We start from the raw sequence: 230,686 nt of genomic DNA, 5'->3' as shown, positions 1-230,686 counted from the left end.
TCTGGATACGTCAGTTTTGCTCTCCGACCCCAGCTCGATCAAGCGGTTTGCCGAACACAATGTTGTTCTGCCCGTGGTGGTGATCTCCGAACTCGAAGCTAAGCGCAACGACCCAGAGATCGGCTACTTTGCCCGCCAGGCGCTGCGCAGCCTCGACGAGCTGCGCATCAAGCACGAGCGCCTCGACTTTCCGATCGCTATCGGCGACGTCGGCGGTACTCTGCGCGTTGAGCTCAACCACTCCAACATGTCGGTCCTGCCCTCCGGGCTGCAGCTTGGCGATAACGACTCGCGAATCCTTGCCGTTGCGCTCAACCTCTCCAACGACGGGCTGGATGTCACGGTCGTGTCTAAGGACCTTCCGCTTCGGGTGAAGGCGGCATCCATTGGTCTCGCGGCTGAGGAGTATCGGGCCGAACTGGCCGTGGATTCCGGCTGGACTGGCCAGGCTGAGATTGAACTCAGCGGAGCTCAGGTGGCGACGCTCTACGACAAAGAAGAATTGCACACCAGAGCCATCGCCGAACTACCCGTCAATACCGGCCTCGTGGTGCACTCCGAACGCGGCTCGGCACTGGCCAAGGTGACCGCCCGCGGCAAGATGGCGCTCGTGCGTGGCGACCGTGACATTTTCGGTTTGCACGGTCGCAGCGCCGAACAGCGACTCGCGATCGAGATGCTGCTCGACCCCGAGCTGGGCATTGTGTCTCTCGGTGGTCGTGCCGGCACGGGTAAATCAGCGCTCGCGCTGTGCGCGGGCCTCGAGGCGGTGCTCGAGAAGCAACAGCACCGCAAGATCATGGTGTTCCGTCCGCTGTACGCGGTCGGTGGCCAAGAGCTGGGCTACTTGCCGGGGGATGCCTCAGAGAAGATGAACCCGTGGGCTCAAGCAGTCTTCGACACCCTCGGTTCTGTCGTCTCCGAAAATGTGCTCGAAGAGGTTCTCGACCGTGGCTTGCTCGAAGTGTTGCCGCTCACTCACATCCGCGGCCGTTCTCTGCATGACGCGTTTGTCATTGTGGATGAGGCACAGTCGCTTGAACGCAACGTGCTGTTGACAGTGCTCAGCCGCATCGGTCAGAACTCACGAGTAGTTCTGACCCACGATGTGGCACAGCGCGACAACCTGCGAGTGGGTCGCCACGATGGTGTCGCGTCGGTGATTGAAACTCTCAAGGGACATTCACTGTTTGGCCACATCACCCTCACGCGCTCTGAGCGCTCCGCCATTGCTGCTCTGGTCACTGATCTGTTGGAGGGCAACGAACTTGCCTAACAATTAGCTCTCAAAGTCTGAGCGCGCCGCGGAGGAGTCGGCGCGGTGCGCTCAGGCGACGTAAGGTTTTCTCGTGGGCTGGGTTTGGTGGTTTATCGCGGTGCCCCTCGGGGTAGCTGCCCTCTGGGCAATTTTTGCACCCCGAAACCAGTGGCGCAGTCTTTTTTCCTGGTCGGTAGCCAACGCGCACACGGCTGAACCGGGCGGAGCGGCTTACGCTTCGCGCCAGATCTTGGCCGCACTCGCTTTAGGGTCGGCGCTCACCATGATCGTGATTGCCATGGTGGCCACCATGGGTAATGAGCCGCAAGAATCAAGCGCCCCGAGCGACATCCAGAACATGTGGGGATCGCCAGCGCCCCTGCTCGTGTACCGCACTTTTCAGACGGCGAAATCAGTGGACGATTCGCTGGTCGACGTGCCGATCGAGAGTTACCTTTCGGTCAACGACGACGAATACCCGCCGTTGTACCTGCTCGAATTGGAACCGTTTTCACGCCTTGGCACTACCGGCATCCCCGGGTATATCGGCAGCGAGCCGGCTGAAACAGACTCGACCATCACGCGAGCAGATGTCGTGATTCACGTTCGTGGACCGCTACTCTGCATCCCGCGTCGCGTCGTCGCCGTGGAGACACCAGACGTGGTTCAGCTCGCTGTGCAATACGGTTTGCCGACTCCGAGCGATGGTTCGAAGCCCGACAATGTCGAGGCCTGCCCGGTGGGAGAGGACCTCTCGGGGTCAGTTCTGATCCCGGTACGACTCAAAGATCCGATCGGAGAGCGTTCCGTCGAATCTCTCGACGGAACGCCTCTCGCGATGGCGGATTCGGAAGGTTAGCCAGGCGTCGTCATCGACAAAACATCGAGGGCGGCATCCAACTGTTCGATGGTGACTTCGCCTCGCTCGACGAAGCCGAGGTCAATCACGGCTTCACGCACGGTCATCGACTGAGCGACGGAGTGCTTAGCGATCTTGGCTGCAGCTTCGTAACCGATGATCTTGTTGAGCGGCGTCACGATCGACGGCGACGACTCGGCAAGAGCCAGCGCACGCTCAAGGTTCGCTTCGAGACCATCAACGGTCTTGTCGGCGAGGGCGCGCAGCGAGTTGGAGAGCAGGCGGCTCGATTCGAGCAGCGAGGTTCCCATCACGGGGATCGCCACGTTGAGCTCGAAGGCTCCGGATGCTCCGCCCCAGGCGATCGTCGCATCGTTACCGATAACGCGGGCACACACCATGAGCACGGCCTCGGGGATGACGGGGTTGACCTTGCCGGGCATGATCGACGAGCCGGGCTGAAGGTCAGGGATCTGCAGTTCGCCCAGACCGGTGTTGGGGCCTGAGCCCATCCAGCGGAGGTCGTTGCAGATCTTGGTGACGGAGACAGCGATCACACGAAGAGCACCGGATGCCTCAACGAGGGAGTCGCGAGCGCCCTGAGCTTCAAAGTGATCTTCGGCCTCGGTGATCGGCAGACCGGAGTTCTCAGCGAGGATCTCGATGACGCGCTGCGGGAAGCCGAGCGGGGTGTTAATTCCGGTGCCCACAGCGGTGCCGCCGAGGGGTACCTCGGCAACGCGGGGGATGGCCGACTGAATGCGGGCGATGCCGAGACGAATCTGGCGGGCGTACCCGGCGAACTCTTGGCCGAGGGTGACGGGCGTGGCATCCATGAGGTGGGTGCGGCCAGCCTTGACGGCGCCCTTCCAGAGTTCTGCCTTCACGTCGAGGGCAGCGGCGAGGTGCTCAAGCGAGGGGATGAGGTCGCCGATGAGGGCGCCCGTGACGGCGAGGTGCACCGAGGTGGGGAACACGTCGTTCGACGACTGCGAGGCGTTGACGTGGTCGTTGGGGTGAACGGCAGTGCCGAGCGCGTCGGTGGCGAGGCGCGCCAGAACTTCGTTCATGTTCATGTTCGACGACGTGCCGCTACCGGTCTGGTAGGTGTCGACGGGGAACTGGTTGTGGTGCTGGCCGTCGATGATCTGGTCGGCGGCGCCCACGATGGCATCCGCAATCCCGGAGTCGAGCTTGCCGAGTTCACTGTTGGCGATCGCAGCGGCGCGCTTGACGCGAGCCAGAGCCACGATCTGAGCCGGCTCGAGGCCGGTGCCCGAGATGGGGAAGTTCTCCACAGCACGCTGCGTCTGAGCGCCGTAGAGGGCATCCTTGGGCACGCGTACCTCGCCCATGGTGTCGTGTTCGATGCGGTATTCGGTGGAACTCGTCACAGCGTTGTAATCCTTTGTTTGCGAGCGAACGGGGGTGAGAACGTGGTGGAAGCGTTAGACCGTGCCGATGACGAGGTCGGGGACTGCCCGGCCTTCAAGCAAACGGTAGTTGGCGCCTACTACGGCAAGCGTACCGTCGGCCACAGCGTCGCTGATGAGTTCAGAAGCGTTCATCAGTTCGAGGATGGTGGCGCGCAAGTGAATGCGCCCGACGTCGTAGGCGTTGATGTTCGCAACCTCGACAGAACCGGTGTCGCTCCCGGCGACGCGACGCACGGCAGGCACGATTTTGGAGATGAGCGACTGGATGTGTGGGGGCAGTGCCGGAGCGTCTTCCGTCTGCGATTCGATGGCAGCAGCAACCGCGCCGCACTCGTCATGACCCAGTACGAGAATGAGTGGCACGTGGAGAACGCTCACGGCGTATTCGAGAGACCCGACAACGGAGCTCGAAATGACTTGGCCGGCGTTACGCACGACGAAGAGATCGCCGAGACCTTTGTCGAAGATGATTTCGGCGGCGAGACGCGAGTCGCTGCAGCCGAAGAGTGCCGCGTGAGGAGCTTGCTCGTTAGCGAGCTCGGTGCGGCGTTCGACGTCTTGACGGGGGTGCGCGGGCTCGCCAGCGACGAAGCGATCGTTGCCACGCGACATTTCTTGCCAGACTTGGGCGGGGGTTCTGGTGGGGTTCGTCATTGCGCCTCCGAGTCGGCAGCAATCGCTGCAGCGAGTAGTTCGAATTCTGCATCGGCAGCGGTGCCGTGGAGCACGACGGTGCTGCCGGCAATCTCTGCCGACATTGAGTATGCGTAGTTTCCGGTGTCAGCGGAAGAGCGGCGATCGTAAATTGTCCACTGGATGCCGTCGATGGTGGTCGTCTCGGTGGCGAGAGCGCCATCGGTCACAATGCCGAGCCAGGTCGGGTTCGCGTCGATACCCTGCTCGAGCGCAATGAACTGAGCCGAAGCGGAGTCAGTGGCCGCCGTGATGAAGCCGATGTACCAGGTCTGAACGGATGACGTCGTGCCGAGTCGTGCCGAGTTTGAGTACCACTCGTCGGGCGTTGCCGGCGCGAGCAGCGGCTCGCTGGCATTGGTTTGGGCGTCGGCCGCGATCTGTTCGTAATCGGCCGTGACGGGAGTCTCGGTGCTCGGGCGCACCACGACAAGCACCAAGAACAGCACAATGACGAGCGAGGCGAGGGTCGCACCTACGAGGTTGAGTAGCGTTTGGTTTGCACGGTGCTTGCGGGAGGTCTCGGCCTTGCGGGCAAAGGTCTCCTCGGGAGTTTCGGGGCGGCCTAATCCTGCGACCTCGCGCGGTTCGGTGCTCTTAGCCATTACTGGTTGTCGCCCGAATCGGCGTCGTCACCCAGACCGGCGGTGCGAGCGGCATCGAGGCGAGCGCGGGCACCCACGAGCCACTCTTCGCAGCGCTGAGCGAGAGCCTCGCCGCGTTCCCAGAACGAGAGCGACTGTTCGAGCGTTGCCGAACCCTGCTCAAGCTCGCTCACTACGGAGATGAGCTCATCCCGAGCCTCTTCATAGCTGAGCTCGCTGACGGGGGTTTCGTTGGGGGTAGCCACGATGTAATTCTACTGTTCTCTAGTGGTCTGCCGGCTGGCCGGAGACGGTGGTGGAAATCTTGCCGTCGGCGACGGTGAGCAGTAGCTCCGTGCCATTGGGGGCGTCGGCGGTGGAGCGCACTGCGGTGCCGTCGGGCAGCTGCGCAATCGCGTAGCCGCGCTGCAAAGTTCGTTGCGGGGAGAGGGCACGCAGCTGGCCCGTGAGCTCGGTGACGCCCGAGTGAGCCTTCTCGATCGCGCGTTCCATGAGTTCGTTGCTGCGCGAGACATAGCGTGACAACTCATCGGCGTGCGCGTCGACGAGCGACACCGGGTTCGCCAGCACGGGGCGCGTGCGCAGCGACTCCAGGCGATCACCTTCATGGCTCAAGCGTTGCGTGATGCGCAACCGCATTCCGGCGCGCGCTTGCTGCACGCGACTCAACTCTTCTGCGACATCCGGCACGACCCGCTTCGCCGCGTCGGTGGGGGTGGATGCTCGCAAATCGGCAACCTCGTCGAGCAGCGGCCGGTCGTTCTCGTGACCAATCGCCGACACCAGCGGAGTCACGCAGGCCGCAGCCGTGCGGACTAACGCTTCATCGCTGAACACGAGCAGGTTCTGAAAATCGCCACCGCCGCGGGCGACGATGATGACGTCGACCTCGGGGTCGGCATCCAATTCGCGGATGCCCTGCGACACCTCGTTCACCGCACGCTCTCCCTGCACCGCTGCATGCGCAGTGCGAAACTTCACGGCGGGCCAGCGCAGCTGAGCGTTGCGAATGACGTCTTTCTCAGCGTCGCTGTCTTTGGCGGTGACCAGCCCGATGCAATTGGGCAAGAACGGGAGCGGCTTCTTGTGCTCGAAGAGACCCTCGTCGCGCAGCTTCTGGCGCAGCAACTCAAGCTTCTCGAGAAGGTCGCCGAGGCCAACATGGCGCATCTCGAGCACCTGCATCGTGAGCGTGCCGCCCTTGACCCAGTAGTTGGGCTTGACGAGCGCAACAACGCGATCGCCCTGCTTGAGATCTTTGGGCAGCTTGGTGCGCACCGACGACCAAATGGTGAACGAGATGGTGGCATCCACTTCAAGGTCTTTGAGCTTGCCGTAGATGTTGCCGCCCGAGCCACCCCACTGGGTGATCTCGCCTTCGACCCACGCGGTGCCGAGTCGTTCAATCCAGCCGCGAATCTTCTGCGACAGTACCGATACCGGCCACGGCGTATCGACGGTGGGCGGGCCCTCTGTGATCGTCACCTAGCCTCCTCAAGCTTGTGTTTATAGGGTAGAGGATGCCGCTGATACTGCCCTCCGTTCGGCTTCCGTGCAGCAGTCTTCGGTAGAATCTTTTCTGTGAGCACCATTTCTAACGGAAGCGCCCAAGCGCTAGCGATGCCCCCGATGCCCGCCCGCCGAGAGCAATTGAAAGATTTGCCGGTTGCGGGCGCCAAGCGCGTGGTCTTAGCTGCCCCGCGCGGCTACTGCGCCGGCGTCGATCGCGCCGTCATCGCGGTAGAGAAAGCGCTCGCCAACTACGGTGCTCCCATCTATGTGCGCAAGCAGATCGTGCACAACATCCACGTTGTCACCACGCTTGAAGCACAGGGCGCCATTTTTGTGGATGAGGTTGAAGAAGTTCCCGAAGGGTCGACCGTTGTGTTCTCCGCCCACGGTGTCTCGCCTGCTGTCGTCAAGGGTGCCGCCGACCGCGAACTACACGCGATCGATGCAACCTGCCCGCTGGTGACCAAGGTGCACCGGGAAGCGACGCGCTTCGCTCGCGACAACTACCAAATCTTGCTGATCGGTCACGATGGCCACGAAGAGGTCGAAGGCACGATGGGTCATGCGCCCGAGCGCACCATCCTCGTCAACAGCCCGGCCGATGTGCCCAACATAGTCGTCGACAACACCGACAACCTCGTGTGGCTCTCGCAGACCACGCTGAGCGTCGACGAAACGATGGAGACGGTTCGCCTGCTGCGCGAACGATTCCCCACGCTGCAAGACCCGCCCAGTGATGACATTTGTTACGCCACTCAAAACCGCCAGGTCGCCATCAAGAAGGTCGCTGAAGACGCTGACCTCGTGATCGTGGTCGGTAGCGCGAATAGTTCCAACACGGTGCGTCTGGTCGATGTCGCTCTGGAGTACGGCGCCAAGGCCGCCTACCGCGTCGATTACGCAAGTGAGATCAAGCAGGAGTGGCTCGAAGGAGTCTCCACCGTTGGCGTGACCAGCGGAGCATCCGTTCCTGAAGTTCTCGTTCAAGAAGTGCTCGCTGACCTTGCCGAAGCGGGCTACGGCGACGTCTCGACAGTGGTCACCGCAGAGGAAGACCTGATGTTCTCACTGCCCAAAGAGCTGCGCACCGACGCCCAAGGCAACCCCGACGAACGTGGCCTCGGTGGCCGCAACCGCAAACTTGATTGGCAACAGGGTTAATGACTGATCCCCGCCCTCGCCCGAAATATGGCGAATACGCACCGCTGCCCCCAGCAGCGCCCGAAGGGGTGACTGAGCCCAGCACAGGCGCCCAGTACCCAGCCCCCACGTTGCACACGGCAGTGCCCCACGTAATTCCGGCGTCGGTGCCAGCCGCTCCACCCGAGCGCCCGCGGCGCATGTGGGATGTCCTGCTGACAGCCACGCTGCTGCTTTTTGGCGTCGTGGATGTCATCAACGGCTTCGGCACAGCCGCCAATCTTGGGCCGATCTTGCGCGAGGGCCTCGCGGCTCAAGGGTTTGACGGCTTTACCGCGGATGAGGCTGCCGCCGAGGCGGGAGCGGTCGCGAACATTGTGCGCGTCATCGCTCTCGTGCTCACGATTGTGTTTGCGCTCATCCAGATTCAACGCACGAAGATTGCCTTCTGGATTCCGCTTGTCGGAGCCACGATCGCGACAATCGCCCTGTTCGTGGCCATCTTTGTTGCCGTGCTGAGCGATCCCGGCTTCATGACCTACGTCGACAGCCTCCAGCAGCAGTAGCACTGCGCCACTAGTGCGGACCGCTGTTGTAGCACTGCCTTAACGACACATGGGGGCCGGCCCGAAGGCCAACCCCCATCTGTGGAGAAAGTTACTTGCTGGAGTGGCCAGCCGAACCCAGCTGCTGGGTGGCTTCGACAACGCGGAGGGCGAGAGCCGACTCTGCTGTTTTGCCCCAGGCGCGGGGGTCGTAGATCTTCTTGTTTCCGACTTCACCGTCGACCTTGAGGAAGCCGTCGTAGTTCTTCAGAACGCTGTCAGCGATGGAGCGGCTGTAGGCGTACTGCGTGTCAGTGTCGATGTTCATTTTGATGACACCGTTGGCAACGGCGGTCGCGATTTCTTCATCCGTTGATCCCGATCCACCGTGGAACACGAGGTCGAGCGGGTTCGCGTCGGTGCCGTACTTCGCGGCGATACCGGCCTGAATTTCGCCGAGCAGTTCCGGGCGAAGCTTTACGTTGCCGGGCTTGTACACACCGTGCACGTTGCCGAAGGTGAGGGCTGCGATGTAGCGACCCTGCTCGCCGAGGCCGAGCGCGTCGACGGTAGCGATGACGTCATCCAGCGTCGTGTAGAGGCTGTCGTTGATGTCGTGGCTGACTCCGTCTTCTTCTCCGCCGACGACGCCGATTTCAACTTCGAGAATCGAGTTGATGGCCTTCATGCGGGGGAGGATTTCGCGCGCGATCTCAAGGTTTTCGGCGAGAGGAACAGCCGAGCCATCCCACATGTGCGACTGGAAGATCGGGTTGCGACCGGCCTTCACCTCGGCTTCGGATGCCGCGATCAGCGGGAAGACGAAGTCATCGAGAGCATTCTTGGGGCAGTGGTCGGTGTGCAGCGCAACGGTGACCGGGTAGTTCTTGGCGACCTCGGTGACGAACGCGGCGAAAGCGAGTGCTCCCGAGGCGCGTGCCTTGACCGACTGGCCAGCGAAGTAGTCTGCGCCACCCGTGGTGACCTGGATGATGCCGTCAGAGCCAGCATCGCTGAGGCCCTGAAGCACGCCGTTGATGGTGGACGACGACGAAACGTTGATGGCGGGGTAGGCGAAGGAGTTCTTCTTCGCCTTGTCGAGCATTTCTGCGTACTGGTCTGGGGTTGCGACGGGCATTGTTGTCTCTCCTCATGCGGTACCGACTACCGCTCTGGTCCGGCTCGCCTCGATTCTAGCGACCTGCTCTGGGCGGGCGCGAACTGTTGCACGTTAGTGCGATCTCTGCGGTAACACCCGAGGCCGGCGCGATGATTCGGATAGGCTGGGGCTGCGCTGACCACCACCGGCGCGTCCCCAGTCGACCAACTCTCAACGAAGGATGCTCTCAGGTGAGTACAGAAACCGGCACGCTATTCCTCCATCCCGATCGCAACCTCGCTCTTGAGCTTGTGCGGGCCACCGAAGCGGCGGCGATTCGCGCCGTTCCCTTCATCGGTAAGGGCGACAAGCTCGCAGCCGATGGCGCGGCCGTTGATGCGATGCGCAAGTTCTTGGGCACCGTCGACTTCGACGGTCTTGTTGTTATTGGTGAGGGTGAGAAAGACAACGCACCGATGCTCTTCAACGGTGAGCACGTCGGCACCGGCCGCGGTCCCGCCTGCGACATCGCGGTTGACCCCATTGACGGCACTTCGCTCACCGCCGCCGGGCGCCAGAACGCAATCTCGATGATTGCTGTTTCTGACCGCGGCACGATGCTCGATGCCTCGACTGTTTTTTACATGGACAAAATCGTCACCGGTGCTGAGGGCGTTGGCGTCGTCGACATCCACAAGCCCATCGGTGAAAACATTCGTGCGCTCGCTAAGGCCAAGGGCAAAGCCCCCGAAGACATCGTGGTTGCGGTACTCGACCGACCGCGTCACGCTCAGCTCATCGAAGACATCCGTGCTGCGGGAGCCGGAACGCGCCTCATGCTCGACGGTGACGTTGCTGGCGGCATCAATGCGGCGCTGTACGGAACGCGTATCGACATGTGTGTCGGTATCGGCGGTAGCCCCGAGGGTGTTGCTACGGCCTGTGCGATCAAGGCACTCGGTGGCGAAATCCAGACGATTCTCTACCCACAGACTGACGATGAGCGCCAACGCGGTCTGGATGCCGGTCTCAAGTTCGATCACGTCTACACCGCTGATGAGATGGTGGCCAGCGACAACACCTTCTTCGTCGCGACGGGCGTCACCGATGGCGGACTCGTGAAGGGTGTGCGTCGCTACGGCCCCATCATCCGCACCGAGTCGATCGTCCTACGTTCGCACTCGGGAACGATTCGTCGTATTTCGGCGGACCACCTCGCGGAGAAGTGGCTCGACCACTAAAGACAGCCTTCAACTGGCGCGTTCTCCGTCTCGGAGAGCGCGCCAGTTCTCGTTAACGGCCGTCGCTATCGGTGGGCAGTTCGAGTTCCAATTCGGCCGCCGTGATGTGTTTCGGCGTGCCCTCGACCAGTTGGGTGTCGCCGATCACTTTCGATTCGTCGAGCGCGCTTAGCTTGCGGGCCGTCACGAGCACGCGGCTTTCGAGTGAGTTCGCGAACTGGTTGTAACTGTTAACGGTGGTGTCGATCGAGCGACGCAGCTTGTCGGCGTGCTCGGCGAGCGTCGCGAGGCGCTGGTAGAGCTCCTTGCTGAGGTCGAAGAGTGTTTTGGCCTGGTCGGTGAGCACGTCTTGCTGCCACGAGAACGCGACAGTCTTCAGCACTGACCACAGGGTGACGGGTGAGGCGAGAGCGACGCGCTTGTTGAAGGCGTAATCCATGATCGAGGGATCGGCTTCCATCGCCGACGACACGAGTGATTCACTCGGGATGAACGCGATCACGAGCTCGGGGGAGGCGTCGAGCCCGGCCCAGTAGGCCTTGCTTGCGAGAGTATCGATGTGGCCGCGCATCACCTTGACGTGTTGCTTGATAAGGGCTTCGCGGCGCGCGCCCTCTTCTCCGGTCGCAGTGACCGAGATTTGGCTCGCTTCCAAGAAAGCGGTGAACGGCACCTTGGCGTCGACCGCGATGTTCTTGCCGCCGGGAAGGTGAACGACCATGTCGGGGCGGCCGGCACCGGCATCCGAATTGATGCTCGACTGCAGGTCAAAGTCGACGCGCTCGATAAGACCAGCGGCCTGCACGACGTTGCGCAACTGGGTCTCACCCCAGACGCCACGAGTGGAGTTATTGCGCAGGGCAGACGCCAACGACTCGGCGGTGCTACGCAGGCGCTCCTCGGATTCCGTGGCCGATTTGAGTTGCTGGCTCAGTTCACCATGTTGCAGGCTGCGCTGCGACTCCAGCTCGGTGACCTTGTTTTGCATGGTGCGCAGTGTTTCTTGCACGGGAGTAAGGGCCTGCAGCACCTTCGACTCGCGCCGCTCGCGCTCGGCAAGAGCGGCAGCGTCGTCGCGCTGGCGATCAAGAGTCTCGCGGTACTGAAGCTGTAACGATGCGACTTGCTCGCGCAGGGCATCCGCTCGGGCTGACACAGAGGCCAACTCCGCTGCCAGCCGAGACTGCTGTTCGCGTTCGGCCGCCGTCACATTCGCGATCGCGGCCTGATGGCGTGCTTCGAGAACCTCGGGCGGCACCTGGCCGGAGGGCGCAGTCGCCCGCACGCGAGCAATCAGCAGGCCGACAACGACACCGAGCACGGCACCGACGAGTAGGCCAACGATGAGAGCAACAACAGGATCCATGCCGTCAGTGTGCCAGCCAGCACGGACATTCTCGGGAGGACCGCGCGAGCGGGGCGGAGAGGAGCGTTCGCGCGGCACTGAGAGGTGCGGGCCACGAAGGCGATCCACGAGTGCGAGCGCGCTCCACTAGCGCAGCGCTCATCCCCAACCGCCCCTACAGTTAAGGGCATGGCCAGCGACTCCGTGCATCCGCTCGATGTGAGCACCGACGATCTGCGGTACCTCATTGCTGTGGCGCGGGCGGGCCGGATGGTGTCTGCCGCCACTCTGCTCGGCGTCGACCACACGACCGTGCGTCGCCGTATCGATCGCCTCGAGGCCGCGCTCGGCGTACGCCTGCTCGACCGCGGCGCCGATGGCTGGGAACTCACCGCCATCGGCAAAGAGGTAGCCACTCGTGCCGCCGGCCTTGAGAACATCGTCGAAAACGTTGTGGGGGCGACCAGCGGGGGAGCCGACGAAGTGCGCGGCACCGTGCGCATCGTGGCGCCCGACGGCTTTGGGGCCACCTTTGTGACCGCAGCGCTCGCGGCGGTGCAGGCGGAGCATCCGTCCATCACGGTCGAGTTGGTCACTTCAACACGACCGCTCAGTCTGCGCGGTGCGGGCTTCGACCTCGCGATCACGATCGGCACAACGGCGACCTCGCGCCTCGCCTCCGAACCCCTCGCCGCCTACGCGCTGCGCCTCTACGCCTCGCCTGGCTATGTAGCTTCGCATCCGCCGATCCGTTCGGTGGCTGACCTCGACGCGCATCCGCTGGTCTTCTATGTGGATGCCCTGCTCACGGTTCGCGAGCTCGACCTTGCTCCGGTGCTCGGCGGCATGCGTGTGGGTTTCGGCTCGACGAGTGTGTTTGCGCAGCTCGAGGCCACGCGTCAGGGAGCCGGCATTGGGCTCCTGCACGCCTTCATGGCCGAGCCCGAACCGGGCCTCGTGGCCGTGCTGCCCGAGGAGGTCAGCTTCCGTCTGGAATTCGCGCTGTCGGTGCGAAAAGAGGCCGCGGATATTGAGGCCGTTCAGCTGGTCAGAGCCGCTTTACATCGCGAAGTTGCGCGTCGCGGTTCGGAGTTATTGCCCCTCGAATAGTGCGGCGCTAAGCCGGCCGATGGGGCCCCCGCACGGTCTGTGCGTTTTTGCAGATTGCCCGTGCACTAATAGGTCTTGATTGCAGATTTCAAAGGCTGCAGACTGGGGCTACTTCCGACGAAAGTAGGCCCATGTACTCCACGATTCCCCACTGGATCAACGGCGCCGCTACCGAGGGCGACTCGCCCAACCGTGGCGATGTCTTCAACCCCGCAACCGGTGCTGTCGCTCGCACGGTTCCTCTCGCATCCGTCGCTGACGTCAACGCTGGTGTTGCCGCTGCCAAGGCTGCGTTCCCCGCCTGGGGCAACACCTCACTTGCAAAGCGCACCGCTGTGATGTTCGCCTTCCGTGAGCTCTTCAACGCTCGCAAGGATGAGCTCGCTGCCATCATCACCGCCGAGCACGGCAAGGTTCTTTCGGATGCTGCTGGCGAGATCGCTCGTGGCCTCGAAGTTCTCGACTTCGCCTGTGGCATCGCTCAGCTCAGCAAGGGCGAGTACAGCGAAAACGTCTCGACCGGTGTTGACGTGTACTCGTTGCAGCAGCCGCTCGGTGTTGTCTCGATCATCAGCCCCTTCAACTTCCCGGCCATGGTGCCGATGTGGTTCTTCCCGATGGCTGTCGCCGCCGGTAACACTGTTGTGTTGAAGCCCAGCGAGAAGGACCCGTCCGCATCGCTCTGGATGGCAGAACTCTTCACCGAGGCCGGCCTTCCCGATGGTGTCTTCAACGTGGTTCACGGTGACAAGGTCGCCGTTGACACTCTTCTCGAGCATCCGGATGTCGCTAGCGTTTCGTTCGTTGGTTCCACCCCGATCGCTAAGTACATTTACGAAACCGCTGCCCACCACGGCAAGCGCGTTCAGGCTCTCGGTGGCGCCAAGAACCACATGCTGGTGCTTCCGGATGCCGACCTCGACCTCGTTGCCGACTCTGCCGTCAATGCCGGTTTCGGTTCCGCTGGCGAGCGCTGCATGGCCGTCTCGGTCGTCGTAGCTGTTGAGCCTGTTGCTGATGAACTCATCGCCAAGGTCAGCGAGCGCATGGCGACGCTGCGTACCGGTGACGGCACGCGCGGCTGCGACATGGGCCCGCTCATCACGGCCCAGCACCGCGACAAGGTTGCCAGCTACATCGAGATTGCGGAGACCGACGGCGCGACGGTTGTTGTTGATGGTCGCGGCATCGAGATCGATGGCGACGCTAACGGCTTCTGGCTCGGCCCGACGCTCATCGACAACGTATCGACCGACTCCGACGTCTACAAGCACGAGATCTTCGGACCGGTACTCAGCGTCATTCGCGTCGCCACCTATGAAGAGGGTCTCGAGCTGATCAACTCCTCGCAGTACGGGAACGGCACCGCGATCTTCACGAACGATGGCGGAGCGGCTCGTCGCTTCCAGCGCGAAGTTGAGGTCGGCATGGTCGGCATCAACGTACCGATCCCCGTTCCGGTGGCGTACTTCTCCTTCGGTGGTTGGAAAGACTCCGCGTTTGGTGACACGAAGGCGTATGGCCCCGACGCCATCCGTTTCTTCACTCGTCAGAAGGCTGTCACCAGCCGTTGGCTCGACCCCAGCCACGGTGGAATCAACCTCGGCTTCCCGCAGAACAACGGCTAACAACTAGCCTGCTTTACCTTCGCGATGGCGGTCCCGTTCCTCGGGGCCGCCATCGCCGGTAGGATTGATTCCCGTGGCTCTCACTATTGCAATCGTTGGACTCCCGAATGTCGGCAAGTCCACCCTCTTCAACGCTCTGACCAAGAACTCGGTGCTCGCCGCGAACTATCCGTTCGCGACCATCGAGCCGAACGTGGGCATCGTCAACCTCCCCGACCCGCGCCTCAAGGTGCTGGCCGGCATCTTCGGCAGTGAGCGCATCCTGCCTGCTCCTGTCTCCTTCGTTGACATCGCCGGCATCGTGCAGGGCGCCAGCGAGGGCGAAGGCCTGGGCAACAAGTTCTTGGCGAACATCCGCGAGGCTGACGCTATCGCTCAGGTCGTGCGCGGCTTTAGCGACCCGGATGTTATTCACGTCGACGGCAAGGTTGATGCGGCATCCGACATGGAGACCATCAACACCGAGCTGATTCTCGCCGACCTGCAGACCGTCGAAAAGGCTGTTGCTCGGTACGAGAAGGAGCTCAAGACCAAGCGCGTTGAGCCTGCTGTTCTCGAGGCCGCGCTCGCTGCGCAGGCGTTCCTCAACGAGGGCAAGCCCCTGTCTGAGGCCACCAAGATTGAACTCGAGCTGATCCGCGAACTGGGTCTACTCACCTCCAAGCCGTTCATTTACGTTTTCAACGTGGATGAAGCGGTGCTGGGCAGCACCGAGAAGCTTGCCGAATTGGCGGCCCTGGTTGCCCCCGCGAAGGCGATCTTCCTCGATGCCAAGTTGGAGGCCGAGCTCATCGACCTCGACGACGAGGATGCAGCAGAACTTCTCGCGAGCACCGGTCAAGAAGAGAGCGGTCTCGACCAGCTCGCCCGCATCGGCTTCGACACTCTCGGTCTGCAGACGTACCTCACGGCCGGCCCGAAAGAGACTCGCGCCTGGACGATCCCGAAGGGTGCCAAGGCACCTCAGGCTGCCGGCATCATCCACACTGACTTCGAAAAGGGCTTCATCAAGGCCGAGGTCATCGGCTTCGAAGACCTCGTCGAGACCGGCTCCATCGCGGAGGCTCGCTCCAAGGGCAAGGCTCGCGTTGAGGGCAAGGAATACGTGATGCAGGATGGCGACGTCGTGGAGTTCCGCTTCAACAACTAGGGGGCAGGTGCTGAGGTTCGGTGAAGAGTGAAGCAGACGCAAGTTGATGAGGAATCTTCAAGCGGGAAGGGCCCTAGAGTTTACGGCCTTTTCGCGATGTCGCTGCTCGCTGTAGCTGTTATTGTCGTCGCGATCCTTTTCACATCTGCCTACGCCGCCGCCGCACTCATAAATCCTGTAGGCATAGCGATTCTGGGCATTGCGTTTTCGTTGGTCGCCCTGTGGATTGCTGCTTTACCGCCACAGGAGTCTGAACGCGTGGCCTGGTACCGACTTGCACGTCGGAGCGTTTCAGTTTGGTTGGGCATGGCGTTCGCTCTTGTTGGCGTGATATTGGCCCTTTCCTCGTTTCTGGGGCCCATTGTTTCGGCAGAGGACTCAACCTTTGTGTATTTGGCTCACTGGGTGCGTGCGATCGCGTTTTTCCAGCTCGCAGCCATTCTTGTTCTGTGCGTCGCGTTATTGCTCACCTTTCTGGTTGGGCTCGTGGTTTTCCTGATGGCGATGTGGCTATTGCGTTTTGTAGCGTTCGTGCTCATCATTGGTTCACTATTCGCGCTCATCGCGATTCGAATAGAAAAAAGCGAGACGGCTGCGCATTGCGACAAGATCAGCTAGCAAATTTCCCGCTAATCGGCAGTTGACTCACCTTTTGTCGTCGATGAACCGGCGCTGGGGCGGCTCCGACAAGATCGCTGAACCGGGCCACTAGTTGCTCCCGCGGAGTGCATCTTCCTCGATACCAAGTTGGAGGCCGAACGCATCGACCTCGACGACGGGGATGCCGCGGAGCTTCTCGCGGGCACAGGTCAGGACGAGAGTGGTCTCGACGAGCTCGCGCGCATCGGCTTCGACGCTTTCGCCCTGCAGGCCTAGCTCACGGCTGACCCGAATGAGACTCGCGCCCTGACGATCCCTAAGGGGGCCAAGGCGCCTCAGGCTGCCGGCGCAATCCACTCTGCCTTTGGAAAGGGCTTCATCAAGGCTGAGGCCATCGGCTTCGAAGACCCCGTCGAGACGGCCCCATCGCGAAAGCTCGCTCCAAGGGCAAGGCCCGCGTTGAGGGCAAGGAATACGTCATGCAGGGTGGCGGGGTCATGGAGTTCCGCTTCAACAACTAGCGAGCCCCAGCGAGATGATCGGCAGGTGGCCTGCTGTTCACGCTAGCATTCGAAATATGATCGCCGACGAAACCACCCACCGGGTCCTCGCTTACGTAGAGGCGGTTACGGGCACAGGCGCACTGCTGAGCTCGGCGGCTCTTGAAAGTTACGCAAACGGTCCCGATCGCCGACAAGTCGAGTATCGACATTTGTTTGAAGACGATTTCTACGGTTCGGATGGGTCTTTTCGCAAAAGGGCCGTCCCCGATACGGGTGAAAGTGCAGGCAGCTACTTCGGCCGGGTGGGTTGGATGGTTTTAGACCCGGAGTTGGGGATGCTATTGACGGCATTGGGCAGAAGCGTTCTGCGGTCGCTGAATAGGCCCAAGGTGGACGTGGATTCGAACGAACCGATAACAGTTGTCATCAGTCCGGATGACCCGTTCGCGCACGTCCGGATTCTCGAGAGCATCTCCGGCTCGTCAGGAGGGATGCTTGTCGATCCCTTCCTCGACTCCGCGGCTCTGCGTGACGTACTTGGTTTCTCTACGGTCACACGTATTCTTACAGGCACGAAGATGTCAGATCAGCACGAGATCATGAAGCTGAGCCTTGGGGCGATTCCGTCGCCGCCGATAGTCAAGCGCCTGCCGCAGAAAAAATTGCATGATCGCTATTTCATCCCTGATTCCGGACATGTTCTGTCATTCGGAAGCAGCCTGAACTCTATACGGACTAGGCCGGGCATTATTGTCCCAATCCATGATCCGGTGGGAGCATCGGCCGTGCGTGACGCTTACGAGCAACTCTGGCGTAGTGGCGAATTGCTGGAACCAATGGAGACTGAAGGACTTTAGCGATTTGCTCGGTGGGAGCTTAAAGAGATGTCAGGCGCGAGGATAACGTTGACTTACGCTTCGACAATCGACTGGCTCGAAATATCGAGTTCTTGTGCCTCGGAGTCTTTCTCTACTCGTGCTCCCAGCTCTCATTTCAGGGCACGAGTTTCGTTGAGGGATGGAAAGCGCGCTCGAGTTGCGTTTGACTTTCTGTGTTGCCTCGGCTGTGGTCTAAGCACGCTGGGGTAGGTGATTGCTCCGGCCGAATTCGCTTGTCGTCCAGGGGAACATCAAGCCGTCGCGGACGAATTGCAGCCAGAATCCTGCCGGCTCCTCGTCGGCTTGTGGGCACCGATATGGAAGGATCTTGCCATGGATATTGCTGCGTTGATTGTCTCAGTGTTGTCGCTGGCCATCGCATTCGGTGGGACCTACCTATCAAATAAGCGTGCCAAGGAGGCTCTGGAGAGCTCTAGGCGCGCCGCTGCGGATGCGAGATGGTCCGCATTGCAAGAAGCGGTGCAACGCCTAATCGGTTTCGATCCAACAGCGGAGCCAATCGGCGATCGTCTAGCAAATCTCAGGATCGCGATGGTCGCTCTCGCCGATGAGCTTGACGGGGAGGTGAGCATCGACGCGTGGCTAGAGGCGGAACGGGCGCTCGGAGCCACGATTGGGCGTCAAGTGATGGATTTGGCAAGGCCCGGAGACACGATTGAGCAGAGGGTGGATAACCTCGATGGCCTTATGGGTTGGGCGCAAGCGCTCAGTGGGAACCTCCGGCGTTTTCGTTCTGTGGGGCTCGACCGCGAAACACTGGCGAAGCTTCAGGCGAACGCCGATACCCTTGTGAGGGAGATCCATAGTCGCCACGGTTGGGAATTGCCGCCGCAGACGAACCCAAGTTTGAAACCTCTGGACTAACGCGACAAGAAATCGGTTCGAATTCGTTTAGACCACACGTTGACCAATAGCATCTGTCCCATGGCAGTGTTTAAGCATCGGATTTCCTTAGTTGCCCGTCGAAGGATGGCTGACTCGATTGCGCTGTCCAAATTGCCGTGGGCTGGCAGCCTCGACGAACCTGACTTTCTGGCCCGTATCTATGATCTGCGAAGCATGCCAAGCACGGACGATCGATACTCGAACGCCTTTCAAGACATCTATCAACATCAGGTTCGGAATTATGACTGGGGCGACGGGTGGGTCTTCACCGACGCGCGGTTCGGTCTCCTGTACGCCGGAGATGACGAGTTCCTTAGGTTCCTTGCAGAAATGATTCATCCCATCGTGCGACCAGATGAAACCGAGGTGGCCCAGCTTCTCGCGGAATTCAACGAGATACTAAGGATTGACGGCTTCGCGCTTTACGCCAAAGACTGGATCAGCGGTCATGCTGTCTACGGCTGGCGGCGCACAGACGCTTTTCATGGCGCCTCGCCTGAGCTTCGGCTCCACGAACGGCCGCTAACTGACCCAGTCGTGCTCCAGGAGCATCTAACCCGAATTCGGGGCGGGCTCGTCGCTGATCCCGCTGCCACAATCTCTTCGTGCAAGAGCCTGCTGGAGAGTCTATTCAAGATCGTCTTGGACCAGAGTTCTGTCGACTACCCACGAGCCGATGACGTGCCACAGCTGTACAGAAGGGTGGCTGACCTTCTCGCATTGAGTGCGGAATCTGTCCCCGCCTCCACTCGCGGAAGTGAGTCATCGCAAAAAATCTTGCGGACTCTTGTTACGACCGTTGGTACGCTCGCTGAGTTGCGCAATGAACTCGGTATCGATCACGGTAAGTCCGAGCGGAGCGTTGCGTTAGCTCGCCATGCCCGGCTGGCCCTGAATGCCACCGTCACTGTCGCCGAATTCATTCTTGATACTTGGCAGGACCGAATCGATTTAGGCCTGCTAAATCGCCCCGTTTAATCGAACTTGAATCGTTGATCACAAAGCGGAATGCAAGTAGCCTGCAAAAACTTTCGGGGAAGAATTCGTAAAACTCGTCATCAGCGCAACATCGTGGCGCCGAATTGCCAATCAGAGCGTCGGCCTCAGGCTGTGCGGGAAGCCGCTACTGAATAGGCGCGATGTTTGAACGACCGGGCGAAAGCGGTTACGGCGGCGGTCAGTCAGGCTGCAACGATTTGTTGATTTCATACGTCGTTGAGCTTTAAATTTCGACAAACGCCAAGCCCCGTTGGTTGGCAGCGCTTCGTGGGGGATGAGCACTTCGAGTTCTGATGGCAGCATGTACACCATGAGGACTATAGCGGTGTGGAATTGTGCTGATGATCGGATGACGTGGGCCGGGTGCGAGGTGCGAGCGCTTGAGGCCCATCGATCTGAACATTTGGATGTCGTCGTCGCGAGCGGTGCTCTCGAGTGGAGCAGGCTCGCAAGTTTTATCGCGTCGGTACGGCCGACGGTATTCCATTTCATTGGTCACGGCACATCTAGCGGTGAGCTGGTGGTCAGAGAGCGGGGCGCTTTCGTGAAGTGCTCCATAGAATCGGTGCTCTCACAAGTACGATCTTCCAGCCCTTTTCTGGAGGGAGTATATCTGAGCGGTTGTTACACCTCGGTAACAGGCCCTGAGCCTCTTGAGTTTCTCGCCCCCTCTGGCGGGTGGGCTGTGGGTACGAATACTGATGTTGAAGACGGTGTTGCAATGGTTTTCGCCGAGAGATTTTATCAACAGTTTTTGGGATCGGGCTTAGATGCTCAAAGCGCGGTAGATGCCGCCAACGCTTTGTTTATGGCCGAGTTCGGCGAAAAATCTCCGCACGTCATCTGGAAAAAGGTTTCGTCGCTGCCGAGAGTGTCGGAAATGTCGAAGGACATCGATTTGGCAATCAGCAACGTTTTCTATCGTGCTGCGATGCGGACTTCGATGAGCTCAGAGGGATCAATCCATGACGTAGATGAAGCTATGCGGGACATCAGTGAAGCGCTTGGCACCGGCAACGTTCGTTCGCGCCGATCCGGGAAGATCATCGAATCGGCTAGTTTTCCGGAAGATTGGTTATGGGAACCCCGTGTGGCGAGCTTCGTTTCCAAGGCCCAAAAGGCAATCTCGGTTGTCCGAAAGAGCCTCGACGTACTGACTCAAGGCTCCCCTGGCCATGATTTGGTCTATGGAAATGCCTCTAATTTTGACACTTCTGCTTCCGTGCCAGAGTGGATGCGGCGCGTGAACGATGTCGATCGAGGGCGGAACAGAATTATTCGTGGGCTGAACGAGCTCATGGACGGCTCGAATGTTACTCCATTGGGCCTTATCGACATGTCTTTCTCCAATAAAGCCATTGCTGACGAGGAAAGGGCGATTACCGCGCACTAGCGGGGCGATCAGTCGCGCCGTTTGTAAGCGTTGAGCTGAAAACTTAAGGGGGCCTGCTTACCTACTAGTGAACTCCACGATTTCTCGACTCCGTCGAGACCAGCTCCATCGCGGAGGCTCGCTCCAAGGGCAAGGCCCGCGTTGAGGGCAAGGAATACGTCATGCAGGATGGCGACGTCGTGGAGTTCCGCTTCAACAACTAGGGACTTTCTGATCCGGGCATAGGCGCGTTCGTCTTCCGTCGGGCCAGGCTGCTCACAGCCCGCGTGAGAAGAACACCTAGCGCGCTGAGACCTTCAGGGTGTTGATGGTTTTGGTGATGCGCTCACCGTCTTTTTCGAGGAAGACGATCTCGCCGAACTTGAGCTGCGACCAGTCGTCGCCCTCGGTCAAGGGCTCGGAGGCGAATATGACACCGGTCGCGTCATCCTCGCCGCACTCCTCAAAGTCGTAGGTCGTTGGGTCCTTGTCGAAGTTGCGCCCCATCAGTAGGTGCATCGGTTCGAGGAGCATCGAGAGCGCAAAGTCGTCGCTGTCGGGGGCTGACTTCCGCAGCTCCTTCCAGTCACCAGCGGGGTTGGTCTCACCGTGATGACCGAGGCCGACGTTGACCCCGATGATGCGGCCATCCGACACGAGGGCCATTTTCAGCTTGGTCAGAGCGCCGAGGTCGAGGTCCTTCATCGCCTGGGCGATCAGTTCGATGAGCTTCTCGATCGCTCGTTGGACGTCCTCGTTGCTGTCACCCTCGAGCAGCGAGAGGAGTAGCACGTAGATGAACTCGGTGTCCGTGTTCCCGCGCATCTGTTTGAGATAGCGATCCTCGCAGTGCTGCAGCAGCTCGCGTTGCAGCAGCTGCCAGTTGGGCAGGTAGCCATTTTGGGCAACGATCCACGGGGTCTCCTCGAAGGAGAACGGGTGGCAGTTCTCGTCGACCATCACGACCTTCGAGTCGTACGCCGCGGCTCGCACATGCGCCAGCATCGTGCTGGCCTGGAGGCTGGGGATCATCCGGCTGGCGTTGTCGTCGTAAAAGGCCGCCATGGGTCGGCGGTAAATGAAGGGCTCTTCGGGCTTCAACAGGTGCTCGCCCCAGATCCCGAATCCCCATCCGGCCAACTGGAGCTCGGGGTGCCGTTCAGGGTCGAGTGCCTGGTTGATCAGGCTGTTCTCTGGCTTGAGGAGGAGGTTCTCCAATGGTGTCTCAGGACCGAGGTAGGCGAGGACGCGGCACATATATCTCCTTCGTTGGGCTCCGGCAATTCTATTGTCGTTGCACGGCGCCGGTGCTGGGCGCGGTGGCGATTCCGCGCCGGTGGAGGTTGCGCTGAGATCGCCTTTTCGTGCGCTCAGGAGAGGAGGGACGGATGGTCTTCGATGTGCCGCCGCTGTCGTTGATGCCCATCGAACGGCTGACGCGCTCGATGGAGGATCGTGCATGGAAAGTGCAGACGCTCCTTGCCGACCACGGCAAGCACCGCGAGCGGTCAGTACCGGGCCTCGTTATTGCAACGACGGCGGAGAATGTGGGGTTCACTCTGCTCGCCGTCGACAAGGACTTCGACTTGATCGCCGCGGCGACCGGCCATTTGAGACATTGCTGGTCATATGAACAGCACACCGAGGTTAATCGGCTACGGAACGCGGTGGAGTTCCGTTTCAACTGCCAGATTCCGCTACGGGGATTTCTTAGTCCCGCAGAATGCGCACAGAACTCCCTTTTGGTGCTCGGGTCTCTATCTGCCCCTCGCGAAATTGCCCCGCATTCTTGCTTTCGGTTCGAGTCGAAATCACTCCCCTTGAACGGGGCACTCCTCGATCACCTGTTTTGAGTCTCAGCGTTCTGCGTGTGGGGAAGGAGAACGTGACGTTTTTGTGCCATGGTCGAGGAATGGTAGACGACGTTGAGAACTTGGTCAATAAGTTCATCGCAGAGGGGTTACCTGCGAATATCGAGGACCTATCGCAAGCTGAACAAATCAGTCTTTCGAAGTCTCTTCTCCATCAGGTCGATTCCCGAGTTCGCAAACAACGTGCGAATTCAGGCGAGCTCGATAAGGGCCACTCGTATCGGCTACCTTCTCTAGAATTGCCTCACCTAATTGGTGAGGTTGTGATTGCCGCTGCGTGGGCTGAGGACGCAGCAGGAACTCTGATCCAGGCAGGCTCGGGAACTTACGAACGACGTGCGAAGGGGTACGACGACACAAGCTCCAGTTTGCTGAAAGCACTCCAGGGGGTGGCCCCAGATGAGCTTCGGGTGCGTTTCAAACTCGCGTTGGAACTGCGGCATTTCGTGGTGCATGGGTTTTTCACAAACGGTGAATCCCACATCAATTCGAAGACAGGCTCGCCCCATCAGTTCCTTGCGATGAAGCGGAGTTTTCGAACTCAAGCGCCTGAGCGAGAAATCATGGGCTTCAGCGCGGAGTCACTTCGAGAATTGGCGCAGGAGTTTTGGGAGATTGAAAGCGCGCTAGAAGACCTTCACACGGATATCGTGTCTCGCGCGCCGAACGAATAGTTCCGAAAGCCCTTAGTCGATTCAGTGCCTAAGAACGGACACTGCTGTAATTGAACTACAGCAGGTGCCGACTGCGAGGCCATCCGCATTGAATCTCGAGGTTCGACGATGGATAGTTCCGCGGTTTTGCGCCCGGATCGCGAAGTCAGCTGCGGCTTGCGATGCGGGCTGTGGTTTTCGCGGCAAGGAAGATTCTCGCTGAAGCCAATGCGGTGTACGACGGTTTGAGCCCGTGATCGGTCAAGAAAAAACAGCGGTGTTCTCTGATGGTGTTCCGAGTTTCATTCGCCAGGGTTGGCAGTGATTATTGCGTGCGCGACTGCATCCTTTGCTCAGCTGCTGGCCGTTGAAAACCCAAACTGCACGGTTCCGCCTCTCCCGCGTCTACGAAGATACGAGGTTTAGCCTTGGCACGGTTCTATTCACCGGGAAGCAGGCTTTGGGTCGAGCAACTCACAAAGATATGCCACCAAGCGAAAGATCGCGTCGCGATATTGCTGAACTTGAGCCAGCCCGATACCGCTGTTGCCGCCGTGGGAGATGTTATCTCGCAGCTTTCCAACGCTTTGGAGCGCCTCGACTTCTTCCGGGTGCTTTTCCACAAGCACGGACCACCACTCAGGATTTAGGGAGTCTAAAGTCTCTTTCAGCTTCGTCTGATTAATGCCCCACAGTTTCCCCATACGCCCCTCGACGAAACGGTGGACTGACGCCGTAGATTGGTTTCGTGCGTGAGCGGAAACAAGATCTTTCAGAGACTGCTCGGCGAAGCCCGCGAGTCTAATGCAAAGGTAGCGCGCGTAGTGTGAACGCGCTTCGCTGCCCACGTCGCTCCCGTCAATGAGGGCGAACACAGTATTGAGTTTCTGCTGCTGACTGTGTACTTCGTCGGCACCGTAGAGGCGGGGCATCTCAGACTAACTCGCGAAGGCGGCGGTCGCCTTATTTAAGCGGAGGTTGACGTAGTCTTCGTCGGAAGTTCGGAATGTCGTGGCCGCGGTGAATTCTTCATCTCGAACGAGATTTTCGTAGGCACTTGCTAGCTCCCCTTCAGCGAATGGCGCGTTCTCAGATAGGCGGCGTATTACTCCTACCAGCACGGAGTCTGCGAAGGCTACGTTGAGGGCACGTTCGGGTCGAAACGCAGGTTTCCCAAGCGTGTCATCGATCGCGTGAACGGCCTCAAGGAACACTTTTCCGAGTCCAGTTTCACTCGTGACTGTATCCTCGCGGTGAGCGCTGAGATAGGCATTCAGGAACGTTTTCAGTGGCTTGCGGTAACTGCCTTGCCACTCGTGAAGGGCGAGCGCTCTAAGTATGAGTTCGTGATCCCGGAAGCGCGTGGATCGTGGCCCGTAGAGATTTCGCCAACACCGATCCTCGTTCAAACGAGCGATACCTCTAAGAAATTCGCCCTCGTAGAGCGCAATTCGGATTTCTTGGGGCTGCAACGGACTTCCGCCTGTATTAAGGCGTTCGTAGATTGAATAAACCGCATCTTGTGAGCCACTTGTCGACTCATCGCGCAGAACAGTCGCATGAATGATGCTGTCGTCGAGTCGGCGGCGATCCTCCGGACGCAAATCCTGATACGACTGCCCCTCAAATGGCTCTTGTACGCCGAGTAGGCGGAAAGTTCGATCGTCGATCTTGCCGTGGTAGAACTTTTGTAGCGTCCTGAGGCGCTGCTGGCCATCGAGAACCAGAAGACGGTTGTCGCGGTCCTTCACAAGGAATATGCCCGGTACGGGGAGGCCCAGCAGGAGGCTCTCGATGAACCGACTCATCTGTGTTTTTCGCCAGACAAACCCGCGTTGAAAAGCTGCGACTTCAAGACCCGGCTGTGACGGTTCGAATGACGGAACGATGATGTCGTTCTTGTCCATGCGTCGTATCAATCCTTCGACGTCGTAATCGGCGCCATAAGACGTGATTTCGTAAGTCGTTGCAACGATTTCGTCCTCTGGGTCGATATCGAATAACTCGATGGTCTCCCCTTCATAGCTCTCGTCCAAGGAGCCCTTCGGGGATACATCTTCGTCGAGTACATCGCTGTCGCTAACATCAGTCATGGCGTAAGCCTAGCGAGCGCGATTGCCGAGCGGGCGGAGTCGCCGAGATCTGAGATCGACGCCATGGGTTCACGGAAACCACTAACGGAGAAGCACTGACGATCCCTCCCACGGTCACCTGTTCTACTGAAGTAGACCGTCCTGCGTAGGCGGCGTTGGGCGGGTGCAACGCGAGAGTCGCTTTGAAGCCGTAAACCTTCCTGATTTCGCAAATGAAGTCGCGCGTCTTAGAGGCGTCCGTAGGTGTCCACGACGTCGTGGAATTCGGTTTCAGCTACTAGAGGTCTTGTGGTGTTAGCTTTGGCGCGTCGACTTTTGGAAATCGCTTGCATTTCGGATCCTTGCCGTCGATCCTGATTGCGCGACGAGCTCAGTTAGACCCTGGACAGTGAGCCACGGGTTGCGTCGGTGGATCATCCGGTGACAGTTTGCGCAGAGAATCGCGAGGTCTTTGAGTTTGGTGGTCGTCTGCCCGGATTCGTGCAGCGGGATGCGGTGGTGCACTTCGCAGTAATCGCGGCCGTGCTCTCCGTACACTTCTCCGAAGTTGAACTTGCAGACTTCGCACTCGATTGCTTGGCCAGATTTGCGTACCGCGTCGATCTTTCGCTTGCGTAAGCCGCGGTCTCGCTCACGAACTAGATGTTGTCGTACGGAGAGCCCGCCTTCGTCAACGCCTTCCAGATCGTCCTCTGTGGGAGGAATTAGCGCGTCGCGCGCAGACGTCTGCGCAAGCTCTGCGCCCAGCGCGTAGCGGGCATAGCACTCAGCCCGGTGCTGCTGCGCGAGGCTATCCCGTTCTTCTTGTGTGGCATCTGGAGGAGCCCACAAGTACCCAGTACCTACGCTGCCCTCGATGTTCACGCACAGCGACACCAAATGTGGCTCTCCTCGTCGCTCGGCTTCCTCGCCGACCTCCCCGAGCACATCTCCGATCCACTGATAGATCAACTGCCGTGTGTTGATGCCTGTGCGCTCTCGAACATAGTTGGCAAGCGCCTTGTAGGGAATTGTCGTTCCATCTCTGGCGACTTCGATCAGGTGAGGCAGCGCCACCTCCGCCCACGCGCTAATCGCTTCTTTCTGAGGGACCTTTGTTCCGTCGATTCTCTCGGGCATGTGCCCAAGCGTAGTGCGAGGGCTGGTCACCTCTCGCAGGCGAGCTGCGGCCGCCAGCCCACAAGCACTCGTTGTGGAGTTTGGGCAAGGATGATCAGCACGGGCTGTTGCATGCCTAACCCCTGCCTCACGAACGCTTCCCGCTAGGCTCTTCGAGGGCAGGCGCTACCTGCCGAACACTTCAATCGAAGGAACCCCATGCCCGTCATCGCCATCATCGGAGCAGGCCCAGGACTCGGCGCAGCAGTCGCCCGCAGGTTCGGACGCGAAGGCTTCGCAGTCGCCCTCATCTCACGGGACCAGTCGAAGCTCGATGCGCTCGCCGCTGAGCTCGAAGCCGATGGCGTAACCGCCCGCGGTTTTGCCGCCGACGTGCGCGAGCCAGCCCAGCTGGAGGCCGCTCTCGCCAGTGCCGCAACCGAGCTCGGGCCGATCACGGCTGTGCAGTACAGCCCGCTTCCCTCGCGCGATTACCTCAAGCCAGTGCTCGACCTGACTCCCGAACTGGCACAAGAAGCGCTGCAGTTCTCCGCCCTCGGCCTCATTCACACCGTGCGCTCGGTGCTGCCTGCCATGCGTGAGGCTGGTCACGGCAGCATCATCCTGATTAATGGAGGCACCTCGGTGAAGTCGCGCGCCGGTTTTGCGGGAACGTCGCTCGCGTTCCCCGCCGAAAGTGCGTACGGCGAGATGCTTCACGAGGCGCTCGAAAGCGAGGGGATCCGCGTTCGTCAGCTCGTCATCCCGGGCGGCATCCCCAAGCTTCAGCTTCCCAATGGCATCGACGACGTCGCGTCACGCATCTGGGACATCCACGCTGCAGAAGGCGAATTCCGCACCATGCTCATCCCGCTCGAAGACGGCCGCGAATAGCGCGCTGCTCCGCTCTTAGCGACACCACCCGACGCCTTCGAAAAGGACCGATTCGTGACCGCAGTAGACGACTACTTCCGCGACATCCCCGCTGACCATCGTGCGGCGACCGACACCATCGCGGCCAGACTGTCGCTGTGGACCGCCGACCTCGATGCCGAACTGCAGCAGGTGGTGTTTCGTCATAACCACGCGAATCATCCCGTGTTCGACGATGCCGCCCAAGTGTTTGAGGATGCCGTCGAGCAGCTGCTGCTGGCGGATGCGCCGCGACCCCACGAGGTGGCGCTGCTGTTCGTCGGCTACCACGCCATGAATCGCTTTACGCGCAAGCGCCAAACGATGGGTTTTCTGGTGACCGACCAGCGGCTTATCGTTCAAGAAAACTTTGGGGGAGTCTTCGGCCGCGAACTGCCGAACTACCGGATGCTGCCCCTCACGTCTGCGGACCCGGGCGCCGCGAGCCACGCGCTGACCTCCTCGGTGGCCAGCGCCTATGACTGGTCAGACCTCGTAAAACTCTTTGGCGCCGAGTCGGCGGAAGGTCACTCGCCAGAGTTTCGGCTCACTCAGCTACTGACGGATGCGGTCACGAGCGTCGTGCAACTCTCGCAAGCGCTCGGGCTTGCTGTTGCCGGCGCACCAGGCGCCGATGCGGAAGAGGAGAAGTCGACCGCCGCGGAGTTGGTTCCTCGACTGGCCGAGCTCGGCATCCGGAGTGAAGTGATGCTGGCGGATGACCCGCGTCTCGCGAAAATGCTCAAGAAGTTCGGCCCGAAGGTTGGCCTCGGCGACGACGAGACGATTGCGTTTGCCTCGCTCGATAAGACCTTCGCCGGGGTCTACGGCATCGTAGTTACCGACGTCGCTGTGCGTTCGTGCGATCTCATGGAAGAGCCGATCGTATCGCTGCGGAGCGCGATTGATCCGGCCGCGATCAAGCTCGATGAGCAGGCCAAGGCGATCATCACCGAACCTGGCGTAGCGCACGTTCTCGTCTCGCACCTATCAGCCGACGTGAAGGATGGGATCCTGGCCGCGATGCGTGAACTGATCGCGGGCGACATCACTCCTTAGGGAGCATTTGTGTGACCAGGTGATTTACGAGTAATTGTCGCGGCTCGGCGGCCGCCCGAGCGGTTCGAGCGCAGTTATAGTTTCTACAGCCGGCGCTACTCCGGGTAATCAGCGCTGGGAGAATCGCCGAGATGAGCGACGGAATTGAGTACACGATCGAGAAGGTTCGAGTCCTTCGAATCAATGAATCGAAGACGATCGCGCAGCGCAAGGCCGACGGATGGGAGTTCGTTTCCCAACAGCCGCTAACGCTGAGGACAGAAATCACCTTTCGCCGCCCCAAGCGAAAGTTGCCGAAGGGTTGGGTGATTGGAGTTTCCGCGGGTGCCGCAGTTCTAACTATCGCTGCGATTAGTTTTGGCATAGCTTCCGAACAGAATGAGCCGACAACGCCGGTTGCCGAGATATCACAGCCAACCCGAAGCGAGCCCAGTCAGATCCCGAGTGAGACGCCCAGTCGTCCGCCAATCACGCCCACAGCTGAAGCGGTGGAATCGACTACAACTTCTGATATCAATGCGTCGCTGACAGCACTGCTGGAGCTCGAGGACTACTGTGACCCTTCGATCGGGAGATTCGTCGAGAAATACGAGGGAGATACGATCTCCTTCCCAGCTAACATTGCGGCGATAGCTCCCCATGACGGCGCAACCACGCGCTACGACATTCTGATCGGCAGCGGCGAGTATAGCGAATCGTCTGCACGGGGACCGGCATTTCAGTTTCGCGACGTGAACACTACTGACGATCTTAAATACGTGGGAGCAGTACCGGACGTGATCGATGTTGGCATGAATCTGAACGTCACGGCGCGAGTCGATGCGTACGAGCCCAATTCCTGTTTATTACTGCTCTCGCCTGTTGCTATTGCGATGCGTTAGCGGCCGGTAAACGCGCGACGTCGAGTTCGGCCCGGTTGCGAAATAATGCATGCTCCGGCGGGAAGACCCTCATGCTGCCTCGAGCGCCGGGATTGAGGAGACTTTTCGAGGCATTGGAGCAGAGAAGCCAACCCATCTACCGTGATCTTCTCCTCGAGCCCGGCTCCATCGCTGAGGCTCGGGCTAAAGGTCGAGGAATGTCGCACCCGTGGCGACGTCGTGGGCGTGCGATTTGGCGACTAGAAGGTCCCCCCCCGTATGCCAGCGACTGTGACACAACCCCGCCGCACGGCACGCAACATGCACGCCTGCAGAAACCTTTGGGCAAATGGTTTTCGGTGTTAGATAGTTGTGGCGGCCAGATCGTTTCATGTGGCTGTGGCCTTCGATCTGCCGATAGATCCTGTTTGTGATTGGGGCTGTGAGAGTTCTGGCGCTGTACGCGATATCCCGGTCGAGTTTGCAGTCGGGCCTTCTCGAACTAGCGCGACACTCAAGCTCGATTTACTGGAGTAAGTCAACCTTTGCGAGCCGTCCGTTTGCCGCTCCACACATGCTACCGAAAGACTCTCGGGATGAAGAGGGGATCAATGGTGCGGAGAACTTGGGGGTTGAAATTTGATCGGAATAACAGATGGGATCGAGAGACAATGAACAAATATTTACCTGCAATCCGACGAGAACGATCTTCGGGCGCTAAACCGTGATCGCGTGGGACGGGGCTAGTTGGGCTCAGGTGGTCCTAGCCGCTACAGGCGTTGCAGTAGCGATCGCGGGGATTGTCGTTGCGGCCGTAGGAGTGATTGTAGCCATCGCTTCATCTGCGGTTGCCTGGTTCACGTATCGCCTCTCTATCGATTCGCAGCCCGTCGATTTCAGTTTCGTGCGGAGTGAAAGGCCTGTACGGCAAGGGGCGATACCGATGCACCTGATTTGCCGATCCCCACGTGCGTACTTACATCAAATCTGGAGCCCTAGTTGGGATGGGGGAACTGCCGATTCCGTCCCAATCGTTGTCATGCACGACGCGACAGCGCGGTCGAATTCAGATGCGCCGCAGAAGTATGTATCTCAAGGCGACGTCTTGCGGTTCGATGTCGTCGTCCCGGAGGGGGTTACTTCCTTCCAATTGGTTGCGTCTTCTTCGGTCGACAGACGTGGCCGAGTGAGGAATGTGTGGAGTGACCAGATTTCCGTGGAATTCTCTTCATGAGCGGGTGGACCCCGCACGCGTTCCAGCCTTAGGCGTTGATGAGCACCGATTCGGCAGCGGCACGACGAGCGCGCGGTGCGGTCTCGCGCTCGCGGATGACGTCCGTCATTTCGGCGGGGTCGCCCAGCGTGCCCACAGCCATGACGGTGGTGGGGGTGAAGCGGGGGCCGATCTCGAGGGCTGCGGCCGCGGCATCCGGGTCGAATCCTGACATCTGGTGGCTGAACAGTCCGTGGCTCTGAGCCTGGATCGTGAAGTAGGCAACGGCCTGGCCGAGGTCGTACGACGCCATGGCCTGCTCTCGGCCCTCTTCGTTGTGGTGCTCGGCGACGAACACGATCAGCGCGGATGCCGAGGGAGCCCACGTCTGGTTGAAAGCGATGAGCGAAGAGACAATGGCATCGTGCTGAGCAGTGCCACGACGGGCGACAACGACGCGCCACGGCTGGCTGTTGTAGGCCGAGGGTGCCCAGCGAGCAGCTTCGAGAGCGTTCTGCAGCGCCGCCTCATCAAGAGGTGCGGTGGCGTCGAAGTGGCGGGGGCTCCACCGTTCGGCGAGCACGTCAAGGATGGGAGAGTCGGTCGCGGCGAGGCGGTCGTGAAGCACGGTCATGGAGAGGGCCTTTCGAATACTGGGCAGAGCGAACCTGCGGTGTCCGTGAATGCAACGTGAGCGTCGCCGGTCGTATTCCAGATCAGTGCACAAATCTGCCTCTTCGCAATCAGGTAAAATTGACGATCAGCGACTAGTTCAGCGCTGCGTCAGCCCGATTGGCGCCTAGCCGAAAGTGCCTTATGTCTGACGCCCTGCCTCTCTGCCCGAACTGCTCAAGCGACCTTGCCTACGAAATGGGCTCGCTGCTGGTGTGTCCCATGTGCGCGCACGAGTGGTCGCCGAGCGAAGCGGATGCCGCTGCCGAAGCCGAGCAGAACGCATCCGTCATCAAGGACGCGTTCGGCACGCCACTCGCCGATGGCGACACGGTGAGCATCATCAAGGACCTCAAGGTCAAGGGCAGCCCCACGTCGATCAAGGTCGGCACGAAGGTGCGAAACATCCGCCTCGTCGATGGTGTTGGCGACCACGATATCGACTGCAAGGTCGACGGTTTCGGCCAGATGCAGCTCAAGTCGAGCGTCGTCAAAAAGGCCTAAGCCCGCGATTGCGTGCCCGAGATCGCATCCGGGTTGTCGCGCGCGCAGCACGTGCGTCGCGGGCCCGCCGTACGGCGAACCGTCAGGCGCGCTCAAAGCACACAGGCGTAGGGTGACGGCATGACCGAAAAGCAGCCGTACACCGTGATTTCTGAGCATGATGGTTACGAAGTGCGGCTGTATCCCGCGCATATTCTGGCGCAGGTTGAGGCCGATGGGTCGTTTTTCGAAGCCGGCAATCAGGGCTTTCGCCCGCTCATCCGGTACATCAGTGCTTCGAACATCTCGATGACGGCACCGGTCATTCAAGCGCCGGGCGAATCGAAGAAGTACACCGTGAGTTTCGTAATGCCGGCGGGCGCGACGAGCGTTCCTGCTCCGCGCGACGCTACCGTGCGCACCACCGATGTGCCCGAACAGCGGGTGGCCGCTCGCCGATTCAGCGGCGGCTCCAACGAAGAGAAGTACCAACAGAATGCGGATGCTCTGCTCGCCGCTCTCAACCGGGACTGCGTCGCGCCCCAAGGTGCCGTGTACTTCGCTCGCTATGACCCGCCGTGGAAGCCCGGATTCTTGAAGCGCAACGAAGCTCTCGTCGTCGTTCGCTAGCTACACCCGCTAGCTCGCGCTCACTAGCCCCATCCACCGCACTTCAGGAGAACCCATGACTCGCGTCGCTGCCATCGATTGTGGAACCAACTCGATCCGCCTGCTCATTGCGGATCTCGACGGCCACGGTGCACTCACCGATGTCGTGCGCACCCTTGAAGTTGTGCGCCTGGGGGAGGGAGTCGACCGCACCGGCAAGTTCAGCCAGGGTGCGCTCGATCGTACGCTCGCGGCTGTGCGTCGCTACGCCGAACTGTGCAGTGAGCACGGCGCCGAGCGCATCCGATTCGTGGCCACCTCTGCCACGCGGGATGCCACCAACCGTGCCGAGTTCACCGACGCGGTCTTCGCGATTCTTGGTGTGCCGGTCGAAGTGATTCCCGGAACAGAAGAAGCCGCCCTGTCGTTCCGTGGCGCGCTCACGGCGCTGCCCGCATCCGACCCTGACGGCGCCACCAGTGCCGCGCCGGCACCCCAACACCTCGTCGTCGACCTCGGCGGCGGCTCCACAGAACTCGTGATCGGTGGCCACATCCCCGAAGCGGCATATTCGATGGATGTCGGCTGCGTGCGTCTGGCGGAACGCAACATCACCACCGACCCGCCCGCCGAACCGGACCTCGCCAACATCCGGAGCGACGTCAGCGCGGCTCTCGATATCGCCACGGCGACGGTCGATCTCTCGCAAGCTACCGAAGTCATCGGTGTCGCCGGCACCGTCACGACAATCACCGCGCATGCCCTCGGCCTCACCAGCTACGACCCCGTCGCGATCAGCGGCAGCCGGCTGCCCCTCGCAGTGGTTCTCCGATCTTGCGAAGCGCTCACCCTCATGCCCCGCGCCGAACGCGAAGCGCTGCCCTATATGCACCCCGGTCGCGTCGACGTGATCGCCTCGGGTGCCGTCATCTGGGCTACCGTACTGCAGCGAGTGGCGGATGCCGCGGCTGCAGCAGGCCACCCGCTCGAGTGGGTTACGACCAGCGAGCACGACATCCTCGACGGCGTCGCTCTCTCGCTCGCGACTGATTAGCTGAGGGGTTGCCAGCGAGACGGAGCCGGCTCCACTAATTAAGCGAGCGGCACTGACTCGCTAGCATCCAGATCAACCCGCGCCGTCTCGGGCCCGAGGAACGCCCCCACCGCTATAAGCACTCCGCCAAGCGTGAGTAGCGCAGCCACGGCGCCCTGCTGCCCGAGCACACTCTGCAGCGCGGGCAAGTAATAGGGATACAGCGCCGGGATCACAATCGACAGGCTGTACCCCACGCCGTACCCGCTCGCCCGCACCGCGGTGGGGAACCGCTCGACGAGGTACGCGCCGACTGGCCCGTACGCCGACACCGTTACGACTTGCAGCACCACGATTCCCAGCACGAGTTGCCCAAGAGTGGGGGCCGCAAACACTGCAAGAAAGGCGAGCGGCCCGCCCACAGCGGTCAGCACCCCGAATCCCATAAAGAAACGCCGCCGCCCGGTGAACGTCGAAAGATGCCCGCACGCTGCCATAGTGAGAGCGGATGCCGCGGTGCCGATCATCATCGCGAATGACAGTGCTCGGCCATCCAGAGCACCGCTCGCACCCAACGCCCCCGCGCCGGAACCAAGCTGCCCGGCCAGCACCGGAATCGCCATGTTCGTGAGCAACCAGAGCCCGCTCATCATGATGAACACTTGCCAGAGCGCACGACGGTGGCGACCCACCAGAATCTCTTTCAGCGGGTTCGCGCGTTGCACCGGTCGTTGCCACTGCGGCGATTCCTCGACGCGCGCACGGTAGTAGAACAGCATCGTGAACGCGAGTAGTGAGCCCAGAACGAAGAGTGTTCGCCACCCCCACTGGTTATAGGCGGCGGCATCGAGCACGCTCTGCAGCACAAACACCATGCCCGCGATCGAAGCGTTGGCCCAGGGCGACATCCACATGATGAGCCCGCTCACGAGTCCCCGTCGTTCGGGCCGCGACCATTCCATAGCGAGCGGGATCGCGGAGGTGTATTCGCCGCCGAGGAAGATGCCGCCGACAAACCGCAGCAGCAGAATTGCGGCCAGAGTTCCACCGCCCAGCACGGTGTGATCGGGAACGAGCGCGATCAGCAGCGTCGTGAGGGCAACACCGAGCAGGGCAACTTTGGTGGTCGCGGTTCGCCCAATGCGGTCAGAGATCGACCCGAAGATCGCGGCACCGATGGGCCGCCCCAGAAGCGTCGCGACGAAGATCAGCCCCGCGTTGCCGACGAGGTTGTCCGAGCCAAAGAGCTGGGCGGATGCCGGAGCCAGCGCGATGACCGGCAAGAAGATGTCGAACTGGTCGACATAGTTGCCGAAGATGCCGCCGCGCACCGCACGTCGAGTGCCGAGTGGTGGCTCGGTTGCGACAGCGATGTTCGACGCACCAGCGTGCGAGTGAGATGAAGCCATAGACCGTTCTTCCTTCGCCGGCATTACCCGGTAGGTTCAACGGTCGAAGCTGCGTCAGCTTCCTCTCAGCCCGTGCCAGCGGGCTCCCGTGGGGACACGCAACAACTTAGCATCTGCCACTAGGCCGCCCAGTTGAACGTTCTCAGTGAGCTTACTGAGAAATATTTGGGAGCCCGGCAATTGCGTTGACGACCGTGTGCGCTGTTGGCAATATTGGTTCACTCACGAAGCTGATCAGGCAATTTGGGCGCCTGATCCGAAGACTTCGGATGAACTGGAGAGGTCATAATGCACCCCACGGAGAACTCTCCCGCGCGCGATGCTGTTCCCCACAATGGAGCAGCTCACGACGCAAACAGCGCCACGCGACTGTGCGAGAACTGGCATGACGAAGAAATCGAACCGCGCGGGCCTATCAGTTCGCTGCTGATCCCTGCGTTCGCCAGCGCGTCGGCACCACACACCATTGAGGGGCTCGCCGACGAAGTTGCTGCAGCCATCGCGAGCGGGCGCGACCTTATTCGCGACGACGACGTGCAACTCGCTCTCTACCTTCTCTACGGTCTGTATTACGGCAGGGTCGTCGACAACGGCGATCAGTGGGAGTGGCACGTCGATACCATTGCGGCCCGGCTAGATCTCGAGCGGGCTTTCGAAGCCCAGCTTCGCGCTCTGGTTCCCGCTTCCGAACTTCCTAACGCCGCCGCCGAAGACGTGGCTCAAGCGCTTTTCGCTCTCACGGCGCCTGATCCGGATGCTGGGCCAAGCCTCTCGCGCCACGTCGCGAAAAACCTCACTCAGGAACAAGCTGTCGAGTTCATGGTGCAGCGCTCCATCTACACACTGAAGGAGGCTGACCCACACTCGTGGGCGATCCCGAGGCTGACAGGGCGCGCGAAGGCGGCGCTCGTCGAGATCCAAGCTGACGAATACGGCAATGGTCGACGAGAACGGATGCACTCAGAGCTGTTCGCGCGCTCGATGCGTGGCATTGGTCTCGACTCGCGCTATGGAACGTACGTGAACTTCGTCCCGGCCATCACGCTCGCCTCCTTCAACATGATTTCGCTGTTCGGTATGAACCGTCGTCTCCGCGGCGCCATCGCCGGGCACCTGGCCGCGTTCGAAATGACGTCGTCGATCCCCAACGGACTTTACGCTCGCGGCTTCCGCCGTCTTGGTTTCGATGAGAACGTCACCGAATACTTCGACGAGCACGTTGAAGCGGATGCCGTGCATGAGCAAATTGCCGCCCGCGACCTCGCGGGTGGGCTTGCCGAAAGCGAACCTGCGCTGCTTAGCGAGATCTTCTTCGGAGCGCGTGCGTGCCTGCTCGTTGATGATTGGGTGGGGGAGCACATCCTCGAATCGTGGGAGGCCGAGAAATCGTCCCTGCGTAAGCCGTTCCCCTTCGAGGCGGTGCTGGCCGGCCGCGACGAAGGCGAGGAGAGTTCGGCGGGCGCTGAGGTGGGGGCAGGCCGATGACGGCTTCAGGCAAGACAGACGACGTCGAAATCACGGCGTGCACGAACGGTCCGCTTCTAGTGCGTGGGGAGATCGACCTTCGCTCGGCCGATGGCGAACCTATCGAGCAGGTCCGCAATACGGTCGCCCTCTGTCGGTGTGGCGTATCGGCGATCAAACCGTTCTGCGATGGCACCCACAAGCTCATCAATTTCAAGGCTTAGCGCCGCGGGATAATGGAGTCATGACCGCCGCTAACTTTTCCACGCTCGCCGCCGAGACTTACGTTTTGGTCACCACGTTCCGCAAGTCGGGGGAGCCGGTGTCGACTCCGGTCTGGGCGGTGGGCGTCGGCGATCGATTGCTGGTGACGACGGCGCCCTCGTCGGGCAAAGTAAAACGCATCCGCCACACCTCGCGAGTGGAGATCACTCCGTGCGACATGCGCGGCAATGTTTCTGAGGGTGCAATTGCGGTGCAAGCGACGGCCGCCATTCGCGATGACGAAGCGACGTTGGATGCCATGGATGCCGCTCTGAAGAAAAAGTACGGTGCCAAGTACGCGGCCATTCGTCTCGCACAAAAAGTTCGTGGCACTGCAGGGCAATCCGTGGCGGTCGAAATCCGTCTCTAGGATCGCTGATACCGGCGCACTGCGCTGGCGGGAGGTTGCGCGCACGGGAACAAGCGGCGCCTTAGGCGCTCGCGAATGGCGGAAAACTTCGTAACTCTTTCTTGCTCATTCGTCTGATTTCGAGCGTGTTTTTGTGGGTTGCCTCAGTTTTTCGCCGCAAAAGTGAGAAATTCCTGTGCACACCCGTTTCATTGACGCGAAATTGTGTCAGTATTGTGTAAGCCCCCGAAAGGGGGTCAACTCTTGGTTCCCCCGAAGCTGAGAGCACCCGTGATCGATGGAGTTCCCGTGACCCGACCTCGCCACCGTTCCAGAACGCTCAAATCCTGGTTTATACGTGCAAGCACCCCTGTCCTCGCTACCCTGCTCACCCTGTCCCTCGCTGGCGGTGGGGCGCTCGTCGCGCTCGCAGCTCAGAACAAGCTCGACGATTTCGTCGCTCAAACTTTCGGCTGCCCGAACGCCACCGAGCTCGCGGTAGTGACCGATCCCACGATTTCTTCGACCGTTCAGACGGTGGCCAACGCTTTCAACGCGGAGCATGTCGGGCAGTGTCTGTCCGTGAAAATCGTCACCCAGAATTCTGCTGACACCGCCGCTTTGCTCGCCTCCGGAACCTCGACCGGTGCGGATGCGTGGATCCCCGATTCGCCCGTCTGGCTCAACCGGGTAGAGAGCACAGCGACAGCGCTCGGCCGCGAAGTGCCCGCGACGCAGGAGTGGGACTCGATCGCCACGAGTCCGCTCGTGCTCGCGACCCCGGCCGTCAAGGTTGCAGAGTTCGAGGCTGCCGAGGTGGGATGGGGAGCCATCCTTGCTGGCCGCTATCGCACGCTGCTTCCCGACCCTGAGTCATCCGCATCGAGCATGATCGCGCTGGCGACCCTCAACGACCTTTCGGCGGAGGGCGACCCGAGCGATTTTGACCAGGTTCTCACCAACCTTGGGCGATCGATTCCAGACTCGACAAAGGCTGCGTTTACCGAGCTCCAGATCTCGGACTCACGAATGGTTGCTCTCGCTACTGAGCGTGAGATCGTCGAACACAACGCATCGAACCCCGACGAGCCGCTCGTCGCCCTTTATCCCGCTGAAGGGACAGTCGCCCTTACGTACCCCTTCGTCGTCGTCGAGAATTCGACCGTCACCGAGGTCGAACTATCGCGAATGACCGACGAAGAGCGCGCTGCCGTCGAGGATACAGAAACGACGCGCACGACTCTGCTTGAAGAGTTCGCAGACCTTGTTCGCGGTTCCTCGCAGGTTCTTAATGCGGAGGGTTTTCGTGACAACGCGGGAGAGGGCGAGATTCTCGCCTCGGGCGTGATCGCGGCCCCGGTCGAGACGAAGAGCGTTGGAGATACTGACGAACTCGTCAGCATCCTGCGTAACTGGAACGCACTGAACCTGCGCTCGCGCATCCTCACCGTCGTCGACGTTTCGGGATCCATGCTCGAGCGAGCATGGGATGGTCAGCGCCGCATCGAGATGTTCCAGAACTCGGCAGAAGATGCGTTCAGCACGCTCTCCGAAGATGACGAGCTCGGAATGTGGCTCTTCTCCAAGGAGCGAGTGGGTACGGAAGACTGGGAAGACGTCGCGGGCATTCGCTCGATGAACGACCCCGAACACGTCGAGAATCTGCAGGCGATCATCGACTCCTTACCCTCGCGAATCAGTGGCTACACCGGGCTCAACGATTCTGTGCTCGCCGCCGTGACGCACGTTCGCGAGGACTACAACCCTGACAAGGTCAACTCAGTAATGCTTATTACTGACGGTCGCAACGAAGACGACAACGGCATCTCTCTCGAGAAACTCCTCGAAGAATTGACTGTCATGATCGATGCAAACCGAGACGAGCCTGTTCCCGTGGTGCTCGTCGGAATTGGCCCAGACACCGACGTCGAGGCGATGCGCAAGATCGCCCAGGCCACCGGCGGAACGGCGTACCAAGCAAACAACCCCACCGAGCTCAGCAATGTGATGCTCGAGGCGTTGTCCCAGCGCGACTGCCGCCCGAACTGCAGCTAGCGAGACGCTGTTAGGCGCCTGCTGTCGGGGCTGTTTCGGCAGAACCGGCGGCGGGCACGCCTGCCGCAACATCCGCGGCCATGCGTGAGCGGCGATCCAAGTGGATGCCCGCCACCATGCAACGCACCGAGCCGCCAGCCAGCTCGATAGTCGGAATATCGAGAGGCACAATCTCGCAGCTCGCTTCGATCACCGATCGCTGAGCGGGCGTCAGGCTCTTCAGTGCCCGGCTCGAAAGTGCCAAGATGCGACCGTTGCTGCCCTTGAGTTCGAGCGCATTGCCCGCGAAGTTCGCAATCTGATCGGCCGTGAGGTCGATCAGGGTGCGGCCGGGGGCTGTCAGGCGCTCCGCCATCTCCATTCGGCGGTCGCCAGAAGCGATCAGGTCGAGCCCGATCATGGCGAAATCCGTGGCGATGCACATCATGACGTTGGTGTGATAAATCGGCACCCCGTGGCTATCGCGTGCTTCGAACATCATCGGCTCGTAGCCAAACGACGCACAGAAACGCTCCAGCGCGAGCGGGTTTGCGCGGTGCGATTCCGCCGCGTACGCCACCCGATTGGTGTGGTCAATGACCATCGCGCCGGTGCCCTCGAGGTAGATGCCGTCGTGCTCCAGGCCGGAGTAGTCGACGACATCCTGCACTCGAAAGTCGTGCTTCAGCATCTCAATCACGTCGGGGCGACGTTCCGTGCGGCGATTCGGCGCGTACATCGGGTACACCGCAACACGGCCGCCACTGTGCGTGGAGAACCAGTTATTGGGGAACACGCTGTCGGGGCGCGAGCTCTCCGTGTCTTCGAATACATGGATGCTCACGCCAGCGTCACGAAGAGTCTCGGCCACCTGGGTGGACTCGTCGTACGCGGCGCGAGCAATCTCATCCGGTGTTCGCGTGGGGTCAGTTGACTGGAAGGCGTTGTCACCCGCGGTCTGGCTGTTCGGCGTGAACCGGTGCGGGCGGATCAGTACTGCGGCGGAAGGCGCCTGAACGCTCATTGACGGTTACGCGGTGAGCGCGGGAGCGCGGGAGACGAGAGAGAACAGGTCTTTCGGGTCAGCCGGGTCAGCGATCAGATCGAGATCAGTTGCATACTCGGTGCCGCGAACCGCGTCGAAAACGTAGCGCAAGGCAGAGAAGTCTTCGATCGCGAAGCCGACCGAGTCGAAGAGTGTGACTTCGTCGGCGGAGCTGCGGCCAGTTGCGCTGCCCGCGAGAACTTCCCACAGCTCGGTGATGGGGGAGTCCGCGTCGAGCTGCTGAATTTCACCCTCGATGCGGGTCTGTTCGGGGAACTCCACGAAGACGGTCGCGTTCTGAACGATTGCCGCTTCGAGTTCGGTCTTGCCGGGGCAGTCGCCGCCGATGGCGTTGAGGTGCATGCCGGGTTCGATCATGTCGGCGGTGAGGATCGTCGCGTTCTTCTTGTCCGCAGTGCACGTGGTGACGATGTCGGCACCGGCCGCAGCATCCGCAGCGGAGGTGGCGCGCACGATGTCGAAGCCGAGCGGCTCAACGTTGCGAATGAACTTGTCGAGGGCGGCGGGGTCGGTGTCCCACACTCGCAGGCTTGTGATGCGGAGCCCAGCGCGGAAGCCGAGAGCCTGGAATTCGGATTGCGTACCCGTGCCGATGAGGGCCAGCACGCTGGAGTCGGGGCGGGCGAGTGCGCGGGCGGCCAAGACCGAGGTGGCCGAGGTGCGCAGTGCCGTGAGCAGGGTCATCTCAGAGAGGAAGGTGGGGTAGCCGTTATCGACGCGGGCGAGCATGCCGAGCGCGGTGACGGTCTGGAAGCCAAGGGCGGGGTTAGAAGGATGCCCGTTAACGTACTTGAAGGCGTACGTTTCGCCGTCACTCGTGGGCATGAGCTCGATGACACCCTCACTGGAGTGGGCGGCCACGCGCGGGCTCTTGTCGAACTGCGGCCACTTGGCGTAATCCTGCTCGAGATAGCTGACGATGCCCATGATGATCGGTTCGATGCCGGTGTCGGCGATCCAGCGGCGCATGTTCGGGACGTCTACGTAGTGAACCATGTTCACTCCTTTCGTTGCAGTATTGCTAGTCCCCACGTTACGAATGTGCACTATGTATTCACAACTCTCAGTCAACGCGATTTTCGGCTTATAAGTGCGCATAATGCGGAGCAAAAATGTACACTTTGTACATGCCAGATCTCGACGACCTCGATCGCCGCCTCCTCGCGGCCCTTCGCGCCGATGCACGCGAGTCCGTAGCAAGCCTGTCGCGTCGGCTCAACGTCACTCGAGCCACCGTCACGAGCCGCATCGACCGTCTCGTGAGTAACGGCACGGTGCTCGGTTTCTCCATTCGCATTCGGGAAGATCGCGACCCGTCATTCATTCGTGCGATCGCCTTCGTCGAGGTAGAAGGGCGATCGACGGATGCTGTCATCAGCCAATTGCGAGGCCTGCCCGAGATCCACGAACTCCACACCACCAATGGTGCGTGGGACCTCGTCGCCGACATCCGTACTGACAGCCTCAGCAACTTCGACCGCGTGCTCGCCCGCATGCGCAACGTCGAGGGCGTCGTGAACAGCGAGACGAGCCTGCTGCTCAGCTCCGCGCTGCTGTAGACCACCCGAGCACCACTCGGCGGAAAGGCAGCGAATTGCCTGTTCGCAGCGTGCTCATCGGCGCGCGCATCCGCCCCGCATTGCTATGCTGAACTCACAACTGAACATCGGGCCGCAACACAATGCGGGAGAGCCGGGAACCCAGCGTGAGTCAACAGAAGTTGGCAGGCGCTAGGCCGGCACCGAAGGAGCAAGCCTCCCCGCCAATCTCTCAGGTTCATGTACCGCATCGCACTGGCCACTCTGGAAAGAGAACCTCGCATCACCCTGAGGTTCCGCCGACGGTGAAAGCTCACTAGATTCTTGGTGTGTGAAGCTCTCAGGCTCATCACAGAGGGGGAGTTCTATTCACTAGCCCCTGCGCCAGGAGAACTCCGTGTCCGATGAATCACCCTCGTCAACGTCAACCGCTGGCTCAACGCCAACCGCTGGCTCTTCGCCCGCCGCGGTGAAGTACTCGCCGCTGCACAGCATCCACGAACAGTTGGGTGCCACCTTCACCGACTTCGCCGGGTGGATGATGCCGGTGCGCTACAGCTCCGACCTCGCCGAGCACCATGCTGTGCGCACCGCCGCCGGCATCTTCGACATTTCGCACATGGCCGAGATTCACGTACGTGGCGTCGACGCGGGGGCGTACCTTGATTTCGCGCTCGCCGGAAAGCTTTCGGGCATCGCCCTCGCGCAGGCTAAGTACAGCCTGCTGTTGAACGAGGCCGGGGGCATCATCGATGACCTCGTCACGTACCGCCTTGCCGACGACCACTTCTTGGTCGTGGCTAATGCTGGTAACCGTTTCGCGGCAGCGACGGCACTCGCCGAGCGCGCCGTCGGCTTCGACGTCGTAGTCACCGACGAGAGCGACGACTACGCCCTCATCGCCGTGCAAGGCCCGGTCTCCCGCGCCATTCTTGAGGCGACTGCCGGTCTCACCGCCTTCGCAACGCCCCTCGACGAACTCAAGTACTACCGCGAAACCGCGGCAACGTTTGACGGAACCGACCTCATCATCGCTCGCACCGGTTACACGGGTGAAGACGGTTTCGAGCTCTACATTCACGTGGATGCCGCAGCCGCCCTCTGGGCAGCGCTCACGGCTGCAGGCTCCCCGCTCGGTCTCGTTCCCGCCGGTCTCGCCTGCCGCGACACTCTTCGCCTCGAAGCGGGCATGCCGCTGTATGGACACGAGCTGAACCTCACCACTTTCCCCGTGCAAGCCGGGCTTGGCCGGGTCGTAGCGCTCAGTAAAGAAGGCGACTTCGTTGGCCGCAGCGCCATCGAAGAGGGCCCGGATGCCGGTGCCCGTGTGCTTGTCGGCCTCGCCGCCGAAGGCCGTCGCGCCGGCCGCGCTGACTACCCGCTCTTTCACGGTGACAAAGAAGTCGGCGTCATCACCTCGGGCGCGCTTTCGCCGACCCTGGGCCACCCGATCGCTATGGCTTACGTCGATCCTGACGTGAGTGAGGTCGGCACCGAGCTTCACATTGATGTGCGGGGCAGTCGCATCGCTGCATCCGTTGTTTCCCTACCCTTTTACAAAAGAGAGGCCTGATCATGGCTGAGAAGAGCGAACTGCAGTACACCGCCGAGCACGAGTGGGTTCTCGTTGACGGCAACGTCGCGACCGTCGGAATCACCGATTTTGCTGCAGGCAAGCTCGGTGACATCGTCTTCGTCGACCTCCCTAAGGTCGGCGACACGGTTGCCGAGGGCAAGATCGTCGGCGAGATTGAGTCGACCAAGTCCGTCGGCGAGCTCTTCGCTCCCGTTGCCGGAACCGTCGTCGAGTCCAACGACGCGGTGGCTGACAGCCCCGAACTCGTCAACAGCGACCCCTTCGGTGAAGGCTGGCTCGTGAAGATCGAATTCTCCGAACTCCCGTCGATGCTCAGCCTCGACGAATACACCGCACTGACAGGCGAATAATGCCCAACCCTTACCTCAGCGGTACCTTCGCTGACCGCCACATCGGCACGGATGCTGCAGCCCAGGCCAGCATGCTGGCGGCTGTCGGCTACGACAGCCTCGAAGCGCTTGTGGAGGCCGCGGTTCCGCCGGCCATTCACCAGACTCCGGTCGAGAACTCGTCCATTCCTGCTCCTGCTTCGGAGCGTGAAGCGCTCGCCGAACTGCGCGCGCTCGCTGGCGCGAACAAGGTTCGCCGCAGCATGATCGGTCTCGGCTACTACGACACCATCACGCCCGCCGTCATCAAGCGCAACGTGCTCGAGAACCCGAGCTGGTACACGGCGTACACGCCGTACCAGCCCGAGATCTCGCAGGGTCGCCTTGAGGCGCTCATCAACTTCCAGACGATGGTGGCTGACCTCGCGGGCATGACCACGACGAACGCATCGATGCTCGATGAGGGCACCGCGGCCGTTGAGGGCATGCTCCTCGCTCGCCGCGCCGCTCGCGTCGAGTCGCCCGTTTTCATCGTGGATGCCGACACGCTTCCGCAGACCAAGGCTCTGCTGGCGAACCGGGCAGAGGCTCTCGACATTGAGCTTGTCGAACTCGACCTCGCCACACTGGGCGCGAACCCCGAGCTGCCGGAGTGCTTCGGCGCGCTCATCCAGTACCCGGGTGCCACCGGTCGCGTCTGGGATTCCAGCGAGGTTATCGCTGCGGTCAAGGCTCACGGTGGACTCGCTGTCGTCGCCGCTGACCTGCTCGCTCTGACCATTCTCAAGTCTCCCGGCGAGCTCGGCGCCGACGTTGCCGTGGGAACCACGCAACGCTTTGGCGTTCCGATGGGATTCGGTGGACCGCACGCCGGCTACATGTCGGTGCGCAAGGGCCTCGAGCGCCAGCTGCCTGGCCGTCTCGTCGGTGTCTCGCAGGATGCCGCGGGCAACCCCGCCTACCGTCTGTCGTTGCAGGCTCGTGAGCAGCACATCCGCCGCGAAAAGGCGACCTCTAACATCTGTACCGCTCAGGTCTTGCTGGCTGTCATGGCATCGATGTATGCCGTGTATCACGGACCGCAGGGGCTCAAGCGGATCGCCCAGCGCATCCACCACGACACAGCGAAGTTCGCCGCGCGTTTGACCGCTGCCGGCTTCACGGTCGAGAACGAGACCTTCTTCGACACCCTGACGGTCACGAAAAAGGGCCAGGCTCAGGCAATTGCCGCTAAGGCACTCGAGAGCGACATCCTGCTCTATGTAGTGGATGCTGACACCGTGCGTTTGAGCTTCGACGAAGTATCGACGCAGCCCTATTCGGGCATGCTCGCGGCGCAGGAGAATGACCTCGCCGACGCCTTCGGTCTTGAGGGCGGTTACACGACGCCGCTCGACGACGCCAGCATCCCCGAGGCCCTCAACCGCACGAGCGAGTACCTCACGCACCCGGTGTTCAACACGCACCGCTCGGAGACGAGCATGATGCGCTACCTCAAGTACCTGGCTGACAAGGACTACGCGCTCGATCGCGGCATGATCCCGCTCGGCTCGTGCACGATGAAGTTGAACGCAGCGACCGAGATGGAAGCGGTGAGCTGGCCGGAATTCGCGGGCATCCACCCGTTCGCTCCTGCCGAAGATGTCTCGGGCTACCTCGTCATGATTTCGCACCTCGAATCATGGCTTACCGAGGTCACCGGATACGACACCGCGTCGCTGCAGCCGAACGCCGGTAGCCAGGGCGAACTCGCGGGTCTGCTCGCGATTCGCGGCTACCACCGCGCGAACGGCAACCCGGAACGTACGATCTGCCTCATTCCGTCGAGCGCGCATGGCACGAACGCCGCCAGCGCCATGCTCGCTGGAATGCGCGTCGTTGTCGTCGCCTGCGATGATCTCGGCAACGTTGACCTCGCTGACTTGCGCGCCAAGATCGCCGAGCACGCGAGTGAAATCGCGGCTCTCATGATCACGTACCCCTCGACCCACGGTGTCTACGAGCACGAAGTGCGGGAAATCACGCAAGCAGTGCACGATGCTGGCGGCCAGGTCTACGTTGACGGTGCCAACCTCAACGCCCTGCTCGGTTACGCGCGGTTTGGTGACTTCGGCGGCGACGTCAGCCACCTCAACCTGCACAAGACCTTCTGTATCCCGCACGGTGGTGGCGGCCCCGGTGTTGGACCGGTCGTAGCGAAAGCGCACCTAGCCAAGTTCTTGCCGGGGCACCCCATGGCGCAGAGCCAGCATCATCCGGCTTTCGACATGCAGACCGGTGCTGCCGGCCCGTATGTTCACGCTGGGGGAGCGGTCAGCGCTGCACCCTACGGAAGCCCGAGCATCCTGCCCATCACGTGGGCGTACGTGCGCATGATGGGATCGGCGGGCCTCAAAGCCGCGACCGGTGCCGCTGTGCTTTCAGCCAACTACGTTGCGGTACGCCTGCGCGACCACTTCCCGGTGCTCTATGCCGGCGATAACGGCTTGGTTGCTCACGAGTGCATCCTGGATCTGCGTCCGCTTAAGGAGGCGACCGGCATCGACAACAACGATGTCGCTAAGCGCCTCATCGACTACGGTTTCCACGCGCCGACGATGTCGTTCCCGGTATCGGGCACGCTCATGGTCGAGCCCACGGAGAGCGAAGACTTGGCTGAGCTCGATCGCTTCATCGACGCAATGATTGCGATCAAGGACGAGGCGGATGCCGTAGCGGCCGGAAAGTGGCCAGCCGACGACAACCCCCTCATCAATGCCCCGCACACGGCGCATTCGGTGATCGCTGGTGACTGGGAGCACTCCTATTCGCGGGAGCAGGCGGTGTACCCGTTGAGCTCGCTCATTTCAGGCAAGTATTGGCCCCCGGTTCGCCGCGTTGACAACGCGTATGGTGACCGCAACTTGGTCTGCTCGTGCCCGCCTATTGAGGCTTTCGCCCAGTAGTTCACAGAGTGCGAGCCCGCTAGTTTTCTAGCGAAAAACGGCGCGTGCACAGTCGATCCAGTTCGACGGTGCACGCGCCGTTTGTGTGTCCCCATAAAGTGGGACACCAGTGTTCTATTGGGCGCGCTGTGAGAACGCTCAACTTTCCGTGGCCGCGGCTGGATATTGTCGTACCAGTTGTTGTAGTGTGCGTTTGGTGTATGGCGAGTGGTCGACCCGACGATCTCATATCGCTTTCTCACCGACTGGAGACCTCAGTGACGACACGACGGCACCGCCACCGTAAGACGTTTTGGCAACGCTGGAAGAAGCGTTGGTGGCTTGTACCCATCGCCCTGGTGTCTATTGCTTCTCTTGCTCTCGCCGGCATTCAGTTCGGTGCGATCGGGTGGATTACCAATGCTGTGACTCCGTTTGCGGGCGGCTGTAGCGACACCCGTCCCGTCGTCATCGCTGCTGATCCGTCGATAGCTCCCACGCTCACGGCGGTTGCCGCAGATTTCGACGCTGCGGAAGGTAACTGCACGTCCACCGAAGTGCGCTCCTTGCTGTCGGCCGACACTGCTGCGCTCTTCGCCTCGGGTGCTTCGGGCGATCTCGATGCGTGGGTTCCTGATTCGGCTGCGTGGCTTGACCGCGTCGAGTCGATGGCGTCGTCGTTGGGTCGCACCGCTCCCGAGCTCGAAATCACGGATTACGTAGCTAGCACGCCTGTCGTTCTTGCGACGTCAGCAGCTCAGGTTTCGACTCTGGGTGACGAACCACTGTCCTGGGGATCATTGCTGTCCGGCACAGTAGCAACGCTGCTGCCCGATCCCGAAGCTTCTACGGCCAGCCTCGCCGGTTTGGCGCAACTGAAGTCGGTGTCCTCTGCCGAGGATCCGCGCCAGTTCGCCGGCGCCATGCTCGCCATCGGAAAAACGATCCCGCAGTCGACTGAGGAAGCATTCGAGCTCGCCGCAGACGCCGCGGTACCGACCGTGGTCATCACGACCGAGCGCGAAGTGGCGGCGTACAACACGGCATCGCCGTCCTCGCCAGTCGTCGCTCTCTATCCCTCAGACGGCACCGTCGAGCTCACCTACCCCTTCGTCGAAATCGTGGGAGCGGGAAGTGACGCGGATGCTGCTGGGGCAGCGGGCACCGATGCATCCTCTGCCGTGGCCGCCGACTCGGCCGAGACGGATGACTCCAGCAAGCTCCTCACCGCTTTCGCCGCAGCGACGCGATCGTCAGTCGAGCTGCTGGCGGGTGAGGGTTTCCGTGATGCTGATGGCGGGGGAGCCCTGCGTGTAACGGGGGTGCCTGAGGTTGCCACTGAGGCCAAGCCGACAGCGGATGCTGCGGTGCAGATCGAGATTCTGCGTTCGTGGAGTGTTCTGACGCTCCGTTCGCGACTGCTCGTGGTGATCGACGTTTCCGGTTCTATGCTCGATCCAGCCAACAATGGGCTGCGTCGTATCGATGTCTTCCAACTGGCTGCGGGCGAAGCGCTCTCGAAATTCTCGGGAGAAGCCGAGCTCGGGGTATGGGCGTTCTCGCAGAACCGTATCGGAACCCAAGACTGGGAACCGCTTTCTCCGATCGAGCCTCTCTCTGACCCGGCTCACGTAGCGCAAATTAACGGTGTCGTCGCGTCGTTGCCTGATCAGATCTACGGCTACACCGGCTTGTACGACACGATCCTGGCGGCGGTAAAACACGTCAAGGAAGATTACGACCCGTCAAAGATCAACTCGGTGTTGCTCATCACTGATGGCTACAACGAGGACGATGACGGCATCAGCCTCGACGCTCTCTTGAAGAGCTTGAAGGAGCTCGAAGATCCCACGCAGCCGGTTCCGGTGATTCTGATCGGGTTCGGTCCTGACACTGACTTGGAGTCGATGACGGAGATTGCTCAGTCAACGGGCGGTGCCGCCTATTCGGCGACGGTTCCCGAAGACCTCGGCAAGGTGCTTGTGGATGCGCTGAGTCAGCGTTCGTGCCGGCCTAACTGCACCTAGCCGCTGGGGCGGCCCGATTCAGTCGACGTCAGCGGGTCTCGTTGTCGTCACTGATGCTGACGATCCAGTTAACGGCGTAGCGGTCCGTGACCATCCCGAAGATGCCGCCCCATACGGCCGGTTCCAATGGCATGTCGATAGTGCCGCCGTCGCAGAGTTTTTCCCAGTAGCTCTCAACCGCTGCTTTTTCGCTGAGGAAGCCCCCGATCGAGATCGAGATCGATCCGCCCGGGGTGTATTCCATGCTCTTGGGGGTGTCCGCCATCATGAGCGTGAGCCCTGCTGGTGACTCGAGTTGCCCATGCATAACCCACTCTTGTTCTTCCGGAGTTTCGTTGGCCTGAAAATCAGCGAACGTATGAATTTCCGTAGTTCCGCCGAACACGGATTGGTAGTAGGCAAGCGCTTCGCGGGCGTTATCGCGAAAACTGAGGTAGGGATTGGACTTCATGGTCGTTCCTTCCAGAGGGAGCGGTGCGTATGGAAAGTGTGCTGCTAAAAACTGGCGAGTACGACGGGAAACTCGATTCGCGTCAGTAGCTGATCCTCGGCGACATCTGCCGGGCTGTTGAGGTATATCTCACGGGGAGCTCCGGCATACGTATGGCCGTGCTCCGCAAACCAGTCGAAAATGGCGCTGTAGGTGGATTTGAGGTCGGTATAACTGCCGGCGTGAGTCGCAGTCGCGACAACACCACCCGGCAGTTCGTGCGAGCGGAGAGTCGGATGCTCGACGAATGCTTCAGCGACGGGAACACACACTTCGCACGTCCAAGGGAGGTTGGGTCTCATCTCCTCGGCGTACACGGCGATTATCGGCCCCGTGGTTGCGAGTTGAGCTTCAGCGGTGTGGGCTCTGAGATCATCGATCGCGGCAGCCATATCCGCAGGCAGCGTTGCTGTTGTGGTGGCAAAATCTAGTCCCGCCACCAGTTGCGTGGCCACGGTCTCAACAGTGATTTTCGGTGACATACGAGACACTTTACGATCTGCTCGCGCTCGGCGATACTCAAAGTTTCGCAATTGCGGATGCCGCCGCAGCCGCAATTGCCTTGCGGTCTACGTGTCGTCGCTCTGAGCTATCGCAGGGCTTGGGGGCTCAGAAAGGTCAGCGTTTGCGGCCCCGATGGCTGGGGGGAGCATCCATGGACAAAGTTTCTCCACGGAAGAACTGGGGACTCTTGACCGCCTGCCAGATCATCACGGCAATGCCAACAACGATAACCGTGAGACCGAGCAGGAAGACCAACCCGATCCCGCCGATGCTAGACCCACTGCCATAGTTCGGGTCCATGCTGTCGATCAGGGTGATGAAGAACAGGGCGGCCAGAATCATGCCACCCACCAGTGGGAAGAGCAGCGTGAAGAATACGTTGCGAATGGAATCGAACCACTGGTGCCGGAAGTACCAGACGCATGCAAAGGCGGTGATGCCGTAGTAGAACGAGATCATCATGCCCAGTGCAGTGATCGTGTCCCAAAGCACGTTTTCACTGATGAATCGCATGACAGCGTAGAACGTTGATGCGACCACTGACGAGACGATTACCGCGTAGCCCGGGGTAAGAAAACGTGGGCTGACGGCGGCAAACTTCTTGGGCAGGGCGCCGTAGTGTCCCATGGCCAGCAGGGTGCGCGCAGGCGACACGAAGGTCGACTGCAGCGACGAGGCTGAACTAGTGAGTACCGCCAACGACACCATAAAGGCGAGCGGCCCAAGAATGGGCGCAGCGAGGGCGAAGAACACGTTGTCTTGAATGTCCGGGTTGCCGAGGCCGAACTCGCCCGTGCCGGTTCCGGCAAACATCAGAAGAGAAATTGCCAGGAGCAGATAAAGGGTGACGATGAGCACGACGGTCAGCGTGGCAGCCCGGCCGGGCGTGCGGTCGGGGTCTTTCGTTTCCTCATTCATCGTGAGGGTGACATCCCATCCCCAGAAAATGAAGATCGACAGCGAGAGTCCCGCGGCGACGGCGCTGAACGATGTCACGGCGAAGGGATTGAACCATTCCCAACTCAGTGCCGAGGGATCAAAGCCGTTGCCATTTGCCACGGCAACGATGGCGGTGCCGGCGAAAAACAATAGAACCAGTAGTTGAAAGCTGACGAGAAAGTACTGCAGCCGCTGGGTGGTCTGCATATCGCGATAAGAAATGAGGGTCGCGCCCAGCATGAAAAGCAGGCAGACCAGGACATTGACGAATGGATTCGTTGCTAGGTCGGCGATTTCGGGCTTGCCGGCGAGCTGCGCGATGAGGAGGAAAAGAAAGTCGACGGCGATCCCGGCAAGATTCGACAAGACCAGGATGGTGGCAGCGATAAGCCCCCACCCCGCCATCCATCCCACCCAGGGGCCGAACGCGCGGGTGGCCCAGGTGAAGGAGGTTCCCGAGTCCGGCATGCGATTGTTGAGCTCGCGATACCCGAAGGCCACCAAGAGCATCGGAATGAAGCCGATCAGGATGATCGCGGGTACTTGAAACCCGACCGCCGAAACAGTCGGGCCGAGTGCTGCCGTCAAGGTGTAGGCGGGCGCGATGCACGAGATGCCAATGACAACGGCGCCGATTAACCCCACCGTTCCTTGCGATAGTCCCTTGGAGCTAATGCCGCGGTTGTTCTCCGAGCCATCGGAGGTAACCGGTGCGGCGCTATTGTCTGCTGCACTCATCACTGAGATTCTTTCGCTAGGGAGTTTCGGGGAACGACAATCATGGGAACGGTTAGTTCGTGGAGCATCTTGGCCGCGGTGGAACCGAGAAAGAGGCGTCGCCGACGGGCGAGGCGGCTAGAGCCGACCATCGCGATTTCGCCGGGCTCCCATTCCAGATGCTGCACCGCATCCTCGATGCTGGTGCCGCGCGCGACAACTGCCTCGGCTGCGATAGCGGAGGGTAGTGCTGCTCGTGCACTGGCTAACACATCGTCGGCGTGCGCAGCCCCGGTGATGCGGATAACTCCGGTGTCGACCGAGGGAGGTAGATCGACAGTGATGAGCGACAGCAACCGCAGGCGTGCCCCGGTTGCCGAAACCAGCGCGAGTGCTTCGTTCATCAGCGCTCCGGCGCCGGGTCGCGTGCCGACCGCTGCCGTGATCCGCGTGATGCCGACGGAATCATCAGTGTTGCGCGATCCCTCCGGTGCAAGCACGACCGGGATCTCGGCAGAGTGGAGCAGCGTCGTCGCTACCGTTCCCAAGCGGTGACGGCCGAGCCTGCCACCGCCCGCCGTGCCGATCACGATGTGGGTCGCCTTCAGATCTTTCGCTGCCGCCATGAGCCCTTCGGCAAAAGACTCACCGAATCGGATGTGGGTGTTGCTAGTGATAGCCGGACTGATTGTTGCGGCGGCATCGCTAAGCCACTTCTCGGCAGTGTCGAGAAGGTAGCGGTCATAGCCGGCATCAGACGGATCGATCACATTCCTGCCGCTGCCGGGCAGAATCAGCACGATATCTAATTGCGCCCCGGATGCGACAGCGAGTCGTGCTCCGAGAGCGACGGCATCTAGGCCGGCGTTCGTTGCGGTGTAGCCGACGACAACGCGGCCGCTCATGAGGCGGCCAGCACGTCGTTTATTCCGGAAGGTTCCGCGCGCATTGTTGCGGGACTATGCCTGATCTCCAGCATCTCGACTCCTCTGTCTACCCCGACAGTACAGCCAGTTCTTGCTCTCCATTGTCAACGACGGCAACAAAGTTCCGGTCGAAGAGAGATTGCTTCCCGCGGGCTGCTCAACGATGCTCATTCGCGCACAATCTGCGCGTTGATTTCGTTACTTGCTGGGGGTGGACCCGAGGAGTTCAGGGAAGGTAGCTGCCGCCCAGCCGTAGCCCACGAAGATGGCGGCGTCGATGAGGGTGTGAGCAATGACGAGGGGGAGTACGCGACGATAACGGGTGTAGAGCCAGCCGAAGAGTAGCCCCATGGCTATGTTGCCGATGAAGGCTCCAATGCCCTGATACAGGTGATAAGTGCCGCGGAGCACGGCGGTCGACAGAATGATTCGCCAACGGCCCCAGCCAAGGTCGCCCAGCCGGGCGTACAAGTACCCGATCACGATTACCTCTTCGGTGATCCCGGCTCGGAGCGCAGAAAGAAGCAGCACGGGCACCGTCCACCAGTACTGGTCGAGCGCTGCAGGAACAACGTTGACCGTCACGCCGAGCGCGCGCCCTCCGAGGTAGACGGCGATGCCGGGGATTCCGATCACGATGGCGAGTGCTAAGCCGCTCATTCCGTCGCGAAGTGGGCGAGTGAAGTCGATTCCCAAGCGAGAAAGCCGTGGTTTCTGAGCATTCCAGAGGAGAAAAGCAACGAGCGCTACCGGCGCTAGGTCGAACGTGATGCCGAGCACTTGATAGATCAGATCGAACGTCGGGCGAGCGCTAAGCGAGGAGTTGAGAGTCGCAGTCTGTTGTGAAAGCGCCTCAGTGCGGGTGAGCCGATTGGTGATCGAGACGATCGAGTACACCGCGGATGCTCCGAGCGAGAGCGCAAGAACGAGCGAGATCTCGCTCCAGATTCTGCCTCGCGAGGCGAGAACGGGCGGTGCTGAGCTCACGCGGCGGGGCGCGTTGCGCAGGCCGGTGTTCCGCCGGGCAGGCGGTGGCGAAAGCGCGCGACGAAGCGGTAGCCGAGCGCAGCGATAGTGCTGAACGGCTCGGTTGCGATGAGGTGCCCGAGGAAGCGCCATCCGAATGTCGGTTGGCTCCGCAGAAGCAGGGAAAATGCGAGGTGGCCGGCGAACTGTCGAGTAGGAGTCACGAACCACGCTGCTGTATCGACATCATCTTGGCTGAGTGCGTAGTCGTCGAGATCGATCCATTGCCAGGGTGTTGTGGCGGGAAAAGTGGGGAGAAGAGCCTCAAGGCGATTCACCCAGAGCGTGCAAAAAGCACAATCTCCGTCGAAGATCAGAACGGGTTCTGCGGGGCTCAAAGTCGGGCTCGAATGCGACATGCAACGATGTTAACTCACGATGCTGAGCGCGAGTCCCGCGGTGTTTGCGCACCATTTCTGTGAATTACATTCTTTGTGCGCGAAATAACTGCAAAGTCTGCACATAATCTTCACGGGCGTTACCGCTGTGTAACGTTTGGCTTTACAGTTTTGATTGGGGTACCCCCCCGATTTAGGGTGTGAACTATCAAGCGCGGTGCGGCGCCACAATTTCCGTGCCGTTAGCGCAATTCTGCACAGGAGGAAACATTGAAGAGATCACGCATAGGCATCAGTGCAGTCGCACTGCTGTCAGCCTCAGCACTCGCACTCGCGGGTTGCTCGGCGAGCGAGGCGCCTGCCGAAGGCGACAGCGCCGCGATCATCACAACGAACGGTAGCGAGCCACAGCAGTCGCTCATTCCGACAAACACCACCGAAACCGGTGGCGGCAAGATCATCACGTCGATCTTCGCCGGACTCGTCTCGTACACCTCTGACGGTGACGTCGAGAACGAGGTAGCGAAGTCCATCGAGTCCGAAGACGGACAGGTATGGAACGTCACCCTCAACGATGGCTGGACCTTCACTGACGGTGAAGCTGTCACGTCTGACTCCTTCGTGAAGGCATGGCAGTACGGCGCATTGCTCAGCAACGCGCAGAGCTCGTCATACTTCTTCGACAACATCGAGGGCTTCAGCTACGACGAGGATTCAGAACTCACGGGTCTCGAGGTCGTCAGCGACACCGAGTTCACCGTTTCGCTGATCAACCCTGAGGCTGACTTCCCGCTGCGTCTCGGCTACTCGGCATTCATGCCGCTGCCAGAGTCGGCTTGGGAAGACCTCGACGCCTTCGGCGAGGCTCCCATCGGTAACGGCCCCTACATGGTTGCTGAAGATGGCTGGCAGCACAACGTTCAGATCGACCTCGTCGCGAACCCTGACTACAACGGTGTTCGCAAGGCTGTCAACGGAGGCGTCACGATCGTCTTCTACACCAGCCAAGATGCGGCATACGCTGACGCTCTCGGTGGCAACCTCGATATTCTCGACGCTGTTCCCGACTCGGCATTCGCAACCTACGAGTCGGACTTCCCGGGTCGTTCGGTGAACCAGCCTGCAGCTATCTTCCAGGCGTTCAACATGCCGTACTACCTCGAGCACTGGTCGGGCGAAGAGGGCAAGCTGCGTCGTGCAGCTATCTCGATGTCGATTGACCGCGCAGAGATCACGGATGTCATCTTCCAGGGCACTCGTACCCCCGCGACCGACTTCACCTCGCCGGTAATCGCTGGTCACTCCGACAACCTCGCTGGCGCTGAAGTTCTTGACTTCAACCCCGATGAGGCCAAGAAGCTGTGGGCAGAAGCCGACGCAATTGCACCGTACGGAGACACCGTCTTCGACATCGCATACAACGCTGATGGTGGACACCAGGCCTGGGTTGACGCTGTAGCTAACAGCATCAGCAACTCGCTCGGCATCGAAGCTGTGGGCAAGGCATACCCGACATTCGCAGACGCGCTCAACGACCGTGACGCAAACGCGCTCACCGGTGGAACGCGTGCTGGATGGCAGGCTGACTACCCGTCGCTGTACAACTTCCTCGGACCGCTCTATGTAGATGGAGCTGGCTCGAACAAGGAAGGCTACTCGAGCCCCGAGTTTGAGAAGGTCCTCGCAGAGGGCGCAAGCGCGTCGTCGGTAGAAGAAGCAACGGCGAAGTACCAGGAAGCTCAAGAAGTTCTCTTGGTCGACCTTCCTTCGATCCCGCTGTGGTACTCGAACGTCACTGGCGTCTACTCGGACTCCGTTGACAACGTTGTATTCGGTTGGGACTCTGTCCCGCTGTACAACGAGGTAACCAAGGGCTAATTAGCTCTTAGCTTTACCCAGTTTCCACTCTCAACGTGTGATGCCCGGGGCTCCTTTAGGCCCCGGGCATTACACTGAGTACCCTCATTCAGTGATTGTGACTCTTATGCTTATCCGTTCCTTCGAGGGAACCATCTGATGTTTTGGTACGCAGGCAAGCGTTTCCTCCAGATGATCCCCGTGTTTTTTGGCGCAACATTCTTGATCTACTTCATGGTGTTCGCGGTCCCCGGCGATCCGATCGCCGCGTTGTACGGCGACCACCCGCCAGCTCCCGGTGTTATCGAAGCGATTCGTGCCGAATACAACCTGGATAAGCCCTTTATCGTTCAGTACCTTCTGTACATCGGTGGACTGTTTCAGGGCGACCTGGGAACGACGTTCTCCGGCCGACCAGTGATCGATGTCATGGCTCAGGCCTTCCCGATCACTGCTCGCCTAGCTGTGCTTGCCCTTGCGATCGAAGCTTTCTTCGGCATCATCGTGGGTCTCATCGCTGGTCTGCGCAAGGGAAAGCTCTTCGACGCTTCCGCTCTCGTCGTCAGCCTGCTGCTGATCTCGGTGCCAACCTTCGTTGTCGGTTTCGTGCTGCAGTTCGTTTTCGGCATCCAATTGGGGTGGGCAAGAACCACCGTGAGTGGTGCGGCTCCCTGGGGCGAACTCCTCTTGCCGGCGATCGTTCTGGCCTCAGTGTCATTCGCCTATATCGTGCGGCTCACTCGTGCCAGCGTGGCCGACAATCTCGGTGCAGACTTCGTGCGCACTGCCACTGCCAAGGGCCTTTCTCGCCGTCGAGTAGTGACGGTGCACGTGCTGCGCAACTCTCTTGTTCCCGTCGTCACCTACCTGGGAGTCGATATTGGTTCACTCATGGTCGGTGCGATTGTGACCGAGGGAATCTTCAACATCAACGGTGTCGGTGGAACCGTCTACCGAGCAATCCGGCTAGGGGAGGGACCAACCGTGGTCTCCTTCGTCGCAGTGATGGTCATCATCTTTGTGCTTGCCAACCTGCTCGTCGACCTGCTCTACGCCGCGCTTGACCCAAGGATCCGTTATGCCAAGTAACAACACTGGTCGGCCTCGTCCCGGCCAAGAACACTTCATCGCGTCGCTTGCAGAGACTCCGGTCGCTGAAGTCGATCAGGTGGATGAATCGGGCAAAGCCCGCAGCACCTGGACAGACGCGTGGGAAGCCATGCGTCGACGTCCGATGTTCTGGGTATCTGCCAGTTTGATCTTCGTGATCGTAATCGTGGCGGTATTCCCGGGGCTCTTCGCTAGCGCGGACCCCCGCGAGTGCTACCTCAAGTTCAGCAACGGAGATCCTCAGGCTGGTCACCCGCTCGGGTTCAACCGCCAGGGCTGCGACGTCTATTCGCGAATCATCTTCGGAACCCAGGCGTCAGTGACAATTGGTCTGCTGACCACGGTTATCGTGACGCTATTCGGCGGCGTTATTGGAGCCCTCGCGGGCTTCTACGGCGGATTCCTCGACTCCTTCGTTTCGCGAGTCGGCGACGTCTTCTTCGCTGTTCCCACCGTTCTCGGAGCAATCGTTCTGTTCTCGGTAATCTCCGTTCGTGACGCGCTTACGGTGTCGCTCGTGCTCTCGTTGTTCGCGTGGCCTCAGATTGCGCGCATCATGCGTGGTGCTGTTCTGTCGGCCCGAAATTCGGATTACGTCACAGCTTCCGCGGCCCTGGGTGTTTCGAGATTCAAGACGCTGGTTCGCCACGTGATCCCCAACTCGATTGCTCCGGTGATCGTTGTGGCTACGGTGTCGCTCGGTATCTTCATCGTGGCCGAAGCGACTCTCGGATTCCTCGGAATTGGTCTTCCGCCCACCGTCATGTCGTGGGGTAACGAGATCAACCAGGCTCAAGTTACGGTTCGAACTCACCCGCAGACTCTTCTGTTGCCCTCGGCTGCGCTCTCGATCACCGTGCTTGCCTTCCTGATGTTCGGCGACGTAGTTCGCGATGCCCTTGACCCGGAAGCGAGAGCACGCCGATGACCAATCCAGAAACAGTTCCTGTGTCGCCTGAATCCTCGAACGAGGAAGTTCCGCTGCTCAAGATTCGCAACCTCGAAGTTGGCTTCGAAACCCAGCGTGGTCTCGTTCCCGCCGTTCGCGGGGTCGATCTGACCCTGTATCAGGGCCAGTCACTTGCGATCGTGGGGGAATCCGGATCGGGTAAGTCCACTACTGCGCAAGCAGTGATCGGTCTGCTACCGGGCGCCGGTAAGGTCTCGGGCGGATCGATCGAGTTCGAAGGTCATGACCTGACCACGTTCTCAGACGCTCAGTTCGCTGAAGTGCGCGGTAGCCAGATTGGTTACGTTCCCCAAGACCCGATGTCGAACCTCAACCCGGTGTGGAGCATTGGCTTCCAGGTTGAAGAGGCGATCAAGGCGAATGGTATTGCTCAGGGCAAAGAAGCACGCCAGCGCACCATCGAGGTACTGCAAGAAGCAGGTCTCGGCGACGCAAGCGAGCGTCTCAAGCAGTTCCCGCACCAGTTCTCGGGGGGAATGCGCCAGCGCGTTCTCATCGGGATCGGTCTCTCGGCTCGCCCGAAGCTCCTGATCGCCGACGAGCCCACCTCGGCACTCGACGTCACTGTTCAGCGCCAGATCCTCGATCACTTGCAGTCGCTCACACGCGACTACGGCACCTCGGTGCTGTTCATCACTCACGACCTCGGCCTCGCCGCGGAACGTGCCGAACAGCTCGTGGTCATGTACAAGGGCAAGGTCGTTGAATCGGGTCCGTCTCGGGCGATCCTGGAAAACCCGCAGCATCCCTACACTCAGCGTCTTGTAGCTGCGGCTCCGAGCCTAGCCTCGCGTCGAATTCAGTCGATCAAGACCGCAAAGCCCGAAGATGACAGTGTGCGTATCTTCGCGGAAGGGTCGCTCGACGACACTCTCATTGCTCGTGCGGCGAGCCGCGAGGCTGGGTCGGATGAAGACTTGATCAAGGTGAGCAACATCACCAAGGTCTACGAAATTCGCAAGCAGGGCTTCCGCAAAGACAAGCTCCTCGCCGTCAACGACATTTCGTTTGGCGTCAAGAAGGGCACCACTACCGCGCTGGTAGGGGAGTCCGGATCGGGCAAGTCCACGGTAGCCAAGCTCATTCTGCAACTGGAATCGCTCACGAGCGGAACGATCGAGTTCGACGGCAAGAACTTGGCGGGAATCAAAGGCCAGGAGCTCTTGGAGTTCCGTCGCCGTGTTCAGCCGGTCTTCCAGGACCCCTACGGTTCGCTCGACCCGCAATATAGCGTCGGCAACACGATCGCGGAACCGCTGCTTGCTCACAAGCTCGGTACGGCCAAGGAACGCTACAACCGCGTGAGCGAACTGCTCGATCAGGTGTCGCTTCCGCAGGCAGCGCGTCACCGTTACCCCGGCGAACTCTCCGGTGGTCAGCGGCAGCGTGTTGCTATCGCTCGGGCGTTAGCTCTCAAGCCCGAAGTTCTCGTGCTTGACGAGGCAGTCTCCGCGCTCGACGTACTCGTTCAGGGGCAGGTGCTGAACCTGCTCACCGAGTTGCAGACCGAGCTCGACTTGACGTATCTCTTCATCACTCACGACCTCGCGGTGGTTCGCTTGGTAGCCGACAACGTGTGTGTCATGCAGGGCGGCCGCATCGTTGAGGCTGCGACAACGGACGAGGTGTTCGAGAACTCGTCGAACCCCTACACGCAGGAACTGCTTGAAGCCATTCCGGGCGCCAACATCAAGCTAGGCGCTTAGTTTATTAAGTCAGAAGGGCCGTTCCCCCTCGGGGAGCGGCCCTTCTGACTTAGACTCGTTTCTAGCGTGCCACCGCGCGCTGCGAGTCCGTGTGCAGGAGGTTCAGTGAGCGCCACAAGAATCATGGCGACCCTGGCCATCGCGGCTGCCACAGCGATCGCCCTTGCGGGGTGTGTGCCGCAAGCGTCACCGACGATCGATGGCTCCGAGCTGACGATCGCGGTCACCCAGCCCTACACCTCTGGCAATCCAGTGACAGCCTTCGGCGCTGGCGAAACCAACACCACTATCGCCTACGCCACGGGCACTGGCTTTACCTACTTCAATGACGAGTCTCAGCTGGTTCGCGATGAGTCCTTCGGCCACTTCGTCAAGGTCTCGGACGATCCGCTTGCCGTGACCTACACCGTCGCCGACGGCGTGCGCTGGTCAGATGGCTCCGCGGTCGACGCGGTTGATTTGTTGCTCGAGTGGGCGGCAACATCCGGCGCCCTCAACGCTGCCGACGCGGATGCCGCGAGCACGGTCGACCCCGAGACGGGCGCTCCGATCGATCGTTCTGACCCTCGTGTTCTCTTCGACTCGACGGCCGGTGACGACACTGGAATTGCGCTGGTTACAGAGCTTCCCCAGATGAGCGATGACCGTCTGTCTCTCACTCTTGTCTTTGACGAGCCGACAGCCGACTGGCGAACGGCGTTCTTCGGCCCAGGCTCGTTCGCTAAGCCCGCGCATGTGGTCGGCATGATGGCATTCGCGAGCGACAATGCCATCACGGCCAAGGAGCGCGTTTTCTCTGCGATAAGCGAGAACAACGAGAAGGATCTCGCAGCGATCGCGCGCACGTGGAACACAGTGTTCAATTTCGAAGGCATGCCCGCGAACAAGAGCCTTCTGGTCTCAAGTGGACCGTATGTGGTGTCGGAGTACGTCGCGAATCAGTACGTCACGCTTCGCGCGAATGAGAACTACAGCGGAATGCGTGAGGCGACGTTCCAAGAGATCCGGGTGCGGTTCATGAGCGATCCGCTCGCTCAAGCTCAAGCTCTTCTCGTGGGCGCAGTGCAAATTGCGGTGCCGTCGATGAACAGCGATGTGCGTGATGCTCTGGCCACCATGGATGCGACCATCCGCGACGGCTACACCGACAGCTTCGAGCATCTTGACCTGCAGTTTGCGGAGTCGAAGAGCGGCGTCTTTGACGACGTGCTCGTGCGGCAAGCATTTTTGAAGACTGTTCCGCGTGCCGAGATCGTTGCGACGGTGTTCGACGACGCATACCCGCGTGCGACCACCAGGGACTCGTTCCTATTCGCCCCGGGCGACGCGGAGTACCGCAGCGCACGATCCGCTAACGGCTCGGCCGACTACGGTGAGCCAGACATCGAGGGCGCAAAAGACTTGTTAGCCGAGGCCGAGGTCTCGAAGCCAGCCGTCTGTATCCTCTACGACGCGGATGACGCGATGCGTGAGGATGAATACGCTCTCATCAAAGAGTCTGCCGCTAAGGCCGGTTTCGTGGTGAGCGACTGCTCGAGCGAAGATTGGCAGCAAACTCTCGGAACGCCAGAGGCATATGATGCAGCGCTCTTCAGCTGGCAGAGCACGCGCCCGGGCGTAGGGGTAGCGCCAGCAGTGTTCGGCACCGACGGCTTCGCCAACCTCAACTACTTCTCAGACGCCACGGTGGACTCGCTGCTCAGCGAGGCAAGTTCGGTTTCGATCGACGCGTCCGAGCGGGATGCACTACTGATCGAGGCTGATGCTGCGCTCTGGGCATCCGCGTATGGAACGCCGTTGTACCAGAATCCGGTGACGATTGCGTTCGATCAAGACAGAGTAGAGAACGTCTCGCTGTCATCGCTCAGCCCCGGAGTATGGTGGAACGTGTGGGAGTGGAAGCCGTAACTCGCGCCAGTTTTGCCCGTAATAACGGCCCCCTGAACGGGCGGCTGCGATAAATCTTGTCAAACAGGGTAAACTGGTGGAGCAGGATACTCTGAAAGATCTTCTGCACCCTCCCAAGATCTTACCCCGGTGGCATTCGGCCGCCGATCTGCTGCCGAGACTTTCTGTGCAGCGACTGCGGTGAAAGTCCGCACAGCCTCCAATGAATTAAGGAATATTGCTATGGCTATGGCCACTCGCAGCGACTTGCGCAACGTAGCAATCGTTGCCCACGTTGACCACGGAAAGACGACTCTCGTTGACGCGATGCTTCGCCAGACGAACTCCTTCGAAGCGCACGCGCACCTCGAAGAGCGCGCAATGGACTCGAACGAGCTTGAGCGCGAAAAGGGAATTACGATTCTCGCGAAGAACACCGCGATCTCCTACAACGGTAAGTTCGCCACTGAGGGTCCCATCACGATCAACGTGATTGACACCCCGGGCCACGCCGACTTCGGTGGCGAGGTTGAGCGTGGACTCAGCATGGTTGACGGCGTTGTGCTGCTGGTTGACGCCAGTGAGGGCCCGCTTCCGCAGACCCGCTTCGTTCTCCGTAAGGCACTCGAAGCCAAGCTGCCCGTGATCCTCTTGGTCAACAAGACCGACCGTCCCGATGCTCGCATCGACGAGGTTGTTGCCGAGAGCCAGGACCTTCTTCTTGGCCTTGCTAGCGACATGGCGGATGACGTTCCCGACCTTGACTTGGACGCCATTCTTGACGTTCCTGTTGTCTACGCTTCGGGCCGTAACGGCGCTGCAAGCTGGAACAAGCCCGACAACGGCGCGCTGCCCGACAACGATGACCTTGAGCCGCTGTTCGACGCGATCCTCAAGCACGTTCCTGCTCCCTCATACGACGACGAGCACCCCCTGCAAGCGTGGGTCACCAACCTTGACTCCTCGCCCTTCCTCGGTCGCCTCGCCCTCCTTCGTGTCTTCAACGGCACGATCAAAAAGGGTCAGACCGTCGCCTGGGTCAAGCACGATGGAAGCGTCGCAAACGTTCGCGTAACCGAGCTCATGATCACAAAGGCTCTCGACCGTTACCCGGCCGAAAGTGCGGGCCCCGGCGACATTGTTGCTGTTGCTGGCTTTGAAGACATCTTCATCGGTGAAACGCTCTGTGACCCCAACGACGTTCGCCCGTTGCCGACCATCACGGTTGACGATCCCGCGATCTCGATGACTATCGGAACCAACACCTCGCCGGTTATCGGCAAGGTCAAGGGCCACAAGCTCACCGCACGTATGGTCAAGGACCGTCTCGACCGCGAACTTGTCGGTAACGTTTCGCTGAAGCTCGTCGACATCGGACGCCCGGATGCCTGGGAAGTCCAGGGTCGTGGAGAGCTCGCTCTCGCCATCCTCGTTGAGCAGATGCGTCGCGAAGGCTTCGAACTCACTGTCGGCAAGCCGCAGGTTGTTATCAAGAAGGTTGACGGCAAGGTTCACGAGCCCTTCGAGCACCTCACGATCGATGCTCCCGAGGAGTACCTCGGCGCTATCACTCAGCTCCTAGCTGCTCGTAAGGGTCGCATGGAAGGTATGGCAAACCACGGTACCGGCTGGGTTCGCATGGAATTCATCGTTCCTTCGCGTGGTCTCATCGGTTTCCGCACCGAGTTCATGACCATCACCCGCGGTGCTGGAATCGCCAACGCCGTCTCGCACGGCTACGAGGCGTGGGCTGGCGAAATCCTCACCCGCGTCAACGGTTCGATTGTTGCCGACCGTGCTGGTGCCGCTACCCCGTTCGCGATGGTTGCTCTGCAGGAGCGCATGTCGTTCTTCGTTGAGCCCACGCAAGAGGTCTACGAAGGAATGGTTGTTGGCGAGAACTCGCGCGCTGACGACATGGACGTCAACATCACCAAGGAAAAGCAGCTCACCAACATGCGCCAGTCGACCTCGGACTCGTTCGAGCGTATGACTCCCTCGCGCAAGCTGACGTTGGAAGAATGCCTCGAATTCGCTCGCGAAGACGAGTGCGTTGAGGTAACTCCTGAGTTCGTGCGCATCCGCAAGGTAGAGCTCGATGCCAACGCTCGCGCTCGCAGCACGTCGCGCATGAAGAAGCAGAACGCCTAACCTCACTCTCGCAGCGGGCTCACATGAGCCAGCAATCTGCACGGAGTACGATGCAGCCACGGTCATTTGATCGTGGCTGCATCGTTGGTTAACGACCCGTGCGGCCGTAACCATCTCGTCGTTTTCTGGAGTTGTCATGTTGAGCGCACGCCACAGTGTTAGCGCATCCGTAGCCCTCGTTCTCGCTCTGGCGGCGACGCCGGCACTGGCGGGCTGCTCGGGGGAGAACCCTATCGGCGGCATCGTGGAACAGGCCACCGGCGGCAACCTCAGCCTGGGCGGCACGGAGATTCCGGAAGGCTTCCCCAGTACCGTTCCTTTGACCGAGGGGGACGTGCAGTTTGCGATCGCCGCGGGAGAAGGCGACAGCCGCGGGTACAACATCACCATCGCTACCGGTGCGGAGTCGCCACTCGATGCTATCGAGGACGATTTTGCGGCTGCCGGCTACGAATCGCAGGTGCAAGCAAGCGGTTCCGATGGTGTGGGCTCGGTGATTTTTTCGAGTGACGACTGGAACGTGGCCGTAATTGTCGCGAGCACCGACGACGGGTACACCGCGAATTACACGGTAGCGCCGGCAGGCACCGCCAACTAACAACGTCGCTTAGGCGAGGTCGAACATTCCCGCGCCAATGAAGCTCGATGTTGATGCCCCGGGAGGTACGGCAAAGATCGCCGAGCCGACGTAGCGGACGTACTCGTTCATGAGGTCGTTGCGCGAGAGGGCGAGCTGAATTGGCACGAACTGCTTCTCGGGATCGCGCTGGAAGCTGATGAAGAAGAGCCCAGCGTTGAGGCGGCCGAGTTCGTCATTGCCATCCACGAAGTTGTAGCCGCGACGTAAAATCTGGGCGCCACCATGAGTGTCAGGGTGGGCGAGCTTCACGTGCGATGCGTCATCGATCAGGGGCGCGTCGTCGCGACCGGTCTGCTTGAAATCGGGATCGGTGAACTCGCTGCCGCCGCTGAGGGGAGCACCCTCGCCCTTGGTCCGACCGAAGATCGTCTCTTGTTCGCGCAGCGAGGTACGGTCCCACGTCTCGATGGTCATGCGAATCTTGCGGCTGACGAGGTACGAGCCGCCGGCCATCCACGCTGTTCCGTCTCCGGATGCTGCCCACACGTGTTCGTTGACGCCGGCGGTGTCTTCGGCGCGGAGGTTGGCGGTGCCGTCTTTGAAGCCGAAAAGGTTGCGGGGCGTCTTTTGAGCCTGCGTCGTGGACGACGTGCGGCCGAAGCCGAGTTGCGACCAGCGCAGGGTTGCGCGACCGAAAGCGATCCGCGACAGGTTGCGAATAGCGTGAACAGCCACCTGGGGGTCGTCGCTGCAGGCTTGGATACAGAGGTCACCGCCGACGAGTTCGGGCAGCAGAGCGTCGCTGGGAAACTTAGGGAGGTCAATGAGCGCTGAGGGTCGCTTGCCAGCGAGGCCGAAGCGGTCATCAAACAGGCTGGGGCCGAAGCCGAAGGTGATGGTGAGGCCGCCGGGCGGAAGGTCGAGAGCTTCGCCAGTGTCGTCTGGTGGAGCGTCGTACGGGCCACCGGCAGGGCCGTACTCGCCAGCAGCCTGGCCTGCCGTCATCCGTGCCGCGGCGTAGCTCCAATCGCGCAGCAACTCGATGAGTTCGTCGCGAGAGATGTCGTTGACGTCAAACGCGGCAAAGTGCAGTCGATCCTGCGCCGGGGTGATGATCCCCGACTGGTGGTCGCCGAAAAACGGGTACGTCGATGCCACATCGTTGCTGGTGGATGACGCTCCGCCGCCCCCGATCGCGAACGCACCACCGACGCCGAGCCCAGCACCGACGACTCCAGCGCCGGCGAGACCGAGCAGGCCGCGGCGGGAGAGTCCCTTGGTGTCATCTGTTGGCATGGCGGTACTTTCGTGAGTGATGGGCGGATGGGCGGATGAGCGAATGGACGCGACTGCGTTTAGAGAACGAGAACGGCGGTGAGGCGAGAGAGTGGTTCGGCGAGGGCGTTCACCTGATCGGAGAAAGCGCGGATTTCAGTCGTGGACAACTCCGTGTAAAGGCGGAAACCATCGCCTTCCTTTTGAGCGTCGAGCAGGACCTGCAGTTGTTCGAACTCCTCATCGAGAGTCGCGGCGAGGTCGGCATCTTTCTCCACGAGGATGTCGCGAACGCCGTCATAGAGAACGCGCGCGCCGTCGATGTTGGCTTGGAAATCCCAGAGGTCGGTGTGCGACCAGAATTCTTCTTCGCCCGTGACCTTGCCACTGGCGACCTCATCGAGAAGACCAATGGCGCCGTTCGTCTGTTGGTCGAGCGTGAACTCGAGCTCCTGAACATTGGCGTAGAGCGTGTTGGTGTCGGCGACGAGCTGCGACGCTAGCGCCTCGCGCTTGGACTGGTCGTAGGCTTCGAAGCCGGCTTCGGCATCCGCGGGCCAGAGATCTTTCTCGATGGCGTGCCAGCCCGTCCACTCTTGGCCATCTTCGAGGTCGGCTTCACGCAAATCCATGCGCGGGTCGAGATCTCCGAAGGACTCGGCGACGGTTTCGACGCGTTCCCAAAACACGCGGGTGGGGGCGTAGAGCGAGCGGGCGGTGTCGTCATCGCCGGCGATGTACGCGGCGGCGAAATCTTCGGTACCGACTACGAGATTTTCGATCTGGTCTTTGACGTAGCTCTTGTAGTTGGCATTGGCCGTCTCGACCTGAGCGGCGATGTCGCCGCTGAAGGCGAGGTCGGTGCCGGAGTCTGTCACGGTGAACGCAGTCGTTCCGAGGCCTTCTCCGACCATTCCCGGCTTGCACACGGTGAAGTAGTCGCCAGGCTGCGCCAAGACCACGAGGTCGCGAGTGATTCCCGGCCCAATGTTCTCGACCTCACCGACGATGCGTAAGCCGTCATCCGCGAGCAAATAAAACTCGGTTACCTGGTCGCCGGAGTTGGTGACGGAGAACACAAGGTTGCCGCTGGGCGCCTCACTCGAACTCACGGCGCAGTCGGTTGCACTGCTCTCAACGCTGATGGTGTTGCCGGATGCCGTAGTGCTGACGTTGTTGGGAACGCAGCCGGTGAGGGCGAGAGCGGCAACGGTGGCGACGGCGGCGTAGCCGACGCGGGAAGAGCGGGGGGTCATCAGGCTCCTTGAGTGCTGAGAGGTGAAGCGGGAACGAAGGACTTGTCTGCGCGAGCGTTGCCGCGAACAGTACGGATGAAAATCGTCATAACAGTGCCGACATAGGCCGACCAGATACCCGCTTCGAACCACGTGGTGGCGGGCGAGAAGTTGAAGACGCCCTTGAGCAGCGTTCCGTACCAGCTGTCGGGCGGGATGACCGCGCTGACGTCGAAAGCGAGAGCATTGAGTCCGGGCAAGACACCCGCCTCTTGCAGATCGTGAACGCCGTAGGAGAGTACTCCCGCGGCGACGATGATCAGGATGGCGCCGGTCCAGGTAAAGAAGCGCGTGAGGTTGATGCTCACCACTCCGCGATACATGAGGTAGCCGAGCACGATCGCGGCGGCAATACCAAGGGCTGCTCCGGTGAGGGGGAGCGTGGTGGACCCGCTGGCTTGAACGGCGGCCCAAATGAAGAGAGCAGTTTCGATTCCTTCGCGGCCTACGGCGAGGAAGGCCACGAGGACGAGGCCCCAACCGGCACCCGTAAGGTGCGAGTCGACTTCACTGCGCAATTCGCGGCCGAGACCGCGGGCGGCGCGAAGCATCCAGAAGATCATCCACGTGACAAAAGCGGTCGCGATGATCGAGAGGATGCCGCCGATCAGCTCTTTTGCCTGAAAGGAAAGGCCGTAGGCGCCGAAGGTCAGGCTCGCGCCAAGCCCGAGGGAGAGGACAATAGCGATGCCGACACCGAGCCAGATGCGGGGGAGAACGTCGCGGCGGTCGATCTTGTGAACGTACGCGATAAGAATGCCCACAACAAGTGCAGCTTCGAGGCCTTCTCGCAGGCCGATCAGGAAGTTTGCGAGCACGGAACTCTCTTGTCAATCGAAGTTTTGGGTGGATTGGTAAGCCTAACCTAATCAACCGTAATCGGGCTACCTGTGTCTATTCTGTTTACTGCAGAAAGAATGGTGGAGGAACGGCCGTGAAAGATCGTGCACAGCGGGTGCTGGTTATCGCTGCGCGCCCAGAAGATGAAGCCTATGTTTTCGGGGCCACCATCGCGACACTCGTTCAGCGCGGCACTGAGCTCATAGTGCTCAGTTGCAGCAACAACGCGACCGCCGCCATCGCGGCGAGCCCCGCCATCGGCGGTGTCCCGACCGTGACGGCCGAGAACGCGTTTGCGTCGGCACCCGCCACCGCCACCGCCGACAATGATGCCTCCGCGGTTTCAGAAGAGCCCGCGGCGTCTGTCGATGACATCGTGCGCGAGATTTTGGGTATCACCGCTCACCACATCCTGCGTGAAGATAACGGGCGTCAGTTTCGTACCCTCGACGCCCGCGCTCTCGCCTCCGACATCGCCGCAGCGATCACCGCGCTGAAGCCGGATGTCGTTGTCAGCTACGCCAAAGAGTCCAGTGGAACGGCGCGCGGCGACGAAGCGCTGCTCGTGCACGAGGCCACTGCTCTCGCTACCGAGCTTGCGGGGGTTCCTTTCTATACGGCATCCGCTGTTCCTGTTGATCGGGGCGTTGCGGTGTCGTCGGCAACAGCGTTGGCGTTCAAGCGGCGCGCCACCGAGATCTACCGCAATGAGATTCCGGTAGGCGAAAGCATCTCGACGCCCGTGGAGTATTTGCGTCGGTTGCGTCGCCGCGAACTGGTCATCGGCGAACGAAGTCGTGGTGAGCGCGTAATTCTGGCGCTGGTTTCCCTCGTGCTGGGCGCTCTCGTTGGAGTCGTGTTGACCGCGGTGCATCAATCAACCTTCGCCCTCGGCGATGTGCGCATCCCGTGGGGAGTTGTCGTCTCCGTCACTCTCGTCACGGCGTTAATTCTTGGTTTGCGCCTTATTTACGACACTCGAGTGGCTGCTGGCTTCGCTTCACTCGGCGTCTTGGTCATGTCAGCGGTGCTCGCCAGCGTCATGCCGGGAGGAACGATCCTGATTCCGGCCAACACCGCGGGGTACGTCTGGACCTTTGCGCCCGTGCTCGTCGTGCTCATTGTGGTGGGCTGGCCTCGGGTCAACCGTCAGGTTTCATCGGCGAGCCGCGCTAACATTGAATTGAACTCTCCCGTGAAAGGTGCGGATATCTCGTGACATATGTCATCGCTCAGCCCTGTGTCGATCTCAAGGATCGCGCGTGCGTAGACGAATGCCCTGTTGACTGCATCTACGAGGGCGACCGCATGCTCTACATCCACCCGGATGAGTGCGTTGACTGCGGCGCCTGCGAGCCTGTCTGCCCGGTCGAAGCCATCTACTACGAAGACGATCTGCCTGATAAGTGGGCCGACTACTACAAGGCGAACGTCGAATTCTTCGACCTCCTAGAAAATTCTTCGCCCGGCGGCGCAGCGAAGGTCGGGGTGCTTCCTCTGGATCACGCTCTCATCGTTGCTCTTCCCGAGGGTGGCGGGTCCTCCGACTAATGACGCGCACGCCGTTGGTTCTTCCCGACTTCCCGTGGGATTCCCTTGTGCCCTTCGGCACCATCGCGCGTACGCATCCCGATGGGATCGTCGATCTCTCCGTCGGGTCGCCCGTAGACCCGACTCCCGACGTTATTCGCGAAAGCTTGGCGACGGCGACGGATGCCCACGCCTATCCCACGACAACCGGTACCGTTCAGCTGCGTGAAGCCATCGTCGACTGGTTCGAGCGACGCCGTGGCGTGACCGGGCTCACCGTTGACCACGTTCTTCCCACGGTTGGTTCAAAAGAACTCGTGGCGCTACTGCCGCTGCTACTCGGCCTGGGCAAAGACGACGTGGTCGTTCATCCTTCGGTTGCATACCCGACCTACGCCATCGGCGCTGCCATGGTTGGTGCTACGGCAATTGCCTCTGACGAGCCTGCCGAGTGGCCCGAGAACACGGCGCTGGTGTGGCTCAACAGCCCGGGTAACCCCGACGGCCGCGTGCTCGATGTCGAGCAACTGCGCGCTGCGGTAGCGCGCGCTCGCGAGCTTGGTGCGGTTATCGCTTCAGACGAGTGCTACGCCGAGCTCAACTGGAACGGCGTTGACCCGACTCCCTCCATTCTTGACCCCGAGGTCATTGGCGACGATCGCTCGTCGGTTCTGGCCGTATATTCGCTCAGCAAGCAATCGAACCTCGCCGGCTACCGTGCTGCGTTCGTGGCCGGATGCTCGCAGCTGATCGCTGAACTTCTCGAGGTGCGTAAGCACGCCGGACTCATCGTTCCCGGCCCCGTGCAGGCGGCGATGGTTACCGCGCTCAAGGACGAGGCCCACGTTGCGCAGCAACGCGAGCTCTATCGCGCCCGTCGTGCGAAGTTGCTTCCCGCTCTTGAGCGCGCCGGGTTCCGCGTTGACGACAGCGTTGCGGGGCTCTACTTGTGGGCCACAAAGAATGAGGACTCGTGGCAGACGGTCGGCGATCTGGCTCAGGCCGGCATCCTCGTTGTTCCGGGCTCCTTCTACGGCGAAACACCACCTCACCATGTGCGGATCGCGCTCACGGCGAGTGACGCGACGATCGCCGATGCTGTCGCACGCCTCGAGTTGCTCGCTTAAGTGCACTAATCGGCTGAGGCCTTGTGTTTGACCTCTAAAAGCCTCGTCGTTCGGTTGGTGGGTGTGACAGTGGCTATCTAAGCCTTGTAGGCTGTAGCGGTGAATGAAGCCCCTCAAGACCCAGAGAAGGCCACCCTCCATTTTCCGGGCGGTGCTGCTGAATTTCCCATTATCCGTGGGGTCGATGGTCACAACAGCATCGATATCTCCACCTTTATGAAGCAGACCGGTTACACGGCGCTTGATCAAGGATTTGTGAACACTGCGTCGACCCGCAGCGAGATCACCTATATCGATGGAGACCGCGGCATCCTGCGCTATCGCGGTTATGCGATCGAAGACGTTGCGGCAAACTCGACGTATCTCGAGGTTGCCTGGCTGCTGATCTACGGTGAGCTGCCGTCGAAATCGCAGTTGGAAGAGTTCGACGAAAAGATTCGTCGCCACACTCTGCTGCACGAAGACCTCCGTCGATTCTTCGACGCCCTTCCGCATAGCGCGCACCCCATGTCGGTGCTTTCAAGCGCGGTGTCGGCGCTCTCGACGTACTACGAAGACTCGCACGATGTGCGCGACCCGGAGCAGGTCGAAATCTCAACCATTCGCTTGCTGGCAAAGCTGCCGGTTATCGCGGCGTACGCTCACAAGAAGTCGCTCGGTCAGGCACTGCTCTACCCCGACAACTCGATGAGTTTCGTCGACAACTTCTTGAAGCTCAACTTCGGCAACATGGCCGAGGAATACCAAGTCAACCCTGTGTTGAGTAAGGCACTCGATCGCCTCCTCATCTTGCACGAAGACCACGAGCAGAATGCCTCCACCTCCACGGTGCGCCTCGTCGGCTCCACCGAAGCGAACATTTTCGCCTCGATTTCCGCCGGAATCAACGCTCTCTACGGCCCGCTTCACGGTGGCGCCAACGAAGCCGTACTCAAGATGCTGGGCGAGATCCAGGAATCGGGCGACGGCGTTCAAAAATTCGTTGACCGCGTAAAGCGCAAAGAAGACGGCGTACGCCTGATGGGCTTCGGGCACCGCGTGTACAAGAGCTTCGACCCGCGCGCCCGCTTGGTGAAAGAGAGTGCGGATGAGGTGCTTGCCGACCTCGGCATCAGCGACCCGCTGCTCGACATCGCTCGTGAACTCGAAGAGGTCGCTTTGGCCGATGACTACTTCATCGAGCGCAAGCTGTACCCCAACGTCGACTTCTACACTGGCGTCATCTATAAGGCAATGGGCTTCCCGCCGCGTATGTTCACCGTGCTCTTCGCTATTGGTCGACTGCCGGGCTGGATCGCCAACTGGCGCGAGATGAACGAAGACCCCAAGACCAAGATCGGTCGCCCGCAGCAGCTGTACGTGGGCCCTGCGGCGCGGGACTGGCCTCAGCGCTAGAGACCGCACCATCCTGCATGACGAACGGCCGGCATCCCCTCGGGGAAGCCGGCCGTTTCGCGTGCCGGGCGTGGGCCGGCTAGTCGAAGGCGGGAACGTCGATGCGGTACACCTCGGCGTCCATGCCGCACGAGCCACCGTCGGAGTTGAAATACACGTGGGTGAACGATCTATTGACGACGGCGTGAGTTTCGGTCCAGTAGTCCTCACCGCAGTTGTAGGTGTGGGCGAGGTTGAGGATGCGGCCGCCGTCGAGCTCGATGGCCATTACCTTTTCGCACGTCCACGCGCCCTCGGCGTTGCAGTTGTAGGTGGAGACCACCACCCAGCCCGGCTTGTCGTAGCCTTTGCCGGAGATGTGCATGGAGGTGTTGGCATCGTCGTAGGCATCGAAGAGCGTGGTGCGCTTGAGCGAGTCCATGTCGACCGAGGTCAAGAAGCCCGCTGTTTCGCTCGCGGAATTGAAATCGATGTAGACGTAGGCATCCCGGCCGTCTGCTGAGAGCGCGATGTCGCTGTGCTCGCTAGCCTCGGTCAGCAGGCGTTGATGGGTGAGATCGGCGTCATAGACATAGGTACCAGACTCGGCGGAGGCCACGACGTATTTTCCGGTGGGGGAGGCGCTTACCCAGTCTGTGTCGGCGGGGAGCTTACTGGTGCCGAGCACCGAGTTGGAGGCGAGGTCGTAGCTGACCATGCCGAGCGGTTCCTCCGCCGCGTTGTAGACAATCCAGGCATACCGGTTTCCGTCACTGCTCGGAGAGCCCTCGCTGCGGTCTTTCATGTAATCAGCGCCCGGGAATGCCGCGGTGATCGGGGCGGTGAGGTCGGCGATGACCGTCGATTTGCCGGTCGTCACGTCGAGTTCGAAAAGGGTGAGATCACCTTCGGACGAGTTGGGGCCGGCTAGGTAGCGAATACGACGGGGATCGGTCGGATGCCACTGTGGCTCGGCATCCGGGTGAATTTCGAGGGCGCTGATAAGGGCCGCGTCGATGGTGGAGTACACGTGGTACTCGGCATCACCGTGGTACGTAAAGAACATCGAGCCGTCGGCGTTCTCGGCCTGGCGGCGGCTGTAGCTGTTGCGGTCAAAGCGCGTGCCTTCCGCCGAGGTGACGCGCTGAATCGTCGTGCCATAGACCGGATCCGACGTCACTGCACCGAGCGCCGGCTTCTGCCACGAGCTATCGGGCGTCGTAGCATCCATTCCCCACGTGAGGGTGTCGGCGTTCGCCGCGGGCGCGGCCGGAGGAGAGGCAGCGGGTGACGCCGCGGAGGTGGGCGATAGCAGCGGCTCAGCGCCCGTGCACGCCGTCAGAGCAAGAGCGGCTGCAACGAACACTGCGGCGGCGCGATAGTGGCGCAGCCGCAGTGTCGAGCAGGGGACAGTGAGATTGTTCATGCTCAACTTCCTTTACTTCCCCCGATGGATATGACCCTTAGGCGTGCAGCGCCGCGTTCAGCTCAACGCCGGTTCCACTGCGGGGCAGAACTTCGACCGCGCCGGTGACCGAGTTGCGGCGGAACAGCAGGCCGTTGACGCCGCTGAGCTCGACCGCCTTGACGCTGCGCGCGGTAGCTGAACCATCAATGACGGTGACCTTGGTGCCGGCCGTGACATAAAGCCCGGCTTCAACGACCGTGTCGTCGCCGATGGCGATTCCGATTCCCGAGTTGGCTCCGAGCAGAGCGCGCTCGCCGATGGAGACACGTTCGGTGCCACCGCCGCTGAGGGTTCCCATGATGGATGCGCCGCCACCGATGTCGGCGCCATCGCCCACGACGACACCCTGAGAGATGCGGCCCTCGACCATCGAGCTACCGAGAGTGCCGGCGTTGAAGTTGACGAAGCCCTCGTGCATGACGGTGGTTCCGGGGGAGAGGTAGGCGCCGAGGCGCACGCGTGAGGCATCAGCGATGCGCACGCGTTCGGGCAGAACGTAGTCGAGCATCCGAGGGAACTTGTCGATGCCGGTCACGATGATGCCGTGGCGCTTGAGCGAAACGCGAAGCTCGCGGAAGTCGTCGGGGTGCACCGCTCCGGCGTTGGTCCAGACGACGATGGGCAGGGCGCCGAAGAGTCCGTCGAGGTTGATGCTGTTGGGTTGCACGAGCAGGTGGCTGAGCAGGTGCAGACGCAGGTAGGCGTCGGCGACGTTCTGTGGTGCGGCATCCAGATCGATCTCAACGGTCACAAATTCGGTACGCACGCGGCGACGTTCGTCGTTGCCCAAGTGCTCTTCGAGGTCGGCGGGTGTGTAGTGCGGGTCGGTGCCCTCGGGGATTGATCCCAGGTGCGGAGCGGGGAACCACACGTCAAGTGTCGTTCCGTCGCTAGCGATTGTTGCGAGTCCGTATCCCCATGCTGTGCGCGAAGTCATACATCAAGGTTACTTACACTGGGTGCATGCCTGCGACCGATAACACCGTTCCCGTGCTCGATTTGACGGCCTCGAGCCCCGAACTCACCCGCCAGATCTGCGATATCGAGTCGGTCTCCGGCAACGAGAAGCGCATTGCGGATGCCGTCGAGACGGCCCTGAGCGCGTACAGCCACCTTGAGGTGATTCGGGATGCGGATGCCGTCGTTGCTCGCACGAACGGCGGCAAGGGGCAGCGCGTCGTGATCGCGGGGCATCTCGACACCGTTCCCGTGAATGACAATCTGCCGACAACGCTCGAAATGATTGACGGCGAGGAGCACCTCGTTGGCCGCGGCACCGTCGACATGAAGGGCGGCGTCGCGATTGCCCTCAAGCTTGCGGCAGAACTCACCGATCCTGCGGTCGATGTGACCTGGATTTTCTACGACCACGAAGAGGTCGCTGCTGATCTCAACGGACTCGGTCGTATCGCACGCAACCGCCCTGACCTGATGGCAGGCGATTTCGCCATCATCGGGGAACCGTCCAACGCGACGGTCGAGGGCGGCTGCAACGGCACCGCTCGCATTGACATTTCGCTCACGGGATTACGGGCGCACTCTGCCCGCGCCTGGATGGGCGAAAATGCGATTCACGCTGCGGCGCCCGTGCTGGCGATTCTGGCAGCGTACGAGCCGGAGTCGCACGAGGTCGACGGCCTCGTGTATCGCGAGGGGCTCAACGCGGTAGGAATCACGGGCGGCGTTGCCGGCAACGTGATTCCGGATGCCGCTACCGTCACCGTGAACTTTCGCTTCGCTCCCGACCGCAGCACTGATCAGGCCATCCAGCATCTGCGTGAGGTCTTCACGGGCTTCGACTTTGAGGTGACCGACCTTGCCGGTGGCGCGCGCCCCGGCCTTGACGCCCCGCTGGCCAAGAACTTCTTGGCTGCGGTCGGCGGTACCCCGGCGCCCAAGTACGGCTGGACCGATGTTGCTCGTTTCGCGGCGCTCGGAGTGCCCGCCGTGAATTACGGCCCCGGCAACCCCCTGCGGGCTCATGCCGACGACGAACGTGTTGCGACGAGCGAAATTGTGGCCTGCGAGCAGGGGCTGCGGGCGTGGCTGACAGCTCGCTAGTTTCGGCAGCACGCCGCGCGACTGCGGCGATTCTGGCTCCCGAGCGTTGGTGGCTTGCGGTCATTGCGATTTTCGTGGCGTCCCGCGTCGTGACGACGTCGCTCCTGTTGTGGTTCGCGTCGATTCAGGGCCAGAATGCCTGGACGGGACCGCGCCCCGACTACTTCTCGTTTGCCAAGATCTGGGATGGTCACTGGTACTTCATCATCTCGCTGGCGGGGTATCCGAGTGAGCTACCGCTAACGGAGGCCGGTGAGGTCGGCGAAAATGCGTGGGCATTCATGCCGGCGTACCCCGCTCTCGTTCGAGTGGTGATGACGCTCACGACGCTCGACTTCGCCGTGGCCGGCGTGCTCGTCTCCGTGGCCTGCTCTCTGGGCGCAGCCCTCATGCTGTATCGCGTGATGCACCTCGTGCTCCCTGCCGGCTCGGCACTCTTCGCTGTTGCAATCTTCTGTTTCGCCCCGCTCTCGGCCATTCTGCAGGTCTCGTACGCCGAATCCATGTATCTGTTCTTGCTGATCCTCGCGCTGTTCTGGCTCATGAAACGTCAGTATTGGATGCTCCTGCCGGTGATCGCGGTCATGTCTGTAACGCGGCCAAGCGGGCTCGCCTTCGCGCTCGCGCTCGGCCTGCACGTTGTCTATCGCTGGTGGATTCGCCGGCGCGAAGAGTTTCCCCTTCGTGAGAGAGTCGCCGCGATCGCCGCAACTCTCTTCAGCCTGATGATGGGTTTCGCGTGGCTTCTCATCGCCGCGGCGGTCACGGGATCGCTCACGGCTTACACCGACACCGAGCTGGCGTGGCGGGCGTCCTATATCGGCTACGGCGAACTGATTCCGTTCACGGCGTGGTTTCAAGGCGCCGAATTCTGGGCAGGCTGGTGGCACCTGCCGCCGTGGTTGCTTATCGTTCTGCTCGTCGCCGCAGTGATTGCCTTCTTCGCTTTTCTTCTCACGAAGCCCGCGAGACATTTGGGGGTCGATCTCCGTCTTTGGGTAGCGAGCTATGCGCTCTATCTGCTGGCAGTGTTCTTTCCCCAGTCGAGCACTTTTCGCCTGCTCATGCCGCTGTTCCCGCTTGCCGGGGTGTTGGCTCTACCGCAGTCACGGTGGTACCGCGCGGTGCTTCTGGCGGCGTGCGTCGCCGGTCAATGGGCGTGGATCCATCTGGCATGGTGGGTTGACGGCTACGACTGGACGCCGCCCTAAAGAGGTGCACAGCGGGTGAATGATTCGACAGAGTTTCAGTATCGGCAGTTTTTGCTGGATAATAGAAGCCAGTACCGATGAAAGGGGACTATCGATGGCAGCAATGAAGCCGAGGACCGGTGACGGGCCAATGGAGGCTGTCAAAGAGGGTCGACTCATCGTCGTTCGTGTACCTCTCGAAGGCGGCGGCCGTCTCGTCGTTTCAGTGAACGACGCCGAAGCAAAAGAACTGCATGACGCTCTCGCGGGTGTAGTCGCTCCGGCCTAGAGCTCCTTCTTAGCCTTAGCCGGCAGCTCACGTCACCGCACGGAGCCTGCCGACACAAGCACCGAACACGATCTTTTCGTGTTCGGTGCTTGTGTTTAACGCGCGGTGGAGGTCTCGAGCCATTCGTTGAGGTACTTGGCGGTCGCGCCGGGGCCAGCGGCCACCTCGCGCGGGGTCCCGGTCGCCACGATCGTGCCGCCCTGGTCTCCGCCGCTCGGGCCGAGATCGATAACCCAGTCGCTGGCGGCGATAGTAGCGAGGTCGTGTTCGACGAGCACGACGGTGTTTCCGGCATCCACGAGTCGCTGCAGCTGTGCAAGCAAGAGCTCGGTGTCGGCGGGATGAAGCCCGGCCGTTGGTTCATCGAGAAGATACAGCGCGTGGCCGCGACGGGCTCGTTGCAGTTCGGTCGCGAGCTTGATGCGCTGCGCTTCGCCGCCGCTGAGTTCAGTGGCGGGCTGACCGAGCCGGAGGTACCCGAGGCCGACGTCGCGCAGAGTGTCAAGGCTGCGCAGCGCCGACGTTGATTCGGCGAAGAACTCGGCTGCGGTGGCGACGGTCATGCCCAAGACGTCAGCAATCGTTCCGCCGAGGTAGGTGACTTCGAGCGTTTCGTCGTTGTAGCGCGCACCGTGGCAGGTGTGGCAGGGCGCGTAGGTTCCCGGCAGAAACAGCAGCTCGACCGAGACAAACCCTTCGCCGAGGCACGTTTCGCAGCGCCCACCGGCCACGTTGAACGAGAACCGGCTTGCCGTGTATCCGCGCTTCTGGGCTTCATCGGTCGCGGCGAAGAGCTTGCGAACGACATCGAACATTCCGGTGTAGGTCGCGAGGTTTGAACGCGGCGTTCGTCCGATGGGGCGCTGATCGACGAGCACAAGGCGGTCGAAGGAGTCGAGGCCAGCGCTGCCTTCGAGCGAGAGGTCGTCGAGACGGTCATCGGGGTCATCCGCGTCGGCGGCAGCATCCGGCGTAGTGCCCAGCTGACTGCGTACTGCCTGAGCGAGTACGTGAGTGACGAGCGTTGACTTGCCGGAACCCGAGACTCCCGTGACCGCGGTCATGACGCCGAGCGGAAAATCAACGGTGAGATCGCGGATGTTGTGTAGCGAGGCTTTCTTCAGCCGCACCCAGGACTCGGGGGCGCGCACGTCGCGCGTCGGTCGCGCTTCCTGGGGAAAGAGGTAGCGCGCAGTGACCGATTCGGGCACATCCTTGAGGCCGTCGACGGGGCCGGAGTACACGAGCTGTCCGCCGCCTTCGCCTGCTCCGGGGCCGATGTCGACAATCCAGTCCGCCCGTCGGATGACGTCGAGATCGTGCTCGACGACAAAGAGGGAGTTGCCGGATGCCGTCAGGCGGTCGAGCACTTCGAGCAGCGGCGCGGCATCCGCCGGATGCAATCCCGCCGAGGGCTCGTCGAGCACGTAGACGACTCCGAAGAGGCCGGAGCGCAGCTGCGTGGCGATGCGCAGGCGCTGGGCTTCGCCAGGGGAGAGCGTGGTGGAGTTGCGGCCGAGGCTGAGATAGCCAAGCCCGAGGTCGAGCAGCACATCAACGCGCGCAATCACATCGTCGCCGATGCGGTGGGCGACCTCGTTGCCTTCAGACCCTTCGCTTTCGGAGTCGGCACGCGCCATGCCTTCGCGCAGTCGGTCGGCAAGGTCGGTCAGTGGAACAGCGTTCAATTCGGCGATGCTGAGCCCCGCGAAGGTGACGGACAGGGCATTAGCCTGCAGCCCGCTGCCGCCACACTCGGGGCACGTCATGCTCTGTACGAAGCGGAGCGCGCGCTCGCGCATCCGCTCGCTTTGGGACTGCGAGAGCACGTTCATGATGTGCTTGCGGGCACTCCAGAACTTGCCGTTGTACCCGTGGTCGACGCGACCCTCTTCGGGCTGGATGAAGACGGAGGGCTGCTCTTCGGTATACAACAACCAGTCGCGATCCTTGCGGCTGAGAGTGCTCCACGGCGCGCGGGTGTCGATGCCGAGCCCGTTCACGATGCTCTTGAGATTCGCGCCCTGCCATGCGCCCGGCCAGGCGGCGATGGCGCCGTCGCGGATCGACAGCGAGGCATCGGGAACGAGCAGATCTTCCGTGACGTCGTGAACGACTCCCAGGCCGTGACAGCGCGGGCAAGCACCGGTCGCGGTGTTGGGCGAGAAGGCTTCAGCCGAGAGGTGCGTGACGCCAGCGGGATAGGTGCCGGCGCGGGAATACAACATGCGCAACAGGTTCGAGAGCGTGGTGATCGTGCCCACGCTCGAACGCGAGCTGGGAGCGCCCCGGCGCTGCTGAAGCGCGACCGCAGGCGGCAGGCCTGTGATGTCCGTGACATCCGGAGCGCCGACTTGGTTGAGCAAACGGCGCGCATAGGGCGCAACGGACTCGAAGTAGCGGCGTTGAGCCTCGGCATACAGAGTGCCGAACGCGAGCGATGACTTTCCCGAGCCGGAGATGCCGGTGAACGCGACCATGCAATCCCGCGGCACATCGAGGTCAATGTTGGCGAGATTGTTCTCGCGGGCCCCGCGAACGCGAACCCAACCGTCACGATCGTTGCTGTTCATGGGTGCTCCGTTCTCACGGCGCGCAGAGATGGCGGATGCTCAGCAGCGCACGCTCAGTCATGGTCGTCGAGAGTGGCGAATGTTCCACCCTACGGACAGGATGCTGAACGCTCGGTGAGCGTTCGCTGAGCGCGTGAGCCGCCGACGTGCGCGAAAGCGCCCGGGATACGCAAGAGCCCCGGTATGCGTTAGTCGCTGAGCTTAGTGAGCTGAAGCAGACCATCCCCGACCGGAATGAGTGAGCTGATCACTGCCTCCGACTGCGCGATCTCTTTGAGAAGAGTGCGGAAGTTGCTGACCGTTGAATCGCGCTGAGCAGGGTCAGCAACACGGTCGCGCCACAGGGCGTGGGCAACCACGACGACGCCGCCGGGACGAACGAGGCGCAGGCCGTGCTCGACATATTCGATGACTGATTGTGGGTCGGCGTCGATGAAAACGAGATCGTAACTCGACTCGTTCATGCGTGGCAGAACTCCGGCAGCTTTGCCACCGATCTGACGTACGCGATTCGACGGGATGCCGGCATCCGCGAACACGGCGCGAGCAACCTGTTGGTGATCGATTTCAGAGTCGATCGTGGTGAGTAGAGCGCCGGGGCTGCCGGCGAGCATCCAGAGCCCGCTGACGCCGACACCGGTACCGACCTCGATGATGCTCTTGGCTCCCGTGGCCGCAGCGAGCAAGGCCAGCTGGGCGCCGACAGCGGGGCTGACCGCTTCGATTCCCAACTCGCTGGAATGCACGCGCGCCGCAGCGATCTCTGGGCGTTCGGTAACGAACTCCTCGGCGTACTTCCAACTCAACTGCTTGTCTGACACATTGCTCCTATCGCTGTGTCAACTGTAGACGCAGCAGCGGCAAGCGCAGGTAAGCTAAACGGGTGTCCTTCGGTCTCACATTCGACAAACTGCTGATCATCGGGATCATCGCTGTCTTTTTGCTGGGCCCCGACCGTTTGCCCTACTACGCATCGCAACTCGCACGCCTCGTCCGCTCGCTGCGCGACATGGCCAGCGGCGCCAAAGACCGCATGCGTGAAGAGATGGGCCCTGACTTCGACGACATCGACTGGAAGCAGCTCGACCCTCGTCAATATGACCCGCGCCGCATCATCCGCGACGCTCTGCTCGAAGACGAAACGCCTCCCGTGAAGGTGCGACCGCCACGATCCGCGGCGTATGCCGAACGGCAGGCGGCGCTCGCCGAGCGACAATCGCAACTCAAAGCAGAACTCAAGGCGGGCGAACGCGCCCCCTTCGATAACGAAGCGACCTAGCGCGCCTGTGCAAGCCCTCCGGCGCCGAAACCTTGTCGGCACCGCCACCGGCACCGGCGCCTAGTCGCCACCGACGCCTCAGTGCTAGCGGCGGCGCAGCACCTTCAGCACGGTCAATAGCGTGACCATGAGCCCCGCCATTGCCGCGAACTCGGCACCCGAGCGTGGCAACTGCAGAATGCCGTTCGACTGCGAGACCGTGCGGGATTGCGCGAAGCGCAGAATGCCCTCTGGCCCGTTGCGGCGTCCGAGCCCAGAGTGCTTCATGCCGCCCATCGGGGCGTCCACGCTCGCGAAGCTGCCGCGGTAGCCCTCGTTGATGTTGACGCTGCCAGCATCCAGGCGATCGGCCAAGCGACGGGCGTGCGCGATCGAGCCGCTGAAGATGGAGGCGTTGAGGCCGAATTCGGTGTCATTGGCGCGGTTGATGGCATCCGTGTCGCTGTCAACGGCGGTGATCGCTACAACTGGCCCAAACGTTTCGTTGGCGAAGCAGTCCATCTCGGCGGTGACTCCCGTGAGCACGGTCGGCGCGTAGAAGTACGGGCCGAGGTCGGGACGCGGGATTCCGCCGGCGAGCACGATCGCGCCCTTCGCGATGGCATCGTCGACGTGGGCCTGAACACGCTCCAGTTGCGCCGCAGAGGTGAGTGAGCCCACATCGCCCGAGAAGTCGAGAGCCGAGGTCTGCGACAGCGCGTTCACGCGTTCGGTGAACGCGCGAGTGAACTCCGCCTCGATCGACTTGTGAACGTAGATGCGCTCGATCGAAACGCACAACTGGCCCATCGAAGCGAAGCAGGCGTAGACGGCATCCGCCGCGGCCTGAATGGGGTCGGCATCGCCGAGCACGAGAAGGGGATTCTTGCCGCCGAGCTCGAGCGAGGCACCAATGAGGCGCCCGGCGGCACGCTTGCCGACCTTCGTGCCCGTCGGGGTCGACCCGGTGAAACAGATGTAGTCGCTGGTATCGACAACGGCGTTACCGACTTGGTCGCCGGGCCCGGCCAGAATCGGCCAGACAGCGGCAGGAACTCCGGCATCGATGTAGGCCTCGCGGGTGGCGAGCATCGAGAGCGCGCCCTGATTATCGATTTTTTGGATGACGGCACTGCCGGCGGCCAGCGCGGGCACGATGTCCATGGCACCGAGAGCGATCGGATAGTTCCACGGCGTAACAACACCGATGAGTTGCTTGGGGGAGTAGCTCACTCGCGTCGACATCAGCAGCGGAATGCCCGCCCGGCGACGCTTGGTCGCTAAAGTGCGCTCGGCCGAAAGCGCGTAGTAACGCGTTACCGTTGCCGCTTGAAAGATCTCTTCGAAGGCTTGCCCGCGCGTTTTGCCCGACTCGGTCTGCAGCAGGTCGAGCAACTCATCTTGACGTTCTAACAACAGATCGTGGGCGCGCAGCAGCACGCGGCGGCGGTACGCGAACCCGGCATTTCGCCAGGCGCGTTGGGCGGTGCGGGCGGATGCTGCGGCATCCCGCACATCGCGCGCCGAACTTTGCGGCAACTCGTGCAGCGTCTCGCCCGTGAACGGTGCGATCACGGCGGCGGTGTCGGAGCTGGTGCAGCGCAACTGGGCGACGAGAGTGTCGCGACGACGCGACCCGATCAGTGAGGCAACGGTGGAAGACGACATATCTCAACACTACGACTGACCAGCACAATTTAGGCTGAGCAAAGCGCTAGGCTCACGAAGATGACGACCGCAGCGCCGCGAGCTCTTACCCGAAGCTCCATCGCCACCTATGCCATTGGTTCGTTGGGCACCGGTGGTTTTGGGGCCCTGCCTGGGCTTGTTCTCGTGTACTACCTCACGGACACTCTCGGTATCGCCGCGCTCGCGGCAGGCATCTTGGTTACAGCCGCCAAAGTGTGGGACGTGATCATTGATCCCGTGATTGGTGCGCGCAGTGACCGCAGCCTCGCCCACCGTGGCACTCGCCGGCCGGCGATGCTCGTGGGCGCCATCCTGCTACCGATCCTGTTTGTCGTGACGTTCGCGGTTCCCGCCGGAATCGGCCCACTAGCCTCGGGTATTTGGGTCTTCATCGCGTTCGTGGCCACGGCAACCGCCTTCAGCCTGTTCCAAGTGCCGTACATCGCGCTGCCGGCCGAACTGACCCGCAGCTACGACGAACGCACGCGCCTCTTGGCCGTTCGCGTGGTCGTGCTCACCGTGGCGATCTTGCTGTTCGGCGCCGGCGCCCCCGAGATCCGTGACGCCTTTGCGGATGAACGGCTCGGCTATCTCGTGATGGCACTCTCGGCGGCGGCCCTCATGGGCGTTTCGCTCGTGATCTCCTCGTTCTCGGCGCCCACCGGCACGATCTCGGTGACTCCGACGGTATCGATCGTGGAGACGTATCGCTCGGGAATCGCCGCGCTCAAACGCAGCCAACCATTCCGGGCGCTGCTGCTGACCTTCTTGCTGCAAGGGCTCGCGACGGGCGTCATGCTCGCGGGGGCGCAATACGTTGCGACGTGGGTGCTGGGCACCGGGGTTGCGATCCTGTTTGTCTCGCTCATCGGCCCCGCCCTGCTCTTCGCCCCGGTGTGGGCTGCCATCTCGCGTCGCATCGGTAAGGAGCGCGCCTTCGTGTGGGCCTCCGCCTGCTACGGGTTGGGAGCGCTGCTGATCGTTCCGCAACTGTGGGCCCCCGGCGCGTGGATTTATGCGCCCGTCGCGCTCGCCGGAGCAGGCTACGCCGGCATGCAAGCCCTACCGATGTCGATGCTGCCCGACGTGATCTCCCACGACTCGCGCCGCCACAAGATCGCCTCGGCCGGCACGTTCGGAGGGGTCTGGACCGCGGGTGAAACGACGGGAATGGCCCTCGGGGCAACGGTGCTCACGACGGTGCTGGCGGCATCCGGCTATCTCGAATCGGTCGCGAACCAAACCGTGACCCAACCCGATTCGGCCATCGCCGGAATCATCATTAGCTTCAGCATCGTGCCCGCCGTGATCATCGGGCTCTCGTTGCTGACCTTTAGGCGCTACCCGTTGCGCCGTCACCACATTGATGAGGCTGACGGCGGCCCCCAGCCCACCCCCACCCCGAACCCCGCCAGCGGCCAAACCACCACTGCGAACGATCAGGAGACCCGATGAAGTTCGATCACCAGCCCGCCGATATTCTCGAACGCCTCGCAGCGCTGCGCGAAGCGGATGCTCCCACCCACGGCGGCCATGTGCTGTCGTACGTTTACGACTCCGGCCTTGCTGAGCTCGACGAGCTCGCCGCCAGCGCCATCCGTGCCGTGCAGCCGGTGAACGGCCTCGACCCGACGACGTTCACCTCGGTCGCGGTCATGGAACGTGAAGTGCTCGGCTTCGCTCGTGACCTGCTCGGTGGCGATGAGGATGTCGTCGGCACCGTCACGACCGGCGGCACCGAAAGCTGCCTGCTGGCCGTCAAGACGGCGCGCGACGTGTGGCGCGGTTCTGGCTCGTCGGCACGCACGGGCACGCCTCGCCTCTTGGCTCCCGTGACTGTTCACGCGGCCTTCCAGAAGGCGGCGCACTACTTCGGTCTTGAGCTCGACCTCGTGCCGGTCGGCCCGGGCGGCGACGTTGCCGCCGCCGACCTCATCGCGCGCCTGGGCGACGATGTTGCTCTCGTGGTGGTCTCGGCACCGAGTTATGCGCACGCCGCGATGGACCCTGTGGTGGAGGTCGCCGCGGCGGCAGCCGAGCACGGTATCGCCTGTCACGTAGACGCCTGCATCGGCGGTTGGGTGCTTCCCTTCTGGGACGACGTTCAGCCGTGGAACTTCAAGGTGCCCGGCGTTACAAGCATCAGCGCCGACCTGCACAAGTTCGGGTACTCGCCTAAGGGTGCTTCTGTAATTCTGCAGCGCGGTCGCGACCGTCAGCGCACCCAGTATTTCGCGACGACGCAGTGGCCGGGCTACCCGATCGTGAATCCAACTATTCTGGGTTCGAAGTCTGCCGGGCCTCTGGCCGCAGCGTGGGCGATCATTCAGGCGTTGGGCACGAGCGGGCTCGCCGAGCTTTCGCAGTCGTGTGCCCGGTCGACGCGATCGCTGCGCGACGTGATCGGTGGCATCGAGGGCTTGCGAGTTGTGGGCAATCCCGTCGGGCCGTTGCTCGCCATCGCAACGGACGAGTCCGTCGCTCCCGAGCGTCGCGTCGATGCGCATCACTGGGCAGACCAGGTGCGCGAGCACGGCTTCCTGCTGCAGCTGCAACCGTCTCTCGTGCAGAGCGACGGCAGCGTACTGCCCGCCACGACTCACCTGACGATCACGCCGGTGACCGCCAACGTGCTCGACGAGCTCAGCGTCGCACTCGTTGCGGCCGCTGACGACGTGCGGGGCGTGCCGGCCGTCTCGGCCGAGGCTGTACTCGCTGGGTTGCCCGCTGAGGCTCTCGCAGCGTTAGGGAACCCGGATGCCGCTCCGCTCGACTCCGCGACCGCTGCGGGCCTCCTGGGCGCGCTCGGCATCGGTGCCGGCGAGCAGGGCTTGCCTGCGCGAATGGCACCCCTACTCGCCCTCATCGCGGCGATGCCGGCCCCGCTGACCGAGCGCCTGCTCATCGAGTTGCTCGCGCGCCTGATCGAGCCGCAGGCTTAGTGGGAGAAGAACCTCGGGTCGACGGACGCGGCAGCGTGCTGCGTTCGCTCGCCGACGACATCCTTGCGCTCGCGAGCGGCTAGCCAAGAACGGCGGGCCGCGTCATCCACACGTCGTGATCGTCGCTGTCGTAGGGCACGAAGCCGTGACGTTCGTAGAGACGGATGGCGGGGCTGCCCTGCAGCACCATGAGGCGGAACGGGCGCGCATCTGGTCGGCTCAGCGCATCGGCGAGTACTTGCGTGCCAATGCCTCTACCGTGCAGGTTGGTCGGCAGGTAGAAGTGCTCGATCCAGCGGGCGTCGGGTTCGTGGCGCACGGTGATGGAGCCGACATCCGTTCCGTCAACGCGGATGATCTGGGTGTTGCTCGCGACGAATGCCGTGCTCATCCATTGGCGCACACGCACGGGGTCGAAGAGTCCGTGGCGGTCGAGATCAGCGCGCAGCACGACAGCCCGCAGTTCGAGCAGCCAGTCGAGGTCGGCGTCGGTGCTGGGGCGTAGGGAAAAGTCCACGTCGAGATTCTAAGCCGGGCGGAGACGTGAAGTGGATGCGGCGCTTACGCCGTGTGCTCGCGCTCGAAGCGCTGAGCTTCATCCACGAGCGCTTTCACGACCGCGCGCACCGAGGGGCGCTCGGCGCGGTCGGGACGCAGCAGCGCCGAGATAAGGCGCGATGACGGCACACCCTTGAGGGGGCGGGTGATGAGTCCGTTCTCGCGGTCACGGGTTGTGAAGCGCGGCAGGATCGCGATGCCGTGCCCGGCAGCCACGACGGCTTCGACGATGCTGTTGTCGGTGAGGCGTTGCGCCACTTTGGCTGGGGCGCCATTGGCGGCTTCGATGCGGCGCAGGATGCGGTCGAATGGCAGCCCCTGGGGCACGCCAATCCAGGTCTCGTCGATGAGGTCGGCGGGGGTGAGGGCCGCTTTGCGACCGAGAGGGTGGTCCTCCGGCAGGGCAACATCGAGCGATTCCCGCATGAGGGGAACTACGGCAAGACCACGTTCCGTCCAGGCGGGGAGAACGTGCGGCGAATCCGAGACCACAATGTCAAAATCGGCCGTGAGGTTGGCGACGTCTTCGAGCACCGAATCTTGGTCGTGACAGCTGAGCGTTAGCCCGGCCAAACGGTTCACCGAATGAAAAAGACCCGGCAGCAGCATCTCGCCACCGGTGGGAAAGATTGTCATGGTGACGTCGCCGCGGGGGGACTCGCGAAAGTCGTTCCACAGCGCTTCGGCTTTCTCAATCGCGGTGGCGACATCGGTCGCGGTCTGGGCGAGGGCGCGGCCAGCAGAAGTGAGCACGATGCCTCGGCCTACGCGTTCGGTGAGGGGGATTCCAGCCTCGCGTTCCAAGATTTTGAGCTGTTGAGAAACGGCGGATGGCGTGCGCATCGTCGCCTTAGCGACAGCGGTGATGCTGCCGCGATCGGCCAGCTCGCGCAGCAGTTCTAGACGCCGTATCTCCATGTAGTTAGCCTACAAGGTTAGATAAGAAAGATCATCTTGTTCTAAAAGGTTGCCGAACGTCAGAATATAGACATGAACTTCGAACTAATCATCATCGCGGCACTTGCTGCAACCGGTATCGCCGCAACCCTGCGTGCCGTTGCAACCGACGGATACCGTCGAGTGCCCACCCGCCGCTACAACACCATGCCGTAGCCAACCGCCAGCCGGTTTACGCAACACCACAGCATTTCTGCTGTGGTGTTTTTGCGTTAACGGGCGTGCTGCCCCGTCGGGCAATACGGGTGGGCAGCTAGCGCGGGCTGAGGCCGAGCTTGCGGCCGGCCACGCTGCGCTTGAGCGAGCGGAGAGTCGCGGCGAGAGCCGTGATGGCCTGCGCCGCCGGATCCTCGGGAGCTGCGATCACGACGGGCACCCCGGCGTCGCCGCCTTCGCGCAGGGCGATGCTGAGAGGGATGGACGCCAGCACCGAGACCGGCTCGTCTGGCGTGGAGAGCTTGGCTGCGGCATCCGCCCCGCCACCGGAACCAAAGAGTTCGAGCACGCTGCCGTCGGGCTGGGGGAGACCCGCCATGTTTTCGATGACGCCAATCACTCGTTGACCGGTTTGGCGAGCGACAAGCCCGCTGCGTTCAGCAACGTCAGCAGCAGCAGACTGCGGGGTTGTGACGACTACGACATCGGAGTGCGGCAGCAACTGGCCGAGCGAAATAGCGACATCGCCGGTGCCCGGCGGAAGATCGAGCAGCAGCACGTCGAGGTCACCGAAGAACACGTCGGTCAAGAACTGCTGAATAGTGCGGTGCAACATCGGTCCACGCCACGACACAGCCGTGTTGTCTTCGACAAACATGCCGATCGAAATGACCTTCACGTCGTAGGCGACCGGCGGCAGAATCATCTCGCCGACCTGGGTCGGCTTCGCGCCGTGCAGGCCCAAGAGCCCGGGAATCGAGAAACCAAAAACGTCGGCATCGATAACCCCGACGCGCAGACCACTCTGAGCGAGCGAGACCGCGAGGTTCGCCGTGAGCGTCGACTTGCCGACTCCGCCCTTGCCGCTCGTCACTGCCACAATCTGAGTCAGTGAATCGGGCCCGAACTGCATCGTCTTGGGCTTTCCCTTGCGCAGCTTCTCGGTGAGCGCCTCGCGTTGCGCGCGCGTCATCACCGATACGTTCACCGTGACCGCCGTGATGCCGGCCACACGCTCGGTAGCCTCACGCACGTCACGTTCGATGGACGTCGCGGCCGGGCATCCGACAATCGTCAAGGTCAGACCCACGGATGCCGCCCCAGCGTCGTCAACGGCGACCCCAGAAATCATGTCCAGCTCTGTCACGGGACGACGAATCTCGGGGTCGATCACCGAGGCGAGGGAGGTGAGAACCGCGGCTTCGAGCTCAGCGTTCACGCTTCTCCGCGTCTTTGGTCTCGTCGTCTTTCTCGAGTTCTTCGAGCAGCGAGCGCAGCTCGGAGCGAATGAAGTCTTTGCTCGCCAGATCGGTCATCGCGAGGCGAAGCGCCACAACTTCGCGCGCCAAGTATTCGGTGTCGTTGAGGTTGCGCTCGGCACGCTGGCGGTCTTGCTCGATCTGTACGCGGTCGCGGTCATCTTGACGGTTCTGCGCCAGCAGGATCATCGGTGCAGCATAGGAGGCCTGCAGCGACAGTATGAGCGTCAACAGGGTGAAGTTGGTGGCGCGCGGGTCAAACTGCGCATCGAGGGGAGCGCTCGTGTTGTAAATCAGCCAGACACCCACGAAAGCGGAGAGCCCGACAAGAAACCAGGGGGTTCCCATGCCGCGGGCGAACGCTTCGGAGTACCGGCCCATGCGGTCGCGGCTCTCGAAAATACCGAAACCGGTACGCAGCCCCTTCGGGCTGTCGAGGCGTGCCTCATTGCGCTGAGACCGTGGAGTGCGTCGTTTAGCGAATGCCACGTGCTGACCTCCCTGCGCGAATGTCTTGCTGCTGAACGATAGTCAGCGGTCTAGTGGATGTGTCGTCGAAACTGGCCGATTCATCGGTGGTGCTTCGCCAGTCGTCGGGAAGAAGATGGTCGAGCACGTCGTCAATGGTCACCACCCCGAGCAATCGATGATTGTCATCGACAACCGGAACCGATACGAGGTCATAACTCGCCAGGATGCGCGACACTTCTGCCGCGGTCGTCGACGAGCGCACGGGTTCGAGCGTCTGGTCGATGAGCGCGCCGAGGCGTTCGTTGGGCGGGTAGCGCAGCATCCGTTGAAAATGGACCATGCCGAGCAGCCGCCCGGTCGGTGGTTCGTAGGGCGGCAGCGTGACACAAATAGCCGCGCCGAGGGCGGGGGCGAGATCGTGACGGCGGATGAGGGCAAGACCCTCAGCCACTGTTGCGTCAGCAGACACGATGATCGGCTCGGTCGTCATGAGTCCGCCCGCCGTATCGGGGGCGTAGCTGAGCAAGAAGCGAACATCTTCGGCTTCTTCGGGCTCCATGAGGTCGAGCAGGGTCTCACCGCGCTCGTCGGAGAGGTGGGCGATGAGGTCGGCAGCGTCATCCGGCTGCATCTCATCAAGAACGTCGGCGGCGCGGTCATCGTCGAGCTTATTGAGCAGGGCAACCTGCTCGTTCTCGGGCATCTCCTCGAGCACATCGGCCAGGCGGTCGTCGGAGAGTTCGCCGGCGACCTCCATCATGCGCTGTTCGGGAAGGTCGAGCATCGCGTTGGCTAAGTCAGCAGGGAGAAGGTCGGAGAAGCTCGCCGCCAGCTGAGTGGCGGACTGCGCTTCGCCCTTGTTCTGGTTGTGCTTGATCTCATCCCACCGCGCGAAATCGGTGGGGCCCTTAGCGAAGAGGGGCGCACCGCTGGCCTTGGGGCGGCGGACGAAGAGCTGGCTAATCTCCCACTCGCCAATGTCAACTTCTTCAATAGCGACATCTTCAATATGAGCTTCGCCCGAACCATCACGCATGCTGACACGACGACCAAGAAGCTCCGCCATCACTCGAATTTCGCCACCGCGCTGCTCGAAGCGGCGCAAATTGAGAACGCCGGTAGTGATAATTTGCCCGGAGCCAATGCTCGTAACGCGACCGATCGAGAGAAAAACGTGGCGTTTACCGGGAATTTCAGCGATCATCCCGACGACGCGCGGGCTCGAATCGGCCCGCTCAACAACGAGCACATCGCGCACTTTGCCGACGCGGTCGCCATTGGGGTCGAAAACAGAGCAGCCCACCAATCGGGCGACGAATACTCTTGAGGTGCTCACAAGTAAAACCCTACCCTTGCATGGGACAATGAGCTGATGAGTAATTTCAGTGGATTCTCCCGTCGTGCCCCTCTGCAGTCGAGCGTGCCGCGCGGCGACGTTCTTGCGAGCTTCGAGAGCTACACCGATGCCCAAGAGGCGATCAACAAACTGGCGAAGGCCGAGTTTGATGTCAAAGGCATCGCGATCGTTGGTCGCGACCTCACGACGGTCGAGGTCGTGACGGCCCGACTGAGCTACGGGCGTGCGGCGCTCGCCGGTGCCAGTACCGGTGCCTGGCTTGGACTGTTCTTCGGTCTCATCTCCACGATCATTGCGCCTATCACCGCGCAGCAAGTGGCGATCTTCTTCTCCGCAATCGTGGCCGGTGCCGGAATCGGAATGATCTTCGGCGTCGTGAACTACTCGATCATGCGCAAGCGCCGCGACTACGCCGCAACCTCGCAGCTGTTGGCCGAGCGCTACGACGTAATCATTTCGCCGAACCTCACCGCCAAGGCGCACACCGTTCTCGGTACAGCAGCGGCCGGTATGCCCGGAGTACACGCGGCACCGTTTGTGCCGACCCCGACGGGCGCGCCAGCAACGACACCCGCGCCGGAAGCTCCCGAAGCGCCGGTCGACGGCGACGACGCGCCTAAGGCCTAAGGCCTAAGGCCTAAGGCACCGCTCGGGCATTAGGGCCGCGCGGTGCTTGGTACCGCTCGGGCCTCGGCCACAGCGCCGTCCTTCGGCGCCGCTGACACGGCGCGCGCCGAGCTTTCGCTGACGCGCGCCTACGCGACTACGAGCGGGCGATCCAGGCTTCTACGGCATCCGCCGTGCGGGGGATGTTCACTGACAGGTTCTCGGCGCCGTCTTCCGTGACGAGAATGTCGTCTTCGATGCGCACGCCGATGCCGCGGTATTCCTCGGGCACGGTGATGTCGTCGGGCTGAAAGTACAGGCCGGGCTCGATCGTGAAGACCATGCCGGGCTCAAGGATCCCGTCGAGGTACATGTCGCGGCGGGCGGCGGCGCAGTCGTGAACGTCGATACCGAGGTGGTGGCTCGTGCCGTGCACCATGTAACGGCGGTGGAACTGCTTGTCCGCTTCGAGCGACTCGGCGGCGGAGACGGGCAGCAGGCCCCACTCGGCAGTCTTCTCAGCGATGACCCGCATTGCTTCGGCGTGGATGTCGCGGAACTTGATTCCGGGGCGCACGATCGCAAAGGCGGCATCCGCCGCTTCGAGCACGGCGTCATAGACGCGACGCTGCACCTCGGTGAACGTGCCGCTGATCGGCAGCGTGCGCGTGATGTCGGCGGTGTAGTAGCTGTCGAGTTCGATGCCCGCGTCAATAAGGATGAGGTCGCCCGGCTTCACGGGGCCATCGTTGCGAGTCCAGTGCAGCACGCACGCGTGCGGTCCGGAGGCAGCGATCGTGTCGTAGCCGACGGTGTTTCCTTCGGCGCGAGCGCGACGGTTGAACGTGCCCTCCACAAGACGCTCACCGCGGCTGTGCTCAATGATGTTGGGCAGGTCGGCAACAACATCGTTGAAGCCCATCTGAGTGGCGTCAACGGCGGCCCGCATCTCAACGACCTCATAGGTGTCTTTGACGAGACGCAGCTCGCTCAGGTCACGGCTGAGTTCATCGTCGCCATCGTGCTCGAGGGCTTCGGAGTCCGCAGCGAGCAAACGGCGGCCATCGACCTGGTCGGTGACATCGCGGTCAGCGTCGCGCACGATCAGGGTAGAGGCGTCGACGCGGTCGAGCACAGCCTCGAACTCGGCCAGGGGCAGAGTGGCGACACCGAGATCGATCGCCACGTTGGCGAGCGACGGGCGCGGACCAGTCCAGAATTCTCCGACATCCGGGTTGGCGTAGAACTCGCTCGTGTCGCGGCCGGCGGCCGGGCGGAAGTAGAGGGTGGCGTCGTGGCCGGTGGCCGTCGGTTCCATCACGAGAACACTGCCGGCAACAACATCCGAGCCCCAACCCGTCACGTGCGCGAAGGTCGAGTGGGCGCGGAACGGGTAGTCAGTGTCGTTTGAGCGAACCTTGGCTGACCCGGCCGGAATGATGAGGCGCTGGCCGACGTGAAGCTGCGACAAGCGCGCGCGGCGGGCAGCAGCGAAGGCCGCCTGCTCACGGGGGACGACTTCAGGATCAACCCGCTCAGCCCATCCTGTAGAGATGTAGTCCGAGAAGCCCGACGATTGGGGCGTCGTAGAGCGGTTGGAGGTTGCGCGCGGGGTGGGTGCCGAAGAATCTGCCATACCTCTAGTGTCTCCCTTTGTGCGGTTAAACGCACTATTGAGAGGGTCCCTCACTGTTCGTAGAATTCTGCGGATGAGGCGCCCGAGGCTGGGCGCTTACTGAACGGGGGAGAGCGTCGCGAGCACCGGGCGGTGGTCGCTGCCGAAGCCATCGTGAGATTCAATGACGCGCATCCCCGTCGCCGTCCACTCGCTCGTGCTCATGACGTGATCAATCGGGGCGCCCAGAATCGCTGGCAGCTGAGTCGGCCACGTGCCGAGTGCGGCGTTGTCGGTGACCGAGGCGGCATCCGCGCAACTGCCGAGAGCATATTCAGCACCATCGGCGAGAGACGCGTAGTGATCGAGGGTCGAGTTGAAGTCTCCGGCGAGGATCGTGTTGCTGCCGCGGCATTGCTCGGCAAGCCAGTCGAGGTCGGTGCGCCAGTTTGCCATCTCGCCCTGCACGGGAGCGACGGCGTGCACGGCAACGATCGTGGGCATCGACGGGTCTTGGGGAATCGCCACGACACTCGGCAGCGTCGACGTGGTGCGCGTCTGCACATCAACGTCGTACTCGCCGAGATCGACGCTGATGAGCACAGTGGTGGAGCGCGACTTGGAGATCTGGTCGTACGCCAGAGTGTGCACCCACATGCGTTGACCTTCATCGGCCATGCGCTGTGCGACCTCAAAGCCCAATTCGCGCGTTGTCTCCGGCAACGTGATGATGTCTGCCTCGTTTTCTAGCGCAAGATCAGCAATAGCCTCGGCGCCCGGCGCATCGCCGAGCGTGTTCCACGACAACACCGTGATATCGCCATCGGCTTTCGTCTCGAAACCGGGGCTACCAAAACCGCGCGTCGACAACACCACGAGAGAGAGCGCGCTGAACGCGAGACCGATCACTGCGAGGGATGCCGCGAAGCGGCGCATCCGAGGCGACAAGAGTGCGATGAGGGTGAGCGCGAGTACCGCCACGAAGGCCCCCGCAGCGCTCAACCCGCGCAGCGACACCACCTGGGCGACGCCGACCGTCTGTTCGAGATCGAACAGCTGTGGCCACGCCGCGACAATAAGGGCGGCTGCGGTGGCGAGTATAAAGATCGCCGCGAGAAAGCGTTGAATCATAGCGACCTGAGCCTAGAGCAATAGGCTTGCATAATGCTCAACACCCCGATCGACCTGCACACTCACAGTGCCGTGTCAGATGGCACCGAAACTCCCACCCAACTCGTGCGCTCTGCCGCCCGAGCGGGGCTTGGAACGGTAGCGCTCACCGACCACGACTCCACCGCTGGTTGGCAGGAGGCGATTTCTGCGGCATCCGCCTCGGGAATCAATGTCATTCCAGGCATGGAGTTGAGCACCAACTTTGGCCCGGCGAGCGTGCACGTGCTCGCGTACCTCTTCGACCCGCTCGACCGCACGATTGTGACCGAGACGGCGCGCATCCGCGACGGTCGTCTGCGGCGGGCTGAGCGCATCGTCGAGAAGATCGCCCTTGACTACGACCTGACCTGGGATGACGTGCTCGCCGAATCGTCGGATGGCACGACGCTCGGTCGGCCGCACATCGCTGACGCGCTCGTGCGCAAGGGACACGTCGCTAATCGCAGTGCCGCGTTTGAGAGCATCCTGCACTGGCAGGGCGGCTACTACGAGAAGTACTACGCGCCGAGCCCGCTCGAAGGTGTGAAGATGATCGTCGCTGCCGGGGGAGTGCCCGTGCTCGCGCATCCGGCCGCCCACGGAAAATATCGGTCGATGGATGACGCGGTGATCCGTGAACTCGTTGACCACGGTCTGTTCGGGCTCGAGGTTTACCACCGCGACAACACCGAAGAGGGCAAAGCGTGGCTGTTGACGGTCGTCAAGAAGTTCGGGCTCGAAATCACCGGCTCGAGCGACTATCACGGCGAGGGCAAGCCCAACCGGCTTGCCGAAAACACCACGGCACCCGAAGTGCTCGAGAAGATCATTGCGCGTGCCACAGGATCACAACCGTTTATTGCAGGCGCTAACCCCGCCCCGGAGGAGAACTCATGACCACCAACGCCGAACAGTGGAACGCTTTGACCCCTGAACTGCTCCGCAGCCGGGGAAGTAACAAGTGGACCGCACCCGAAGGTGACCTGCTGTGCGCGGGTGTTGCCGAGATGGATTACGGCACCGCTCCGGCCGTGCTCGAAGAGTGGGCGGCCGTCGCCGAGCGTTTCGGCTTCGGCTACCCCGACGAGTCGGTCGGGCTCGAAATGAACGCGGCGACGGCACAGTGGCACCGTGAGCAGTATGGCTGGCAGCTGGATGCCGCCGACGTGCACCCCCTTCCCGACGTTCTCAAGGGCCTCGAGCTGGCCATCACGAAGTTCAGTAAGCCCGGCGCTGCGGTCGTCGTGCCGACTCCCGCCTACATGCCGTTCTTAGCTGTGCCGAAGGACTTTGGGCGCGAGGTCATCGAGTCGCCCATGCTGCGCGGCGACGATGGCAGCTTCGCCCTCGACCTCGACGACATCGCCCGTCACTTTGCCGCCGGCGCCAACCTGCTGATTCTCGCTAACCCCGGAAACCCCACGGGCAAGGTGTATTCCCGTGACGAGCTCGTAGCGCTCGCCGAGGTTGCTGACGCGCACGGTGCGCGCATTTTTAGCGACGAGATTCACTCGCCCCTCGCCCTCTTCGGTAACAAGCACGTGCCTCTCGCGAGTGTGTCGGATGCCGGTGCGCGTGCTGCGATCACGGCCACCAGCACGTCAAAGGCTTTCAACCTGCCCGGGATGAAATGTGCGCAGATAATCCTCAGTAACGACGCCGACCGCGCACAATGGGAGTCGCTGAGCTGGCTTGCCACGCACGGCGCCAGCACACCCGGCATGAAGCTCAACACGGCCGCCTACCTTCGCGGTGAGCCGTGGCTACTCGAAGTGCGCGAGTACATCGAGGGCAACATCGAATACGCGCGCACAGCGCTCGCCGAGTTGCTGCCGGAGGCCCGGATGGCTCCCATGCAGGGCACCTACTTGGCGTGGCTCGACTTGCGCGCGTACTCGGACGAGCCGGAACTCTCTGAGATGTTGGCGGAGAAGGCAGGCATCCGGGTCAATGGCGGTGTCGGTTACGGCGCTGTCGGCGCTGGTCACATCCGGGTAAACCTGGCTACCTCGCGGCCCATTCTTGAGCGAATCATTGCGCAGCTCGCTGCGGCGCTGAAGGCCTAACCACCGCTCAGCAGTTGTCTCGCGTTACGTTCTTTTGAATTCTGAGCGCGACCGCGCCCACCGTGGGACAGTCGTGGCACACTAAGCGCATGAGCGTTGTCGAGAACTCCAAACTGACCATCGTAGGCGCCGGCAGTGTCGGCGCCAGTGCCGCCTACGCCGCCCTGATCCGTGGCTCTGCCCGCCAGATCGCCCTGTACGACATTGCGACCAAGAAGGTGGATGCCGAGGTGCTCGACCTCGCCCACGGCACGCAGTTCACGGGCTCGAGCCAGATCATCGGTGGCAGCGACATCTCGGTTGCGGAGGGGTCGCACGTCGTGGTGATCACGGCGGGTGCCAAGCAGAACCCGGGCCAAACACGGCTTGAACTTGCCGATGTGAATGCTCGGATGCTCGGCTCGATGATTCCGCAGTTGATGGAAGTCGCTCCGAACGCCATCTACGTCATCGTCACTAACCCGTGTGATGTGCTCACGGCGCTCGCGCAGGAGCAGTCCGGGCTGCCGCCCGAGCGCCTCTTCGCCTCAGGCACCGTGCTCGACACTTCGCGACTGCGCTGGAAGCTCGCCGAGCGCGCCGGGGTCTCGCCCTCAAGCGTTCACGCCTCGATCATCGGTGAGCACGGCGACTCCGAGTTTCCGCTGTGGTCGCGCGCGACCATCGGCGGCGTGCCGCTGCTCGAATGGCACCGCGATGGGCATCCGCGTATGACAGAGACCGAGCTCGATGAGATCGCCATCAGCGTGCGCGACGCCGCCTACAAGGTGATCGAAGGCAAGGGCGCGACGAACTACGCGATCGGTCTCTCGACCGCCCACATCGTCGAAGCGATCCTCGGGGATAAGCACTCGATCATGCCTGTGGCGCCGGTACTCACTGACTTTCACGGTATCAGCGGTGTCGCCCTCTCAGTGCCGTGCATCGTCAGCGCGTCCGGCGCGACTCCCATCAAGGAGACCACCTTCAGCGAGAAAGAGCTCGAGCTGCTGACCCGGTCAGCGACCGCCCTTCGCGCGGCCGCAGAATCGTTGCGCCCCTAACTCAGAGGCGGACGCTTCGTCTGCCGTGCCGGGTCACACCAGCGCTTCTCCGGCAGTTCCGCCCGCGTTAACGACGAAAGCCCCGCACAGTGTGCGGGGCTTTCGTGTGAAGTGTGCTGCTTAGGCGGTGGGAGGCGTGCTCGGCGCACCCTCGTTGCCGCCACGACGACGACGAGTGCGCTTGCGGCGAGCGGGTGCTCCGCCGTCATGCGTTCCGCCGCCTTCGGGGCGGGTGCTGTCATCAGTAGCGCGGGCGTTGGCGACCGATCCTCCGTCGCTCGAGCGTGAGCCGGAACCGGATGCGGAATCCGATCCGGCGGAACGGGTGCGGTTGCGAGGCGGACGCGACGAGTCGGTCGAGCGCTGCGATCCACGACCGCCACCTGATCCCGATCCCGACGCTGACCCGGAGCCACCGGTGCGCACAGCCGGAGCGTGCGATCCGGGAAGGCGGCCCTTGGTGCCTTCAGGAATGTCCAGGTCGGTAAAGAGGTGCGGGCTCGATGAGTACGTCTCGGTCGGCTCCGGGATGCCCATCTCGAGCGCCTTGTTGATATGCGTCCACTTGAGCATGTCTGCCCAGTCCACGAACGTGACAGCAACACCGGTCTTGCCGGCGCGGCCAGTACGGCCGGCACGGTGCAGGTAGGTGTCGTGGTCATCCGGGATGGTGTGGTTGATCACGTGGGTAACGTCGTTGACGTCAATTCCGCGAGCCGCAACATCCGTCGCAATCAGAATGTCTTTCTTGCCCGCCTTGAACGCGGCCATGGCGCGCTCACGCTGCTCCTGGTTGAGGTCACCGTGCACGGCAGCGGCGTTGAAGCCACGGTCGTTCAGCTCTTCAACAAGCTTGGCAGCAGCACGCTTGGTGCGCGTGAAGATGACGGTCTTGCCGCGCCCTTCGGCCTGCAGGATGCGCGCAATGACCTCGTCTTTGTCGAGGTTGTGAGCGCGGTAAACGATGTGCTTGATGTTCTTCTGCGTCAGACCCTCGTCGGGGTCGGTGGCGCGGATGTGGATCGGCTTGTTCATGAAGCGACGAGCGAGAGCCACGATCGGGCCGGGCATCGTTGCCGAGAACAGCATGGTGTGACGAGTGGGAGGAGTCTGAGCAAACAGCTTCTCGATGTCGGCAAGGAAGCCGAGGTCGAGCATCTTGTCAGCCTCATCCAGAACCATCACCTTGATGTCCTTGAGCGAGAGCATGCGCTGGCTAGCGAGGTCGAGCAAACGACCAGGCGTACCGACGATAACTTGAGCGCCGGCCTTGATCTGTTCGACCTGACCTTCGTAAGCCTTGCCGCCGTAAATGGCGGCAACCTTGGTGGAGCGATTGGATGCCGCGAGCACGAGGTCTTCAGCGACCTGAACACACAGCTCGCGAGTCGGCACAACGATGAGTGCCTTCACGCCGGGTTCGGGATCTTTGCCGAGCGACTGCAGTACGGGGAGCCCGAAGCCGAGCGTCTTACCGGTACCTGTCTTCGCCTGACCGATGATGTCCTGGCCCGCGAGGCCCATAGGAATGGTTTGAGTTTGGATCGGGAACGGTTCGATGATGCCCTTGGTAGCAAGTGCATCGACCATGTCCTGATCGATATTGAGTTCTGAAAAAGTCACGTATGAAGCCCGTCTAGGTGCGAGGCGCCCTTTTTGACCTGGGGCGCTGGAGACCCCCTCCTGAGTCGGGGGGATGCCCGCAGTTTAGCGGGTTGCGCTGGGGTGAGGCCGTGAATTGAGGCGGCGAGGCGCGTTGTAGCAGAGACGTAGGGCATCGAGACGCTCTAAGCTGGCTGCGTGGTTAAGTGGTTTTCGCGCAAACCAGGTCGCATCGAAGTGCCTCGCCTTCGATCACGAGCTGATGCTTCCGCGACCGAAAAAGTGGCCCTAGCGGAGTTCGCTCCCGACATCCTCGCGTTCCTCGGGCGTGCAGCGTATGTGCAACTCATGATCTTCGAAAACCTCTCGCGAGTGATTTCGACGGCGCCAACGACGGCAGCCAAGACAGCAATCGGCAAAGCGGCCGAGTTGTCGATGGCAAAGCATCGCAAGCTGGTCGACGAGATCACCAAAGCTGGCGGTTCGCCCGCCGAAGTGATGGACACCTTCACCAATGAGGTCGACCAGTTCGACCGCATCGCTCGAGGTGCCGACTGGTACGAGTCATTGATCTCGGCCTATTTGAGCGCCGGATTCTTTGACGACTTCTATGCGCGCTTGGCTGCGGGGCTGCCCACAGAATCGCACACGCGACTCGTCGCAATCTTTCGCGCAGAATCGGGCGAGAAGGTGCTGGCGGAATTCTTGCAGGCGGCAATTGACGAGAATCCTCGCCTAGATTCGCGACTGGCGATGTGGGGCCGTCGCCTCATGGGTGACATGATGCTGCTGGCTCGTTCGGCACTGGTCTTTCCCGACCACACGCGCAACACCGAAGCCCAGGTTGAACCCGTGTTCACCGAGCTCGTCGCTTCGCACACCCGCCGAATGGATGCGCTCGGCCTCACCGCTTAGCAGCGATCGTCTCGCTGCTAAGGCTCTAGGTGTCCAGCTATCTAGCTGCCTAGCTGTCTAGTTGCCGTGCTGCCTAGTTTCCGTGCGACAGTGTTTCGAAAGCACGCACATCGGCGGCTTCGCGGTGACGCGGAAGCATGACAGCCGTGACCAGCGCTGCAGCGATGCCGGCGAGAAGGCTCGCAACCCAGATCCAGCCACCGTCGAAAGTCAGTCCGACCCAGACGAGAGCGACCCAGACGGTCGCTGTGACCGCGGCGCCAATGGCGGGCAGCAGTGCCGCGCCGTACATGCCGCGCGAGGGCAGCAGGTAACGAATGATGGTCGCGAGTGATGCCCCGATGACGGTGACGAACAGCAGTTCCACTGTTAGGCCACGAATCCGATGCGGCGCGACTCTTCTTCTCCGAGTTCAACGTAGGAGACCGATGCGGTGGGAACGATGTAGAGCTTTCCCTTGGCGTCGCGCAGGCTCACGTACTTGGCATCCGAGTTCAATGCCTCGGCAATGATGGTTTCAACCTCGCTCGACGACTGTGCCGACTCGAAGTTGATCTCACGGGGGCTGTTGTTGATACCGATGCTTATGTCCACGAAGACAGATTACGACACAACGCGGGGCGATGAATGTCCCGTTCACTGTCAGCGCATCCCGATACCGTTGATTCATGGTCACCTTGCCCCCTGAGCCAGCGGATGTCGCGGCTTCCGCTCCGCCGAATCTCGACGATTCTCAGCGCGCTGTCGTCGACCTCGCTGACGGTAGGAGTGCGGTGGTCGTCGGCGCGGCAGGTTCCGGCAAAACTGCGACTCTCGTAGAACTCGTTGCCGAACGCGTGCATGCTCGCCAATGGTCGCCGGAGCAGATCGTGGTGCTCTCGGCCACTCGGCAAAGTGCAACGGCACTGCGGGATCGTCTGGCCGCGCGCATCGATGCGCCCACGCTCGGGCCGATGGCGCGCACGGCTAATTCCTTGGCGTTCGAAGTCATTCGTGAAGCGGCGGCGGTGGCCGGAGACGGCGCACCCACGCTCTTGACCGGTGCCGAGCAAGACCAGATTATTTCTGACCTTCTCGCCGGTGAAATTGCCGACGGCACGGGGGCGCCCTGGCCGGCGCACCTCGATCCCGAGGTTCGCCGCCTGCGGGGCTTTCGCACCGAGTTGCGAGATCTGATGATGCGCTGTGTCGAGTTTGGGGTGACTCCCGAAGACCTCGCGGCGCTGGGCAAACGCACTGATCGGCCGGAATGGGTGGCGGCATCCGCCTTCATTTCGGTTTACGACGCCGTGAAAGCCAGCTACCGTGACCGGCATTTCGACGCGAGTGAGCTGCTGGCCGAGGCCGCCGCACTGATCGAGGGCGGTCACTACGCCGCGATCGATCGACTGCGGCTGGTAGTGGTAGACGACGCTCACGAGCTCACCGAAGCCACGATTTCGCTCGTACGGGCGCTTGCTTCTCGCGGCATCACCATCATCGGTTTCGGCGACCCCGACCTCACCACGGGCTCGTTTAGAGGCGCTCAGCCTGCCGTGCTCTCGCAGTGGGCCGTGCGGCTCGGGCTTGAAAATTGCGAATCACTATTCTTGTCGTCGGTTCATCGCCACTCTGCCGAGTTGCGCCACACCGTTACGGCGCTGACTCAGCGCATCGGTGTGGCCGGGCTCATCGAGCAGCGCAAGTCGCCGGCGGTCGCTACCGGGCCGTCGAGCATCCATAGTTTTCAGCTCTCGACCCCCGCTGAAGAGGTCGCGTTCATCGCTCGGCACTTGCGCGAAAAGCACGTGCTGGAGTCGGTGCCGTGGTCGCGCATGGCGGTCATCGTGCGCACGGGATCGTTGATTCCCTCGCTCGCACGTCAGTTGCGCACGCTCGAAGTTGTCACGAGTGTGTCGAGTGCGCGCAGCGCGGTGCGCGACGAGTTCAGCGTGAACGGACTCATCGTGCTGCTCGAGTTGGCGCTGGCGCGTCGTCCGCTGGATGCCGCGGCGGCCGTCGAATTGCTGTGCAGTTCAGTCGGCGGTTTCGATGCCGTCTCGCTGCGCCGCCTCAAAGCGGCCCTACGTCACGAGGCATTGGGCGCTGAGATTTATGACTCGGCCGACGAACTGATTGCTCAGGCAATGGCAGCCCCCGCGGGGTTTATCACGATCGACAATCGCGTTGCTCGGCACGCTGCTGCGGTCGCTAAAAACCTGCGCGAGACGGCCGCGGCCGGTGCCGCGGGTGACACTATCGAAGAGCTTCTCTGGGGTGCGTGGCAGCGCAGCGGGCTGGCAGACCGGTGGTTCGACCAAGCCCTCGGTGCGGGCGTCGTGGCCGAAGAAGCCAACCGCCACCTCGACGCCGTCGTTGCTCTTTTCTCCTCGGCTAAGCGTTTCGTGGAGCGTCGCCCGGATGCTCCCGCGAATGTCTTTCTCAACGAATGGCTCTCGGCCGATGTCGCCGAAGACACGCTCGCCGCCCGCTCGATCATGGATTCGGTCACCGTCGGAACGCCGGCATCCGTCATCGGCCAAGAGTTCGATGTCGTAGTTGTCGCCGGATTGCAAGAGAACGTGTGGCCCAACCTCCGCGTGCGTGGCTCTCTGCTCGGCGCGCCCGACCTGCCGCGGGTGCTCGCGGGAGAACAGCTTGCCGTGGCCGACCGTCGCCGCGAAGTGCTGCACGACGAACTGCGCATGTTTGCTCAAGCGGTGTCGCGCGCGACAAGTGAAGTGATCGTGACGGCGGTGGCCGGTGACGACAACATGCCGTCACCCTTCTTGACTCTGATCCCCGAACCCGACGAGCCCGTGCGCTCACGACCGCCACTGAGTTTGCGCGGCCTGGTGGGAGTGTTGCGCCGCGAATTGACGACCGGTACGAATCCGGATGCTGCGGCGTCGTCCCTAGCGCGGCTCGCCGCCCAAGGCGTCCCCGGAGCCGATCCGCGCTCGTGGTACGGCTTGCGAGCCCCGAGCACGACCGAACCTCTGGTCGACCTCACCGAACCGGATGCCGAAGTGCGCGTCTCGCCCTCGCGCATGGAGTCCTTCGAGACCTGCCCGTTGCACTGGGCCATCGACCAGCTGGGCGGATCAACGTCAAACACGGCCTCGAACCTCGGCACGCTCATCCACGATGTTGCGGAAACAGCAACCGATCTCAGCGCCGACGCGCTCTTCGCAGCCGTTGAAGAACGGTGGAGCGAGATGACGTTTGAAGCCAGCTGGCAGTCGGAGGCCGAAAAGCGGCGCGCTAAGAAACTCACGCAGCACCTCGCCACCTACCTGCGCGATTTCACCGCCAACGGGGGAGAGCTCGTGAGCAACGAAATGGGCTTCACGCTGCCACTTGAGCAGGCCCTACTCAGCGGAAAGATTGACCGCGTCGAGGTGTACGGCGGCACCACCGTCGTGATTGTTGACCTCAAGACAGGCAAGAACGAGCCAGCGACCGATAAGGCAGTGGCCGATCATCCGCAGCTCGCGGCCTACCAGCTCGCGTTCGCGTCGGGGGCGATCGAGGGAGTGCCTGAAGGGCTCGAGAACGGCGGTGCCAAGCTTGTCGTGCTTTCGCCCTCGGCCAAGACTCGCGATTACGTCGACCCCAAACAGCAACCGATGAGTGACAAGGAGCTCGAACTGTTCCGACAGCGCGTGATCGACGATGCCCGTGGAATGGCCGGCAGCGTCTTCGTGGCCCGGGTGAGCAGTCACTGCACCGACCCGTGGAGCTTCGGCAATTGCCGCATCCACGTCGTGCCGGCGGTGAGTGCCCGATGATCTCCTCCGTAGACCTCGCGGGGCTCCTGGGCATCCATGCGCCCACGCCGCAGCAGCAAGTCGTCATCGAAGCGCCTCTGTCGCCCGCCCTCGTGGTGGCGGGCGCCGGCAGCGGCAAGACCGACACGATGGCCAGCCGGGTGGTGTGGCTCGTCGCCAATGACTTTGTGAGCCCCGACCAGATCCTGGGTCTCACCTTCACGCGCAAGGCAGCGGGATCGCTGAGCAAGCGCGTGAGCGAGCGCATCGCGATTCTGCGCGACGTGCAGAACCGGCATCCGGAACACTTCGAAGCAACCCCCGAGACCGCGTCGATCGAATTCGATCAGCCGACGATCTCCACGTACAACTCGTTTGCGAGTGCGCTCTTCACCGAGAACGCACTGCTCATCGGGCGTGAACCGGAGTCGACACTGCTCAACGACCCCTCCTCGTGGCAGCTTGCCCGCAAGCTCGTCGTCGCGAGTACGGATGACCGGCTCGTCGGCCTCGAGAAGTCGATCAATGCGCTCACCGAGGCTGTTCTCGACCTCAGCCATGCGCTCAGCGACAACGTCGCGAATGCGGATGACGTGGCCGCCTACGCGCAGCGCTTCACCCAAATCTCTGAGCTTCCGTATGCCGATACCGCGCGCAAGAAGACACCGTACGCCTCGGTGACCGAAGCCGTGGCCGAGATCGGATCCCTCGCGCCTCTGCTCGATCTGGCCGTGCAGTACGCGCAACAGAAGCGAGCGCAGGGCCTCCTCGAATTCAGCGACCAAGTCGCGCTCGCGCTCGAAGTCGCTCAGCGCTCGCAGGATGTCGTCGACCACTACCAAGACCGCTACCGCGTCGTGCTGCTCGACGAGTATCAAGACACGAGCGTCGTGCAAACCCGGCTGCTTGCCCGCCTCTTCGGAAACCACTCCGTGATGGCGGTCGGCGACCCGCACCAGTCGATTTATGGCTGGCGTGGAGCGAGCGCCGCCAACCTCGCGCGCTTCAGCCGCGACTTCACCGAGAACGCGGATGCGCAGTACTTTGCACTCTCCACGAGCTGGCGCAATGCGACCACAGTGCTCGATGCGGCCAACGTCATCGTCGAGCCGCTCAGCGCGCGCTCGCCTGTTCGGGTGGAATCGCTCGGGGCCCGACCGAATGCGCCTGCTGGTGCCGTCGATGCGCACTACTTCGAGCACATCGACGAAGAAGCACAGGGCGTCGCTGCCTGGTTTGCGAGCGCTCTCGCCCCGCAAGCGTGGAATCACTACAACCCTGATCCCGACGCGGTGGCGCCGGAGCCGCCCACCGCCGCGATCCTCTTCCGCCGTCGCAGCGACATGGATCGCTTCGCCACGGCACTCGGCGCCCACGACGTTCCGTACCACGTGCTGGGAATTGGCGGCCTGCTGTCGACGCCCGAAATCGTCGATCTGGTCAGTGCGCTGACGGTCATCCATGACCCCAGCGCGGGTTCCGAACTGATCCGCTTGCTCTCGGGCGCGCGCTGGTCGATTGGTACGCGTGACCTGCAAGCTCTCGCCGATTTGTCACGCTGGCTGCTGAGTCGTTCCGTTTCGCACACCGAGCTGAGTGACGAAGTGAAACAGCGGATGCGGGAATCAGTCGCGGTCGACGATTCGGCATCCATTGTTGACGCTCTCGACTTCGTGGGCGAAGCCCCAGCCTCGCACTCGCAGCTCGAAAAATTCAGCGCCGAGGGGCTGTCGCGCCTTAAAGACGCCGCCAAGCAATTGGCCTTCTTCCGCTCGCGGGCCGGCCTCGAGCTCGGTGACCTCGTGCGACTGCTCGAACAAGAACTGCTGCTCGACATTGAGGTTGTCGCGAGCCGGCCCCACGCTCAGGGCATGGCTAACCTGTACGCCTTCCACGACGAGCTTGCAGGCTTCCTGGCGAGTGACGATCAAGCCAACCTCGCCAGCTTTTTGTCCTGGCTGCGCCGTGCTGCTCAGCAAGACATGATGGGGCCGCGTAGCGACGACGCCGAAGCCGGCACGGTGCAACTGCTCACGATCCACGCTTCTAAAGGTTTGGAGTGGGATCTCGTAGCTGTGCCGCGCCTCGTTGACGGTGAAGTGCCCGCGACTTCGCGAGAGGGCAAGGGGTGGGTCTCGTTCGGCAAACTGCCGTTCGCCTTCCGCGGCGACGCTGCGGAGCTCCCTGAACTCGAGTGGGAAAACGCTCAATACCAGTCGCAGTTCGACGGCTCCCTCAAAGAGTTCAAAGCAGCCCTGGCCGACCGCCACCAAGCGGAAGAACGGCGTCTCGGCTATGTCGCGATCACTCGTGCCCGCGACAACCTGCTGCTGACCGGATCGTTCTGGTCGAGCCGGAGTAAACCGCAAGCCCCGAGCACCTTCTTGCAAGAGCTTGAGGAGCGCGAATTGATCGGTGAGCTGCCAACCGATCCTGTGAACGACGAAAACCCGACCCTCAACGATGTTGTCGATCCGCTCTGGCCCTTCGACCCGCTCGGCAATCGTCGAGCAACTGTCGAGGCGGCTGCACAGCTGGTCACGACCGCCGACCCCGGCGCTGATGGCCTCTGGGCGCACGAGATCGACCTCCTGCTCGCCGAACGCGCCCGTGCCGCGAGCGAAGCTCGCCGCACCCCGTTGCCGCAGCGCATCCCGGCATCGCGCTTCAAGGACTACATCGCTGATCCCGAAGCCGTGGCGCTCTCGCTGCGGCGCCCCATGCCCGAGAAGCCTTACCGAGCAACGCGACTGGGAACCCAGTTTCACGAGTGGGTCGAATCGCGGTTCGGCTCTTCGGCCTCTACCGAAACCCTCGATGCGTTCTCGCTCGAACTCGACGGAACCGACGACGACAGTGCAGCGGATGCCGAAAAGTTGGCCGAGTTGCAAGCCACGTTCGAACGTTCGGCGTGGGCCACGCGGCAGCCGATCGACGTCGAAATCGAGATTCACGTTCCCTTCGGCGACCGCGTTGTCATCTGCAAGATCGACGCGGTGTACGCCAACGGCGACCGCTACGAAGTCGTTGATTGGAAGACCGGCCGGGCCCCGCGCGATGAGGCTGACCTTGAAGCCAAGCAACTGCAGCTCGCGCTATACCGCCTCGCCTACGCGCAGTGGAAGGGCATTGCTCCCGACATGATCGATGCCGCGTTCTACTTTGTGGCCGACGACACCGTTATTCGCCCGAAGCACATCTCCAGCGAGAGCGAGCTGCGGCAGGCGTGGGCGGGTTCCGTCGGCACGGCGCCGAGTTTCGGAGGCTAGACCCGCTGCTGCACCCGACTCGACCCGGTGCTGAACCCAGCTCTAGATCACGCGCTACACCCGGCGCTGAACCGGCCGGCTCAGGATCGCCGTGCTGAGCGCCTCGACGGGTTCGCGGGCGGCCATCGGGTTGTCGAGCAGCACGAAGTCCACGTCGCCCAGTTCGGGCAGTTCGAACGATGCCGGCACCTGGGCAAGGTCGGCAGGGATGAGCGATTGCGGAAACACGGCAATGCCGATTCCCGCGCGCACCGCGGCAAGCGCCCCGTTCACTTCTTTCACGTTGCAGGTGATGCGCCAGGTGCGCCCATCCGCTTCCAGCGCTCGCATAGCGTAGGCGCGGCCCAAACTGGGCGCCTGATATGCGATGAGGGGCACGGGGGAGCCTGCGTCGAGCGTCATGCTCTTGTGGCCCAACCACACCATCCGGTCGCGGCGTACGAGTCGCCCGCCTTCGGCTCCGGCATCCTGCTTCACGAAGATCAGGTCGAGCTGGCCAGCCTGCAAACGGCGTACGAGATTGCCGCTCTGGCTCACCGTCAGTTCGAGGTTGATATGCGGATACAGCTGACGAAAGTCGCGCAGGATGCGCGGCAACTGAGTGAGAGCAAGGTCATCGGCCGAACCAAAACGGAGCCGGCCGCGCATAGCCGAACCGGTGAAGTATTTCACGGCTTGATCTTCCGCCGCGAGGATGGCGCGGGCGAAGCCAAGCATCGCCTCGCCGTTGTCGGTAAGGGAGACAGCACGAGTGTCACGCATCACCAGAATGCGCCCGGCCGCGGTTTCGAGCTTGCGAATGTGCTGACTGATCGTCGGCTGGCTGAGCTCTAGGGCGCGGGCGGCATCCGTAAAGCTGCGGTTCTCGGCGACGGCAACGAACGATTTGAGAAGTACGGGGTCGAACACTTTGCTCCATTACGAAACGTAATTGAATTTATAGGCTCGATTATGCCGCGGAATGAGCGCGGAGACAATACGGTTGAACGCGTGAGTATGCCATCCGAGACGTCCCCCGCGACAGTTCCCATTTCGGCGGTCATGCAGCGCCCACTGTGGCGCGACACTTTTAGCTCGCTGCGGTTGCACAATTACCGCCTCTACGTGATCGCGCAGTTCATCGCGTACACCGCGGCCTGGGTGCAACGCATCGCCGTCGACTGGCTCGTTCTTGAACTCACCGGCAACGTCGCCCTCGTGGGGCTCACGATTGCCATCCAGTTCACGCCCACGATCGTGCTCGGCGCCTACGCGGGAGTCATCGCCGACCGGTTCAACAAACGCATCACGCTCATGGTCGCCCAGTCGATCATCGGGCTGCTCAGTCTCTCTCTCGCGATCATCACCATTATGGGAGCAGCGGAACTCTGGCTGGTGTACATTCTGGTGTTCCTGATGGGGGTCGTGCAGGTGTTCGATAACCCCGCCCGAGCCGTTTTCGTCAACGAACTTGTCGGCCCTCGTCATCTGCGTAACGCCATCAGCCTGAACGCCTCAATTTTTCACGCGGGCGCCTTTCTCGGCCCAGCCCTCAGCGGTATTCTTATCGTCGCTGCGGGCTCGGGGTGGGCAATTGGGATCAACTCCATTGCTGTGGTTATCGGCGTGATAACCCTCGCGTCGATGCGTAAAAACGAGATCCTCGTTGCTCCCCGTGCCGTGGGCGCGAAGGGACAGATTCGCGAAGCACTGCGCTACATCAAGGCAAAGCCGACCCTGTTTTGGACGATGGTCATGGGCTTTGTCATCGCGGTCTTTGGAATGCCAATGCCGACACTTCTCGCGGCCATGGCCAACACGGTGTACGACACCGGTGCCAGCGGTTACGGTCTTTACAACTCGCTCGCCGCGATCGGCGCTCTCCTCGGGGCGCTTGCCTCAGCGCGCCGCTCTAGCCTGCGGTTGCGCACGATCATTTTCGGAGCCGTTCTCTACGGCCTCATGATGATGCTGGCCGGAATCGTTCCCGTCTACGGTCTCTTTTTAGCCGTTCTCATCGGTGTCGGGCTCAGCCGCTTGCTGCTCATGACGGCCGCGGAGACGATGGTTCAACTGTCGTCGAATCTCGTCATTCGTGGTCGCGTCGTTGCTTTCTGGGTGATCGTAATCCTGGGTGGCCAAGCGATCGGCGGCCCCCTCATGGGAACCATCGCGGAACTCTGGGGAGCCAAGCTGGCCTTCGTTATCGCCGGGGGTGTTCCCGCCACCGTTGCGATCGCCATCGCGATTTTGCTCGCTCGCTCGGGCCGGTTGACCGTAAAGGTTGCACCGCGGCGTAACGGTCGCTGGGTCGCGATTGTGCCGCATCACCAATTACGCACGATCACGGAACCGATCACGATCGTGGATGCTGACGCCATTCAGGCCGGAATCGATCCGCATCCCGCACCGAAGCGCAACAAGCTGCGTTCGCTGCGGTCATCGCTGCTGCGCCAATCGGCGTCGAGACGGCGTTCTGACCGGTAGTGAAATGCTGCGATGACCGGTGACGATGAGCGACGGCCGCAGAGAGTCCCGCAATTCAGCCGTAGTAGCGAGCCGACACGGGTGCCGCGAGGGCGTTAGACCGCGCGGTTATCCTTACGCAGCATGGCTTCGACTTCTTCGACCGCCATTGTGGGCGCGGTGTCGGCGCTGATGGGATTCATGATGTCGTCACGAATGTCATCGAGAAGTGTCGTGAGCATTTCGCCGGCATCATCAACGATCTCGGTGCTGCGTACTTCGGTGCCGTGCAGCAGCCATTTCGCTACCGAAAGCTCAGCATAGAAGTTGGCGCGCTGCTTCAGCTGGCGGTCACCAGCCCCCCGAGCATCCGCGTAGGCACCAAAAGCGGTATCGATGATCGCCTCATTGCGGGGCCCGAGCAGCCACTGCAGGTCGGTGGCGGGATCCCCGACCTTGATGTCTTGCCACCCCAGCACGCCGGTGACGGCGTTATTTGCACTCAGAAACGAGTCCGAGACGAGAGAGCCGTTAATGACGGTGGGCTGAAACTGCCACAGCTTGGAGTCTTCGGCCGCTTCGCGCCACCGTTCCAGCAGAGCCGCGGGGACGAGCTTGGTGGCGGCGGCACGGTCGATGATCGAGATGCACGCGCGGAGTGCCTCGCTGGCGGTCTGCACGGGGAGGCCGGCATCCGCTACAAAGCTCGTGGGGAGGGCGTGAATGGCAGCGATGGCGGCTCCGATTGACGCCGAGAGCGACTTGGGGCCCGTGGTGTACGAGCGCATAGGAACTTTGTTGCCGTAGACGAATTCATAGACGATGCCGCGGGTTTGACCGACAGGAACCTGCCCGGCGTAACTCGTTACATCGAAGGGAAGGCGCGTACGCACTCCAGCGCTCAGCGCGCGCAACGCCACGAGATCAGCGGACTGCGCATTTTCGGCGGCGGCGTTGCGGGGAACGCGAATAATCCAGTGCTTACCGGCGCGGTCGGTGATGAGCGCCGAGTCGAAGTCGTTGCCGTTACCGGTGCCGAACGGGGCGGCTGCGGCTACTTCGAGTCCCTCGACAGCGGAGGTCGCCAGCGCGGCTAGAGTGAGATGTGATCTGGCCATAACACTCAGGGTAGGTCGCTCTGGCGTGCATTTGCCGTACGCCACGCACTTGGGACGGGGTCGATACATGTCACAATCCTTTCTTTCGCGGCTGCCACTGTCGCGATATGAGATTGATCGTGACCACTTAGCTCGAGAAGATCCACGTCTTCTTGATCGTTTGTGGCGTGACTCGGCGACGCGCGTGCTGCCCATTTTCGATGGGTCGGCGCTGCTGGCGGCCGATGGTTCTTTAGCCTTGCTCCACCCGGATGCGATCGAGCGCGGCCACACGAGTGTTTACCTGGGGCGGTCGACGTCTGACACAAGCCCCGAGCCCGTTGGCACTCCCATCGTGACCGTTGAGCTCGAGGATGCCGGTCACTTTGCCGAGGCGAACTGGGGCAACCTGCGCAGTATTGCAACGCAACTGAGCGACCGGGATGCCGGGCTCTTCACCGAGGCGCTGGCTATCTTGAACTGGCACTCCTCGCACTTGTTCTCGCCGCGCACGGGAGAACCGACTGTCGTGGAGAAGGCCGGCTGGGTTCGCCGCGATGTGGCTTCGAAACTCGAGATCTATCCCCGCACTGACCCCGCGATCATCGTCGGCGTGACAGACAACGACGACCGCCTCTTGCTCGGTTCGAACGCGTTGTGGGAGTCCAATCGCTACTCGCTGCTCGCCGGTTTTGTCGAACCAGGGGAGTCTCTGGAATCAGCGGTACAACGCGAGATCTTCGAAGAGTCAGGCGTACCGGTCGTTGATCCGGTCTATTTGGGTAGCCAGCCGTGGCCCTTTCCCGCGTCGCTCATGCTCGGTTTCACCGCGTCCGTCGCTCCGGGTTTCACGGGCCTCGGCACTCCAGACGGCACAGAAATTCTCGACCTGCGCTGGTTCAGTCGAGACGAACTTGCTAACTCTTTGAACGACATCCGTCTGCCAGGACACTCGTCGATCGCGCGCGCGATCATCGAGCACTGGTACGGCCAACCGATTGACGAACAACCGTGACGCTTGATGCCAATGCACTACTCGACGCTCTTGATGAAGGCCAGCGACAGGCCGCCGAAACACTCCTAGGGCCGGTCTGTCTGCTTGCTGGCGCCGGCACCGGAAAGACTCGCGCTATTACGCATCGCATTGCGTACGGTGTCGCGACCGGTGTGTACCCTCCCGGACGCGTCATGGCCCTGACTTTCACTAATCGTGCGGCTGGTGAGCTGCGCGGTCGACTGCGTGCCCTCGGCGCCGACGGTGTCGCGGCTCGCACGTTCCACGCCTCCGCGCTCTCGCAACTCAACGCGTTCTGGCCGCAGACCATCGGTGGCACTATGCCGCGACTGCTTGAGGGCAAAGCGCGCATGATCGCCCACGCCTCTGACTCACTCAAGCTGAAGCTCGACACTGCGACGCTGCGCGATGTTGCGGCCGAAATCGAGTGGCGAAAGACCTCGCGGATGTCGGTGGAGCAATACGGCAACGCTGGTCGCACGCCTCCCGCAGCGCTCACAATCGAGCGCATGGTCGAGCTGCAGACCGCGTATGAGGCGATCAAGGATGCCCGGCGCCAGATCGACTTCGAAGACGTGCTGTTGGCTGCCGCCGGAATGATCGAGGCCGAGCCGCGCATTGCGCAACAGGTTCGCGAACAGTACCGGTTCTTCGTCGTCGACGAATATCAGGACGTATCGCCGCTCCAGCATGAACTTCTGCGGCTGTGGGTCGGCGACCGTGACGATCTCTGCGTCGTCGGCGATGTGAGTCAAACCATCTATTCATTCGCCGGGGCGAGCCCGGAGTTCTTGCTGCGCTTCGCATCGCAGCACGACAACGCTGCGGTGCTGCGTCTCGAGCGCAACTACCGCTCCACGCCCGAAATCGTGCACACCGCCAACCGTCTGATGACAAATCAGAAGGGCGCGCTGACCCTGCAGGCGGCCACGACGGAACATTCGCCCACGCCGCAGGTCACCGGGTATGACGACGACAACGCCGAAGCGACCGCAATCGCCGCCACCATCTCCGCTCAGATCGCGGCGGGCACGAGCCCCGAAGAAATCGCCGTGCTGTACCGCATCAACGCTCAATCGCAGCCCATTGAGGCTGCGCTCTCGGCCGCGGGAGTTCCCTTCCTCGTTCGGGGAGCCACCCGCTTCTTTGATCAGCGCGAAGTCAAAGAGGCCATCATGCTGCTGCGCGGTGCTTCGATCAGCACCGCCACCGAACCTCTCTTCAAATCGGTCAGCGACATCCTGCGGTCGATTGGTTGGTCTCAGGATCCGCCCGAGACGGCCGGTGCGGTTCGCGAACGCTGGGAGTCGCTCAACGTGATCATGCGCTTGGCTGAAGACGCTGCCCCCGAGGTCACGTTGCGCGAATTCGTCGCTGACTTGGTTGACCGCCAGAGCAGCAACAACGAACCCCTGCGCTCGGCCGTGAACCTGGCCACACTGCACTCGGCTAAGGGTCTTGAGTGGGAGTGCGTGCACCTCATCGGGCTCAACGAGGGGCTATTGCCGATCAGCTACGCCCGCACCCCCGACGCAATCGACGAAGAACGACGCCTTCTGTACGTCGGGATCACTCGTGCTCGTCGATCGCTCGGGATGTCGTGGTCGGCTAGTGCACAAACAGGCCGGGGTGGGCGTCGTGCCCCCAGTCGGTTCCTCGACGATGTTCGCGATCGGACTCAGCGCTCGTAACGTTCGCTACTTGCTGGCAACCGCAATCCGGGTGGCGAAAACGCAAGCTCTCATCCCTTCGGCCCGTCGCGTAGTCGATCCGAACCGACGACGTGGCATCAGCGGGAGTCTGATCGAACACGGTGTACCCACCACGACCGAGGCGGTGCAGGGCCATGCGGCTCGCTTCGGCCGCTGCCTCTGCAACAAGCGTCGGAGTCTCGGCGAGCGAGGTGCGCCCCATGAGTTGAGTGGCGATGGCAGGCCAGGACGGGTCGGCATCGCGACGGTGCATGTCGATGCAGAGCAGGCAGCCGGTTATCCCCGGAGTCACCACAGGACCCACCTCGGCAGCAGAGTCGGAAATTAGTACCGGCAGGTGCGGGATGTCACGGCGCAGCCAGTGCGAGTGCACCGAGGGCGGGATGGCAAAGTGGCCAACCAAGATCGCGAGATCGGGATCGGGCTGGCTCAGATCGTGAGGTGTCGCAGCGACTTCGACGGTGACGCCGCTGGAGGAGAGGATCGCGGCGAGTGACTCAACGACAGCGCCTGAACCCAACACAGCCACCTGCGCACTGGGCGGCTGTGGGGGAGTTGCAACGAGTATTGCCGAAAGGGAATCGATGAGTTCGTTGCACTCGAGGGGGTGGGTGCTCGCCAACATCTCTAAGCCGCTGCGACTTATTCCGGCGACCAATGCGGAGAGAATTTTCTCCTGTGCTTCGGTCACGTTCGGCAGCACAACAGCGGGCGGGTCGATGCCAAATTGGGCGCTGGTGGGGGATCGCCACACAAGCGGTAGTCGGGGGTCTACGCGCAGGATCATGTGCCTATTGTGCACACCTGTCCGATTGGTCAGTGTGAAGATTCCACAGCACAAAAATGAACGGTCGCCAAAGAATGCCCGATCGGGGTCCGATTAGGCCGCCGATGGACGCGCTAAGAGTTGTCGCCCTCGTGCGGGCGGTCACCAGATTCGTCGTTCAGAAGATCGTTAATGGCCTGGTCGATGTCATCCGGAGTAGTGCCACCGTCGCGCAAGCGCGCAACCAGAGCCGCCGGATCGTCGATGTCAGCCGCCGTCGGCATGAGGTCGGGGTGGGACCACAGCGAATCGCGCTGTTCCGCGCCGAGCTCATCGGTAACGTGTTGCCACATTGCTGCAGCTTCGCGCAATCGACGCGGGCGAAGTTCGAGACCGACGAGGGTCGCGAACGCTGACTCGGCGGGGCCACCGGAGGCACGACGTCGTCGCACGGTTTCCGCGATTGCGCCACGTGCTGGCAGGCGAGAAGTGGCGGCAGCGGTGACGACATCGACCCAACCTTCGACGAGCGCCAAAACGGTCTCGAGACGCTCAAGAGCCTCCCGCTGTTCTTCGCTCTTCGGCGGGATGAGCGACCCATTGGTCATAGCGTCGCGCAGCTCTTCGGGATTGTTGGGGTCGAAGTCGCTGGCGAGCTCGGCAATGGCATCCGAATCAATGTGGATGTCGTGGGCGTAGGCCGTGACAGAAGTCATGAACTGAAGACGAAGCCATTTCGCGTGCCGGAATAGCCGAGCGTGGGCTAGCTCGCGCACCGCCAAGTAGAGGTGGATCTCGCTGTCGGGCAAGTCGAGACCGTTGCCGAAGGCAAAAACGCTCTGCGGAACAAGCACCGCCTGCTGCTCGTCGAAGAGGGGGATACCGATGTCGCCACCCGACACAACCTCGCTCGACAACTGGCCCACTACCTGACCGAGTTGCATGGCGAAGAGGGTACCGCCGATGTTGCGCATCACCTTGCTGGCGCCGTTGAGCATTTCGTTCATCTCTTCGGGAGCATTCTGTTTGAGAACGTCGGTGAGAGAATTCGCGATGGAGTTGGCTACCGGCTCAGCCAACTGGGTCCAGATGGGCATCGTGATCGTGACCCACTCGCTGCGACTCAGCAGTTTGGGCTCGACCGTCAGCTCGGAGATGTCGGTGACTTCATTCAGCCAGAGGGCGGCAACGTGCAGCGCTTGCTCAAGCTTGCTGCGCTCCGCGGGGAGCGAGACAACCGTGCTCTGAGAAGCGAGGTTCTTAGCCTGCTCAAGGGCGATATCCCAGTTGATGCCATCGCCCGACTTGCCGAGGGCATTCTGAAGCTGGCTGAGCAGCTGTTGGATCATTGCTGGATCGTTGGGCAAGCCTGCCGCACCGGCCAGCTTCGCGGGATCGATTTCACCATCGCCCGAGAGGAAGTCCCGCATCATGTCGCGGAACTCGTCTTCAGAATTGTTCTCAGCATTGTCAGCCATGGATTAACGCTAGCCGCTCGATGCCGTGCGCGGCTGAGTTTTGACCTAGGCTAGTGACTCTTACCGTGCGCCTGTGGCGAACACCGCTCCCCACCCCGTAAGGACCTAGGTGGCCCTGTTTACTGATAATCGACCCGAACCGTCACCACGTCGCGCCCGAAGCGGTTGGCTGGGATGGCTGATTCTGAGCATCGCACTCGTCGGAACGCTGCTTGCGACCCTGGTTCCCTCGCCGTACATCATCGAGCAACCAGGCCCGGTCTACGACACTTTGGGCGACGTAGAAATCGATGGCGCTCTCGTGCCGCTCATCCAGATTCCCGTCGAAACGACGTATCCCACCGAGGGCGCGCTCGACATGCTGACCGTCAATGTGCGCGGTAATCCCGACTCTCCCTTGAGCTGGTTCGAGGTCGGGGCCGCCTACTTCGACCGCAGCCGCGCGATCGTGCCTGTCGAATCGGTCTATCCCGTCGGCGTCACTGTTGAAGAATCGGCCGAGGCCGGTCGAGTTCAGATGGAGTCTTCGCAGCAGGAAGCCATCGCTGCAGCACTCTCCGACCTCGATTACGAGTTCGACGCTACTCTCACGGTCGCAGAAACTTCGGAGGGTGGACCTTCGGATGGCGTGCTCGCAGCCGGAGACATCATCCTCACGGTGAATGGCGAGGCCTTCGCCGATGTCGCTGGACTGCGCGACACCATCGCCGAAAACGGCACGACCACACCCGCGGTGGTTGTCTTTGAACGCGACGACGAAGAACTCACCGTCGAGATCACTCCCGAGATGAGCGAGGGCGACGACCCCATCGCCATCATCGGTGTCGTGGTCGGTAGCGAATACAACTTCCCGGTTGACGTGAAAATTCAATTGGAGAACGTTGGCGGCCCCAGCGCTGGCATGATGTTTGCCCTCGGGATCATCGACAAGCTCACTCCAGGCGCCATCAACGGCGGTAACGAGGTTGCAGGCACGGGAACGATCACCGCTACCGGCGATGTTGGCCCGATCGGTGGCATCCAGCAAAAAATGTACGGAGCGAGTGCGGCGGGAGCCGACTTCTTCTTGGCACCGGTTGAGAACTGCGATGAAGTCGTAGATAACACCCCCAAGGGCCTCACGGTGTATGCGATCGACAACCTCAACGACGCCATCGTTGCGTTGGCGAGCATCCGCGGTGGCCTTAGTGGCGCCGGACTGCCTTCCTGCAGCGACCAATAGAGCCCCGCTGAGGCAAGTCACGCTGAGAGCGATCATCAGCCCCGCGCCCATGAAAGACCTTTAAGATATAGCCAGGCCCCCAATTTCAGGAGCGAAGTACTGTGTCGAGCCAAACCCAACAAGCCCCGACGAGCAAGACGAGGTCTGCGTTTACGATTACGGCGATAATTCTCGCCGTAATAGTGATCGCGTTCTTCTTGTTCTCGAGCCTCTATGCCGATGTTCTCTGGTTCAGCCAGACCGGCTATCTGGAGGTTCTCACCACTCAGTGGATTGCAACAGCCGTAATGTTCGCCATTGGCTTTGTCGCCATGGCCGTACCGGTGGGCGTTAGCCTTCTGGTCGCATTCCGCGCCCGCCCGATCTACGCGAAACTCAACGCGCAATTAGAGGGCTACCAGCAGGTTGTAGAACCCTTGCGCAAGCTCGCCATGATCGGCATCCCGATTCTGCTCGGCGTATTTGGTGGCGTTTCTTCGGCTAGCGCGTGGCCGGTCGCTCTTCAGTGGCTGAACCGCAGTTCGTTCGGAACGACCGACCCGCAGTTCGGGCTAGATATCTCGTTCTACTTCTATGAGCTTCCGATGTACCACTCGATCGTCGGGTACGCGTCAGCGGTGCTCATCCTCTCGTTCCTTGGCGCACTGGCTACGAGCTACCTCTATGGTGCGTTGAGCGTGAACGGGCGCGAAGTTCGTATCTCGCGTTCCGCGCGCGTACAGCTCGCGATCACCGCGGGCATCTTCTTCGCCCTTCAGGCGGTGAGCATCTGGCTTGATCAGTACACGACGCTGTACTCCACCAGCCAGGGCTTCCTGCAGACCGGTGCGAGCTACACCGAAGCCAACGCTACGATTCCGGGCCGCGCAATCTTGGCCGGTATCGCAGCCATCGTTGCCATCCTCTTCATCGTCACGGCCATCATCGGTCGCTGGCGTTTGCCGATGATCGGTACGGCACTGCTGCTCATCAGCGGTCTCGTCGTTGGAAACCTCTACCCGTGGATCGTTCAGCGCTTCCAGGTAGACCCCAACGCGCGTACCTACGAGTCTGAATATATTGATCGAAGCATCGAGGCAACTCGCGACGCATATGGCATCGCCGATGTTGAGGAGATTCCCTATAGCGCCTCGACTGATGCCGAGTCCGGTGCGCTTCGCGAAGACGCGACAACCACCGCGAACATCCGTATCCTCGACCCTGCCATTGCGCCACAGGCTTTTGCCCAGCTCGAGCAGTTCAAGCAGTACTACCAGTTCGGTAGTTACCTTGATGTTGACCGCTACGAGATCGACGGTGAGATTCAAGACACGGTGATTGCCGTCCGTGAACTCAACCAGTCCGGTCTTGGCGAAGCGCAGTCCTGGTACAACAATGCTGTCGTCTACACCCACGGCTATGGCGTGGTTGCAGCATTCGGAAACCAGCGTGCCGCCGATGGCCAGCCAGTGTTCCTCGAGTCGGGCATCCCGAGCACTGGAGATCTCGGCGACTACGAGCCTCGCGTTTACTTCGGTGAGGACTCTCCGGATTACTCGATCGTTGGTGCCCCGGAAGGTGCTGACGACATCGAACTCGACTACCCCTCGGGCGGAGAAGACAGCGAGCAGAACGCCACGACGACTTTTGAGGGTGACGGCGGGCCTGTGCTCGACAACATCTTTAAGAAGCTTGTCTACGCAGTGAAGTTCCAATCCGAGCAGATCTTCCTCGCCTCAGATGTAACTGACGAGTCGCAGATTCTTTACGATCGCGAGCCTCTCGAGCGTGTAGCGAAGGTTGCTCCGTACCTCACCCTCGACAGTGACGTGTACCCGGCCATTGTGGACGACCGGATTGTGTGGATCGTCGATGGATACACCACCGGCGCTAACTACCCTTACTCGCAGGTTGAGCAGCTCTCCAGCGCGATTGCCGACACCTACACGCCGGCGCCGCAGTTTGCGCTCGACGACGTCAACTACATCCGCAACTCGGTCAAGGCGACCGTTGATGCCTATGACGGTTCGGTGAAACTGTACGCGTGGGATGACGAAGACCCGGTTCTGCAGACGTGGAACAAGATCTTCCCGAACTCGCTTCTTGCGCAAGACGAAATGAGCGTCGAACTGCTGGATCACGTGCGCTACCCCGCCGACCTGTTCAAGGTTCAGCGCGAAATTCTGGGATCCTTCCACGTGACGGATGCTGGCTCGTTCTACTCGAGTGATGACCAGTGGGTTAGCCCGGAGGATCCGGTTTCGGGAACTGGTTCGCTTCAGCCCCCGTACTACCTCACGATGCAGGTTCCGGGAACAGACGACCCCGCGTTCACGCTGTACTCGACCTTCATTCCTAAGGGAACAGCGGACGCCAGTCGAAGTGTTCTCACCGGTTATTTGACGGCGAACTCGGATGCGGGACCTGATTACGGCAAGCTCACGTTGCTGACGCTGCCGAAGCAGGACACTGTTCCTGGTCCCGGACAGGTGCAGAACAGCTTCAATACCAACACGATCGTGGCCAACCAGCTGGCTCTTCTCCAACAGGGCGATACCGAGGTGAAGCTCGGTAACTTGCTGACGCTCCCCGTCGGCGGCGGGCTGCTCTACGTGCAGCCGGTCTACGTTCAGTCGACCAGCGGAACTCAGTACCCACTGCTGCGCAAGGTGCTGGTGTCGTTCGGTGACGAGATTGCCTTCGAAGACACTCTCGACGAAGCACTCGACACACTGTTTGGTGGAGACTCTGGCGCCGAAGCCGGCGACGGAGAAGTTCCGGTAACGCCGGATGTTCCCGTTGACCCGGATGTTCCCGTTGACCCGGATGCGCCAGTAGACCCGGATGCACCGGTTGTCACTCCCGGTGACAATGCGGCACTCGACAGTGCACTCGCCGACTACAAGTCAGCCCTTGCCGACCGTAACGCGGCCTATGCAGCCAACGACCTCGTCGCTGCTGCTGAAGCTGACCAGGCAATGGTCGACGCGATCGAGCGGGCAATCGCCGCTACCGAGTAGCTAATTCTGACTCAGCGGGCCGCTGCAGACTGTGTGCCCGCTGAGTTCGGTTTTCGAGCCGCTCACCCTGTGTTACGCTTTATATACGCCGCGGGGTGGAGCAGTTCGGTAGCTCGCTGGGCTCATAACCCAGAGGTCGCAGGTTCAAATCCTGTCCCCGCAACGAAAAGATGTTTCTGACATCACAACAAAAATCCCTCTCCTTTACGGAGAGGGATTTTTGTTTTAAGCCGTTGTCGTCATCAGTCACCCCGAGAACGCCCGCGGCCTCGCTCGGAGGCACCCGCGGGCGTCGTCAAGATGGGCTGGCGATCGCGCGAGCGAGCACCTACTGGGGGTCATTCCAGGACCAGATGTCGTCACCGCGCAACGTGGCATCCGCACCGCCGTCGTTGTAAATAACTTGCCCGGTGATGTGTGTGTTCTCCACGCTGGTGAGCCAGATCAACTGATGCGCGATCGATTCAGTCGGTTGGTGGTAATTGAGCGGCATCGGCACAGCGGTGTCAACCATCGCGCGCCCCGCCTCCGTGGAGAGAAGCTCCTCGGTCATGGGGGAGAGCACGGTGCCCGGTGCGACCGCATTCAGTGGGATCCCTGCCCCTGCCCAGTCTTCGGAGATAGATTCCCGGCGTACCCATCGTGAAAGGGCACGCTTGGATGCGGGATAGACGAGGTAGCCCACGCGCGGTCCCTGTGCGGTGAGTGTGTCAGCGATAGAAAGGGCTAAGGCTTCGTCGCCTGCAAGTGCAGCTTCGATGAGCTCGGGGGAACTGGGCTGCATCGACGCCATCGATGACACCACAACTGCTCGTGGAGCATCCGATTTGCGTAGGGCGGGCAAGAGTGCGCGCAAGAACTCGGTGACTCCGAAGTAGTTGATCGATATGGTTGCTGAGATCGGGGCGGAGATGCCAGCGCACGCAATGACTGCGTCGATTCGCCCTCCGGCAAGTTCCGATGCCTGAGTTGCTGCGGCGTTGCGTCCCGCGGGGGTCGAGAGGTCGGCTTCGACGTCGGCATTTTTCAGATCAATCCCGATGACGTGTTCGCCCCGCTTGGTCAAAATGTCGGCTGTCTCGGCGCCGATTCCCGATGCGGAGCCGGTGATTACATACGTGCGAGTCATTGCTCAACCTTTCCTCTGTGTTTATTGGCACTCTACGCCAATATTAGAAGAGTGGGGCATACTGGTGGCGTGACAGCTGCCAGTGCGACCCCCCACGAATCCGAGAGACGCCGCGGACGCCCCACGGTCATTGATGCCGAGCAGCTTCTGCACGCAACGCTTTCCTTGTGGCGAGATCGCGGTTACCAGGAGACAGGATGGCGGGAGATAGCGGAAGTCACCGGGGTGAGCGTTCGCACTCTCATCCGGAGATTCGGTGAGCGCTCGAGGATCCCATGGGTGGGGCTGCCCGCTGCCGTAGCGCGGCTGGAGGGGGCTCTCGCGATCGCCCCACAGGCTGCTCCATTGGGGGCGGTGGTGCGTAACGCAATAGTTGCGTCGGTCTCCCACGAAGACGGAGTGCTGCGACTGAGCCCTGACTGGATCTCGCTCGTGTCTGAGGTGCCCCAGTTGCGCGCGTCGGCTCCTATTGCGAACGCCGCCTGGGTGGACGCTCTGGCTCGCTTTATCGCTGATCGACATCCGGATGCTCCTGCCGCAGCGTGTCGTGCACTCGCGGTCGCTTATGAGGCGGCAACGTTCTCCGCGCTCGTGCAGTGGGCGCGAGCCGGCGCGGAGGGCGCGCCGGACCGCGCGGTAGGCGACATGTTGGCGTGGCTCGACATCCGACTGCAGAGTCCGAGGCGCTATTCCTAAACCTGCGGTTTCTCAGAAATGGTAACTGGATCGGTTGTGGTTCCTGCATCAGGAACCGGGTCGAGAAAAGCAAAAAGACTGGGCAGGCGCCGATCGCGCAAGGTGCTGGACGCGGCAAGGCCGATCAGTACTCCGAGAGCGATGGCGATCATAGTGCCAACCGTTGTAATCAAGGTGCCGCTTGCATCGCCCCCTCCCAGCGCTTCGGTGACACCCACGAGGCCGAGACCTCCGGGCACGAGCAACCAGAACGCGGGAAGAAAGCTCACGATGGCGGGCGGTCCAGTGCGGTGGCGGGCCACCAAGACTGCCACCGGGGTCATGGCGATGGCGCCGATGAGAGCGGAGAGCACCCCGCCGAAGAGAACGTCACCGATTACTTGAGCTCCATAGGCGACGTAGAGAACGAGTAAAATCCATGGGATCGACGCAGGACGCGCGCACTGGTAGACGCTGATTCCCACGCCGAAGACGGCAATGGCGATCCACGGTGCAATCGGCCCCAGAACCTCTCCGGAGACCTCGAGCTCAATTCGGGGCACACCAATCAGCGCACCGGCGGAGACGATGCCGACCGCGAGAAGAAGCAGCCTCATCGCTCCAGCTGCGGCACGGGCAGAGCCAGACATGATGTGCCCGGTTGCCAGCTCGATTACTGCTGTCGTGAGTAACCCTCCCGGGAGCAGCACGACGAGTGGAGCGATCAGCGACGGCAGTATGGCCGAATCATCGGTGGCACGAGCAACCAGCAAAATGATCAGCGATGAGCCGAGAGCGGCGCTCACGATGACGAGAGCGTCATAGCTCGAGGGCAGCCGTTCACCCAGCAGGAGCAGGGTGCCCACTCCAATTCCCAAGACCGCAGCGACTAACACGCCGAGCCAGGACGAGCCAAGCAAGACTGCGATGGCGCCGGTGGTCAGCGCATAGGCGGCGACGCGGTGAAAGGCGGAAAAGGGAGGAGCGAGTTCCCTCACCTTGGCGATTTGTCGGCTCACCCAGTCGGCCGAGCCAGACCGGGCGCGCCCCACCTTCATGATGCGATCAATCACATCCACCTGATGCAGAAGGTAGGAGCGGCCGCCAGCGGAAACGGCGCGTGTGAGTGTGGCGCCATCGTTGTCGAGCGACACGAAGAGAGCGGTCGGAAAAACCACTACAGTGGCGGACGCGAATCCGTTGGCGGTGGCGACATCCTGAACTGCCGTTCTCACCATGCTGACGGGGTAGCCGCTATCGACCATAGAACTGCCGAGTTCCGCCAGCGCATCGAGCGTTACGGCAGCTGACTGTGCGCGCGGCGGCGCAGCACTTCTGTGCGCTGAGGTCGCTGCGGCTTTCGGCTGAGGGCGACGGCGAAGAATGAGCCAGAGCACGACAATGCTTGCGGCGAGTACCGTCACGGCAATGAGCAGCGTGGTAAGGGATACATTCGACGTCGCTACGCTCGGCGGAATCGCGGGCAAAGGCGACACGGGAGCGGGAGACTGCTCCGTCGGGGTCGGGGTTGCGGTCGGGGCGGGCGTCAGGCTTGCCGTTGGGCTCGGGCTCGCGCTCGGGCTCGCGGTAGGCGTTTCGGTGGGGGGGGAGTGTGGTCGCGGGTGTCGGTGCTGGCGTTGCGGGTCTCGTCGTGACGGTGGGGGCCGGTGTGGGCGTCGCCGTGGCGACCGCGTCGGGCGCTCCGGGCTCGTCAACCGCCACTATCGCCGCAGAGGCGGGCGAGCTGCTGCTGACTGTTAGCGCGGCGGGCGCAGCAAGGGCGCCAGCGCACGCCACAAGGGCGAGCACGCGGACGAGCACCGTGTACCTTCTCTTCTGCGCCATCCTAGAACCTCCGGTAGCAATCGTCGCACGAGAGAAAGGTACGGGGTATCGGCGGCGACAGCGAATACTGCTGCGCCGCGACTCTGAAGGGCCGCGCTATTTCCAGGTGTCGACGAGAGCGTGGACCGCGGCAAAAACGGAGTGAAGCTGCGCGGCGTCGGCCTGCGAGCGAATCGTGACTTGAAGTCCGAGGAAGAGCGTGGAGAGCAGCTCAGCGCGTTGACCTGTGAGCGCAGCATCCGGAGCATTCTCGGGCAGAGCAAGTGCGGCCAGGGCTGTCATCTGCCGGATCATGAGATCGCGGTACTCGAGCGAAAAGTCTTCGAAGCCGGGGGCTGTTCCGCGCAACTCATTGCTGGCGCTAACGGCGAGACACCCTCGACTGCCAGCCTCGGTGTGGGCGAACTCTTCAAAGAGATCGAAGAAGTTATGGATGCCGGCAATGCCGGGCCCTGCCGTGGCGCGCATGCCGGTGAGGTGTTGCTCACGCTCGGTCAGGTAGCGGCGCAGCACGGTGGCGAAGAGCTGCTCTTTGTCGCCGAAGGTGCGGTAGAGGCTGGGTTTGTGAACACCGCTGGCCTCGACAATGTCGCTGAGCGACGTGTGACGGTAGCCCTGCTGCCAGAACAGGTCGGTGAGCTGCGTGAGCACGGCATCGGCGTCGAAGGCGCGCGGGCGCCCCGCCGTGGTGCCCGTTGCTGCGCTCATCCTTTCACTATACGCGCAGGCTTCAGCGTTTGAAACCTACTGGTATCAAATAGGTGGATGGCGATGATACTGTTTGGTATCAAAACTAGGGAACGAGACGCTCGATGAACAACCACGCCGCCCACACCGCCCTCGTCACCGGAGCTAGCTCCGGAGTCGGCTGGGAAGCCGCAGCCCAGCTCGCTGAGGCAGGCTACGGCCGCGTCATCGTCACGGCCCGCACCCCCGCGAAGGCAGAGGACGCGCGCACGGCTCTTCTTGCTCGCGTACCGGGCGCGCAGTTCGTACCGCTCGCGCTCGACCTCAACGACTTCTCGTCGATCGAGAAAGCTGCACAGGCGCTCGTGGGGGCGGCAATCCCCATCGACGCCCTCATCCTCAATGCGGGTGTCGCGGCAACCAGTGAGCTGCGCCGCACCGCTGACGGTATCGAGCAGATTATGGCGGCGACCCTCACCGGACACCACGCGCTGACCATGCACTTGCTCCGCGCCAAGATGCTGAGCGGCCACGCGCGCATCATCATTGCTGGATCGGAAGCCGCGCGCGGTGATGTTCCCACCTTCTCGAACATCGATGTTCAGGCGCTCGCTGCGGCATCCTTCGGCGGTGATCTCGAACGCGCCATTGAGGCCGTTCTTCGCGCGGACAAGCCTGTGAAGTTTGCCAACGGCACGCAGTATGCGACCGCCAAGACGTTCGCGGTCTGGTGGGCCAAGGAGCTCGCGACCCAACTGCCCGCCGGCATGACGGTGAACACGGTCTCGCCCGGCAACACTCCTGACACGAAAGCATCTCGAGAGATGCCGGCGATCATGCGCCGCGTCATGCTGCCCGTCATGAAACTCATGCCCAGCATGTGGCACAGTGTGCCCACGGCTGCTGCCCGCTACCTCACCGTGATCGATATGCCGGATGGCGTGACCGGCCAATTCTTCGCATCGCCGCCTCAGAAGATGACCGGCCCTGTCACTTCCATGACGATGAGCCATTTCACCAACGTTGCGGGCCAGCGTGCGCTGTGGAACGTGGTTTCGAGGCTCGCCGTTTCTGGCGGAGCGAGCACTCGCTAGCTAGCTAACTAGCTTCAGCGGCGCTGAGAAGGCCGTTGCAGCCGCTCGTTCGCGGACGGCGCTGGAGTGCGTACAAGAAGTAGCAGAGATCCGACGAGCAAGAGAAGCGCTCCTGTCGCTGCGGATGCCGTGATCGAGGAGCCGGTGTAGGCCAGCGCGGGGCTAGCCGCCGACGTCGTTTCCACGCCTGCGACGCTCGGAACCTCCGGCACTTCGGGCACCTCGGGGGTGACTACAGGGGCAACGAAGAGTACCGTCGACTGGTTCGACAGGGCTGTGGTCTGCTCCGACGTCACGGTAGCGACATTGCTGAGATCGCTCGATTGATCGGTGATGACGAGAGTTGCCTCGCAGGAACCAGTTGCGCCCGGTGCGAGGGTGTTAGCCAGTGCGGCGCAATCGAGGCTCAGGCCCGGAAGGCTCGTGGCGACATCCACCGCAGTGAGAGTGGTGTTGCCGTCATTCGTGATGGCAATGGTGAAAACAAGGGTGTCGCCCGCGGCGGTGAAAGTCGATACGTTCGCGGTCTGCGTCGCCGTCAGCGCGGGCACCTGAGTGATCGCTGTGGTGGCGGTATCGGCTTCCGAGGTCACTGTCTCGCCCCAGGCGTCGCCGGAGACGGTGGCCGAGTTGGTGTAGCTGCCGGCATCGATCTCACCTTGAGTCACGGCATGCTCGGCGGTGCAGGTCATGGTTGCGTCGACGGCGAGGGCGGTCGCCGGGCACGACAGGTTCTGGGCACCAGCGTCATCGATCTCGACGTCGTCGAGCGCGAGTGTTCCGGTGTTGGTTACGAGAAAGCTGTAATCGATGAGGTCGCCCACGTTAGTGGCCGTCATGGGCAACTCTGTAGCGCTCTTATCGATCGTGAGGTTGGCGGTGCCGTCCACGACTGAGGGGCCGATGAAGCTCATGCCTTCGCGCTTCGCGTCGCCCGTGGCGTCTTCATCGCCGACGATGACAACCATCCGGTACACCGGAGTCGCGAGATCTGCGGTGAAGCCAACCCAGCGTGTGCTCTCATTGCCACACCCATCGTCTGAGTTCGAGCACAGCGATTGATCTCCGCTAGGGGCGATCTCCGATTCAGAGAGCAGAGTGTCGTCGGCCAAGTACAGTCGCAGCAGTGCCGGCACTCCCAGGCCATCGGTGCGTGTTTCGAGGTCGCCGAACCAGGCGCCAAAGCCCAGAACGCCGGTGGAGAACCGGAACTCAACGCCGTCTCGAGTGTCGGCGTTGTCGCCACTGTTGCTGGAGGCGCCGTAGCTATAACCGGTCGTCGCGGTGCAGCCTTGGAGAAGCGTGGGGCGCGGGGCGCCGTCTTGGAGCGTGTCTCCGCCTCCGGTGCATTGAGCTTTGCCTTGCGTCGCAGCGCTGCTGACTCCGAAGAAGGTCACCTGCGCGTCGGTGTTATACATCGTGTGTTCCACAGAAACTGTGGTGCCGGCCGGAGTGGTTCCGATGACTCCGGTCACTAACCGATTATTGGGGCCGGCAATATCTAAGGGCGCGGGCACCGTGCCCCCGCGCGTTGTGACGGCAGCAGCCCACGTGTCGCGAAGTTCTTGCGCGGCAAGGTGGCTGGCGATGCTGCCTCCGCTTACCTCGTCAGAGATGCTGTCGTAGGTCGCTGCGGATGCCGGGAGCACTCCGAGCGCAACCAGGGCAACAGAAATTGCCACTGCGAGTGCGGCTTTCGGCGCGAACGCTCGCTGTCGGGGTGCGACAGCGGGAACAAGAATCGGGTTTTTCACTGTGAATCCTTAAACGTGAAGTCGCTTCGGGTGCAACCGATCACCTCTTTAGACTATCGCCACCAGCACTTTCATTCAGGACCCATTTCGGGTGACTGGGTTCAGGTGGCGCGCATCGAGGGAGAATCGCATGATTGACGCACTCAACAACGTAGAAGCAATCACCGTTTTTTCAGATGACGTGGCGCTGTCGCGAGAGTTCTACAGGGCCGTGTTCTCCGCCTCGGTGGTTTTCGAAGACGAGGTGTCGTGCATGTTCCAGGTAGGCGCGCTGGTGCTGAACGTGCTCGCGCGAAGTGAGGCAGCTGAGTTGATCGGGCCCGCGGCCGTTTCGGAGCCGGGGGCTGCGGCATCCGTCATGCTCACCGTTAACGTGCCCGATGCGGATGCCGCGTGCGCTGCCGTGCGCGAGCGTGGCGTCGAGCTCGTGAATGGGCCCGTCGACCGGCCGTGGGGCCGCCGCACTGCGGTGTTTCTCGATCCGTCAGGGCTGCCGTGGGAGATCGCGCAGGAGCTGGGCTAGTTCTCGCGGGGGGACCTGCCGGGGCGCTCAATCTTGAGCATCACGAGGGCGCCGACGATCAGCACGGGGCCAATGAGGCGCGCGAGTTGGCCGAGAGATTCCACGCCCGAGGTGAGAACCCCCACGAACTGCTGAGTCATCGGAAAGTTGATCGCCTGCACGCCGAGGTAGAGGGCAGGGATGATGAAGTCGAAAACAATGAAGCTGATCGCCGTGAGAGCGACTCCCGCCCAGAAAGCGATTTTGGGGCGAAGAAGTTGATCGATCATTCGTAGCTCCTGTGTTTCGTGGGCGTAACAGTTTCAGGGTAACCCGCCGAGAGTCTGCGGCGAAGGATAAGTGAACAATCCTAATGACGGATGCCGGGGTTAGGTTTAATGCATGACTTCGTTGCAGGCACGCATCATCGCTGACTTGAACACCCAGCCCACGATTGACCCCGCTGGGCAGATTCGTCGGCGCATCGAGTTCCTCAAGGAGTACCTGAAGGCCTCGCATGCCAAGGGACTCGTGTTGGGGATTAGCGGTGGGCAAGACTCCTCGCTCGCGGGGCGCATCTGCCAGCTCGCGGTCGCTGAATTGCGCGCGGATGGTGTTGAGGCCCAGTTTGTCGCCGTCCGGCTACCGCATGGTGTGCAACGCGACGAAGACGATGCGCAATTGGCGCTCGACTTTATTGAGGCCGACCGCGAAGTGACCTTCAACATCCAGCGTGCCGTCGACGGTATCGCCGCTGAGTTCGCGGATGCCGTGGGCGAGCCAATCACGGACTTCAACAAGGGCAACGTCAAGGCTCGCGAGCGCATGGTGGCGCAGTACGCCATAGCCGGGCAGCTCGGCTACCTCGTGGTCGGGACCGACCACGCCGCCGAAGCCGTCACGGGCTTCTTCACCAAGTTCGGCGACGGTGGCGCCGACGTGCTGCCGCTCACGGGCCTCACGAAGCGACAGGGCAAGCAACTACTCGTTCACTTGGGTGCTCCGGAACGCCTGTACGAAAAGGTGCCGACCGCAGACCTGCTCGACCACACGCCCGGCCAGGCGGATGAGGCCAACCTCGGCGTCACCTACGAGCACATCGATGATTACCTTGAGGGCCTCGACGTGCCCGCCGAGGCTGCCGCCGACATCGAGCAGAAGTACCTCAACACTCGCCACAAGCGCTCCGTACCCGTCTCTATGTACGACGAGTGGTGGACTGCCTAACTCGCTAGGGCGCTGCGTGCACGCCCGCGATCAGTGCGCTGAGGGGCGCGTCACATCCACCATCCAGGCGTAGTTGAAAGCACGCTCGCGCCAGGCGTCGTAGCGGCCGGAAACGCCGCCGTGGCCTGCCGCCATCTCGGTCTTGAGCAGTGCATCCGCCCCCACCTCGCGCAGGCGAGCAACCCATTTGGCGGGCTCCACGTAGAGCACGCGGGTGTCGTTGAGGGAGGTCACCGCGAGAATCGGCGGGTAGTGGGTGTCATGCACATTCTCGAGCGGAGAGTACGACTTCATGTAGTGGTAGACCTCTTCGTTGTGCAGGGGGTCGCCCCACTCATCCCACTCGATAACCGTCAGCGGTAGTGAGGGGTCGAGGATTGACGTGAGCGGGTCGACGAACGGGACGACCGCGAGGATGCCCGAGAAGAGTTGCGGGGCCAGGTTCGCGACGGCACCCATGAGCAGGCCGCCGGCGCTTCCGCCCTCGGCGACGAGGCGATCGCTTGAGGTGGCATCGATGTCGATGAGGTGGCGAGCACACGCCACGAAATCGGTGAAGGTGTTGCGCTTGTGCAGTTTCTTGCCGCCCTCGTACCAGGTGCGGCCCAGCTCGCCGCCGCCGCGCACGTGCGCGACCGCGAACACCATGCCGCGGTCGAGCAGGCTCAGTCGGCCAACCGTGAAGCCGGGGTCGATACTGATTTCATACGAGCCATAGCCGTAGAGCACCGTTGGTGCTGGGGTGCCCGGTTGCACGAGGTCGTTGCGGTACACAAGCGAGATCGGCACGCGGGTGCCATCGGAGGCGGTGGCCCATTCCCGACGCTGGGTGTACAGCGCGGGCTCAAAGTGGCCCAGCACCGGCTGCTGTTTGCGCACGACCAGCTCGTTGTCGTCCACGAGGTAGTCGTAGACGATAGTCGGGGTCACAAAACTGCCGTAGCTGAGACGGATGCTCGGCTGGTTCCATTCAGGGTTGGAGCTGAGGCCCACGGTGAAGAGTTCGTCGTCGAACTTCAGTTCGTGGGGGGTGTCTTCGTAGCGCCCGCCATGCTTCGGAACGATAGCCACCGCCACGCGCGTGAGCCCCTCGCGGCGGTACTCGATGGCCACGAATTCCTTGAAGGCATCGACACCCTCGAGGCGCACCGCTTCGTTGTGGGGGAGGATCACGCGGCGTTCGCCGAGCGGATCCGCTGCAGCAACGCTCACGAGCTCGAAGTTGATCGCATCCTTGTTGTGCACGATCAACAAGCGATCCTGGGTGCCGACCACCACGTGCTCAACGTCGTACTCAACGCCGACTTCGCGCGGCCAGACAACCTCGAACTCACCGGTTGGGTCGCTCGTGTCGAGCAGCCGCGTCTCGCTCGTCAGGCGCGAACCCGCCTCGATCGCCAAATACTTGCCACTGCGCGAACGACCAACGCCCACCCAGAAGCTCTCGTCGGGCTCATGAAACACCTGCACCGCGGATGCCGCAGCCGTGCCCAGTTCGTAGCGCCAGACGGTGTCGGGGCGCCACGCATCATCCACCGTCGTATAGAAGACGTACTTGCCCGTGGCATCCAAGAGCGCGCCGCCCGCGGTGCCCGGAATCTCATCAGGGAGGTCATCGGCGGCGCTGAAGCGGATGACAGAATCAGCGTCGGAAGCATCCGCAGAACCAGCGCTCGCGGCAGCCGTATCGCCAAGCTGGCGCACGCGCAGCGTGTAACGCTCGTCGCCCTCGATGTCGACGCCGTAGAGCAGCAGCGTGCCGTCGTCGCTCAGCGAGAACGAGCCCAGGCTGAAGAAGTCATGCCCCTCAGCTTCGACGTTGTCGTCGAGGAGGATCTGCTCGCCGGCAAGGGTGGTGGGAACGACAGCGGCATCCGCGACACCAGCGGCGGCAGCCTCAGCGTCACCAGCAACGGGCTCGGCAATCGTCGGCGGAGTCCAGTCATCATCACCCGCGATCGGCGCGCGGCAGTGAATCGGGTACTGCTTGCCCTCTTCGGTGCGGCTGAAGTACCACCACTGCCCGCGTCGAACCGGAACGCTCAAGTCAGTCTCTTGCGTGCGGCCCTTAATCTCCTCGAAGATCTGCTCTTGCAGCACGCTGAGGTGACTCGTGCGCGCGGCCGTGTACGCATTCTCGGCATGGAGATGTGCGAGGGTCTCGGGGCTCTCTTTGTCGCGCATCCACTCGTAGTTGTCGACGTAGTGGTCGCCATGCTGGAGGCGTTCTGTGGGAATCTTCGCGGCTTCAGGAGGGGTGAGCATGTCTTCAGCGTATGCCCGATTGCTGCGTGGTGGGAGTGGCGCTTGTCGAAATCGCCACAACGCGGGTGCTACTCGAGAAAGCCACGCAGTAGGAGTGCCGTGCCCGCCAAGTGCTCGCTCATTGCTTGAGCGGCAGCATCTGGTCGCCCCGTCAAAATCGCGATCGCGATCTGTTCGTGCTGGGTGTTCGAATGGGCGATGTTCGGGCCGAGAGACGGGATGCTGTCGAGCAGTTCATTGACGCGCATCCGCACATCGGCAATCAGTGGAGTCAAGGATGCCGAGCCAGCCAGCTCGCCCACCATGAGGTGAAAGCGCGAATCGAGCCGGCGGTATTCTTCGTCGCTCGCCGCGTTGGCGTTACTGAGGCTCTCCCACAGCAACTCTCGCTCGCTGGGGGTGAGAGCGCGGCCGGCTGCGGCGCGGGCTCCACCGACCTCAAGAATTTCGCGCAGGGTGAGAGTGTCTTCGATGAGCTCGGGAGTCAGCGGGCGTGCTGGCCCCACTGATTCCCCGGAGGGCGTTCCGGGGGTGTGAGTCGGCAACACGTCGCTGACGAAAGTGCCGCCGTAGCGACCTCGGCGCGACACCAGATAGCCGGCATCGCTGAGCGATGCGATGGCGTCGCGAACGGTGTCCCTGCTGACAGCGAGCATCGTGGCGAGTTCACGCTCGGCGGGCAAGCGTTCGCCGGGAGCGACGAGCCCCAGGCGAACCGTCTGAAGAAGGCGCTGAACGGTCTCCTCGAAGGAGTTGCCGCCGCGCACCGGGCGCAGTAGCAACTCTCCGTGGAGACCGGTCGGCTCATCCATTACAGAGGAGTTGTGTAGGCCGAGCTGATGCCGCCATCGACGATGAACGTCGAAGCGGTAATGAAGGACGAGTCATCGCTGGCGAGGAAGGCAACTGCAGCGGCGAGCTCATCCGCTTCGGCGAAACGGCCCATCGGAATGTGAACAAGGCGACGAGCGGCACGTTCGGGGTCTTTCGCAAAGAGCTCTTGAAGAAGCGGGGTGCTCGTGGGGCCGGGGCAGAGTGCATTGACTCGAATTCCCTCCCGGGCGAACTGCACGCCCAACTCACGGCTCATCGCCAGCACGCCACCCTTGGAAGCGGTGTATGAAATCTGGCTGGTCGCCGATCCCATGATAGCGACGAAGGATGCCGTGTTAATGATCGAGCCCTTGCCCTGCTTCACCATGTGGCGAAGCGCGGCGCGGCAGCACAGGTACACCGACTTGAGGTTGACGTCTTGAACCTTTTCCCACGCGGGGAGTTCAGTGGTGACGATCGAGTCGTCCTCGGGCGGCGAGATGCCGGCGTTGTTGAAGGCAATATCGACCGAGCCATAGGTGCTGGCCGTGGTGTCGAAGAGTTGGTTAACCTGGGCTTCATCCGTCACGTTGACTTTGATGAAATGGCCGCCGACGAGTTCTGCGGCGGCAAGACCGGTGGTTTCGTCCATGTCGGCGATCACGACGGTAGCGCCTTCAGCGGCGAAGCGTCGTGCGGTGGCAAGGCCGATTCCACTGGCACCGCCGGTGATGACGGCCACTTTGCCCGCGAGGCGCTGCGTGAGGTCGAGAGGGGTGATGGTCATGTGTTGCTCCTTGAATAAGAGGTGTTGAGAGGGCTAATCAACGGCGATGAAAACATTCTTGGTCTCGGTGAAGTTCAGTGGTGCATCGGGGCCGAGCTCGCGGCCGAGGCCGGACTGCTTGAAGCCACCAAAGGGGGTGGAGTACCGCACGGAGGAGTGCGAGTTCACCGACAGGTTGCCGGCTTCGACTCCGCGAGAAGCGCGAATTGCGCGGCTGACATCCCGGGTCCAAATCGAACCCGATAATCCATACTCGGAATCGTTCGCCAACTGCAGGGCATCGGACTCATCATCGAAGGGAAGCACCGTGACGACGGGACCGAAGATCTCGTCGGTGACACAACGGTCGCTGCGCGATTCCGGCGTCAGCACCGTAGGCGCGAACCAATACCCGGCGCCCTCGGGGGCGCTGCCCCGGAATGCAACAGGAGCATCCGCCGGAACATAGGACTGCACCGAGGCAAGATGCTTCGCTGACACGAGCGGTCCCATTTCTGTCGCCTCGTCCAAGGGATCGCCGACCTTGACTCCAGCAACAGCAGGCTCAAGGAGTTCCATGAAGCGGTCGTAGGCGCTGCGCTCGACGAGGATGCGGCTGCGGGCGCAGCAGTCCTGGCCAGCGTTCTCGAAGACGCCATAGGGGGCCGACGCGGCAGCCTTCTCGAGATCGGCATCGGCGAACACGATGTTGGCGCTCTTGCCGCCGAGTTCGAGCGTTACGCGTTTCACTTGAGCTGCGCAGCCGGCCATGATCTGCTTACCCACTGCTGTTGAACCGGTGAACACCACCTTTCGCACCGTGGGGTTGGTGACGAAGCGCTCGCCGACAACGGAACCTTTGCCGGGTAGAACCTGGAAGAGGCCCTCGGGGAGGCCCGCTTCGAGAGCGAGTTCACCGAGCCGGATGCTCGTGAGTGGGGTCCACTCGGCGGGCTTCAGTACAACGGCGTTGCCCGCCGCCAGCGCGGGAGCGAATCCCCACGCCGCGATCGTCATGGGAAAGTTCCACGGCGTGATGACGCCCACAACGCCGAGCGGCTCGTGGAACGTGATGTTCAGGCCGCCCGCGACGGGAATTTGCTGGCCGAACATCCGCTCAGGGCCAGCAGCGTAATAGTTGAGTACGTCACGAACATGACCGGCTTCCCACCGAGCCTGCGAGATCGGATGCCCGGAGTTATTGACCTCCAGCGCTGCAAGGTTCTCGAGGTCGCCGTCGACGGTCGCGGCAAAGCGACGCAGCATGAGGGCTTTGTCTGCGGGGGAGACGCGCGCCCACGCCTTCTGGGCGATCGCGGCACGGGCGATTGCGGCATCCGTCGCTTCGATGTCGAGGAGTTCGACCGAACCAATCTCGGCCTCAGTTGCGGGGTTGATGACGGTATAAGTGCTCACGCGAGAGCCTTTCGGTTGAGGCGGGCGGCGTCGACCAAGCCCTCGAATAGTCGGATGTCTTCTGGAGCTGCTTCGGGATGCCACTGAACGGCAACCGCGAAAGTGGCGGTCGGCAGTTCAACGGCTTCGATCACGCCGTCACTCGTGCGAGCGGTGACAACGAGCCCCTCGGCCACCTGATCGATAGCTTGGTGGTGATAGAGCGGAACGACGAGCGGTTCGGTCTGCGTGCCGAGCACGGTCGCGAGAAGGCTGTCGGGCTCGACCTCTACCGGCACGTGACTGAAGTTGCCACCGCCGAGTTGGTAGTTTCCGTGCCCGATCACGTCGGGGAGGTGTTGGTGCAGAGTGCCTCCCAGCGCGACGTTGAGAATCTGGGCTCCGCGACAGATGCCAAGAAAGGGCAAATCGGCTTCGAGTGCCTGACGCATCAATTCGTCTTCCCACGCGTCACGATCGAGGCGGGAATCGTCGGTGGTCGGGTGGGGCTCTTGGCCGTAGCGCGCCGGGTTGATGTCTTTGCCGCCGGTGATGATGAGGCCATCAAGACCGTGCAGCACGCGGCGCGCGATCTCGGGGCTGACGGGTTGCGGTGGCAGCAGAACAACGATGCCGCCCGCACGAGTTACGGCTTCGAAATAGGCTTTCGGCAAGAAGGACGCCGGAACATCCCACACGCCCGTCTGGGACTGCTCGAGGTAGGTGGTCAGGCCGATTATGGGCCGATCAGAGTCGTTCAAAGCCGCGCACCTTTTCCCAATCGGTGACCGCAGAGTCAAAGGCGGCCAGTTCGATCGCGGCGTAGTTGAGGTAGTGGTCGACTACCTCGTCGCCGAACGCTTCCCGAGCAAAGGTGGATGACGCGAACAGGTCGGCCGCTTCTCGCAAGCTCGCCGGAACCCGCGGAACATCGCTCGTGTAAGCATTGCCTTCGAATGCATCGTCGAGTTCAAGCTCGTTGTCGATGCCGTAGAGCCCCGCAGCGATGAGGGCACTGACGGCAAGGTACTGATTGACGTCTCCACCGGGCACGCGGTTCTCGACGCGCATTCCGTGTCCCTGGCCAACGACGCGAAGCGCACAGGTGCGGTTGTCGAGGCCCCAGGCCAGTGCCGTCGGGGCAAAGCTTCCCGGAACATAGCGTTTGTAAGAGTTCACATTGGGCGCAGAGAAGAGAGTCAGCTCCCGCATGACCGCAAGCTGACCCGCAATGAAGTGGCGGAACATCTTTGACATACCGTGTTCGGCATCCTTGTCGGCGAAGACGGCCGTGCCATCGCTGCCGCGAAGGCTGATGTGGATGTGGCAGCTATTGCCCTCCTTCTCGTTGTACTTCGCCATGAAGGTAAGGCTCTTGCCGTGCGCATCGGCGATCTCTTTCGCGCCGTTCTTATAGATCGAGTGGTTGTCACACGTGTCGAGCGCTGAGGCGTAACGGAAGCCGATCTCTTGCTGGCCAGGGTTGCACTCGCCCTTGACGCCCTCGCAGTACATGCCGGCGCCATCCATGCCGTTGCGGATGTCGCGAAGCAGCGGTTCCATGCGCGTAGAGGCCAGAACGTTGTAGTCGATGTTGTAATCGGTAGCAGCCGACAGCTCGCGGTAGCCCTTCTTCCACGCGTCGCGGTAGCTGTCGTCGAAAACGATGAACTCGAGTTCGGTGGCGACGAAAGTGTCGAGACCACGCTCGGCAAGGCGATCGAGTTGGGCCTTGAGGATCTGCCGCGGGGACGGGGCAACGGGAGTCTCGTCATGCCACTGTAGATCGGCAGTGACGAGCGCCGTCGCGGTGAGCCAGGGTGCGCGACGCAGGGTGCCGAGGTCGGGCACCATCACCATGTCGCCATAGCCGCGGGACCAGCTCGACATGGCGTACCCCTCGACGGTGTTCATGTCGACGTCGACGGCTAGGAGGTAGTTGCAGCACTCCGCTCCGTGAGCGGCGGCATCCTCAAGGAAGAGCCGGGCGGAGAGTCGCTTGCCCACCAGTCGACCCTGCATGTCGGTGAACGCCACGAGAACCGTATCGATCGCGCCGCTCGCGACGTCGTCGGTCAGTTCTTCGAGCGTGAGGTTGCCTGAGCTGGGGGACATTAACTTCTCCTCATTAAGCAAGTCAAATGGTGCGCTTTCCGACCATTAGAACACAACAGAGCGTGGGTTGTTACAAAAACTTCCCCAATATCCGCGAAAACTTCTGTGGATTATCCCTAGTCAACAACCATTGAAAACCGTATAGTCATCGCAAGGATTCTCCCAGCATTGTGTGATCGACCCGTCGGTGCGCGCAACCAGACTGCAAAGGAAACAGGATGTCCAAAGACACACTGAACGTCTCCGGGGTGAAATACACGACGGCCGCGGCCGGGTATTTCGAGAAACGCACACTCAAACGCACGGCGGGAATCTGGGGGCTGTGGGGCCTCGCGGTCGCCGCAGTAATCTCCGGTGACTTCTCGGGTTGGAACTTTGGGATCGAGCAGGCCGGCTTCGGCGGCATGCTGATCGCCTTCGCTCTGCTCATTTTCATGTACTACGGCATGATCTTCAGCATCGGAGAAATGGCATCTGCCATGCCGCACACCGGCGGGGCATATTCGTTTGCCCGTGCAGCGATGGGGCCCTGGGGTGGCTTCGTCACGGGACTCGCTGAGACGATCGAGTATGTGGCCACCACAGCGGTGATCGTGTACTTCTCGGCGGGCTACGCGAATGGCATCACGAGCGAACTGCTGGGCTTCTCACTCCCCGCTCCCGTCTGGTGGCTCATCCTGTACATCGTATTCATCGGTCTCAACTCCGCCGGTGCTGCTATTTCCTTCAAATTTGCGATTATCGTCGCCGTCCTCGCGATCGCAATCCTTCTAGTTTTCTCAGTCATGGCCGCATTCTCCGGTCTCTTCAGCTGGGACAACCTCTTCAATATCGAGCCCGATCCGGGGCAGTCATCGTTCCTGCCGCACGGCATAATTCCGATCCTGTTCGCTCTTCCCTACGCCATGTGGTTCTTCCTCGGTATTGAAGAATTACCGCTCGCCGCTGAAGAGGCCCACAATCCCGTGCGCGACATCCCCAAGGCCGGGCTGATTGCGCGCACTACCCTGATCGTCACGGGTCTCTTGGTTCTCTTCCTCAACACGGGAATCGTGGGTGCTTCTGAAATCTCTGGCGCAGGTGAACCGTTACTCGATGGCTTCCGTGCGATGGTCGGCGACCAGGCGGCAGCGGTTCTCGCTCTGTTTGCTCTCGTCGGGCTGTTGGCGTCGCTGCAGGGCATCATGTTCGCGTACGGACGAAACATGTACTCGCTCTCGCGGGCTGGGTATTACCCGAAGTTCCTTTCGCTCACGGGCAAACGTCAGACTCCGGCTGTCGCTCTGCTCGTGGGTGCGATCATCGGATACATCGCTTTAGTGCTCGTCGATTCGCTCGGCGGCGATGGCGGAGTAGCCGGAGCTATTGTGCTCAATATCGCAGTGTGGGGTGCGGTGATCGCGTACGTGCTCCAGATGGTGTCGTTCTTGATCCTTCGCAAGAAGTACCCGAATGCGAGCCGGCCTTACCGCAGTCCATGGGGTGTTCCTGGCGCCATAATTGGTGGGGTTCTCTCCGTCGCTATCTTCTTCGGCTTCTTGATCAACAAGGAGGCGCGTCCCGCGATCGCCGCAATCGCCGTGGTCTACATCGTGATGCTCGCCATCTTTGCCTTCTACGGTCGCAAGCGCCTCGTGCTCTCTCCAGAAGAGGAGTATGCGATCTCCGGTGGGCTGCACGGAGACCCGCAAAAGGAAGGCTACGGGGGAGCAGTTGAAGAAGAGCTGCTCGCGACCGACGGTCGTGACGAGCCGCGCGGCTAGAACGCGTTCACGTTAGTTCAGGGGTTCCCACCGTCCGTGGTTAGCGGGCGGTGGGAACACTGCGTTAACGACGTCACACGCCGCCGCCGCAGCGAGTGCGATCATAGAGCTACCTCAATGATCGGAGTCTCGGATGCCTCACCCCCTCGTCACCGCGAATGAACTCGCCGCGCTGCTCGACGACGCCGCGAACGGGGGAGCACCGGTGCGGGTTCTCGATGTGCGCTGGAGCTTGGGTGGGCCTGCCGGACTCCCTCTTTATGAGGAGGGGCATATCCCCAGCGCGGTCTATGTCGACCTCGACACCGAGCTGGCGCGCCACGGTGAACCAGAAGAGGGTCGTCATCCGCTGCCCACGGTCGACGCTTTTCAGGCTGCCGTTCGCCGTTGGGGGATCAACGATGGCGACACCGTTGTCGTGTACGACGATTGGAACAGTCTCGCCGCCTGCCGCGCCTGGTGGCTGCTGCGCTACATGGGCATCGAGAACGTGCAGGTGCTCGACGGTGCGCTCTCCGCGTGGAGGGCGGCCGGGCATCCGCTCGCTATCGGCGCCGACGACATGACCACAATTGAGCCGGGCACGGCAATCCTCAGCGCTGGTAACGAGCCCGCCTTGACTGCGGATGACGCTGCCGCGCTCGCCGAAACCGGCGTGCTGCTGGATGCCCGGGCAGGGGAGCGCTACCGCGGCGAGGTCGAGCCGATCGATCCGCGAGCCGGTCACATTCCCGGTGCCATCAGCGCACCCACTTCAGGCAACCTCGGTGAAGATGGCCAGTTCTTAGACTCCGAAGCGCTGCGCGAACGGTACGAAGCCCTCGGCGTCAGCGTCGACCGGGCAGTCGGTGTGTATTGCGGTTCGGGCGTCACGGCCGCGCACGATGCGCTCGCGCTCACCGTCGCGGGATTCCGCCCGGCGTTGTTCCCCGGTTCCTGGTCGGCGTGGTCTAACCAGCCGGAGCGCCCGGTCGCCACGGGGGTGACGCCGTAGCGGCAACTCCCTAGCGGCAACTTCCTAGCCGAGGCATCCGCTCGAGTCATTCGGCGCCACTCCTCTTTAACGCGAACTCCTCTGAACCACGAAGGGCCCCAACACCACCACAGTGTTGGGGCCCTTCGCGTGGATCGTTAGGAGATAACGTCTTGCAGCAGTTCGTCGTTGAGGTCCTTGCGAACCATTGACACGACATAGCCGATCACCAGGGCGATGAAGGGCGACAGTACGAGGAACCAACCGAAGGCATTGAGGCCGAACGCCGTTGCGGTCGGATCGACTCCCTCAGCGAGCGTGAGGTCACCGGCGAGGAGGCCGAAGCGTGACATCAGCAGGTACTCGGCGAGCACGAGACCGATGAAGGCCAAGATCGGCGCAATCATCGTCACGAAGATATTTTCGGTGCCCTTGTTCTTGAGGAAGAAGCTGATGATCGCGACGCAGACGAGCGCTTCGATCAGCACGATCGCCACAACGGCGAGACCACTGAACCAGAAGAACATGTTGCCGACGGGGTCGAGCTGGAACGCGGCGAACAGCACGATCACCACACCGCTAATGATCGACACGATGATGGATGCGCGACCGGGGGCTCCGCGACCATTCACGGTTCCCACCGAGCTCGCCAGCACGCCACCGCGGCCGAGGGCGAAGAGGTAGCGACTTGCGGCGTTCTGGAACGCGAGGAGCCCGGCGAACATGCTCGTGAGTACGAGGATGCTCATCAGCGTCGCAAGCCACGGGCCGACGTATTCGCTCGCGAGCGTGAAGAGTACAGCGGCGGGGTCTTCGAGGCCGCCTGAACGTTCGAGCGTCTGGTCAATAACGTTCGAGGCGCCCATTCCCGTAACGAGGGCGAAAGCGGTGAAGGCAAACAGCACAGTGATGAGGCCAACAGCGAGGTAGGTGGCGCGCGGTACGGCACGCTTCGGGTTGACACTTTCTTCGCCGTAGATAGCGGTTGCTTCGAAGCCGATGAAGGATGCAAACGCAAACGCGAACGCGATACCGGCGGAACCGGCAAGACCACCGGCGAGGATCAGATCAGGGGAGAACGAAGCGCCCCAGTTGAGGCCTTCTGGCCCACCGTCGGCGAGGATCGCAACAGCGGCGATCACCAGAACGACGAGTTCGGCGATCATCAGCACACCGAGCACTTTGGCGCCGATGTCGACGCGCAACAGCGAGAGTGCGGTGACTGCGATCCACGCGAGGAGAGTCCAGGCCCACCAAGGGAGGAGCCCGACTTGCCCGGCCATGACGCCGCCGAAGAATCCGTAGATGGCGAGCTGGATGGTGAGGTACGCGAGGATCGACACGAACGACGAGGCGATTCCGGCGTGGCGGCCGAGCCCACGACCGACGTAAGCGAAGAAGGCGCCGGTGTTGGTGACGCGTTGGCTCATCGCGGCGTAGCCGACGCTGAACAAGAGAAGCACAATGCCGGCGAAGAGGTAGGCGCCGGGTGCGGCGGCTCCGTTACCCAGAACGATAGCGACGGGAACGGCGCCGGTCATTCCGAGAAGTGGCGCGGCCGCAGCCACGACAAAGAAGACGATTCCGATTACGCCGAGTCGCCCTTTGCGCAGGGTTCGATCGGGGCTTTCCTGGGATTTTTGGTCAAGCGCCATAGTGAAACTCCTCGTTGAGTTCTAAATCAGTTCGTCCGTATCCGAACGAGTTGCGTTCAACAATGGCGAAGACAGGGTGTCTTAGTCAAGCGTTTTCAGAAATTCATTCGGATACGAACCGTTTTGGGCTACACTCTGGCGCATGACCGAACTCAATGGATTCCTTCCTCCCCTCACTCCACGCGGGTCAAGTTCGCTCGTGCCGAAGATGCCCTGGTACTACTCGGGAACGCTACTCACTGTCGAGTACTTGACCGATCCAGCCAACGTACGCGCGATCCTTCCTGACGATATTGACCTCGCCCCCGAGCAACCTGGCGCCGTTGCCATTGTTTGGGCCGACTGGCAGTCCTGCAGCACGGGCGGCCTCGAACTGCTCGACCCCGTGCGCGCGCAGTACCTCGAAGCGTTCATGGTGGTGCGCTGCTCCCACAAGGGCATCGTCTATAGCCGCTGCGTCGCCATCTGGGTCAACAAAGACTTCGCTATCGGCCGCGGTTGGTTCCAGGGCTACCCCAAGAAGCTCGGCAACATTGCCGTTACGCGAGTCTTCAACAAGGGCAAGGCCACCCCCAAGCTCGAGAACGGCGGCCAGTTCGGCGCGTCGATCGCGGCCTACGACCACCGCCTCGCTTCTGCCGTCGTCACGTTGCGCGAGCCCGCCGAAAGCAATGGCTTCGTCAACGGTCACAAGATGCTGCACAGCCGCTTCATGCCCTCCATCAGCAAGGACGGCGGCATGTCCCTCGACCAGCTCATCACCATGGGCGGCACCGACGTCGAGATTGGCGAGACCTGGAAGGGCGATGCTGAGCTTCACCTTGAAGACTCGCAGTGGGATGAGCTGCATTCAATCCTGCCCGTGCAAGAGATTCTCGGTGGGTACTACCGCGAGATCGGAGTCACCTTCAACGGTGGCGAACTCGTAGAAGACCGCTCACAGGCGATCTAAGCGCCGACTGCGGCAGCGGCATCCGCTCGCTGCCGCAGTCGACACCGCCGCTCACAGTGGCTTACAGCGCGATACAGAAAAGCCCCGCCGATTCGTTCGGCGGGGCTTTTCTGGCGTCGTATTCGTTACCGGCTTAGTAGTCGGCGAAGTACTCGTCGATCTCCCACTGGCTGACGTCGCGGGTCGTCTTGTCTGAGACGGCATCTTCGTAGCGCATGACCTCGTCACGCTTGAGCACGCTGAAGACGTCGATGACGGTGCTGCCCATGGTGTCCCGCATTACGGTATCGGCGTCGAGGGCGTCGAGCGCGGCAGTGAGGGTCATGGGCAAGATGTCGGCCGACTCGTCTTCGTAGGCCCAGCCTTCGACCGCAGCAGGGGCAGTCAGCTTGCGCTTGATCCCGTCGAGGCCAGCAGCGAGAGTGGATGCGATGAGCAGGTACGGGTTCGCTGCCGGGTCGCCGAGGCGAACTTCCAGTCGCGTGCCCGCGCCGCGCTCGGGCGGGACCCGCAGCATCGCGCTGCGATTGTCGTGGCCCCAGTTGGCGCGGTACGGAGCCAGAGTGTCGGGGCCGAGGCGCTTGTAGGCATTGACGGTGGGGTTCGAGAGCGCTGCGAGTGAGCCAGCGTGTTCGAGGATGCCGCCGATCATGTGGTTGGCCATCTCTGAGAGCCCAGAGCCGCCATCCGACATGATGTTGTTGCCGTCTTTGTCGACGACCGAGAAGTGCAGGTGGAAGCCGCTGCCACCCTCGTCGTCCCAGGGCTTGCCCACGAAGAGGGCGTGCTTGCCGGTGCGAGCGACGATGTCGCGAACCGCGGTCTTGAACAGGAAGGTGCGGTCAGCGGCATCCAGTGCCTCGCTGTGCCAGAGGTTGATCTCGTACTGAGCGGGGCTGAACTCGTGATTGCCAGCGAAGACGCCGATGTCCATGCCGTCGAGCATGCGCATGAGGTTCAAGAACTGCCCGCCGGGGTCGACGTGCTCGCCGGTCGTGTAGACGCGACCGGTGCGGCTGAGGCTGCGACTCCAGCCGTCCTCCTCGTCGTAGTTGGCGATGTAGAACTCAAGTTCGGGGCCCACGGTGGGGGTGAGACCGAGGGCGGCGTATTCGGCGATGACCTTCTGCAATACCGAGCGCGGTGCCACTTCGCTGACGCTGTGATCGGGGTTGAACGCGTCTCCGATAACGAGCGCCACTCCGGGCTCCCACGGCATCATCGTGAGGGTATTGGGGTCAATCTGGGTGAGAAGGTCGGGCAGCCCGGATGACATGATGTCGTTTCCATCGAGCACGCCGCCGCCGGTCGTGGTTACCCAGACGCCTTGGCAGAACAGGGGAGACTTCGCGCGGTGCAATTGGCTGACGAGGAGATCTTTTGAACGGGTGATTCCCAGCACATCCGGGAAAATCAGGCGCAGAACATCGATCCCTTTTGCCTGCAGGTCTGTTTGGAGTGCTGCTATGTCGAGAGTCATTCTTCCTCCGAAAAATAAATCGTTCGGCACTGAACGATTAGTGAGATACTAAGCCACAGAGCGGTGTGGCTGTCCACTCATCGCGAGAATTTACCGGAAAGGTACACAGATGAGAGCCCTCTTGGTGCAACACGATCACGTCACCGCCAGCGGCCCAGTGGGCGACCGCCTCCGGGAGCGCGGCTTCGAAATCGACGAGATCATGGTTGTCACCGAAGAGAATTTCGAGAACCCGAACGTTAATTTTGAATTTCCGGATGTCTCGGGCTACGACCTCGTCGTTCCCATGGGAGCCCCGTGGGGCGCGTGGGATGACGGCTGCATTGGCAAGTGGTTGACTCCGGAACTGGAGTGGGTGCGCTCCACCATCGAGGCGGACATCCCGGTGCTGGGCATTTGTTTCGGTGGTCAGCTGATCGCACGGGCGCTCGGCGGCACGGTGGCTCGTGGCGCTCAATCAGAAATCGGTTGGAAAACGATTTACAGCGATGACACCTCGCTGGTCTCCAACGGTCCCTGGTTTCAGTTTCACTACGACCAGTGGACGATGCCCGAAGGCGCCGTCGAAATCGCTCGCAACCCGATCGCACCTCAAGCATTCACCTACGGCCGCAGCTTGGCCGTGCAGTTTCATCCCGAACTCAATTCGGCAATTTTGGAAGGCTGGCTTGATCAGGGTGGTATCAACGAAGTGATCGCGAGCGGGCAGAATCCTGAGATCATGATCGCTCAAACCCGCGACGAAGAGGGTCGTGCTGCCGAGCGCACCGCGGCGCTCGTCGATGCTTTCCTGGGGCGAGTAGCCAAGCTCGTCTAGCGGCGGCGGGGGCGTCGCTGACCGCTATTGAGCTTTAATAACCGTGAGCAAAATCACGGAGTCCTCAAGAGCATCCACGGCATGGATCTCAGTGGGAATTGGCAGCAGATCGCCCGGCTTGCCTTCCCACGATTCGTCGGCGGACCGCAGTGCGATGTGTCCGACGAGTACCTGCAGTGTTGCTTCGCCGGGGCTGGAGTGCTCGGAGAGCCCTTCACCAGCCCGCATCGCCATCACCGTTTGTCTGAGCTGGGCATCGCGCCCGCCGCACACCGTCACGGCGCTGCGGCCGTTGTTCGAGGCGAGAGCGCTCGCCAATTCCTGAGAAGCAAGCTCGGTCAAAGAAACAGTGGTGTTCATCTCGTCACGCCTTTCGTGCACGGTCGGCGTCATCGCCGTGGGGCAAAGCTACCGCAGTCGGTACTGGTGCTGCGCGAAGCGGGCCTGCTAGCGGAGCGTCTCCAGCGCCGCCATGACCTTCGCAGCCTCGGTATCCGGGTTCACGAACGCGAGCCGCAACACCGTTTGACCACGCCATTTCGTCGGTACGCACAGGATGACGCCGTCGTGCGCCACTTGCTTCGACCACGCCGAATACTGCTCGGCCGTCCAGCCGGTGCGCACAAAGAGCAGCACTGAGAGTTCGGGCTCGCGCACGAGTTCGAGGTAGTCGGTCGCGTCGATTGCGCGGGCGACTTCGCGAGCGGTCGACACCGAGGCTTCAACCGCATCCCGATACTTGTCGGTGCCGTGGGTGGCGAGGCTGAACCACAGTGGAAGGCCTCGCACGCGCCGCGAGAGGTGCAGGGCGAGCTCGCTGGGGTTCGACTCGTTGCGGTCAATGGCATCCAAATAGCTGGCGTGCTGAGAGTGCACCGCCCGCGCCAGCTGGGGTTCGCGATAGATCAGCGCACAGCAGTCGTAGGGGGCGAAGAGCCACTTATGCGGGTCGACGATAAAGCTGTCTGCTCGTTCGATGCCGTCAAAGAGGGGGCGGATGCTCGGGGCCGCGAGCCCTGCGCCACCGTAGGCGCCGTCAACGTGCATCCAAACACCGAACTCTTCGCAGACGTCGGCGATATCGGCCAGGTCGTCGACAAGGCCCTCGTTAGTTGTTCCGGCGGATGCCACCACGGCAAACACGTTCGGGTTCTGTTCGAGAACGGCGCGCAGCGCTGCCCCGGTCATGTGCCCGCGATCATCGATCGGCACGTCAACCCGATCCACGTCGAGCGCTTTCGCGGCCGAATTGATCGACGAGTGAGCATTGGAGGTGTAGGCCAGTTGCCAGCCGCCAGCGGGGCGACCACCGCGTCGCGTTTTGGCGGTTTCGCGGGCAGTCATGAGCGCTGAGAGGTTGCCCGAGGTGCCGCCGGAGACGAAAGTGCCGCCGGCAGTATCGGGCCAATCGAGCAGTCCGATAATCCACTGCAGCGCTTGGTTCTCAGCGAAGATTGCGCCAGCACCCGACTCCCAGAGGCCGCCAAAAATGTTAGCGGAACTCGTGACGAGGTCGAAGGCTACTGCCGCCCGGGTGGGGGCGGCAGCGATATAAGCGAGGTTCAGCGGGTCATCCTGAGCCCGCGTTGCAGGTTCAAGAATCTCATCGAAAATACGCAACGCTTCCGCGCCGCCGATGCCCTCCGGGCGGATCGCGTGACCAACCGCGGCTGCCAAATCGGCCGCTGGCCGCGCTGTCGAAAACGGGTCGGTCTCGCGAACCATCCTCTTGGAGGTCCAGTCAATGGCGAGCTGAACGACTTCAGTCTCATCGCCCCAGACAGCGTGGGGTCTGCCCTGCGGCCGAACTTCGCTCATGCAACTACCTCGCTCATGTGCCTACTTTGCTAGTTCGACGCGTACCGGGAGTCGTTTGATTCCGTTGACGAAATTGCTGCGCAGACGGTCAGGCTCACTGAGCTTCGTCATTCCCGAGATGCGGGGCAACAGGTTCTCGAACATAATACGGATCTCAAGGCGTGCCAGTGAGTTTCCGAGACACATGTGCGGGCCACCGCGACCGAACGCCATGTGCTCGTTCGGGTTGCGGGTGACATCCATCTTGTAAGGATCTTCAAAGATCTCGGGGTCGCGGTTGCCGGCAGCGAACCACGTGACAACTTTCTGGCCTTCCTTGATCGCTTGACCATTGATCTCGGTGTCCTTGGTCGCGGTGCGACGGAAGTGGTAAACCGGGCTGGCCATGCGCAAGAACTCTTCGACCGCCCACGGGATGAGTTCTGGTTTTTCTTGGAGTAGCTCAAGCTGGTCGGGGTTATCCATGAGGTAGTTCATGGAGTGCGTGATGGTGTGGCGTGTGGTCTCGTTGCCAGCGACGACGAGCAGCAGAAAGTAGCTGTTGAAGTCGCGCTCGCTGAGCGCTTGGCCGTCCATCGGCGTCTGGTTGACGAGGCGCGACACGAGGTCGTTGCCGTCCTTGCCGCGACGCTGGTTGGCGAGGTCGTTGCCGTACTCGAAAACCTCCCGAGCTGCGGGGGAGCGGAAGGGCAGCAGTCGGAACTCTTCGCTCTCGGCGGAGCTTGCCAGTACGTCGGCGTGTTCCGGATCGTCGTTTCCGATCATCCGGTTGCCCCAGTCAATGAGCTTGTAAATGTCGGTGTCAGGCACGTCGAGCATCTTGGCGAGCACACGGATGGGGAAGTCGGCTGCGACCTGGTCGACGAACTCGAATTCCTTGTTCGCGAATGCCGCATCAAGAGTGCTGGCGGTGAGGCCGCGGAGGAAGGTCTCGTAGCCGGCGACGGCGCGGGGCGTGAACTCACCCTGCATAAGGCGACGGAGCGCCCGGTGACGCACGCCATCCGTTTCGAGCATTGACTTGCGAGCTTCGATTTGGTCAGCGTCGAGCTCTTCGAGGTTGACGGTGCCGCGTTCGCTCGAGAACGTTTCGGTGTCTCGCAATACGGAAACGATGTCGTGGTAACGGGTGAGCGACCAGAACCCGTGGTTGGGGGCTGGTTCTTCCGACCAGTGCACGGGTGCCTCTGCTCGAAGCTTGTCGAACACGTTCCAGGGTGTGCCGTTCTCGAACAGATCTAGGTCTGCCAGGGTGACGTTCGCCATTGAAGTCAACTCAATCCTCCGTGGGTTGTTTGGATACAAACAATATGCCACATCGGTGCGTTTCTGTGAGGGATGTCCCTAAAAACTTTCTGAACGCCGGGGGTTGGATAGAGTAACCGCAGCTAAACGCGAGCAAGGGGACCCTTCGTGGCCGGACCACACACACTCACTGAAACCGAACGCCAAGTACAGGCGAGAGTCGGCGGCCTACCGCTGGACTACTCCGCAATGGCCGTCGCATCGAACCTTTTTCGGGCGGCAAACGCCGTGCGTAATCACTTCGAGCGCACCGTGTTGTCGGAGCACAACCTTTCCTGGACAGCGTTTGTCGTTCTCTGGGTTACGTGGATCTGGGAACCGATTGAAACTCGCCAGATCGCGCTTGAGGGAGGCTTCTCTAAGGCGACACTCACCGGAGTGCTCACGACTCTTGAGCGCCGCGGCTGGCTCACACGCGAACGCAGCGAGACCGATGGTCGGCTCGTCGTCGTGAAGCTCACTGATCGTGGGCGCGAACTCATGACGGAACTCTTTCCGGCGTTCAACCTGCAGGAGCAGGCAGTCACTGGCCCGGTTGATCCCAGCAAGAGGGAAGAGCTGGCCGAGATGCTGCGCGTGATCACGGCTGGCGTGGAGCCCAAGAACTAACCCACACTGATTTTTTAGTGGCCGGATGCGCTGAACTCTTGTTTGGGCTCGAATCACTCGCTAAGGTAAGTCATTAGTATCCGAATGACTTAACGGCGAGCGATTCGAGACGGGAACACTATGACCAACGTTCAAGTAGCAGGAGTGACCGTCGACACGCGGCACTTCATCAACGGAGAACGCGTCGCTTCAGACGAAACCTTCACCAACGTGTCACCGATCGATGCCAGTGCACTCGGTGAAATCTCTCGCGGAGGTCAACGCGAAGTTGATCTGGCCGTCGCCGCAGCGCGCGCAGCATTCCCCGGCTGGGCTGCCACCAGTCCCCAGGATCGTGCAGCCATCATGCACAAGATCGCCGACCTCGTCGAAGAGCGCGTCAGCGATCTCGCCAACGTCGAGACGATGGACAACGGCGCACTCCTGCGCAGCCACCTGCGCGGTGTGATGCCGCGAGTGGCCCACAACTTCCGGTTCTTCGCTGACTACCTCGTGAACGACCTCGGACATCCGGACTTCGAAACTCGCGGCCACAACAACCACGTCTCGTGGGACCCTTCGGGAGTCGCCGCGCTCATCACGCCGTGGAACGCACCCCTCATGCTCGCTACGTGGAAGATCGCTCCGGCGCTCGCCGCGGGTGACACGGTCGTGCTGAAGCCGGCCGAGTGGACGCCGCTCACGGCATCCCTCTTCGCTGACATCACCGCCGAAGCTGGGCTTCCCGCCGGCGTCTTCAACGTCGTGCAGGGTTACGGAAAAGAGGCGGGTGCCGCACTGGTCGCTCACCCCGATCTCAGCCGCATCTCCTTCACGGGCTCGGTGCCGACGGCCAAATCGATCGCTCGCGCCGCCGCCGACAACCTCACCCCCTGCAGCTTCGAGCTCGGGGGCAAGAGCCCCTGCATCGTCATGGAAGACGCCGACCTCGAACTCGCTGCAACGCTCGCGGTTGAGCAATACGACAACGCCGGCCAGGTCTGTCTCTCGGGCACGCGCATCCTCGTTCACGAGAACATTGCGGATGCCTTCGCCGAAGCGTTCAAAGCCAAGGTAGCGACCCTGCGCCAGGGTGACCCGCGTGACATCGAGACCGATATTGGTCCGCAGGTTCACCGCGTGCACTTCGAGCGGATCAAGGGATTCGTTGATCGCGCGAAAGACGGCGGAGCAGACATTCTCTTCGGTGGCGGCCCGAACGCTGAACTCGGTGGCCTGTACTTTTCGCCGACGCTCGTCAAGAACCCCGAGGTTGGTAGCGAAATCGTCACGCAGGAGGTCTTCGGGCCGGTGCTGACGATGCAGACCTTTACGACGGATGACGAACTCGTCGCCATGGCGAACGGCACCGAATTCGGTCTCGCCGCCATTCTCGTCTCCGGCAACCGCGAGCACGCCGACGTTATCGCCAAGCAGCTCGTTGCCGGCACAATCTGGGTTAACTGCTTCTTCGTGCGCGACTTGCGGGCCCCCTTCGGCGGTTCCAAGAAGTCGGGTGTCGGTCGCGAGGGCGGCACCTGGTCATTTGATTTCTACGCAGATGTTAAAAACACGGTGGTTTCACCGAACGGATGGAAGGAATAGTCATGGGAGAAGTTGTTGGCGCTGGGCTGATCGCCCACGTACCTACGATCATGTTGCCCCAAGAGATCCGCATGGAACTCAATGAGGGCAAAGATTCAACGCTCGTCGAAGGCCTCGAACGACTCCGCAAGGACTACTTCGAGAATGACGATTACGACACTGTCGTCGTACTCGACAGCCACTGGGCGACCACGGTCGAATTCGTTGTCACCGCGCATGAGCGTCGCCACGGCAAGTTCACGTCAGAAGAACTGCCCCGCGGCATGAGCGGTGTGCCGTACGACTTCATCGGTGACCCCGAGCTCGCAAAGCTCATGGGGGAGCAGGCCGAGAAGAACGGCACGTGGATCACCCCGATCGACGACGAATATTTGCCGATCATGTACGCCACGATCAACCTGTGGGAGTACCTCGGCAAGGGGCTGCCTGACAAGAAGTGGGTCAGCGTCTCGATCTGCCAGACCGCGACCGACGAAGACTTCCTCCGTGCCGGTCGGGCCATTGGCGAAGCGATCGCCAAGAGCGACCGCCGCGTCATCCTGCTGGCATCGGGTGCTCTCTCGCACACGTTCTACAAGCTGCGCGATTTGCGCAAGCACGAGATGGCCGATCCGGCTCACATTTTCTCGGATGCTGCCCGCGAGGCAGATTACGAACGTCTCGACTGGTTCAAGGCTGGCGACCACGCTCAGGTGCTGGAGACCATGCCGGCGTTCCAGAAGGTGCGCCCCGAGGCCATGTTTGGCCACTGGCTCATGACCGCGGGTGCGATCGGCGAAGAAGCCTGCACCGCCCCCGGCGTGATGTACAGCGAGTACGAAAATTCGATCGGCACCGGTCAGGTGCACGTATGGTTCCCGAAGCCCGAAGGCGGCTTCCCGGCAGCAAAGGATGTGGTCCTTTCTCGTGACTGAGTTCCGCAGAGTACTTCTTGATGGCTACCCGACGCAGGTAACGCGTCACGGTGATGTTCTCGTCGCCGGCGATGGCCGCGAGGTTGGTGTCGACGAGGCAATTCACTTGCCGCCGACCGAGCCGAGCAAGATCATTGCCGTGCACTTGAACTACGCCAGCCGCACTGAAGAGTTCATGACCAAGCTGCCCGCAGCTCCGACCTACTTTCAGAAGCCGGTCACCGCGCTCAACACTCACAAGGGTGATGTTGTGCGGCCCGAGGGCTGCAAGTGGTTGAACTTCGAGGGTGAGATCGTCATCGTGATCGGCCGTACGTGCCGCAATGTTTCGCCCGACCAGGCTAGCGACTACATCGCCGGCTACTCGATCGGTAACGACTACGGTCTGCATGATTTCCGCGACACGGATGCCGGTTCCATGCTTCGAGTGAAGGGTAGCGACACGCTCGCTCCCGTTGGCCCGGGTCTCGTGACGGATTGGGATTTCCGTGGCAAGCAGTTGCGCACCATTGTGAACGGTGAGGTCAAGCAAGATGACAACACCGACAACATGGAGTGGGACATGAACTACCTCGTGGCCGACATTGCGCGCACGATCACGCTAAGCCCCGGCGACATGCTGTTCTCGGGAACGCCCGCATTCTCGCGTCCGGTTCAGCCCGGCGACGTTGTTGAGGTCGAAGTTGAAGGCTTGGGCAAGCTCACGAACCGTATCGTTACGGGCCCGACTGCGATCCGCACCGACGTGGGAGCGCAGCCGACCGAGAGTGAAGAGGTAATGTCGACAGCAATGGGTGGCGACTGGGAGTTCCGCGGAATTCGGACCCCGTCGAAGGATCTCTACCCGTCGAAGATTGAGGAAAAACGATGATCAAAATCGAAGTCGACATGAACCAGTGCCAGCACTATGGCCAGTGCGTGTTTGAGGCACCCGACAACTTCAAGCTCAACGATGACGACAAGCTCGAGTATGTGGCCGAAGCGCCCGATTCGGAGCGCGACAACATTGAAGCCGCTGTTGATGTGTGCCCGATGCAGGCCATCCGAATCGTCGAATAGTGTCTGAGGCTAACCCCGCCGCACCGGTCGTTATTGTCGGTGCGGCGATGGGTGGGCTGCGCGCGGCGGAGTCTCTCCGTCGTTCGGGCTACACCGGTGCTATCCGCGTGGTTGGCGAAGAACTTCACGCTCCCTATAACCGTCCGCCTCTCTCCAAAGAGGTGTTGGCCACCGACGTGACTCACGAGGCTGTCGCGTTTCCGTCCCGCGCCGAGATGGGTGATGTGGAGTGGATGCTCGGGGTGCGCGCCACCGTGGTCGACCTTGATGCGCACACTCTCACCACCGACGATGGGTCTGTGCAGGAGTGGCGTGCCCTGGTCATCGCGACGGGCCTGCGCGCTCGCCGCTTGGACTTTGCTCCGATCGCCGGGCGTCACGTTGTCCGTTCGCTGGATGACGCGATGGCTCTGCGCGCCGAGCTCACCGAGGGTGCGCGCGTCGTTGTCGTCGGCTCGGGCTTCCTGGGCTGCGAACTGAGCGCCACCGCTCGCAAGTTGGGCTGCTCGGTCACCATTGTGACGCCGAGTGCCGAGCCCATGATGCGTCCGCTAGGCGACCTCGTTGCGAAGGAAATGCGCCGTCGTCTCACCGACGAGGGCGTCGAAATTTTCTCAGGCGTGAACGTCGCCGCGATCAACGGCGAGACGGCGGTTGAATCTGTCGAGTTGAGCGATGGCCGCGTTATTGAGGCCGATGTCGTGATTGAGTCTGTTGGTTCGCACTGCAACATCGAGTGGCTTGAGGGAACGAACCTTGACGTCTCGGATGGAGTGCTCGCCGACAACGCGATGCGCGCGGTCACGACCGATGGTGTCTCCCTCGATGACGTCTATGTGGTTGGCGATATCGCGCGCTTCCCGAACCCCATGTTCGACGACGTTGCTCGTCGTATCGAGCACTGGAACATCCCGACCGACACCGGCAAGCGTGCGGGCGCCGTGCTCGCAGCGCACCTCGCCGACGACGGATCGTTCGCCGATGTGGTGGCTAAACCGTTCGCTCCGATGCCGTCGTTCTGGTCGAACCAGTTCGAGATCAAGCTGCAGGCCTACGGTCTGTTGGGCTTGGTGTCGGATGACGACATCCGCGTGCTCGAGGGAGACCTCTCCGAGCAGGCTGCCGTGGGTTACTATCGCGACGGCCGTCTCGTGGGCGTACTCGGAATTGGCATGAAGGCCGCGCTGCTGCCGTATCGCAAGCAGATCGCGGAGGGCGGCGCGTAGCCGTTCTGCTTTTGCTGCCCTGTCCGGAGGCGAAGCGGGGTCGTAGGCTGGGCTTATGACTCCCGCTTCGACTATCGCCGTTGCCCAGTTCGTTCCTGGCCCTGATCGCGAGAAGAACATCGCGCAGATCACGGAGCTCGCTGAGCGTGCCGTCGAGCGTGGCGCGAGCTTTGTGATCTTTCCGGAGTACTCGTCGTACTTCACCGCCACGATCGGCGAAGACTGGGTCACCGCCGCCGAGCCGCTCGACGGCCCTTTTGTGCAGGCCTTGACGTCGCTCGCGCAGCGGCTGCGGATTCATGTCGCTGCGGGAATGCTGCAGTCGAGTGATGAAGAGAACCGCTTCTGGAACACGCTTGTCGCAATTGCTCCTACGGGCGCCATCGTCGCGACCTACAGCAAACAGCATCTCTACGACGCGTTCGGTCAGCGCGAATCCGACTGGGTCATCCCGGGGTCGATTGCCGCGCCGCAGACATTCGCGTGGGAGGGCTTCACGGTCGGTTTGCAGACCTGCTACGACATCCGTTTTCCGGAGGTGTCACGCCGGTTGGTGGATGCCGGAGCCGACCTCATTGTGGTGCCCGCCGAGTGGGTGCGCGGCCCGCTCAAGGAGTACCACTGGCGCACGCTGCTCACGGCGAGGGCGATCGAGAACACGGTCTTTGTCGCCGCAGCCGATCATGCCCCGCCCATCGGCGTCGGCAACAGCATGGTCGTCGATCCGATGGGCGTGGAGCTCGTGACGATCGGGGAGCGCACGGATGTCGCTGTCGCCCACATCGAGCATGCTCGCCTCGACGAGGTGCGCGCCATCAACCCGGCGCTGTCGTTGCGCCGCTACGGAGTGCACCCGCTCGAAGGCTAGTGGCGCAGTTTCATCCCGGAAAGTTGGGCTGCTGCCCGTTCGAGCACGTCGGTTTTCTTGCAATAGGCGAAGCGGATGAGCGTGTTGTAGTCGGCGTGGTTTTCCGGATGCACGAACGCGGTCACAGGGATGCCGACGACTCCGCTGATCTCGGGGAGGATGCGGCAGAAGTCGGCGGCGTCCGTCACACCGAGGGGTGCGGCATCCGCAACGATGAAGTAACCGGCTTGGGGCGTGCTGACATCGAAGCCGGCGTTGCGCAGCCCGGCGCCCAGGGTATCGCGCTTGCGGGCAAGGCCGCCGGCGAGATCGGTGAAGTAGCTGTCAGGTAGCCCGAGGCCGGTCGCGATGCCGACTTGGAGTGGTGCGCCGTTGACGTAGGTGAGGTATTGCTTTACGGCCATGATTGCTTGGAGCAGCGGCTGCGGTGCGGTTATCCAGCCGATCTTCCAACCCGTGGTGTTGAACGTTTTGCCGCCGCTGGAAATGCTGATGGTGCGATCGAACGCGCCGGGCAGACTCGCGACAGGGATGTGTTCGTGGCCGAAGGTGATGTGTTCATACACTTCGTCGGTCACGATGAGGGCGTCGTATTTGTGGGCGAGCTCGACGATCAGTTCGAGAGTTTCGCGGTCGAGCACAGCGCCGGTGGGATTGTGCGGACTGTTCAGAATAATGAGCCGGGTGCGTCCGCTGAAGGCGGCCCGGATGTCGTCATGGTTGGGCTGAAAATCGGGGGAGCGCAGTGGCACCGTCACATGGGTGGCGCGCGCGTAGTTAATCATCGCGCCGTACGCGTCGTAAAACGGCTCGAGCGTGATGACTTCGTCGCCCTCGCTCGTGAGGGCAAGAATCGTGGCGGCGAGGGCTTCGGTCGCTCCGGCAGTTGCCAGCACTTCGGTGTCGGGATCAACGTCGATGCCGTAGAAACGCTGCTGGTGTTCGGCGATCGCGTTGCGCAGTACAGGGAGCCCGTTGCCGGGCGGGTACTGGTTGGTGCCGTCGCTGATGGCCTTGCGGGCGGCATCCAACACTTCGATGGGGCCGTCTTCATCGGGGAAGCCCTGACCCAGATTGATCGCGCCGCTACTCACGGCGAGGGCAGACATTTCGGCGAAGATTGTTTGGCTCAGCTGCCCGTCGGCGCCGAGCAGCATGGCGCCAGTGGCGGCGCGTTCCCAAGATCCGGTGACTGTCATTGTGGGCCAAGCCTAACCACTTGCGGTCTCGGATGCCGCAGAAACCGGATGCTCCACCCAACCTGAATGCGGCCCGACACAAAAACCGCACAAAGCCGGGAGTCGCGCGACAATCGCCGCTTTTCTTCAGGTCAAGCGCGCAGCCAGCCCACAGGCGAACTAAATAGAATGCACAGGTTCGCGGTGGAGGCTAGCACCGCTGAAAGGAGCACATCATGACCGAGGTCCCCGAAGAACCCACCGCCCACAACCCCGCCGACAGCACACCCGACAACAGCACTGCACCCAGCACCCCCGAAGCATCCGCTGCCACACCTCCCGCAGCACACGCGGCAGAAAACGCCGCCGGCGCCACCGAAGCGCCCCCACACGTTTCCCCTTCCGGCACCGCGCCAGAAAGCGCGCCGGCTGAGGCTGCACCAACCGCAGGCACCGCCATCACACCGACGACGCCCACTGTCCCGAGCGAAACGCCCATCGCCGCCGCGGTCGCTCCGATTGATGCGAACGTCGCTGCGCCCACAGTTTCAATTACGGCTGCTCCCAGCGCACCGGGCGCAAGCTTCGGAGCCGCCGCAACCGCAGCACCTGCTGAACCAGCAGTCCCCGCCAAGAAGCCACGATTCACACTCGGACTCGTCGCCGGATTCGCCATCGTCGCGCTCCTCGGCGGTGCCTCCGGAGCGGGCGTTGCGCTCTGGGCCGTCGGCAATCAGGCCACTTCGGCCGTCAGCGGAACCGCGAGCCCCGCATCCATCACCGTCAACGACCCGGGAAACGCCACTCTCGTCACTTCGGTAGTCGCCAAAGCAGCCCCCGCCATTGTCACGATCAACGTGACCGGCCAAAACTCCGGTGGTAGCGGCTCGGGCGTTATCATCAGCGAAGACGGCAACGTCATCACCAATGCCCACGTCGTCACGCTCGACGGCGAAGTTGCCGACCCCAAGGTCACGGTCACCACCGCCGATGGGCGACTGCTGTCGGCCACGGTCGTTGGTTTCGACCCGATCTCCGATATCGCCGTGATCCACATTGACGACGTCAGTGACATGCCTTACATCAACATTGCCGATTCCAGCGAGCTGAACGTCGGCGACAACACGGTCGCGATCGGAGCTCCGCTCGGTCTCTCCGGAACGGTTACCAGCGGCATCGTTAGCGCACTCAACCGCAGCATCACGATCGCGTCCTCTGCTCTGCCCGCCGACCCCGAATCAGAGAGTGACGCTCCTGAAGACAGCAACGCGCCTGATCTCTGGAACTTCGACCTCTTCGGCGAAAACGGTCAGGGCGGTGCGCAAAACTCCGCTAACCAGGCCACAGTCGCTCTTGCCGTTATCCAGACGGATGCCGCAATCAACCCGGGTAACTCCGGTGGTGCGCTGCTGAACTCCGATGGTGAACTCATCGGAATCAACGTCGCTATTGCATCCTCCGGCGGCAACGAAGGCAGCATCGGCGTCGGGTTCGCAATTCCGTCGAACGTCGCTAGCCGCGTTGCTAACGAGATTCTCGAAACCGGAACCGCCACGCACGGCCTACTCGGAGCATCCGTCGCTGACGTCACCGACGATCCTGCCCAGAGCAGCGCTCAAGTTGTGGGAGCCAGCATCGTTGGCATCTCCGACGGCGGCGCCGCAGCGGATGCTGGTCTCAAGGTCGGCGACATCGTCACCGGCTTCGATGGCTTGCCCATCACGAACAAGACCGACCTCACCGCTCAGGTGCGGGCTTACTCGGCCGGCGCAAGCGTTCCGTTGACTTATGTCCGCGACGGAAAGGGATACTCCGTCGACGTGACCCTCGGTTCACTCCAGTAAACGAACCAATCAGGTATGCGGCGTCACTGGCCTTAGGGCCGGGGGCGCCGCATACGTGTGTAACCGTCGAATTAGTACCCGACACGATAAGCTCTACCGACAACCCAGCCCGACGTATTGGAACCCATGGCAAAGAAGGCTCAAGCCCTCACTGGCGTGTCGTACGTGATGCCCGTACTCAACGAAGTTGAACACATTGAGGCAGCCGTCGACAGCCTCACAGCGCAGGATTACGAAGGACCCTTCGAGATCGTGCTCGCGCTGGGCCCCAGCGTTGACGGCACCAACGCCATTATCGACGAAATGGCGCGACTCGACCCGCGTATTCGTCATATCCCCAACGAACTTGGTTCCACGCCCGGCGGTCTCAACGCCGCTATTCGTGCTTCCACACATCCCATCGTCGTGCGAGTAGATGCCCACTCGGTGCTGCCCACCAACTACACGCGAGTCGCCGTCGAAACTCTCGAACGAAGTGGCGCAGACAACGTCGGCGGCATCATGAAAGCTGAGGGCCGAACGCCCTTCGAGCGCGCCGTCGCTCACGCTTACGGATCGCCAGAAGGGCTCGGCGGCACCCAACATCACACCGGCGGTAAAGAAGGCCCGGCTGATACCGCCTATCTTGGTGTCTTCCAGCGTGACCGCCTTGTCGAGGTAGGTCTGTTCGATGAAGACATCAAACGCGGCCAAGATTGGGAGCTCAACCGACGCTTGCGAGCGACCGGCGGCACCGTCTGGTTCACCCCCGAACTCGAAGTTGTCTACCGGCCGCGTTCCAGTCTCCGCACGCTCGTTCGCCAGTTCGTGGCCACCGGAATCTGGCGTGGAGAACTCGCACGCCGTTTCGGCACAGCCAACTCGTTGCGCTATTTCGTGCCGCCGCTCGCCGTGCTCGGCACGGTAGTGGGCCTCATCATTGGGCTCATCGGCAGTGTGACCGGGGTCAACTGGCTAGCGATCGCTTACGCGGCTCCCGCCGTTTACGTGCTCTTCGTGGTGGCGGCGTCTGCCGTCGCTGGTGCCAAAGAGGGGCTACGATCAGGTCTTTGGTATCTGATCGTGCTGCCGTGCATCCACTTTGGATGGGGTAGCGGTTTCATTCTCGGATTCTTGAAGCTCACTAAGAACATCACTGCGCAAACGGGAAGGTAACGCCGTGTCCCCCCACACACCCTCGCAGCCGACTGCGCGCCCCACCTCCATCGCCCAGCTGCGTGAAGTAACACAGCCGCCCGAGGTGCGACTTCGCGCCAACGCCGAGCACTGGACCGCGTCGCTCTATCTTCGCGACCTCTCGCCTTATCTAACCTGGATGCTCCTCAAGACGTCGATCAGTGCCAACGGTGTTACCGGGCTCATGATCCTCACGGGCTGGCTCACTGCCGCAGCGCTACTGATCCCCGGGTTCACGGGAGCGGCGCTGGCGCTGTTTCTTGGCCAAATGCAGATGCTCGTGGACTGCAGCGATGGAGAAGTAGCTCGCTGGCGCAACACCCGTTCGCCCGCCGGTGTCTTTCTCGACAAGGTCGGGCACTACAGTACCGAAGCTCTTATCCCGATCGCTCTCGGCATCCGCGCCGCTGGTTGGCCTCTCGATTTCCCTGCAGATTTCGCGTGGACGACAGCCGGCTTTGCACTCGCCCTCATCATCGTTCTGAACAAAGCGCTCAACGATATGGTTCACGTCGCGCGCGCCAATGCCGGGCTCGACAAGCTCAGCGATCGCAAGGGCGAGGCCGAACCAAGTCACAGCCTCGTCGCTACGCTGCGCCGGGCCGCACGATTCGTTCCGTTCCACCGGCTCTATCACTCGGTTGAACTCACCATGATCGCCTTCGCCACCGCCATCATCGCGCTCTTCGTCCCTGCGATGGCGGCAGAACGTACGGTGCTGCTCATTCTGCTTCCGCTGGCACTCCTGGCGCTCGGCGGACACTTCGTGGCAATCATGGCCTCCAAGCGCGTCCGCTCGTGATCCACCGCGTCGGCGTTGTTTCCCTCACTCAGGGCAAGCGCCCCGTCGACCTAGCCCGAGGACTCGCCTCGCTCGATGCCCAAGAGGGCGTCGAGCTCGACGTGATCGTCGTCGGCAATGGCTGGCAGCCCAGTGGACTTCCGGATGGCGTGCGAGGCCTCCACCTCGACGCCAACCTGGGCATCCCCGCCGGCCGTAATCGCGGCGTCGAGCACGTGCAGGGTGACTGGATTTTCTTCCTCGACGACGACGCCAGCATCCCGTCGCCGACGTTCCTCAGCGACGCCATCGCCATCATGCAGGCGGACCCAAGTATCGGACTAGTGCAACCGCGCGTCGAAGACGCCGAGGGCCAAGAGAACCCGCGACGGTGGATTCCGCGCATTCGCAAAGGCGACCCCGCACACTCCAGCGACGTTTTTTCAGCGTGGGAGGGTGCCGTGCTCATGCCCCGTGCGCTCTTCGACCAAATCGGTGGCTGGGGCGACCCGTACTTCTATGCCCACGAAGGCATAGAGCTCGCTTGGCGCGTCTGGGGTGCCGGCAAGCGGGCGTGGTACGCGGGAAACCTTGTCGCGAACCATCCGGCTATCGACCCGGCCCGTCATAGTTACTACTACCGCCTCAACGCCCGTAATCGGGTCTGGCTCGCTAAGCGCAACCTGCCCGTGCTGCTCGTTCCCATCTACGTGGCCAGCTGGACTGCAGTTCAGTTGCTGCGCGCCGCAAGGAATCCCGTGGGCATGCGTGCCTGGTGGGGTGGCTGGATTGCTGGTTGGCGTGAAAACCCCGGTGGGCGCCGCAGCATAGGGTGGGCAACAGTGGGGCGGATGGCGCGCGCCGGTCGCCCTCCCGTGATCTAGTCGCCGCCGCTCGCCAACGCACAAACGCGGCACTTCACCGAAGTGAAGCACCGCGCTTGTGTTAGTTCAGGCTCTAGTAGCGAGGCTTGCGCTTGGGACGATCGTCGTAGCTGCCGCCGCTTTCGCGACCGCCGCTGCTGCTGTCACTGTCTCGGTTGTTGTAACCGCGCGATGCTTCACGTTCGCGGTTGGCGCGGGCGCCACCTTCGAATGAGCGGTCACGGCTCGGGTACTTGTCGCCAGCGGAACGTGCTCCGCCGCCGTTGGCCTTGCGGTCCGGTGCGATCTCAATCAGCTTGCCGCTGATGCGAGTGTCACGCAGACGCTCGAGCACATCTTTCGACATGTCGGCAGGCAACTCGACGAGAGAGAAGTCCGGGCGAATCTGAATGTGGCCGAAGTCGTCACGGCTGAGTCCACCTTCGTTGGCTAGTGCGCCAACAATCTGGCGGGGCTCAACGCGCTGGCGCTTGCCAACCTCGATACGGTACGCGGCCATGGGCTTCGTGGAACGCGGGCGGCGCTCGGGGCGATCGCCACGCTCTCCGCCACGGTCGCCACTACGCTCGGGGCGATCGGTGCGTGCCTTGCGCTCATCACGCTCTGCGAAACGCTGGGCGCGTTCTTCTTCAGCCGAAAGCAACAGGGGAGTATCACCCTGAGCCACGACGGCAAGCGCCGCAGCAACATCCGCTTCAGGAATATCGTGGTGTTCAACGTAGTGAGCGATGATCTCGCGGAACGCGGTGATGCGTGGCTGCTGGTTGAGCGCTTCGGTGATGGCGTCGTCGAAGCGCGTGAGACGCGTGGAGTTGACGTCTTCAACCGAAGGAAGCTGCATTTGCGTGAGCGGCTGGCGCGTGGCCTTCTCGATGGCGGTCAGCAGGCGACGCTCGCGAGGAGTGACAAAGCTGATAGCCGAACCGCTGCGACCGGCGCGACCCGTGCGACCGATGCGGTGCACGTACGACTCGGTGTCAACGGGGATGTCGAAGTTCACGACGTGGCTGATGCGGTCGACGTCGAGTCCACGAGCGGCAACGTCAGTTGCTACCAGGATGTCGAGCTTGCCCGACTTGAGCTGGTTGACGGTGCGCTCACGCTGAGCCTGAGCAACGTCACCGCTGATCGCGGCCGCGGAGTAACCACGGGCGCGCAACTTCTCTGCGAGGTTCTCGGTTTCGCTCTTCGTGCGAACGAAAATGATCATGCCTTCGAAGTTTTCGACCTCGAGGATGCGGGTGAGAGCATCCACCTTTTGCGGGTAGGACACGATCAGGTAGCGCTGCGAGGTGTTGGCCGACGTAGTGGTCTTGGCCTTGACAGTGATCTCTTCAGCGTTGTTGAGGTACTTCTTGGAGATGCGGCGGATCTGGGCCGGCATCGTCGCGGAGAAGAGTGCAACCTGCTTGTCATCCGGGGTGTCGGCGAGGATCGTCTCAACGTCTTCGGCGAAACCCATCTTGAGCATCTCGTCGGCCTCATCGAGAACGAGGTACTTGAGCTCAGAGAGGTCGAGGGTGCCCTTGGCGAGGTGGTCCATGATGCGGCCGGGAGTACCGACAACAACGTGAACGCCGCGGCGCAGCGCCGACAGCTGAACTCCATAGGCCTGTCCGCCATAGACGGGGAGCACGTGCACGCCACGCATGTGGGTGGCGTACTTCTCGAATGCCTCACACACCTGCAACGCGAGTTCGCGGGTGGGGGAGAGCACGAGCGCTTGAGGCTTGCTCTGGGATACATCGAGGCGCGAGAGAATCGGCAGCGCGAAAGCTGCGGTCTTTCCCGTGCCGGTCTGGGCCAGGCCGACTACGTCGCGCCCTTCCAGAAGAGTAGGGATAGTGGCTGCTTGGATAGCCGACGGCGTCTCGTAGCCAATGTCGCGGACCGCTTTCAATACCGCATCGCTGAGAGCGAGGTCGGAGAAAGTGATCGCGGTCTCGGTGGTTTCAGACGGTGCGGTTGAATCAGAATCGGTCATTGTGTCAACAGTACCTGCTTAACCCCTAGTAACATGCGGTTTTAAGGGCGCTTACCCAGTATTCTGCCCGGAATCGTGCCCGAGTACTATCGAAACTGCGGCTAAGCCTCGCGCCGACGGATCAGCATCGGCTCTGTAACGGTCTGGCGAGTGTGCCGCCGCGGCAAAATTCCGATGATTTGATTGTGACCATGGCTTTACTGAAGGACTTCAAGACCGCACGCAAGGTGGTGCGCACGATGCTGCGCTCGCGCCGCAATCGGCGAAGCGTAGCCGGGCTGCTGGATGAGCATCCACTGCCCGTTCCTGGCTCAGTGAGTATTGCCGTTTACTTCGCCGATACGAAGGTGAATCTGTACCAGATGCGGCAGTGGTACGCGCCCCTCGAAGAGCTTTCGAAGCGTTTTCCCGTGGCCATCATTGCGCGTTCGCCGAGCGCAGTACTCGCGTTGTGGAATGAAGCCCCTGTGCCCACGGTCTATCTGCGTCGTGTGTCAGAGCTGGAGCAGTTCGTAGCCGAGCAGCCGTTGAAGATCATCTTCTACGTCAACCAGAACGCCAAGAACTTTCAAATGTTCCGCTACGGCCGCATGTGGCACGTTTTCATCAACCACGGTGAGAGCGACAAAATGTACATGACGACCAACCAGTTCAAGGCTTATGACTTCAGCTTCGTTGCCGGGGATGCCGCGCTCGATCGCCTGAGCTACAAACTCTGGGACTTCGACATCAAGAAAAAGGCGATTCCTATCGGGCGCCCGCAGGCCGATCATTTTGCCGGCGATCTTCCGTACACTCCCGACGACCGAACAGTCATTCTGTACGCTCCCACCTGGGAGGGCGACCGTGATGCTGCCGCCTACGGCTCGATCGAAAGCCACGGTGTCGCCCTCGCCAAGGCAGTAATCGCCAGCGATAAGCATCGTCTGATCTATCGCCCGCACCCACGTAGTGGAGTGGTGAACGGCGCCTATAAGCGTGCCAATATCGACATCATCGCGGCCATCGCCGAAGCGAATGAGTCAGACCCGTCGGTGCAGCACGTGTACGACGATGGCAAGGAGATGGGCTGGCAGCTTGTCGCAGCGGATGTCGCGATCACCGACGTCTCGGCGATGGTCTATGACCGTCTCGCCACGGGCAAACCTCTCATCGTTACTCGCCCTCTCTCGGAGCATGCCGAAATCGATGAGGGCGGCTACCTCGGCTCCTGCGAGTGGCTGCGCGCCGACCAGGCGGGCGACATTCTGGCCATTGCTGAGCGAGTGCAGTTCGACACTGAGGCGAAAGAGCGCTTGGGGTATTGGGCCGAGCGCCATTTCGGCGACACCACTCCCGGTGCAGCAACCGCCCGTTTTCATGACGCAGTCGAGTCGTTGGTGGCGCTGTGGCACCGTCACGCGCAGATCCACATCGGTGATCGTCTGGTCACCGAAGCTGACCCCTTTGAAGACGACGAGGATGAATCGCCCGACGCTGAATAGTCAGCGCGAAGATTAGCGCCCAGAGTCGTGCTCGGGCGCGTGCTCCGGGTGAGGGGCCGACTCGAGGCCACTATCGCTGCTCGCCTCGATTGCGGGTAATTGATCGCTGTCGAGGTGGTTTTCCAGATCGGCGAGGGTCTCAAGCTCCACCCAACCACGACGTTTTCGGCGCAGAGGTAAGGCTGGCAGCGAAGGCAGTCGTGAGCGTGTGCCGCGGACCTTGGGCGTTTTAGCCGCTTTCGGGAGCGCGATTACCGGCTCGAGCCATGCAGGCAACGTTGCTGGTGCCGGACCAAACCCTTGACGAGCGGTGCGTACGATTTGGCGGCCCAAAATGTTGTTACCGCCGCCGCCAATAACAGCACCGATACCGAACGGCATAAGGCGGCCGACAACATTCGTGCCTTGAGCGGCTGCGTAGCGTTTGAGGAAGGTTTTTTTGAGGCGGTCGGCGATAGGCCCCACTAGGGTGCTGGGCAGATTCTTAGCGAGGGTCTCGCCCCAGAACGCTGAACGAACTGCACCGGCACCGGTCGCTTGGGCCGCGAGCTGTTTCACGAGGTCGCTGCCAGCACCGCCCAACACCATCGTCATCACGAGGGCGCGGGCGCGGTCTGGGTCGTCGACAACGATTCCGTGGACTTCGGTGATCGACTGAGCAAAAAGGGCGCTGGCTTCGAGAAAGCCCGCTGTCTCGACGCCTGACAGCGCAAGCGATGCTCCAGTGCCGACGGCGGGGATCGCCGCGCTCGCTCCCACGAGCGCGCCACCGGTCGTCACCGCAGCCAGATAGCGACGTTCGAGAACGGTGATGATCTCATCCGGAGTGGCGTGAGGTTTGCTGCGACGGATGCTGCGGATGTGTGCGAGCACAACCGGACGCTGCACCGTGAGCACGCGGTCGATGCCGCGCACCACCATCGGGTGAGAGCTGCTGATATCGCTGTTTGCCATGCGTTTCAGCGTACCGGAGGCGTCTGACGGCATCCCGGGAGTGAGGCTGCCGTTGGCTAACTGTGACGTTCGTGAGCGACGGATGCCGGAGCATCGCCCAGACCGCCAGAGGCCAACACGGCCAGAGGCCCACACCGCCAGAGGCCAGTACCGAGCGACGCCACACCGAGTGGGAGAGTTACGCGGGGTAGTCCTTGTTGTAGAGCGCGAGCACATCGTTGATGGGGCCGTCGAGCACCAGCTCGCCTTTGTCGAGGTAGAGCCCGCGGGAGCAGAATCGGCGGAGGTCTCGCTCGTTGTGAGAGACGAAGAAGAGAGTGCGACCGCCCTCTAAGAGTTCTTCAATGCGGCGGTAGCACTTTTCACGGAAGGCCTTATCGCCGACAGCGAGCACTTCATCCACCAGGATGATCGGTTCCTCGAGGCGTGAGATCACGGCGAAAGCGATGCGCACGCGCATCCCGCTCGACAGGTGCTTGTACGGGGTGTCGATAAAGCGCTTAATCTCGGCAAAATCGATGATCTCATCGAAGCGATCGTTGATTTCGCTCTTCGTCATGCCATGGAGGCCTGCCGTGAGGTAAACGTTGTCGCGAACACTGAGGTCGTCGACAAATCCACCCGTGATTTCGATCAACGGGGCAACGCCTTTGTCAACGTGCACACTGCCCTCATCGGCCAGCATCACTTCGGCTACGAGCTTGAGCAGAGTGGACTTACCTTGGCCGTTGCGGCCAACGACGCCGATTGCTTCACCGGCGTTGACGTCGAAACTTACGTTGCGCAGGGCCCAGAACTCGTCGGCTCGTGCTCGCCGTTTGCGGCCGGCGAAGAGGTCTTTGAAGCTGCGGCGCGATCGACGATTGAGGCGGAAGCGGATGCCCGCATCCTCTACTCGAATAACGCTGTTGTCGGTCATTAGATTTCCTTCAGCACGGCGCGTTCGGTGCGAGCGAAGACAAGGATTCCTACAGCGAGCAGGATCACGCTCATGAGCGCCGCTATCAGTACGGCCGACCAATTGAGCTGGTCGGGGAAGAACGCCGCTCGGTAGAGCGAGAAGATTCCAGCGAGCGGATTGAACGCCGCGAGGGTTTCAAGCCCCAACTTGCCGAGATCGGATAGCCCATAAATGATGGGGGAGGCATAGAACAGGAACCGCAGCGCCAGCTTCACCGCGCGCTCGAGGTCGCGGAAGAACACTACGAGCGGGGCGACGATGAGGCCAACGCCCATCGTGAGAATGGCCTGCAAGACGATTCCCAGCACAAAATAGACGGCTTCCCAGTGCAGCACGGCTCCGTTGAAGACGGCGAATAGAGCGAGAACGGGAAGGCTAGCGATGAACTCGATCCCCTTTGAGAGCACGAGTCGTGCTACCCAGATGGTGCGGGGGATCTTGGTCGATCTGATCAGCTTAGATTCGCGAAGGTACGCCCGAGTGGCGTCGGAAACTGCGCCGTTGAACCACATCCAGGGCAGCAGAGCTGCGAGCAAGAACACGATGTAGGGCTGTTCTCCGACCGTACGCTCGAAGACGCGAGTGAAGACAAACCAGTAGATGCCCGCCATGACGAGGGGATCGAGGATGCTCCACACATAGCCGAGAGCAGACGTGGAGTATCGCACGCGGAGGTCGCGCACCGTGAGTAACCACAGTGTGCGGCGGTATCGGGTGAGGGGAGACCATGCTGATCGACCCAGTGCTGTGTGTGCCACGCCCCTATAGTAAACGGGCAAATCGACAGTCAGCCGCGCTCACGTGCATCCGCGTGAGTTATTCTTCGCTTTAACGAGCGACGTCCGCCCCACACTGAGTGCGAGACGGACGCTGCTGCGAGGCTCGGTGGGCCCCCGACGGTACTTATACGAAGAGGTTTGCGCGCTCGAGATCTTCAGCGAAGTCGACCTCGATGGCGTAGAGGTCTGAGATGTCTACGGGCTCAATGAGCAGGTTGTCTTCTTCGATGGCGAGCTCGATGCCGCGTTCGAAGTAGTCCTGGTCGCCGACCTTCTTGAGGTGGCGCAGCAGCGTGGACTTAGCGTCGCGTGAAATGTAGTTGATGCCGACAGCTTCGCCCAGCCCGCCCTTGACGGTCTTGGAGAGCTCCTTGATGAAGCCCTCAGCGTCGGTCGTGTACTTCACTTCTTCGTCAGAGACCTTGGCGGTGTTGACGCTGACGAACGACTGATCGCGCGCGACCATGACCGCAGCGCGCTCAAGAGCGGTGGGGTCGAAGACAACGTCTCCGTTCATCCAGAGAACTCCGCCCGGCGTGGACGCCTGCAGCGCACGCATGAGGCTCTTAGAAGTGTTGGTCTGGTCGTACTGTTCGTTGTAGACGAACGACGCCTCGGGGAATGCTTCGATGATGTGCTCGAGCTTGTAGCCGACCACGATTGTGACCTTGACGTTGTTGCCGAAGGCGTGGTGGATGTTGTCGAACTGCTGCTTCATGATGGTGCGGCCATCGCTGAGCTCAGTCAGTGGCTTCGGAAGCGAGCGGCCCAAACGGCTGCCCATGCCGGCAGCTAAAATTACGACCTGTGTAGTCATGGTGGTCTCCTCAGTAGTTCTGGGGCTCGGGTTCGAGGTTGATGATTTACCTGCTGTTAACCCGAGAGTGAAAAATGCGACACACCTTTGTGCGATAGTCAGGCTAACTGTGTCGGCCGAGAACTCCATAGATTTTTGAGGGTTGTTGCATATTTGTGATGCAGGCTCATTCTTGAGGCATCTGATTGGTAGGTTTGGACAGTGGAAAACGCCCAAACCCCCGACGAGGGCAAGAAGACTGTTGAAACGCCGGTAACGAAGCCCGTGAGCAGCACCCGAAAGCCTGCGACGGCTCGTGGTTCTCAAGCGAAATCGGCTACTGCCAAGCCTTCAGCCTCTGCTACTCGTAAGCCTGCCGCCAAGAAACCCGCTACCCGCACAACGAGCGCCTCGGCGACGAGCGCAACGCCCGGTGCTGCCAAGCCGAGTGCTGCCAAGCCGCGTGCTGCGAAGCCGAGTGCTGCGAAGCCCGGTGCTGCCAAGCCCAGTGCTGCCAAGCAGGCTGCTGCGAAGCCGAGTGCTTCCCCACGCCCGGCGGCGAAGCCGACTGCTGCTGACGCGGTCTCCACGCCTTCAGCGGCCAAAAGCCCCAAGCCGCGAGCACCGAAGCCGCAGGCCCCCAAACCGAGTGGTCCGAAACCCGCTAGCCCAGAGTCAGCCTCACCGAAGCCCACCGCACCTGCTGTTGACGCCGACCTGACCGCTACCGACCTGACCGCTACCGATGTCGCCGCTCTCAGTCCTAGTGAGGGCCCTGAGGGCACAGTCGTTGACGCTAGCGACGCAGCAGTGAGTGTCCAGGCTGCTGATACCGCTGATGCCACTGGGGAAGCTGATTCTGAGACTGTCGACGTCGACGGCGTTGAAGCAGCTGACGCCGGCGGAGAGGCTGATTCAGGGGATTCAGGAGATTCCGAAAAATCGGTTGATTCGGCTCGCGAGCCGGCGGAGGCCACAACTGACGCGAAGCCGGAGCAGAACGTTCCCGCCGCAGAGGAAAAGCCGGATGCCGTTCTTGCGGGGTTGGCACGCCTGCGAGCACTAGCCTCGCAGTTTGCCGCCCCGGCAGCTGAAGCAGCAGCCAAGAAAGCTGCCGAGCAGAAGCTCGCCGATGAAAAGGCGGCCGCCGACAAGGCTGAGACTGACAAGTTTGAAGCCGAACGTGCGGAAGCGGAAAAGGCTGAGGCAGAGAAAGTCGAAGCGGAGGCGGAAGCCGAACGCGCGGAGTTGGAACGTGCTGAAGCCGAAAAAGCTGAAGCTGAAGTGGAACGCGCTGAAGCTGAGAAAGCGGAGGCGGAAGCCGAACGGGTCGAAGCTGAACGTCTGACGGCCGAGAAGCCCGCTGACGTCGAGAAGCCTGCTGACGTCGAGAAGACTTCTGACGTTGACGTGACGCCCGTAAGCGCCCCAGATCGAGCCGAAGCCGACGCCGACGCCGACGCCGACGCCGAAGCCGACGCTAAAGCCGAAACTCGAGCCAAGGCCGACGGTGACGACACCGAGAAGGCTGCCGACGCCGAGGCCACCGAGTCAACGACAGCCGCGCCAATGACGGCCGAGCCAGACACCATTGCGCGCGAGCACGAGGAGCTCAGCTCCGAAGCTCCAACGATCGTTGTCGAGCCCAAGCGCGATGACACCGTCAGCGTTGAACCGGAGGATGTGAGCGCAGCCCTGGTCGCCGTTGACCCGACCGTTGCGCACGGACTTGAAGCGACATCCGACGACGTGGTGTTGCAGGTAAACGGGCTCTCGAAGGACTTCGGAGACACGGTCGCCGTCGATGATATTCGCCTCAGCGTGCGTGCCGGAGTGTTTTACGGCATCGTCGGCCCTAACGGGGCAGGCAAGACCACAACGCTCTCGATGATTACTGGGCTGCTGCGACCCGACTCGGGTAACGCAACTGTCAACGGCGTCGACGTGTGGGAATCACCCGAAATTGCGAAGCGCTCCATCGGGGTGCTGCCTGACCGCTTGCGCATCTTTGACCGCCTTACCGGGTCTCAACTGCTGTATTACTCGGGCGTACTGCGTGGTCTCGAAGCATCCGAAGTGCGCAAGCGCTCGGCAGATCTTGCTACCGCGTTCGGGCTCGACGACGTCATGGGCCGACTCGTCAGCGACTACTCCTCGGGAATGCTCAAGAAGGTCGCGCTCGCGGCCGCCATGATTCACTCACCGCGGCTTTTGGTACTCGACGAACCCTTCGAGTCCGTCGACCCTGTGTCGGCGGCAACCGTGACGCGCATCCTGAAGCAATACGTCAACGCGGGGGGCACGGTGTTGCTCTCGAGCCACCGGATGGAACTCGTGCAGCGCGTCTGCAGCCACGTCGCCGTCATCGTTGAGGGCAGGTTGCTTGCGGATGGCACGATCGACGAAGTTCGCAACGGAATGTCGCTCGAAGACCGTTTCGTGCAACTGACCGGCAAGAATTCCAATGGGGGAGGGCTCGAGTGGTTAAGCAGTTTCTCCGACTGAAACTCACCCTTCTCGCGAATGCGTTTCGTCGGGGACCGCTCGTAGCATCCGCCATGGGATTGGTGCTGATCTACAGCGCCGTGCTTTTCGTGATCGCCATTACCGCCGTGGCGGACCTGCGCACCACCACGGCAGAAGTCGCCGGAGCAACCTTGGTGGTCTTCGGCTCCGCTGTGCTCGTCGGGTTCTTGGTGATGCCGCTGGGCTGGAATGCGGATGACGCGCTCGACCCACGCAGATTCGCCTACCTGCCACTCAGTCGCCTGACACTCGCTGCCCTCCTTCTCCTCGTCGGTGCGATCAGCATCCCCACGGTGATGCTTGTCGGGCTCACAATCGCGCAAATCGTGGCGTGGTCCGGAACTCTAGCCTCCGCGCTTGTCTCTGTGCTTTCAGGGCTGATTGTGATTGGCACGGCGGTCGTGGGAGCTCGCCTCGCGAGTCTCGTCGCGGCCCGCTACCTCAGCACCCGTCGTTTGCGGGAGAGCTTCGGCATTGTCGCGGTCACTCTCGTTGTGGCATCGCTGCCGATCGCCGTTATGCTCGCGCTCGCCGACTACCAGTCCCAGGTGTTGCCCGTGATTCGTCGCCTCGCAGCCGCGCTGGAATGGACGCCGCTCGGTGCAGCCTTCAGCGCCCCGGCGTCAGCGGCAGCGGGGGACACCGGCGATGTGGTCGGCAAACTCGCCATTGCTCTCGGCTTCCTCGCCGTTCTCGCAGCCTGCTGGTACTTCCTCTTAGGATTCGTTCTCTCGCGGCCCGAACGCAGCGCTGTCGAAACCTATCGCTCCGGACTGGGATGGTTTCGTCTTATGCCCGCGACTCCGCTGGGGGCGATTGCGGCCCGCAGCCTGAGCTACTGGGCTCGGGATGCGCGCTACTTCGTTGCTCTTGCGGCAATCCCCATCATCCCGATCGGAATGGTGGCGGCGCTGCTCGTCGGCGGCATTGGCGCCGACGTGATCGCCTGGATCCCCGTTCCTGTCATGTGTCTGTTTCTCGGTTGGAGCGCTCACAACGATGTCGCCCACGACAACACGGCACTCTGGACTCATGTCTCGGCGCACACGCGCGGCTCGGATGACCGTTGGGGGCGCATCGTGCCCAACCTTCTCGTCGGCATTCCCCTGGCGGTTATGGGAAGCATCCTCACCGTGGTCATTGTGGGTAATGGCGAGGCGCTTCCCGGTCTGATCGGGCTCAGCCTCTGCGTTCTCTTTGCGGGTCTCGGCGTCTCCAGCGTGAGTTCGGCGGCCTTCCCCTACGCAGCACCGCTTCCCGGGCATGGGGCCTTCATTCAACCGCAAGCTCTCGTGTCGAACGCGGCCACTGTGCAGTCCTTCACCTTCGCGCTCTCGACCCTGTTCGCCGTGCCGGTGCTCGCGATCGTGCTGTTCAATCCCTTCACGACCCTTCAGCCGAACTGGGCTGCATTCATCGTGGGTGTGCCGCTGGGGCTGCTCGTGCTCGTGATTGGCGTGTACTGGGGCGGCCGCATCATGGTGCGCCGCGGCCCAGAGCTCTTGGCGCTCTCATCACAAAACTGACCAACCCCATCCGAGCCGGGTCAGCAGAATCACAGACACCAGCTCACCGCGACGGAAGTAGAATTGGCTCATGGCTGACACCGATAACACTGGCGGCGGAACCGACACTCTCGACCGCGAACTCGAAGAACTGCTCAACCAAGAGCAGGTTGAAGAGGGCGACCACGAGCGCTTCTCGCACTACGCGCCCAAAAACAAGATTATGGAATCGGCGCTTTCGGGCAAGCCGATTCGCGCCCTCTGCGGCAAGCTCTGGACGCCGGGCCGCGACCCGGAAAAGTTTCCGGTCTGCCCCACCTGCAAAGAGGTTTACGAAAAGATGAAGGCCTAGCGATAGACCGTGGGCAACACGGGCTCACCGCGGGAAAGCCGAAAGGCTGTCTGCGGTAGCTCGGCCATGGCTTGCTCGCGGTGGTCGCGGGCGGCTCTCGTTCCGCTGGCACCGAGCCACTGAGCATCCGCCGCTCCCGCCGTCATGAGCGGAACGTTCAGTTCTCGGCCCTCGACCTCGGGTCGTGCATCCTGAGTTTGAAAGATCAGCTCGGATGTCGCAACACCGTTTTGCATCGTACGAATCGCCGCCTTGTGGCCGCCTACCGTCGCCTTGGCGGCGGACTTTTTGGCGACCGAAACCCACTCGCCCGCGTCGTTGTGGTGGGCAACGAGCTTGTAGACCATGCCGGCGGCTGGGTGGCCGGAGCCGGTGACGACCGAGGTTCCGACGCCGAAGGAATCAACGGGAGCGGCGCGTAACGCAGCGATCGCGTGCTCATCGAGATCATTCGTGACGGTGATGCGAGTCTTAGTGGCGCCGAGCGAATCGAGCTGAGCGCGAACCGACGCGACCTGGGTGGCCAAGTCGCCGGAGTCGATGCGCACGGCGCCGAGCTCGGTGCCGGCAACCTTGACGGCAAGCGCGACGGCGTTCTCAACGTCGTAGGTGTCGACGAGCAGCGTTGTCGAGGGGCCGAGAGCGTCGACCTGCGCCTGAAAGGCTTCTTCTTCGGAGTCGTGCAGCAGCGTGAACGAGTGTGCGGCGGTGCCCATCGTCGGCACGCCCCAACTGCGGCCCGCCTCGAGGTTGCTGGTGGCGCTGAAGCCTGCGATGTACGCGGCGCGAGCGGATGCCACGGCCGAGCGTTCGCCCGTGCGGCGTGATCCCATCTCAGCGAGGGGTCGCGCGTCGGCGGCAGACACCATGCGGGCAGCAGCGGACGCGACGGCGGAGTCGTAGTTCAGCACACTGAGGGCCACAGTCTCGAGCAAGACAGCCTCGGCAAACGATCCCTCGACGGTGAGCAGGGGGGAGCCGGGAAAGTAAGCGTCGCCTTCGCGATACCCACTGATGTCGCCCGTGAAGCGATAGTTGGCGAGCCATTCGATTGTCGCGGGGCTCACGATCGCGTTGCGCGAGAGGAAGCTCAGTTCGTCGTCGCCAAAGCGGAACTCTGCGATCAGCTCGAGCAGGCGCCCCGTGCCGGCGACAATGCCGTAACGGCGGCTGTCGGGCAGGCGGCGGGCGAACACTTCGAACACGCACTGGCGTTCGTGGCGGCCACTGCCGATAGCGGCGTCGAGCATCGTCAGCTCGTATTGGTCTGTTAGTAGAGCGGTACTCACCTGACCAGCGTACGCGACCGTCGCTCAATGCCGGCGGGGAGTGTTCGGGCATCCACCACTACGATTGAAGGCGTGACTGATGCACCCATTGGCGTTTTCGATTCCGGAGTCGGCGGCCTCACCGTTGCCCGCGCCATCATCGACCAGTTGCCGCACGAATCCATCACCTATGTGGGCGACACTCTTCACTCGCCATACGGTCCTAAGCCGATCGCCGATGTACGTCGCTATGCGCTCGAAGTGATGGACCGCCTCGTTGACGACGGCGTGAAGCTACTCGTGATCGCGTGCAACACGGCCTCGGCCGCGATGCTGCGGGATGCGCGTGAGCGCTACACCGAGGCGTACGGCATCGAGGTGGTCGAAGTGATCCAGCCCGCTACGAGGGCGGCAGTGAGCCAGACCCGCAATCGTCGCGTCGGAGTGATCGGTACGACCGGCACCGTCAAATCGCGAGCCTACGAAGATGCCTTCGCTGCGGCATCCGACATTCAATTGTTCACGCAGGCCTGTCCGCGTTTTGTCGAATTTGTTGAAGCCGGTATCACTACCGGCCCCGAAGTTTTGGCGGTCGCCGAGGAGTATTTGGCGCCGCTCAAGGCCGCTGATGTCGATACTCTCGTGCTCGGCTGCACTCACTACCCGCATATCTCTGCAGCGATTCAGTACGTGATGGGGCGCGAAGTGACGCTCGTGTCGAGTGCTGAGGAGACCGCATACGACGTGTACAGCACGCTTGTGGCCCACAACCTGCTGCGCGATTCGACTGAACCTGCTCGCCATACCTTTGAGGCCACCGGGCCAGACAAGCTCGGTTTCACTCGCCTCGCTTCGCGTTTTATGGGGCCCAATATTGTGCGCGTCGAGACCTTCGACACCGGCGTGATTAACCTCCCCATTCTCGATTAGCGATGCGGATGCTCCACCGCCCCGGTGGCAAGCAACCCGTGATCGCGCCCACCCCACACCCCAGATTTCACCGATAGAGAGAAGACAGATGTCACGTCACGACGGCCGCGAAAACAATGAACTGCGCAAGGTTACGATCGAGCGCGGGTGGAGCGACCAAGCTGAAGGTTCCGCACTGATCTCGTTCGGTAAGACCAAGGTGCTGTGCACGGCATCCTTCACGAACGGCGTTCCACGCTGGATGGCAGGCAAGGGCAAGGGCTGGGTCACCGCCGAGTACTCGATGCTTCCCCGCAGCACGAACAGCCGCATGGACCGCGAAGCCGTCAAGGGCAAGGTCGGCGGCCGTACGCACGAGATCTCCCGCCTCATCGGTCGCAGCCTGCGCGCTGTTGTCGACATGAAGGCGCTGGGCGAGAACACGATCGTGATCGACTGTGACGTTCTGCAGGCCGATGGCGGAACCCGCACAGCAGCGATTACAGGCGCGTACGTTGCTCTGGCCGACGCCATCGAGTGGGGCCGCGAGAAGAAGTTCATCGGCAAGAACTCGAAGGCTCTCTTCGACTCGCTCGCTGCCGTGAGCGTCGGAATCATCGATGGCGAGCCTATGCTCGACCTCGCCTATGTTGAAGACGTTCGCGCCGAGACAGACATGAACGTCGTCGTCACCGGCCGCGGTCTCTTCGTGGAGGTTCAGGGCACGGCCGAAGGTGCCCCCTTCGACCGCCGCGAACTCGACTCCCTGCTCGACCTTGCCCTCGCTGGCGGCACCGAGCTCACCGCGATTCAAGCCGCGACGCTGGGCCAGAGCACCAGCACGCACACTGGCGCGTAATCATGCGCATCGTTCTCGCCACCCACAACGCTCACAAAGTCGCCGAGCTGCGCCGGATTCTCGGCCCGGCTCTCGATGGACTTGAGCTCGTTGCCTACGACGGGCCCGAGCCCGTCGAAGACGGCGACACGTTCCAGGCCAACGCGCTCATCAAAGCGCGGGCTGCCGCCGCCCACACCGGGTTGCCCGCACTGGCAGACGACTCCGGAATCTGCGTTGATGCGCTGGGCGGTGCCCCCGGCATCCACTCGGCTCGGTATGCGGGAACGCGCAATGACACAGACAACCTTGAGCTGCTGCTGTCGAACATGGAGGGCATGGATGACCGTGCCGCCCAGTTCGCGTGTGCTGCCGCGTTTGTGGTGCCGGGCGATGAAGCGCACGAGTTCGTAGAGCTCGCGCTCTGGCCGGGAAGCGTGGCGCGCGAACGCAGCGGCTTCGAAGGCTTTGGCTACGACCCGATTTTCTGCCCGGACGGTCAACCCGGAACCTCCGCAGATCTCACTTCAGACCAGAAGGATGCCCTTAGCCACCGAGCGCAAGCGTTCGCGGCAATCATGCCCGTAGTGCGTGCTCAACTGCTCGGCGACAAGCAGTAATAGGTCAACGGTCGAGCGCAGCGGCGCAACAACGTAGGGTTGAGGCGTGTCTGAACATGATGATCCCCACGCCGTTGACCTTGCTCTTCCTATCGCAGCCCGCATCGCGGCTGCCAGCGAGCGGCACGGCGAAGACACCGTAGTCGAGCGCGCCGTCTCTCTCATCGAGGGCAACAACGAGGGCAAAGAGTTCTTGCTCGTCGTCGGTGGCGAGCACGCTCAGGGCATCCTCGACGGTGCCCCCGTGCTCTACTGGCCCGAACTATGGGGAACCCGTGCACTCTTGCACGCCTGGAACGACAAGGCTGCGGATGCCGTACGCGCCGCTCTCAGCAACCAAGCGTGGCGTGTGCGCGAGATGGCAACTCGAGTCGTTGCTACTCGTCGCGTTGACGCTCACGACGATCTTGCGGCGCTCCTCGAGGACGACACAGCTCGTGTTCGCGCCTCCGCGGCTCGCGCGCTCGGCACTGTCGGATCACTCGACGACGTCGAGGCGATTTCGGCCCTCGTCAAGGATGAAGACATTGAGGTGCGTCGAGCTGCTCAGCAGGCCGTCGCCGCTATTCGTAAGCGTTCACCGAAGCAGTAACGAGCACCGACGCCGTAGCGCACGCCGACCATCCGACCTCGTCGTTAGTCGTCGAGGTTCTGGTCGAAGTCTTTGGGGTGCAGGGCGAGAGCCTCGGCTTCATCATCGTCGAGTGTGTCTGGCTGACCAGCTTCGCGTGCCTTTTTCGCTTTGTGCGATGAGCGGAAGTAGTGGAATGCTGTCGGCAACACCGTGAGGGTTACGGCGGCGAGCAAAATGAGGTCGATGTATTCGACGATGAAGTCGCTGAGCCACGGGATAGAGCCCAAGAGGTACCCGCCGAAGGTGAGCCCGGAACCCCACGTGAGAGCGCCGATCGCGTTATACAGCGAGTACTTGCGGTAGTCCATGTGGCCGACCCCGGCGGCGACCGGGGCAAAGGTTCGCACGATCGGAACAAAGCGAGCCAGAATTACGGCGGCGCCACCGAAGCGGGCGAAGAAGGCGTTGGTGCGTCGAACATTCTCAACGCTGAAGAGCCCGGTCTCTTTGCGTTCGAATACTTTGGGCCCCAACTTGTGCCCGATGAGATAGCCGACTTCTCCGCCGAGGAAAGCGGCAAGACTGATAGCCAAACAGACCCACCAGATATCGAATTCGATCACGCCGGCGAAGGTGAGCACGCCGGTGATGAGCAGCAGGGTGTCACCGGGCAAAAAGAAGCCGACCAGCAATCCGGTCTCGGAGAAGACGATGAGGGTAACGCCCAGCAGCGCGAACGCCCCGAAACCGTTAATGAGGTTTTGGGGATCGAGCCACGGGATGAGGGCTGTGCCTACCAAGGGTTGTCTCCAAAATCGTCGGCTAGGTGCGCGTAGTCGGCGACAGTAGCTATGTACATCACAGAGTAACGGGTGCTGAGGGGGCTTCGCTGTGGGGGATACCCCCGGTTCTGGCCGAAATCGTGACGGGTTGCTATCGTTGGGGAAGCAACTATCGAAAGGGCGCTATGAATCTCGATCAGAGCCATGAACACGATCACATTCATGTCGGGAATGTTTTTTCGGCCACCTGCCCGTGCCGCGATCTGCTGGATGTCGTTGCCAGCAAATGGTCGGCGCTTGCTATCGGTGCGCTGCTGGGCGGCCGGATGCGCTTCGGAGAGCTGCAGCGTCACCTGGATGGCATCTCGCCCAAGGTGCTCACGAGCACCCTCCGCCGACTTGAAGACTACGGAATCGTCGATCGTGAAGTGTTTGCCGAGGTTCCCTTGCGTGTGGAGTACACCTTGACGGCGCTCGGGCGAGATGCGGGAGTTCCGCTGGAAGCCCTGCGGGTATGGGCCGAGTCTCAACTCGAGCATGCCCAACGCACTGAGGCCGCCCGCGCTCTCGCCTAGCGGGCCCCTGCGGCGCAATCTTCCGGGGGTAAGGTGCCGCAGGTCGCTTACCTCGGGGTAAGTTGCCTCCCTTGCGGGTCACCAGTGGGGCGGGTTTAGCGTGAAGTTCGCACGTTAGCGATCACGCAAAGGACCCCAGTGAACACCTCAGCCCCCTCCCGCTTCAGCACTGGCTCAGCAGCGCCCGCCGTCGTCACTCGCAGTGGCGGTTCGATTGAGGCCGAGGGAAGCCTGGTCGACACCGAACTGACCATTGACGCTCCAACCGGCCGCGACATCCTCGTCGAAGTAATTGCCGTTTCGGTCAACCCCGTCGACGTGAAGGTGCGCGCTGGCGGAGAGATCGCTGATCGAGTTCTCGGATGGGACGCATCGGGTGTCGTAGCCGCTGTCGGCCCTGAGGTCAGTCTCTTTCAGCCGGGCGACGAGGTCTGGTACGCCGGAGATATCACTCGCCCCGGCACCTACTCGCGCCTGCACCATGTCGATGAGCGCATCGTGGGTCGCAAGCCGTCGAGCCTGACGCATGCCGAGGCTGCAGCGATGCCGCTCACGACCATCACGGCCTACGAGGCGCTCTTTCACAAGCTCAAGCTCAGTAAGGACAGCTCGGGGACCCTGTTGGTTCTGGGAGCTGCTGGGGGAGTGGGTTCGGTGCTCATTCAGCTCGCCAAGAAGCTCACGGGCGTTCGGGTTATCGCCACCGCGTCACGTGACGAAACGCGCGCGTGGGTGACTGGGCTGGGCGCGGATGCGGTTGTCGACCACCGCGGCGACCTTGCGTCCAACGTCGCAGCTGTCGCCCCCGAAGGCGTGGACTGGGTGTTCACCTCGCAGACCGGCACGAACCTGCCGGCGATAGTCGAGCTCATCAAGCCGTTCGGCGAGATCGTCGCCATTGACGACGAGGCGGGGCTCGACCTGCTCTCGCTCAAAGGCAAGGCGCTCAGCTGGCACTGGGAACTCATGTTCACTCGCTCCGCTCAGCACACCGCCGACATGGTGCTGCAGCACGAGCTTCTGAACGAGGTGGCTGACCTCGTGGATGCCGGCGAAATTCGTACGACTCTCACCCGCACTTTCAGCCCGCTGAATGCTGAACAGCTGCGGGCCGCCCATGCGCTCGTGGAAACGGGCAGCGCCATCGGTAAGACCGTGGTGACCTCAGAAGTCACGGCAGAGGTGGCTGCAGCCAACTAGACCGGGATCAGGCCTGGAGTAGGCGCACGGGGAGCGAAAGCTCGTCGTGCGCCTTCGTCGTTGCGGCCCAACTTGCGGGCTCGTGCTCGTGCGCTTTGTGTTGGAGACGACGTGTTGTGCGGAAGGCGGGACTTGAACCCGCGTCGATCGACTCTGCTTCGCTTTCTTTTCGGAAGTGACGTGAACCACACGGGTTTTGGGGCAGCTGCAATTAGGTGGTTCACGATCACTTACTTAGGAATGTGGGCAGAATGTGGGCAACGTGATTCCCGTTTTAGAGCAGCCCGGCACTCAGGGCGTCGCTCGTGCTCGGTCCGTTGCGCTCGAATATATTGCCGGGCTCTGTGGTGGTCCTTTTGTCGTTAGTTCTTCCGGGGTTCGGGGTCGTCGGGTGGGGGCGGCGAAAAATCATCGGACATTGCGAAAAGCGGGGTGGGTGTGTCGTGGGCTTCCGGGATGTTGCCAACGAACTTTTGAGCATCCAAAGACTGAAAGCGCGCGAGCGCAACGAGCGGAGAAACATGGCGGGATTGTGCGCATTAGGGCACGATTCAGACTCGATAGAGGTTGGGCTGATCAACACCTGCGAGTGGGGGTGGGCATTCGGGAACGTTACCGTTTTAGACGATGTGAATGTGAGGAATCATAACTCGTCGCGAAATATCACCACTTCTCCTCGCCGTTCCGGTAGGTTACTTGGGTAATCAGCCAAGGGGGACAGGCGCGAGTGGAATTGCAGAAGTGGGCATACGCTGTCTCCGCGCGCCAGCAGGAATATATCCTTAAGGAAGCGCAGAAGCTTGGACTGAGTGCGACCGCCGCAGTGAAGATGGAAGCTGCCATGCTGCGAATCGAACAAGGTAAAGCGACTTCGAGCGAAACGTCACTCGTTCGTGGTTCCGTGTCGGAGATGCGATTTCAGTGCGACAACCGCTGGTACAGGTTGCTGTATTCGCGCAAGTACGAACATTTTGTCGCGCTGCATCTGATCGCCAAAAAGCAAAACAAGCTTGACCCAGGCTCAATTGCGCTCGCGGAGAAAAGGCATAAGAAACACTGAGACGCTGTTGACCTCTATGTGTGTATAGTGCATTATCGGCATTGACCGATAATCGGGAATAGAAGGTAGAAAAATGGGGATCAATCTACTAAGAGACCTCGGCATCGATGAGAATTCAGAAGATGCACGCAATGCTCGGGCGGTTACGTCCATGTACGCCGACGTTATCGACGCACTTGTGAAGTGCCGCGATGATGCTGGTTTAAGCCAGACCGCAGTAGCGAAAAAAATGGGGACTTCGCAGTCCACAGTGTCAGAGTTCGAGTCAGCTACCGCTGACGCACGCTTCTCGACGCTAATACGGTACGCACGCGCGATCGAGTGCGAGTTTGTTATCGAAGTCAGCCCGGAGAACAACGCGACACCGGCTCAGTGGGTGTATGTCGATGTTAAGAAGGAAGACGTCGTAATACCCTTCAAGTCGACCAAGACCCATGCTGTTCGAAATTCGCAACCGCTATACGGGGCTAATCAGTCGTTCCGCAATTACGAGCTAGTGGGTGCTCGATGACAGAGGATCTGCGTGAGCAGGTTTCCGAATTGCTCGCTTCGGGAGAACTCATTGATGTTCGATTTCTCTCATTCTCGGCGGCGCTCCGCGAAGGCGAACCTCTGGATGAAGATTCTGACGAGATCGACAAAGACATGCAGGTCATGGTCGGTGGATCACCAGGAATTATTGAAATTAGAGTCGACTTCAATGTGACGACGGCAGAGGCGGACTACGCGGTCGTCGCAGCGACGCAGTTCCACTATGACGAAGACGAGTTTGACGTTTCAGAAGAGGTCGGAAAAACATTTGCTGAAACCGTCGGTGTTATGGCAATTTTTCCGTACATTCGCGAGGGATTGCAGTCAATGAGCCTTCGCCTTCGCCAGGAGGCAATCACGCTTCCGCTGCTGCGGAACGGCCAAGTTGTGCTCACTAATCCCCGACCTGAAACGGACACTGACCCGGACGAAGAATAGCTCATGCCGAACGAGCAACCGATTGAACAGAGCTGAATATTCGCGGGGCTCCAGCACCCCTTTTGTGGGGGCGGATTGTTCGCGACTCACTGATGCCAAACCGGATGCGCTGTCTAAGCGAGCGGCAAGAAGCATTCTTGCGTTGCAGTAGCGTGTGGTTTCGGTACTTGCGTCGAGAAGCTCTGGCTGAATATTCGACCGAGGTGAAACTTTGGCATGGGGCCCCACCTACACATTCGAGAGTGATCGGCACTACAAGCGACTAGACGTCTCTGTAGCTCAGCTCCGAGAGGCCTCTTACGAATGCCGCGTCATAGTACTCCTCTTGCTAAACGAAGCCATAGCCCGCAGGACGTTGGGGTCGCTCGACGGAAAATTCGATTCTTATGCGGTTGCTGTTTAGGGATCAGCTTCATCGACGGCATGCTTCGCTAGGGTGTCCATCGTCGGCTGTGGTCGACTGCGCGGATCTAAGCTGTTCGATACCTTCGACCTCAAACCGCAGGCGGGTGCGATCTTCGGGGGTCGCGCCGAATTTTGATACGCGCAGCCGCAGTTCTGCACCTAATTGCCAGCTGCTGCAACTCCAGAAATGGTGGTGAAGGAGCGCAGTGTCGAGCAGGAATCGCCAGTCAACTTCAGTGAGCATGAGCATGCCCTGCGGTGACGCTCGCCAAGCATCCCACCATGCGAGTGTCCGCGGGTGCCAAGCGACAGGTGGACCGTTATCGTCTCTGCCGAGCGCTGCACTAGGCAGGGAAAAACCGCCAAGGAAGCCATCAGATTTGATCGCCGCAGGAGCGTGATTGCGAGACGCCTTTTTGGCATTTCCAGATGGAACAAAACCACGACCGGCCATTGAAATTCCTATCGTAAATACGGTCTGAATCGCGGCAAAATACTGAGAGATGCCGTTTTGCAAATTCTCCAGAGTGGGCCGCACCGCGAGAGGCAGGACGCGAAGCGGTCAGCGCGAGAGGCGGGGAGGGGGTGGAGCCCCCCCTGTTCACAAGGAAACGGAAACGGAAACGTGAGTGCGTAGTGCGTTGGTTGGTGCTCGGATCTCCCGCTGCGAACAGGAGACGCAGCGGGAGATCCGAGTGGGGGAGTGGCCGCGCCAGACATCCACCTCACGGAGTGTCCAGCGCGGCGGCGGGGTCAACCGTGCCCCGCGCTCCCGGTCTTTGTTAAGCGGAGGTTTTGATTTTGACTACAGATTCCGGTTGAACGAACCCGAATCCAAGGCGCATGACGGCTCGGATTGCTGTCTGGTCTTTGCTGAAATAGGCGGATGTGTCGAAGACAAGGGAGACATCGTCGCGCAGGACGCTGTACACGCGATCTTGTGCCAGACCCCACGCGGTTCCTTGCACTACCGATGAGCTGACGTAGAGCGGTACTCCGAGAATGTTACGTTCGATTCCGTTTGTGGCACCGACTCCGAAGAGAGGCAGGTTTGAGCCTGTGCCGGTCGTGAGCTTGGCCAGAGCCGATGCAGTGACAGGGTCGGTGATGAAGGCAGAGAGCGCTACGCCAAGTTGTTCGGCCGCAGCAAGCGCGTCGATGAAAGCGCCAATACCCGCGCCGGGGTCGGCATCTACGACCGTTACCCCTTCAGCTAGATATTCGAGTCCACCGGGCTGCACGTTTGTGTTGGCGGGGGCGGTGCCGAAGAACGCTGCGTCGACTTTCTTCGCGATGTCGCGAGCGAGTCCTAGCCCGATCACCTCCGCAGCTTCAGGCGAGGTATCGCCAGCAAGCTCGTTGCTGATGATTGAGAGCCCGGCCACTTTCTTCGGGATGACGGGTACTTCGTCCGCAGTTGCTTCGCTTACGGTGATCTCCGCGTTCTCTGCGATCCAACCGGCAGCGGGATCTGCCACGATTCGGGGGAAGCGAAAGGCCCCGGCTTGGGTATGCAGAACGGTTGTCAGCTGAAGGGCGAGCGATTCACGCTCGACCGGCTTGACGATTAGGGGACCGGCTTCGGTGAGGCCGATGTACTGGCGCAGAGTGGATGAGTTAGCCATGAATGACTCCAAAAGGAAGACGTGCGAGATTGGGGGATACGCACGGCGCTGCCTGCTGCGTTTTGCCTCTCGGCGTCTTGCTCGTTTCGGGAGTCACGGACTCAACCGGAACGGGCACTCTCATTCTCGCATCTGAGGTTGAGAGTGCCCGAATCTAGCTAGGCGTTTCCGTTTAGGGCTTGCTTCCATGACGGCGTCGGTGGCGTATCAAACCGGCGAGTCTGTTGGCTATTCAACGCGTTTAGCACAGCGTTCACCGGCGGCTTGCGATCTACATATGGTCGAGTGAGGTAACTGCGCTCGGCGGTGTTCTCTGCAAGGAAATCCGCCAACGCGCCTGCATCCAACGCGCCGGCTCCATCGAAGAACTGATCTGGCGTCGCCTCGAAAATTTCCCAGAGGTCTGCCGGGCGGTGCAGGCTTCCGGTGTTCGCCCCGTCGCCTCGCACGTCAGTTGTGCCCGCCAGCAGCGCCTCGATCGCGCTGCGCCGGTAGCCCGTGATCTGATCAATCAGGAGCGCTTCTCGTTCGCTTGCTGAGGTCGCATCGGCTGCCCGTGCGGCCTGCTCGGCCCGCAGCTCGTGGCGTCGCGCTGCGGCCTCCGTCGTGGCGTCGCGCTTGCTCCTAGGGGCTTCTGTCGGCGGTTGCGTGCTGTCTGAAGCGACCTGCAGCGGGGTGGGCTCGGATGGTGGGGTGGTGGTCATTCCTGTTGTCCTTTCGGGTCGGTTGTGGGGGCTGAGAGGGCGCCCTGTAATTCGGCAACGATCGTGTGAATTGCGTCGTTGGGTTTCTCGTTGTGCAGCTCAGCGAGAGCGGTCTTCAGCGCAGCGAGGTGAGACTTCGAGCGGGTCTGGTGCAGGCGCGAGAAGTACCGACACCGCGCCAGTGCCTCGCCGTCAGAAGCTCGTGCGAGCGAGTGTGCGTTAGGTGGTTGAGCGTTCTGGCTTTCCCTCTCGCACCGGGCACAGGGGCCTGGATAGCCAGGGTGTGCGCTGCATTCACCGCGAATACCTCGAGGGGCGTAGGAAACTTTCGCGTTCGCCACTTCTAAATCGCAGTCCAGACACCGGCGCGGAAGCGCCTCGCCTACGTGTTCATCGCAGCGAGGCGTGCGAGTGATCGCGTTCATGCTGACGTCTTCGATTTCTCCACAGATTCCCCATCCTGAACGTAAGACGGTCGCCTATCGAGATGTTGTCCTCGGGGTAGTTCATGAGTGTTAAGTAGTGGTTCCTTGGGGGTAGCCGCTAAATACCGTGCTGGTAGGAACTTCCTACTTGCAAGGGGTAGGGATTCGTTGCTCTCGAGGGGTAGGCCGTGACTACTCTTTCGGCCTTCGGGTAGTGGGTCGTTGCCGGGTCTGGACATCTCGTCAACGTCGGTGCGCTCGAACGTGAGGATGAACTCTGCGCGTTGTCCGATGCGACCACGTTTGGTCTGCCGGATCGCGCCCGACTTGACTAGCCCCGCCATCGCTACCTTGACCGCTTGAAATGACTTGGCTCGTTCGCGCTCACTAGCGTCAATGAGGATTGGCCAGCCGAGGGCGTGGGCTGAGAGTTCGCGACTACCGAAATAGGCCGGAGGCTGATCCGCATCGAGCGCAGTCAGCGCCATATGGACTAAGAGGCGGAATTCATTTGGCCGCAGTTTCGCGATCGTGCTTCCATCACCTGTGTGGGACCGGAGCGCGGGCTGCGCATCGTAAGCGAACGCGCGCCCTACGAGCTGAGCACCCATTGCTATACGCACACTGCGCCAAGGGGCCGCATCGATTGGGCGTATTTCCGAGGATTCCGTCCGCCGTGGAGGGAGATGGAACTGCTCGCCCTTCCGCAGAGTCGCGCCTGTAGAATTGAGGTTGTCATCTTTGCTCCTTCGTTGGGATTTGGGTGATTTGCTCTCGATCGGTTGCCGCCGATCGAGAGCGTTTCAATTTAGCCTTGGACAATTTCCGGGACGCTGTTGTTTCCAGCGACGTTTCGGTATCGGCGAGCCGGGTTCTCGATTTTTCGGATGCTCTCCGTGGCACTTAAGCGGTTCCTGTGGCGGTGCCAGTGCGTGCGGTGGACTCAATGAAATCGATGAATTCAGACTCTAAGTAGACGATTTTCTTTCCCAACTTCCGATAACGGGGTCCTTCCCCTAAATACCGCCAATTTGCGAGCTGCCCCTTTGTTAGTCCTGGAACAAATGTGCACACCTGTTCCGGTGATAGATAGTTCGGCATCAGTCTCCCTAGGTTGTGGCCACGACAATTTTTGCCTTGGCCATTTAGAACAGTACACTCATGTGGCCTAGTTGTGAAACGACTTGGCCATTAGGGTGGGGGAATGAACGAACAGATGCCAAGCACTCCCATTGCTGATCGTTGGGGGATGGTCGTAGATCGGCAACCGATTGAGTCAAATCCCGAAAACTACGCAGTTGTGAAGCCTGACTTGCTTGTACCACTCGAAGTGCGCGGGTTCGTCACATGGGCCGCGCACCCAGAGGTCAAGTTCGAGGCCAGGCTTCGATGGGGGAAGAAGTTTAGTTACATTCTGGAATTTGTGAGCATCACCTCGAGTGAGGGAATCTCGACGTCGGATATGCACAGTTATTCGATCCCGAAGCTGATCGCAGGCATGGCAACGGGAACGGTGTTGCTGCCTTTGCCTGGGGGAGAAGAAGAGTCTTATGTGCATCTCGAACAACTTCTTGGTCTCGCCGACCTTGAGGCGATGCGGGAGCGGATTCACGAAGAGGGTCCCGTGACAAACTCCCTGTTATGGGTCGGAAGGCTGTACGCATATGGGAGGGCAGTGGGGGAGAATCCCAACGTTCTAGTTATGTCCGTGCTTGACCTTCCGCAGCGCACGGCGACCCGATGGATCTCCCGTGCGCGCACTGAGGGGCTTCTGGACTAATGGGAAGCATTACGCCCTACGAGACAGCTGGTGGGAAGCGATATAGGGTTCGATATCGCAAGCCGGACCATTCGCAAACAGACAAGCGCGGATTCGTGACCAAGAAGGCAGCCGAACTCTTTTTGGCGTCGACGGAACTCGCCAAAGCTCGTGGTGAATTTATTGATGCTGCCGCTGCTCGAATGACCATTGGAGAATTGGGCGCTCTCTGGTTAAAGTCTCAAACTCACCTCAAGCCGTCCACGTTGCGTGTTGTGGAAATGGCTTGGCGCGTTCACGTCGCGCCGGAGTGGGCAGTCCGCGGAATTGGCGGAGTCCTCCACTCCGAGGTCCAAGCTTGGGTGTCTGCTTTGACTCGAGAGATGAGCGCGACGAGTGTCTTGCGGGCGTACGGTATTTTGGCCGCAATCTTGGACGTCGCGGTGAAGGATCGGCGACTTGCGCTCAACCCTGCTCGAAGCGTCACACTCCCACGCAAAGTAAAGAAGGCGCACGTGTACCTGTCTCATGAGGAGGTCTGGCGGCTCGCTGGGGCGTCGAGCGGTCACGATACCCTAGTGCTCATGCTCGCTTACACCGGGCTTCGATGGGGCGAAGTGACGGGGCTGAAGGTGAAGCATTTGAATGCGCTGCGACGTCGCGTGAATGTCACGGAGAACGCCGTTGCCTATGGTCAAGTGATCCATATAGGCACGCCGAAGAGCCACGAGGCCCGCTCAGTGCCCTATCCGCAGTTCCTTGCTGAACCAATCGCGCAACTTTGCTATGGGAAAGGCCCCGACGATTTATTGTTCGGCGACGGCAACACACATATGCGAAGGCCTAACACCAGTAAAAATCAGACCTCATGGTTCATCCGCGCGCTCGCGTCGGCTGAACTCGAATCGATGACCGTGCATGACCTCCGTCATTCAGCAGCATCCCTAGCGATCTCTGCGGGCGCAAACGTGAAAGCGGTGCAGCGAATGCTTGGTCACGCTTCTGCGGCCATGACCCTAGATACCTACGCAGATTTGTTCGATGATGACCTCGACGCCGTTTCGGTAGCGCTCGATCAGGCCGCGTCGAAATCAAATGTGGGCAAAATGTGGGCAAACGGAGAAAGAGCCCACGGACAAAAGTCCAACGTGCCTGTAAACGTTGGAAGTTTGAACTTGAACAGTTGTGCGGAAGGCGGGACTTGAACCCGCACGCTCGAAAGCACAGGAACCTAAATCCTGCGTGTATACCAATTTCACCACTCCCGCTGGCCGGTCAATCTTAGCGCGAGATTGGGCAACCGCGAATCACCTATGACGTAGCTTCATTTTTGCTGTGCACGGCCCCGCCGACCCCGCAATCCTCGTGTTTTAGGGGGCGGAGGGTGTAATTTATGAAGTGTCTTCCCTATGGAGACAACGTCCGCGACTGCGCCTTCCCAGGGCCACCAAGAGCAACAGCTTGCGCAGCGCACGAAGCAAGGAGAGCGACATTACCGTTCACGAGCTCCAATCGAGCCTTTTCACTGTCGACGCGGCCATGGCCGATGCGATTCGTACCGCCGCTGAGCGCATTACTGCGCACCCTAACGAGAACCCGGATGACTTCGGTCGCCAGGCTCTCGCTGCGGCTTTCAGCCTGCCTGAAGAGGTCCGTGCCGCTGTTCTGAATTTTGCTGAGGTTGGCTCTGAAGCCGGCATCATGGTTGTGCGTGGCCTGTACGTCGATGAAGACCTCACAGATACCCCGCTGAACAACAAGAGCGGCCTCGGCGCCGGCACCGTTTTTGCGAAAGAAATGGGAATGCTTGCCCACCTCCTCGGAAGCATGGTTGCTTATGAGGCAGAGGGCAACGGTCACCTCATCCAAGACATGGTCCCCAACCCTAAGCTTGCGGTAACTCAGCAGTCGCAGGGCTCGAAGGTGGAGCTCGAAGCTCACACCGAGCAGTGCTTCTCTGACTTCAAGCCCGACTACGTCATCCTCGGATCGCTTCGCGGCGACGAGAATGCCAAGACCTACGCGTTCTCGGGTCGCAAGCTGGTGGCAAACATGACTCCTGAAGAGGTTGCCAAGCTGCGCCAGCCGCTGTGGGCCACCACCATCGACGAGTCGTTCCAGCCTTACATCCCCAACCCGGATGACGTACGCGGGCCGTTCCCGATCTTGCGCGGGCCAGAAGATGACCCGTACATTCTGGTCGACCAAGACCTCATGCACGGCATCACGGCAGAAGCTCAGCGACTGCTCGCCAAGGTCGTCGAAACCTACATCGAGCACCGCGACGCTCACGTGCTTCAGCCGGGTGACCTGCTCATGCTCGACAACCTGCGCGCCATGCACGGTCGTTCGATGTACGAGCCCCGCTTTGACGGTAAGGACCGCTTCATCGCTCGTGGCTTCGTTGTGCGCGACCGCCGCAAGCTCTGGCCTCAACTGCTCGAAGACCGCCGCACGCTCGCAGCGGTTCACAGCTAAGAGGCTCAGCGAGAGCTAGCTAGTTCGTTACGACGCGGGTCGTCTGCTCCGGCAGGCGGCCCGCGTTTGTGCGTCGCGGGGCGATGGCAAGGAAGAGCGCGGCCACCGCAAGGAGCTGCCCGACTATATTCAGCAGCAGTCCGGGGCTCGCGGCATCTCCGCCGCCGACATAAAAGGTGTCGGCGAGTCCCATGCCCATGGAGAATCCCGCGAGCCAGTGGAGTCCGATCGCGAGGCTGAGCAGCGCGAATCCTGCCGCGAGTGTGCCTCGCACGGTGATCACGTTCGCTAGCGATGACGAGGCGAGAAGCAGCGCGAATACGACTGCTGTCAGCGGCCAGAAAACAGCCCAGACCCACGCGAACGGATCGAACTGCAATTCGCCTGCCGCGTTCATCGCGGCGTAGATCTCATCGAGAGTAAGCCCGGGGGCTTTCTGCAGAGGGTTCCAGACGTAAATGTTCACTACTCCGATTGCGATGACGGCGAGCATTGCGGCAACGAACCCCGCGCCCATCACGAGTCGAATCCGCCGGGAGACGGGCTCGTTACGTGGCGGATCAAGCTGATACCGGATGTCGGTAGGTTCCTCAGCGGCGATAGCTCGAGAGGACGCTGATCGAGCTATCCAACGAGCCCGGATTGAGAATCCCGTCAACGCCACCGCGAGTATCAACAGCAGAACTGCGAAAAGGCCGACTGCTGCACCGGCGAGCGGCACCACTGCGGGGAGGTCTGTCGGACCATTGCCGAAGGCGCCAAAGCTGCCAAAAAGAAACTGGTTGGCTCCGAGGAGGACGGAGCTCAGAAAGGCAGCGATGGCCCAGCGCGCGAACTGGGAAGAGGTCGACGGTAACGCAATCATGTGCACAGCGTAAGCGCACAGCATCCACAATCAAGGATTATTCAGCCGAGAGGGCGAGTCGGGTAACTCACCCACCCGCTCGGCTGGAAACAGCGACGAAAGTGCGAACTACTTCTTATGACGGCCGCGCAGGCGAGCGAAGAAACCGCGCGGGGCGGGTGCAGGTGCCGGAGCGCCCATTTCGTCGCTGGTGGCGCCGGGAAGCACGCGCAGGATGTTCATGAGGCTGAGCGCGGCGAGCAGCGAGTTCGCGGCGACCTGCTCAGTCTCGGCAATGGCGGAGAGTTCCTTCGCCGACAGCGGGGCGTGGCTGAGGATAGAGGTCATCCGCAGCTGGTCTGCGTCGTGCGGCAGGCTCGTCATGTTGGGCCAGCGACGCAGACGGTAACGAGCGCCGTCCGTGAGCCACGGGGCTGCAGCGTGAGCATAACCGGTGGTACCGATCATCCAGAGCAGCGGGTTGAGGTCGAAGCCCGCGCCCGTGGGCATGATGACTTCTTCGCGAACGTGGCTGCGAATGCTGATGTCTGTGGGGAACATGGGGAAGTCGGCAATTTCTGCTTTCCACCAGTACGCACGCTCAGATACGTCGATGACCAGCATCGGAAAGCTGGGCGACGTGATCGCGAGAACAGTGGGCTGAGCACTGCTCGCTGCGATCTTGATGGCTTCGGCAACCTGGGCCCACTCAGACGTGATTGCCGTGAAGTCGGAGTCGTCGTCGCTGTTGCTGCTGTCGCGGGCGCTCACGGTCGGGTCGCCTGCGGCCTCTGAGTCGACGGCAGTCTCTGCACGGGGAGCCTCGAGCTGACGCAAGGTGTTCGCGAGAGTCGGCTCGGGCGTCGTCTCGTGAGCGGTCGGCGCAGACGCGGCAACGCGCTGCGGTTCATCGTCGAATTCGACCTCGGTCGGGTCGGCAAAGGCGACATCGACGAGTTGGTGGACGAGGGGAGCGCGTGCTCCCGAAATCTCGTCGGTCCACGTGTGGTTGTCCCACCAGCGCAACTGGGGGAGGCCAAGCGGGTCGGGGTACCAGCCGGCGGGGATATTGGTTGTGTAAGTAGTCATCTTCACGCCTCCTGCGTGAATTCCGATGCAGTGCCGAGGGTGCACTGCGGTCAAGCTTTGTCGGGTAAAAATCCTCGATTCAGGAAGTGATCGGCGGGTTAGACGGTGATCACACCTGTTCGTAGTTCCTGGTCCTGCTGCGGGTTATTCGGGTGTTGCTTGCTCTGGTTCTGCGGGTTATTCGGGTAGTTACTTGCTCTAGTTGTTCGGGTCACGCGGGTTTTTGGTTTGGTGTTACTTGGCCATCAACAGTGTGTTGAGCCGTCGCGCAGTGCGTCGCGCGGCGGTCAGTGACCTGCCGATGGTGTCCTTATCAGTGAACAGGGCTGCGAGCACCAGCGGGTGATCTTCGACTCGCACCTGCACTACGTGGCCTTGCTCGGCCGCGACGATCACAAACTCGTTGTCTCCGAGTCGTAATTCTCGAGCGACAGCGTCGGCGAGAGCCTGCGTTGAGCTGGCCATGCTCGCAAAACGATCGCTGTCGAATTCTTGACCTTCAACGTTTGCGACGCTGAAACCGTCTTCCGTGAGGAGGGAGGCATAGCGAAGCGACGGGGCGAGACTGCGGAGTCCGCCGAGAGCGAGTTCGCCTCGGGAGATGTACTTGGGGTCATGGTGAGTGACGATGCTCATCGTGCCCTCCTAGAAAGTGCCGGCGCGATCGCCTGCTTGAGCTCCACGTTGGCTACGAGTGTCATCAGCAACACGGTCATGTCGGCGTTAGAACGGCCATCCACCGTGAACACGGGGATCATGACATCGGACATTTCGTCGGCGAGAGCGTTCGCGTATTCCTCAATGAGGGCGTTGGGCACGAGATCGGCGCGAGTGAAACCAATGACGATTCCGCCGCGCTCGTACAGGGCGAAAAATTCTTTGACGTATTCGATCGCAGTCGCGACCGGGTTGTCGGCATCCGCATTGACCAGCAGGATGACACCCTCGGCGCGCTCGGCCAGAATCTTCCACATGAAGTCGAAGCGCTTTTGACCGGGAACGCCGTAGAGGCGAACCTTTTCTGCGTCGTTGACGCTGATCTCGCCGTAGTCGAGAGCGACAGTCGTCGTGGCTTTGGCCGATGCCGCCTGGTCGCTGTTGGCGGCCTCGGTGCTCACGACCTCAATCTCACTGAGGGCACGGATGGCAGTTGTCTTTCCGGCACCCATGGGGCCGGCAAATAGTATGACGTGTTCTGACATCTGATCCTCCCCCCAGGAGCTAGTTTTTCGGTTCTTGCTTACTGAAGCATGCAAGCCTCAGAAGCGGGGCAGTAGACCCCCATTTGGGTGTCGTTCGAAATAGTCCGCATAAATGCTGACCAGAACGTTCTGTCTGTCCCCTCAAAACGTGCCGTGTTTTCGCGGGTTTCGGGCGTTTTGCGAGACCAATTTGTCATTGGTCTCGAGCGTCGGGGCGGTCGGTGGCGGGTGCTAGTGAGTGCTTTCGTGGCGGGATTTGTGCCCCGACTATGGCGGCGAGTGCGAGGACGAATCCGAGCAGTTGTAGCAGGCTGAAACGCTCGCCTAGAAGGAGGGCGCCGAGCAGTGCGGCGGTTAATGCGGTGCTACTCGGCGGCTTGCTCAGCGCACACGAGGGTGATGCTGGTTAGACAGCGTAGCGCGCGTACTGCTCCCGGATGACGGGACGATAATCGGATGCGGGCTCCGCGACGGTAGCGATCGTCCAGTCGGGGCGTGCGCCGTCGAGCACCCACGCCGCCTGGGCTGCGGCGCCAAGGGCCACATACTCTCCGGGCTCGGGAACGACGACAGGCACGGCGAAAACTTGAGACGCGATCGACGAGACCGCAGTGTTTTGAGCCGCGCCGCCGATGAGCAGGATGCGCTCGGCGACAACTCCCTGACGTACAAGTGCGTCGAGGCCATCAGCGAGGCCGCAGAGCAGTCCCTCGATAGCGGCGCGCGCGAGCGACGGCCGAGTCGTGGAAGCAAGCGTCATGCCGAACAGGGTTGCCGTGGCATCCGGCAAGTTAGGTGTTCGTTCGCCTTCGAAGTAGGGCTGAAGAACGAGGCCGTCAGCGCCGGGTGCGGCGTCGAGGGCGAGCGTGCCGAGTTCGTCGTAGTTCACGCCGAGAAGGGCGGCGGTGCTGTCGAGCACCCGCGCTGCGTTCATGGTGGCGACGAGGGGGAGAAAGTTTCCGCTGGCATCAGCAAACCCAGCGACGGTACCAGTGGCGTCGGGGATCTGCGAGGTCGCGACGGCAAAGACGGTGCCGCTCGTACCAATCGACACGACAACGTCGCCAGCGCGGGCCCCGAGACCTAGTGCGGCTCCGGCGTTATCGCCAGCACCGCACGCTACCGAGATCATCGCGTTCGCCGCAACGGAGGTGGCGACTGTTCCCGCGGATTCGCCGGGCGCGACAATGCGGGGGAGTGTGATCGCCGAGGCATCACGACCCAGCGCGGCGCCCAGGACGTCGAGGTCGTACTTGTTGGTCACCGAGTTGAAGTAGCCCGTGCCGCTGGCATCAGACCGGTCGGTGATTAACTCTGAAAGTTCAGGATTCTCTGGCCCGAAGCCGCGCAATCGCCACGTCAGCCAATCGTGCGGCAGGCACACGGCGGCAACGAGGGCGGCGTTCTCGGGCTCGGCGTCGCGCAACCAGCGAAGCTTCGTCGATGTGAACGAGGCGACCGGCTTCGAGCCAGTGCGCTCCGCGAGGTCAGGAAACTCTGCGCTGAGGGCATCGGCCGCGGCGGCAGAGCGGGTGTCATTCCACAGCAGGGCTGGGCGGATGACCCGGCCGGCGGCATCCAACACGACCATGCCGTGTTGTTGGCCGCCGACCGAGATCGCGGAGACGTCATCCAATCCGCCCGCCTCGGTGATGGCCTCGTTGAGGGCCACCCACCAGGCGTTCGGATCAACCTCGGTGCCGGTCGGATGGGAGGCGCGGCCGGTGCGCACGAGCGCACCGGTAGCGGCATCCACGATCACGATTTTGCAGGACTGGGTTGAGGAATCGATCCCCGCGACGAGGGTCATTTAGCGAGCGCCCATGAGGTGCTCACCAGCGAGCTGCTGCAGACGAACGAAGCCGAAGCCCTTGCCATTGAAGTAAGCCTCGTGATCGAAGTCTTCGTACGAGGCGCGGTCAGCAAGCAGGTCGTCATAGCTTTCATTCTCGCCGAGAGTGTTCTCCGAGAGTTCGAGGACGCGCGCTTCGACGAGGGCTTCTTGCACCTCAGGGTCGGCACGGAAGGCAGCAGCGCGCTCCTTGAGCAGCAGGTAGTTGCGCATGTTGGCGGCAGCAGAAACCCACACGCCGTTTTCGTCTTCGGTGCGGCTGGGCTTGTAGTCGAAGTGGCGAGGGCCCGTGTAGGTCTGACCACCATCGGGGCCGCCGTTTTCGAGGAGGTCGACGAGCGAGAAGGCGTTGTGCAGGTCGCCGTGACCGAAGACGAGGTCTTGGTCATACTTGATTCCGCGCTGGCCGTTGAGGTCGATGTGGAACAGCTTGTCCTGGTACAGCGCCTGGGCGATGCCCGAGGTGAAGTTGAGTCCGGCCATCTGTTCGTGACCTGTCTCGGGGTTCACGCCGAACAGCTCGGGGCGTTCGAGGGTCTCGATGAACGCCATGGCGTGACCGACGGTCGGCAGCAAGATGTCACCACGGGGCTCGTTGGGCTTGGGCTCAATAGCGAAGCGGATGTCGTAGCCCTTTTCGGTGACATAGTCACCGAACAGGTTGAGCGATTCGCGGTAGCGCTCGAGTGCTGCGCGCACGTTCTTGGCGGAGTCGTACTCGGCGCCTTCACGGCCGCCCCACATGACGAAGGTCTTGGCGCCCAGTTCTACGCCGAGTTCGAGTTGACGCATTGCCTTGCGCATGGCGAAGCGGCGAACGCTGCGGTCGTTCGACGTGAATCCACCGTCCTTGAAGACGGGAGCGCTGAAGAGGTTAGTGGTGACCATGGGCACGATGAGGCCGGTGTCGCTGAGCACTTGCTTCAGGCGGTCGATCTGCTTCTGGCGTTCGGCGTCTGTTGATCCGAAGGCGAAGAGGTCGTCGTCATGGAAGGTAATACCGTAAGCGCCCAGCTCGGCGAGCTTTTCGACGCCGTGAACGATATCGAGGGGCGCGCGGGTTGCTCCACCGAACGGGTCAACTCCCTCCCAGCCGATTGTCCAGAGGCCGAAGGAAAATTTATCGGCGGGGGTGGGTTGTAAAGACATTGTGGTTCTCCGTTGGCAGCAGTGGCAATAAGTTATTGAGAACAACATACTTCGGTATCTCCGCTGAGTCAATCGCGTGGGAATGGGGCAATTCCAGCCCGAAGTCCCGTGTTATCTGATCGCAACTACCGATTTGGTGAAAGTTTTCGAAAGTTGTTGCATTCAACGTATGAACCAATATAAGTTCGCTCCATCAACAAAACGGGGCGCTTGCCGCTGCCCCTCGCGATACAACGAAGTAGCGCTCCACGGCGCTTGTACCCGGGCCGTGCACTTCGTTTCTCGTGAGGACTGCAGCCATGCCCTGGCCGGTCATACCCCGTGTAACTGGCTTGATGTCCAGCAATCACATTTGAAAGGGACAACACGATGTCAATGAAGAAAATTATTGCGGTCGCAGCAGCAGCCGTAATGACCCTGGGGCTCGCAGCCTGCAGCAGTGGCGACAGCGGCTCCGGCGGAGGCGACAGCCTCGGTAGCGTCGGAATCTCGATGCCTACACGCAACCTCGAACGCTGGATCAACGACGGCGAAGGCCTCAAGGCTCAGCTCGAAGAAGCCGGCTATTCGGCTGACCTGCAGTATGCGGATGACAAGGCCGACACTCAGATCAGCCAGATTCAGAACCAGATTGCTTCGGGAATTGACGTTCTCGTCGTCGCCGCGATCGATGGCGAACTCCTCGCTCCCGTTCTCGCTGACGCAAAGGCGCAAGACGTCACGGTTATCGCTTACGACCGCTTAATCAATGGAACGCCAGACGTCGACTACTACGCCACGTTCGACAACTACAAGGTTGGCCAGCTTCAGGGCCAGTTCATTGAAGAACAGCTCGGACTCGCCGATGGTGCAGGCCCGTTCAACCTCGAGCCTTTCGCCGGTAGCCCCGACGACAACAACGCCAAGTTCTTCTTCTCCGGCGCATGGGATGTACTGCTTCCTTACGTAGAGAAGGGCCAGCTTGTCGTTCCTTCGGGCAAGTCACCCGCCAGCAACGACGACTGGGCGAGCATCGGTATCCTCGGCTGGAAGTCTGACTCGGCTCAGTCCGAGCTCGACAACCGCATCGGATCGTTCTACACCGGTGGCGAGAAGATCGACGTCGTTCTTTCTCCCAACGACAGCCTTGCTCAGGGTATTGCCGCATCGCTTCGCAGCGCTGGCTACACCGCCGGAACCGACTGGCCTCTCTTGACCGGTCAGGATGCCGACAAGGCTAGCGTCGTCAACATCCTCGCTGGCGAGCAGTCGATGACCGTCTGGAAGGACACCCGCGAGCTGGGCAACGTCGTCTTCGGCTTCGTCGAGGCGATCATGAACGGTGACGAGCCTGAGATCAACGACACCGAGACCTACGACAATGGTGAAAAGGTTGTTCCCGCATTCCTGATCGCGCCAGAGGTTGTTGTGAAGGATGACGTGCAGTCGAAGCTCATCGACTCCGGCTTCATCAAGGCCTCAGACGTAGGTCTCTAGCCCCGGCTAGAACTCAGTAATACGATTCGACGATCGGGGGACGGCACAGTAGCCGTCCCCCGAAAGTCACTGCGAGCGGAGCACACTCATGACTGCCATCCTCAGCATGAACCAAATAACCAAAGACTTTAGCGGCGGCGTTCGCGCCCTCGATGGCGTAAGCCTTGAGGTAGAGCGCGGCCATGTCCACGCTATTTGCGGCGAAAACGGCGCCGGCAAATCTACGCTCATGAAGGTATTGAGCGGTGTCTATCCCGTCGGTAGCTATGGCGGCAGCATCACCTTCGAAAATCATGAGACCGCCTACAAGTCGATAAACGACTCTGAGGCTGATGGCATCGTGATCATTCACCAGGAGCTTGCGTTGAGCCCCTACCTCTCTATTGCCGAGAACATCTTCCTCGGCAACGAGATCGCCACGCGTGGTGTTGTCGACTGGCCCAAGACCAACCGTGAAGCGACGATGTTGCTCGCGCGCGTCGGCCTCGACGAACTGCCAAGCACTCCCGTGATCGAACTCGGTGTCGGTAAGCAACAGCTTGTCGAAATCGCCAAGGCTCTCTCCAAGCAAGTGAAGCTGCTGATTCTCGATGAGCCCACGGCCGCCCTGAACGATGAGGACTCGGCACATTTGCTCGACCTCATCAATAGCCTTCGCGGCCAGGGCATCACGTGCATCATTATTTCGCACAAGCTCAAAGAGATTCGCCGTATTGCAGACACCGTCACGATCATCCGAGACGGCCAGACCATTGAGACCTTCCAGATGAAGGAAGCGGATGCCACTGAAGCGCGCATCATCAAAGCGATGGTGGGGCGCGACCTCGACAGCATGTTCCCGCCGCACACGCCAGACATTGGCGATGAACTGTTCCGGGTAGAGAACTGGACGGTGCATCATCCGGTCGACACCAGTCGCAAGGTCGTCGACGATGCCTCGTTCTCGGTGCGGGCAGGAGAGATCGTTGGCTTCGCTGGGTTAATGGGTGCCGGGCGTACTGAGCTCGCGATGAGCATCTTCGGTCGCTCGTATGGCAGCCGCATCAGTGGCACGGCCTTCAAAGAGGGCAAGGAAATTTCGGTCAAGAGCGTCAGCGAGGCGATCGGCCACGGCATCGCCTACGCCACCGAAGACCGAAAGCACTTCGGTCTCAACCTGATCGGCAGCATCGCGGTCAATATCTCAGCGGCAGCGCTCTCAAAGCTCTCGCGTTTCGGCATCGTCGACCGCTTTGCAGAGAATAAGGTCGCGGAGGACTACCGCGGCCAAATGAACATCAAGACTCAGAATGTTTCTGTGCTCGCGGGCAATCTCTCGGGAGGCAACCAGCAAAAGGTTGTCTTGAGCAAATGGATGTTCTCTGGCCCCGACATCCTGATTCTCGACGAACCAACCCGTGGCATCGATGTCGGTGCCAAATACGAAATCTATGGAATCATCAACGACCTCGCCCGCCAGGGCAAAGCGGTTGTGGTGATCTCTTCAGAACTACCGGAGCTTCTCGGACTCTGTGACCGCATCTATGCGATCTCCGAAGGCACCATCACCGGTGAGATTGATCGCGCCGACGCTACCCAAGAACGACTCATGCACTTGATGACCGCGGGAAAGGACTAACCCGATGAGCACCACCACACCCACTAGCAAACTGCCCAAGATGCGGGTCGATCTGCGTCAGTACGGCATTCTGGCCGCGCTTGCCGTCATCGTCATCCTGTTCCAAATATTGACGGATGGCCGACTGCTGCTGCCCGGAAACCTCAACAACCTCATTCAACAGAACGCCTACGTGCTTATTCTCGCCGTGGGCATGGTCATCGTGATTATTGCGGGACACATCGACCTCTCGGTCGGTTCCGTCGTCGCGATGGTCGGTGCCGTTGCCGCGATATCGATGAGCCAATGGGGGTTGCCGTGGTGGGGCGCCGTCATCATCTCGCTTCTGCTCGGCGCAGCGGTCGGTGCGTGGCAGGGGTTCTGGGTGGCCTTCGTCGGTATCCCGGCCTTCATCGTCACGCTCGCGGGCATGCTCTTGTTCCGCGGTCTCACTCTCGTGTTCCTCACCGGCGGCACTATCAACGCTCTTCCCGGTGAATTCAACGCGATTGGTGGCGGTTGGCTGCCCGAGGCGCTCGGCACGATCGGCGAAGGTCGTGGCAGCCGCGACATCCTCACGATTGTCTTGGGAGTTCTGGCGGTAGCAATGCTGATCACTCAGCAGGCGCGCAGCCGTGCCAAGCAGCGCAAGCTTGACCTCCCCGTGGAGCGCAGTGCCTCCTTCTGGATCAAGAACGGTGTGGCGGCAGTCGTCATCTTGGCGCTCACCTTCCAGCTCTCCGCGTACCGCGGAACTCCGATCATCCTGATCATCCTGGCCGTGCTGATTCTGCTGTTCACGTTCGTCTTGAACCAGACCGTCTTCGGCCGTCACGTCTACGCGATTGGTGGCAACCTTTTCGCCGCGCAGATGAGTGGTGTGAAGACTTCGTGGATCAACTTCTTCGTCTTCGTCAACATGGGTGTGCTGGCCGGTCTCGCCGGGGTTGTCACGACGGCGCGCGCTGGCGGTGCCGTGGCATCCGCCGGTCAAAGCTTTGAGCTGGATGCCATTGCCGCAGTCTTCATCGGTGGTGCTGCTGTCACCGGTGGTGTCGGAACGGTCATCGGTGCCGTGATCGGTGCGCTCATTATGGGTGTGCTCAACATGGGCCTGTCGATCCTGTCCGTGGATGCCGCCTGGCAACAAACGATCAAGGGACTCGTGCTGTTGCTAGCCGTGGCGTTCGACGTCATGAGCAAGCGCCGCGCTGGACGTCGCTAGTCTTAGCAGAACCGTCTTATTGCCAATCGAGTGGAACCGCCCGTGAACCAGAACACCCTCCCATCCTCGCCATTACCGGTGTCGGTTGGCGGGGGTGGCACGGGCGGTCGCGGCGATCGCACTCGGCGTCATAACCTGTCGCGCGTGCTGACCCTGCTTCATCGTGGGGCTCAACGCCGCTCACAGTTGACTGCGCAGACGGGGCTTAACCGCTCGACGATTGCGGCGCTCGTAGCAGAGCTCACCGAGTTGGGGTTGGCCTACGAGAGCGAGCCAGATCCCACTCGGCAGGTAGGTCGCCCTTCGCCAATGGTGAACGCGGATGCTCGCACCGTGGCCATCGCGGTCAACCCCGAGATTGACGCCATCACCGTGGGGGTTGTGGGGCTCGACGGTTCGCTCTTAAAACGCATCCGCTACGAGACTGAAACGCCCCCGACAGTGTCCGAGTTCGTGAAGATCTCGAGCCTCATCATCGAGAGCGTGCGCGGGGAGTACGAGACGACCGGCCGCATCATTGGTATCGGTATCGCGGCGCCCGGTCTCGTGCGCGTCGAAGACGGCCTCGTGCGTTGGGCGCCTCACCTTCACTGGCGGGATGAACCCGTCACGGAGCAGCTGGCTGAGGCGACCGGATATCCCGTCTCTACCGCCAATGACGCGAGTGTGGGTGCGCTTGCGGAGCACATTTACGGCGCCGGCCGGGACGTCGATGACCTGATCTATCTCAACGGTGGTGCCAGCGGTATTGGTGGGGGAATCATTGCCGGCGGGCGGCCCCTGACCGGCCGTGCCGGCTATGCGGGAGAGTTCGGCCACGTTCGGGTAGAGAACGGTGCTGCCGAGAAAGGAACGCGGGAAGAGGGCAGTCTCGAGACCGAAGTGAATCGCGCCGACCTGCTGCGGGCCCTGGGGCTCACCAATGTCGACGCCGAAACTTTGGATGCGGCCTTGCGCGAATCCACGGATACTGACGTGAGTGCACTCGTGCACCGTCAACTGCTCTCCCTCGGCACCTCGCTGCGCAACGCAGTGAATGTTCTCAACCCTGAAGTGATCGTGCTGGGTGGGTTCTTGGCATCGATCTTCGCGTTCGACCCTGAATTCTTGATCGAGCGGGTGCGCAGCCAGTCGCTCGAAGCATCGTTCGAGGGCGTGCAGATTGTGCCGGCTCAGCTCGGTGCAGACCTGCTCATGATTGGCGCCGCTGAGCTCGCCTTCGCTGCGCTGTTGGAAGACCCGGCGGCGCTCTAGCCGCACGACCAGTCGCACGTTTGACCGCCGGTCAGGCCACCCGCCGCCGTAACCTCGGGATAGTTTCGGCCAAACCGAAGCTCCCGGTCTTAGGGTTGTGAGATGAACTCTGATTACCGCGATTCTGGTCTCGTTTTTCCGCCGAATTTCATCGTCGGCTCCGCGACGGCGGCCTATCAAGTGGAGGGCGCTGCGCGAGATGGCGGCCGCACCGAATCTATCTGGGATACCTTCAGCCACACCCCGGGCAAGACCTGGAACGGTGACACCGGCGATGTTGCCGACGATCACTACTACCGTTTCGAATCTGACCTCGATCTCATGGCCGAGCTGGGGCTTGACGCCTACCGTTTCTCTATCTCCTGGCCGCGATTTCAGCCGGGTGGGCAGGGTCCGATCAACCCCGAGGGAGTGTCGTTCTACTCGCGACTGGTCGACGGACTGCTGAGCCGCGGCATCCGCCCAATCGCCACTCTGTATCACTGGGACTTGCCGCAAGAACTCGAGGATGAGGGTGGCTGGCCTGAACGCGATACCGCCATGTGGTTCGCCGAATATGCCGAGCTCGCCGCCACTGCCCTGGGCGATCGCGTGCACACGTGGACAACCCTCAACGAGCCCTGGTGTTCGGCGTATCTGGGCTACGGCTCGGCCTCGCACGCCCCTGGCCGCACGAGCGATGCCGATGCGCTGGCCGCCGTGCACCATCTCAATCTGGCTCACGGGCTCGCCGTGCCCCGCATCCGTGCCGCTGCCACGAATGCGCCCGAGGTGTCGGCGACGCTGAACTTTCATGTGATCCGCGGCGAGGATTCCGAAGCCAAGCGTCGCATCGATGCGCTCGCGAACCGTGCGTTCACGAGCCCGATGCTGCTCGGTCGCTACGACGATGACTTGATTGCCGACACGAGCGAGGTGACCGACTGGTCGTTCGTTCATGCGGGCGATCTGGCGACCATCCACCAGCCGCTCGATTTCTTGGGCGTCAACTATTACTCCACCGTCACGGTGAAGATGTGGGATGGCGTGAGCGAGCGCGTGATGAACGACGGTCACAAAGACATGGGTGGCTCCGCGTGGCCGGGCAGCCGTACTGTCGAATTCTTGCCGCAGGACGGCCCGTATACGGACATGGGCTGGAACATCGCGCCCGATGGCCTCGAAGAGCTGTTGGTCGATCTGAGCGAGCGGTTCCCCGACCTGCCGTTGATGATCACCGAGAACGGTGCCGCGTTTGATGACGAAGTCACGGATGGTCGGGTGCACGATGCCGACCGAGTCGATTACCTCAACCGGCACTTCACAGCCGCGCACCGAGCGATGCAGCGCGGGGTGAACCTGCAGGGGTACCTCGTGTGGTCGCTGCTCGACAACTTCGAGTGGGGTTATGGCTACTCGAAGCGTTTCGGCATCGTGCGCGTCGACTACGACACTCAAGAACGCATCGTGAAAGACAGCGGACTGTGGGTTTCTGAGGTTGCTAAGAACAAGGTGACGCCGGCGCTGAGCTAATGGCCGCGCTGGTTGACGAGTGAGCAGGCTTGCGGGCGAGCGAGACGCTGAGCTAGCGGGCTAGTTCAGCGCGCCTGATGTGTGAGCGAGCGTGTTCAATTGCGGGCTCGAGTTCGGCGAACAGGTGGTTGGGGTGGCGTAGCGAGCTGATCACTCCGAGGCGCTTGAGCACATCCCGATGTTCGGGGCGGATGCCCTTGATGATCACGGTGACGCCGCGTCGTTCGAGCGCGGTGATGAGCTCGGTGAGGGTGTGGGCGCCGGTGGCATCGATAAGGTGCAGTTGCGACAGCCGCACGATCACGACTTCGAGGCCTTCGTGTTCGTTGATCCGGTCGATGAGGCGCTCGGCTGCTCCGAAGAAGAGTGAGCCATCGATGCGGAAGAGCGCGATACGTTCATCGCCCGGTTCGGGGGAGCCGGGGAGTTCTTCGCGGTGAACGCCGCTGGCTTTGCTCATGGTGCGCAGGGCGAAGAAGGCGGCGGCAGCGATACCGATCCCGACCGCGATGATGAGGTCGAAGCTCACCGTGATGATGCCGGTGATGACGAACACGGCAGCTTCAGATTTGCCCGTGTGCAGCATCGTCTTGATCAGGGTGGGGGACATCATGCGGGCGGCAGTGGCCATGAGAACGCCCGAGAGCGCTGCCAGCGGAATGACCGCGACGACCTGCGCCGCAAGGTATACGACGGTGAGCAGGGCGAGAGCATGCACGACCGCGGAGACGCGGGTGCGACCGCCCGACCGTACGTTGACGGCGGTGCGGGCGATGGCGCCGGTGGCTGGCATCCCACCAAAGAAGCTGGAGGCGACGGATGCCAGCCCCTGGCCGACGAGTTCGCGGTCGGCGTTGTAGGGCCCGGTGTCTGCCATGCCGGCGGCGACGCGGGCGGACAGCAGGGATTCGATGGCGGCGAGGGCGGCGACGGCGAAGGCCGGACCAATCAGCGTGGTGAGGTCGAAGTCGAACGAGGGCACGGCGGGGGCCGGCAGCGAGGCGGGCAGTTCGCCGATTGTGGCGAGCGGCAAGTTGAGGACTTGAGCTGCGATCGTGACGACGACGATGGCGATGAAGGAAGCGGGGAGGCGCCCGCTGATGCGGGTGAGCAGCAGCATGATCGCGATCACGGCCGCCGTGACGCCGAGGGGGAGCAGAGCGGCCGGCCACTGGGCGGCAGCGATGAAAGCCCCTGCCGCGAGCACGGAGTTGGTGGGGTGTTCAGTTCCTTCCGTGCCGAGCGCCGAGGGTACTTGTTGCAGGAAGATGATGATGCCGATGCCGACCGTGAAGCCTTCGATCACGGGCCAGGGAATGTAGCTGACGGTGCGGCCGAGGCGCAGCACTCCCGCGACGACGACGATGATGCCCGCGAGCAGGGTGACGATCGCGACGGCTTCGACGCCGTGACTGACGACGATGGGAGCGAGCACCACGACCATCGCGCCGGTGGGGCCGGAGACCTGCACGTTGGAGCCGCCAAAGACTGCCGCGACGATGCCTGCGACGATGGCGGTGATGAGCCCAGCTTCGGCGCCGACTCCGGAACTAACGCCAAAGGCGAGAGCGAGGGGCAGGGCGACAATGCCGACGGTCACGCCGGCGATCAAGTCGCCGCGCCAGCTGGTGCGGAGTAGGCGGTAGTCCTTGACGCTGGGCAAGAGCGCCTTCCAGGAACGTTTCATCGGGCATCCGGAATCTCAGGCAGGCTGTTCACGAGTTCGCGCTGGCTGTCGGCATCGGTGAGAATTTCGCCCAGCAGCACGCGGGCGACGCGCAGCAGTTCAGCGATCTGGGGGAGGGCAAGGCGGTAGTAGACGACGCTGGCGCGGCGGTCAGAAACGACGAGGCCGTAGCGGCGCAGCACTGAAAGATGTTGCGAAAGGTGGGATGCTTCGAGCCCAGTCTCGGCGAGCATGTCAGCAACGGAGGCTTCGTCGGCGGCCGACAGCATCTCGAGCACCCGAATGCGGTAAGGATGCGCGAGCCCCTTGAAGAGGTTCGCCTTGATTTCGTAGAGCGGCCTGCGCTCATCGAGAACGGCCATTGCAGTGCTCCTGATCGGTGCGGTTACAGCGACGAGCATTCGCCCGCTTGCTGAATTGATGGAATCATCATATCAGAATTGCGTGAGCCACTATTTGCGCGTCGATCCCCGCCGCATGACCGCGAGCGAGAGCGGCGGCTGTGGACAACAACCACACGGCTAACCGCCCACTCCGCACAATATGAGCATGTCTAACGCTTTGACGACCATCGCTGACCAGGTTCGCCAGCGGGTTCGCCGCGACGGGGTTGATCTGTCGCGCGACAGCGAGTTGGCGTCGCGGTATGTGCGCGACGAGGTGCGCCGCTATAGCGAGCGGGCGCTGGGCGGTTCGGTGCCGCTTCTCACGGATGAAGCCCAGGCCGCCCGCGAGGTGGTGGCGGCGTTGACCGGGTACGGTCCGCTCCAACCGTTCTTCGATGACGACACCGTCGAAGAGCTCTGGATCAATGGACCCGAGCACGTGTTCGTCGCCCGCAACGGCGTGCCTGAGTTCACGGGCATTCGTCTCACTGATGGTCAGGTTCGCGATCTGGTAGAGCGGATGCTGCAAACCTCGGGTCGTCGCGTCGACCTGAGCTCTCCGTTCGTTGACGCATCCCTGCCGGATGGTTCGCGGTTACACGTCGTAATTCCGGATGTCACGCGGCGCCACTGGGCGGTGAACGTGCGCAAGTTCAGCCAGCGCATCCGGGACCTCGATCGTTTAGTCGAGTTGGGAAGCTTGCCGCAGCACGCCGCCGACTATCTGCGGCTGTGCGTGCTCTCGGGCCAAAACATTGTGGTGTCGGGAGCGACCCAGAGTGGCAAGACCACGATGCTGAACGCGCTGCTCGCGGCGGGCAAACCGACCGAGCGCGTCGTCACCGTCGAGGAGACATTTGAGCTGAGCGTCGCCGGCCACGACCACGTCGGTATGCAGTGCCGTCAACCTAGCCTCGAGGGCACCGGCGAGATCAGCCTGCGCCGGCTCATCAAAGAGGCACTGCGGATGCGCCCCGACCGTCTCGTGGTCGGCGAAGTGCGCGATGCCGAGTCGCTCGACCTCCTTATTGCGCTCAACTCTGGACTGCCGGGAATGTCTAGCATCCACGCCAACAGCGCCCGCGAAGCGCTCGTGAAACTGTGCACTCTGCCGCTACTCGCCGGTCGCAACATCGACTCCAGCTTTGTCGTGCCGACCGTGGCCAGTTCAGTGGATGTCGTCGTCCACTGCGAACTGGCGGCGAACGGCACGAGACGCGTGGTCGAGATTCTGTCGCTCACCGGCGAGGTGAGCGACGGGGTTATCGACAGCAGTATTCTCTTCAGGTTGTCGGAGGGCACGCTCCTCCACACTGGCGCGGTGCCCGCACGTCTCGCCAAGTTCCACGCAGCGGGCACAGACCCCGTCGCGCACCTCCTCAAGGCTGTCGCATGAGCCTGATTCTGGGCATCATTCTCGCGGTGGGAGTCACGCTCGTGGCCGCCCCCTTCCTCTGGCCAACAAAGGGCGAGCGTCGCGTTCGAACGCGCTCGGCCTGGTCGCTGCGGATGCGCGAACGCCTCGTTCAGGCGGGGCTCCCCACCACCAGCCCGACCATCGTTGTGATTGTGTCGCTTGTCTTCGCGATTGCGGTCGCCGCCATCACGTTCGTCGTCACCTCGGTGATTGCTGTCGTCGTGTGTGCCGCTGCGGCTGCCCTCGTACTCCCGACTCTCGCGATCAGCTGGCGGGCCCGCGCTCGCCGCAAAGCAACGCAGGTCGTCTGGCCCGATATCGTCGACCAGCTCGTGTCCGCCGTGCGGTCAGGGCTTGCGCTTCCCGACAGCCTCATGACGCTCGCGCACACCGGCCCCCTCGTGACGCGTAGCGCTTTTGCCGCGTTCGCTGCGCGGTATCGGGCCACGGGCAACTTCTCCATCGCCGTCGACGAACTCAAGGTCGCGCTCGCCGATCCCGTTGCCGACCGCATCCTTGAAACGTTGCGGATGTCGCGCGAAGTCGGCGGAAGCGAACTCACCAACGTGCTTCGCAGCCTCAGTATCTACCTTCGCCAGGAGGCAGCGATCCGGTCGGAGGTCGAAGTTCGCCAAGGGTGGGTGATGAACGCTGCCCGCCTCGGCTTAGCGGCACCGTGGGTTGTGTTGTTCTTGCTCACGACTCGCCCCGAGGCGGCACTCGCCTACAACTCAGCCGGTGGCGTTGCGCTCATCGTCGCCGGGCTCGTTCTTTCGGTCGTTGCGTACCGCATCATGGCGGGTATCGGCCGCCTTCCCGAGCAGCCGAGGTGGTTCGCATGAGCGATGCGCTCGCGCTTGCGCTTGTCGCAGGCATCGCTGGTGGTCTCGGGCTCTGGTCGATTCTGAGCCTCATCCCGCGACTCAGTCGCCCGACGCTGGCGACCAGGGTTGCCCCGTACGTGATCGATGTCTCGTCGGGCGCACGCGAGCATCTTGCCCCGCGGTCGGTCGGTCCGCTTCCCGTGTTCGGGGTGCTGCTGGTGCCTGCCGTACGGTGGTTGCGCGAGACCCTCGCGTCGGTGGTTGGCGGGGGAGACCTGATCGCGCGTCGGCTGCGGCAGGCGGGCTCCGAGCTCACGATCGAGGCCTATCGTTCGCAACAGCTGCTGGCAGTCTTAGCCGGCGCTATGCTCGGTGTCGTTTTCGATATCGCGGTCGCCAACCAGCAGCAGGTGCCGCTGATCGCCCAGGCTGTGCTGGTTGTGGTCGGCGGGGTCGTGGGAATCACTGCCCGCGACTACCTGCTGCAGCGCGCAGCGAAGGCCCGCATCCGTCGTCTCACTGCCGAGCTGCCGGTCGTGCTTGAGTTCCTAGCGCTCAGTCTTTCTGCGGGCGAAGGAATCTTGGATGCCGTACGCCGGGTCTCGCAGGTCAGTGGCGGTGAGCTTTCCCGCGAGCTCGCTCGTGTCGTTTCCTCGGTCAACACGGGGCTGCCGTTCGGCGAGATGCTGGGTGTGCTCGCCCGCGAACTTGAGCTGGCGCCGTTCACTCGTTGCGTCGACCAGATTCTCGGTGCGCTCGATCGCGGAACCCCACTCTCGGAGGTGCTGCAGGCCCAAGCTCAGGATGCGCGCGAAGAGTCCAAGCGCGAACTGCTCGAGGTCGCCGGCAAGAAGGAGGTCGCGATGCTCTTTCCGCTCGTGTTCCTCATCCTGCCGATCACCATCGCCTTCGCGATCTTCCCTGGCATCTTCGTGCTGCAGGTCGGGTTCTAGCGCCGCGCGATCTGCAGCGCGGCCGACACTGCCCGCGCCTGCTCAAGCGCCGTCGCGACGGGAGTCACGACATCCCGCTGCACGACTTCGTCGACCGCGGCGAGAAGACGGCGGCGGGTGCGACGCCGACGACCGCCCGCAGCGACAGCGCTGAGCGCCGCCGACAACAAACCCAGCACAATGCCGACGAGAACGGCGGCCAGCAGCAGCAACGTCGGTATCGCCCACCCGGTAAGCGGACCTTCCTCCACGGCAGGGAGCGGGAACGCCGGCAGGCCAAACGTCGGTAGCAGCGCGGTGCCCACCAACCAGAGCGCTCCGCCCAATCCGGCGATCGTCGCGATCCACTGCACGATGCCCACGAGCACCCACCACCAGGAACCCTTCGCGGGCAGAGGCGTGCGGGCGATCGCAAGATCGAGGGTGGCGGGCAGAGTGTCGAGGGCGTGCTCCGCGGTGGTGCGCGCGGCAGCCCGCCACGGGGCAGAAACTCCGGCACCGGCGTCGTCAGTGAACGTGCGAACGGCCATTGACATCCGGGCCTGCGCGCCAGCGCTCAAGAGCGGCATGCTCGTCCGGTGAACATCGGGGTCATCGCCACGACGCTTTGGGCCAAGACCCAAGCGAGTGAGCGGGTCAGCGCGCAAGCGACCGATCCACGACACGAGCGGCCACCCGGTGGCCTGCCCGGAACGCTTGCGATACGAACGAGCAACAGCGGATGCCACGATGTCGACGCCCGCAGCGGTCCCGACCTCGTCGCGCAGGCGAGCGGCGCTCTTCGCGCTCACCTTCTGCGGCGAACCCGGATCGTCGATGCGCGCGGCGATGGTCTGCACATCAGCGCTGAGCCGTGCATCCCGCACCGCCTTCGATGCCGCAAGATCGCCAATCGCTTTACGCAACGCGTCGATACCCTCACCCGTGCGGGCACTCACGGGCAGCACTCGGGCGCGGGGAATGCCATCACGCTCAACGATCGCCTGGAGCGACGTCACAACGGCGGCACGATCATCCGCACTCAACAGATCAACCTGATTGAGCACGACCAGAGTCACGGCGGCGTGCTTCGCGTGCGGCGCGATGAACTGCGCGTGCAAAACATCGTCGGCATACTTTTGCGGGTCCACGACCCAAATCAGAGCATCCACTTGCCCGGCAAGACGCTCGGCAACAGCACGATTGCTGGCCTCCACAGAATCGACGTCGGGTAGATCCACGAGCACGAGTTTGCTGGCCCGGGCATCGAAAGGCGTCGACCGGTCGACCCGTTCGCGAACCTCGAGCCAGTCGAGTAGTTCGCTCGCGCCGGCAGCCTCCCACGTCACCGCGAGAGCTTCGGATGTGGTGGGGCGGCGCACGTGCGCGACCGCCACCTCGTCACCCACGAGGGCGTTCACGAGGCTCGACTTGCCCGATCCGGTAGCGCCAAAGACGCCGACCACGGTGTGTTCGGGGGAGCGGGAACGCCGCGCCTCGGTCTGTGCGAGCAGCGCCCGGGCGTTGTCGAGTACGTCGGCGGGAATACGTCCGGCGCCCGCCTCAGCGACGGTGCGCAACGCGACAATTCGCTCGTCGAGGCTGGGCTTGGCGGCGCTCACGAGGTGCCCTTCGCAGCCTGCGCGACATCCGCGAGCAGCGCCTGCGATTCGCGCCGCAGTGAATCGGGCGTTGCGCCGAACCGCAGCGGCTCCAACGCCACACTCAAGCGGGCGAGCTCCGCGTCGAACAGAAAACGAACCCGCGCATGCAGATCTTCGCGGGCTTCGCTCGCCAGCTGACGCACGGCATCCTCACCAAAGATCGTCTCGAGCAGCTTCTGGCCGAGCACCGCTGACCCACCCGCAATCGCAATCTCGCCGCCGGTAAGACCACCGGTCGAAGCGAATACGACCACCATGAGGGCAACCGTCACGACGTTCAAACCGAGCGAGAGAATGCGAGCCCGGATGCGCTTATCACCCGCATTGTCGTGAATGAGCTGCATGAGTGCGCCCTGCCATTCGCGAATCATCGCGGTCGTGGCTTGAGGCAGTTCGGGGCTTTCGCTGGCCAGTTGCGGATGCCGCTCAGCGATGGCCTTGCCGGCCACGCTTCGTTCGAGCCCGGCCCACGCCGCCGCAGCAGCGCGCCCCGCCTGATCAACGATTACCGTCTGCAGTCCCGTTTCGATCTGGGTTTCGACTTCAACTACGGGGTTGGGTTTGCCCGTGATCCACGCTGTCGCGCGGTCACGTGCCGCCGAAAACCACGAGTCGACTTTTCTGAAGAAGTCGGAGGTGCCGACGAAGTCTTGCCAGCGAGCAAGAACTTCGCCGCGCATCAGGGCGCCGTTCTGCGTGGCGGCGTCGACCGCGTCGAGCGCGGCGTCGTAGTACGCGGCGGCGGCGACGTGCGCAGCGTCGAGCCAGTCGAGTTGCTGCTGCCGAGCATCCGCAATCACAAGAACCTGACGGTCGAGCTCGCTGATGGCGCCGCTGAGAGTGCGGGCGGCGATGCGCGAACGTTCGGCCCGGTCGCCCGCGATTCCGGAGAGCCACTCGCGCGGCTGTTCGACGGCGCTGGCGGGCAGCATGCCCAAGTCGTCAAGACGCTGTTCTTCGATGGAGAAAACGGGAGCGTCGCTGAGGCCGCGGTCGGTCAGCATCGATTGCAGGTCAGGAAGAACCTCATCGAGCGCGCCCGGTGGCACTCGGTTGAGCACGATACCCACGGTAATTGAGCGGGCGGCAGCGCTTTCGAGAAGGCGCCACGGCACGGCATCCGCATAGCGATTCGCGGTCGTGACGAACAGCCACAGGTCGGCGGCGGCCAGTAGCTGGGTGGCAAGGGCGCGATTCTCGTCGGCGACCGAGTCAATATCTGGGGCATCAATGATCGCGAGCGAACGGGGAACGCTCTCGTGTTCGAGCAACATGAGCTCACCGATGCGGGATTCCTCAGGGGTATCGCCCGCGCTTGACGCGGGCGTTCCGGGGGCGCTGATGCGGCCGCGCACACGCGCCAGCCCGGGAAGGATGCGATCGCTCGCGAACCATCCCGCATCCACGGGAGCGTGCACCAGAATCGGCTGCCGGGTCGTGGGGCGGATAACGCCGGCGCGAGTCGTCGCAACACCGAGCAGAGCATTCACAATCGTTGACTTGCCCGAGCCAGTAGAGCCACCCACCACCGCGAGGAGTGGTGCATCGAGGTCTGCCAAGCGGGGGCGGATGTAGTCGTCGATCTGGCGCACGGCGGCTGCGGCAGCCTCGCGCTGCGTCACAACTCCGTCAAGATCAAGGGTCAGCCCGGCATCCGCCAGAGAGGCCCGCAGGCGCTCAAGCGAGAGGATCGCGGGCGCACTGTTATCGGTCACCGCTTAAGCATGCCGGGTGCAAGGCCAGTTCGCTAACTTTTGTTGTGCAGAGCCGGGCGCGAGCAGACCTCATGGCGTTCGGGTGGCGTGCGGAGGTGCCCATGATTGGCCCCTCCACACCTTGGTCAGCCCTTGCGGGTTTTTGTGCGTCGACGGAGTGCGATGAGAGCGAGGCCAGCCAGCAGGAGAAGAGCCGCGACGCCCAAGCCGGGCGTTGGATCGCTTCCGGTGAACGCAAGGTCTCCGGCAGCAGCAACCGTGGGGGGCGCTACGGGAGTAGCGACCACCGTGGGTTCTGCGGGAGTGTCAACTACGACAGTCCAGGTTGCGGTCAGGGTGACTGGTTTGGTGACGGGGGCAGCGAAGTCGTAGGCGGTGCCGTTGGAGGTCCATCCGGCGAAGGTGTAGCCGTCGCGGGTGGGGTTGGCGGGTGTGGAGATGGTGTCGCCGTCGGCGACGTTGGTGGGTGCGATCTCGGTGCCGCCGGCAGCGTCGAAGGTGACGATGTGGGTGACGGCAATCGCGGTCCAGATTGCGGTGAGAGTGATCGGTTCGGTAACCGGGGTGGCGAAGTTGTATGTGATGCCGTTCAGCGTCCATCCCGCGAACTCGTACCCGTCACGGGTGGGGGCGCTGGGTACGGTGCTGGTGTCGCCCGCGTTGATCGCTGCAGCGGGGATGCTAATGCCGCCGGCAGCATCGAAGCTGACGAGGTAATTGAACCCGATGAGGATGCTTCCGCCTTCGCCGACTACGGAAGCCGCAGCCGAGTAGCCGACCCCGGCCGGTGTGACGGTGTTGGTGATTGGGGATGCGACCTTGTGGATAGTAGGGGATGCGCTTGGGTTTCCCCCATCGGGTGAGGCTCCAGTTTTCGGGGTNGATGCGCTTGGGTTTCCCCCATCGGGTGAGGCTCCAGTTTTCGGGGTGCCGTGAATATCCAAGTTGCCAGGGTTTCCGAATTCGCCACCGCCGATACCAGCGGCGTTCCTTCCGCCGGTTGCGGTGATGGTGCCGCCGGTGATGGTGGTGGTGCCTCCGACTCCAGCCCCGCCTCCGCCGATGCCGGCAGCCGAGATGCCGCCGTTCGCGGTGGTTGTGCCGCCGTTGATGGTGGTGGTGCCACCGCTGCCGAATTCGCCACCGCCGATACCAGCGGCGTTCCTTCCGCCGGTTGCGGTGATGNCCGAATTCGCCACCGCCGATACCAGCGGCGTTCCTTCCGCCGGTTGCGGTGATGGTGCCGCCGGTGATGGTGGTGGTGCCTCCGACTCCAGCCGCGCTTCCGCCTCCGCCGATGCCGGCAGCCGAGATGCCGCCGTTCGCGGTGGTTGTGCCGCCGTTGATGGTGGTGGTGCCACCGCTACCGAAGAAGCCTCCGCCGATGCCGGCGCCGCGCTCGCCGCCGTTTGCGGTGATGGTGCCGCCGTTGATGATGGTGGTGCCGCCGCTGCCTTGGAAGACGCCGCCGATGCCTGCTGCGAAGTCGTCGCCGGTTGCGGTGATGGTGCCGGCGTTAATGATGATGGTTCCGGCATCGCTAGCATCGACGCCGACGCCGGCTGCGGCACGGCCTCCGATACCGGGAGCGTTGGTTCCACCGGTGGCGGTGAGAGTTCCGCCGCCGGTGGCATTGATGATGAGCGTGGAGGTGCTCGGTACACCGATTGCGGCCAGCGCGCCACTTGGGCTGGTGATGTTGAGGGTGTGACCGTTCAGGTCGAGGGTGATTGCCTCACCATCGTCGATAGCAAGCGAGTCTCCGCCGTCAGAGTCGATATCGGCGTCGAGCACGACGGTGTCGCCATCGACTGCGAACGCAGTCTTGAGTGCACTCCAGCTGTCTACGGTGACGCTCGCAGCGGTCGCGGGCACCGCGACGGCGAGAGCCAAGGGGATGGCCAGCGCGGTTGCGAGCGCAGCGGTTTTCAGAAATGGGCGTGCGAGCATGAATGATCCCCGATAGGTCGTTCGGAACATCGTTCATTCCGCAGTGGTTATCTAGAAGATAGCAGGTTGATGGTCAATTTTGAGCGTGCGCGAAAGCCCGCGTTTCAGCCTTGTCGCCGTCTCTAGCGCGAACGTTCAAAAGTGCTGGTGGGAGAGCCGTCAGCGGTCAGAAGCGTGCGACCAAAGTGGTCTAGCAAGTAGACGTTCACCCCGCCTTCGGCGAGGCTCCTAGACTGGTCGAGGCCTGCGCCGCCGCAGCCGACCCCGACGAGAAGGATGCTTGTGTTCCCCACCACGTTCCCGGCCCCGATCATTCCTGCCGCCGACTCCGTACCGGCCCTCCGCTGGGGCGTCATGGCTCCCGGTGGAATCGCCGCGACCTTCGCCGCCGCGGTGCAGTCGCACACCGAACAGAAACTTGTGGCTGTGGCATCCCGCAGCCTCGACCGTGCCCAAGACTTTGCGAAGACCTGGGGCATCGACAAGGCCTACGGCGACTATGCCGAGTTGCTGGCCGACCCTGACGTTGACGTGATCTACATCGCCGCGCAACAGCACGTGCACCGCGATCTCGCGCTGCAGTCGATTGCTGCGGGCAAGCACATTCTGGTCGAGAAGCCGTTCGCGATGACCGGGGCCGAAGCTCGCGAGATAGTTGCCGCCGCCCGCGCCGCCGGGGTGTTCGCGATGGAAGCGATGTGGACTCGCTACCTTCCCCAAACCTCGATCATCACCCAGCTCATTGCCGATGGCACCTTCGGTGAAATCCACCTCGTCACCGCCGACCACGGCCAGCACATACCCGAGGGGCACCGGGTTCGCTCACTCGACAGCGGGGGAGGAGCCCTGCTCGACCTCGGCATTTACCCGGTCGCCTTCGCATCGCAGATTTTGGGGGCGCCCACCGCCATCCATAACGTCGGTTCTCTCATCGAGAGTGGGGTGGATGCCCAATCCCTCCTTACACTCAGCTACGCGGGCGCGGCTCAGGCCCAGCTCAACACCACGCTGCTCGCGCGCACACCGATCACGGCATCCGTCGCGGGAACCGATGCCCTACTCCAAGTGGGTAACGGCTTCTTCACGCCGACCTCCTTGACGCTCTCGAAGCCGGGCTTCGACGGCGAATCCATTCACTGGAAAGACGAAACGGGCATTGTCGGTCACCGCGGGCTCAGCTATCAGGCCACGGCACTCGCCGGGTTCGTCGGCCAGGGGCTCATCGAGTCGCCAGTCCACTCGCTCGACGAAACCGTCGCCATCCTTGACACCATCGACAGCGCCCGTTGGCAGCTCGGCTACCGCTTCAACTCTGAACAATAAGGAAGTCGCGCGCGCCGGACGGTCGACGGCTATCGCCAGCTGCCGTCTGCTATTACGCTTCAAGGACGCAGAGGAAGGCCTGTACTCTGGGTAGTTTGCACTTCACGCGATCGGAGATCTTATGACCGCAGAATCAACAATGCCTGCAGAGGCAGAATTGCCTAACCGGCCAACAGCAACGCGGATGCTCGCCCCCTGGGTGTTTTGGCCGGCCGCCGGCCTCATCATCGCGATCACCGCATTCTCGATCATCGCGCCAGACCTGGCGAATGCAGTATTCAACAGCCTGCAGTCGAGCGTCATCAACTCGTTCAGCTGGTACTACGTGCTCATCGCGGCATTCTTTGTTGCCTTTGCGCTGTACCTAGGGTTCAGCCGCTACGGCGACATCAAGCTCGGCAAGGACGACGACGAACCCGAGTTCTCCATGATCGCGTGGATCTCCTTCCTCTTCGCTGCGGGCATGGGTATCGGTCTCGTTTTCTACGGCGTCGCCGAGCCTCTTAGCCATTTCTCTAATCCTCGTCCCGGTGTCACCGGCACCGAGATTGAGCTTGCTCAGCAGGCCATGAGCCAAACGTTCCTCCATTGGGGTGTGCACGCCTGGGCCATCTACGTGGTCGTCGGCCTCGCGCTGGCCTATGCCATTCACCGCCGCGGTCGCCCCATCTCCATCCGCTGGACGCTTGAGCCGCTGCTCGGCAAGCGAGTTCGTGGTGGCTGGGGCAACCTCATCGACGTAATCGCTCTTGTCGGCACGGTATTCGGTGTTGCCACGTCTCTCGGTCTCGGTGTTCTTCAGATTTCTGCTGGGCTCGAAAAGACGGGTATCGCTGAGTCGAACCTCACCACACAGATCGCTGTCATTGTTGTAATCGTTGGCTTCACCATCATGTCGCTCGTGTCCGGCATCGGTCGCGGCATGAAGTGGCTCTCGACGACCAATCTGCTCCTAGCAGCTGCACTCCTGATCTTCCTTCTCATCGTCGGGCCGACGGCGTTCCTCTTCCGGGACTTCGTACAGTCAATCGGCAACTATCTGCAGGGCTTTATCGGCCTGAGCTTCAATGTCAGCGCCTACGCTGGCGAAGCCGGCGAACAGTGGCAGGCTGGCTGGACCACCTTCTACTGGGGCTGGTGGATGTCGTGGGCCCCGTTCGTGGGCGTCTTTATCGCCCGTGTGTCCAAGGGCCGTACCGTGCGCGAGTTCGTGGGTGGCGTCATGCTCGTTCCCACCGTGCTCACGTTCCTCTGGTTCAGTGTTCTCGGCGGCAATGCGATCTACCGCGAGCTTTACGGCCAGGGCGGCCTTGTTGCCGCTGATGGATCGGTGGATGCCGACTCGGCGCTCTTCGATCTGCTGGCCGGTCTCCCGGCCGGTACCGCTCTCACATTCGGTGCCATCCTCCTGATCGGCATCTTCTTCGTCACCTCGGCAGACTCGGGCGCGCTCGTGATGTCAATGATCGCGACAGGTGGCTCGGCTGAACCGCTGAAGCGCATCCGCGTCTTCTTCGCTCTGCTGGCATCGTTCTTGGCCATCGCACTCTTGGTCACGGGTGGTCTCCAGACTTTGCAAACCGCGGCCATCCTTTCGGCCTTGCCGTTCAGCGTCGTGATGCTCATGATGTGTGCCGCGACAATCACGGCGTTCAGCCGTGAACGACGAGCCTACGAGCGAGCTCAACGTGCGCAGTTCGTTGACCAGATCGGTACCTTCTACGGCCTCGAGGTTGAAGAGCCGCTCTTGCGCGAGACCGTCCACCCGCTTCGGGCCGCTCTCGATCGTCTCCGTAAGAAAGCGGCGAAGAACGGTGGCGGAATTTCGCAGGTCACCGAAGACGCCATTTTGGCCGACACCGGCCTCCGTTCGCCCGACAACATCGCTCAGGCCGATGCGATCGTTGAGGACGAGGTGGAGACTCTGCAGGCGCTTCAGGCTGAGGAAGAGGCTAAGCGCAGGCACGGCACGACTTCTGAGTAGCGGATGGCGAGCGGCTGGCGCGAGACAGTGTCGGCCGCTTCCTCGCTGTGGAAAGTCTCCACGCCCATTTGTGTTTCGCTCAATGATTGCAGAGTGAAATCAACTCAATTGCTTCTGAAGAGCGGGCTTACCCGAGGCACCCGAACGCTCACGTCAGAACGAGGAGACGTGCCGGGCTGGGTGCTGATTACATTGATGACCGCAGGTTTGGTCATCATCATCTGGGGCCTTGCTGGCCCAGCACTCAGCTCGGTTTTCGAACAGGCTATTGATCGCGTCACCGGTTTCTAATGTCAGCGCGGTGGCGCGAACGTGTGCGTCGGTGGCGTGAGCGTTCTCATCAGCTTCGCGCCGATCAGTCTGGCTCTGCCGTAGTCGAGTTCGTCCTCGTCTCAGCGCTGCTGACGGTACTGACGCTCAGCGTTATTCAACTCGCTCTTGCCCTCCACATCCGAAACACGGTTCTGGATGCCGCGGCGGAGGGCGCTCGCTATGCCTCCCTTGCCGACACCTCGTTGGGTGATGGCGTGATTCGTACTCGTGACCTCATCTCTACGGCTCTATCTCCCGGCTATGCGTCGAATGTCAGCGCTGCGACCACGACGCACCTCGGGCAGCCCGCTGTCGTCATCACCGTCAACGCTCCGCTGCCGCTTATCGGTTTGGTCGGTATCAAGAACGGGCTGGAGGTGTCAGCCCATGCGGCTATCGAACAGGTTCGCTAGCGAACGCGGCTCGGCTTCGCTTGAGTTCATCACGGTGGGCTTGGTGATGCTGGTGCCGCTCGTGTACCTCGTGCTCACGATGGCGTCGATTCAAGCCGGGGCGCTCGCTGCGGAGGGTGCGGCGCGTCAAGCCGCGCGCGTCTTCGTTCAGTCCGACTCTGTGGAGCAAGCGAATGCTGCGGCATCGAGTGCCGTGCAGTTCGCGCTCGATAATCACGGTGTCGATGCCGCCAATGCCGCGGTGACGATCACATGTACGCCTGACCCCTCAGATTGCCTCGCTCGCAGAAGCCTCGTTACCGTGCAGGTTGCGATCGCGGTTGATCTTCCGCTGGCCCCGCCCGTGCTCTCCGGCAACTTTCCGCTCCAAGTGCCGCTGGATGCCGCGGCTACCCAGCAAGTGTCGCAGTTTGCGGGGTCACGCTAGTGGGCACTTCGCGACGCCTGCGCGATGAGGACGGTTCGGCGCTCGTGCTGACCATCTTCTATGGGTTTCTTTCGCTCGTTCTCATCTTTCTGGTGGTGGCGGCCACGTCGCTTTATCTCGAGCGCAAGCGTCTGTTCACTCTTGCCGATGGCGCGGCTCTTGTTGGGGCAGAGTCCTACGACCTCGACGATGTCATTCGTACGCCGCAGGGCTTTCGCCCCCAACTGGAGCCCGAAAAGGTGGCCAATGCCGTCGCAGAATACGTGAGCGCGGCCCCGACTTCTGAGTTCGAGCGACTCAGTGTCGACGAAGCCACGAGCGCCGACGGCTCCGGCGCGACTGTGTCGCTCTCGGCCTATTGGCGGCCACCATTCATCTCGCTGCTGGTCCCCGAAGGCGTGCGCATCGAAGTGAGTGCGAACGCGCGCTCGATCTTTTCGTAGCTTCGGGCAGCTTGCCTCGCCGAGAGCGTCATCTAAGCGCCGAGAAATCAGCATTTCTCGTTAGTTGCGCGGCTTAGCTTCGCGTTGCTAGAGTCCGTTCTAATCGATTCGTCTAATCCATTAGAACGGTTTCACCATGACGACTATGCAAGACGTCGCGCGGCACGCAGGAACCTCTGCGGCGGTCGTCAGCTATGTCCTCAATAACGGTCCGCGCCCTGTCTCAGCTGAGACTCGCGAAAAGGTACTCCGCGCCGTAGACGAACTCGGTTACCGCATCAATAGCGCCGGACGCACGCTTCGCTCGCGTAAGAGCAAAATCCTCGGGCTCATCGTGCCGGATAGCTCACATCCATTTTTCGCGGATATCTCTCGGCGCATCGAACGCTCGACGTACGACCTCGGCTATGTCGTACTCATCGGCAACACTCTTGCTGACCCGGTGAGAGAACGCGAATACTTCGAGCTATTTCGCGAACACCAAGTCGATGGCGTGATCCTCACTATCGACCCCGAAGACCGAGCAGCAACACTAATTGAGGCGGGTATCCCCGTTGTGCTCCTTGACGAGCGCTCTGCCGAGCTGGATGCCGCACTGTCGTCCGTCTCAGTAGACAACTTTCAAGCTGCTTTCGACGCCACTACGTCACTCATCGCTGAAGGGCATAGTTCAATCGGATTCATCGGGGGTAACCCGGGACTCCCCTCCGCGGACTCGCGATTCGAGGGCTGGAAAGCAGCGCTCGATAACGCCGGGATGAATGCTGACAGGTCTCGCCGAGTCGAATTTTCCCGCCAGGCGGGCTACGAGGTCGCGTTCGAATTTCTCGAAGATCGTGAAAACGCACCGACTGCGATGTTCGTCTCAAGCGACCAACAAGCCGTTGGCCTGTTGCGTGCCTGCGGAGAGCTCGGGGTAGCGGTGCCGAGAGAACTGAGCGTGATTTCCTTCGACGACAGTGACGATGCCTTGTACACAACTCCGCCTCTGACTACCGTGCGCCAGCCCATCGACCTTCTAATCGATCGCGCTCTTCAGATTTTGCTCGACCCACCTGCACAGCCCGTTCATGAGCGGTATCCGCATGAAATCGTGCGCCGAGCATCCACTATCCACCACTAGTTATCAGGAACCACCAAGAGAAGGAAAGGCACCACCATGAGCGCAAGAATGATTCTTGCCGCGAGTGCGGCGTCGTTGGCATTAGTGCTAACGGGCTGCGCGAGCGAGGCGACAACGGCATCCGGAGATACGACCGTTCAGTTTTTGGGACCAGAAAATCCCGAAACGTTCGTACCTGTGATCGAAGCATTTGAAGAAACCCACCCCGGCATCAGTATCGAGTACACACAGGTTCCTCAAGACCAGTTCAATAGCACTATCCAGCAGCGCCTCGGCGCTGAAGACGACGGAATCGACGTGTACACGGTCGATCAGCCGCGCGTGTCACAACTAGCGGCTCAAGGTTTCCTCGTCGACCTCACCGAATTGAAGGACGACGCTGAAGCAGCCGTCGCCCCCGATCAGTACGGCGTGAACTTCTACAACGACAAAATGTGGGCCCTGCCCGTGTGGACCTCGACACAGATGCTCTTCTATAACGCTGATGTGCTCGATGAAGCGGGCATCGAAGCGCCGTCGATCGACCCCGCAGCTCGCTGGACCTGGGAAGAGATCGAAGCCGCTGGGGCAACTGCACAGGAGAAGGCCGGAATCGACTACGGTTTCCTCTTCGAGCAGGTTGAGCTCTATTACGAAATGCAGCAGCTCACCGAATCGCTCGGGGGAGGCTCGGGACTCACCGGTTCCGATAACTTGACGCCAAACATCGAAAACGATGGCTGGGTCGACGCCATGACCTGGTACGCCGACACGTTCGAAAGTGGACTCTCGCCTCGCGGAGTTGGTGGCTTTGACACCGGCCCCGTGTTCTCGAACGGAAACGTCGCGTTTTTCGTCGGCGGACCATGGGACGTCGGAATCTTCGCCGGTTCGGCCGAGTTCGACTGGGGCATTGCTCCTCTGCCTTACTTCGAAAACGGTGAGCCTGTCACAGCAACTGGTTCCTGGTCATGGGGAGTAAGCCCGTTCTCAAAGAACCAAGATGCAGCGCAAGAGTTTGTTGAGTTCGCATCTCTCAACGCTGAGGGAAACCTCGCGACGACTGAAGCGCTCACCGTAATTCCGTCGAACGTATCCGCAGCAGCTGAATACCTCAAAGGGTTCGACGCCACTGCCGGCGACAAGAGCGCGGGTGTTGCGGATCTCGTCACTTACGAGATGGCGAACACCGCTGTGGCTCGACCGAGCACCGTTGGCTTCGTTCAGTTTGAAGAAGTAATGAACACTGCTTTCGCAGACATCCGGAACGGTTCCGACGTGGAATCCCGCTTGGCGCAAGCTACGCAGGAACTCGAAGAAGCGTTCGCGAAGCTTCAGTAATGACGTTACACAGTGTCCGCAGGTCGGCGCCTTCGCGCCGGCCTGCGGGTCGTCGGATTCGCAACCGCAACTTGCTCGCAGCCGTGCTCTTTATGGCGCCGGCACTCGTTGCGCTTATCGTGCTGCGCTTGCTGCCTGCAGCCGCGGCAATGTTCGAAAGCTTGCAACGCTCGACTCTTTTAGGTGGCACTAGCTTCGTCGGGTTCGACAACTACGTCGCGATGTTCCAGAGTTCGGGATTCTTGAACTCTCTGGGCGTTACGCTGTTGTTCGCGCTCATCGTGAACCCCGTGCAAGTCGCCTCGGCGCTCCTGCTCGCGGTCTTGTATTCCCGGGCTAGTGCGGGATCGAAATTCTGGCGAACGCTCGTCGTGGTCCCTATTGCGGCCCCTCCCGCTGTTGCTGCGGTGATCTGGAGTGTGATCTACCGCCCCGACGGCATCGGAAACTCCTTGCTGCGACTCGTAGGAATCCCCGAGCAGCCGTTCCTCACGTCGTCTGATCAAGCACTGTTCTCGCTCATCGTGCTTCTGTCCTGGGTCGGGGTGGGGTACTGGATGATGTTCCTCATCGCCGGTATCAATGACATTCCGCAGGATTATTACGAAGCGGCAGCTCTCGACGGCTCGGGCTTTTGGCGCACCTTTTTCTCCATCACGCTGCCGTTGTTGCGGCGGCCGTTGGCGTTCGTGCTGGTTGCGGATACTGTGTCCAATTTTCTTGTGTTCGCTCCGGTTCAGATCCTTACGCGTGGCGGCCCCGACGGGAGCACCAACCTGCTGATGTACGACATCTTCACGAGGGCCTACACAACGAACGACATCAATACAGCTCAAGCCGAAGTCGTCATTTTGGTTCTCATCACTGTTGTTGTCGTCGCCATTCAGTTCCGACTATTGCGAGAGGATTCCTAGCTAGTGACCAGTGCACTCCGTACGCCTTTGCGCCGACGTCCCGTCCACTTCCGGCGTCGCGCTAGCAACATGGCGATCATCACTCTCTCCGCCGTTGTGGGGCTGGCATTTGCGCTGCCCCTTATATGGACGATCACCAACTCGTTTCGTCCCGGCGCGGAAATATTCAAATACATCGACCCGATCCAGTGGTTCACTTTCGTGCCGGAGTCGCCGATCCTCAGCAACTACGTAGAGCTTTTCAGCGGCACGTTCGGTCGTGCGGTCCTCAACTCCATCGGAGTGAGCGCCGTCACTGTCGTACTCGGCGTTCTTATCTGTGCAGCGTGCGCGTTTGCTCTGGCAGCGATCCCGTTTAAAGGTAGTGGCGCTGTGTTCGCAATCGTGGTGCTCAGCTTCCTCGTTCCATTTGACGCCATCGCTATTCCGCTGGCCAATTTATTTCGTGACTGGGGACTGGCTAACACCTTCACGGGGCTGATCTTGCCAGGGCTCGGCAACGGGCTCGCGATTTTCCTGATTCGCCAGTTCTTTCTCGCTGTTCCAACCGAGCTCGTCGAAGCCGGGAGACTGGATGGATTGGGATGGTGGGGCATTTTTTCCCGTATCTACCTCCCGTTATCAGCCCCAGCCCTCTTCGGCGCCGGACTCACGCTGTTTTTGTTTCAATGGCAGTCGTATGTATGGCCCTTGCTCATCGGCACAGATCAGGACCATATTCTGGGGCCGGTTGCTCTTGCCAATCTCAAGGGGCAGTTCTCGATCGACTACGGTGTCCTTTTTGCCGGCGCCGTCATCTTGACGATCATTCCGCTCATCATCATCGTTTCGATGCAGCGCTACTTCATCCAGTCCGTCTCCACCACAGGAATCAAGTGACCTCAGACTCTCGTACCCACACACCCCGCCCTACTAGGGTCATTCTCGACACCGACATCGGCACAGACGTGGATGACGCGATGGCATTGGCGGTCATCCTCGGCAGTTCACAACTCGATCTCGTCGCGGTGACTACCGTGTACGGCGACACGCTGCTTCGAGCACGTCTGGCTCAGCGCTACGCGCGGCTCGCCGGACGCCGCATCCGGGTCGCCGCCGGAGAGCAGAACACGCTATCGGGTAAGCCCGTGTGGTGGGCCGGGCACGAGGGCACTTTGCACGCGGATCTCGAGCAGGAAGAAGTCGACCAGTCGAGCGGCGTTGAGCTGATGGCGCGCTTGCTCAACGAGCCGGAACCGCTCGACATCGTGGCGGTGGGTCCTCTAACGAATGTCGCGGTCCTGCTCCGCGACTTTCCGGAGGCGGCTGCCCGGATAAACCACCTGTGGGTCATGGGCGGCGATTTCTCGAATACGCAGAATGAGCACAATTTCCGGAGCGATGTTGTAGCTGCAACCGAGGTTTTCGCCAGTTCCGTGCCGTCGACGGTGATCGGGCTCGAGATGACGCAACTTGTCAAGATCGACCAGAACCAGGTCGCGCACCTCGCTGACAAAGGGGCGCTGGCTCAGGCGCTTCTTGCCGACATCGAGCAGTGGCGAACGATGTGGTCTGAAACATGGAACGTCCCGCATGACCCGCTGCTCGTGCTTGCCATCACTCACCCTGAGCTCTTCGAGGTGTCACCGACGGGGAGCATCGCTATCCGCCCCGATGGAGACGAGACGGAAGAGGGAGCCTCAAGCTTTCTCATTGGCGAAGGAACCAGTCGCATCATTTCGGCCATGGATGCGGCTGCTTCGGGCGCGCTCATGCTCGATGTCATCGCTGAAGCTAGTCTCGGTACCGCAATTATCTAGCGGAGGACCGAGGGCGAGCAGCGTAACGTCGCGCTACGAGCTCTCTGGGAGCAGGCAGTTAACGAACCGCAGGCATCCAGCGCGCGCCCACACCCCGTCCAGCCAACAGTGAGCTTGGCTCCGTAGCGTTGTCGGTGCATCCCTGCGGATGCACCATCGAAGCAAAGGAGTTAGCTATGAAACGTGTCGCTATTGTTGGGGGCCACGGCAAGATCGCCCTGAGCCTGGCCGAGCTTCTCACCTCACGCGGACACCACGTGCACTCACTCATCCGCAAGCCAGAGCAAGAGGCCGACATCAGTGCCACCGGTGCAATGCCGGTCATCGCCGATGTTGAGCAGCTGAGCGCCGAAGAATTGTCCGAAATTTTCACCGGTCACGATGCGGTTGTCTTCTCAGCGGGCGCCGGCGGCGGTAGCCCCGAGCGTACCTATTCGGTCGACCGCGATGCGGCGATCCGAACCATGGATGCAGCAGCGCACGCTGGAGTTATGCGGTACGTCATGGTTTCTTACAAGGGTGCCGGCCTCGACCACGGCGTTCCCGAGGACAACGACTTCTTCGCCTATGCCGAGGCGAAAGCAGAGGCGGATGAGCACCTTCGTAAGGGCCCGCTGCACTACACAATCGTCGGTCCCGGTTCGCTCTCGAGCGAGCCCGCGTCGGGCACGATCGGCCTCGGCGAGGATGCGAACGACGAGAACACCAGCCGAGAGAACGTCGCGCACGTGCTCGCCGACGTCATCGATGCCGACAACACCATCGGTCAGACCATCGAATTCACCAACGGCCCGACACAGATTTCTGAGGCTATCGCCGCTATTCGCTAGCGTGCGGAATGAAGAGTGATCCCACTCCCAGCGCGATGAGGGCTCCACCGCCGATCGCGCTGAGGGTGGTGATTCGCTGTGGGGAGCGTGCGAACCAATCGCGAGCAAATCCGGCCGCGACGGCCCACGAGGTGTCCGTCACCACGGCTATCGCCATGAAGAGAAGCCCCAACACGAGCAACTGCAATTGCACATTGCCGGCTCCGAAACTCACGAACTGCGGCAACACCGCCACGAAGAACACGGTCGCTTTCGGGTTGGTGATGCCGACGACGAACCCTTGGCTGAAGATCCGCCAGCGCGAACGCACGTGGGGAGCCGCGGCATCCGTAGCGGTGTGATCCTTACGGTGGCGAATAGCTTGCACGCCCAAATAGATCAGGTAGGCGGCGCCCAAGTATTTGACGATCGTGAAGGCGATCACTGACTGGGCTATAACGGTGCCGACGCCAAAGGCAACAGCGAACACGAGCACGACGCCGCCGGTGGCGTTGCCCAGCGAGCTGATAATGCCGCCCATTTTTCCCAGCGAGAGCGATCGTCCGATGAGAAACAGCACGCTCGGACCGGGGATCAGAATGATCGGGAGTGCCACCAGCACGAACGCGATGAGGTTGCTGGCGGGGATGCCGGGCATACCCGCTACCGTTGAGGCTTCTGGATGTAGCGGGGAACGTAGCGCAGCATGATGCCGGCGCCCACGAGTCCCAGAATCCCAATCGCTCCGGCCGCGACCGAGATCGACGCGACTGCCGTGAGACCCGCGATCAGCAGCGGCGATGCTGCCTGACCAACGCCGCCCGTGAAGCGCCAGGCGCCCAAGAACGGAGCTGGGTTAGTCGGGGGAGCGAGGTCTGCGCCGAGCGTCATCAGAATTCCGCTACCGAGGCCGTTCGCGAGCGACAGGAACATCGCGGCGAAGATGAACCACGCGGTGTTCGCACTCACGTCGTGAGTCACGGAGAGCACGAGGTGGCCGAGTCCGAGCCCGACGAGCGAGGGCACCGCTGTCCAGAGGCGCCCGAATCGGTCCATGATCTGACCGCCGGTATAGAACAGAGCGAAATCCACAGCGCCAGCGATGCCGATGATGATGGCGGTGTTGGTGTCGGCCAAGCCGATGCTCACGGCCCAGAGCGGCAAGATGACTTGACGACTCGCGCGCATTGCCCCGATCACGGCGGCGCCAAGCCCGAGGCGGGAGAGCAGCGCGCGGTTGCGATGAACGGTAGCGAAGAGACCGTGCGATTCCTTTTCGACGAGCGCCTCCCCATCCCGCAGCGTGCGGTTATTGACGCGCGTGGTGTGCACGGCGCCAAAGGTCGTCGCGGGGTCCGGCAGTAAGAGCAGCACAGCCGCGGCGGCGATAGCGGCGACGACATGAATCCAGAATGCGGCAAAGACTGTGCCAGTGAGATGGATGACTCCGGCCGAAATAAAGGGACCGATGAAGACGCCGAGGCGGAAGGTTCCGCCCAGCGTAGAGAGCGCACGAGCGCGGTAAGCAACCGGAACGAAGCTCGTCAAAAAGGCGTGCCGCGCCAGTGCGAACACTGCGGCGGCGAGGCCGAGCAGCAGCACTCCGAAGCCGAGCGCCACGGGATTGGGCGAGAGAATCGCGATTACGACTCCGATGATCGAGAGAGCACTCGCGCCGATCATGGCCGGGCGTTCGCCGACGCGGGAGATGAGCCATCCGCTCGGAATATTGCCGAACAGTTCGCCAATCGTCAGCACTGCTGCGACCAAACCGGCGATCGCGAGAGTGGCTCCGAGGTTATCGGCGGCAATCGGAATCAGCGGAATAATCGCGCCTTCACCGATAGAGAACAGCAGTGTCGGCAAAAGAACGGGCAGGCCGATCGAACGCCAGCTGAAAGGTTGTTCTGTAGTGCTCATCGCCCTCAATCGTAGGGTGTGAGCGAGCATCTCCGAGCATCGCTCGCACCCGGGGAACCGTGTGCCGCGCAGTCTTCGCGGGTAGTCTGGTGAGTGACATGGATGAACTGGACTTTTCTGACGACATCGCAGGCTTGCGTTCCACTTTTGAGGATATCCGCCAGGTGGTCGACCCCGACCGGCTCGAGTCGGAGATTGCGCGCTTGAGCGAAGCAGCCGGTGCCCCCGATCTGTGGGATGACACCGACAAGGCGCAAAAGGTCACGAGTGACCTCAGCCACCGCCAAGCCGAACTCGCCAAAATCAACTCCATCTCCAACCGCCTTGACGACCTCGAGATCATGGTCGAGCTGGCGAACGAAGAAAGTGATGAGCAGGCTGCGGCGGATGCTCGTACTGAGCTCGCTGGCATCCGCAAGACTCTCGGCGACCTCGAGGTACAGACTCTCTTGAATGGCGAGTTTGACCAGCGGCCCGCCGTCATCACTATTCGAGCCGGAGCCGGAGGCGTCGACGCCGCCGACTTCGCCGACATGCTCTTTCGCATGTACCTGCGCTACGCCGAGCAGCATTCTTACCCGACGCGCGTGCTCGACACGAGCTACGCCGAAGAAGCGGGTATCAAGTCGGCAACCTTCGAGGTCGATGCCCCGTTCGCGTTCGGAACCCTCAGCGTCGAAGCCGGCACGCATCGTCTCGTGCGTATGAGCCCCTTCAACTCGGCGGGCAAGCGCCAGACCAGCTTTGCGGCGGTCGAGGTGGTTCCCCTCATTGAGACGACGGATGTTGTCGAAGTTCCCGAGAACGACATCCGAGTTGATGTTTTCCGTTCTTCCGGTCCCGGTGGTCAGTCGGTTAACACCACGGACTCTGCGGTACGCATTACGCATTTGTCCACGGGCATTGTGGTGAGCTGCCAGAACGAGAAGAGCCAAATTCAAAACCGTGCCGCTGCAATGCGTGTGTTGCAGTCGCGGTTGCTTCTCTTGCAGCGTGAGCAAGAGGCTGCCACGAAGAAGGAAATCGCCGGTGTCATCACCGCGAGCTGGGGCGACCAGATGCGCAGCTACGTGTTGGCGCCCTACCAAATGGTGAAGGATCTCCGTACCGACTACGAGGTCAACAATCCGTCGAATGTCTTCGATGGCGATCTCGATGGCTTCATCTCGGCGGGAATCAAATGGCGCAAACGCGTCATCGAATAACCGATCGCGCTCGTCAGCTGTGCCCTGAACTGGGCCACCCTGTGAGTACGGGTGTGCGGTGCGTCGCTGCCGCGTTCTGGGGCACCGCTCCTTAGGCTGGCTCCAAATGATTCGTTTTGATTCTGTTTCGAAGTCGTATCCGGGCACGACACGACCGGCGCTGAGCTCTGTTGACCTTGAGATCCTCAAGGGCGAGTTCGTGTTTCTTGTTGGCGCGTCGGGCTCAGGTAAGTCGAGTTTTCTGCGCTTGATCCTCAAAGAGGAGAACCCCTCGAAGGGTTCTATCCACGTGCTTGGCCAACACTTGAACACTCTGTCGAGTCGCAAAGTGCCGTACTTCCGCCGCAATTTGGGCGTCGTCTTCCAAGACTTCCGACTGCTGCCGAACAAGACGGTCTTCGACAATGTTGCTTTCACTCTGCAAGTAATTGGCAAGAGCCGGGGCTTCATCCAAGAGGCTGTTCCGGATGCTCTGAAAATGGTCGGTCTCGCCGGCAAGTCGAATCGCTTCCCTCACGAACTTTCGGGTGGTGAGCAGCAGCGCGTGGCGATCGCCCGTGCGGTCGTCAATAAGCCCGCCATCATGCTTGCCGATGAGCCAACAGGAAACCTTGACCCCGCTACTTCAGCGGGCATCATGACGCTTCTCGAGCGGATCAACCTGGGCGGCACCACCGTGCTGATGGCGACCCACGATGCCGGCATCGTTGACCAGATGAAGCGCCGTGTAATTGAGCTCATCGGCGGTCAAATCGTGCGCGACGAGCTTCAGGGCGGCTACCAGACGCAGACGGTTCCGACCCAGCGGCGAATGCCGCATTCCATGGCCAGCGCGTCATCGTCGGCAACGGCAACACAGGCTCCGCTGCAGCGACCGGCCGCGCAGTCGTCGACGACCGGTGAGGGGCTCGACGCATGAGGCTCGGTCTGATTCTCGGAGAGGTCGGAAGCGGTCTTCGTCGCAACCTCTCGATGGTGGTCTCTGTTGTTCTGGTGACCTTCATTTCGCTGACTTTTGTCGGCGCATCCATTCTTTTACAGATGCAGATCGGTCAGATGAAGGGGTACTGGTACGACCGGGCGCAAGTCGCGGTGTACATGTGCACCGATATCGACACCACAGGCAACTGCACCTTGGCCGAAGCTACGGAAGATCAAATTGCCGCGGTCAAGCAGCAGCTCGATTCTCCGACGCTCGCGCCGTACATCAACGAAGTAGAGTTCGAGACTCACGAGCAGGCCTACGAAAACTTCAAAGAACAGTTCGCCGACACGACCTTCGAAGGCATCATCACGCCGGAGTCCTTGAATGAAAGCTTCCGCGTAAACCTTGTTGACCCAGAACAGGCTGACGTGCTCATCGAGAGCCTCTCGGGATTGGCGGGTGTCGAGAGCGTGGAAGATCAGCGTGCCTACCTCGAGCCCATTTTTGCCATTCTGAACGCGGCCAGTTACACCGCGATTGGGGTCGCTGGGCTGATGCTCGTCGCTGCCGTATTGCTCATCGCCACCACCATTCGACTCAGCGCTTTCTCTCGCCGGCGAGAGCTCGGAATCATGAGGCTTGTGGGGGCGTCGAACCGGTTCATCCAAACACCGTTCATCCTCGAGGGGGTGTTCGCGTCATTGATCGGTTCTGTTCTTGCCGGTGGCGCCATCGTAGCGATCGTGCAGTTCTTCGTTCGCGGCTACTTAGCCAGCACCTTGCCTCTAAACACCAGCCTGTTGGGAATGGAAGAGGCGCTATTGGTAGTGCCGATTCTCATAGCAGCGGGTGCAGGGTTGGCAGCAATCTCAGCGGGCGTCGCCATCAGCCGTTACCTGAAGGTATAAGCCGCTTCCTCAGGGTGTAGCCCCTGCGGCACTCTCGCGCTAAACTGGTCTGCTGCACTGTTGGCATTCGCCGCGGTTGCGTGGCATCCCGTATTTGAGAGAGAAGTGAACCATGCCCAAGGAAAGTGAGCGGAAGGTTGTCGCCAGCAATCGCAAGGCCCGCCACGATTACAGCATCGAAGACACCTATGAGGCCGGTCTTGTGCTGTCGGGCTCGGAGGTCAAGTCTTTGCGGTTGGGGCGCGCGAGTCTCATCGATGGCTACGGCTTCATCGATGACCATTCAGAAGCGTGGCTGGATGCCGTACACATTCCAGAGTTCTTTCAGGCGTCGTGGACTAACCACCCTCCGCGTCGCAAGCGCAAAATGTTGCTGCATAAAGAGCAGATTCTGAAGATCCATAACAAGATCAAACAGGGCGGTTACACGCTCGTGCCGCTATCCATTTACTTCTTGGATGGCCGCGCCAAGGTAGAACTCGCTGTTGCCAAGGGCAAGCGAGAGTACGACAAGCGCCAGACGCTTCGCGAGCGTCAAGATAAGCGTGAATCAGATCGTGCGATGGCCGCGCGTAAGAACATGGGGGAGTAGCGAGAGCCTTCTCGTTCTCCGGCGCACGCCCCTAACTGGCGTGGAAGCGAGCTTCGACGCTCGCCGCTACCGAGATATTCTGCGGGTTGAGTGCCAGGGGGCCTCCTGCAGCGGGAGCGACCATCATGCGAGCGGAAGCCTGCGTTGCGCCGCCGCTATGTTCGGAGCCGGAGCCGGGGCCAACATCGGCAAGCATTCCGGGATCTGCGATCGCGGTCGTGGTGACTTCGGAAAGTCCCACGCTTTCGGCGTACTCCCGCGCCTTGGTATAGGCGTCGATGACAGCAAGGTGCCGTGCTTCGGCGCGAGCTTCGCGAGTGGCTTCGTCGGTGAGCTCCCACTCAACGAGCGCAACCGTAGTGTGGTCAACGGCGCTGACGTACTCAATGAACATCGCGAGCGCTTCAAAATCTCGAAAGCGCGCGATGTAGCCGATCGTGGCGGAGTACACCAAGGGGAGTTGCTCGCCGGCATTGTTCCACGGGCGCTGAGAGGTCACGCGAACGGTGTCTGACGACCATCGCGTGACGGCACCATCGTTCGAGGCGAGCTGAGTGAGAAGGGCATGAACCCGGCCCGACGACTGCATGGCAGCGTCGAACACTTCACTCCGGTCGGGGCCATCAATGGCCACCGAAAGGTGCACGATGCCGCGTTCGGCAGGGTGCCACGACTCATGCTCACCTCGAACGGTGATGACAAGAGGCATCGCTAGATAGCGCCGAGCTCTGCCAGCTTCGTCTTCAAGTCGTTATCGCTCGGCTCGACCTGGAAGGTTCCGTCAGTGAAGTGCACGACAGGGATGTTGAGGCGACCGCTGATGGCGTGTGCGCGATCGGCAGCCGTCGGGTCTTTTTCGACGTCAACCTTTTCCCACTCGATGTCGAGCGAGTTGAGAAGCGCCTCGGAGCGGCGGCAATCGCGGCACCAGTCTGCTCCATACATGGTTACTTTGGCGGGGTTAGCTGTGGTTGATTCGCTCATCCTCCCAACCTAGTTCTCGCCGACTGGATGTGGGTGGTGCGTTCGCTGGCAGCGTTCGCCGTGGCCATACAACGGCCTTTCCCGTCGCTTCTCGCTGCGCTTGTGCGCAACGGGCTGGTTTGTCTCAGGTTTCTGACCTATCATTGAGGGCTGCGCATTCGTGAGCAGTATTGATAACTCCACAGCGCGACAACGACCCACACAGGGGGATGATCGGTTTCGACATTGCCTGCAAAACTGTGAGAAGCGGGTCGAGAATGCAGCCTTATCTCGTTAACGATGACTGCAAACTATAAGTGCCAATTCAAAGCGCACTGACTTCGCCCTCGCTGCCTAAGCGAGCGCACTAAAGAAGTCCGTCAGACCGGGAATGCTCTCTACTCGGATCCTGGCGCAATTTAGAGAGATTGCTGCGTAGTTACGCCTGAGGGCTACGTGGGACTTAAACTCTGGCTGGGCTCGTTGACCTAGGTGCTTGTGGCAAAGGTCAGAGCCGAGTAGAACGTCTGCACAAGATACACCCGTAGAAGGCATGGAATTACAGCAGTGGACGGGGGTTCAATTCCCCCCATCTCCACCACCGGTCGTTGTCGCGTTGTGAGAGTACTCCTGCCAACAGGGGCACCCTGTCAGCAGGAGCATCACGCCGAGTCTCTCTGTGACTCGCTCCTATCCCACCGCTGAGTCGCCCATTCGTTGAGCGCCCTGTGACGGCGTCACTGTGAAGGTGACCGGCTCGCCGTACCCGGCAGCGGCGAATGCTGCGACCACAGCAGCCTCTACCGCGGGCACCAGGGCGTGCGGCACGAGCGCGATAGCTGCTCCGCCGAAGCCGCCGCCGGTCATCCGGGCGCCAATCGCTCCGTTGTCGCGTGCCGTTTCGACAGCGAGGTCAAGTTCGGGAATCGAAATCTCAAAGTCGTCGCGCATCGATACGTGAGAAGCGTCGAGGAGCGCGCCGATGGCGAGTGGTCCTTCAGCGCCCAGAACACGCACGGTGTCGAGCACCCGCTGGTTTTCGGTAACGACGTGGCGCACCCGGCGGAAGGTGACGTCGTCGAGCAGTTCGCGCGCGCGGTCTAGATCGCCGACGCTGACGTCGCGTAGAGAGGAAGTCCCCATTGCTGCAGCTCCCGCTTCGCACGCGGCGCGACGCTCAGAGTAGCCGCCAGTAGCGTGCGAGTGCGATACGCGCGTATCCATCACGAGGATACTCAGCCCAGCCTTCGCCAGCCCGAGCGGCACGACCTGGGCTTCGAGCGAACGACAATCGAGGAACACCGCGGCGTCGGCAGCACCAAGAAGCGACGCTGATTGATCCATGATTCCAGTCGGGGCTCCGACGACCTCATTTTCGGCGAGCTGACCAACTTTGGCGAGCTTTTCGCGCGTGAAATCGAGGTTCCAGAGGTCGTTGAGTGCTAACGCAACCGAACTTTCAATGGCAGCGGATGATGAGAGCCCCGCACCCACGGGAACAGTGGAGTCGATCAGGATATCCACGCCGGTCACGCTGCTCAGGTCAGCGCCGTGCTGGCCGAGCGCCCAGGCGACCCCGAGCGGGTACGCGCTCCAGCCCACGATCTCGCCGGCGGTGCGTGCGGCCTCCAGACCTGCGAGCGGAAACTCAACGGCGGTGTGGTCAAAGGTGCTCGTCACGCGGATTACACCATCAGTCCGCAGCCCGACAGCAGCCCGCGTTCTGCGATCGATCGCGAACGGCAGCACGAAGCCTTCGTTGTAGTCAGTGTGCTCACCGATGAGGTTCACGCGACCGGGGGCAGACCAGACGCCTTCGGGCGCGTGGCCCATGAACTCGGTAAAGCGTGCGGTTAGTTCGTCAATGGTTTTGCTCATGCTCGTTCGATGGCCTTTCGGATGTTGTCGGCTGCAGCTTCTGGGGTGACGTCGGCGATCCACGCGCCCATCGCCGACTCAGATCCGGCAAGGTATTTGAGTTTGTCTGCCGCGCGTCGCGGCGAAGTCAATTGCAGGTGCAGGCGGAAGGTATCCCGCGCTCGGTTGACGGGAGCTTGATGCCACGCCGCAATGTAGGGGGTAGGGGAGTCGTAAATGGCGTCGACTCCGCGAAGCAGTTTCAGGTACAGACTCGCGAGTTCGTGGCGCTCAGCTTCGGATGTTGCGGCGAAGTCCGGCACCTGCCGGTGCGGCATCATGTGGATCTCGATCGGCCAGCGGGCTGCGAAGGGCACGAATGCGGTCCAGTGCTCTCCGCTCAAGACGACGCGATCGCCGGCTCGTTCGAAGTCGAGGATGTCCTGAAACATCGTGGGCGACGTGCGCTGGATCGAATCGAGCGTGCGCTGGGTTTTGGGCGTGATGTATGGGTACGAGTAAATCTGGCCGTGTGGATGAAGCAACGTGACGCCGATTGCTTCGCCGCGGTTCTCGAACGGGAACACCTGCTGAACGCCGTCGAGTGCAGAAAGCGCTTCGGTGCGGTCGGCCCAAGCTTCGATCACAGTGCGGGCGCGACTTTCGGTTTGCGTACCGAACGACCCTTCGTGGTCGGGGCTGAAGCACACGACTTCGCAGCGTCCGATTGAACTGCGGGTGCGCCCGAGTCCGAGTTCTGCCAAGTCCTCGAGACCGTCGGGAGCATTCTCGCTTCCGGCAAGTGCCGGACCAAAAGAGGGTGAACGGTTCTCGAACACCGCGACGTCGTAGAGCGCGGGAACCTCAGAGGGGTTGCTCGCCGTTTGCGGCGCCAGCGGATCTTGATCGGCTGGCGGCAGAAAAACACGGTTTTGGCGCGCGGCCGCAATCGAAACCCATTCGCCGGTAAGGATGTCTTGGCGCATGGTCGCCGTCGCGGGGCGAGGGTCGAGAGTGCGGCTATCGACCGAGCGCTCGTCGCCGAGAGTGGTGTCGGCGTCATCGAAGTAAATGAGCTCGCGACCGTCGTTCAGGGTCGTTGGGCGCTTCGTAATTTTTGTCGTCATTCTGAGGCTCCCTCTTCGGCACGCAGGCGGGCTTCCCAAGCGCTGCGAACCATTTCTTCGGCGGTGTGACGCATCTTCCAATCGAGGTCGCGCGCGGCAAGTTCGCCAGTGGCCACAATGCGGGGCGGGTCTCCAGCGCGGCGCGGCGCGATCTCGGGGGTGAAGTCGATTCCGGTCACGGATGCCACGGCCGTCATGATTTCGGCGACGGAGAGTCCGTCGCCGCTTCCCAAGTTGTACGCAGGTTCGATGCTGTCGTGCGCCTCGAGGCGACGAGCTGCGGCAACGTGGGCGGCAGCGATATCGGCGACGTGAACATAGTCACGCACGTTCGTTCCATCGGGGGTCGGGTAGTCGTTGCCATTGATCCGCGGCGTCTTGCCGGCAACGAGCGCTTCGAACACGAGCGGGAAAAGGTTGTGGGGGCTCGTGTCGTAGACCGCGGCATCCCCAGATCCAACAACGTTGAAGTAGCGAAGTGAGGTGTGGCGAAGGCCGGTAGCGACTTCTTGGTCGCGCAATAGCCATTCTCCGATGAGCTTCGACTCTCCATAAGGGGAGAGGGGGGCTTTCGCCGTGGCCTCGGTCACCACATCCACATCCGGGGTTCCGAACACGGCGGCGCTGGAGGAGAACACGATCTGATCGACGTCGCATTCGACCATAGCTTCGAGCAGAGCAAGCGTTCCGGTCACGTTCTGGGAGTAAGTGTGAAGGGGGCGGTCGACGGAGACGCCCGCATATTTGAAGCCGGCCACATGGATGACTCCAGTGACGTCATGCTTTTTCATCGCGTCGATGAGCGCTGTTTTGTCGAGGATGCTGGACTGCACGAGTGGCACGCCCTCGGGGACGAACTTCTGGAATCCGCTCGACAGGTCATCCACAATCACGGTCTTCATTCCCGCGTCGATGAGCGCGCGCACCACGTGTGCGCCGATATAGCCGGCACCGCCGGTCACCATCCAAGTCATCGTTATCCCTTGTGTCGAAGCAGAGGCGAAGCGGCGACTGCAGCTCTACACCCGTGATAGTTCAATAATATGATTATTGGGCACACGCGTCTACCGGCGGTGCTTGAACAGTGGATGTCGTGCCGCGGATGCTCGCGCGCCACGCGCCGCGAATACCTAACGACGAATAAGTCGAAGTTCCCGGATGTTCGGATTGAAGTCCATCTCCCGCACCATCCCATCGCGCATGAAACGGTTCTTGGCGTAAAAAGCGCGGGCGCGTGGGTTCTGCTCGAGTACCCACACGCTTGCCGGGGCACCGCCGAGCGCGGCGTCGATCAATGCTTGGCCGGCGCCAGTGCCGTGAGCGCTAGCCAAGACGTAAATCATCTTGAGCTCCTCGGCAGGCAAGTCCGGCTCGTCGCGATGGTGTTCAGCGTGTGCGAGGCCAACGATGGCGCCGTCTACTTCGGCGACAACCGAGGTGGTGTCGTGATCGGTGAGTATTTGGTTCCACAGGGCTTCCCGCCGAACACGGGCTTCGAGGCTCCAGGCCTGAATGGGGAAGAGGCCGGTATAACTCTCCTGCCAAGACTGCGTATGCACAGCGGCAAGCTCTTTAGCGTCGTCGAGTCGCGCGGCTCTCGTGGTGAAACTGGGCACCCCACTATCTTGATGCACAGCCGGGGAGTCGCCGGTAAAAACACGGCTCCACGCAGGCCCCTATTCGAGCGACACGCCCGGGATGCGCATCGTGTTGGTGGGGCACTCAGAATGCACGTATTGTTCTTTCTAGTCACCCCAAAGGTGCGGAAAACGAAGTCAGCTTTTGCTGCTGAGTTTCCGGTCTCA

General features: G+C 61.7%; 208 protein-coding genes, 2 tRNA genes, 1 other RNA gene, 4 pseudogenes and 2 riboswitches (1 of these 217 cut by a window edge). Of the genes and pseudogenes, 124 read left to right on the top strand and 91 right to left on the bottom strand.

Annotation, left to right across the window (positions count from 1 at the left end):
* Together I6E58_RS12470 and I6E58_RS12465 are read left to right on the top strand one after the other, a co-directional pair.
* A protein-coding gene (locus I6E58_RS12470) for a PhoH family protein (RefSeq protein ID WP_374189197.1) crosses the window boundary here: on the top strand, positions 1-1,276 show its 3' portion. The gene continues 98 nt to the left of window position 1, outside the view; the window shows 1,276 of its 1,374 coding nt (coding positions 99-1,374); its start codon lies beyond the left edge, outside the window; the stop codon is at positions 1,274-1,276.
* A gap of 73 nt (positions 1,277-1,349) precedes the next feature.
* On the top strand, positions 1,350-2,117 hold the full coding sequence (locus I6E58_RS12465; protein WP_197134185.1) for a fumarate hydratase: 768 nt from the start codon (positions 1,350-1,352) through the stop codon (positions 2,115-2,117).
* Here the strand turns inward: I6E58_RS12465 and I6E58_RS12460 are convergent.
* From I6E58_RS12460 to xseA, 5 genes are read right to left on the bottom strand one after another with little or no spacing between them, the layout of a single operon-like run.
* Positions 2,114-3,511 (bottom strand): class II fumarate hydratase, encoded by a 1,398-nt coding sequence (locus I6E58_RS12460; RefSeq protein ID WP_197134182.1) that lies wholly within the window; start codon positions 3,509-3,511, stop codon positions 2,114-2,116. The two genes, I6E58_RS12465 and I6E58_RS12460, sit on opposite strands and share 4 nt — an antisense overlap.
* Before the next feature lie 54 nt (positions 3,512-3,565).
* A complete protein-coding gene (locus I6E58_RS12455; protein WP_129073266.1) occupies positions 3,566-4,207 on the bottom strand; it encodes a carbonic anhydrase in 642 nt (213 codons plus the stop codon).
* Positions 4,204-4,851, bottom strand: coding sequence for a DUF4245 domain-containing protein (locus I6E58_RS12450; protein ID WP_197134179.1), 648 nt, complete (start codon positions 4,849-4,851; stop codon positions 4,204-4,206). The genes I6E58_RS12455 and I6E58_RS12450 overlap by 4 nt, the downstream gene beginning before the upstream one ends.
* Positions 4,851-5,096 carry an exodeoxyribonuclease VII small subunit gene (locus I6E58_RS12445; protein ID WP_129073268.1) on the bottom strand — a complete coding sequence of 82 codons (246 nt, stop codon included), beginning with the start codon at positions 5,094-5,096 and terminating at the stop codon, positions 4,851-4,853. The genes I6E58_RS12450 and I6E58_RS12445 overlap by 1 nt, the downstream gene beginning before the upstream one ends.
* Before the next feature lie 19 nt (positions 5,097-5,115).
* On the bottom strand, positions 5,116-6,336 hold the full coding sequence (gene xseA, locus I6E58_RS12440) for an exodeoxyribonuclease VII large subunit (protein ID WP_197134176.1): 1,221 nt from the start codon (positions 6,334-6,336) through the stop codon (positions 5,116-5,118).
* 135 nt (positions 6,337-6,471) lie between these two features.
* Between xseA and I6E58_RS12435 the strand changes: the two genes are divergently transcribed.
* Together I6E58_RS12435 and I6E58_RS12430 are read left to right on the top strand one after the other, a co-directional pair.
* On the top strand, positions 6,472-7,524 hold the full coding sequence (locus I6E58_RS12435; RefSeq protein WP_197134418.1) for a 4-hydroxy-3-methylbut-2-enyl diphosphate reductase: 1,053 nt from the start codon (positions 6,472-6,474) through the stop codon (positions 7,522-7,524).
* Positions 7,524-8,069 carry a DUF6264 family protein gene (locus tag I6E58_RS12430; RefSeq protein ID WP_197134173.1) on the top strand — a complete coding sequence of 182 codons (546 nt, stop codon included), beginning with the start codon at positions 7,524-7,526 and terminating at the stop codon, positions 8,067-8,069. The genes I6E58_RS12435 and I6E58_RS12430 overlap by 1 nt, the downstream gene beginning before the upstream one ends.
* A gap of 91 nt (positions 8,070-8,160) precedes the next feature.
* On the opposite strand, the gene fbaA is transcribed toward I6E58_RS12430, so the two are convergent.
* Positions 8,161-9,186, bottom strand: coding sequence for a class II fructose-bisphosphate aldolase (gene fbaA, locus I6E58_RS12425; RefSeq protein WP_129073271.1), 1,026 nt, complete (start codon positions 9,184-9,186; stop codon positions 8,161-8,163).
* 212 nt (positions 9,187-9,398) lie between these two features.
* On the opposite strand from fbaA, the gene glpX reads away from it, so the two are divergent.
* Positions 9,399-10,388: a class II fructose-bisphosphatase gene (gene glpX, locus I6E58_RS12420; protein WP_197134170.1), complete on the top strand. Its 990-nt coding sequence runs from the start codon at positions 9,399-9,401 to the stop codon at positions 10,386-10,388.
* 52 nt (positions 10,389-10,440) lie between these two features.
* On the opposite strand, the gene rmuC is transcribed toward glpX, so the two are convergent.
* Positions 10,441-11,754: a DNA recombination protein RmuC gene (rmuC, locus tag I6E58_RS12415; protein ID WP_197134167.1), complete on the bottom strand. Its 1,314-nt coding sequence runs from the start codon at positions 11,752-11,754 to the stop codon at positions 10,441-10,443.
* Positions 11,755-11,922: 168 nt separating this feature from the next.
* Between rmuC and I6E58_RS12410 the strand changes: the two genes are divergently transcribed.
* The 10 genes and pseudogenes from I6E58_RS12410 to I6E58_RS12365 form a co-directional block, all read left to right on the top strand.
* Entirely contained in the window at positions 11,923-12,843 is a 921-nt protein-coding gene (locus I6E58_RS12410) for a LysR family transcriptional regulator (protein ID WP_197134164.1), read from the top strand.
* A 131-nt stretch (positions 12,844-12,974) separates the two neighbouring features.
* Entirely contained in the window at positions 12,975-14,471 is a 1,497-nt protein-coding gene (locus I6E58_RS12405; RefSeq protein ID WP_129073275.1) for a CoA-acylating methylmalonate-semialdehyde dehydrogenase, read from the top strand.
* 73 nt (positions 14,472-14,544) lie between these two features.
* On the top strand, positions 14,545-15,621 hold the full coding sequence (ychF, locus tag I6E58_RS12400) for a redox-regulated ATPase YchF (RefSeq protein ID WP_197134161.1): 1,077 nt from the start codon (positions 14,545-14,547) through the stop codon (positions 15,619-15,621).
* Between the two features lie 27 nt (positions 15,622-15,648).
* The gene (locus tag I6E58_RS12395) at positions 15,649-16,239 is read left to right on the top strand and encodes a hypothetical protein (RefSeq protein WP_197134158.1); all 591 of its coding nucleotides are present in this window, start codon (positions 15,649-15,651) and stop codon (positions 16,237-16,239) included.
* 90 nt (positions 16,240-16,329) lie between these two features.
* A pseudogene (locus I6E58_RS12390) lies at positions 16,330-16,742 on the top strand (DUF933 domain-containing protein); the annotation flags it as partial.
* Between the two features lie 56 nt (positions 16,743-16,798).
* The gene (locus I6E58_RS12385) at positions 16,799-17,581 is read left to right on the top strand and encodes a hypothetical protein (RefSeq protein ID WP_197134155.1); all 783 of its coding nucleotides are present in this window, start codon (positions 16,799-16,801) and stop codon (positions 17,579-17,581) included.
* Between the two features lie 354 nt (positions 17,582-17,935).
* Positions 17,936-18,487, top strand: a complete 552-nt coding sequence (locus I6E58_RS12380; RefSeq protein WP_197134152.1) for a hypothetical protein — start codon at positions 17,936-17,938, stop codon at positions 18,485-18,487.
* A 60-nt stretch (positions 18,488-18,547) separates the two neighbouring features.
* Positions 18,548-19,486, top strand: coding sequence for an abortive infection family protein (locus tag I6E58_RS12375; RefSeq protein WP_197134149.1), 939 nt, complete (start codon positions 18,548-18,550; stop codon positions 19,484-19,486).
* 706 nt (positions 19,487-20,192) lie between these two features.
* Positions 20,193-20,900 (top strand): hypothetical protein, encoded by a 708-nt coding sequence (locus I6E58_RS12370; RefSeq protein ID WP_197134146.1) that lies wholly within the window; start codon positions 20,193-20,195, stop codon positions 20,898-20,900.
* A gap of 80 nt (positions 20,901-20,980) precedes the next feature.
* Positions 20,981-21,103: pseudogene (locus I6E58_RS12365) on the top strand (DUF933 domain-containing protein); the annotation flags it as partial.
* A 76-nt stretch (positions 21,104-21,179) separates the two neighbouring features.
* Here I6E58_RS12365 and I6E58_RS12360 read toward each other — a convergent pair.
* Complete coding sequence (locus tag I6E58_RS12360) at positions 21,180-22,136, bottom strand: class II glutamine amidotransferase (protein WP_197134144.1); 957 nt, start codon at positions 22,134-22,136, stop codon at positions 21,180-21,182.
* Positions 22,137-22,267: 131 nt separating this feature from the next.
* Between I6E58_RS12360 and I6E58_RS12355 the strand changes: the two genes are divergently transcribed.
* Both I6E58_RS12355 and I6E58_RS12350 read left to right on the top strand, forming a co-directional pair.
* On the top strand, positions 22,268-22,732 hold the full coding sequence (locus I6E58_RS12355) for a hypothetical protein (RefSeq protein WP_197134142.1): 465 nt from the start codon (positions 22,268-22,270) through the stop codon (positions 22,730-22,732).
* A gap of 59 nt (positions 22,733-22,791) precedes the next feature.
* Entirely contained in the window at positions 22,792-23,424 is a 633-nt protein-coding gene (locus tag I6E58_RS12350) for a hypothetical protein (protein ID WP_197134140.1), read from the top strand.
* Between the two features lie 422 nt (positions 23,425-23,846).
* Here the strand turns inward: I6E58_RS12350 and I6E58_RS12345 are convergent, their stop codons facing one another.
* The 3 genes from I6E58_RS12345 to I6E58_RS12335 form a co-directional block, all read right to left on the bottom strand.
* Positions 23,847-24,335, bottom strand: coding sequence for a HEPN domain-containing protein (locus I6E58_RS12345; RefSeq protein WP_197134138.1), 489 nt, complete (start codon positions 24,333-24,335; stop codon positions 23,847-23,849).
* 6 nt (positions 24,336-24,341) lie between these two features.
* Positions 24,342-25,496: a DUF262 domain-containing protein gene (locus tag I6E58_RS12340; RefSeq protein WP_197134136.1), complete on the bottom strand. Its 1,155-nt coding sequence runs from the start codon at positions 25,494-25,496 to the stop codon at positions 24,342-24,344.
* Positions 25,497-25,790: 294 nt separating this feature from the next.
* A complete protein-coding gene (locus I6E58_RS12335; RefSeq protein WP_197134134.1) occupies positions 25,791-26,552 on the bottom strand; it encodes an HNH endonuclease in 762 nt (253 codons plus the stop codon).
* Between the two features lie 261 nt (positions 26,553-26,813).
* Between I6E58_RS12335 and I6E58_RS12330 the strand changes: the two genes are divergently transcribed.
* The 3 genes from I6E58_RS12330 to I6E58_RS12320 all read left to right on the top strand — a co-directional run bounded on the left by I6E58_RS12330 (position 26,814) and on the right by I6E58_RS12320 (position 29,446).
* Positions 26,814-27,488 carry an SDR family oxidoreductase gene (locus tag I6E58_RS12330; protein WP_197134132.1) on the top strand — a complete coding sequence of 225 codons (675 nt, stop codon included), beginning with the start codon at positions 26,814-26,816 and terminating at the stop codon, positions 27,486-27,488.
* Positions 27,489-27,542: 54 nt separating this feature from the next.
* Positions 27,543-28,565, top strand: a complete 1,023-nt coding sequence (locus tag I6E58_RS12325; RefSeq protein ID WP_197134129.1) for a hypothetical protein — start codon at positions 27,543-27,545, stop codon at positions 28,563-28,565.
* 131 nt (positions 28,566-28,696) lie between these two features.
* A complete protein-coding gene (locus tag I6E58_RS12320) occupies positions 28,697-29,446 on the top strand; it encodes a DUF4839 domain-containing protein (protein WP_197134126.1) in 750 nt (249 codons plus the stop codon).
* Between the two features lie 1,241 nt (positions 29,447-30,687).
* On the opposite strand, the gene I6E58_RS12315 is transcribed toward I6E58_RS12320, so the two are convergent.
* Positions 30,688-31,272: a nitroreductase family protein gene (locus I6E58_RS12315; RefSeq protein ID WP_197134123.1), complete on the bottom strand. Its 585-nt coding sequence runs from the start codon at positions 31,270-31,272 to the stop codon at positions 30,688-30,690.
* 182 nt (positions 31,273-31,454) lie between these two features.
* Between I6E58_RS12315 and I6E58_RS12310 the strand changes: the two genes are divergently transcribed.
* From I6E58_RS12310 to I6E58_RS12300, 3 genes are all read left to right on the top strand, one after another.
* Positions 31,455-31,814, top strand: a complete 360-nt coding sequence (locus I6E58_RS12310) for a zinc ribbon domain-containing protein YjdM (protein ID WP_197134120.1) — start codon at positions 31,455-31,457, stop codon at positions 31,812-31,814.
* 120 nt (positions 31,815-31,934) lie between these two features.
* A complete protein-coding gene (locus tag I6E58_RS12305; protein ID WP_197134117.1) occupies positions 31,935-32,423 on the top strand; it encodes a heme-binding protein in 489 nt (162 codons plus the stop codon).
* Positions 32,424-32,478: 55 nt separating this feature from the next.
* The gene (locus I6E58_RS12300; protein ID WP_197134114.1) at positions 32,479-33,456 is read left to right on the top strand and encodes a Ppx/GppA phosphatase family protein; all 978 of its coding nucleotides are present in this window, start codon (positions 32,479-32,481) and stop codon (positions 33,454-33,456) included.
* Between the two features lie 38 nt (positions 33,457-33,494).
* Here I6E58_RS12300 and I6E58_RS12295 read toward each other — a convergent pair whose 3' ends face one another.
* Positions 33,495-34,844 carry an MFS transporter gene (locus tag I6E58_RS12295; protein WP_197134111.1) on the bottom strand — a complete coding sequence of 450 codons (1,350 nt, stop codon included), beginning with the start codon at positions 34,842-34,844 and terminating at the stop codon, positions 33,495-33,497.
* Positions 34,835-34,944: riboswitch (TPP riboswitch) on the bottom strand. (Overlaps the previous gene by 10 nt.)
* Before the next feature lie 188 nt (positions 34,945-35,132).
* Between I6E58_RS12295 and I6E58_RS12290 the strand changes: the two genes are divergently transcribed.
* From I6E58_RS12290 to I6E58_RS12275, 4 genes are all read left to right on the top strand, one after another.
* Positions 35,133-36,329 (top strand): iron-containing redox enzyme family protein, encoded by a 1,197-nt coding sequence (locus I6E58_RS12290; protein ID WP_231595616.1) that lies wholly within the window; start codon positions 35,133-35,135, stop codon positions 36,327-36,329.
* Positions 36,326-36,532 (top strand): CDGSH iron-sulfur domain-containing protein, encoded by a 207-nt coding sequence (locus I6E58_RS12285; RefSeq protein WP_197134108.1) that lies wholly within the window; start codon positions 36,326-36,328, stop codon positions 36,530-36,532. The genes I6E58_RS12290 and I6E58_RS12285 overlap by 4 nt, the downstream gene beginning before the upstream one ends.
* A 20-nt stretch (positions 36,533-36,552) precedes the next feature.
* A complete protein-coding gene (locus I6E58_RS12280) occupies positions 36,553-36,942 on the top strand; it encodes a PPOX class F420-dependent oxidoreductase (RefSeq protein ID WP_197134105.1) in 390 nt (129 codons plus the stop codon).
* Positions 36,943-37,230: 288 nt separating this feature from the next.
* Positions 37,231-38,976, top strand: a complete 1,746-nt coding sequence (locus I6E58_RS12275) for a VWA domain-containing protein (RefSeq protein WP_307842131.1) — start codon at positions 37,231-37,233, stop codon at positions 38,974-38,976.
* A gap of 10 nt (positions 38,977-38,986) precedes the next feature.
* Here I6E58_RS12275 and ctlX read toward each other — a convergent pair whose 3' ends face one another.
* Positions 38,987-39,979 (bottom strand): citrulline utilization hydrolase CtlX, encoded by a 993-nt coding sequence (gene ctlX, locus I6E58_RS12270; RefSeq protein ID WP_197134100.1) that lies wholly within the window; start codon positions 39,977-39,979, stop codon positions 38,987-38,989.
* Between the two features lie 6 nt (positions 39,980-39,985).
* Positions 39,986-41,017: an ornithine cyclodeaminase gene (locus I6E58_RS12265; RefSeq protein ID WP_197134097.1), complete on the bottom strand. Its 1,032-nt coding sequence runs from the start codon at positions 41,015-41,017 to the stop codon at positions 39,986-39,988.
* A 131-nt stretch (positions 41,018-41,148) separates the two neighbouring features.
* On the opposite strand from I6E58_RS12265, the gene I6E58_RS12260 reads away from it, so the two are divergent.
* The 5 genes from I6E58_RS12260 to I6E58_RS12240 all read left to right on the top strand — a co-directional run bounded on the left by I6E58_RS12260 (position 41,149) and on the right by I6E58_RS12240 (position 48,436).
* A complete protein-coding gene (locus I6E58_RS12260; protein WP_197134094.1) occupies positions 41,149-41,580 on the top strand; it encodes an Lrp/AsnC family transcriptional regulator in 432 nt (143 codons plus the stop codon).
* Between the two features lie 115 nt (positions 41,581-41,695).
* Positions 41,696-41,817: riboswitch (glycine riboswitch) on the top strand.
* A 139-nt stretch (positions 41,818-41,956) separates the two neighbouring features.
* Complete coding sequence (gcvT, locus tag I6E58_RS12255; RefSeq protein ID WP_374189196.1) at positions 41,957-43,132, top strand: glycine cleavage system aminomethyltransferase GcvT; 1,176 nt, start codon at positions 41,957-41,959, stop codon at positions 43,130-43,132.
* A 2-nt stretch (positions 43,133-43,134) separates the two neighbouring features.
* A complete protein-coding gene (gene gcvH / locus I6E58_RS12250) occupies positions 43,135-43,506 on the top strand; it encodes a glycine cleavage system protein GcvH (RefSeq protein WP_197134092.1) in 372 nt (123 codons plus the stop codon).
* A complete protein-coding gene (gene gcvP, locus I6E58_RS12245; RefSeq protein ID WP_197134090.1) occupies positions 43,506-46,430 on the top strand; it encodes an aminomethyl-transferring glycine dehydrogenase in 2,925 nt (974 codons plus the stop codon). Before gcvH ends, gcvP begins: the two co-directional genes overlap by 1 nt.
* 257 nt (positions 46,431-46,687) lie before the next feature.
* Entirely contained in the window at positions 46,688-48,436 is a 1,749-nt protein-coding gene (locus I6E58_RS12240; RefSeq protein WP_197134088.1) for a VWA domain-containing protein, read from the top strand.
* 28 nt (positions 48,437-48,464) lie between these two features.
* Here I6E58_RS12240 and I6E58_RS12235 read toward each other — a convergent pair whose 3' ends face one another.
* The 6 genes from I6E58_RS12235 to I6E58_RS12210 all read right to left on the bottom strand — a co-directional run bounded on the left by I6E58_RS12235 (position 48,465) and on the right by I6E58_RS12210 (position 53,397).
* Positions 48,465-48,887, bottom strand: coding sequence for a VOC family protein (locus I6E58_RS12235; RefSeq protein ID WP_129073299.1), 423 nt, complete (start codon positions 48,885-48,887; stop codon positions 48,465-48,467).
* Between the two features lie 44 nt (positions 48,888-48,931).
* Positions 48,932-49,408: a GyrI-like domain-containing protein gene (locus I6E58_RS12230; RefSeq protein ID WP_197134086.1), complete on the bottom strand. Its 477-nt coding sequence runs from the start codon at positions 49,406-49,408 to the stop codon at positions 48,932-48,934.
* 136 nt (positions 49,409-49,544) lie between these two features.
* On the bottom strand, positions 49,545-51,107 hold the full coding sequence (locus I6E58_RS12225) for an APC family permease (RefSeq protein WP_197134084.1): 1,563 nt from the start codon (positions 51,105-51,107) through the stop codon (positions 49,545-49,547).
* A complete protein-coding gene (locus I6E58_RS12220; RefSeq protein WP_197134081.1) occupies positions 51,107-51,991 on the bottom strand; it encodes a universal stress protein in 885 nt (294 codons plus the stop codon). The genes I6E58_RS12225 and I6E58_RS12220 overlap by 1 nt, the downstream gene beginning before the upstream one ends.
* Positions 51,992-52,210: 219 nt before the next feature.
* Positions 52,211-52,999 (bottom strand): CPBP family intramembrane glutamic endopeptidase, encoded by a 789-nt coding sequence (locus tag I6E58_RS12215; protein WP_197134432.1) that lies wholly within the window; start codon positions 52,997-52,999, stop codon positions 52,211-52,213.
* Complete coding sequence (locus tag I6E58_RS12210; RefSeq protein ID WP_129073304.1) at positions 52,996-53,397, bottom strand: thiol-disulfide oxidoreductase DCC family protein; 402 nt, start codon at positions 53,395-53,397, stop codon at positions 52,996-52,998. Before I6E58_RS12210 ends, I6E58_RS12215 begins: the two co-directional genes overlap by 4 nt.
* A 249-nt stretch (positions 53,398-53,646) precedes the next feature.
* Here I6E58_RS12210 and I6E58_RS12205 point away from each other — a divergent pair, with 249 nt between their 5' ends.
* The 7 genes from I6E58_RS12205 to I6E58_RS12175 all read left to right on the top strand — a co-directional run bounded on the left by I6E58_RS12205 (position 53,647) and on the right by I6E58_RS12175 (position 63,655).
* A complete protein-coding gene (locus I6E58_RS12205; protein ID WP_197134078.1) occupies positions 53,647-55,254 on the top strand; it encodes an ABC transporter substrate-binding protein in 1,608 nt (535 codons plus the stop codon).
* Between the two features lie 138 nt (positions 55,255-55,392).
* Positions 55,393-56,322 carry an ABC transporter permease gene (locus tag I6E58_RS12200; RefSeq protein WP_129073306.1) on the top strand — a complete coding sequence of 310 codons (930 nt, stop codon included), beginning with the start codon at positions 55,393-55,395 and terminating at the stop codon, positions 56,320-56,322.
* Positions 56,312-57,271: an ABC transporter permease gene (locus I6E58_RS12195; protein WP_129073307.1), complete on the top strand. Its 960-nt coding sequence runs from the start codon at positions 56,312-56,314 to the stop codon at positions 57,269-57,271. Before I6E58_RS12200 ends, I6E58_RS12195 begins: the two co-directional genes overlap by 11 nt.
* The gene (locus I6E58_RS12190) at positions 57,268-59,019 is read left to right on the top strand and encodes an ABC transporter ATP-binding protein (protein ID WP_197134075.1); all 1,752 of its coding nucleotides are present in this window, start codon (positions 57,268-57,270) and stop codon (positions 59,017-59,019) included. The genes I6E58_RS12195 and I6E58_RS12190 overlap by 4 nt, the downstream gene beginning before the upstream one ends.
* A gap of 105 nt (positions 59,020-59,124) precedes the next feature.
* Positions 59,125-60,927: an ABC transporter family substrate-binding protein gene (locus I6E58_RS12185; RefSeq protein ID WP_307842129.1), complete on the top strand. Its 1,803-nt coding sequence runs from the start codon at positions 59,125-59,127 to the stop codon at positions 60,925-60,927.
* A 222-nt stretch (positions 60,928-61,149) separates the two neighbouring features.
* Positions 61,150-63,057 (top strand): translational GTPase TypA, encoded by a 1,908-nt coding sequence (gene typA, locus I6E58_RS12180; RefSeq protein WP_197134070.1) that lies wholly within the window; start codon positions 61,150-61,152, stop codon positions 63,055-63,057.
* A 136-nt stretch (positions 63,058-63,193) separates the two neighbouring features.
* Positions 63,194-63,655, top strand: a complete 462-nt coding sequence (locus I6E58_RS12175; RefSeq protein ID WP_197134067.1) for a hypothetical protein — start codon at positions 63,194-63,196, stop codon at positions 63,653-63,655.
* A 9-nt stretch (positions 63,656-63,664) separates the two neighbouring features.
* Here the strand turns inward: I6E58_RS12175 and efeB are convergent, their stop codons facing one another.
* From efeB to efeU, 3 genes are read right to left on the bottom strand one after another with little or no spacing between them, the layout of a single operon-like run.
* Positions 63,665-64,933, bottom strand: a complete 1,269-nt coding sequence (efeB, locus tag I6E58_RS12170) for an iron uptake transporter deferrochelatase/peroxidase subunit (protein WP_197134064.1) — start codon at positions 64,931-64,933, stop codon at positions 63,665-63,667.
* Between the two features lie 59 nt (positions 64,934-64,992).
* A complete protein-coding gene (gene efeO, locus I6E58_RS12165) occupies positions 64,993-66,168 on the bottom strand; it encodes an iron uptake system protein EfeO (RefSeq protein WP_197134061.1) in 1,176 nt (391 codons plus the stop codon).
* Complete coding sequence (efeU, locus tag I6E58_RS12160; RefSeq protein WP_197134058.1) at positions 66,168-67,025, bottom strand: iron uptake transporter permease EfeU; 858 nt, start codon at positions 67,023-67,025, stop codon at positions 66,168-66,170. The genes efeO and efeU overlap by 1 nt, the downstream gene beginning before the upstream one ends.
* Positions 67,026-67,141: 116 nt before the next feature.
* Here efeU and I6E58_RS12155 point away from each other — a divergent pair, with 116 nt between their 5' ends.
* From I6E58_RS12155 to I6E58_RS12140, 4 genes are all read left to right on the top strand, one after another.
* Positions 67,142-68,266, top strand: a complete 1,125-nt coding sequence (locus I6E58_RS12155) for a PIG-L family deacetylase (protein ID WP_197134055.1) — start codon at positions 67,142-67,144, stop codon at positions 68,264-68,266.
* Entirely contained in the window at positions 68,263-68,598 is a 336-nt protein-coding gene (gene fdxA / locus I6E58_RS12150; RefSeq protein ID WP_129073315.1) for a ferredoxin, read from the top strand. Before I6E58_RS12155 ends, fdxA begins: the two co-directional genes overlap by 4 nt.
* The gene (gene dapC / locus I6E58_RS12145; protein WP_197134052.1) at positions 68,598-69,704 is read left to right on the top strand and encodes a succinyldiaminopimelate transaminase; all 1,107 of its coding nucleotides are present in this window, start codon (positions 68,598-68,600) and stop codon (positions 69,702-69,704) included. The genes fdxA and dapC overlap by 1 nt, the downstream gene beginning before the upstream one ends.
* A 99-nt stretch (positions 69,705-69,803) precedes the next feature.
* On the top strand, positions 69,804-71,099 hold the full coding sequence (locus I6E58_RS12140; protein ID WP_197134049.1) for a citrate synthase: 1,296 nt from the start codon (positions 69,804-69,806) through the stop codon (positions 71,097-71,099).
* Positions 71,100-71,178: 79 nt separating this feature from the next.
* On the opposite strand, the gene I6E58_RS12135 is transcribed toward I6E58_RS12140, so the two are convergent.
* Together I6E58_RS12135 and dapD are read right to left on the bottom strand one after the other, a co-directional pair.
* Positions 71,179-72,504, bottom strand: coding sequence for a hypothetical protein (locus I6E58_RS12135; protein WP_197134046.1), 1,326 nt, complete (start codon positions 72,502-72,504; stop codon positions 71,179-71,181).
* 37 nt (positions 72,505-72,541) lie between these two features.
* Complete coding sequence (gene dapD / locus I6E58_RS12130) at positions 72,542-73,483, bottom strand: 2,3,4,5-tetrahydropyridine-2,6-dicarboxylate N-succinyltransferase (RefSeq protein ID WP_197134043.1); 942 nt, start codon at positions 73,481-73,483, stop codon at positions 72,542-72,544.
* A gap of 26 nt (positions 73,484-73,509) precedes the next feature.
* Here dapD and dapE point away from each other — a divergent pair, with 26 nt between their 5' ends.
* From dapE to I6E58_RS12115, 3 genes are all read left to right on the top strand, one after another.
* The gene (dapE, locus tag I6E58_RS12125; RefSeq protein ID WP_197134040.1) at positions 73,510-74,607 is read left to right on the top strand and encodes a succinyl-diaminopimelate desuccinylase; all 1,098 of its coding nucleotides are present in this window, start codon (positions 73,510-73,512) and stop codon (positions 74,605-74,607) included.
* Complete coding sequence (locus tag I6E58_RS12120; protein WP_197134037.1) at positions 74,589-75,818, top strand: mannosyltransferase family protein; 1,230 nt, start codon at positions 74,589-74,591, stop codon at positions 75,816-75,818. Before dapE ends, I6E58_RS12120 begins: the two co-directional genes overlap by 19 nt.
* A gap of 94 nt (positions 75,819-75,912) precedes the next feature.
* Complete coding sequence (locus tag I6E58_RS12115) at positions 75,913-76,086, top strand: DUF3117 domain-containing protein (RefSeq protein WP_129073322.1); 174 nt, start codon at positions 75,913-75,915, stop codon at positions 76,084-76,086.
* A 95-nt stretch (positions 76,087-76,181) separates the two neighbouring features.
* On the opposite strand, the gene uvrA is transcribed toward I6E58_RS12115, so the two are convergent.
* Together uvrA and I6E58_RS12105 are read right to left on the bottom strand one after the other, a co-directional pair.
* Positions 76,182-78,659: an excinuclease ABC subunit UvrA gene (gene uvrA, locus I6E58_RS12110; RefSeq protein ID WP_197134034.1), complete on the bottom strand. Its 2,478-nt coding sequence runs from the start codon at positions 78,657-78,659 to the stop codon at positions 76,182-76,184.
* Between the two features lie 188 nt (positions 78,660-78,847).
* Positions 78,848-79,480 (bottom strand): O-methyltransferase, encoded by a 633-nt coding sequence (locus I6E58_RS12105; protein ID WP_129073324.1) that lies wholly within the window; start codon positions 79,478-79,480, stop codon positions 78,848-78,850.
* A 62-nt stretch (positions 79,481-79,542) separates the two neighbouring features.
* On the opposite strand from I6E58_RS12105, the gene I6E58_RS12100 reads away from it, so the two are divergent.
* Positions 79,543-79,938 carry a sec-independent translocase gene (locus I6E58_RS12100; RefSeq protein ID WP_129073325.1) on the top strand — a complete coding sequence of 132 codons (396 nt, stop codon included), beginning with the start codon at positions 79,543-79,545 and terminating at the stop codon, positions 79,936-79,938.
* 84 nt (positions 79,939-80,022) lie between these two features.
* On the opposite strand, the gene I6E58_RS12095 is transcribed toward I6E58_RS12100, so the two are convergent.
* Complete coding sequence (locus I6E58_RS12095) at positions 80,023-81,585, bottom strand: succinic semialdehyde dehydrogenase (protein ID WP_197134031.1); 1,563 nt, start codon at positions 81,583-81,585, stop codon at positions 80,023-80,025.
* Positions 81,586-81,645: 60 nt separating this feature from the next.
* Between I6E58_RS12095 and I6E58_RS12090 the strand changes: the two genes are divergently transcribed.
* Positions 81,646-83,061: an MFS transporter gene (locus I6E58_RS12090; RefSeq protein WP_197134028.1), complete on the top strand. Its 1,416-nt coding sequence runs from the start codon at positions 81,646-81,648 to the stop codon at positions 83,059-83,061.
* Positions 83,058-84,548, top strand: coding sequence for an aminotransferase class V-fold PLP-dependent enzyme (locus I6E58_RS12085; protein WP_197134025.1), 1,491 nt, complete (start codon positions 83,058-83,060; stop codon positions 84,546-84,548). The genes I6E58_RS12090 and I6E58_RS12085 overlap by 4 nt, the downstream gene beginning before the upstream one ends.
* Positions 84,549-84,627: 79 nt before the next feature.
* On the opposite strand, the gene I6E58_RS12080 is transcribed toward I6E58_RS12085, so the two are convergent.
* Together I6E58_RS12080 and I6E58_RS12075 are read right to left on the bottom strand one after the other, a co-directional pair.
* Positions 84,628-85,065 (bottom strand): GNAT family N-acetyltransferase, encoded by a 438-nt coding sequence (locus I6E58_RS12080; RefSeq protein WP_197134022.1) that lies wholly within the window; start codon positions 85,063-85,065, stop codon positions 84,628-84,630.
* A 44-nt stretch (positions 85,066-85,109) separates the two neighbouring features.
* A complete protein-coding gene (locus tag I6E58_RS12075) occupies positions 85,110-86,024 on the bottom strand; it encodes a LysR family transcriptional regulator (protein WP_197134019.1) in 915 nt (304 codons plus the stop codon).
* Positions 86,025-86,096: 72 nt separating this feature from the next.
* Between I6E58_RS12075 and I6E58_RS14375 the strand changes: the two genes are divergently transcribed.
* Positions 86,097-86,219 (top strand): hypothetical protein, encoded by a 123-nt coding sequence (locus I6E58_RS14375; RefSeq protein WP_255529165.1) that lies wholly within the window; start codon positions 86,097-86,099, stop codon positions 86,217-86,219.
* Positions 86,220-86,316: 97 nt separating this feature from the next.
* On the opposite strand, the gene I6E58_RS12070 is transcribed toward I6E58_RS14375, so the two are convergent.
* From I6E58_RS12070 to I6E58_RS12060, 3 genes are read right to left on the bottom strand one after another with little or no spacing between them, the layout of a single operon-like run.
* Positions 86,317-87,438: a P-loop NTPase gene (locus I6E58_RS12070; RefSeq protein ID WP_197134016.1), complete on the bottom strand. Its 1,122-nt coding sequence runs from the start codon at positions 87,436-87,438 to the stop codon at positions 86,317-86,319.
* Positions 87,428-87,967, bottom strand: coding sequence for a DUF1003 domain-containing protein (locus I6E58_RS12065; RefSeq protein ID WP_129073332.1), 540 nt, complete (start codon positions 87,965-87,967; stop codon positions 87,428-87,430). The genes I6E58_RS12070 and I6E58_RS12065 overlap by 11 nt, the downstream gene beginning before the upstream one ends.
* Entirely contained in the window at positions 87,954-89,285 is a 1,332-nt protein-coding gene (locus I6E58_RS12060; RefSeq protein ID WP_129073333.1) for a magnesium transporter MgtE N-terminal domain-containing protein, read from the bottom strand. The genes I6E58_RS12065 and I6E58_RS12060 overlap by 14 nt, the downstream gene beginning before the upstream one ends.
* A 36-nt stretch (positions 89,286-89,321) precedes the next feature.
* On the opposite strand from I6E58_RS12060, the gene I6E58_RS12055 reads away from it, so the two are divergent.
* Entirely contained in the window at positions 89,322-89,933 is a 612-nt protein-coding gene (locus I6E58_RS12055; RefSeq protein ID WP_197134013.1) for a general stress protein, read from the top strand.
* Between the two features lie 136 nt (positions 89,934-90,069).
* Here I6E58_RS12055 and I6E58_RS12050 read toward each other — a convergent pair whose 3' ends face one another.
* A complete protein-coding gene (locus I6E58_RS12050; protein WP_197134010.1) occupies positions 90,070-91,548 on the bottom strand; it encodes an aminopeptidase P family protein in 1,479 nt (492 codons plus the stop codon).
* A gap of 96 nt (positions 91,549-91,644) precedes the next feature.
* Entirely contained in the window at positions 91,645-92,658 is a 1,014-nt protein-coding gene (locus tag I6E58_RS12045; protein WP_197134007.1) for an endonuclease/exonuclease/phosphatase family protein, read from the bottom strand.
* Between the two features lie 33 nt (positions 92,659-92,691).
* On the opposite strand from I6E58_RS12045, the gene I6E58_RS12040 reads away from it, so the two are divergent.
* The 3 genes from I6E58_RS12040 to I6E58_RS12030 all read left to right on the top strand — a co-directional run bounded on the left by I6E58_RS12040 (position 92,692) and on the right by I6E58_RS12030 (position 95,788).
* Complete coding sequence (locus I6E58_RS12040; RefSeq protein ID WP_129073336.1) at positions 92,692-93,576, top strand: PHP domain-containing protein; 885 nt, start codon at positions 92,692-92,694, stop codon at positions 93,574-93,576.
* Entirely contained in the window at positions 93,573-94,745 is a 1,173-nt protein-coding gene (locus I6E58_RS12035; protein ID WP_197134004.1) for a MalY/PatB family protein, read from the top strand. Before I6E58_RS12040 ends, I6E58_RS12035 begins: the two co-directional genes overlap by 4 nt.
* Before the next feature lie 89 nt (positions 94,746-94,834).
* Positions 94,835-95,788 carry an L-lactate dehydrogenase gene (locus I6E58_RS12030; protein WP_197134001.1) on the top strand — a complete coding sequence of 318 codons (954 nt, stop codon included), beginning with the start codon at positions 94,835-94,837 and terminating at the stop codon, positions 95,786-95,788.
* A gap of 120 nt (positions 95,789-95,908) precedes the next feature.
* On the opposite strand, the gene I6E58_RS12025 is transcribed toward I6E58_RS12030, so the two are convergent.
* On the bottom strand, positions 95,909-97,411 hold the full coding sequence (locus I6E58_RS12025; protein ID WP_197133998.1) for a DEAD/DEAH box helicase: 1,503 nt from the start codon (positions 97,409-97,411) through the stop codon (positions 95,909-95,911).
* A 177-nt stretch (positions 97,412-97,588) separates the two neighbouring features.
* On the opposite strand from I6E58_RS12025, the gene I6E58_RS12020 reads away from it, so the two are divergent.
* Positions 97,589-98,305, top strand: a complete 717-nt coding sequence (locus tag I6E58_RS12020) for a ferritin-like fold-containing protein (protein ID WP_129073340.1) — start codon at positions 97,589-97,591, stop codon at positions 98,303-98,305.
* A gap of 73 nt (positions 98,306-98,378) precedes the next feature.
* On the opposite strand, the gene I6E58_RS12015 is transcribed toward I6E58_RS12020, so the two are convergent.
* Together I6E58_RS12015 and I6E58_RS12010 are read right to left on the bottom strand one after the other, a co-directional pair.
* Positions 98,379-98,672, bottom strand: a complete 294-nt coding sequence (locus I6E58_RS12015) for a hypothetical protein (protein WP_197133995.1) — start codon at positions 98,670-98,672, stop codon at positions 98,379-98,381.
* A 2-nt stretch (positions 98,673-98,674) separates the two neighbouring features.
* A complete protein-coding gene (locus I6E58_RS12010) occupies positions 98,675-98,899 on the bottom strand; it encodes a DUF3107 domain-containing protein (RefSeq protein WP_129073342.1) in 225 nt (74 codons plus the stop codon).
* Between the two features lie 74 nt (positions 98,900-98,973).
* On the opposite strand from I6E58_RS12010, the gene I6E58_RS12005 reads away from it, so the two are divergent.
* Positions 98,974-102,075, top strand: a complete 3,102-nt coding sequence (locus I6E58_RS12005; protein ID WP_197133992.1) for an ATP-dependent DNA helicase — start codon at positions 98,974-98,976, stop codon at positions 102,073-102,075.
* Positions 102,072-105,323: an ATP-dependent DNA helicase gene (locus I6E58_RS12000; RefSeq protein WP_197133989.1), complete on the top strand. Its 3,252-nt coding sequence runs from the start codon at positions 102,072-102,074 to the stop codon at positions 105,321-105,323. The genes I6E58_RS12005 and I6E58_RS12000 overlap by 4 nt, the downstream gene beginning before the upstream one ends.
* Before the next feature lie 54 nt (positions 105,324-105,377).
* Here the strand turns inward: I6E58_RS12000 and I6E58_RS11995 are convergent, their stop codons facing one another.
* The gene (locus tag I6E58_RS11995; protein ID WP_197133986.1) at positions 105,378-106,232 is read right to left on the bottom strand and encodes a LysR substrate-binding domain-containing protein; all 855 of its coding nucleotides are present in this window, start codon (positions 106,230-106,232) and stop codon (positions 105,378-105,380) included.
* Positions 106,233-106,319: 87 nt separating this feature from the next.
* Between I6E58_RS11995 and I6E58_RS11990 the strand changes: the two genes are divergently transcribed.
* Complete coding sequence (locus I6E58_RS11990; RefSeq protein ID WP_231595674.1) at positions 106,320-107,789, top strand: MFS transporter; 1,470 nt, start codon at positions 106,320-106,322, stop codon at positions 107,787-107,789.
* 95 nt (positions 107,790-107,884) lie between these two features.
* Here the strand turns inward: I6E58_RS11990 and I6E58_RS11985 are convergent, their stop codons facing one another.
* Positions 107,885-108,886, bottom strand: coding sequence for a phosphotransferase (locus I6E58_RS11985; protein WP_197133984.1), 1,002 nt, complete (start codon positions 108,884-108,886; stop codon positions 107,885-107,887).
* A 67-nt stretch (positions 108,887-108,953) separates the two neighbouring features.
* Here I6E58_RS11985 and nudC point away from each other — a divergent pair, with 67 nt between their 5' ends.
* Both nudC and I6E58_RS11975 read left to right on the top strand, forming a co-directional pair.
* Complete coding sequence (gene nudC / locus I6E58_RS11980) at positions 108,954-109,880, top strand: NAD(+) diphosphatase (RefSeq protein WP_129073348.1); 927 nt, start codon at positions 108,954-108,956, stop codon at positions 109,878-109,880.
* Positions 109,877-111,571 carry an ATP-dependent helicase gene (locus I6E58_RS11975; protein WP_129073349.1) on the top strand — a complete coding sequence of 565 codons (1,695 nt, stop codon included), beginning with the start codon at positions 109,877-109,879 and terminating at the stop codon, positions 111,569-111,571. The genes nudC and I6E58_RS11975 overlap by 4 nt, the downstream gene beginning before the upstream one ends.
* Here I6E58_RS11975 and I6E58_RS11970 read toward each other — a convergent pair.
* Both I6E58_RS11970 and I6E58_RS11965 read right to left on the bottom strand, forming a co-directional pair.
* A complete protein-coding gene (locus I6E58_RS11970) occupies positions 111,489-112,379 on the bottom strand; it encodes a hypothetical protein (RefSeq protein WP_197133981.1) in 891 nt (296 codons plus the stop codon). The two genes, I6E58_RS11975 and I6E58_RS11970, sit on opposite strands and share 83 nt — an antisense overlap.
* A 113-nt stretch (positions 112,380-112,492) precedes the next feature.
* Positions 112,493-113,836: a zinc-dependent metalloprotease gene (locus tag I6E58_RS11965; protein WP_129073351.1), complete on the bottom strand. Its 1,344-nt coding sequence runs from the start codon at positions 113,834-113,836 to the stop codon at positions 112,493-112,495.
* A gap of 109 nt (positions 113,837-113,945) precedes the next feature.
* Here I6E58_RS11965 and I6E58_RS11960 point away from each other — a divergent pair, with 109 nt between their 5' ends.
* The 3 genes from I6E58_RS11960 (at position 113,946) to I6E58_RS11950 (ending at position 118,220) form a co-directional block, all read left to right on the top strand.
* Entirely contained in the window at positions 113,946-115,058 is a 1,113-nt protein-coding gene (locus tag I6E58_RS11960; protein WP_197133977.1) for a S16 family serine protease, read from the top strand.
* 101 nt (positions 115,059-115,159) lie between these two features.
* Entirely contained in the window at positions 115,160-118,057 is a 2,898-nt protein-coding gene (locus tag I6E58_RS11955; RefSeq protein ID WP_197133974.1) for a UPF0182 family protein, read from the top strand.
* Positions 118,058-118,146: 89 nt separating this feature from the next.
* Positions 118,147-118,220: transfer RNA gene (locus tag I6E58_RS11950), tRNA-Met, on the top strand.
* 165 nt (positions 118,221-118,385) lie between these two features.
* Here the strand turns inward: I6E58_RS11950 and I6E58_RS11945 are convergent.
* Positions 118,386-119,186, bottom strand: coding sequence for an SDR family NAD(P)-dependent oxidoreductase (locus I6E58_RS11945; protein ID WP_197133971.1), 801 nt, complete (start codon positions 119,184-119,186; stop codon positions 118,386-118,388).
* Here I6E58_RS11945 and I6E58_RS14530 point away from each other — a divergent pair.
* Positions 119,103-119,432 (top strand): annotated as a pseudogene (locus I6E58_RS14530) (TetR family transcriptional regulator); the annotation flags it as partial. The gene I6E58_RS11945 and the pseudogene I6E58_RS14530 sit on opposite strands and share 84 nt — an antisense overlap.
* A gap of 33 nt (positions 119,433-119,465) precedes the next feature.
* Positions 119,466-119,882 (top strand): hypothetical protein, encoded by a 417-nt coding sequence (locus I6E58_RS11940; protein ID WP_307842127.1) that lies wholly within the window; start codon positions 119,466-119,468, stop codon positions 119,880-119,882.
* On the opposite strand, the gene I6E58_RS11935 is transcribed toward I6E58_RS11940, so the two are convergent.
* Together I6E58_RS11935 and I6E58_RS11930 are read right to left on the bottom strand one after the other, a co-directional pair.
* Positions 119,879-121,357 (bottom strand): threonine/serine exporter ThrE family protein, encoded by a 1,479-nt coding sequence (locus tag I6E58_RS11935; RefSeq protein ID WP_197133965.1) that lies wholly within the window; start codon positions 121,355-121,357, stop codon positions 119,879-119,881. The genes I6E58_RS11940 and I6E58_RS11935 overlap by 4 nt on opposite strands.
* A 445-nt stretch (positions 121,358-121,802) precedes the next feature.
* Positions 121,803-122,414: a TetR/AcrR family transcriptional regulator gene (locus I6E58_RS11930; RefSeq protein ID WP_197133962.1), complete on the bottom strand. Its 612-nt coding sequence runs from the start codon at positions 122,412-122,414 to the stop codon at positions 121,803-121,805.
* A 104-nt stretch (positions 122,415-122,518) separates the two neighbouring features.
* Between I6E58_RS11930 and I6E58_RS11925 the strand changes: the two genes are divergently transcribed.
* Positions 122,519-123,487, top strand: coding sequence for an SDR family NAD(P)-dependent oxidoreductase (locus I6E58_RS11925; protein WP_197133959.1), 969 nt, complete (start codon positions 122,519-122,521; stop codon positions 123,485-123,487).
* A gap of 14 nt (positions 123,488-123,501) precedes the next feature.
* On the opposite strand, the gene I6E58_RS14485 is transcribed toward I6E58_RS11925, so the two are convergent.
* Positions 123,502-125,241 (bottom strand): hypothetical protein, encoded by a 1,740-nt coding sequence (locus I6E58_RS14485; RefSeq protein WP_197133956.1) that lies wholly within the window; start codon positions 125,239-125,241, stop codon positions 123,502-123,504.
* A 130-nt stretch (positions 125,242-125,371) separates the two neighbouring features.
* Between I6E58_RS14485 and I6E58_RS11915 the strand changes: the two genes are divergently transcribed.
* Positions 125,372-125,764 carry a VOC family protein gene (locus I6E58_RS11915; RefSeq protein WP_197133953.1) on the top strand — a complete coding sequence of 131 codons (393 nt, stop codon included), beginning with the start codon at positions 125,372-125,374 and terminating at the stop codon, positions 125,762-125,764.
* Here the strand turns inward: I6E58_RS11915 and I6E58_RS11910 are convergent.
* Positions 125,761-126,033 (bottom strand): hypothetical protein, encoded by a 273-nt coding sequence (locus I6E58_RS11910; RefSeq protein WP_197133950.1) that lies wholly within the window; start codon positions 126,031-126,033, stop codon positions 125,761-125,763. The two genes, I6E58_RS11915 and I6E58_RS11910, sit on opposite strands and share 4 nt — an antisense overlap.
* Positions 126,034-126,145: 112 nt before the next feature.
* Here I6E58_RS11910 and nadE point away from each other — a divergent pair, with 112 nt between their 5' ends.
* Entirely contained in the window at positions 126,146-126,970 is an 825-nt protein-coding gene (gene nadE / locus I6E58_RS11905) for an ammonia-dependent NAD(+) synthetase (protein ID WP_197133947.1), read from the top strand.
* Between the two features lie 30 nt (positions 126,971-127,000).
* On the opposite strand, the gene I6E58_RS11900 is transcribed toward nadE, so the two are convergent.
* From I6E58_RS11900 to I6E58_RS11875, 6 genes are all read right to left on the bottom strand, one after another.
* Positions 127,001-129,235: a S9 family peptidase gene (locus tag I6E58_RS11900; RefSeq protein WP_197133944.1), complete on the bottom strand. Its 2,235-nt coding sequence runs from the start codon at positions 129,233-129,235 to the stop codon at positions 127,001-127,003.
* Between the two features lie 68 nt (positions 129,236-129,303).
* Positions 129,304-130,047 carry a FadR/GntR family transcriptional regulator gene (locus I6E58_RS11895; protein WP_197133941.1) on the bottom strand — a complete coding sequence of 248 codons (744 nt, stop codon included), beginning with the start codon at positions 130,045-130,047 and terminating at the stop codon, positions 129,304-129,306.
* Positions 130,047-130,835, bottom strand: coding sequence for a 3-oxoacyl-ACP reductase (locus I6E58_RS11890; RefSeq protein ID WP_197133939.1), 789 nt, complete (start codon positions 130,833-130,835; stop codon positions 130,047-130,049). The genes I6E58_RS11895 and I6E58_RS11890 overlap by 1 nt, the downstream gene beginning before the upstream one ends.
* Before the next feature lie 33 nt (positions 130,836-130,868).
* Positions 130,869-132,230 (bottom strand): aldehyde dehydrogenase, encoded by a 1,362-nt coding sequence (locus tag I6E58_RS11885; protein ID WP_197133937.1) that lies wholly within the window; start codon positions 132,228-132,230, stop codon positions 130,869-130,871.
* Positions 132,227-132,970: a gamma-glutamyl-gamma-aminobutyrate hydrolase family protein gene (locus I6E58_RS11880; RefSeq protein ID WP_197133935.1), complete on the bottom strand. Its 744-nt coding sequence runs from the start codon at positions 132,968-132,970 to the stop codon at positions 132,227-132,229. The genes I6E58_RS11885 and I6E58_RS11880 overlap by 4 nt, the downstream gene beginning before the upstream one ends.
* Positions 132,957-134,324: a glutamine synthetase family protein gene (locus I6E58_RS11875; protein ID WP_197133933.1), complete on the bottom strand. Its 1,368-nt coding sequence runs from the start codon at positions 134,322-134,324 to the stop codon at positions 132,957-132,959. The genes I6E58_RS11880 and I6E58_RS11875 overlap by 14 nt, the downstream gene beginning before the upstream one ends.
* A 218-nt stretch (positions 134,325-134,542) precedes the next feature.
* Here I6E58_RS11875 and I6E58_RS11870 point away from each other — a divergent pair, with 218 nt between their 5' ends.
* On the top strand, positions 134,543-136,087 hold the full coding sequence (locus I6E58_RS11870; RefSeq protein WP_197133931.1) for an amino acid permease: 1,545 nt from the start codon (positions 134,543-134,545) through the stop codon (positions 136,085-136,087).
* Positions 136,088-136,220: 133 nt separating this feature from the next.
* Entirely contained in the window at positions 136,221-137,081 is an 861-nt protein-coding gene (locus tag I6E58_RS11865; protein WP_197133929.1) for a sulfurtransferase, read from the top strand.
* Between the two features lie 137 nt (positions 137,082-137,218).
* Here the strand turns inward: I6E58_RS11865 and I6E58_RS11860 are convergent, their stop codons facing one another.
* Entirely contained in the window at positions 137,219-138,715 is a 1,497-nt protein-coding gene (locus I6E58_RS11860; RefSeq protein ID WP_197133927.1) for an APC family permease, read from the bottom strand.
* 142 nt (positions 138,716-138,857) lie between these two features.
* On the opposite strand from I6E58_RS11860, the gene I6E58_RS11855 reads away from it, so the two are divergent.
* Positions 138,858-139,667 (top strand): acetoacetate decarboxylase family protein, encoded by an 810-nt coding sequence (locus tag I6E58_RS11855; RefSeq protein ID WP_197133925.1) that lies wholly within the window; start codon positions 138,858-138,860, stop codon positions 139,665-139,667.
* A gap of 133 nt (positions 139,668-139,800) precedes the next feature.
* Here I6E58_RS11855 and I6E58_RS11850 read toward each other — a convergent pair whose 3' ends face one another.
* Positions 139,801-141,147 carry a glutamine synthetase family protein gene (locus tag I6E58_RS11850; protein WP_197133923.1) on the bottom strand — a complete coding sequence of 449 codons (1,347 nt, stop codon included), beginning with the start codon at positions 141,145-141,147 and terminating at the stop codon, positions 139,801-139,803.
* Positions 141,148-141,256: 109 nt separating this feature from the next.
* On the opposite strand from I6E58_RS11850, the gene I6E58_RS11845 reads away from it, so the two are divergent.
* The gene (locus tag I6E58_RS11845; RefSeq protein ID WP_197133920.1) at positions 141,257-141,964 is read left to right on the top strand and encodes a type 1 glutamine amidotransferase; all 708 of its coding nucleotides are present in this window, start codon (positions 141,257-141,259) and stop codon (positions 141,962-141,964) included.
* 24 nt (positions 141,965-141,988) lie between these two features.
* Here the strand turns inward: I6E58_RS11845 and I6E58_RS11840 are convergent, their stop codons facing one another.
* The 3 genes from I6E58_RS11840 to I6E58_RS11830 all read right to left on the bottom strand — a co-directional run bounded on the left by I6E58_RS11840 (position 141,989) and on the right by I6E58_RS11830 (position 145,048).
* On the bottom strand, positions 141,989-142,324 hold the full coding sequence (locus I6E58_RS11840; protein ID WP_197133917.1) for a cupin domain-containing protein: 336 nt from the start codon (positions 142,322-142,324) through the stop codon (positions 141,989-141,991).
* Positions 142,325-142,411: 87 nt separating this feature from the next.
* Positions 142,412-143,782 carry an aminotransferase class V-fold PLP-dependent enzyme gene (locus tag I6E58_RS11835; protein ID WP_231595611.1) on the bottom strand — a complete coding sequence of 457 codons (1,371 nt, stop codon included), beginning with the start codon at positions 143,780-143,782 and terminating at the stop codon, positions 142,412-142,414.
* Positions 143,783-143,803: 21 nt separating this feature from the next.
* Positions 143,804-145,048 carry a cytochrome P450 gene (locus tag I6E58_RS11830; protein ID WP_197133914.1) on the bottom strand — a complete coding sequence of 415 codons (1,245 nt, stop codon included), beginning with the start codon at positions 145,046-145,048 and terminating at the stop codon, positions 143,804-143,806.
* 147 nt (positions 145,049-145,195) lie between these two features.
* Between I6E58_RS11830 and I6E58_RS11825 the strand changes: the two genes are divergently transcribed.
* The 7 genes from I6E58_RS11825 to I6E58_RS11795 all read left to right on the top strand — a co-directional run bounded on the left by I6E58_RS11825 (position 145,196) and on the right by I6E58_RS11795 (position 151,347).
* Positions 145,196-145,696, top strand: a complete 501-nt coding sequence (locus I6E58_RS11825) for a MarR family winged helix-turn-helix transcriptional regulator (RefSeq protein WP_197125356.1) — start codon at positions 145,196-145,198, stop codon at positions 145,694-145,696.
* Between the two features lie 120 nt (positions 145,697-145,816).
* A complete protein-coding gene (locus I6E58_RS11820; protein ID WP_197133910.1) occupies positions 145,817-147,280 on the top strand; it encodes an aldehyde dehydrogenase in 1,464 nt (487 codons plus the stop codon).
* Positions 147,281-147,282: 2 nt separating this feature from the next.
* Positions 147,283-148,194, top strand: coding sequence for a catechol 1,2-dioxygenase (locus tag I6E58_RS11815; protein WP_197125352.1), 912 nt, complete (start codon positions 147,283-147,285; stop codon positions 148,192-148,194).
* Positions 148,187-149,065, top strand: a complete 879-nt coding sequence (locus tag I6E58_RS11810) for a fumarylacetoacetate hydrolase family protein (RefSeq protein WP_100389798.1) — start codon at positions 148,187-148,189, stop codon at positions 149,063-149,065. The genes I6E58_RS11815 and I6E58_RS11810 overlap by 8 nt, the downstream gene beginning before the upstream one ends.
* The gene (locus tag I6E58_RS11805; protein WP_009774276.1) at positions 149,062-149,253 is read left to right on the top strand and encodes a ferredoxin; all 192 of its coding nucleotides are present in this window, start codon (positions 149,062-149,064) and stop codon (positions 149,251-149,253) included. The genes I6E58_RS11810 and I6E58_RS11805 overlap by 4 nt, the downstream gene beginning before the upstream one ends.
* Complete coding sequence (locus I6E58_RS11800) at positions 149,253-150,479, top strand: NAD(P)/FAD-dependent oxidoreductase (RefSeq protein ID WP_197133907.1); 1,227 nt, start codon at positions 149,253-149,255, stop codon at positions 150,477-150,479. Before I6E58_RS11805 ends, I6E58_RS11800 begins: the two co-directional genes overlap by 1 nt.
* Before the next feature lie 55 nt (positions 150,480-150,534).
* A complete protein-coding gene (locus I6E58_RS11795; protein WP_197133904.1) occupies positions 150,535-151,347 on the top strand; it encodes a carbon-nitrogen hydrolase family protein in 813 nt (270 codons plus the stop codon).
* On the opposite strand, the gene I6E58_RS11790 is transcribed toward I6E58_RS11795, so the two are convergent.
* Positions 151,344-152,546: an aminotransferase class I/II-fold pyridoxal phosphate-dependent enzyme gene (locus tag I6E58_RS11790; RefSeq protein ID WP_197133902.1), complete on the bottom strand. Its 1,203-nt coding sequence runs from the start codon at positions 152,544-152,546 to the stop codon at positions 151,344-151,346. The genes I6E58_RS11795 and I6E58_RS11790 overlap by 4 nt on opposite strands.
* Positions 152,547-152,761: 215 nt before the next feature.
* Here I6E58_RS11790 and I6E58_RS11785 point away from each other — a divergent pair, with 215 nt between their 5' ends.
* The 4 genes from I6E58_RS11785 to I6E58_RS11770 all read left to right on the top strand — a co-directional run bounded on the left by I6E58_RS11785 (position 152,762) and on the right by I6E58_RS11770 (position 157,210).
* Positions 152,762-154,369 (top strand): S1C family serine protease, encoded by a 1,608-nt coding sequence (locus I6E58_RS11785; RefSeq protein ID WP_231595609.1) that lies wholly within the window; start codon positions 152,762-152,764, stop codon positions 154,367-154,369.
* Positions 154,370-154,495: 126 nt separating this feature from the next.
* Positions 154,496-155,524 (top strand): glycosyltransferase family 2 protein, encoded by a 1,029-nt coding sequence (locus I6E58_RS11780; RefSeq protein ID WP_197133900.1) that lies wholly within the window; start codon positions 154,496-154,498, stop codon positions 155,522-155,524.
* Positions 155,525-155,528: 4 nt separating this feature from the next.
* The gene (locus tag I6E58_RS11775) at positions 155,529-156,347 is read left to right on the top strand and encodes a CDP-alcohol phosphatidyltransferase family protein (RefSeq protein WP_129073378.1); all 819 of its coding nucleotides are present in this window, start codon (positions 155,529-155,531) and stop codon (positions 156,345-156,347) included.
* A complete protein-coding gene (locus I6E58_RS11770; protein ID WP_197133898.1) occupies positions 156,344-157,210 on the top strand; it encodes a glycosyltransferase family 2 protein in 867 nt (288 codons plus the stop codon). Before I6E58_RS11775 ends, I6E58_RS11770 begins: the two co-directional genes overlap by 4 nt.
* 73 nt (positions 157,211-157,283) lie before the next feature.
* Here I6E58_RS11770 and I6E58_RS11765 read toward each other — a convergent pair whose 3' ends face one another.
* Entirely contained in the window at positions 157,284-159,194 is a 1,911-nt protein-coding gene (locus I6E58_RS11765; protein WP_197133897.1) for a DEAD/DEAH box helicase, read from the bottom strand.
* Between the two features lie 191 nt (positions 159,195-159,385).
* Here I6E58_RS11765 and I6E58_RS11760 point away from each other — a divergent pair, with 191 nt between their 5' ends.
* The gene (locus tag I6E58_RS11760; RefSeq protein ID WP_197133895.1) at positions 159,386-160,678 is read left to right on the top strand and encodes a CDP-glycerol glycerophosphotransferase family protein; all 1,293 of its coding nucleotides are present in this window, start codon (positions 159,386-159,388) and stop codon (positions 160,676-160,678) included.
* Between the two features lie 12 nt (positions 160,679-160,690).
* On the opposite strand, the gene I6E58_RS11755 is transcribed toward I6E58_RS11760, so the two are convergent.
* From I6E58_RS11755 to I6E58_RS11740, 4 genes are all read right to left on the bottom strand, one after another.
* On the bottom strand, positions 160,691-161,632 hold the full coding sequence (locus I6E58_RS11755) for a hypothetical protein (protein WP_197133893.1): 942 nt from the start codon (positions 161,630-161,632) through the stop codon (positions 160,691-160,693).
* Positions 161,633-161,810: 178 nt separating this feature from the next.
* The gene (locus I6E58_RS11750; protein ID WP_197133891.1) at positions 161,811-162,551 is read right to left on the bottom strand and encodes an ABC transporter ATP-binding protein; all 741 of its coding nucleotides are present in this window, start codon (positions 162,549-162,551) and stop codon (positions 161,811-161,813) included.
* Complete coding sequence (locus I6E58_RS11745; RefSeq protein WP_307842124.1) at positions 162,551-163,351, bottom strand: ABC transporter permease; 801 nt, start codon at positions 163,349-163,351, stop codon at positions 162,551-162,553. Before I6E58_RS11745 ends, I6E58_RS11750 begins: the two co-directional genes overlap by 1 nt.
* A gap of 145 nt (positions 163,352-163,496) precedes the next feature.
* Positions 163,497-164,189 carry an NTP transferase domain-containing protein gene (locus tag I6E58_RS11740; RefSeq protein ID WP_197133888.1) on the bottom strand — a complete coding sequence of 231 codons (693 nt, stop codon included), beginning with the start codon at positions 164,187-164,189 and terminating at the stop codon, positions 163,497-163,499.
* Between the two features lie 201 nt (positions 164,190-164,390).
* Here I6E58_RS11740 and I6E58_RS14480 point away from each other — a divergent pair, with 201 nt between their 5' ends.
* The 3 genes from I6E58_RS14480 (at position 164,391) to I6E58_RS11725 (ending at position 168,551) form a co-directional block, all read left to right on the top strand.
* Positions 164,391-166,673, top strand: coding sequence for an ATP-binding cassette domain-containing protein (locus I6E58_RS14480; RefSeq protein WP_307842123.1), 2,283 nt, complete (start codon positions 164,391-164,393; stop codon positions 166,671-166,673).
* Entirely contained in the window at positions 166,649-168,220 is a 1,572-nt protein-coding gene (locus tag I6E58_RS11730) for a hypothetical protein (protein WP_307842122.1), read from the top strand. Before I6E58_RS14480 ends, I6E58_RS11730 begins: the two co-directional genes overlap by 25 nt.
* 70 nt (positions 168,221-168,290) lie before the next feature.
* Positions 168,291-168,551 carry a DUF3039 domain-containing protein gene (locus tag I6E58_RS11725; RefSeq protein WP_197133885.1) on the top strand — a complete coding sequence of 87 codons (261 nt, stop codon included), beginning with the start codon at positions 168,291-168,293 and terminating at the stop codon, positions 168,549-168,551.
* Here I6E58_RS11725 and I6E58_RS11720 read toward each other — a convergent pair.
* On the bottom strand, positions 168,548-169,801 hold the full coding sequence (locus I6E58_RS11720) for a nicotinate phosphoribosyltransferase (protein ID WP_197134395.1): 1,254 nt from the start codon (positions 169,799-169,801) through the stop codon (positions 168,548-168,550). The two genes, I6E58_RS11725 and I6E58_RS11720, sit on opposite strands and share 4 nt — an antisense overlap.
* Before the next feature lie 111 nt (positions 169,802-169,912).
* Here I6E58_RS11720 and murI point away from each other — a divergent pair, with 111 nt between their 5' ends.
* From murI to I6E58_RS14475, 4 genes are all read left to right on the top strand, one after another.
* Positions 169,913-170,749, top strand: coding sequence for a glutamate racemase (gene murI / locus I6E58_RS11715; protein ID WP_129073386.1), 837 nt, complete (start codon positions 169,913-169,915; stop codon positions 170,747-170,749).
* Between the two features lie 88 nt (positions 170,750-170,837).
* Positions 170,838-171,587 (top strand): ribonuclease PH, encoded by a 750-nt coding sequence (gene rph / locus I6E58_RS11710; protein ID WP_197133883.1) that lies wholly within the window; start codon positions 170,838-170,840, stop codon positions 171,585-171,587.
* A 2-nt stretch (positions 171,588-171,589) separates the two neighbouring features.
* Positions 171,590-172,186, top strand: coding sequence for an RdgB/HAM1 family non-canonical purine NTP pyrophosphatase (gene rdgB / locus I6E58_RS11705; protein WP_197133881.1), 597 nt, complete (start codon positions 171,590-171,592; stop codon positions 172,184-172,186).
* A gap of 46 nt (positions 172,187-172,232) precedes the next feature.
* A complete protein-coding gene (locus tag I6E58_RS14475) occupies positions 172,233-172,778 on the top strand; it encodes a HEAT repeat domain-containing protein (protein WP_197133879.1) in 546 nt (181 codons plus the stop codon).
* Between the two features lie 44 nt (positions 172,779-172,822).
* On the opposite strand, the gene I6E58_RS11695 is transcribed toward I6E58_RS14475, so the two are convergent.
* Positions 172,823-173,560, bottom strand: a complete 738-nt coding sequence (locus I6E58_RS11695; RefSeq protein ID WP_197133877.1) for a DedA family protein — start codon at positions 173,558-173,560, stop codon at positions 172,823-172,825.
* Between the two features lie 167 nt (positions 173,561-173,727).
* Between I6E58_RS11695 and I6E58_RS11690 the strand changes: the two genes are divergently transcribed.
* From I6E58_RS11690 to I6E58_RS11670, 5 genes are all read left to right on the top strand, one after another.
* Complete coding sequence (locus tag I6E58_RS11690) at positions 173,728-174,117, top strand: helix-turn-helix domain-containing protein (RefSeq protein ID WP_129073391.1); 390 nt, start codon at positions 173,728-173,730, stop codon at positions 174,115-174,117.
* 138 nt (positions 174,118-174,255) lie between these two features.
* Positions 174,256-175,317 (top strand): zinc-binding alcohol dehydrogenase family protein, encoded by a 1,062-nt coding sequence (locus I6E58_RS11685; RefSeq protein ID WP_197133875.1) that lies wholly within the window; start codon positions 174,256-174,258, stop codon positions 175,315-175,317.
* A gap of 727 nt (positions 175,318-176,044) precedes the next feature.
* The gene (locus tag I6E58_RS11680) at positions 176,045-176,377 is read left to right on the top strand and encodes a type II toxin-antitoxin system RelE/ParE family toxin (RefSeq protein ID WP_197133872.1); all 333 of its coding nucleotides are present in this window, start codon (positions 176,045-176,047) and stop codon (positions 176,375-176,377) included.
* 73 nt (positions 176,378-176,450) lie between these two features.
* Positions 176,451-176,888, top strand: coding sequence for a helix-turn-helix domain-containing protein (locus I6E58_RS11675; RefSeq protein WP_197133869.1), 438 nt, complete (start codon positions 176,451-176,453; stop codon positions 176,886-176,888).
* Positions 176,885-177,346 carry a hypothetical protein gene (locus tag I6E58_RS11670; protein WP_197133866.1) on the top strand — a complete coding sequence of 154 codons (462 nt, stop codon included), beginning with the start codon at positions 176,885-176,887 and terminating at the stop codon, positions 177,344-177,346. Before I6E58_RS11675 ends, I6E58_RS11670 begins: the two co-directional genes overlap by 4 nt.
* Before the next feature lie 412 nt (positions 177,347-177,758).
* On the opposite strand, the gene I6E58_RS11665 is transcribed toward I6E58_RS11670, so the two are convergent.
* From I6E58_RS11665 to I6E58_RS11655, 3 genes are all read right to left on the bottom strand, one after another.
* Positions 177,759-178,268, bottom strand: a complete 510-nt coding sequence (locus I6E58_RS11665; RefSeq protein WP_197133863.1) for a hypothetical protein — start codon at positions 178,266-178,268, stop codon at positions 177,759-177,761.
* A 265-nt stretch (positions 178,269-178,533) separates the two neighbouring features.
* A complete protein-coding gene (locus I6E58_RS11660; RefSeq protein WP_197133860.1) occupies positions 178,534-179,376 on the bottom strand; it encodes a phage major capsid protein in 843 nt (280 codons plus the stop codon).
* 158 nt (positions 179,377-179,534) lie between these two features.
* Complete coding sequence (locus tag I6E58_RS11655) at positions 179,535-180,080, bottom strand: hypothetical protein (protein ID WP_197133858.1); 546 nt, start codon at positions 180,078-180,080, stop codon at positions 179,535-179,537.
* A 1,629-nt stretch (positions 180,081-181,709) separates the two neighbouring features.
* Between I6E58_RS11655 and I6E58_RS11650 the strand changes: the two genes are divergently transcribed.
* Together I6E58_RS11650 and I6E58_RS11645 are read left to right on the top strand one after the other, a co-directional pair.
* Entirely contained in the window at positions 181,710-182,285 is a 576-nt protein-coding gene (locus I6E58_RS11650) for a hypothetical protein (RefSeq protein ID WP_197133856.1), read from the top strand.
* A 95-nt stretch (positions 182,286-182,380) separates the two neighbouring features.
* The gene (locus I6E58_RS11645) at positions 182,381-183,469 is read left to right on the top strand and encodes a site-specific integrase (RefSeq protein WP_307842117.1); all 1,089 of its coding nucleotides are present in this window, start codon (positions 182,381-182,383) and stop codon (positions 183,467-183,469) included.
* Here the strand turns inward: I6E58_RS11645 and I6E58_RS11640 are convergent.
* Positions 183,451-183,532, bottom strand: a tRNA-Leu gene (locus I6E58_RS11640). The genes I6E58_RS11645 and I6E58_RS11640 overlap by 19 nt on opposite strands.
* Positions 183,533-183,725: 193 nt before the next feature.
* Here I6E58_RS11640 and I6E58_RS11635 point away from each other — a divergent pair.
* Complete coding sequence (locus tag I6E58_RS11635) at positions 183,726-184,742, top strand: TauD/TfdA family dioxygenase (protein WP_197133851.1); 1,017 nt, start codon at positions 183,726-183,728, stop codon at positions 184,740-184,742.
* A gap of 19 nt (positions 184,743-184,761) precedes the next feature.
* Here I6E58_RS11635 and I6E58_RS11630 read toward each other — a convergent pair whose 3' ends face one another.
* From I6E58_RS11630 to xylA, 6 genes are all read right to left on the bottom strand, one after another.
* Positions 184,762-185,607 carry a hypothetical protein gene (locus I6E58_RS11630; RefSeq protein ID WP_197133849.1) on the bottom strand — a complete coding sequence of 282 codons (846 nt, stop codon included), beginning with the start codon at positions 185,605-185,607 and terminating at the stop codon, positions 184,762-184,764.
* Positions 185,608-185,715: 108 nt separating this feature from the next.
* Entirely contained in the window at positions 185,716-186,675 is a 960-nt protein-coding gene (locus tag I6E58_RS11625) for a DUF2510 domain-containing protein (protein WP_197133846.1), read from the bottom strand.
* Positions 186,676-186,909: 234 nt separating this feature from the next.
* Positions 186,910-187,311 carry a roadblock/LC7 domain-containing protein gene (locus I6E58_RS11620; RefSeq protein WP_129073395.1) on the bottom strand — a complete coding sequence of 134 codons (402 nt, stop codon included), beginning with the start codon at positions 187,309-187,311 and terminating at the stop codon, positions 186,910-186,912.
* Positions 187,308-187,877, bottom strand: coding sequence for an ATP/GTP-binding protein (locus tag I6E58_RS11615; RefSeq protein ID WP_197133843.1), 570 nt, complete (start codon positions 187,875-187,877; stop codon positions 187,308-187,310). The genes I6E58_RS11620 and I6E58_RS11615 overlap by 4 nt, the downstream gene beginning before the upstream one ends.
* A gap of 406 nt (positions 187,878-188,283) precedes the next feature.
* The gene (gene xylB, locus I6E58_RS11610) at positions 188,284-189,687 is read right to left on the bottom strand and encodes a xylulokinase (RefSeq protein ID WP_197133840.1); all 1,404 of its coding nucleotides are present in this window, start codon (positions 189,685-189,687) and stop codon (positions 188,284-188,286) included.
* Positions 189,688-190,878, bottom strand: coding sequence for a xylose isomerase (gene xylA, locus I6E58_RS11605; RefSeq protein WP_129073398.1), 1,191 nt, complete (start codon positions 190,876-190,878; stop codon positions 189,688-189,690).
* 369 nt (positions 190,879-191,247) lie between these two features.
* Between xylA and chvE the strand changes: the two genes are divergently transcribed.
* From chvE to I6E58_RS11580, 5 genes are all read left to right on the top strand, one after another.
* The gene (chvE, locus tag I6E58_RS11600; protein ID WP_304611000.1) at positions 191,248-192,354 is read left to right on the top strand and encodes a multiple monosaccharide ABC transporter substrate-binding protein; all 1,107 of its coding nucleotides are present in this window, start codon (positions 191,248-191,250) and stop codon (positions 192,352-192,354) included.
* 88 nt (positions 192,355-192,442) lie between these two features.
* A complete protein-coding gene (gene mmsA / locus I6E58_RS11595; RefSeq protein WP_197133838.1) occupies positions 192,443-193,972 on the top strand; it encodes a multiple monosaccharide ABC transporter ATP-binding protein in 1,530 nt (509 codons plus the stop codon).
* Positions 193,973-193,976: 4 nt separating this feature from the next.
* Positions 193,977-195,176 (top strand): multiple monosaccharide ABC transporter permease, encoded by a 1,200-nt coding sequence (mmsB, locus tag I6E58_RS11590; RefSeq protein ID WP_197133837.1) that lies wholly within the window; start codon positions 193,977-193,979, stop codon positions 195,174-195,176.
* 144 nt (positions 195,177-195,320) lie between these two features.
* The gene (locus I6E58_RS11585; protein WP_307842115.1) at positions 195,321-196,430 is read left to right on the top strand and encodes an ROK family protein; all 1,110 of its coding nucleotides are present in this window, start codon (positions 195,321-195,323) and stop codon (positions 196,428-196,430) included.
* Positions 196,431-196,532: 102 nt separating this feature from the next.
* Entirely contained in the window at positions 196,533-197,942 is a 1,410-nt protein-coding gene (locus I6E58_RS11580) for a GH1 family beta-glucosidase (RefSeq protein WP_197133836.1), read from the top strand.
* Positions 197,943-197,994: 52 nt separating this feature from the next.
* Here I6E58_RS11580 and I6E58_RS11575 read toward each other — a convergent pair whose 3' ends face one another.
* Positions 197,995-199,629, bottom strand: coding sequence for a SulP family inorganic anion transporter (locus tag I6E58_RS11575; protein WP_197133835.1), 1,635 nt, complete (start codon positions 199,627-199,629; stop codon positions 197,995-197,997).
* Complete coding sequence (locus I6E58_RS11570) at positions 199,626-199,991, bottom strand: metalloregulator ArsR/SmtB family transcription factor (RefSeq protein WP_197133834.1); 366 nt, start codon at positions 199,989-199,991, stop codon at positions 199,626-199,628. Before I6E58_RS11570 ends, I6E58_RS11575 begins: the two co-directional genes overlap by 4 nt.
* A gap of 187 nt (positions 199,992-200,178) precedes the next feature.
* Here I6E58_RS11570 and I6E58_RS11565 point away from each other — a divergent pair, with 187 nt between their 5' ends.
* Genes I6E58_RS11565 through I6E58_RS11555 form a run of 3 tightly spaced genes read left to right on the top strand, consistent with a single transcriptional unit; the run spans position 200,179 to position 203,209 of the window.
* Positions 200,179-201,411, top strand: a complete 1,233-nt coding sequence (locus I6E58_RS11565) for a CpaF family protein (protein ID WP_231595607.1) — start codon at positions 200,179-200,181, stop codon at positions 201,409-201,411.
* Positions 201,408-202,274 carry a type II secretion system F family protein gene (locus I6E58_RS11560; protein ID WP_197133831.1) on the top strand — a complete coding sequence of 289 codons (867 nt, stop codon included), beginning with the start codon at positions 201,408-201,410 and terminating at the stop codon, positions 202,272-202,274. Before I6E58_RS11565 ends, I6E58_RS11560 begins: the two co-directional genes overlap by 4 nt.
* Positions 202,271-203,209: a type II secretion system F family protein gene (locus I6E58_RS11555; protein ID WP_197133829.1), complete on the top strand. Its 939-nt coding sequence runs from the start codon at positions 202,271-202,273 to the stop codon at positions 203,207-203,209. Before I6E58_RS11560 ends, I6E58_RS11555 begins: the two co-directional genes overlap by 4 nt.
* Here the strand turns inward: I6E58_RS11555 and I6E58_RS11550 are convergent.
* The 4 genes and pseudogenes from I6E58_RS11550 to I6E58_RS14525 form a co-directional block, all read right to left on the bottom strand.
* Complete coding sequence (locus tag I6E58_RS11550) at positions 203,206-204,810, bottom strand: GTPase (RefSeq protein WP_197133827.1); 1,605 nt, start codon at positions 204,808-204,810, stop codon at positions 203,206-203,208. The two genes, I6E58_RS11555 and I6E58_RS11550, sit on opposite strands and share 4 nt — an antisense overlap.
* Positions 204,807-206,567: a dynamin family protein gene (locus tag I6E58_RS11545; RefSeq protein WP_197133825.1), complete on the bottom strand. Its 1,761-nt coding sequence runs from the start codon at positions 206,565-206,567 to the stop codon at positions 204,807-204,809. The genes I6E58_RS11550 and I6E58_RS11545 overlap by 4 nt, the downstream gene beginning before the upstream one ends.
* Before the next feature lie 125 nt (positions 206,568-206,692).
* Positions 206,693-207,766, bottom strand: coding sequence for an InlB B-repeat-containing protein (locus I6E58_RS11540; RefSeq protein WP_197133823.1), 1,074 nt, complete (start codon positions 207,764-207,766; stop codon positions 206,693-206,695).
* 19 nt (positions 207,767-207,785) lie between these two features.
* Positions 207,786-208,517 (bottom strand): annotated as a pseudogene (locus I6E58_RS14525) (hypothetical protein); the annotation flags it as partial.
* Between the two features lie 276 nt (positions 208,518-208,793).
* Between I6E58_RS14525 and I6E58_RS11530 the strand changes: the two are divergent.
* The 12 genes from I6E58_RS11530 (at position 208,794) to I6E58_RS11475 (ending at position 219,405) form a co-directional block, all read left to right on the top strand.
* Positions 208,794-209,840 (top strand): Gfo/Idh/MocA family protein, encoded by a 1,047-nt coding sequence (locus I6E58_RS11530; protein WP_197133821.1) that lies wholly within the window; start codon positions 208,794-208,796, stop codon positions 209,838-209,840.
* 121 nt (positions 209,841-209,961) lie between these two features.
* Positions 209,962-211,824, top strand: coding sequence for a BCCT family transporter (locus I6E58_RS11525; RefSeq protein WP_197133820.1), 1,863 nt, complete (start codon positions 209,962-209,964; stop codon positions 211,822-211,824).
* A 108-nt stretch (positions 211,825-211,932) separates the two neighbouring features.
* The gene (locus I6E58_RS11520) at positions 211,933-212,115 is read left to right on the top strand and encodes a hypothetical protein (RefSeq protein WP_231595638.1); all 183 of its coding nucleotides are present in this window, start codon (positions 211,933-211,935) and stop codon (positions 212,113-212,115) included.
* The gene (locus I6E58_RS11515; protein ID WP_197133819.1) at positions 212,115-212,549 is read left to right on the top strand and encodes a TadE/TadG family type IV pilus assembly protein; all 435 of its coding nucleotides are present in this window, start codon (positions 212,115-212,117) and stop codon (positions 212,547-212,549) included. The genes I6E58_RS11520 and I6E58_RS11515 overlap by 1 nt, the downstream gene beginning before the upstream one ends.
* Positions 212,524-212,976, top strand: coding sequence for a hypothetical protein (locus I6E58_RS11510; protein WP_197133818.1), 453 nt, complete (start codon positions 212,524-212,526; stop codon positions 212,974-212,976). The genes I6E58_RS11515 and I6E58_RS11510 overlap by 26 nt, the downstream gene beginning before the upstream one ends.
* Positions 212,976-213,419 (top strand): Tad domain-containing protein, encoded by a 444-nt coding sequence (locus I6E58_RS11505; RefSeq protein WP_197133816.1) that lies wholly within the window; start codon positions 212,976-212,978, stop codon positions 213,417-213,419. Before I6E58_RS11510 ends, I6E58_RS11505 begins: the two co-directional genes overlap by 1 nt.
* Before the next feature lie 136 nt (positions 213,420-213,555).
* Positions 213,556-214,542 (top strand): LacI family DNA-binding transcriptional regulator, encoded by a 987-nt coding sequence (locus I6E58_RS11500; protein WP_197133814.1) that lies wholly within the window; start codon positions 213,556-213,558, stop codon positions 214,540-214,542.
* A 36-nt stretch (positions 214,543-214,578) separates the two neighbouring features.
* On the top strand, positions 214,579-215,862 hold the full coding sequence (locus I6E58_RS11495; protein ID WP_197133812.1) for an ABC transporter substrate-binding protein: 1,284 nt from the start codon (positions 214,579-214,581) through the stop codon (positions 215,860-215,862).
* Positions 215,862-216,776, top strand: a complete 915-nt coding sequence (locus I6E58_RS11490) for a carbohydrate ABC transporter permease (protein ID WP_197133810.1) — start codon at positions 215,862-215,864, stop codon at positions 216,774-216,776. The genes I6E58_RS11495 and I6E58_RS11490 overlap by 1 nt, the downstream gene beginning before the upstream one ends.
* A gap of 3 nt (positions 216,777-216,779) precedes the next feature.
* Positions 216,780-217,655, top strand: a complete 876-nt coding sequence (locus I6E58_RS11485; protein WP_197133808.1) for a carbohydrate ABC transporter permease — start codon at positions 216,780-216,782, stop codon at positions 217,653-217,655.
* Complete coding sequence (locus I6E58_RS11480; protein WP_197133806.1) at positions 217,652-218,575, top strand: nucleoside hydrolase; 924 nt, start codon at positions 217,652-217,654, stop codon at positions 218,573-218,575. The genes I6E58_RS11485 and I6E58_RS11480 overlap by 4 nt, the downstream gene beginning before the upstream one ends.
* Before the next feature lie 176 nt (positions 218,576-218,751).
* Positions 218,752-219,405, top strand: a complete 654-nt coding sequence (locus I6E58_RS11475) for an SDR family oxidoreductase (RefSeq protein ID WP_197133804.1) — start codon at positions 218,752-218,754, stop codon at positions 219,403-219,405.
* Here the strand turns inward: I6E58_RS11475 and I6E58_RS11470 are convergent.
* On the bottom strand, positions 219,395-220,042 hold the full coding sequence (locus I6E58_RS11470) for a LysE family translocator (RefSeq protein ID WP_197133802.1): 648 nt from the start codon (positions 220,040-220,042) through the stop codon (positions 219,395-219,397). The two genes, I6E58_RS11475 and I6E58_RS11470, sit on opposite strands and share 11 nt — an antisense overlap.
* Positions 220,043-220,047: 5 nt before the next feature.
* A complete protein-coding gene (locus I6E58_RS11465; protein WP_197133800.1) occupies positions 220,048-221,304 on the bottom strand; it encodes an MFS transporter in 1,257 nt (418 codons plus the stop codon).
* A gap of 98 nt (positions 221,305-221,402) precedes the next feature.
* Here I6E58_RS11465 and prfB point away from each other — a divergent pair, with 98 nt between their 5' ends.
* The 4 genes from prfB (at position 221,403) to smpB (ending at position 224,934) form a co-directional block, all read left to right on the top strand.
* Positions 221,403-222,509 carry a peptide chain release factor 2 gene (gene prfB, locus I6E58_RS11460; protein ID WP_197133798.1) on the top strand — a complete coding sequence of 369 codons (1,107 nt, stop codon included), beginning with the start codon at positions 221,403-221,405 and terminating at the stop codon, positions 222,507-222,509.
* Between the two features lie 106 nt (positions 222,510-222,615).
* A complete protein-coding gene (gene ftsE, locus I6E58_RS11455; RefSeq protein ID WP_197133795.1) occupies positions 222,616-223,428 on the top strand; it encodes a cell division ATP-binding protein FtsE in 813 nt (270 codons plus the stop codon).
* A complete protein-coding gene (ftsX, locus tag I6E58_RS11450; RefSeq protein WP_197133793.1) occupies positions 223,425-224,342 on the top strand; it encodes a permease-like cell division protein FtsX in 918 nt (305 codons plus the stop codon). The genes ftsE and ftsX overlap by 4 nt, the downstream gene beginning before the upstream one ends.
* A 112-nt stretch (positions 224,343-224,454) precedes the next feature.
* Entirely contained in the window at positions 224,455-224,934 is a 480-nt protein-coding gene (gene smpB / locus I6E58_RS11445) for an SsrA-binding protein SmpB (RefSeq protein WP_129073421.1), read from the top strand.
* Between the two features lie 31 nt (positions 224,935-224,965).
* Here smpB and I6E58_RS11440 read toward each other — a convergent pair whose 3' ends face one another.
* Positions 224,966-225,643: an SIMPL domain-containing protein gene (locus I6E58_RS11440; protein ID WP_197133791.1), complete on the bottom strand. Its 678-nt coding sequence runs from the start codon at positions 225,641-225,643 to the stop codon at positions 224,966-224,968.
* 2 nt (positions 225,644-225,645) lie between these two features.
* Positions 225,646-225,918: a glutaredoxin domain-containing protein gene (locus I6E58_RS11435; RefSeq protein WP_197133789.1), complete on the bottom strand. Its 273-nt coding sequence runs from the start codon at positions 225,916-225,918 to the stop codon at positions 225,646-225,648.
* A 205-nt stretch (positions 225,919-226,123) separates the two neighbouring features.
* Here I6E58_RS11435 and ssrA point away from each other — a divergent pair.
* Positions 226,124-226,498: a transfer-messenger RNA gene (ssrA, locus tag I6E58_RS11430) on the top strand.
* Positions 226,499-226,587: 89 nt separating this feature from the next.
* Here ssrA and galK read toward each other — a convergent pair.
* The 4 genes from galK to I6E58_RS11410 form a co-directional block, all read right to left on the bottom strand.
* Complete coding sequence (gene galK, locus I6E58_RS11425; protein ID WP_197133786.1) at positions 226,588-227,775, bottom strand: galactokinase; 1,188 nt, start codon at positions 227,773-227,775, stop codon at positions 226,588-226,590.
* A complete protein-coding gene (galT, locus tag I6E58_RS11420) occupies positions 227,772-228,881 on the bottom strand; it encodes a galactose-1-phosphate uridylyltransferase (RefSeq protein WP_197133784.1) in 1,110 nt (369 codons plus the stop codon). The genes galK and galT overlap by 4 nt, the downstream gene beginning before the upstream one ends.
* A complete protein-coding gene (gene galE / locus I6E58_RS11415) occupies positions 228,878-229,855 on the bottom strand; it encodes a UDP-glucose 4-epimerase GalE (protein ID WP_197133782.1) in 978 nt (325 codons plus the stop codon). Before galE ends, galT begins: the two co-directional genes overlap by 4 nt.
* Before the next feature lie 156 nt (positions 229,856-230,011).
* On the bottom strand, positions 230,012-230,497 hold the full coding sequence (locus I6E58_RS11410; protein ID WP_129073427.1) for a GNAT family N-acetyltransferase: 486 nt from the start codon (positions 230,495-230,497) through the stop codon (positions 230,012-230,014).
* Positions 230,498-230,686: the final 189 nt, after the last annotated feature.

The sequence above is a fragment of the Salinibacterium sp. SWN1162 genome (assembly GCF_015864675.1).
In the GTDB taxonomy this organism is placed as follows: Bacteria; Actinomycetota; Actinomycetes; order Actinomycetales; family Microbacteriaceae; genus Rhodoglobus.
This window is presented reverse-complemented; position numbering and strand designations above follow the sequence as displayed.

What these genes read in the sequence shown, in the direction of transcription:
- I6E58_RS12455 (WP_129073266.1), bottom strand. Translation starts at nt 4,207, where the DNA reads ATGACGAACCCCACCAGAACCCCCGCCCAAGTCTGGCAAGAAATGTCG.
- I6E58_RS12450 (WP_197134179.1), bottom strand. Translation starts at nt 4,851, where the DNA reads ATGGCTAAGAGCACCGAACCGCGCGAGGTCGCAGGATTAGGCCGCCCC.
- I6E58_RS12435 (WP_197134418.1), top strand. Translation starts at nt 6,472, where the DNA reads ATGCCCCCGATGCCCGCCCGCCGAGAGCAATTGAAAGATTTGCCGGTT.
- I6E58_RS12430 (WP_197134173.1), top strand. Translation starts at nt 7,524, where the DNA reads ATGACTGATCCCCGCCCTCGCCCGAAATATGGCGAATACGCACCGCTG.
- fbaA (WP_129073271.1), bottom strand. Translation starts at nt 9,186, where the DNA reads ATGCCCGTCGCAACCCCAGACCAGTACGCAGAAATGCTCGACAAGGCG.
- rmuC (WP_197134167.1), bottom strand. Translation starts at nt 11,754, where the DNA reads ATGGATCCTGTTGTTGCTCTCATCGTTGGCCTACTCGTCGGTGCCGTG.
- I6E58_RS12410 (WP_197134164.1), top strand. Translation starts at nt 11,923, where the DNA reads ATGGCCAGCGACTCCGTGCATCCGCTCGATGTGAGCACCGACGATCTG.
- I6E58_RS12405 (WP_129073275.1), top strand. Translation starts at nt 12,975, where the DNA reads ATGTACTCCACGATTCCCCACTGGATCAACGGCGCCGCTACCGAGGGC.
- I6E58_RS12385 (WP_197134155.1), top strand. Translation starts at nt 16,799, where the DNA reads ATGATCGCCGACGAAACCACCCACCGGGTCCTCGCTTACGTAGAGGCG.
- I6E58_RS12380 (WP_197134152.1), top strand. Translation starts at nt 17,936, where the DNA reads ATGGATATTGCTGCGTTGATTGTCTCAGTGTTGTCGCTGGCCATCGCA.
- I6E58_RS12375 (WP_197134149.1), top strand. Translation starts at nt 18,548, where the DNA reads ATGGCAGTGTTTAAGCATCGGATTTCCTTAGTTGCCCGTCGAAGGATG.
- I6E58_RS12360 (WP_197134144.1), bottom strand. Translation starts at nt 22,136, where the DNA reads ATGTGCCGCGTCCTCGCCTACCTCGGTCCTGAGACACCATTGGAGAAC.
- I6E58_RS12355 (WP_197134142.1), top strand. Translation starts at nt 22,268, where the DNA reads ATGGTCTTCGATGTGCCGCCGCTGTCGTTGATGCCCATCGAACGGCTG.
- I6E58_RS12350 (WP_197134140.1), top strand. Translation starts at nt 22,792, where the DNA reads ATGGTAGACGACGTTGAGAACTTGGTCAATAAGTTCATCGCAGAGGGG.
- I6E58_RS12345 (WP_197134138.1), bottom strand. Translation starts at nt 24,335, where the DNA reads ATGCCCCGCCTCTACGGTGCCGACGAAGTACACAGTCAGCAGCAGAAA.
- I6E58_RS12340 (WP_197134136.1), bottom strand. Translation starts at nt 25,496, where the DNA reads ATGACTGATGTTAGCGACAGCGATGTACTCGACGAAGATGTATCCCCG.
- I6E58_RS12330 (WP_197134132.1), top strand. Translation starts at nt 26,814, where the DNA reads ATGCCCGTCATCGCCATCATCGGAGCAGGCCCAGGACTCGGCGCAGCA.
- I6E58_RS12320 (WP_197134126.1), top strand. Translation starts at nt 28,697, where the DNA reads ATGAGCGACGGAATTGAGTACACGATCGAGAAGGTTCGAGTCCTTCGA.
- I6E58_RS12315 (WP_197134123.1), bottom strand. Translation starts at nt 31,272, where the DNA reads ATGACCGTGCTTCACGACCGCCTCGCCGCGACCGACTCTCCCATCCTT.
- I6E58_RS12310 (WP_197134120.1), top strand. Translation starts at nt 31,455, where the DNA reads ATGTCTGACGCCCTGCCTCTCTGCCCGAACTGCTCAAGCGACCTTGCC.
- I6E58_RS12305 (WP_197134117.1), top strand. Translation starts at nt 31,935, where the DNA reads ATGACCGAAAAGCAGCCGTACACCGTGATTTCTGAGCATGATGGTTAC.
- I6E58_RS12300 (WP_197134114.1), top strand. Translation starts at nt 32,479, where the DNA reads ATGACTCGCGTCGCTGCCATCGATTGTGGAACCAACTCGATCCGCCTG.
- I6E58_RS12295 (WP_197134111.1), bottom strand. Translation starts at nt 34,844, where the DNA reads ATGGCTTCATCTCACTCGCACGCTGGTGCGTCGAACATCGCTGTCGCA.
- I6E58_RS12290 (WP_231595616.1), top strand. Translation starts at nt 35,133, where the DNA reads ATGCACCCCACGGAGAACTCTCCCGCGCGCGATGCTGTTCCCCACAAT.
- I6E58_RS12285 (WP_197134108.1), top strand. Translation starts at nt 36,326, where the DNA reads ATGACGGCTTCAGGCAAGACAGACGACGTCGAAATCACGGCGTGCACG.
- I6E58_RS12280 (WP_197134105.1), top strand. Translation starts at nt 36,553, where the DNA reads ATGACCGCCGCTAACTTTTCCACGCTCGCCGCCGAGACTTACGTTTTG.
- ctlX (WP_197134100.1), bottom strand. Translation starts at nt 39,979, where the DNA reads ATGAGCGTTCAGGCGCCTTCCGCCGCAGTACTGATCCGCCCGCACCGG.
- I6E58_RS12265 (WP_197134097.1), bottom strand. Translation starts at nt 41,017, where the DNA reads ATGGTTCACTACGTAGACGTCCCGAACATGCGCCGCTGGATCGCCGAC.
- I6E58_RS12260 (WP_197134094.1), top strand. Translation starts at nt 41,149, where the DNA reads ATGCCAGATCTCGACGACCTCGATCGCCGCCTCCTCGCGGCCCTTCGC.
- gcvH (WP_197134092.1), top strand. Translation starts at nt 43,135, where the DNA reads ATGGCTGAGAAGAGCGAACTGCAGTACACCGCCGAGCACGAGTGGGTT.
- gcvP (WP_197134090.1), top strand. Translation starts at nt 43,506, where the DNA reads ATGCCCAACCCTTACCTCAGCGGTACCTTCGCTGACCGCCACATCGGC.
- I6E58_RS12235 (WP_129073299.1), bottom strand. Translation starts at nt 48,887, where the DNA reads ATGAAGTCCAATCCCTACCTCAGTTTTCGCGATAACGCCCGCGAAGCG.
- I6E58_RS12230 (WP_197134086.1), bottom strand. Translation starts at nt 49,408, where the DNA reads ATGTCACCGAAAATCACTGTTGAGACCGTGGCCACGCAACTGGTGGCG.
- I6E58_RS12225 (WP_197134084.1), bottom strand. Translation starts at nt 51,107, where the DNA reads ATGAGTGCAGCAGACAATAGCGCCGCACCGGTTACCTCCGATGGCTCG.
- I6E58_RS12220 (WP_197134081.1), bottom strand. Translation starts at nt 51,991, where the DNA reads ATGAGCGGCCGCGTTGTCGTCGGCTACACCGCAACGAACGCCGGCCTA.
- I6E58_RS12210 (WP_129073304.1), bottom strand. Translation starts at nt 53,397, where the DNA reads ATGTCGCATTCGAGCCCGACTTTGAGCCCCGCAGAACCCGTTCTGATC.
- I6E58_RS12200 (WP_129073306.1), top strand. Translation starts at nt 55,393, where the DNA reads ATGTTTTGGTACGCAGGCAAGCGTTTCCTCCAGATGATCCCCGTGTTT.
- I6E58_RS12195 (WP_129073307.1), top strand. Translation starts at nt 56,312, where the DNA reads ATGCCAAGTAACAACACTGGTCGGCCTCGTCCCGGCCAAGAACACTTC.
- I6E58_RS12190 (WP_197134075.1), top strand. Translation starts at nt 57,268, where the DNA reads ATGACCAATCCAGAAACAGTTCCTGTGTCGCCTGAATCCTCGAACGAG.
- typA (WP_197134070.1), top strand. Translation starts at nt 61,150, where the DNA reads ATGGCTATGGCCACTCGCAGCGACTTGCGCAACGTAGCAATCGTTGCC.
- I6E58_RS12175 (WP_197134067.1), top strand. Translation starts at nt 63,194, where the DNA reads ATGTTGAGCGCACGCCACAGTGTTAGCGCATCCGTAGCCCTCGTTCTC.
- efeB (WP_197134064.1), bottom strand. Translation starts at nt 64,933, where the DNA reads ATGCCAACAGATGACACCAAGGGACTCTCCCGCCGCGGCCTGCTCGGT.
- efeO (WP_197134061.1), bottom strand. Translation starts at nt 66,168, where the DNA reads ATGACCCCCCGCTCTTCCCGCGTCGGCTACGCCGCCGTCGCCACCGTT.
- dapC (WP_197134052.1), top strand. Translation starts at nt 68,598, where the DNA reads ATGACGCGCACGCCGTTGGTTCTTCCCGACTTCCCGTGGGATTCCCTT.
- I6E58_RS12135 (WP_197134046.1), bottom strand. Translation starts at nt 72,504, where the DNA reads ATGAACAATCTCACTGTCCCCTGCTCGACACTGCGGCTGCGCCACTAT.
- dapD (WP_197134043.1), bottom strand. Translation starts at nt 73,483, where the DNA reads ATGACTTCGCGCACAGCATGGGGATACGGACTCGCAACAATCGCTAGC.
- dapE (WP_197134040.1), top strand. Translation starts at nt 73,510, where the DNA reads ATGCCTGCGACCGATAACACCGTTCCCGTGCTCGATTTGACGGCCTCG.
- I6E58_RS12115 (WP_129073322.1), top strand. Translation starts at nt 75,913, where the DNA reads ATGGCAGCAATGAAGCCGAGGACCGGTGACGGGCCAATGGAGGCTGTC.
- uvrA (WP_197134034.1), bottom strand. Translation starts at nt 78,659, where the DNA reads ATGAACAGCAACGATCGTGACGGTTGGGTTCGCGTTCGCGGGGCCCGC.
- I6E58_RS12095 (WP_197134031.1), bottom strand. Translation starts at nt 81,585, where the DNA reads ATGTCGTCTTCCACCGTTGCCTCACTGATCGGGTCGCGTCGTCGCGAC.
- I6E58_RS12090 (WP_197134028.1), top strand. Translation starts at nt 81,646, where the DNA reads ATGACGACCGCAGCGCCGCGAGCTCTTACCCGAAGCTCCATCGCCACC.
- I6E58_RS12085 (WP_197134025.1), top strand. Translation starts at nt 83,058, where the DNA reads ATGAAGTTCGATCACCAGCCCGCCGATATTCTCGAACGCCTCGCAGCG.
- I6E58_RS12075 (WP_197134019.1), bottom strand. Translation starts at nt 86,024, where the DNA reads ATGGAGATACGGCGTCTAGAACTGCTGCGCGAGCTGGCCGATCGCGGC.
- I6E58_RS14375 (WP_255529165.1), top strand. Translation starts at nt 86,097, where the DNA reads ATGAACTTCGAACTAATCATCATCGCGGCACTTGCTGCAACCGGTATC.
- I6E58_RS12055 (WP_197134013.1), top strand. Translation starts at nt 89,322, where the DNA reads ATGAGTAATTTCAGTGGATTCTCCCGTCGTGCCCCTCTGCAGTCGAGC.
- I6E58_RS12050 (WP_197134010.1), bottom strand. Translation starts at nt 91,548, where the DNA reads ATGGCAGATTCTTCGGCACCCACCCCGCGCGCAACCTCCAACCGCTCT.
- I6E58_RS12045 (WP_197134007.1), bottom strand. Translation starts at nt 92,658, where the DNA reads ATGATTCAACGCTTTCTCGCGGCGATCTTTATACTCGCCACCGCAGCC.
- I6E58_RS12040 (WP_129073336.1), top strand. Translation starts at nt 92,692, where the DNA reads ATGCTCAACACCCCGATCGACCTGCACACTCACAGTGCCGTGTCAGAT.
- I6E58_RS12035 (WP_197134004.1), top strand. Translation starts at nt 93,573, where the DNA reads ATGACCACCAACGCCGAACAGTGGAACGCTTTGACCCCTGAACTGCTC.
- I6E58_RS12030 (WP_197134001.1), top strand. Translation starts at nt 94,835, where the DNA reads ATGAGCGTTGTCGAGAACTCCAAACTGACCATCGTAGGCGCCGGCAGT.
- I6E58_RS12005 (WP_197133992.1), top strand. Translation starts at nt 98,974, where the DNA reads ATGGTCACCTTGCCCCCTGAGCCAGCGGATGTCGCGGCTTCCGCTCCG.
- I6E58_RS12000 (WP_197133989.1), top strand. Translation starts at nt 102,072, where the DNA reads ATGATCTCCTCCGTAGACCTCGCGGGGCTCCTGGGCATCCATGCGCCC.
- I6E58_RS11990 (WP_231595674.1), top strand. Translation starts at nt 106,320, where the DNA reads ATGCCATCCGAGACGTCCCCCGCGACAGTTCCCATTTCGGCGGTCATG.
- I6E58_RS11985 (WP_197133984.1), bottom strand. Translation starts at nt 108,886, where the DNA reads ATGGCCAGATCACATCTCACTCTAGCCGCGCTGGCGACCTCCGCTGTC.
- nudC (WP_129073348.1), top strand. Translation starts at nt 108,954, where the DNA reads ATGTCACAATCCTTTCTTTCGCGGCTGCCACTGTCGCGATATGAGATT.
- I6E58_RS11970 (WP_197133981.1), bottom strand. Translation starts at nt 112,379, where the DNA reads ATGATCCTGCGCGTAGACCCCCGACTACCGCTTGTGTGGCGATCCCCC.
- I6E58_RS11965 (WP_129073351.1), bottom strand. Translation starts at nt 113,836, where the DNA reads ATGGCTGACAATGCTGAGAACAATTCTGAAGACGAGTTCCGCGACATG.
- I6E58_RS11945 (WP_197133971.1), bottom strand. Translation starts at nt 119,186, where the DNA reads ATGACTCGCACGTATGTAATCACCGGCTCCGCATCGGGAATCGGCGCC.
- I6E58_RS11930 (WP_197133962.1), bottom strand. Translation starts at nt 122,414, where the DNA reads ATGAGCGCAGCAACGGGCACCACGGCGGGGCGCCCGCGCGCCTTCGAC.
- I6E58_RS11925 (WP_197133959.1), top strand. Translation starts at nt 122,519, where the DNA reads ATGAACAACCACGCCGCCCACACCGCCCTCGTCACCGGAGCTAGCTCC.
- I6E58_RS11915 (WP_197133953.1), top strand. Translation starts at nt 125,372, where the DNA reads ATGATTGACGCACTCAACAACGTAGAAGCAATCACCGTTTTTTCAGAT.
- I6E58_RS11910 (WP_197133950.1), bottom strand. Translation starts at nt 126,033, where the DNA reads ATGATCGATCAACTTCTTCGCCCCAAAATCGCTTTCTGGGCGGGAGTC.
- nadE (WP_197133947.1), top strand. Translation starts at nt 126,146, where the DNA reads ATGACTTCGTTGCAGGCACGCATCATCGCTGACTTGAACACCCAGCCC.
- I6E58_RS11900 (WP_197133944.1), bottom strand. Translation starts at nt 129,235, where the DNA reads ATGCTCACCCCTCCTGAAGCCGCGAAGATTCCCACAGAACGCCTCCAG.
- I6E58_RS11895 (WP_197133941.1), bottom strand. Translation starts at nt 130,047, where the DNA reads ATGGATGAGCCGACCGGTCTCCACGGAGAGTTGCTACTGCGCCCGGTG.
- I6E58_RS11890 (WP_197133939.1), bottom strand. Translation starts at nt 130,835, where the DNA reads ATGACCATCACCCCTCTCGACCTCACGCAGCGCCTCGCGGGCAAAGTG.
- I6E58_RS11875 (WP_197133933.1), bottom strand. Translation starts at nt 134,324, where the DNA reads ATGTCCCCCAGCTCAGGCAACCTCACGCTCGAAGAACTGACCGACGAC.
- I6E58_RS11870 (WP_197133931.1), top strand. Translation starts at nt 134,543, where the DNA reads ATGTCCAAAGACACACTGAACGTCTCCGGGGTGAAATACACGACGGCC.
- I6E58_RS11865 (WP_197133929.1), top strand. Translation starts at nt 136,221, where the DNA reads ATGCCTCACCCCCTCGTCACCGCGAATGAACTCGCCGCGCTGCTCGAC.
- I6E58_RS11860 (WP_197133927.1), bottom strand. Translation starts at nt 138,715, where the DNA reads ATGGCGCTTGACCAAAAATCCCAGGAAAGCCCCGATCGAACCCTGCGC.
- I6E58_RS11855 (WP_197133925.1), top strand. Translation starts at nt 138,858, where the DNA reads ATGACCGAACTCAATGGATTCCTTCCTCCCCTCACTCCACGCGGGTCA.
- I6E58_RS11850 (WP_197133923.1), bottom strand. Translation starts at nt 141,147, where the DNA reads ATGACTCTCGACATAGCAGCACTCCAAACAGACCTGCAGGCAAAAGGG.
- I6E58_RS11845 (WP_197133920.1), top strand. Translation starts at nt 141,257, where the DNA reads ATGAGAGCCCTCTTGGTGCAACACGATCACGTCACCGCCAGCGGCCCA.
- I6E58_RS11840 (WP_197133917.1), bottom strand. Translation starts at nt 142,324, where the DNA reads ATGAACACCACTGTTTCTTTGACCGAGCTTGCTTCTCAGGAATTGGCG.
- I6E58_RS11835 (WP_231595611.1), bottom strand. Translation starts at nt 143,782, where the DNA reads ATGAGCGAAGTTCGGCCGCAGGGCAGACCCCACGCTGTCTGGGGCGAT.
- I6E58_RS11830 (WP_197133914.1), bottom strand. Translation starts at nt 145,048, where the DNA reads ATGGCGAACGTCACCCTGGCAGACCTAGATCTGTTCGAGAACGGCACA.
- I6E58_RS11820 (WP_197133910.1), top strand. Translation starts at nt 145,817, where the DNA reads ATGACCAACGTTCAAGTAGCAGGAGTGACCGTCGACACGCGGCACTTC.
- I6E58_RS11815 (WP_197125352.1), top strand. Translation starts at nt 147,283, where the DNA reads ATGGGAGAAGTTGTTGGCGCTGGGCTGATCGCCCACGTACCTACGATC.
- I6E58_RS11805 (WP_009774276.1), top strand. Translation starts at nt 149,062, where the DNA reads ATGATCAAAATCGAAGTCGACATGAACCAGTGCCAGCACTATGGCCAG.
- I6E58_RS11795 (WP_197133904.1), top strand. Translation starts at nt 150,535, where the DNA reads ATGACTCCCGCTTCGACTATCGCCGTTGCCCAGTTCGTTCCTGGCCCT.
- I6E58_RS11790 (WP_197133902.1), bottom strand. Translation starts at nt 152,546, where the DNA reads ATGACAGTCACCGGATCTTGGGAACGCGCCGCCACTGGCGCCATGCTG.
- I6E58_RS11785 (WP_231595609.1), top strand. Translation starts at nt 152,762, where the DNA reads ATGACCGAGGTCCCCGAAGAACCCACCGCCCACAACCCCGCCGACAGC.
- I6E58_RS11780 (WP_197133900.1), top strand. Translation starts at nt 154,496, where the DNA reads ATGGCAAAGAAGGCTCAAGCCCTCACTGGCGTGTCGTACGTGATGCCC.
- I6E58_RS11765 (WP_197133897.1), bottom strand. Translation starts at nt 159,194, where the DNA reads ATGACCGATTCTGATTCAACCGCACCGTCTGAAACCACCGAGACCGCG.
- I6E58_RS11760 (WP_197133895.1), top strand. Translation starts at nt 159,386, where the DNA reads ATGGCTTTACTGAAGGACTTCAAGACCGCACGCAAGGTGGTGCGCACG.
- I6E58_RS11755 (WP_197133893.1), bottom strand. Translation starts at nt 161,632, where the DNA reads ATGGCAAACAGCGATATCAGCAGCTCTCACCCGATGGTGGTGCGCGGC.
- I6E58_RS11750 (WP_197133891.1), bottom strand. Translation starts at nt 162,551, where the DNA reads ATGACCGACAACAGCGTTATTCGAGTAGAGGATGCGGGCATCCGCTTC.
- I6E58_RS11740 (WP_197133888.1), bottom strand. Translation starts at nt 164,189, where the DNA reads ATGACTACACAGGTCGTAATTTTAGCTGCCGGCATGGGCAGCCGTTTG.
- I6E58_RS11725 (WP_197133885.1), top strand. Translation starts at nt 168,291, where the DNA reads ATGGCTGACACCGATAACACTGGCGGCGGAACCGACACTCTCGACCGC.
- I6E58_RS11720 (WP_197134395.1), bottom strand. Translation starts at nt 169,801, where the DNA reads ATGCTCGACGCCGCTATCGGCAGTGGCCGCCACGAACGCCAGTGCGTG.
- rph (WP_197133883.1), top strand. Translation starts at nt 170,838, where the DNA reads ATGTCACGTCACGACGGCCGCGAAAACAATGAACTGCGCAAGGTTACG.
- rdgB (WP_197133881.1), top strand. Translation starts at nt 171,590, where the DNA reads ATGCGCATCGTTCTCGCCACCCACAACGCTCACAAAGTCGCCGAGCTG.
- I6E58_RS11690 (WP_129073391.1), top strand. Translation starts at nt 173,728, where the DNA reads ATGAATCTCGATCAGAGCCATGAACACGATCACATTCATGTCGGGAAT.
- I6E58_RS11675 (WP_197133869.1), top strand. Translation starts at nt 176,451, where the DNA reads ATGGGGATCAATCTACTAAGAGACCTCGGCATCGATGAGAATTCAGAA.
- I6E58_RS11670 (WP_197133866.1), top strand. Translation starts at nt 176,885, where the DNA reads ATGACAGAGGATCTGCGTGAGCAGGTTTCCGAATTGCTCGCTTCGGGA.
- I6E58_RS11660 (WP_197133860.1), bottom strand. Translation starts at nt 179,376, where the DNA reads ATGGCTAACTCATCCACTCTGCGCCAGTACATCGGCCTCACCGAAGCC.
- I6E58_RS11655 (WP_197133858.1), bottom strand. Translation starts at nt 180,080, where the DNA reads ATGACCACCACCCCACCATCCGAGCCCACCCCGCTGCAGGTCGCTTCA.
- I6E58_RS11650 (WP_197133856.1), top strand. Translation starts at nt 181,710, where the DNA reads ATGAACGAACAGATGCCAAGCACTCCCATTGCTGATCGTTGGGGGATG.
- I6E58_RS11630 (WP_197133849.1), bottom strand. Translation starts at nt 185,607, where the DNA reads ATGATTGCGTTACCGTCGACCTCTTCCCAGTTCGCGCGCTGGGCCATC.
- I6E58_RS11625 (WP_197133846.1), bottom strand. Translation starts at nt 186,675, where the DNA reads ATGACTACTTACACAACCAATATCCCCGCCGGCTGGTACCCCGACCCG.
- I6E58_RS11620 (WP_129073395.1), bottom strand. Translation starts at nt 187,311, where the DNA reads ATGAGCATCGTCACTCACCATGACCCCAAGTACATCTCCCGAGGCGAA.
- I6E58_RS11615 (WP_197133843.1), bottom strand. Translation starts at nt 187,877, where the DNA reads ATGTCAGAACACGTCATACTATTTGCCGGCCCCATGGGTGCCGGAAAG.
- xylB (WP_197133840.1), bottom strand. Translation starts at nt 189,687, where the DNA reads ATGACCCTCGTCGCGGGGATCGATTCCTCAACCCAGTCCTGCAAAATC.
- xylA (WP_129073398.1), bottom strand. Translation starts at nt 190,878, where the DNA reads ATGTCTTTACAACCCACCCCCGCCGATAAATTTTCCTTCGGCCTCTGG.
- chvE (WP_304611000.1), top strand. Translation starts at nt 191,248, where the DNA reads ATGTCAATGAAGAAAATTATTGCGGTCGCAGCAGCAGCCGTAATGACC.
- mmsA (WP_197133838.1), top strand. Translation starts at nt 192,443, where the DNA reads ATGACTGCCATCCTCAGCATGAACCAAATAACCAAAGACTTTAGCGGC.
- mmsB (WP_197133837.1), top strand. Translation starts at nt 193,977, where the DNA reads ATGAGCACCACCACACCCACTAGCAAACTGCCCAAGATGCGGGTCGAT.
- I6E58_RS11580 (WP_197133836.1), top strand. Translation starts at nt 196,533, where the DNA reads ATGAACTCTGATTACCGCGATTCTGGTCTCGTTTTTCCGCCGAATTTC.
- I6E58_RS11575 (WP_197133835.1), bottom strand. Translation starts at nt 199,629, where the DNA reads ATGAAACGTTCCTGGAAGGCGCTCTTGCCCAGCGTCAAGGACTACCGC.
- I6E58_RS11570 (WP_197133834.1), bottom strand. Translation starts at nt 199,991, where the DNA reads ATGGCCGTTCTCGATGAGCGCAGGCCGCTCTACGAAATCAAGGCGAAC.
- I6E58_RS11565 (WP_231595607.1), top strand. Translation starts at nt 200,179, where the DNA reads ATGTCTAACGCTTTGACGACCATCGCTGACCAGGTTCGCCAGCGGGTT.
- I6E58_RS11560 (WP_197133831.1), top strand. Translation starts at nt 201,408, where the DNA reads ATGAGCCTGATTCTGGGCATCATTCTCGCGGTGGGAGTCACGCTCGTG.
- I6E58_RS11555 (WP_197133829.1), top strand. Translation starts at nt 202,271, where the DNA reads ATGAGCGATGCGCTCGCGCTTGCGCTTGTCGCAGGCATCGCTGGTGGT.
- I6E58_RS11530 (WP_197133821.1), top strand. Translation starts at nt 208,794, where the DNA reads ATGCTTGTGTTCCCCACCACGTTCCCGGCCCCGATCATTCCTGCCGCC.
- I6E58_RS11525 (WP_197133820.1), top strand. Translation starts at nt 209,962, where the DNA reads ATGACCGCAGAATCAACAATGCCTGCAGAGGCAGAATTGCCTAACCGG.
- I6E58_RS11515 (WP_197133819.1), top strand. Translation starts at nt 212,115, where the DNA reads ATGTCAGCGCGGTGGCGCGAACGTGTGCGTCGGTGGCGTGAGCGTTCT.
- I6E58_RS11510 (WP_197133818.1), top strand. Translation starts at nt 212,524, where the DNA reads ATGCGGCTATCGAACAGGTTCGCTAGCGAACGCGGCTCGGCTTCGCTT.
- I6E58_RS11500 (WP_197133814.1), top strand. Translation starts at nt 213,556, where the DNA reads ATGACGACTATGCAAGACGTCGCGCGGCACGCAGGAACCTCTGCGGCG.
- I6E58_RS11495 (WP_197133812.1), top strand. Translation starts at nt 214,579, where the DNA reads ATGAGCGCAAGAATGATTCTTGCCGCGAGTGCGGCGTCGTTGGCATTA.
- I6E58_RS11490 (WP_197133810.1), top strand. Translation starts at nt 215,862, where the DNA reads ATGACGTTACACAGTGTCCGCAGGTCGGCGCCTTCGCGCCGGCCTGCG.
- I6E58_RS11475 (WP_197133804.1), top strand. Translation starts at nt 218,752, where the DNA reads ATGAAACGTGTCGCTATTGTTGGGGGCCACGGCAAGATCGCCCTGAGC.
- I6E58_RS11470 (WP_197133802.1), bottom strand. Translation starts at nt 220,042, where the DNA reads ATGCCCGGCATCCCCGCCAGCAACCTCATCGCGTTCGTGCTGGTGGCA.
- I6E58_RS11465 (WP_197133800.1), bottom strand. Translation starts at nt 221,304, where the DNA reads ATGAGCACTACAGAACAACCTTTCAGCTGGCGTTCGATCGGCCTGCCC.
- prfB (WP_197133798.1), top strand. Translation starts at nt 221,403, where the DNA reads ATGGATGAACTGGACTTTTCTGACGACATCGCAGGCTTGCGTTCCACT.
- ftsE (WP_197133795.1), top strand. Translation starts at nt 222,616, where the DNA reads ATGATTCGTTTTGATTCTGTTTCGAAGTCGTATCCGGGCACGACACGA.
- ftsX (WP_197133793.1), top strand. Translation starts at nt 223,425, where the DNA reads ATGAGGCTCGGTCTGATTCTCGGAGAGGTCGGAAGCGGTCTTCGTCGC.
- smpB (WP_129073421.1), top strand. Translation starts at nt 224,455, where the DNA reads ATGCCCAAGGAAAGTGAGCGGAAGGTTGTCGCCAGCAATCGCAAGGCC.
- I6E58_RS11440 (WP_197133791.1), bottom strand. Translation starts at nt 225,643, where the DNA reads ATGCCTCTTGTCATCACCGTTCGAGGTGAGCATGAGTCGTGGCACCCT.
- I6E58_RS11435 (WP_197133789.1), bottom strand. Translation starts at nt 225,918, where the DNA reads ATGAGCGAATCAACCACAGCTAACCCCGCCAAAGTAACCATGTATGGA.
- galK (WP_197133786.1), bottom strand. Translation starts at nt 227,775, where the DNA reads ATGAGCAAAACCATTGACGAACTAACCGCACGCTTTACCGAGTTCATG.
- galT (WP_197133784.1), bottom strand. Translation starts at nt 228,881, where the DNA reads ATGACGACAAAAATTACGAAGCGCCCAACGACCCTGAACGACGGTCGC.
- galE (WP_197133782.1), bottom strand. Translation starts at nt 229,855, where the DNA reads ATGACTTGGATGGTGACCGGCGGTGCCGGCTATATCGGCGCACACGTG.